199 protein-coding genes, 4 tRNA genes, 2 other RNA genes and 1 pseudogene (1 of these 206 only partly in view) are annotated in these 230,686 nt (G+C 57.6%); 85 read left to right on the plus strand and 121 right to left on the minus strand.

Annotation, left to right across the window (positions count from 1 at the left end; genetic code table 11):
• Positions 1-148: 148 nt before the first annotated feature.
• Both ACQZ5M_RS02185 and ACQZ5M_RS02190 read left to right on the plus strand, forming a co-directional pair.
• On the plus strand, positions 149-781 hold the full coding sequence (locus tag ACQZ5M_RS02185) for a TerC family protein (protein WP_296036475.1): 633 nt from the start codon (positions 149-151) through the stop codon (positions 779-781).
• 246 nt (positions 782-1,027) lie between these two features.
• Positions 1,028-1,150 carry a hypothetical protein gene (locus tag ACQZ5M_RS02190; protein ID WP_296017134.1) on the plus strand — a complete coding sequence of 41 codons (123 nt, stop codon included), beginning with the start codon at positions 1,028-1,030 and terminating at the stop codon, positions 1,148-1,150.
• A 296-nt stretch (positions 1,151-1,446) separates the two neighbouring features.
• Here the strand turns inward: ACQZ5M_RS02190 and ACQZ5M_RS02195 are convergent.
• Both ACQZ5M_RS02195 and ACQZ5M_RS02200 read right to left on the minus strand, forming a co-directional pair.
• Positions 1,447-1,520: transfer RNA gene (locus tag ACQZ5M_RS02195), tRNA-Gly, on the minus strand.
• Positions 1,521-1,545: 25 nt separating this feature from the next.
• Positions 1,546-1,630, minus strand: a tRNA-Tyr gene (locus ACQZ5M_RS02200).
• Positions 1,631-1,865: 235 nt separating this feature from the next.
• Here ACQZ5M_RS02200 and rlmB point away from each other — a divergent pair.
• Both rlmB and ACQZ5M_RS02210 read left to right on the plus strand, forming a co-directional pair.
• The gene (rlmB, locus tag ACQZ5M_RS02205; protein WP_296017132.1) at positions 1,866-2,747 is read left to right on the plus strand and encodes a 23S rRNA (guanosine(2251)-2'-O)-methyltransferase RlmB; all 882 of its coding nucleotides are present in this window, start codon (positions 1,866-1,868) and stop codon (positions 2,745-2,747) included.
• 64 nt (positions 2,748-2,811) lie between these two features.
• The gene (locus ACQZ5M_RS02210) at positions 2,812-3,222 is read left to right on the plus strand and encodes an acyl-CoA thioesterase (protein WP_296075834.1); all 411 of its coding nucleotides are present in this window, start codon (positions 2,812-2,814) and stop codon (positions 3,220-3,222) included.
• A 79-nt stretch (positions 3,223-3,301) separates the two neighbouring features.
• Here the strand turns inward: ACQZ5M_RS02210 and ACQZ5M_RS02215 are convergent, their stop codons facing one another.
• Together ACQZ5M_RS02215 and ACQZ5M_RS02220 are read right to left on the minus strand one after the other, a co-directional pair.
• Positions 3,302-4,483, minus strand: coding sequence for a DUF1501 domain-containing protein (locus ACQZ5M_RS02215; protein ID WP_296075832.1), 1,182 nt, complete (start codon positions 4,481-4,483; stop codon positions 3,302-3,304).
• A gap of 3 nt (positions 4,484-4,486) precedes the next feature.
• Positions 4,487-6,058, minus strand: a complete 1,572-nt coding sequence (locus ACQZ5M_RS02220; RefSeq protein WP_296075830.1) for a DUF1800 domain-containing protein — start codon at positions 6,056-6,058, stop codon at positions 4,487-4,489.
• Positions 6,059-6,233: 175 nt separating this feature from the next.
• Between ACQZ5M_RS02220 and ACQZ5M_RS02225 the strand changes: the two genes are divergently transcribed.
• Both ACQZ5M_RS02225 and ACQZ5M_RS02230 read left to right on the plus strand, forming a co-directional pair.
• Positions 6,234-6,638: a DUF2946 domain-containing protein gene (locus tag ACQZ5M_RS02225; protein ID WP_296075827.1), complete on the plus strand. Its 405-nt coding sequence runs from the start codon at positions 6,234-6,236 to the stop codon at positions 6,636-6,638.
• Positions 6,639-6,814: 176 nt separating this feature from the next.
• Positions 6,815-8,254, plus strand: coding sequence for a PepSY-associated TM helix domain-containing protein (locus ACQZ5M_RS02230; protein ID WP_296075825.1), 1,440 nt, complete (start codon positions 6,815-6,817; stop codon positions 8,252-8,254).
• A gap of 37 nt (positions 8,255-8,291) precedes the next feature.
• Here the strand turns inward: ACQZ5M_RS02230 and ACQZ5M_RS02235 are convergent, their stop codons facing one another.
• Complete coding sequence (locus ACQZ5M_RS02235; RefSeq protein ID WP_296075837.1) at positions 8,292-8,717, minus strand: GNAT family N-acetyltransferase; 426 nt, start codon at positions 8,715-8,717, stop codon at positions 8,292-8,294.
• A 307-nt stretch (positions 8,718-9,024) separates the two neighbouring features.
• On the opposite strand from ACQZ5M_RS02235, the gene uvrB reads away from it, so the two are divergent.
• Both uvrB and ACQZ5M_RS02245 read left to right on the plus strand, forming a co-directional pair.
• The gene (uvrB, locus tag ACQZ5M_RS02240) at positions 9,025-11,985 is read left to right on the plus strand and encodes an excinuclease ABC subunit UvrB (protein WP_449078980.1); all 2,961 of its coding nucleotides are present in this window, start codon (positions 9,025-9,027) and stop codon (positions 11,983-11,985) included.
• Between the two features lie 86 nt (positions 11,986-12,071).
• Positions 12,072-13,022, plus strand: coding sequence for an alpha/beta hydrolase (locus tag ACQZ5M_RS02245; RefSeq protein WP_449078981.1), 951 nt, complete (start codon positions 12,072-12,074; stop codon positions 13,020-13,022).
• Positions 13,023-13,086: 64 nt separating this feature from the next.
• Here ACQZ5M_RS02245 and ACQZ5M_RS02250 read toward each other — a convergent pair whose 3' ends face one another.
• Positions 13,087-14,598 carry a DUF6119 family protein gene (locus tag ACQZ5M_RS02250; RefSeq protein WP_449078982.1) on the minus strand — a complete coding sequence of 504 codons (1,512 nt, stop codon included), beginning with the start codon at positions 14,596-14,598 and terminating at the stop codon, positions 13,087-13,089.
• Positions 14,599-14,945: 347 nt separating this feature from the next.
• Here ACQZ5M_RS02250 and ACQZ5M_RS02255 point away from each other — a divergent pair, with 347 nt between their 5' ends.
• Positions 14,946-15,422: a PRC-barrel domain-containing protein gene (locus ACQZ5M_RS02255; RefSeq protein ID WP_296036447.1), complete on the plus strand. Its 477-nt coding sequence runs from the start codon at positions 14,946-14,948 to the stop codon at positions 15,420-15,422.
• 257 nt (positions 15,423-15,679) lie between these two features.
• Positions 15,680-16,312: a DUF922 domain-containing Zn-dependent protease gene (locus ACQZ5M_RS02260; RefSeq protein ID WP_296076895.1), complete on the plus strand. Its 633-nt coding sequence runs from the start codon at positions 15,680-15,682 to the stop codon at positions 16,310-16,312.
• 130 nt (positions 16,313-16,442) lie between these two features.
• Here the strand turns inward: ACQZ5M_RS02260 and ACQZ5M_RS02265 are convergent, their stop codons facing one another.
• Positions 16,443-17,045 carry a J domain-containing protein gene (locus ACQZ5M_RS02265; protein WP_296014901.1) on the minus strand — a complete coding sequence of 201 codons (603 nt, stop codon included), beginning with the start codon at positions 17,043-17,045 and terminating at the stop codon, positions 16,443-16,445.
• A 425-nt stretch (positions 17,046-17,470) separates the two neighbouring features.
• On the opposite strand from ACQZ5M_RS02265, the gene ACQZ5M_RS02270 reads away from it, so the two are divergent.
• From ACQZ5M_RS02270 to ACQZ5M_RS02280, 3 genes are all read left to right on the plus strand, one after another.
• Complete coding sequence (locus ACQZ5M_RS02270; protein ID WP_296076897.1) at positions 17,471-17,935, plus strand: VOC family protein; 465 nt, start codon at positions 17,471-17,473, stop codon at positions 17,933-17,935.
• A 330-nt stretch (positions 17,936-18,265) separates the two neighbouring features.
• Positions 18,266-18,341, plus strand: a tRNA-Thr gene (locus ACQZ5M_RS02275).
• Positions 18,342-18,527: 186 nt separating this feature from the next.
• Positions 18,528-18,767, plus strand: coding sequence for a hypothetical protein (locus tag ACQZ5M_RS02280; RefSeq protein WP_296076899.1), 240 nt, complete (start codon positions 18,528-18,530; stop codon positions 18,765-18,767).
• Positions 18,768-18,849: 82 nt separating this feature from the next.
• Here the strand turns inward: ACQZ5M_RS02280 and ACQZ5M_RS02285 are convergent, their stop codons facing one another.
• From ACQZ5M_RS02285 to ACQZ5M_RS02310, 6 genes are all read right to left on the minus strand, one after another.
• Positions 18,850-19,959, minus strand: coding sequence for an endonuclease/exonuclease/phosphatase family protein (locus ACQZ5M_RS02285; protein ID WP_449078983.1), 1,110 nt, complete (start codon positions 19,957-19,959; stop codon positions 18,850-18,852).
• A 61-nt stretch (positions 19,960-20,020) separates the two neighbouring features.
• On the minus strand, positions 20,021-21,049 hold the full coding sequence (locus ACQZ5M_RS02290) for an ABC transporter ATP-binding protein (protein WP_296036436.1): 1,029 nt from the start codon (positions 21,047-21,049) through the stop codon (positions 20,021-20,023).
• On the minus strand, positions 21,037-22,731 hold the full coding sequence (locus ACQZ5M_RS02295; RefSeq protein ID WP_296076902.1) for an ABC transporter permease: 1,695 nt from the start codon (positions 22,729-22,731) through the stop codon (positions 21,037-21,039). The genes ACQZ5M_RS02290 and ACQZ5M_RS02295 overlap by 13 nt, the downstream gene beginning before the upstream one ends.
• A 9-nt stretch (positions 22,732-22,740) precedes the next feature.
• Entirely contained in the window at positions 22,741-23,727 is a 987-nt protein-coding gene (locus tag ACQZ5M_RS02300) for an ABC transporter substrate-binding protein (protein WP_449078984.1), read from the minus strand.
• An 89-nt stretch (positions 23,728-23,816) separates the two neighbouring features.
• Positions 23,817-24,650, minus strand: a complete 834-nt coding sequence (locus tag ACQZ5M_RS02305; protein WP_296076905.1) for a PhzF family phenazine biosynthesis protein — start codon at positions 24,648-24,650, stop codon at positions 23,817-23,819.
• Between the two features lie 165 nt (positions 24,651-24,815).
• Positions 24,816-26,060, minus strand: a complete 1,245-nt coding sequence (locus ACQZ5M_RS02310; RefSeq protein WP_449078985.1) for an aminotransferase-like domain-containing protein — start codon at positions 26,058-26,060, stop codon at positions 24,816-24,818.
• 241 nt (positions 26,061-26,301) lie between these two features.
• Here ACQZ5M_RS02310 and ACQZ5M_RS02315 point away from each other — a divergent pair, with 241 nt between their 5' ends.
• The gene (locus tag ACQZ5M_RS02315; RefSeq protein ID WP_296076909.1) at positions 26,302-26,754 is read left to right on the plus strand and encodes an RbsD/FucU family protein; all 453 of its coding nucleotides are present in this window, start codon (positions 26,302-26,304) and stop codon (positions 26,752-26,754) included.
• Positions 26,755-26,859: 105 nt separating this feature from the next.
• Here the strand turns inward: ACQZ5M_RS02315 and ACQZ5M_RS02320 are convergent, their stop codons facing one another.
• From ACQZ5M_RS02320 to ACQZ5M_RS02335, 4 genes are all read right to left on the minus strand, one after another.
• A complete protein-coding gene (locus ACQZ5M_RS02320; protein ID WP_449078986.1) occupies positions 26,860-27,399 on the minus strand; it encodes a nuclear transport factor 2 family protein in 540 nt (179 codons plus the stop codon).
• A gap of 42 nt (positions 27,400-27,441) precedes the next feature.
• Positions 27,442-28,461 (minus strand): ketol-acid reductoisomerase, encoded by a 1,020-nt coding sequence (gene ilvC, locus ACQZ5M_RS02325; RefSeq protein WP_296014809.1) that lies wholly within the window; start codon positions 28,459-28,461, stop codon positions 27,442-27,444.
• Positions 28,462-28,506: 45 nt separating this feature from the next.
• Entirely contained in the window at positions 28,507-29,160 is a 654-nt protein-coding gene (locus ACQZ5M_RS02330; protein WP_296014909.1) for a TetR/AcrR family transcriptional regulator, read from the minus strand.
• Between the two features lie 155 nt (positions 29,161-29,315).
• Positions 29,316-29,744: a winged helix-turn-helix transcriptional regulator gene (locus ACQZ5M_RS02335; RefSeq protein ID WP_296076912.1), complete on the minus strand. Its 429-nt coding sequence runs from the start codon at positions 29,742-29,744 to the stop codon at positions 29,316-29,318.
• A gap of 110 nt (positions 29,745-29,854) precedes the next feature.
• Between ACQZ5M_RS02335 and ACQZ5M_RS02340 the strand changes: the two genes are divergently transcribed.
• A complete protein-coding gene (locus ACQZ5M_RS02340) occupies positions 29,855-30,742 on the plus strand; it encodes an SDR family oxidoreductase (protein ID WP_296076939.1) in 888 nt (295 codons plus the stop codon).
• A gap of 79 nt (positions 30,743-30,821) precedes the next feature.
• Here ACQZ5M_RS02340 and ACQZ5M_RS02345 read toward each other — a convergent pair whose 3' ends face one another.
• Positions 30,822-31,736, minus strand: a complete 915-nt coding sequence (locus tag ACQZ5M_RS02345; RefSeq protein ID WP_296014813.1) for an AraC family transcriptional regulator — start codon at positions 31,734-31,736, stop codon at positions 30,822-30,824.
• Positions 31,737-31,923: 187 nt separating this feature from the next.
• On the opposite strand from ACQZ5M_RS02345, the gene ACQZ5M_RS02350 reads away from it, so the two are divergent.
• A complete protein-coding gene (locus ACQZ5M_RS02350) occupies positions 31,924-32,970 on the plus strand; it encodes an NAD(P)-dependent alcohol dehydrogenase (RefSeq protein WP_296099156.1) in 1,047 nt (348 codons plus the stop codon).
• A gap of 61 nt (positions 32,971-33,031) precedes the next feature.
• Here the strand turns inward: ACQZ5M_RS02350 and ACQZ5M_RS02355 are convergent, their stop codons facing one another.
• The gene (locus tag ACQZ5M_RS02355; protein WP_296076919.1) at positions 33,032-34,318 is read right to left on the minus strand and encodes an NAD(P)/FAD-dependent oxidoreductase; all 1,287 of its coding nucleotides are present in this window, start codon (positions 34,316-34,318) and stop codon (positions 33,032-33,034) included.
• An 82-nt stretch (positions 34,319-34,400) separates the two neighbouring features.
• Positions 34,401-35,156: a pyridoxine 5'-phosphate synthase gene (locus tag ACQZ5M_RS02360; protein WP_296076922.1), complete on the minus strand. Its 756-nt coding sequence runs from the start codon at positions 35,154-35,156 to the stop codon at positions 34,401-34,403.
• Between ACQZ5M_RS02360 and ACQZ5M_RS02365 the strand changes: the two genes are divergently transcribed.
• Positions 35,150-36,124, plus strand: coding sequence for a MerR family transcriptional regulator (locus ACQZ5M_RS02365; RefSeq protein ID WP_296076924.1), 975 nt, complete (start codon positions 35,150-35,152; stop codon positions 36,122-36,124). The two genes, ACQZ5M_RS02360 and ACQZ5M_RS02365, sit on opposite strands and share 7 nt — an antisense overlap.
• A 14-nt stretch (positions 36,125-36,138) precedes the next feature.
• On the opposite strand, the gene ACQZ5M_RS02370 is transcribed toward ACQZ5M_RS02365, so the two are convergent.
• Positions 36,139-37,266, minus strand: a complete 1,128-nt coding sequence (locus ACQZ5M_RS02370) for an ATP-dependent DNA helicase (RefSeq protein ID WP_296014833.1) — start codon at positions 37,264-37,266, stop codon at positions 36,139-36,141.
• Between the two features lie 139 nt (positions 37,267-37,405).
• Between ACQZ5M_RS02370 and ACQZ5M_RS02375 the strand changes: the two genes are divergently transcribed.
• Positions 37,406-38,686: an SDR family oxidoreductase gene (locus tag ACQZ5M_RS02375; protein ID WP_296076927.1), complete on the plus strand. Its 1,281-nt coding sequence runs from the start codon at positions 37,406-37,408 to the stop codon at positions 38,684-38,686.
• 7 nt (positions 38,687-38,693) lie between these two features.
• Positions 38,694-39,176 (plus strand): DUF2269 family protein, encoded by a 483-nt coding sequence (locus tag ACQZ5M_RS02380; protein ID WP_296076930.1) that lies wholly within the window; start codon positions 38,694-38,696, stop codon positions 39,174-39,176.
• Between the two features lie 21 nt (positions 39,177-39,197).
• Here the strand turns inward: ACQZ5M_RS02380 and ACQZ5M_RS02385 are convergent, their stop codons facing one another.
• Positions 39,198-39,791 (minus strand): LysE family translocator, encoded by a 594-nt coding sequence (locus tag ACQZ5M_RS02385; protein ID WP_296014862.1) that lies wholly within the window; start codon positions 39,789-39,791, stop codon positions 39,198-39,200.
• Positions 39,792-39,932: 141 nt separating this feature from the next.
• Here ACQZ5M_RS02385 and ACQZ5M_RS02390 point away from each other — a divergent pair, with 141 nt between their 5' ends.
• Entirely contained in the window at positions 39,933-40,778 is an 846-nt protein-coding gene (locus ACQZ5M_RS02390; RefSeq protein WP_296076933.1) for an aldo/keto reductase, read from the plus strand.
• A 159-nt stretch (positions 40,779-40,937) separates the two neighbouring features.
• Here the strand turns inward: ACQZ5M_RS02390 and ACQZ5M_RS02395 are convergent, their stop codons facing one another.
• From ACQZ5M_RS02395 to ACQZ5M_RS02405, 3 genes are all read right to left on the minus strand, one after another.
• Positions 40,938-42,860, minus strand: coding sequence for a methyl-accepting chemotaxis protein (locus ACQZ5M_RS02395; RefSeq protein WP_296076936.1), 1,923 nt, complete (start codon positions 42,858-42,860; stop codon positions 40,938-40,940).
• A gap of 711 nt (positions 42,861-43,571) precedes the next feature.
• Positions 43,572-44,144: an acetolactate synthase small subunit gene (gene ilvN / locus ACQZ5M_RS02400; protein WP_062426570.1), complete on the minus strand. Its 573-nt coding sequence runs from the start codon at positions 44,142-44,144 to the stop codon at positions 43,572-43,574.
• A 21-nt stretch (positions 44,145-44,165) separates the two neighbouring features.
• Positions 44,166-45,959 (minus strand): acetolactate synthase 3 large subunit, encoded by a 1,794-nt coding sequence (locus ACQZ5M_RS02405; protein ID WP_296076123.1) that lies wholly within the window; start codon positions 45,957-45,959, stop codon positions 44,166-44,168.
• 382 nt (positions 45,960-46,341) lie between these two features.
• On the opposite strand from ACQZ5M_RS02405, the gene ACQZ5M_RS02410 reads away from it, so the two are divergent.
• A complete protein-coding gene (locus ACQZ5M_RS02410) occupies positions 46,342-48,327 on the plus strand; it encodes an ATP-binding protein (protein ID WP_296076126.1) in 1,986 nt (661 codons plus the stop codon).
• A gap of 12 nt (positions 48,328-48,339) precedes the next feature.
• On the opposite strand, the gene miaA is transcribed toward ACQZ5M_RS02410, so the two are convergent.
• On the minus strand, positions 48,340-49,236 hold the full coding sequence (gene miaA / locus ACQZ5M_RS02415) for a tRNA (adenosine(37)-N6)-dimethylallyltransferase MiaA (protein ID WP_449078987.1): 897 nt from the start codon (positions 49,234-49,236) through the stop codon (positions 48,340-48,342).
• Here miaA and serB point away from each other — a divergent pair.
• Positions 49,235-50,125, plus strand: a complete 891-nt coding sequence (gene serB, locus ACQZ5M_RS02420) for a phosphoserine phosphatase SerB (RefSeq protein WP_449078988.1) — start codon at positions 49,235-49,237, stop codon at positions 50,123-50,125. The two genes, miaA and serB, sit on opposite strands and share 2 nt — an antisense overlap.
• Positions 50,122-50,682: a GNAT family N-acetyltransferase gene (locus ACQZ5M_RS02425; protein ID WP_449078989.1), complete on the plus strand. Its 561-nt coding sequence runs from the start codon at positions 50,122-50,124 to the stop codon at positions 50,680-50,682. Before serB ends, ACQZ5M_RS02425 begins: the two co-directional genes overlap by 4 nt.
• 25 nt (positions 50,683-50,707) lie before the next feature.
• Here the strand turns inward: ACQZ5M_RS02425 and ACQZ5M_RS02430 are convergent, their stop codons facing one another.
• From ACQZ5M_RS02430 to ACQZ5M_RS02480, 11 genes are all read right to left on the minus strand, one after another.
• The gene (locus ACQZ5M_RS02430) at positions 50,708-51,457 is read right to left on the minus strand and encodes an SDR family oxidoreductase (protein WP_449078990.1); all 750 of its coding nucleotides are present in this window, start codon (positions 51,455-51,457) and stop codon (positions 50,708-50,710) included.
• A gap of 78 nt (positions 51,458-51,535) precedes the next feature.
• Positions 51,536-52,303: an ABC transporter ATP-binding protein gene (locus ACQZ5M_RS02435; RefSeq protein ID WP_449078991.1), complete on the minus strand. Its 768-nt coding sequence runs from the start codon at positions 52,301-52,303 to the stop codon at positions 51,536-51,538.
• 9 nt (positions 52,304-52,312) lie between these two features.
• Positions 52,313-53,293: an ABC transporter substrate-binding protein gene (locus ACQZ5M_RS02440; protein ID WP_449078992.1), complete on the minus strand. Its 981-nt coding sequence runs from the start codon at positions 53,291-53,293 to the stop codon at positions 52,313-52,315.
• Positions 53,294-53,336: 43 nt separating this feature from the next.
• Positions 53,337-54,185: an ABC transporter permease gene (locus tag ACQZ5M_RS02445; RefSeq protein ID WP_449078993.1), complete on the minus strand. Its 849-nt coding sequence runs from the start codon at positions 54,183-54,185 to the stop codon at positions 53,337-53,339.
• 9 nt (positions 54,186-54,194) lie between these two features.
• Positions 54,195-55,547, minus strand: a complete 1,353-nt coding sequence (locus tag ACQZ5M_RS02450) for an LLM class flavin-dependent oxidoreductase (protein ID WP_296021007.1) — start codon at positions 55,545-55,547, stop codon at positions 54,195-54,197.
• 373 nt (positions 55,548-55,920) lie between these two features.
• On the minus strand, positions 55,921-57,471 hold the full coding sequence (locus tag ACQZ5M_RS02455) for a Do family serine endopeptidase (protein ID WP_449078994.1): 1,551 nt from the start codon (positions 57,469-57,471) through the stop codon (positions 55,921-55,923).
• 557 nt (positions 57,472-58,028) lie between these two features.
• Positions 58,029-58,979 (minus strand): protease modulator HflC, encoded by a 951-nt coding sequence (gene hflC / locus ACQZ5M_RS02460; protein ID WP_296084944.1) that lies wholly within the window; start codon positions 58,977-58,979, stop codon positions 58,029-58,031.
• 1 nt (position 58,980) lies between these two features.
• Positions 58,981-60,117 (minus strand): FtsH protease activity modulator HflK, encoded by a 1,137-nt coding sequence (hflK, locus tag ACQZ5M_RS02465; RefSeq protein ID WP_296021000.1) that lies wholly within the window; start codon positions 60,115-60,117, stop codon positions 58,981-58,983.
• A gap of 146 nt (positions 60,118-60,263) precedes the next feature.
• A complete protein-coding gene (locus ACQZ5M_RS02470) occupies positions 60,264-60,791 on the minus strand; it encodes a dihydrofolate reductase (RefSeq protein WP_449078995.1) in 528 nt (175 codons plus the stop codon).
• Positions 60,788-61,582 carry a thymidylate synthase gene (locus tag ACQZ5M_RS02475; RefSeq protein WP_449078996.1) on the minus strand — a complete coding sequence of 265 codons (795 nt, stop codon included), beginning with the start codon at positions 61,580-61,582 and terminating at the stop codon, positions 60,788-60,790. Before ACQZ5M_RS02475 ends, ACQZ5M_RS02470 begins: the two co-directional genes overlap by 4 nt.
• A 95-nt stretch (positions 61,583-61,677) precedes the next feature.
• Entirely contained in the window at positions 61,678-61,986 is a 309-nt protein-coding gene (locus tag ACQZ5M_RS02480; RefSeq protein WP_296038765.1) for a DUF2853 family protein, read from the minus strand.
• Between the two features lie 134 nt (positions 61,987-62,120).
• Between ACQZ5M_RS02480 and ssrA the strand changes: the two genes are divergently transcribed.
• From ssrA to ACQZ5M_RS02500, 4 genes are all read left to right on the plus strand, one after another.
• Positions 62,121-62,493, plus strand: a transfer-messenger RNA (tmRNA) gene (gene ssrA / locus ACQZ5M_RS02485).
• Positions 62,494-62,682: 189 nt separating this feature from the next.
• Positions 62,683-63,192 carry an SspB family protein gene (locus tag ACQZ5M_RS02490; RefSeq protein ID WP_296038762.1) on the plus strand — a complete coding sequence of 170 codons (510 nt, stop codon included), beginning with the start codon at positions 62,683-62,685 and terminating at the stop codon, positions 63,190-63,192.
• A 57-nt stretch (positions 63,193-63,249) separates the two neighbouring features.
• Entirely contained in the window at positions 63,250-63,447 is a 198-nt protein-coding gene (locus ACQZ5M_RS02495; RefSeq protein ID WP_296038760.1) for a DUF4169 family protein, read from the plus strand.
• A gap of 489 nt (positions 63,448-63,936) precedes the next feature.
• The gene (locus ACQZ5M_RS02500) at positions 63,937-64,149 is read left to right on the plus strand and encodes a ribbon-helix-helix domain-containing protein (protein WP_296039589.1); all 213 of its coding nucleotides are present in this window, start codon (positions 63,937-63,939) and stop codon (positions 64,147-64,149) included.
• A 115-nt stretch (positions 64,150-64,264) separates the two neighbouring features.
• Here the strand turns inward: ACQZ5M_RS02500 and ACQZ5M_RS02505 are convergent, their stop codons facing one another.
• The 4 genes from ACQZ5M_RS02505 to ACQZ5M_RS02520 form a co-directional block, all read right to left on the minus strand.
• Positions 64,265-67,954: an AsmA family protein gene (locus ACQZ5M_RS02505; RefSeq protein WP_449078997.1), complete on the minus strand. Its 3,690-nt coding sequence runs from the start codon at positions 67,952-67,954 to the stop codon at positions 64,265-64,267.
• 86 nt (positions 67,955-68,040) lie between these two features.
• Positions 68,041-69,450 (minus strand): FAD-binding oxidoreductase, encoded by a 1,410-nt coding sequence (locus ACQZ5M_RS02510; RefSeq protein ID WP_449078998.1) that lies wholly within the window; start codon positions 69,448-69,450, stop codon positions 68,041-68,043.
• 121 nt (positions 69,451-69,571) lie between these two features.
• Entirely contained in the window at positions 69,572-72,736 is a 3,165-nt protein-coding gene (locus ACQZ5M_RS02515; RefSeq protein ID WP_296076172.1) for an efflux RND transporter permease subunit, read from the minus strand.
• Positions 72,733-73,881 (minus strand): efflux RND transporter periplasmic adaptor subunit, encoded by a 1,149-nt coding sequence (locus tag ACQZ5M_RS02520; RefSeq protein ID WP_296076177.1) that lies wholly within the window; start codon positions 73,879-73,881, stop codon positions 72,733-72,735. The genes ACQZ5M_RS02515 and ACQZ5M_RS02520 overlap by 4 nt, the downstream gene beginning before the upstream one ends.
• A gap of 350 nt (positions 73,882-74,231) precedes the next feature.
• Here ACQZ5M_RS02520 and ACQZ5M_RS02525 point away from each other — a divergent pair, with 350 nt between their 5' ends.
• Together ACQZ5M_RS02525 and ACQZ5M_RS02530 are read left to right on the plus strand one after the other, a co-directional pair.
• Entirely contained in the window at positions 74,232-76,703 is a 2,472-nt protein-coding gene (locus tag ACQZ5M_RS02525) for an ATP-dependent helicase (protein WP_449078999.1), read from the plus strand.
• Between the two features lie 112 nt (positions 76,704-76,815).
• The gene (locus ACQZ5M_RS02530) at positions 76,816-77,658 is read left to right on the plus strand and encodes a glycosyltransferase family 25 protein (protein WP_296076183.1); all 843 of its coding nucleotides are present in this window, start codon (positions 76,816-76,818) and stop codon (positions 77,656-77,658) included.
• Here the strand turns inward: ACQZ5M_RS02530 and ACQZ5M_RS02535 are convergent.
• Positions 77,655-77,780, minus strand: a complete 126-nt coding sequence (locus ACQZ5M_RS02535; RefSeq protein ID WP_296014042.1) for a hypothetical protein — start codon at positions 77,778-77,780, stop codon at positions 77,655-77,657. The two genes, ACQZ5M_RS02530 and ACQZ5M_RS02535, sit on opposite strands and share 4 nt — an antisense overlap.
• A gap of 150 nt (positions 77,781-77,930) precedes the next feature.
• On the opposite strand from ACQZ5M_RS02535, the gene ACQZ5M_RS02540 reads away from it, so the two are divergent.
• Both ACQZ5M_RS02540 and ACQZ5M_RS02545 read left to right on the plus strand, forming a co-directional pair.
• Positions 77,931-78,404, plus strand: a complete 474-nt coding sequence (locus ACQZ5M_RS02540) for a DMT family transporter (RefSeq protein ID WP_296076186.1) — start codon at positions 77,931-77,933, stop codon at positions 78,402-78,404.
• A complete protein-coding gene (locus ACQZ5M_RS02545) occupies positions 78,401-78,823 on the plus strand; it encodes a DMT family transporter (protein ID WP_296039569.1) in 423 nt (140 codons plus the stop codon). Before ACQZ5M_RS02540 ends, ACQZ5M_RS02545 begins: the two co-directional genes overlap by 4 nt.
• Positions 78,824-78,974: 151 nt before the next feature.
• Here ACQZ5M_RS02545 and ACQZ5M_RS02550 read toward each other — a convergent pair whose 3' ends face one another.
• A complete protein-coding gene (locus tag ACQZ5M_RS02550; protein ID WP_449079000.1) occupies positions 78,975-80,246 on the minus strand; it encodes a tlde1 domain-containing protein in 1,272 nt (423 codons plus the stop codon).
• A 405-nt stretch (positions 80,247-80,651) separates the two neighbouring features.
• Between ACQZ5M_RS02550 and pncA the strand changes: the two genes are divergently transcribed.
• Positions 80,652-81,278: a bifunctional nicotinamidase/pyrazinamidase gene (pncA, locus tag ACQZ5M_RS02555; RefSeq protein WP_296076191.1), complete on the plus strand. Its 627-nt coding sequence runs from the start codon at positions 80,652-80,654 to the stop codon at positions 81,276-81,278.
• A 4-nt stretch (positions 81,279-81,282) separates the two neighbouring features.
• On the opposite strand, the gene ACQZ5M_RS02560 is transcribed toward pncA, so the two are convergent.
• Positions 81,283-81,531: a DUF2164 domain-containing protein gene (locus tag ACQZ5M_RS02560; protein ID WP_296076194.1), complete on the minus strand. Its 249-nt coding sequence runs from the start codon at positions 81,529-81,531 to the stop codon at positions 81,283-81,285.
• 187 nt (positions 81,532-81,718) lie between these two features.
• Here ACQZ5M_RS02560 and ACQZ5M_RS02565 point away from each other — a divergent pair, with 187 nt between their 5' ends.
• Both ACQZ5M_RS02565 and ACQZ5M_RS02570 read left to right on the plus strand, forming a co-directional pair.
• The gene (locus tag ACQZ5M_RS02565; RefSeq protein ID WP_449079001.1) at positions 81,719-82,417 is read left to right on the plus strand and encodes an AzlC family ABC transporter permease; all 699 of its coding nucleotides are present in this window, start codon (positions 81,719-81,721) and stop codon (positions 82,415-82,417) included.
• Between the two features lie 12 nt (positions 82,418-82,429).
• Positions 82,430-82,744 carry an AzlD family protein gene (locus tag ACQZ5M_RS02570; protein WP_296014032.1) on the plus strand — a complete coding sequence of 105 codons (315 nt, stop codon included), beginning with the start codon at positions 82,430-82,432 and terminating at the stop codon, positions 82,742-82,744.
• 27 nt (positions 82,745-82,771) lie between these two features.
• On the opposite strand, the gene ACQZ5M_RS02575 is transcribed toward ACQZ5M_RS02570, so the two are convergent.
• Entirely contained in the window at positions 82,772-84,601 is a 1,830-nt protein-coding gene (locus ACQZ5M_RS02575) for an aminopeptidase P family protein (protein ID WP_296076200.1), read from the minus strand.
• A gap of 263 nt (positions 84,602-84,864) precedes the next feature.
• Between ACQZ5M_RS02575 and ACQZ5M_RS02580 the strand changes: the two genes are divergently transcribed.
• Positions 84,865-85,038 (plus strand): hypothetical protein, encoded by a 174-nt coding sequence (locus tag ACQZ5M_RS02580; protein WP_296076205.1) that lies wholly within the window; start codon positions 84,865-84,867, stop codon positions 85,036-85,038.
• Positions 85,039-85,179: 141 nt separating this feature from the next.
• Here the strand turns inward: ACQZ5M_RS02580 and ACQZ5M_RS02585 are convergent, their stop codons facing one another.
• The 3 genes from ACQZ5M_RS02585 to ACQZ5M_RS02595 all read right to left on the minus strand — a co-directional run bounded on the left by ACQZ5M_RS02585 (position 85,180) and on the right by ACQZ5M_RS02595 (position 87,122).
• A complete protein-coding gene (locus ACQZ5M_RS02585; protein ID WP_296076212.1) occupies positions 85,180-86,064 on the minus strand; it encodes a 50S ribosomal protein L11 methyltransferase in 885 nt (294 codons plus the stop codon).
• 100 nt (positions 86,065-86,164) lie between these two features.
• The gene (locus tag ACQZ5M_RS02590) at positions 86,165-86,764 is read right to left on the minus strand and encodes an SCO family protein (protein ID WP_296076215.1); all 600 of its coding nucleotides are present in this window, start codon (positions 86,762-86,764) and stop codon (positions 86,165-86,167) included.
• A gap of 199 nt (positions 86,765-86,963) precedes the next feature.
• Positions 86,964-87,122, minus strand: coding sequence for a hypothetical protein (locus ACQZ5M_RS02595; RefSeq protein WP_296076219.1), 159 nt, complete (start codon positions 87,120-87,122; stop codon positions 86,964-86,966).
• A 219-nt stretch (positions 87,123-87,341) separates the two neighbouring features.
• On the opposite strand from ACQZ5M_RS02595, the gene ACQZ5M_RS02600 reads away from it, so the two are divergent.
• The gene (locus ACQZ5M_RS02600; protein ID WP_062426540.1) at positions 87,342-87,809 is read left to right on the plus strand and encodes a chemotaxis protein CheW; all 468 of its coding nucleotides are present in this window, start codon (positions 87,342-87,344) and stop codon (positions 87,807-87,809) included.
• Between the two features lie 89 nt (positions 87,810-87,898).
• On the opposite strand, the gene ACQZ5M_RS02605 is transcribed toward ACQZ5M_RS02600, so the two are convergent.
• The gene (locus ACQZ5M_RS02605; protein ID WP_296014023.1) at positions 87,899-88,387 is read right to left on the minus strand and encodes a CreA family protein; all 489 of its coding nucleotides are present in this window, start codon (positions 88,385-88,387) and stop codon (positions 87,899-87,901) included.
• A gap of 63 nt (positions 88,388-88,450) precedes the next feature.
• A complete protein-coding gene (locus ACQZ5M_RS02610; protein ID WP_296014022.1) occupies positions 88,451-89,041 on the minus strand; it encodes a 3'-5' exonuclease in 591 nt (196 codons plus the stop codon).
• A gap of 148 nt (positions 89,042-89,189) precedes the next feature.
• Between ACQZ5M_RS02610 and ACQZ5M_RS02615 the strand changes: the two genes are divergently transcribed.
• Complete coding sequence (locus ACQZ5M_RS02615; RefSeq protein WP_449079182.1) at positions 89,190-90,092, plus strand: DMT family transporter; 903 nt, start codon at positions 89,190-89,192, stop codon at positions 90,090-90,092.
• 206 nt (positions 90,093-90,298) lie between these two features.
• Complete coding sequence (locus ACQZ5M_RS02620; RefSeq protein WP_449079002.1) at positions 90,299-90,826, plus strand: GNAT family N-acetyltransferase; 528 nt, start codon at positions 90,299-90,301, stop codon at positions 90,824-90,826.
• Between the two features lie 41 nt (positions 90,827-90,867).
• On the opposite strand, the gene ACQZ5M_RS02625 is transcribed toward ACQZ5M_RS02620, so the two are convergent.
• Positions 90,868-92,049, minus strand: coding sequence for a hypothetical protein (locus ACQZ5M_RS02625; protein ID WP_449079003.1), 1,182 nt, complete (start codon positions 92,047-92,049; stop codon positions 90,868-90,870).
• Between the two features lie 391 nt (positions 92,050-92,440).
• The gene (ligA, locus tag ACQZ5M_RS02630) at positions 92,441-94,615 is read right to left on the minus strand and encodes an NAD-dependent DNA ligase LigA (RefSeq protein WP_449079004.1); all 2,175 of its coding nucleotides are present in this window, start codon (positions 94,613-94,615) and stop codon (positions 92,441-92,443) included.
• Between the two features lie 222 nt (positions 94,616-94,837).
• Between ligA and ACQZ5M_RS02635 the strand changes: the two genes are divergently transcribed.
• The 3 genes from ACQZ5M_RS02635 (at position 94,838) to ACQZ5M_RS02645 (ending at position 96,705) form a co-directional block, all read left to right on the plus strand.
• Positions 94,838-95,452, plus strand: coding sequence for a LysE family translocator (locus tag ACQZ5M_RS02635; RefSeq protein WP_449079005.1), 615 nt, complete (start codon positions 94,838-94,840; stop codon positions 95,450-95,452).
• Positions 95,453-95,469: 17 nt separating this feature from the next.
• Entirely contained in the window at positions 95,470-95,832 is a 363-nt protein-coding gene (locus tag ACQZ5M_RS02640; RefSeq protein WP_449079006.1) for a VOC family protein, read from the plus strand.
• 105 nt (positions 95,833-95,937) lie between these two features.
• On the plus strand, positions 95,938-96,705 hold the full coding sequence (locus tag ACQZ5M_RS02645; RefSeq protein ID WP_449079007.1) for an EAL domain-containing protein: 768 nt from the start codon (positions 95,938-95,940) through the stop codon (positions 96,703-96,705).
• A gap of 76 nt (positions 96,706-96,781) precedes the next feature.
• Here ACQZ5M_RS02645 and recN read toward each other — a convergent pair whose 3' ends face one another.
• The 8 genes from recN to ACQZ5M_RS02685 all read right to left on the minus strand — a co-directional run bounded on the left by recN (position 96,782) and on the right by ACQZ5M_RS02685 (position 106,466).
• Positions 96,782-98,455, minus strand: a complete 1,674-nt coding sequence (gene recN, locus ACQZ5M_RS02650; protein WP_449079008.1) for a DNA repair protein RecN — start codon at positions 98,453-98,455, stop codon at positions 96,782-96,784.
• 16 nt (positions 98,456-98,471) lie between these two features.
• Positions 98,472-99,338, minus strand: a complete 867-nt coding sequence (locus ACQZ5M_RS02655; protein ID WP_296014940.1) for an outer membrane protein assembly factor BamD — start codon at positions 99,336-99,338, stop codon at positions 98,472-98,474.
• A gap of 469 nt (positions 99,339-99,807) precedes the next feature.
• Positions 99,808-100,767, minus strand: a complete 960-nt coding sequence (lpxC, locus tag ACQZ5M_RS02660) for a UDP-3-O-acyl-N-acetylglucosamine deacetylase (protein WP_449079009.1) — start codon at positions 100,765-100,767, stop codon at positions 99,808-99,810.
• 297 nt (positions 100,768-101,064) lie between these two features.
• Positions 101,065-102,831 (minus strand): cell division protein FtsZ, encoded by a 1,767-nt coding sequence (gene ftsZ / locus ACQZ5M_RS02665; protein ID WP_449079010.1) that lies wholly within the window; start codon positions 102,829-102,831, stop codon positions 101,065-101,067.
• 93 nt (positions 102,832-102,924) lie between these two features.
• Complete coding sequence (gene ftsA, locus ACQZ5M_RS02670; protein WP_296014966.1) at positions 102,925-104,259, minus strand: cell division protein FtsA; 1,335 nt, start codon at positions 104,257-104,259, stop codon at positions 102,925-102,927.
• The gene (locus ACQZ5M_RS02675) at positions 104,256-105,185 is read right to left on the minus strand and encodes a cell division protein FtsQ/DivIB (RefSeq protein ID WP_296014975.1); all 930 of its coding nucleotides are present in this window, start codon (positions 105,183-105,185) and stop codon (positions 104,256-104,258) included. Before ACQZ5M_RS02675 ends, ftsA begins: the two co-directional genes overlap by 4 nt.
• Positions 105,173-106,099, minus strand: coding sequence for a D-alanine--D-alanine ligase (locus ACQZ5M_RS02680; RefSeq protein ID WP_449079011.1), 927 nt, complete (start codon positions 106,097-106,099; stop codon positions 105,173-105,175). Before ACQZ5M_RS02680 ends, ACQZ5M_RS02675 begins: the two co-directional genes overlap by 13 nt.
• 190 nt (positions 106,100-106,289) lie before the next feature.
• On the minus strand, positions 106,290-106,466 hold the full coding sequence (locus ACQZ5M_RS02685) for a hypothetical protein (protein ID WP_296014992.1): 177 nt from the start codon (positions 106,464-106,466) through the stop codon (positions 106,290-106,292).
• Positions 106,467-106,623: 157 nt separating this feature from the next.
• Between ACQZ5M_RS02685 and ACQZ5M_RS02690 the strand changes: the two genes are divergently transcribed.
• A complete protein-coding gene (locus ACQZ5M_RS02690; RefSeq protein ID WP_296015009.1) occupies positions 106,624-107,928 on the plus strand; it encodes an MFS transporter in 1,305 nt (434 codons plus the stop codon).
• A gap of 122 nt (positions 107,929-108,050) precedes the next feature.
• Here ACQZ5M_RS02690 and murB read toward each other — a convergent pair whose 3' ends face one another.
• From murB to ACQZ5M_RS02780, 18 genes are all read right to left on the minus strand, one after another.
• The gene (gene murB / locus ACQZ5M_RS02695; protein WP_296015017.1) at positions 108,051-109,016 is read right to left on the minus strand and encodes a UDP-N-acetylmuramate dehydrogenase; all 966 of its coding nucleotides are present in this window, start codon (positions 109,014-109,016) and stop codon (positions 108,051-108,053) included.
• A complete protein-coding gene (gene murC / locus ACQZ5M_RS02700; protein ID WP_296015021.1) occupies positions 109,013-110,428 on the minus strand; it encodes a UDP-N-acetylmuramate--L-alanine ligase in 1,416 nt (471 codons plus the stop codon). The genes murB and murC overlap by 4 nt, the downstream gene beginning before the upstream one ends.
• Positions 110,425-111,561 carry an undecaprenyldiphospho-muramoylpentapeptide beta-N-acetylglucosaminyltransferase gene (gene murG, locus ACQZ5M_RS02705; protein WP_296097266.1) on the minus strand — a complete coding sequence of 379 codons (1,137 nt, stop codon included), beginning with the start codon at positions 111,559-111,561 and terminating at the stop codon, positions 110,425-110,427. The genes murC and murG overlap by 4 nt, the downstream gene beginning before the upstream one ends.
• Before the next feature lie 6 nt (positions 111,562-111,567).
• Complete coding sequence (gene ftsW / locus ACQZ5M_RS02710; RefSeq protein ID WP_296015051.1) at positions 111,568-112,722, minus strand: putative lipid II flippase FtsW; 1,155 nt, start codon at positions 112,720-112,722, stop codon at positions 111,568-111,570.
• Between the two features lie 4 nt (positions 112,723-112,726).
• Complete coding sequence (murD, locus tag ACQZ5M_RS02715) at positions 112,727-114,136, minus strand: UDP-N-acetylmuramoyl-L-alanine--D-glutamate ligase (protein ID WP_449079012.1); 1,410 nt, start codon at positions 114,134-114,136, stop codon at positions 112,727-112,729.
• Positions 114,137-114,139: 3 nt separating this feature from the next.
• Positions 114,140-115,240 (minus strand): phospho-N-acetylmuramoyl-pentapeptide-transferase, encoded by a 1,101-nt coding sequence (gene mraY / locus ACQZ5M_RS02720; protein ID WP_296015068.1) that lies wholly within the window; start codon positions 115,238-115,240, stop codon positions 114,140-114,142.
• A 116-nt stretch (positions 115,241-115,356) separates the two neighbouring features.
• The gene (locus ACQZ5M_RS02725; protein ID WP_449079013.1) at positions 115,357-116,790 is read right to left on the minus strand and encodes a UDP-N-acetylmuramoylalanyl-D-glutamyl-2,6-diaminopimelate--D-alanyl-D-alanine ligase; all 1,434 of its coding nucleotides are present in this window, start codon (positions 116,788-116,790) and stop codon (positions 115,357-115,359) included.
• Positions 116,787-118,247, minus strand: coding sequence for a UDP-N-acetylmuramoyl-L-alanyl-D-glutamate--2,6-diaminopimelate ligase (locus ACQZ5M_RS02730; RefSeq protein WP_449079014.1), 1,461 nt, complete (start codon positions 118,245-118,247; stop codon positions 116,787-116,789). Before ACQZ5M_RS02730 ends, ACQZ5M_RS02725 begins: the two co-directional genes overlap by 4 nt.
• A gap of 58 nt (positions 118,248-118,305) precedes the next feature.
• Positions 118,306-120,045 (minus strand): peptidoglycan D,D-transpeptidase FtsI family protein, encoded by a 1,740-nt coding sequence (locus ACQZ5M_RS02735; RefSeq protein ID WP_296015087.1) that lies wholly within the window; start codon positions 120,043-120,045, stop codon positions 118,306-118,308.
• Positions 120,045-120,608 carry a cell division protein FtsL gene (ftsL, locus tag ACQZ5M_RS02740; protein ID WP_296015094.1) on the minus strand — a complete coding sequence of 188 codons (564 nt, stop codon included), beginning with the start codon at positions 120,606-120,608 and terminating at the stop codon, positions 120,045-120,047. Before ftsL ends, ACQZ5M_RS02735 begins: the two co-directional genes overlap by 1 nt.
• Position 120,609: 1 nt before the next feature.
• Positions 120,610-121,635 carry a 16S rRNA (cytosine(1402)-N(4))-methyltransferase RsmH gene (gene rsmH / locus ACQZ5M_RS02745; RefSeq protein ID WP_449079015.1) on the minus strand — a complete coding sequence of 342 codons (1,026 nt, stop codon included), beginning with the start codon at positions 121,633-121,635 and terminating at the stop codon, positions 120,610-120,612.
• Between the two features lie 14 nt (positions 121,636-121,649).
• Positions 121,650-122,090: a division/cell wall cluster transcriptional repressor MraZ gene (mraZ, locus tag ACQZ5M_RS02750; RefSeq protein WP_296015110.1), complete on the minus strand. Its 441-nt coding sequence runs from the start codon at positions 122,088-122,090 to the stop codon at positions 121,650-121,652.
• Between the two features lie 389 nt (positions 122,091-122,479).
• Positions 122,480-122,883, minus strand: an RNA gene (rnpB, locus tag ACQZ5M_RS02755) — RNase P RNA component class A.
• 83 nt (positions 122,884-122,966) lie between these two features.
• The gene (locus ACQZ5M_RS02760) at positions 122,967-124,160 is read right to left on the minus strand and encodes an NAD(P)/FAD-dependent oxidoreductase (RefSeq protein ID WP_449079016.1); all 1,194 of its coding nucleotides are present in this window, start codon (positions 124,158-124,160) and stop codon (positions 122,967-122,969) included.
• Between the two features lie 126 nt (positions 124,161-124,286).
• Positions 124,287-125,474 (minus strand): NAD(P)/FAD-dependent oxidoreductase, encoded by a 1,188-nt coding sequence (locus tag ACQZ5M_RS02765; protein WP_449079017.1) that lies wholly within the window; start codon positions 125,472-125,474, stop codon positions 124,287-124,289.
• Positions 125,475-125,561: 87 nt separating this feature from the next.
• A complete protein-coding gene (locus ACQZ5M_RS02770; RefSeq protein ID WP_296076274.1) occupies positions 125,562-126,098 on the minus strand; it encodes a lytic transglycosylase domain-containing protein in 537 nt (178 codons plus the stop codon).
• 246 nt (positions 126,099-126,344) lie between these two features.
• The gene (locus tag ACQZ5M_RS02775) at positions 126,345-127,112 is read right to left on the minus strand and encodes an N-acetylmuramoyl-L-alanine amidase (RefSeq protein ID WP_449079018.1); all 768 of its coding nucleotides are present in this window, start codon (positions 127,110-127,112) and stop codon (positions 126,345-126,347) included.
• Positions 127,109-127,849: a J domain-containing protein gene (locus ACQZ5M_RS02780; RefSeq protein ID WP_296076302.1), complete on the minus strand. Its 741-nt coding sequence runs from the start codon at positions 127,847-127,849 to the stop codon at positions 127,109-127,111. The genes ACQZ5M_RS02775 and ACQZ5M_RS02780 overlap by 4 nt, the downstream gene beginning before the upstream one ends.
• A 308-nt stretch (positions 127,850-128,157) precedes the next feature.
• Between ACQZ5M_RS02780 and ACQZ5M_RS02785 the strand changes: the two genes are divergently transcribed.
• The 7 genes from ACQZ5M_RS02785 (at position 128,158) to ACQZ5M_RS02815 (ending at position 135,990) form a co-directional block, all read left to right on the plus strand.
• Positions 128,158-129,369, plus strand: a complete 1,212-nt coding sequence (locus ACQZ5M_RS02785) for a pyrophosphate--fructose-6-phosphate 1-phosphotransferase (RefSeq protein WP_296076280.1) — start codon at positions 128,158-128,160, stop codon at positions 129,367-129,369.
• Positions 129,370-129,608: 239 nt separating this feature from the next.
• A complete protein-coding gene (locus ACQZ5M_RS02790; RefSeq protein ID WP_449079019.1) occupies positions 129,609-130,244 on the plus strand; it encodes a LysE family translocator in 636 nt (211 codons plus the stop codon).
• 121 nt (positions 130,245-130,365) lie between these two features.
• Positions 130,366-131,469, plus strand: coding sequence for a lytic transglycosylase domain-containing protein (locus tag ACQZ5M_RS02795; protein WP_296076286.1), 1,104 nt, complete (start codon positions 130,366-130,368; stop codon positions 131,467-131,469).
• Positions 131,470-131,669: 200 nt separating this feature from the next.
• A complete protein-coding gene (locus tag ACQZ5M_RS02800) occupies positions 131,670-132,920 on the plus strand; it encodes a DUF3419 family protein (protein WP_449079020.1) in 1,251 nt (416 codons plus the stop codon).
• Complete coding sequence (locus tag ACQZ5M_RS02805) at positions 132,917-133,594, plus strand: class I SAM-dependent methyltransferase (protein WP_449079021.1); 678 nt, start codon at positions 132,917-132,919, stop codon at positions 133,592-133,594. Before ACQZ5M_RS02800 ends, ACQZ5M_RS02805 begins: the two co-directional genes overlap by 4 nt.
• Before the next feature lie 140 nt (positions 133,595-133,734).
• Positions 133,735-134,526: a glycoside hydrolase family 25 protein gene (locus ACQZ5M_RS02810; RefSeq protein ID WP_296076291.1), complete on the plus strand. Its 792-nt coding sequence runs from the start codon at positions 133,735-133,737 to the stop codon at positions 134,524-134,526.
• Between the two features lie 237 nt (positions 134,527-134,763).
• Positions 134,764-135,990, plus strand: coding sequence for a lytic murein transglycosylase (locus ACQZ5M_RS02815; protein ID WP_449079022.1), 1,227 nt, complete (start codon positions 134,764-134,766; stop codon positions 135,988-135,990).
• Positions 135,991-136,410: 420 nt separating this feature from the next.
• Here the strand turns inward: ACQZ5M_RS02815 and metF are convergent, their stop codons facing one another.
• Positions 136,411-137,307, minus strand: coding sequence for a methylenetetrahydrofolate reductase [NAD(P)H] (metF, locus tag ACQZ5M_RS02820; RefSeq protein ID WP_296097289.1), 897 nt, complete (start codon positions 137,305-137,307; stop codon positions 136,411-136,413).
• Position 137,308: 1 nt separating this feature from the next.
• Entirely contained in the window at positions 137,309-138,322 is a 1,014-nt protein-coding gene (locus ACQZ5M_RS02825) for an ArsR/SmtB family transcription factor (protein WP_296015236.1), read from the minus strand.
• Positions 138,323-138,620: 298 nt separating this feature from the next.
• Between ACQZ5M_RS02825 and ACQZ5M_RS02830 the strand changes: the two genes are divergently transcribed.
• On the plus strand, positions 138,621-139,091 hold the full coding sequence (locus tag ACQZ5M_RS02830; RefSeq protein WP_449079023.1) for a VOC family protein: 471 nt from the start codon (positions 138,621-138,623) through the stop codon (positions 139,089-139,091).
• 97 nt (positions 139,092-139,188) lie between these two features.
• On the opposite strand, the gene ettA is transcribed toward ACQZ5M_RS02830, so the two are convergent.
• Positions 139,189-140,838, minus strand: coding sequence for an energy-dependent translational throttle protein EttA (gene ettA / locus ACQZ5M_RS02835; protein ID WP_296015240.1), 1,650 nt, complete (start codon positions 140,836-140,838; stop codon positions 139,189-139,191).
• A 116-nt stretch (positions 140,839-140,954) separates the two neighbouring features.
• Between ettA and ACQZ5M_RS02840 the strand changes: the two genes are divergently transcribed.
• The 4 genes from ACQZ5M_RS02840 to ACQZ5M_RS02855 all read left to right on the plus strand — a co-directional run bounded on the left by ACQZ5M_RS02840 (position 140,955) and on the right by ACQZ5M_RS02855 (position 145,776).
• A complete protein-coding gene (locus ACQZ5M_RS02840) occupies positions 140,955-141,920 on the plus strand; it encodes an alpha/beta hydrolase (RefSeq protein ID WP_449079183.1) in 966 nt (321 codons plus the stop codon).
• Positions 141,921-141,992: 72 nt separating this feature from the next.
• Positions 141,993-143,198 (plus strand): succinate--glutarate CoA-transferase, encoded by a 1,206-nt coding sequence (caiB, locus tag ACQZ5M_RS02845; protein WP_296036190.1) that lies wholly within the window; start codon positions 141,993-141,995, stop codon positions 143,196-143,198.
• The gene (locus ACQZ5M_RS02850) at positions 143,195-144,859 is read left to right on the plus strand and encodes a thiamine pyrophosphate-binding protein (protein WP_449079024.1); all 1,665 of its coding nucleotides are present in this window, start codon (positions 143,195-143,197) and stop codon (positions 144,857-144,859) included. The genes caiB and ACQZ5M_RS02850 overlap by 4 nt, the downstream gene beginning before the upstream one ends.
• A 152-nt stretch (positions 144,860-145,011) precedes the next feature.
• Positions 145,012-145,776, plus strand: coding sequence for a HugZ family pyridoxamine 5'-phosphate oxidase (locus ACQZ5M_RS02855; protein ID WP_449079025.1), 765 nt, complete (start codon positions 145,012-145,014; stop codon positions 145,774-145,776).
• A gap of 112 nt (positions 145,777-145,888) precedes the next feature.
• Here ACQZ5M_RS02855 and ACQZ5M_RS02860 read toward each other — a convergent pair whose 3' ends face one another.
• The 3 genes from ACQZ5M_RS02860 to ACQZ5M_RS02870 form a co-directional block, all read right to left on the minus strand.
• Positions 145,889-146,230 (minus strand): RidA family protein, encoded by a 342-nt coding sequence (locus ACQZ5M_RS02860; RefSeq protein WP_062440491.1) that lies wholly within the window; start codon positions 146,228-146,230, stop codon positions 145,889-145,891.
• A 43-nt stretch (positions 146,231-146,273) separates the two neighbouring features.
• Positions 146,274-146,612: a protein tyrosine phosphatase family protein gene (locus ACQZ5M_RS02865; RefSeq protein ID WP_296015249.1), complete on the minus strand. Its 339-nt coding sequence runs from the start codon at positions 146,610-146,612 to the stop codon at positions 146,274-146,276.
• 123 nt (positions 146,613-146,735) lie between these two features.
• Positions 146,736-147,572: an aldose 1-epimerase family protein gene (locus ACQZ5M_RS02870; protein ID WP_296015250.1), complete on the minus strand. Its 837-nt coding sequence runs from the start codon at positions 147,570-147,572 to the stop codon at positions 146,736-146,738.
• Between the two features lie 212 nt (positions 147,573-147,784).
• On the opposite strand from ACQZ5M_RS02870, the gene ACQZ5M_RS02875 reads away from it, so the two are divergent.
• Complete coding sequence (locus ACQZ5M_RS02875) at positions 147,785-149,239, plus strand: L,D-transpeptidase (RefSeq protein ID WP_296036177.1); 1,455 nt, start codon at positions 147,785-147,787, stop codon at positions 149,237-149,239.
• Between the two features lie 114 nt (positions 149,240-149,353).
• Here ACQZ5M_RS02875 and ACQZ5M_RS02880 read toward each other — a convergent pair whose 3' ends face one another.
• The 9 genes and pseudogenes from ACQZ5M_RS02880 to ACQZ5M_RS02920 all read right to left on the minus strand — a co-directional run bounded on the left by ACQZ5M_RS02880 (position 149,354) and on the right by ACQZ5M_RS02920 (position 159,382).
• Positions 149,354-150,583, minus strand: coding sequence for an MFS transporter (locus tag ACQZ5M_RS02880; protein WP_449079026.1), 1,230 nt, complete (start codon positions 150,581-150,583; stop codon positions 149,354-149,356).
• A 49-nt stretch (positions 150,584-150,632) separates the two neighbouring features.
• Positions 150,633-151,275 (minus strand): annotated as a pseudogene (locus ACQZ5M_RS02885) (TetR/AcrR family transcriptional regulator).
• Between the two features lie 166 nt (positions 151,276-151,441).
• Positions 151,442-152,152 (minus strand): ParA family protein, encoded by a 711-nt coding sequence (locus ACQZ5M_RS02890; RefSeq protein ID WP_449079027.1) that lies wholly within the window; start codon positions 152,150-152,152, stop codon positions 151,442-151,444.
• Positions 152,153-152,320: 168 nt separating this feature from the next.
• Positions 152,321-152,797 (minus strand): VOC family protein, encoded by a 477-nt coding sequence (locus ACQZ5M_RS02895; protein ID WP_449079028.1) that lies wholly within the window; start codon positions 152,795-152,797, stop codon positions 152,321-152,323.
• Positions 152,798-152,908: 111 nt separating this feature from the next.
• A complete protein-coding gene (locus ACQZ5M_RS02900) occupies positions 152,909-154,054 on the minus strand; it encodes an iron-containing alcohol dehydrogenase (RefSeq protein ID WP_449079029.1) in 1,146 nt (381 codons plus the stop codon).
• Entirely contained in the window at positions 154,051-155,439 is a 1,389-nt protein-coding gene (locus ACQZ5M_RS02905; RefSeq protein WP_449079030.1) for an aldehyde dehydrogenase family protein, read from the minus strand. The genes ACQZ5M_RS02900 and ACQZ5M_RS02905 overlap by 4 nt, the downstream gene beginning before the upstream one ends.
• 17 nt (positions 155,440-155,456) lie before the next feature.
• Positions 155,457-156,824, minus strand: a complete 1,368-nt coding sequence (locus ACQZ5M_RS02910; protein ID WP_449079031.1) for a glutamine synthetase family protein — start codon at positions 156,822-156,824, stop codon at positions 155,457-155,459.
• 73 nt (positions 156,825-156,897) lie between these two features.
• A complete protein-coding gene (locus ACQZ5M_RS02915; RefSeq protein WP_449079032.1) occupies positions 156,898-158,412 on the minus strand; it encodes an amino acid permease in 1,515 nt (504 codons plus the stop codon).
• Positions 158,413-158,608: 196 nt separating this feature from the next.
• Positions 158,609-159,382: an N-formylglutamate amidohydrolase gene (locus ACQZ5M_RS02920; protein ID WP_449079033.1), complete on the minus strand. Its 774-nt coding sequence runs from the start codon at positions 159,380-159,382 to the stop codon at positions 158,609-158,611.
• A gap of 176 nt (positions 159,383-159,558) precedes the next feature.
• On the opposite strand from ACQZ5M_RS02920, the gene ACQZ5M_RS02925 reads away from it, so the two are divergent.
• The 8 genes from ACQZ5M_RS02925 to ACQZ5M_RS02960 all read left to right on the plus strand — a co-directional run bounded on the left by ACQZ5M_RS02925 (position 159,559) and on the right by ACQZ5M_RS02960 (position 168,107).
• Positions 159,559-160,440 carry a MurR/RpiR family transcriptional regulator gene (locus ACQZ5M_RS02925; RefSeq protein ID WP_449079034.1) on the plus strand — a complete coding sequence of 294 codons (882 nt, stop codon included), beginning with the start codon at positions 159,559-159,561 and terminating at the stop codon, positions 160,438-160,440.
• A 225-nt stretch (positions 160,441-160,665) separates the two neighbouring features.
• A complete protein-coding gene (locus ACQZ5M_RS02930) occupies positions 160,666-161,772 on the plus strand; it encodes an ABC transporter substrate-binding protein (protein WP_296076372.1) in 1,107 nt (368 codons plus the stop codon).
• 96 nt (positions 161,773-161,868) lie between these two features.
• Complete coding sequence (locus tag ACQZ5M_RS02935; RefSeq protein ID WP_296019151.1) at positions 161,869-162,759, plus strand: ABC transporter permease; 891 nt, start codon at positions 161,869-161,871, stop codon at positions 162,757-162,759.
• Positions 162,756-163,538 carry an ABC transporter permease gene (locus ACQZ5M_RS02940; protein WP_296019149.1) on the plus strand — a complete coding sequence of 261 codons (783 nt, stop codon included), beginning with the start codon at positions 162,756-162,758 and terminating at the stop codon, positions 163,536-163,538. The genes ACQZ5M_RS02935 and ACQZ5M_RS02940 overlap by 4 nt, the downstream gene beginning before the upstream one ends.
• An 11-nt stretch (positions 163,539-163,549) precedes the next feature.
• On the plus strand, positions 163,550-164,608 hold the full coding sequence (locus tag ACQZ5M_RS02945; protein WP_296036157.1) for an ABC transporter ATP-binding protein: 1,059 nt from the start codon (positions 163,550-163,552) through the stop codon (positions 164,606-164,608).
• A 56-nt stretch (positions 164,609-164,664) separates the two neighbouring features.
• Positions 164,665-165,708, plus strand: a complete 1,044-nt coding sequence (locus ACQZ5M_RS02950) for a zinc-dependent alcohol dehydrogenase family protein (RefSeq protein WP_296036155.1) — start codon at positions 164,665-164,667, stop codon at positions 165,706-165,708.
• Positions 165,709-165,713: 5 nt separating this feature from the next.
• Positions 165,714-166,574: a hypothetical protein gene (locus ACQZ5M_RS02955; RefSeq protein WP_449079035.1), complete on the plus strand. Its 861-nt coding sequence runs from the start codon at positions 165,714-165,716 to the stop codon at positions 166,572-166,574.
• 198 nt (positions 166,575-166,772) lie between these two features.
• Positions 166,773-168,107 (plus strand): MFS transporter, encoded by a 1,335-nt coding sequence (locus tag ACQZ5M_RS02960; RefSeq protein ID WP_449079036.1) that lies wholly within the window; start codon positions 166,773-166,775, stop codon positions 168,105-168,107.
• A 45-nt stretch (positions 168,108-168,152) separates the two neighbouring features.
• On the opposite strand, the gene ACQZ5M_RS02965 is transcribed toward ACQZ5M_RS02960, so the two are convergent.
• From ACQZ5M_RS02965 to glmU, 4 genes are all read right to left on the minus strand, one after another.
• Entirely contained in the window at positions 168,153-168,464 is a 312-nt protein-coding gene (locus ACQZ5M_RS02965) for a hypothetical protein (protein ID WP_449079037.1), read from the minus strand.
• A gap of 63 nt (positions 168,465-168,527) precedes the next feature.
• The gene (locus ACQZ5M_RS02970; RefSeq protein WP_296019138.1) at positions 168,528-169,196 is read right to left on the minus strand and encodes a DUF502 domain-containing protein; all 669 of its coding nucleotides are present in this window, start codon (positions 169,194-169,196) and stop codon (positions 168,528-168,530) included.
• A gap of 251 nt (positions 169,197-169,447) precedes the next feature.
• Positions 169,448-171,274: a glutamine--fructose-6-phosphate transaminase (isomerizing) gene (glmS, locus tag ACQZ5M_RS02975; protein WP_449079038.1), complete on the minus strand. Its 1,827-nt coding sequence runs from the start codon at positions 171,272-171,274 to the stop codon at positions 169,448-169,450.
• A 161-nt stretch (positions 171,275-171,435) separates the two neighbouring features.
• A complete protein-coding gene (gene glmU, locus ACQZ5M_RS02980) occupies positions 171,436-172,797 on the minus strand; it encodes a bifunctional UDP-N-acetylglucosamine diphosphorylase/glucosamine-1-phosphate N-acetyltransferase GlmU (protein WP_449079039.1) in 1,362 nt (453 codons plus the stop codon).
• Between the two features lie 205 nt (positions 172,798-173,002).
• Here glmU and ACQZ5M_RS02985 point away from each other — a divergent pair, with 205 nt between their 5' ends.
• Positions 173,003-173,941 carry a DMT family transporter gene (locus tag ACQZ5M_RS02985; RefSeq protein WP_449079040.1) on the plus strand — a complete coding sequence of 313 codons (939 nt, stop codon included), beginning with the start codon at positions 173,003-173,005 and terminating at the stop codon, positions 173,939-173,941.
• Positions 173,942-174,029: 88 nt separating this feature from the next.
• The gene (locus ACQZ5M_RS02990) at positions 174,030-175,157 is read left to right on the plus strand and encodes an S-(hydroxymethyl)glutathione dehydrogenase/class III alcohol dehydrogenase (protein ID WP_062440438.1); all 1,128 of its coding nucleotides are present in this window, start codon (positions 174,030-174,032) and stop codon (positions 175,155-175,157) included.
• Between the two features lie 201 nt (positions 175,158-175,358).
• Here ACQZ5M_RS02990 and metH read toward each other — a convergent pair whose 3' ends face one another.
• A complete protein-coding gene (metH, locus tag ACQZ5M_RS02995) occupies positions 175,359-179,132 on the minus strand; it encodes a methionine synthase (RefSeq protein WP_449079041.1) in 3,774 nt (1,257 codons plus the stop codon).
• 187 nt (positions 179,133-179,319) lie between these two features.
• On the opposite strand from metH, the gene ACQZ5M_RS03000 reads away from it, so the two are divergent.
• Positions 179,320-180,567 carry an AGE family epimerase/isomerase gene (locus ACQZ5M_RS03000; protein WP_449079042.1) on the plus strand — a complete coding sequence of 416 codons (1,248 nt, stop codon included), beginning with the start codon at positions 179,320-179,322 and terminating at the stop codon, positions 180,565-180,567.
• A gap of 62 nt (positions 180,568-180,629) precedes the next feature.
• Here the strand turns inward: ACQZ5M_RS03000 and ACQZ5M_RS03005 are convergent, their stop codons facing one another.
• From ACQZ5M_RS03005 to ACQZ5M_RS03020, 4 genes are all read right to left on the minus strand, one after another.
• A complete protein-coding gene (locus ACQZ5M_RS03005; protein ID WP_449079043.1) occupies positions 180,630-181,082 on the minus strand; it encodes a hypothetical protein in 453 nt (150 codons plus the stop codon).
• A gap of 196 nt (positions 181,083-181,278) precedes the next feature.
• The gene (locus ACQZ5M_RS03010) at positions 181,279-182,067 is read right to left on the minus strand and encodes an RDD family protein (protein ID WP_449079044.1); all 789 of its coding nucleotides are present in this window, start codon (positions 182,065-182,067) and stop codon (positions 181,279-181,281) included.
• A 116-nt stretch (positions 182,068-182,183) separates the two neighbouring features.
• A complete protein-coding gene (locus ACQZ5M_RS03015) occupies positions 182,184-183,476 on the minus strand; it encodes an RDD family protein (RefSeq protein ID WP_296019120.1) in 1,293 nt (430 codons plus the stop codon).
• A gap of 136 nt (positions 183,477-183,612) precedes the next feature.
• Positions 183,613-184,863, minus strand: coding sequence for an RDD family protein (locus tag ACQZ5M_RS03020; RefSeq protein WP_296097337.1), 1,251 nt, complete (start codon positions 184,861-184,863; stop codon positions 183,613-183,615).
• Between the two features lie 276 nt (positions 184,864-185,139).
• On the opposite strand from ACQZ5M_RS03020, the gene ACQZ5M_RS03025 reads away from it, so the two are divergent.
• Positions 185,140-185,556: a DUF4174 domain-containing protein gene (locus ACQZ5M_RS03025; protein WP_449079045.1), complete on the plus strand. Its 417-nt coding sequence runs from the start codon at positions 185,140-185,142 to the stop codon at positions 185,554-185,556.
• Between the two features lie 20 nt (positions 185,557-185,576).
• On the opposite strand, the gene ACQZ5M_RS03030 is transcribed toward ACQZ5M_RS03025, so the two are convergent.
• A tRNA-Ile gene (locus ACQZ5M_RS03030) sits at positions 185,577-185,652 on the minus strand.
• 179 nt (positions 185,653-185,831) lie between these two features.
• Between ACQZ5M_RS03030 and ACQZ5M_RS03035 the strand changes: the two genes are divergently transcribed.
• On the plus strand, positions 185,832-186,566 hold the full coding sequence (locus tag ACQZ5M_RS03035; protein WP_449079046.1) for an SIMPL domain-containing protein: 735 nt from the start codon (positions 185,832-185,834) through the stop codon (positions 186,564-186,566).
• A 223-nt stretch (positions 186,567-186,789) separates the two neighbouring features.
• Here ACQZ5M_RS03035 and ACQZ5M_RS03040 read toward each other — a convergent pair whose 3' ends face one another.
• Together ACQZ5M_RS03040 and ACQZ5M_RS03045 are read right to left on the minus strand one after the other, a co-directional pair.
• A complete protein-coding gene (locus ACQZ5M_RS03040; protein ID WP_296078560.1) occupies positions 186,790-187,134 on the minus strand; it encodes a hypothetical protein in 345 nt (114 codons plus the stop codon).
• Positions 187,135-187,255: 121 nt separating this feature from the next.
• On the minus strand, positions 187,256-187,678 hold the full coding sequence (locus tag ACQZ5M_RS03045) for a secondary thiamine-phosphate synthase enzyme YjbQ (RefSeq protein ID WP_449079047.1): 423 nt from the start codon (positions 187,676-187,678) through the stop codon (positions 187,256-187,258).
• Positions 187,679-187,974: 296 nt separating this feature from the next.
• On the opposite strand from ACQZ5M_RS03045, the gene ACQZ5M_RS03050 reads away from it, so the two are divergent.
• Positions 187,975-190,527, plus strand: coding sequence for an HWE histidine kinase domain-containing protein (locus ACQZ5M_RS03050; protein ID WP_449079048.1), 2,553 nt, complete (start codon positions 187,975-187,977; stop codon positions 190,525-190,527).
• Positions 190,528-190,573: 46 nt separating this feature from the next.
• Here ACQZ5M_RS03050 and ACQZ5M_RS03055 read toward each other — a convergent pair whose 3' ends face one another.
• The 5 genes from ACQZ5M_RS03055 to ACQZ5M_RS03075 form a co-directional block, all read right to left on the minus strand.
• On the minus strand, positions 190,574-191,572 hold the full coding sequence (locus ACQZ5M_RS03055; RefSeq protein WP_449079049.1) for a DUF930 domain-containing protein: 999 nt from the start codon (positions 191,570-191,572) through the stop codon (positions 190,574-190,576).
• Positions 191,573-191,737: 165 nt separating this feature from the next.
• On the minus strand, positions 191,738-193,792 hold the full coding sequence (gene rpoD, locus ACQZ5M_RS03060) for an RNA polymerase sigma factor RpoD (protein ID WP_296016278.1): 2,055 nt from the start codon (positions 193,790-193,792) through the stop codon (positions 191,738-191,740).
• Between the two features lie 250 nt (positions 193,793-194,042).
• Positions 194,043-194,246 carry a hypothetical protein gene (locus ACQZ5M_RS03065; RefSeq protein ID WP_449079050.1) on the minus strand — a complete coding sequence of 68 codons (204 nt, stop codon included), beginning with the start codon at positions 194,244-194,246 and terminating at the stop codon, positions 194,043-194,045.
• Positions 194,233-196,218, minus strand: a complete 1,986-nt coding sequence (gene dnaG, locus ACQZ5M_RS03070; protein ID WP_449079051.1) for a DNA primase — start codon at positions 196,216-196,218, stop codon at positions 194,233-194,235. Before dnaG ends, ACQZ5M_RS03065 begins: the two co-directional genes overlap by 14 nt.
• Before the next feature lie 501 nt (positions 196,219-196,719).
• A complete protein-coding gene (locus ACQZ5M_RS03075; RefSeq protein ID WP_296016272.1) occupies positions 196,720-197,172 on the minus strand; it encodes a GatB/YqeY domain-containing protein in 453 nt (150 codons plus the stop codon).
• 327 nt (positions 197,173-197,499) lie between these two features.
• On the opposite strand from ACQZ5M_RS03075, the gene carA reads away from it, so the two are divergent.
• Complete coding sequence (gene carA / locus ACQZ5M_RS03080) at positions 197,500-198,705, plus strand: glutamine-hydrolyzing carbamoyl-phosphate synthase small subunit (RefSeq protein WP_296041585.1); 1,206 nt, start codon at positions 197,500-197,502, stop codon at positions 198,703-198,705.
• Positions 198,706-198,743: 38 nt separating this feature from the next.
• Here carA and ACQZ5M_RS03085 read toward each other — a convergent pair whose 3' ends face one another.
• Entirely contained in the window at positions 198,744-200,144 is a 1,401-nt protein-coding gene (locus ACQZ5M_RS03085; RefSeq protein ID WP_449079052.1) for an MATE family efflux transporter, read from the minus strand.
• Positions 200,145-200,337: 193 nt separating this feature from the next.
• Here ACQZ5M_RS03085 and ACQZ5M_RS03090 point away from each other — a divergent pair, with 193 nt between their 5' ends.
• Positions 200,338-200,817, plus strand: a complete 480-nt coding sequence (locus tag ACQZ5M_RS03090) for a DUF2938 domain-containing protein (protein ID WP_449079053.1) — start codon at positions 200,338-200,340, stop codon at positions 200,815-200,817.
• 251 nt (positions 200,818-201,068) lie between these two features.
• On the opposite strand, the gene ACQZ5M_RS03095 is transcribed toward ACQZ5M_RS03090, so the two are convergent.
• Entirely contained in the window at positions 201,069-202,004 is a 936-nt protein-coding gene (locus tag ACQZ5M_RS03095) for a LysR family transcriptional regulator (protein WP_449079054.1), read from the minus strand.
• A gap of 121 nt (positions 202,005-202,125) precedes the next feature.
• On the opposite strand from ACQZ5M_RS03095, the gene ACQZ5M_RS03100 reads away from it, so the two are divergent.
• Both ACQZ5M_RS03100 and ACQZ5M_RS03105 read left to right on the plus strand, forming a co-directional pair.
• On the plus strand, positions 202,126-203,709 hold the full coding sequence (locus tag ACQZ5M_RS03100) for a proton-conducting transporter transmembrane domain-containing protein (RefSeq protein ID WP_296078255.1): 1,584 nt from the start codon (positions 202,126-202,128) through the stop codon (positions 203,707-203,709).
• A gap of 4 nt (positions 203,710-203,713) precedes the next feature.
• Positions 203,714-206,128: a YbcC family protein gene (locus ACQZ5M_RS03105; RefSeq protein WP_449079055.1), complete on the plus strand. Its 2,415-nt coding sequence runs from the start codon at positions 203,714-203,716 to the stop codon at positions 206,126-206,128.
• Between the two features lie 134 nt (positions 206,129-206,262).
• On the opposite strand, the gene ypfJ is transcribed toward ACQZ5M_RS03105, so the two are convergent.
• Together ypfJ and ACQZ5M_RS03115 are read right to left on the minus strand one after the other, a co-directional pair.
• Positions 206,263-207,165, minus strand: a complete 903-nt coding sequence (gene ypfJ / locus ACQZ5M_RS03110; protein WP_296078259.1) for a KPN_02809 family neutral zinc metallopeptidase — start codon at positions 207,163-207,165, stop codon at positions 206,263-206,265.
• Positions 207,166-207,239: 74 nt separating this feature from the next.
• The gene (locus ACQZ5M_RS03115; protein WP_296078261.1) at positions 207,240-207,908 is read right to left on the minus strand and encodes a glutathione S-transferase; all 669 of its coding nucleotides are present in this window, start codon (positions 207,906-207,908) and stop codon (positions 207,240-207,242) included.
• A 259-nt stretch (positions 207,909-208,167) separates the two neighbouring features.
• On the opposite strand from ACQZ5M_RS03115, the gene carB reads away from it, so the two are divergent.
• Positions 208,168-211,653 carry a carbamoyl-phosphate synthase large subunit gene (gene carB, locus ACQZ5M_RS03120; protein ID WP_449079056.1) on the plus strand — a complete coding sequence of 1,162 codons (3,486 nt, stop codon included), beginning with the start codon at positions 208,168-208,170 and terminating at the stop codon, positions 211,651-211,653.
• Positions 211,654-211,730: 77 nt separating this feature from the next.
• On the opposite strand, the gene ACQZ5M_RS03125 is transcribed toward carB, so the two are convergent.
• The 3 genes from ACQZ5M_RS03125 to ACQZ5M_RS03135 form a co-directional block, all read right to left on the minus strand.
• On the minus strand, positions 211,731-212,516 hold the full coding sequence (locus tag ACQZ5M_RS03125; RefSeq protein WP_296073728.1) for a YfdX family protein: 786 nt from the start codon (positions 212,514-212,516) through the stop codon (positions 211,731-211,733).
• Between the two features lie 199 nt (positions 212,517-212,715).
• Positions 212,716-214,167: a UdgX family uracil-DNA binding protein gene (locus tag ACQZ5M_RS03130; RefSeq protein ID WP_449079184.1), complete on the minus strand. Its 1,452-nt coding sequence runs from the start codon at positions 214,165-214,167 to the stop codon at positions 212,716-212,718.
• Positions 214,167-215,399, minus strand: a complete 1,233-nt coding sequence (locus ACQZ5M_RS03135) for a putative DNA modification/repair radical SAM protein (RefSeq protein WP_062440378.1) — start codon at positions 215,397-215,399, stop codon at positions 214,167-214,169. Before ACQZ5M_RS03135 ends, ACQZ5M_RS03130 begins: the two co-directional genes overlap by 1 nt.
• A 221-nt stretch (positions 215,400-215,620) precedes the next feature.
• Here ACQZ5M_RS03135 and greA point away from each other — a divergent pair, with 221 nt between their 5' ends.
• Together greA and ACQZ5M_RS03145 are read left to right on the plus strand one after the other, a co-directional pair.
• A complete protein-coding gene (gene greA, locus ACQZ5M_RS03140) occupies positions 215,621-216,097 on the plus strand; it encodes a transcription elongation factor GreA (RefSeq protein WP_062426441.1) in 477 nt (158 codons plus the stop codon).
• Between the two features lie 31 nt (positions 216,098-216,128).
• Positions 216,129-217,178 carry a glycosyltransferase family 4 protein gene (locus ACQZ5M_RS03145; protein WP_296073679.1) on the plus strand — a complete coding sequence of 350 codons (1,050 nt, stop codon included), beginning with the start codon at positions 216,129-216,131 and terminating at the stop codon, positions 217,176-217,178.
• A gap of 76 nt (positions 217,179-217,254) precedes the next feature.
• Here ACQZ5M_RS03145 and ACQZ5M_RS03150 read toward each other — a convergent pair whose 3' ends face one another.
• The 4 genes from ACQZ5M_RS03150 to ACQZ5M_RS03165 form a co-directional block, all read right to left on the minus strand.
• Positions 217,255-218,298: a glycosyltransferase gene (locus ACQZ5M_RS03150; protein ID WP_449079057.1), complete on the minus strand. Its 1,044-nt coding sequence runs from the start codon at positions 218,296-218,298 to the stop codon at positions 217,255-217,257.
• Between the two features lie 52 nt (positions 218,299-218,350).
• Positions 218,351-219,142, minus strand: a complete 792-nt coding sequence (locus ACQZ5M_RS03155) for a glycosyltransferase family 25 protein (RefSeq protein WP_296074784.1) — start codon at positions 219,140-219,142, stop codon at positions 218,351-218,353.
• Between the two features lie 10 nt (positions 219,143-219,152).
• Positions 219,153-220,187 (minus strand): glycosyltransferase, encoded by a 1,035-nt coding sequence (locus ACQZ5M_RS03160; RefSeq protein ID WP_449079058.1) that lies wholly within the window; start codon positions 220,185-220,187, stop codon positions 219,153-219,155.
• Positions 220,188-220,337: 150 nt separating this feature from the next.
• Complete coding sequence (locus tag ACQZ5M_RS03165) at positions 220,338-221,150, minus strand: glycosyltransferase family 25 protein (RefSeq protein WP_449079059.1); 813 nt, start codon at positions 221,148-221,150, stop codon at positions 220,338-220,340.
• 659 nt (positions 221,151-221,809) lie between these two features.
• Here ACQZ5M_RS03165 and ACQZ5M_RS03170 point away from each other — a divergent pair.
• From ACQZ5M_RS03170 to ACQZ5M_RS03210, 9 genes are all read left to right on the plus strand, one after another.
• A complete protein-coding gene (locus tag ACQZ5M_RS03170) occupies positions 221,810-223,129 on the plus strand; it encodes an N-acetyl sugar amidotransferase (protein WP_296078624.1) in 1,320 nt (439 codons plus the stop codon).
• A gap of 13 nt (positions 223,130-223,142) precedes the next feature.
• A complete protein-coding gene (hisF, locus tag ACQZ5M_RS03175; protein ID WP_296078625.1) occupies positions 223,143-223,931 on the plus strand; it encodes an imidazole glycerol phosphate synthase subunit HisF in 789 nt (262 codons plus the stop codon).
• Positions 223,931-224,581: an imidazole glycerol phosphate synthase subunit HisH gene (gene hisH / locus ACQZ5M_RS03180; RefSeq protein WP_296078626.1), complete on the plus strand. Its 651-nt coding sequence runs from the start codon at positions 223,931-223,933 to the stop codon at positions 224,579-224,581. Before hisF ends, hisH begins: the two co-directional genes overlap by 1 nt.
• A 122-nt stretch (positions 224,582-224,703) precedes the next feature.
• Positions 224,704-225,711 carry an NAD-dependent 4,6-dehydratase LegB gene (locus tag ACQZ5M_RS03185; RefSeq protein ID WP_296078627.1) on the plus strand — a complete coding sequence of 336 codons (1,008 nt, stop codon included), beginning with the start codon at positions 224,704-224,706 and terminating at the stop codon, positions 225,709-225,711.
• Positions 225,708-226,898, plus strand: coding sequence for a LegC family aminotransferase (locus tag ACQZ5M_RS03190; protein ID WP_296078628.1), 1,191 nt, complete (start codon positions 225,708-225,710; stop codon positions 226,896-226,898). Before ACQZ5M_RS03185 ends, ACQZ5M_RS03190 begins: the two co-directional genes overlap by 4 nt.
• Before the next feature lie 5 nt (positions 226,899-226,903).
• Positions 226,904-228,043 carry a UDP-N-acetylglucosamine 2-epimerase gene (neuC, locus tag ACQZ5M_RS03195; protein WP_296078661.1) on the plus strand — a complete coding sequence of 380 codons (1,140 nt, stop codon included), beginning with the start codon at positions 226,904-226,906 and terminating at the stop codon, positions 228,041-228,043.
• The gene (gene neuB / locus ACQZ5M_RS03200; protein ID WP_296078629.1) at positions 228,040-229,137 is read left to right on the plus strand and encodes an N-acetylneuraminate synthase; all 1,098 of its coding nucleotides are present in this window, start codon (positions 228,040-228,042) and stop codon (positions 229,135-229,137) included. The genes neuC and neuB overlap by 4 nt, the downstream gene beginning before the upstream one ends.
• A gap of 1 nt (position 229,138) precedes the next feature.
• Positions 229,139-229,822 carry an acetyltransferase gene (locus ACQZ5M_RS03205; RefSeq protein WP_296078630.1) on the plus strand — a complete coding sequence of 228 codons (684 nt, stop codon included), beginning with the start codon at positions 229,139-229,141 and terminating at the stop codon, positions 229,820-229,822.
• On the plus strand, positions 229,813-230,686 hold the 5' portion of the coding sequence (locus ACQZ5M_RS03210; RefSeq protein WP_296078631.1) for a nucleotidyltransferase family protein. Its footprint extends 179 nt past the window's final position; 874 of the gene's 1,053 nt are visible here — the first part of the coding sequence; its start codon is at positions 229,813-229,815; its stop codon lies off the right edge, out of view. The genes ACQZ5M_RS03205 and ACQZ5M_RS03210 overlap by 10 nt, the downstream gene beginning before the upstream one ends.

A 230,686-nucleotide genomic window follows, 5' to 3' on the forward strand; every position in this document is an offset into this window, starting at 1 on the left:
TTACTCTTTACGCTCCTACGATTCATGTCATATTGCAAAACGAAGTCGCCAGGGGGAAACGGCGATTTGAAAAGGACTCTCGCAATCTCAACACCTCTTTCGGCGTCGCGTCTTGCGCGGCCCTCGAGCATACGCTTCGGGATATAGAATGGAAATCTTCACAGCAGCAGGCTTCACAGCCTTTCTACAGGTCATTGCCATAGACTTGGTTCTCGCGGGCGACAACGCCATCGTCATCGGCCTTGCCGCAGCAGGCCTCCCCGCTCATCTGCGCCGCAAGGCCATCCTTGTCGGCATTATTGCCGCCACCGTATTACGCATCGCCTTCGCGGCATTGACCGTGCAGCTCCTCGCCATCGTCGGACTTCAGCTTTTCGGCGGCCTCCTGCTCGTTTGGGTGTGCTGGAAGATGTGGAGCGAACTGCGCGAACAAAATTCCTCGGGCGCAGACACGGTTACCGATGAGGAGGCCGATCTGACCAAGGGTCACAAGACCTTCTTCCAGGCGGCCACCCAGATCGTCATTGCTGACGTATCCATGTCGCTAGACAATGTTCTGGCCGTTGCCGGTGCTGCGCAGGACCACGTGACGGTTCTCATTATCGGGCTCGTCGTGTCGATCGCACTCATGGGCCTTGCCGCCAACCTCGTCGCTAAGCTGCTCCACCGTTATCGCTGGATTTCCTATGTCGGCCTCGCTGTCATCGTCTATGTAGCAGCGAACATGCTGTACCATGGCGGATTGGAAGTCTGGCCTTACCTACAGCCTTACTTCAGCTGACGCGAGAAGCGATCGCTCTCATATTGGAGAGCCCGAATACCGTATTTCGGGCTTTTCATTCCGGCTTCGGATGCATCGCCTGCGTGCGCGTTTATTACTATTGATTCTTCTTACGAGCGACTATCGCTTGGCAAGAGGCAAGCCAATGAATTTGCCTATCCGATCTGATAATTTCCGTCAGCTTCGCGCAAGCATAAAAGATCATTACTTTAGATGTAAAAAATAATCAGAAGGATGCCTGAATCAATGGCTTATGACTGGTCCGGCGGCCGCACACGGCGCTTTCGACAGTTAAAGATCGGCGCAGCACTCACCTTCATCCTGCTGGCCTTACTGGTCGTGCAGTTACTTTATACCGCAACGAGCTGACCATCCTGAGTTCTGACGACCTGTAGCGACAGCACAGACGTAAAGCAGACGCATTTGGCCTCAACCATTTACGTCACTGCCGATGGCCCGACCAGACCCGCAAAACAGCGCTGCGAATCCAAATTGGCAATACCGCGCCTGGGTTTGGACAATACGAAGTGCAGGCGATAAGGCCGCAGCCATACTCACTCTGATTCTGCTGACGGAATGGAATCACGTTGCCGAAGGTGGGCGTAGCAAAGAGCGACATCGACCGGTGATCGCTCAACAACATCAAATTAAAAAAGCGGGAAAATTGGAGCGGGTAGCGGGAATCGAACCCGCGTATTCAGCTTGGAAGGCTGCTGCTCTACCATTGAGCTATACCCGCGGCGGTGATTTCGATCCGTGCAGAATGGTGGAGGGAGTTGGATTTGAACCAACGTAGGCTGAGCCAACGGATTTACAGTCCGTCCCCTTTAACCACTCGGGCATCCCTCCAGTATTCTGCGAGGATCAAGCGACCAAGCTTAGTCCAGATGTCCGTTCGGCGCTGCGCCGTTCGTCGTCTGTGGCCGCGTATATGACGGCCCTTCATCGTTCTGTCAACACGATCAGTGACGAAATTTCAGGAAAAAATTCCAACAGTGTCAAAGCCCTGTGGATGGCGTTTGTCGATGCCCTGCGCAACAGTGGGGGGACTGGTGCGGATGATGCGGCAACGATATAAGGCGACATGAGCAAAGACGATCCCAAAGACAAAACCACCCGCGACACGCACTATGCCAACCTTCGACGCGCTGTGCGCGACGGTAAGCGCGAACGCGGAGAAATCCCCACGCCGCCACAACAGAAGCGCCGCAACAGAGGCGCTGACGAATGGAAACCGCCGCAGCTTGGCGCGGATCAGGTCTACCTCTACGGCCTGCATACGGTGCGCGCGGCACTCGCCAACAAAGAACGGCAACTCATCAAGCTGTCCGTCACCCAAAACGCTTTCGCGCGCCTTGAAATCGGTGAAGCAAGCGCCCAGCCCTTCCCCGTCGAGATGGTCGCGCCGCAGGAGATCGACAAGGTTCTCGGGCCCGACGCTATTCATCAGGGCGTGATGCTGGAAACCCGGCCGCTGCCGGTGCGCAAGCTTTCGGCCTTGAAGGAAAGCCCGCTGATCCTGGTTCTCGATCAGGTGACCGATCCGCACAATGTCGGCGCCATCATGCGCTCGGCGGTCGCCTTCAACGCCGGCGCGCTGATCACCACCATGCGCCACAGCCCGACCGAATCCGGCGTCTTGGCTAAATCAGCCTCCGGCGCGCTGGAAATGATCCCCTACATCCAGATCACCAATCTTGCCGATGCTCTCTCCGAACTCCACAAGCTCGGCTTCACTTCCATCGGCCTCGATTCAGAAGGCCCCGCCCCCATCGAGCAAACCTTCAGCGGCAACAAGATCGCGCTCGTCCTTGGTGCCGAAGGCAAGGGCCTGCGCCAGAAGACACGCGAAACGGTGACGCATTTGGCGCGCCTCGACATGCCGGGCGAAATCAAGTCGCTCAATGTCTCGAATGCAGCCGCCATCGCACTTTATGCAACGCAGCAGTTTCTGGCGAAGGCGTAAGGCACGCAAAGAACAGACGCCTCCGCAATAGTAAGACTTAGAACAGCCCTGGAGAGACAACCCCATGAACCGAGCCCCCAAGCCCACCGGCGAACTGACGCTTCGCACGCTGGCCATGCCGGCCGATGCCAACCCGGCGGGCGATATTTTCGGGGGCTGGGTCATGTCTCAGATGGACTTGGCGAGCGGCATTCGTGCCGCCGAACGGGCGCGCTGTCGCGTGGTGACGGCAGCGGTGAAGGAAATGGCTTTCGAGCTTCCAGTCAAGATCGGCGATACGCTCTCCATCTACACCGACATCACACGCACGGGCCGCACATCTATCACCCTTTGCGTCGAAGCGTGGGCGCAGCGGTCGCGCTACGACAAGCTGGAGAAAGTCACGGCGGGCACCTTTATCATGGTTGCCATGGATGAGAACGGCAAGCCGGCACCGCTTCCCCCGCAAATCCCCGTCGAGACGATCGACGTCTGAGCGGCCGCTGTCACGACATGCGTTCAGACTCAACACTGAAGCGTGAGAAGCGGATCAAGAAGATCGCGGCACGCTCTTGTCATATCTTGAGATAGGCCGACGATCTGTCAAAGGACAGTCCCGGAAAAATGCCATTGGTCAGAGCTTCGCTACCGACATCGAATTGGCGGTAGAGCATGGCGGCGGCCAGCTCGCGCACGTCGCCGGTCGGCATCAGATCCCGGTCGTCCAGCATCTTGCCCTCGCCCAGCTCCGGCCATTTGCCCAGCACCCTACCACCCTGGATGCCTCCACCTGCGAGAATGGCAACGCCGCCCGTGCCATGATCTGTGCCGCCAGTACCATTTTCCCGAACGGTGCGGCCGAACTCGGTCATCGCCAGAACCATGGTCTTCTTCCAAACATCGGGTCCCAACGCATCTTTCAGCGTGGTCAGTGCGATGGTCAGGTCCTTTACCGTGCGGGCGAACTGCGCCTTCTGGCCCGCATGCGTATCCCAACCATCGACGGAGAAGCTGGCGATGCGGTAATCCTCGCGCAGCATGCCGCCCGCAAGTTTCGCAATGTCGCGAATGCCCTGCCCGCGCTTTTCGTCCTGGAAAAGCTGCTCGGCCGCCATGTCGGTGCGCAAGGCTTCGGCAAGCACTCGGCTAAACTCGGCATCATTGGCATAAAGTCGCTTGAAGAAACCGACTTCATCCGCTGCCATCGTCATATTTGAACTCGAAGCCCAGACATCCGCCTCATTCGGCCCTGATAGAATAAGCTCCATCGATGTGTTGATATCGATGGCCTTGCGATCCTCCGACCGCGGAATGGCGGAAAGCGCCCGGTTCAGCCAGCCAGTGCGCTCCCCGTGCACAGCCTGCGAACCACTCTCCAGCATGTCCTGACCATCGAAATGACTCCGCTGGTCGCGGTAGGGCGTAGAGACAGCATGGACGAAGGCCAACTCCTTCGCCTGCCACATGGGCATCAGGGCATCAGCCGCAGGGTTCAGGCCAAAATGTCCATCAAGATCGATCAGGCCGTCGTCTGGCTTCAGCGCCAATGTCGGACGAAACTGAGCGAAGGCGGGATCGCCATAGGGCTGCACCAGATCGAGCCCGTCCATAGCACCGCGTAGAACAATCGTGACGAAACGGTTCTCGCCCGGCATCGCGGCAAAGCTGACCGGGGAAAAAACCGGCACCGCCGCCGCACAACAAGCAGTCATCAGGAAGCTGCGGCGGCTCAAAATCATATCCTGAGAGAAGGCCATGTCCTATCTCCTGTTGAATTCGGGGGAAGACAACGCGAGCGTCAGACCGCTGACACGGTTCGGCGCCTGTCCCACCACACGGATCGTGTCGTCGCGCGCCTGTTCGGCCAGCGACACTTCGAGAAGCTTTTTAGGTTCCATGTCCTTGCCGAGCGTGCCGGCTGCTTTACGCGCCCAGAGAATGCGCTCGCTCATCTGGCTTGGCGAAAGCCAGGATGCGACGCCCTCCTCGAATCCGGCTGGGCTTGGCGGCTGCCAAACCGGCTGGCCCATGCGGCGAAGTGCTGCGACCGTCAGCGTCCGGGCAAGGCTTGCTTTCGGCTTTGGTAGTTGCGCTGGATCGGATGGCATCACGGCCTTCATACTCGCAGCAGGCTTGTCCATCGCCATCTGTCCGGCATCGCCAGGCATCGCCGGCGCCATCTCCTCACCGCTGCTCTTCAGCGCCTGCTGTGCCGCGGCTGCGGTCGGCGTATCAAACGGCGTGTAGCTGTCGTCACCATCCGGAGACATGCGCTCTCGCCAGTTTTTACGGGTAATTCCGAAAGCCCGAAGTCCGGAGACGACGTAGTCGAATGGCAGTTTCATCTTGGCGCCGGGCTCCTGCCACGCGCGCGTGTGATTGAGCATTGCGGCATAGACCTTGGCCAGATGCCCGTCGCTCGCCTTCCACTCTTGTACCATCGCAGTGACGACATCCGGGGGCGGATCGTCGGAAATGAAGTGGGTCACGAGTTTGCGGCAGATATGCTGCGCCGTTTCGGATCTGCTCGCCAGATCGTCCAGCATGACGAGACAGTCATCGGCCGAGCGCGGGTTCCCACCGTATTTGACGCCCAGGACCTTGATCTCACCGGGTTCCGCCATGCGCGGGCGAAACAGCATCTCGTAATGATCGTCCACCGTCATGCCGGTCAGCACCAGCGCCGCGGATCGCACATCGGCCTGCGTATAGCCGCTGCCCGCGCCCATCGTGTGCAACTCGATCAGTTCCCGACCAAGATTCTCATTCAGGCCCTTCTTGCGGTTCTGCGCCGCAGCAGACTGTGGTCCGGTCGATTGCGCCTGATCGAGATAGATCAGCATGGCGGGATGGAGAACCGCCGCCTGCAACAGGTCGCGGAACGATCCTGCAAGGTGCGGACGAATGGCCTCGACCTCATAGAGCGGCGTGATCACGCGCATTGGAAAAGATTTATGCGCATTGACCGAGAAGTGGTCGAACCAGAAAGCCGCCAGCCGCTCATGAAATCCATAGGGCGAGAATGTCGCCTGAAGCACGCGTGCAAGGCTATCGCGCTGGAAACTTTGCTCTGCCTTGCGTTGCAATTGCTGGCGCGCCGCGCGATCGTTCTCGGCGTCTTTCTTGGCAATCTTCAGAGCCTCAAACCCCTTGGCGAGGTCATCTGCCCGCTGCCGCGCATCAAAGGCACCGCCTATGGGAAAGAAGCTTTCCTTTAGCGGCGCATCTACCAGTTGGACCAGTAGATCGTCCCTGTTCCGGCTGAGTATCTGGTCCGGTGCAAGACCGTAACCATAGCGGATCGCCGCTATCGTTGGAGAAAACGGAGCCATGTTTGCCACTCCTGCCAACTGTCAATGGCAAGAGAATCCCAGCCAAATCCGGCGGAAAAGCTGCAGAACTGCGGCATTTTGCCGACATGGACAATTTGTAACCCACCGCGGTGATGTTTACCGTGTCACCTTTGCCGCAGTGACATGATGGCGAAAATGTGCCACTGCATATGCCATGAAGCTTATTCGCAGGATCATGCAGGATCGCAGTTCGGCTGGCGCTGTCGCAGTGCTGGCCCTGCTGCTGTTTCTGCTGCAAGGTCTTGCCAATGGCGTGGCGCACGGCAGCATGGCGACCACCGCACTTGCGGCTGATGAGATCATCTGTGCGGCTCATCTACCGGATGGCAGCGTTCAAAAACAATCGCCTGCCGAGAAGCTCGCCAATAGCTGCTGTGGCACACTCTGTCGCCTCGCATCTGCATCCTTCACTGCTTTGTTGGCAAGTCCGAGCGAAATTGCCGGGCGTATCGTGCCGCATGTCCACGTCACGCTTTGGCGTTGGAGTGAAAGCAGGATCCCTGCGCCGCCCACGCACGAGCAGCAGCCCCGCGGCCCTCCCACTCCTTTTCACGCATGATCTGAGGCGCATCTCTGAAACAGAGAACGCGTCGATAACAATCAGCCTCGGCGCTGGTTACGGACATATGTCGCGTAGATCGCCTCGATTCCCGACGGCGATTCTACTGTCCGACCTGCGTTGAAATCTCCAGCGGGCATGTCACCGACTGCCTGCACCCTTTCGCGGAGTCAATAATGTCGATCAGCACCACTTCCGTGGGTGAACGCGTGAGCGCGCCGTCATCGCTCAATCTCTATCGCGCCGTCTGGCGCTGGCATTTTTACGCCGGTCTCTTCGTCCTTCCCTTCATGATAACGCTGGCCATCACCGGCGGGCTCTATCTCTTCAGGGATGAGTTGGACAATGCTTTCCATTCCAACCTGAAGCGGATCGAGGTAACAGATACCGCCGCTGTCCTACCGTCGACAATCGTCGCCAACGCCGTCGCAGCTTTCCCAGGCACTGCCGTCAAACTCACTCAACCCGCCGATCCCGGCGCATCAACGGAAGTCACCGTGAGCACACCGGAGGGTAAGCGCGCCGTCTATGTGAATGGCTACACCGGACAAGTCCTCGGCTCCCTGCCGGATCGCGGCACCGTCATGTGGACGATCCGTACGCTCCATAGCCTCAAATACTTCGGCACCTACGCCCGCTACCTCATCGAGATCGCCGCGGGCTGGTCGATCCTGCTGGTGGCGACCGGTATCTATCTTTGGTGGCCGCGCAACCAGACCGGCGGCGTGGTTTCCGTTCGCGGCACGCCCAAGAAGCGTGTCTTCTGGCGGGATATGCACGCCGTTACCGGCATCTTCGTCGGCGGCTTCATCGTCTTCCTCGCCATCACCGGCATGCCATGGTCGGGCGTGTGGGGTGGGAAGGTCAATGAATGGGCCAACGGCAACAATTTCGGTTACCCGGCAGGCGTGCGCGTCGATATCCCCATGTCTGGTGAACGGCTCGACGATGTCTCGAAAACCTCTTGGTCGCTGGAGCAGGCAAAGATACCGACGTCAGAGGGTCACGATCATGGGCAGCACGTGGAGACCGCACCCTCAATGCCTACGGATCATATGGCGATGAACCACGACCATGGCGATGAGATGCCGGCCCCCATCGGCATCGATAAGGCGATCGCTCGCTTCGATGAACTCGGCCTCTCAGCCGGTTATGCAGTGGCGCTGCCGACCAAACCGCAAGGCGTCTATAGCGGCTCCATTTACCCGGACGATCTTTCCAAACAGCGGGTCATCCATCTGGATCAATATACCGGCAAGCCGCTGATCGACATGAGCTACGCCGATTACGGCCCGCTTGGTCGCGGACTGGAATGGGGCATCAACGTGCATATGGGCCAGCAATTCGGGCTTGCCAACCAGATCGTGCTGGCACTGGCCTGCCTCGCCATCATCCTGCTTGCCGTATCGGGCGGCGTCATGTGGTGGAAGCGTCGTCCGAAAGGCTCGCTCGGCGTTCCGCCCATGCCTCAGAGCAAGCGTACGCTGTACGGACTAGCCGCAATCCTAGCCGTAGGTGGGATCATCTTTCCCCTGGTCGGTGCAAGCCTGATCGTCATGCTGATTCTCGATCTGGTGGTCCAGAAGGTCGGGCAAAAGCACAAGACCGCTTCATGAACTGAACGACTCCGGCTCGAATGACGACCGATCAGCGTCAACCGAGTCGATAGGCCTTGCAGACACGATCGTCCGTCGTACGATAGGTTCGGAACCCGATGGCTTCGTAATAAGCCTGCCCCATGTCATTATCGGCGCCAATGCTGGCGTCGATATCCTTTAGGCCAAAAGCCTCGGCTGCTTTGAGTGTCACCTTGAACAGCGCCTTGCCAACACCGCGTCGCGCAGCGAAGGGGCTGACATGCGTGCCGATAATGCCCCAACCTTCAGCTACACCGTAAGGATTGCCAGCAGCGGTGGCGAGCTTCAGCGACTGAAAGCCGAGAATGCGCCCATCCTCATCGACGGCAACCGTGCAGGCGATTCGGGCCGGATCCGAGATATAGTTCGTCGTGACAGTCTCAACATCCGTCGAGGTGTTTCGCAGCCCCGCCGCAAAGATTTCGTTCTGCACTGCAGCCATACCTTGCGCGTCTTCTTCTGTTGCGGGGCGCGTAATCACGACACTACCTCTTGTCTGCAAGGTTCAAGCCAGACCTCGATCCGCCGTCCAGCGGCGATGACGAGAACCAATATCGTTTTGTCTCCTGCTGCGTAACCCACACTCGAAGCATTTGACCGCGACCAGAAACGCTTTTCGAAGCGGGCTAAAAAACGACGATAAGAACGCGGCGGATAGCCTCTTGTTCCAATAAAACCGTTGCCTTTTTGTACTCGTTTTTTAGCGCTCGCCTCTTCCCTTTGCGCATCAAGCTCTCCATATTCCTCGCATGGCCAGATCACCCAAAAAACCTTCCGAAAGCTCCCCCTCTAATGGTTTTGAAGAGATGCCGCAGGCGTCCTTCGAAGGCGCTCCCCTCTCCGGCTCTGTTGCCGATTGGGTGAAGCAGCTGGAAGCGGAAGCCGAAGCGACCTCCGTCGAAACCCAGCGCGAAGTCGCCTCCAAGGCGGGCAAGCACCGCAAGAAGATCGAGATCGAAGCGCGCAAGGAAGCGGAAAAAGCAGCCGCAAAGGCCAGCAAGACGCCGACAGCCTCCAAGACGTCACGCGGCGTTTCCATTGGCGGCTCGTCCGATCCGAAGACCCGCGCCGCCGCTGGCCTCAATCCGGTCGCGGGCATGGACATATCGCTGGAAGATGCCGCATCCCTGGCGCCCGGTGCGGTAACAGCCACGGTGGACGCACTCTCAAAGCTCATAGAAAGCGGCAACCCGCTCTTCAAGGATGGCAAGCTGTGGACGCCCCACCGGCCTGCGCGGCCGCCGAAGTCCGAGGGCGGCATCGCCATTGAAATGGTGACGGACTACAAGCCCTCCGGCGACCAGCCGACGGCGATTGCCGATCTGGTGGAAGGCATCAATTCCGGTGATCGCTCCCAGGTGCTTCTCGGCGTCACCGGCTCGGGCAAGACCTTTACCATGGCGAAAGTTATCGAGGCCACCAATCGCCCGGCGGTCATTCTGGCTCCTAACAAGACGCTTGCTGCGCAGCTCTATTCCGAGTTCAAGAACTTCTTCCCCAACAACGCGGTCGAGTATTTCGTCTCCTATTACGACTACTACCAGCCGGAAGCCTATGTGCCGCGCTCGGATACCTTCATCGAGAAGGAATCATCGATCAACGAGCAGATCGACCGGATGCGCCACGCCGCTACCCGCGCCATTCTGGAGCGTGACGACTGCATCATCATCGCCTCCGTCTCCTGCATTTACGGTATCGGCTCGGTGGAAACCTACACCGCCATGACCTTCCAGATGCAGGTGGGCGACAAATTGGATCAACGCCAGCTGCTGGCTGACCTCGTGGCGCAGCAATATAAGCGGCGCGACATGGATTTTCAGCGCGGCTCCTTCCGCGTGCGCGGCGATACGATCGAGCTTTTCCCGGCCCACTTGGAAGATGCCGCCTGGCGCATTTCCATGTGGGGAGACGAGATTGAGAGCATCACCGAATTCGACCCGCTGACTGGTCAGAAGACCGGCGATCTGCAATCGGTCAAGATCTACGCCAACTCGCACTATGTGACGCCGCGTCCGACGCTGAACGGCGCGATCAAGGCGATCAAGGAAGAGCTGAAACATCGTCTGGCGGAACTGGAAAAGGCTGGCCGCCTGCTGGAAGCCCAGCGCCTGGAGCAGCGCACCCGCTATGACATAGAAATGATGGAAGCCACTGGCTCCTGCAACGGCATTGAAAACTACTCTCGATACCTGACGGGGCGCACGCCCGGCGAGCCGCCGCCGACGCTGTTCGAATATATTCCGGACAACGCGCTGATCTTCATTGACGAATCCCACGTCACCATTCCGCAGATCGGCGGCATGTATCGCGGCGACTTTCGCCGTAAGGCAACGCTGGCCGAATATGGCTTCCGCCTGCCCTCGTGCATGGACAACCGCCCGCTGCGCTTCGAGGAGTGGGACGCCATGCGTCCGCAAACCGTGGCCGTGTCGGCGACACCCGGCGGCTGGGAAATGGAACAGGCGGGCGGCGTCTTCGCCGAACAGGTCATTCGCCCGACGGGCCTTATCGATCCGCCAGTGGAAGTGCGCTCCGCACGATCCCAGGTGGACGACGTCCTGGGGGAAATCCGCGAGACTGCGGCCAAGGGCTATCGCACGCTCTGCACCGTGCTGACCAAGCGCATGGCCGAAGACCTGACAGAATATCTGCATGAACAAGGCGTTCGCGTGCGCTACATGCACTCGGATATCGACACGCTGGAGCGCATCGAAATCATTCGCGATCTGCGCCTCGGCGCTTTCGACGTGCTGGTGGGCATCAACCTGCTGCGCGAAGGTCTCGACATTCCCGAATGCGGCTTCGTGGCCATTCTGGATGCGGACAAGGAAGGCTTCCTGCGCTCCGAAACCTCGCTCATCCAGACCATCGGTCGCGCTGCGCGTAACGTCGATGGCAAGGTCATCCTCTATGCGGACAAGGTGACGGGCTCCATGAAGCGGGCGATGGAGGAAACCACCCGCCGTCGCGAAAAGCAGATGGCCTATAATGAAGAGCACGGCATCACGCCGGAATCGGTCAAGGCCAAGATCTCCGACATTCTTGATTCAGTTTATGAACGCGACCACGTAAGGGCCGATATTTCCGGCGTTTCCGGCAAGGGCTTTGCGGATGGCGGCCACCTTGTCGGCAACAATCTTCAGGCGCATCTCAACGCCATGGAAAAACAGATGCGCGACGCCGCAGCCGATCTCGACTTCGAAAAGGCTGCTCGCCTGCGCGACGAAATCAAGCGCCTCAAAGCCGTCGAGCTTGCGGCAATGGATGACCCGATCGCCAAGCAAGAGGCGTCGAATGCCGAAGGCGTGCGGGGGAAAGACACCTCGGGCAAAGCCAGAAAGACAGCACCGGAGGGGGACGCCCCGTCCTCAGAAGCCAACGGCAAATCCCTCTTCGCAAAACCCTCGCTGGACGACATGGGCCCTGGCACCGACACGGCGAAGCCCCTCTTCCGCAAGAACACGCTGGACGAAATGACCGTTGGCCGCACGGAAAAACCCGTCCGCGGCGCAGCGCCGGAAAAGCCTGCGACCCAAACCGGCAAGCGAGTCTCCCCCCTTCTGGAAGGGCTGCCCGAACCCGCCAATGGCGGCAAGGACGATCCTCGCCCGTTGAAGCGTAGCAAGGTCGGCGTCGGCTCCTATGAGGATCCCGGCGAACAGAAGCGAAAGGGCCGCACGAAAGGCAAAACGGGCCGTCCGGGACGGTAGCCCGCGCGCAGATGAACGTCTCGCGGGAACATTCAGGCGCGCAACGACATTGCCGTTGCGCGCAATGAACCGGAAGGAGAAGCGCTATGCGGTTGCACACACTTGCTCTTTCGGCACTGGCATTCGCCTGCCTCACTTCGCCCGCCCTGTCCGGCACCCTCAGCGACGCCACGTTCCACAGCAATGCGCTAAACGCCGATTTGCCGGTGAATATCTACCGCCCGGATGGCGAGCCGCCAGAAAATGGCTGGCCGGTTCTTTATTTGCTGCACGGCCATGATGGCGACCAGAACAGCTGGCGCGATCTTGGCAATATCGAAAAGACGCTGGACGGAATGATCGCCGCCGGCACGATACGCCCACTGGTCGTCGTCATGCCGGGCGTAAAGAACAGCTGGTATGTCGATTCCGCCGCCGTTGATGGCCCCGGCGATTACGAAACCGCTCTCACCGGCGATCTGCGCGTCCATGTCGAAAGTAGGTTACCGGTGCGCAAGGACAGGCAAGGCCGCGCCATTGCCGGCCTCTCCATGGGCGGCTTCGGCGCGCTGCGCCTGGCCTACGCCCACGAAGACCTCTACGCTGCAGTCGCCAGCCTGTCGGGCGCCATATGGCAGAATGTTCCCGCCTCCGATCTCGACAAGACCCCGGCGGAGCTGAAACTCATTCAGGACAGCGCGTTCTTCCACCGCGTCGACCGCGCCACCGTCACCAGCGGCATCGTCCTGCCCTCCACCGGCGACCACTTCTCCGGCGCTTTCGGCACGCCCTTCGATGCAAGGCTCTTCAACGAAAAGAACATCTTCACCCTCGTCGCCCAGCACATCGCCGAGTCTCAGGACCTGCCTGCCACCTACCTGACCGTGGGAGACGACGACGGCTTCTACCTCTGGCGCGGCGCAGTCGCCCTGCACGAAACCCTACAGGCCGACAACCGCAAATCGGAATTGCGCATTACCGATGGCGATCACGTTTGGTCGCTGTGGAAGGTGTCGATTGTCGATGCGTTGAAGTTTGTGGATGGGGAGTGGAGATGAATCGTACTCTTTGCCCACAGCGATTTGCAGGACATAGGTGCATGGGGATCTCTGAATGTGGCGTCTAATCTTCCTGTGTTATGAAACCTAAGGCGACGTTTGCTCCAGACACATGTATTTCTCTGACCGCATAATGCAGCGCGACCTTCGCAAAAAAGGGAATATCAAAGTCGCCGTTTTTTCGTGGCTTATCGATGATCCTAAATTCAATTGTATTAGTTCCCTTACCCAAGTTGCTCACAGATAGAGCGTCTTTTTCACGGTTCGTCGCGTTGAGCTTAACAGAAATCGATTCAAGAAACTTTGGGTCACGTAACATGCGAGACGCGGTAGCCCCCTGACGAAACAAATGGTGCAGCGGACCTGATGTTCTCGACCCCTTTTTTACGTGGAGTAGACGGGGAGTTTCGCCGGGTATAAGGAGATCGCATAACTCGTTTCTTTGATTGGCGATACCGGGAACTGAGCCGGTTTCCTTATCCAGATAAATAAGACCTAGATCCAGCGCCACGCGCTGATTATATTCGCCTTCGGGCTCTAAACCTTTCTTAACTTTTCCCGCTTCTTCTTGTTGAATGATTTTCGCCGCCGGAAGTTCGCCGTCGTTCACGCCAGATCGCACAGATGTAAATGTTTCTTGGATAGCGGTTCGAAACTGATCTGCAACGTTGAACCATTTACCATCGTCGAGAGTGTACAGCATCCCGTCATGCTCTACCGACCTCTGTAAGCACCTATATACTTTCCACATTTTTTTTGGGACATCAGAAGCCGCATCTATCACATTGACAGTGTGATTATTCTTTATGTTTTTTAGTATAAGTTCTCTTTGATCATTTAAGTCATCAAATGCGGTTTTAAGTTGATCGATGTAGTCTTCAATATTGAGCTCCTCATAAGTTTTTTTAATTCTAAGCCCCTTGTAAGAGAAAACGCCAAACTGATCCCACTCAACAATATCTGGAGAACACAGCAAGAAATCTGGGCTGTCGCCAAGGATGTTATCTAACATGAGCCCATCAAGCGTCCTCACCAGCTTTGGCTTTTTAATGGGCTTCATTGACCGTATGAATTCAAGCCCTTTGGTCTTGTATGCCTCTGCCTCATATTGAAGTAAAACAGTGTCGAGGATAGGAGGTAAAAGCGATAGGTCGTCTGGGCCAGAAAATTTAAAGCCCGAAGAACCGGACAATGACTTCCCCAAATTCCCTTCTGATTTCCCGCCCAAACGCTTAATGAATGTCAATGCAGTGTCTATATCGAACATAGTCATCGCAGATAAGCGATCCGCCTGAAAGCGCGACTTCATCCCAGCCGAAGGATTGTTTGAATCAATAAACCTGAGACTTGATTCCTCGATCTCATTCACCGTGACCATGAGACCGAAATCTGCCTCAACCATTTGATCATTTATTCCGAAGGCTCCCGTCCCAAATGGCACGACGAAATGACGTCCCTTATATTTTATGTAAAGGATGACGCCGTTCAGAGTATTCTCAATGTCCTCGACTTCTGGAAAATAGTTTTCAACGAATTCCGTCCACTTTGGGCTTTTTTTAATTTTTCTTAATTTCAAAAGTTGAACATCTTCAAATTAGTCGATTTCCTTTCTACTCCAAAAAACTACATGGTCCGATATTTGCTGGGTTAGTTTCTTAGATAATACGTCCGAAGGAGCCTGCACCTCATTAGTGCACAGATAAAGAGTTAAGGGCTGCCCCATGCTTTCCTCCGAATTGTAAGGCGCGATTAAACAACCCTAGTTTGAAATCATGCCACAGGAAATAAAGCAAGTTCTAATAAAGGATCAGCCAAAAATAGTTTTGGCGTAAAAGAAGGTAATAAGCGACCGGGAACCAAATCCACCCCCACCCGTTCATCCCCCGAACAACATGTTCAGCATACAAAAGGGAAGAAACATTCATGAAAAACAAGGTTTTCGCACTGGCTGCCGTTGCAGCTCTGACCTCCTCTGTCGCATTCGCCCAGACGGCTGCACCTGCCGCTCCGGCAGCAACTGCACCAGCCGCTGCAGGCTCTGATGCGATGATGTCTGGTCCTGGCTTCACCATGGGCACCAAGCCGGCTGGCCCGCTGAAGTTCGTCAACGTGCAGAAGACCGACCTGACTGCTGATCAGCTCGAAGGCATGAACATCTACAATGCCCAGAACGAAGAGATCGGCGAGATCGAAGACGTCGTGATCGGCGACGGCAAGGCTGTCATCGGCATCGTTGCAAGCGTCGGCGGCTTCCTTGGAATCAATGAGAGCTACGTTGTACTCGACCCGACCTCCGTTGCCATCAACAATGACAATGGCACGTGGAAGGCACACGTCGACACCACCAAGGAAGCGCTTCAGAACGCTCCGAAGCTGGACTACGACAAGCTTGACGATTGATTGATCGCACGTGCCCTCGGGCGATCGATCAAAGGCCCCTGCGTTTCATGCGCAGGGGCCTTTTTCTTGTGCTTTTTCAGTTTCGACCGAGAGATCGACAACGGCATTTGTCCGTTGTAATCCGCCTCGCCCAATTGGGCAGTAGCGACACCGCCCGAGCGTGATAAGAAGCAGTGAGTTCTTCGTCGCCACCCAGACCTTGCGAGACCCAAAAGGCCGCTTGCCCGCCATACTCCAGTTCGCTTATCGTCCGGCGCATGATCAAGAGGACTTTTGCGTTGCTCACCTTCCGCTTCACCGCTGCCGTCGCCGGTCTTGTCACCGCTTTTCTGACACCCATTGCCGCCCAAGCCCAAAGTGGTAGCTGGAAGCCCTCCGAACAGATCAAAACCTATGCGATTTCCGGCAATTCCGGCATCGAGCTTTATCGTTCCATCGGCGAGCGCGGGCCAGAGGCCGGTGTCCAGGCTGTGGCGCACACCACGTTCAAGCTCACCTGGCGGCGGGATTATCGCCCGCAGGCAGATGGTGCCTGCGTCCTGGCGACGGCGCGACCCAATCTCACGATCATCTACACATGGCCGAAGGCGCCCGCTAAACTGTCGCCGGAGGTCGCTGCGAGCTGGCAACGCTTCATTGCTGGCGTGGAAAAGCACGAACGGGTGCATGGCGAGCATATTCTCGACATGGTGAGGAAGATCGAGGCCTATAGTGTGGGTCTAAGGGCGCAAGATGATCCAAAATGCCAGAAGGTTCGCGCCGTGTTGCAGCAGCGACTGAAGGAATTGTCAGACGAACAGCGCCAGCGCGGGCGCGATTTCGACAAGGTCGAACTCACCGATGGCGGCGCGGTTCACCAACTCATTCTGGCACTGGTGAACGGCCCTTGAGAATCGATGGCGTCTGAAAGCATGACGTGGCTGCGCCGACGATCATCGAGAGAAAGAGTGTGTGGAAGCATCGGGCATAGATCGGCAAAAGCGTAAAAGGCCTTGAGCAGCCCCCCGTTGGATAAGCGCCCTACTCCGCCGCTTCGCCCTTCAGCGCCGGTTCCACCATCATCACCCGCTCAAGTTCGTAGGAATAGCCTTCCAGCATCGTATAGGCCTGCTCTATGACCTCGATCTGGTGTTCGGCATTGCGGATCGCATCGGCAATCGACTGGCTGCGGGCGCGCAGCATCGAACCCAGAACATCCGTTTCCGGCTTTTTGCCCAGCCGGTCCATGTGTTTGCGCACGCGGGTGCGGTGGCGCTCCAGCTCCAGAATATGGAAGCGGCTTTTAAGAATATCGTCGGTCAGCTTGCGCCGCATTGCCGCGACGGGATCGAAACTGCCCGGCTCTCGCTCATCCAGAATGAACTCGTTTACCAGGGTTTCCAGCATCAGCAGACCCTTCAAATCCTTAGGATCGGCCAGTTGCGGATCGTATCCGGTATCGTCGAACACCTTGCGGCGCACCGGGTCTTTCAACAGATCATAGGCCAGTTGCAGCTTGGCAAACTGGTCGGCATCGCCGCCGCTGTCCGGATGGGCGTTCTTCGCCGCCTTGCGATAGGCAGCCTTGATAGCCGCCTCATCCGCCTCGCGCTCCACACCCAGCAAAACATAAGGATCGATCACCGAAACACCTGTACTCGCATTACCGAAATCCGCCTTTGTGGGTGATGCCACGCACAAAGGCTGGCGGGATCATACGCAATTTCGCCAGCCACGGCACCCCTCGCCCGCAGTTTTGAACGTAAAAGGCCAAACCGCTCGACCCAACGAAGCGCCCAAAGCGCCTTCGCCCGCAAATTTGTTCAGCGCGTGACCATGATAGGCGAAGGAGGGACAAAATTGTGGAAAGCTGCTACGAAATCATACCTGAAAGCTATTCTGCACGGTCAGCGAGGACCTTATCCATTCCACATTCATCGTCGGCTCTGGCCGCCTTGAAGGTAATCGAACCCAGGCTATAAGTTGCTATAGGGATTGAAAGTGCTGTGACTTGTAGCCGAATGGCTTACTGTGCGTGACGCAATTGCCCGATATGAGAGGACCCAAAAATGGCCGAAGATGCAGGCGTGATAGCTGTCGATCATACAGGGTTTTCGGTCGCTTCGTTGGAGGAGGCGATCCAGTTCTGGACTGAGGCGATGGGTTTCGACCTTGCTCGCCGGGGCGAGATGGGTGGAGAGTTCCTACGGGAAGCCACGGGGGTTGCCGATCCGCGCTGCCGAATGGCGCTGGTGACGGCTCCAAATGGCTACCCTATCGAGCTTCTCGAGTACTCGACAGGCCCCACGCTCGGCCAGACACCTCGTAGCGCGGGCGCGATCGGCGCCGCGCACATCGCCTTCACGGTTACGGATATCCACAGGGCCATCTTACGGGTCCAAAAGGCCGGGTGGGCAGTGAAGGGTTCGCCACAACCGATACCAGCCGGGCCTCGATGCGGAACGATCGTCGCGTATGTCTCCGGCCCGGATGGTATTACCATAGAGCTGATGCAGCCGCCTGCTGACAGTTAAGGCGTCGAGTAACGCCCCTTCGGTCCGGGAACGCTGAATCTAGTGTAGGTTTTACGTTGCGTTGCTTCGAGCCGCTAGCCCACTGGTTTTTTCGCCGCAAGAGCGATCCTGCGAAGGATGCTCTCACGGTTATGGTTCGTCGGCATCTGGTTGACGAGCTTGCGCTTTCTCAGTCTTCCCTCATCCTCGATCAGATAAATGATCGCGCGAGAAGGCGTCATACACGCTTTGGACGGGATCAATCGCGCTCGACAGACCTGCTTTTTGAAGCGACAGAAAAGTTTTCCCTTTACAAGAAGGGGGAATCTGCTAATTCGGCGGCACTGGATTGCCCTTGTAGCTCAGTTGGTAGAGCACCTGATTTGTAATCAGGGGGTCGCGGGTTCGAACCCTGCCGGGGGCACCAGTTACATTTCCCTATTGGAAGTCTCCTCCTCGAAAACATCTATGCTGCTTTGGCACGGCACCGGCTCTGTTCTCCTGCCCGTTTGCTATCCTTTTGGGTCCAACCGCCAAAAAGCTTGCGCTGCTGGAAAAAGTGTGGCTCTGACAACCGCACTTGGGCTGAGCATCAGCCGGAACGAATAGGAGCATGACGTTGAGTGAATTGACGGTAAAGGACGCAACGGATCGCATATACGAATCCTTGCGCGCAGATAACGCCGATATCGATCTGCACATCGCCAATCTCAAGGCCGCGCTGAAGAGCGAAGGCTTGAAGGAAGCGACATTCGACGCGTCCAAGCTTTCGCATAACAACCGCTCCGGACGTAAGCTGATGCAGGCCTATTTTCGCCAGCGCGGCGTAACCGTAAAGTTCGACGGCGTTTAACACGCCTCTCGACACACCGTGTCGTAGGTCGTGCGACTTCGAACTGAACCACGCGGTATCCGCAGTGGCTTGGGGCGTCGGGTTATTCCAGATCCAGCGTCATTACCACCGGGCAATGGTCCGATGCCTTGGGCCGGTCCCAGCCGGTTCGTGGATAGCGCTCCACCTCCAGCCCCGGCGGGAAGACTGTGCGGTATGGCTGACCGGCGCGGATGATTTCCGGCACGCGCTCCGCATTCCGCTCCGCAAGGCTCTGTGAAAGCAGGATGTAATCGAGCTGGCAAAGATGCTGCTCCTGCGGGCCGCGGGAATGATAAAGCGTCCACCGGTCCATCACATCGCGGCGTTGCATCGGGTTGATGGCAAAGTCGTCTCCTGTCAGCAGGTCAAGCGCGCTGCGCGCCTCCGCCACCGGCGTAAAGCTGTAGCCGCTCCGGCGGTCGCCCTTGATGACGACCCGCTCCTGATAATCATTCATATCGCCGCAGATAGCGAAGTTCACATGCCGCGCCTGGTCAACGCCGAAGCGATCCTCAATGATGCGGCGGATGCCGCGCACTTCCGCCTCCCGCACCGGCATGGTGCCAAGCCTAGCATCAGTCGATTCGCGGGCATTGCTCATCGATTTCAGATGGGTAACGAAGAGCGAGAAAGGCTTGCCGCCGATCCTCAGATCAAGCTCGAGACAGTCACGCTTGAAGATCTTGTCATCGATAGCGTTGGTCAGTTTCAGTTCGTCATTGAAGAGATCGAAGTCGCGGTAGGTTTTCGATGCATGGCTGCGAATATCGACCAGTTCGATCTTCTCGCCGTCACGCGTTTCGTCGCGCATGACAACAGCCACATCGATACCGCGGCTGTCATTGCCTTCCAGCAGATATTTGTGCCGATAACCATTGCCGACCATACGATAGAGATAGCCATATTCGAAGGCTTGCAAGGCCGCCATGTTATCGACTTCCTGCAGGCACAGAATATCGGCATCCGCATCGGCAATGGCGAGTGCCGAAAGCTGGCGTGTGTCATCGGTGGAAGCGAGCATTCGCGCGCTTTCCAGCGCATTATAGGTGGCTTCATCCCGCACATCGAAAAGCTGCATGGCGCGGTCGCGGCGGGTCTGGTTGCGAAACCCGGTGAAATCGAAGCGGGTCATCAGGTTTTCGATATTAAAGGTGGCAAGCCGAAGCGACATGAATCATTCCCGTATGAACGTCCAGCTTAGCCGCTTTCAAATGGAAACCAAGTCACCGACATTACAAACGCCAGGCCGAGCGTATGATGACGGGATAGGCCGCCCCAAGCGCTGCCGGCTCTCGGGAATAGGCGCGCAGCACCTGTCCATCCGGTAGCGTCAGGCGCAGGGCGTATCGTTCTCCCTCGTAAAGGATATTGCTGATGCGGCAGACAATGCCCTCGGCATCCTGCAACACATCCTGCGGACGAACGAGAATGTCCCTCACTGGGGACATAGGCGCATCGTTCCGCATGGCTGGCTTCAGCATGTCCCAGCTCAATGCTCGCGGAGCATCGTCCGGCAGACCGAGTGAAATAATGGCGCCCTGCCCCACCAGCGAACCGACAAGCCGGCCTTCCGGCCTTGCGTAGAGCTCAGCGGGTGCAGCCATCTGCAACAGCCTGCCTTCCGACATGACAGCCACGTCGGTTGCAAGCGCCATGGCTTCGGCCTGATCATGCGTGACATAAACCATGGTTGCGCCGGAGGTCGCATGGAATTCGCGAAACGTCTCCTCCATCTCCTGGCGCAGATGCCGGTCCAGATTGGCAAGCGGCTCGTCCAGAAGCACCACGTCAGGCTCCGTCACAAGGCAGCGGGCCAGCGCCACGCGCTGACGCTGACCGCCGGACAGCTCCGAAGGGCGGCGATCGGCATAGGCATCGAGCCGCACGGTCGATAGCGCATCCATCACCTTGCGGCGATAACGCTCGCCGGAAATGCCCCTCACCTTCAACGGATAACCGGTATTCTCCGCCACCGTCATGTGCGGCCAGAGCGCGTAGGACTGGAAAACCATTGCCATATTGCGCCGTTCCGGTGGCACCATGCTGCCAGCATCGGCCAGCACCCTTTCGCCAAGAAGGATCGCGCCGTCGCTTGGCTGCTCGAAGCCTGCGATCATCCGCAGAACCGTGGTCTTGCCGCAGCCGGACGGGCCGAGCAGAGCGAGAAAGCCGCCATCGCGGATCGTCATCGACACATCGTTGACGGCGGGTTTGCCGCCGCCAAAGCTCTTCGAAAGGCGATTGAGGATCAGTTTCGCCAAGGCACAACTCCCTTCGACAGCTTGCGGCCGAGCAGTTCGAGCAAGAGCATCAGCACGATCACCATCGCCACCACCAGCACGGAAAGTGCCGAGGCAAGATCGAAGCTGCCGCTATCATCGAGATTATAGATCACAACACCGAGCGTCTGGGTGCCTGCCGACCAGAGCAAGGCAGAGACCGTCAGTTCATTGCAGGCAATCAGAAAGACCAGAATGACGGAGGCACCCGCTGCGGGGCCGACGAGCGGCAGAATGATATCCTTCATCCTTCGCCAGAACCCGGCACCGGAAAGCCGCGCCGCTTCCTCCAGCACCGGATCGAACTGGGTAAAGGCGCTGACCATGGGTTTCAGGCTAACGGCGAAGAAGGAGGAGAAATAGGCAAGAAGGATGATCCAGAGCGTGCCGTAAAGCGTGATGCCGACAAGCGGGATGGGTGCAGCGAAGAGCAACACATAGGAGACGGAAATCACCACGCCGGGCAGCGCATAGGGAATATCGACCAGCGCCGACAGCAGGAACATGAACCGGCTTTTGCCCATCACAAGAAAATAAGCGGTCAGCACAGTCACCAGCAGGAGACATAAGGATGTGGCCGTCGCCAGAAACAGCGAGTTGACGAAAGCCGTGCGCGTCACCGACTGACGAAACAGGATTTCCTCATAGGCATGAATGGTCGCCGTCTTCAACGTCAGCGGCACGCCATAGGCGGGCGCAAGCGAACTTGCCACCAGCGCGGCCAGCGGCGCGACGAGAATAATCAGGATCGCGAGCCACAGAAGCGCCTCGACAATCAATCGCCAGCCCGCGAGCTGGAAGGTCGCAGCCTTGCCGGAAAGACCGATGATGCGGTAGTCTCGCCCCTTCATCGCCCGTTCCTGAATGGCAAGGCCGAGAACGGAGATGATGGCAATCATGCCCGACAGCATGGCGATGTCGCCAAAGGTACTGCTGCCGAAGCTGGAGAAGCGGCTGTAGATCAGCGTCGGCAGGGTGAAGATGGAGGCCGGGATGCCGAGAATGGCGGGAATGCCGAAATTGCCCACACCCGAAACGAAGGCAATGGCTGCACCTGCAATCAGCCCCGGCATGGAGAGCGGCAGGATGATATCTTTCAGCACCTGCCAGGAGGATGCACCCGAAAGCTTCGCCGCCTCGATCCCGTCCTGCGGAAGCGCCAGCAGCCCTGAACGCAACGACAGATAGACGAGCGGCGCATGCTGGACGCCGAGAAGCAGCGAAATCCCGAAGATCGAGTAAAGCGGCTGGGCAGAGCCAAGCGCCGGCGCCATCCCGATGGCCTTCAACAACGTGCTGGACGGTCCGCTCATGCCGATCCAGGAAAGCGCCGTCACCTGCGGCGGAATCATCATTGGCAGCATGAAGAGAAAGCTTAAAATCGACTTGCCGCGAATATTGCAGAGCGTCAGCGCCAGCGCAAAAACACCGCCGATCGCAAGCGAAATCAGCATGCCGAAAAACGAGGTGGAGAGCGTGTTGACCGCGGCCTGCCACAGCGCCGGATCGCTGAGAAGCGGCCACATGTCACCCTTCAGTGACGAAAGGATGCCGGTATAGGCCAACCGTCCCAGCGGCAACGCGCTGAGCATGAAGACGACGATAATGACGAATGGAAACAGCCAGCGCGGCTGGCTGCTTCCCTTGGCTGATATGACTGGCATGAAACGGGATCAGCCCTTGGAGCCGCCAAAGATATCGGAGAAGGTCTTGAGGTCCTTTTCGGAATTCTTCAGCGCTTCGGTCGGGTTCAGTGGCAGCACCTTGATCTGGTCGCGCGACGGGAAGCCAGCTGGCAGGGCAACATCGTTGCGCGCCGGAATATAGCCGAGCTTGACGAAGCCTTCCTGGCCCTTGGTGGAGAGCACATAATCCACGAACTTCTTGGCGGCATCGGCATGCTTGGTGTGGGCCAGAATGCCGACGGGCTCGGTGACGGCGGACACGCCTTCGGTCGGGAAGACGAACTCGACCGGAGCGCCCTTTGCCTTCTCGCGTATCGGCATGTAATCGACAACCACGCCGTAAGCCTTCTCACCGGAAGCGACGGATTTCAGCACAGCACCGTTACCACCGGCGGCAATCGCGCCATTTTCCTTCAGTGCCTTGTAGTAATCCCAACCTAGGCTTGGAACAGCGGCAATCGTCTGCGCGTGGATCAAAGCCGCACCGGAAGTCAGCGGGCTTGGCATGGTCACGAGACCCTTCGCTTCCGGCTTTTCCAGATCCTTCCAGCTCGTCGGCTTCATCGCGGCTTGGGTGTTGTACATGATGCCGGTGGTGATGAGCTTGGTGGAATAGTAATAGCCATCTGCATCATAAAGCGCGGCATCGTAATAGGCCGCTTCCGGCGACTTGTAGGCCATCAGCTGACCAGCTTGTTTCATGCGTTCCAGCGTCACCGTATCGGCAATCAGAAGAACGTCGGCAACCGGATTTCCCGCCTCGATCTCGGCCATCAGCTTGGCCATGATCTTCGGCGTTCCGTCACGAACCCACTCGATGTCGATACCGGGATTGGCAGCCTTGAAGCCATCGACAGTCGCCTGGGCATCCTCATTCGGCTGGCTGGTGTAAAGCACAAGGTCAGCGGCATTCGCGGCGCTCATCAAAAAGCCGAGCGACACGATGGCGGTGAAGGCGGAAAGAAGCGTTTTCATGAATCCAGTCCCTGTTTGGAGTTGGGACCGCTAAAACATACCTGCATAACATGTATGTGACAGACAGGATTTGTCTGTCACATTCGCCGTTAAAGCGTGATCTTTCCCTCAATCAAGGAGGTGACCTGCCCGCCGATCCAGATATCGTCACCGATCTTGTCGACGCTGACACGCCCTGCCCGGCCAAGAACCGTACCCTGGCTGGCGACATAGCGTTCTGGAGCCACGCCAGCACCGATCAGCCACTGTGCAACGCCCGCATTGAGGCTTCCCGTCACGGGGTCTTCACCACCTTCGAAGAAAGCGCGCACTTCGAAATTGGCATCGATCCCATCGTCCTGCTGGCATTGCGCAACCACGCCCACCTTGAACCCGCCGAGCGCCGCGAAGTCCGGCTCGATGCCGATAACATCGGCGCGACTTCTGAGAAGCAGCGATACCCAACCTGGACCATTATCCGTCCAGCTTGCATCCAGGATCACCTCTGGTGCCAGCGCCAGTGCCGCCGCGATCTGCGAAACAGAGGTCGGATCGACCGGACCAAACTTGCGCAGTGGAGGCGCCGCAAAAGCCAAGCTTTCGCCGGAGACCCTGATCTTGATCAGCCCGGCCGCACATTGCTGGACGATCTCGCCTTTGCCTGTCTGCCCGGAATGCGCAAGGTAGACATGGCAGGTGCCGAGTGTGGGGTGACCAGCAAAGGGCAGCTCGCCGGTGGGCGTGAAGATACGCACCCGGTAATCCGCACCCGCCACCGTCGGCTTCATCAGAAACGTCGTCTCGCTGAGATTGGTCCAGTTGGCGAAAGCCGCCATCTCCTCATCGGACCAGTCATGCGCGTCGCAGACGACCGCAAGCGGGTTGCCCTTCACAGGCGTGGCGGAAAAGACATCGACCTGATGAAATGGGTAGGTTCTCGCCATGGCGCATATCCTTCGAATGGGAGGCGTTGTGTCTGTGCGAAGCGTCGTAACAGCAACGCCGTATCGCGCGGATGACGGAGCAAAGCATCACGTCAAATGCTGGCCGCATTCAAATCGGCCAGCAGAGGCTCGTCGGTTAAGGGCGCAACAAGCCCGCCCCTTGCCTTATACGATCGGCATTGTTGCCTTGGTCGTGGTTTCGGCATTGGCGATCAGACGACCAAGCCGCTTGATGCCCTCATCGATCATCTGCTCATTGGCGCAGGAGAAGCTGATGCGTAGGGTGTTGCTGCCCGAACCATCGGCAAAGAAAGCCTTGCCCGGAACGAAGGCCACACGCTCGCTGGCAAGCGATTGCGCCAGAAGCTCCGCGCCATCGAGACCTTCCGGCAGCGTCACCCAGATGAACATGCCGCCTTCCGGCTTTGTCCAGCGTGCAGTCTTCGGCATGTAGTTGTCGAGCGCCGTCAGCATGGCATCGCGGCGCGCACTATAGGCCGCCTTGATCTTGGCGACCTGCTTGTCGAAGCCGCGCGATGCGACATGCTCGATCGCCATCTGATTGATCGTCGAGGAATGCAGATCCGCCGCCTGCTTCATCAGCACCAGCTTGCGGATGACGGGCATTGCCGCAACCACGAAACCGACGCGAAGACCTGGCGCCAGCGTCTTGGAGAAGCTGCCGGAATAGATGGTGCGGGTCTTTTCGATACCGCCATTGCGCTCGATATCGAGCGCCAGGATCGGCGTGACCGGCTCGCCATCGAAACGCAGGTTCTGATAGGCGGCATCCTCGATAACCGCGATATCCAGCTCATCAGCGAGCTCCAAAAGCTTCTTGCGGCCTGCAAGATCGACCGTCTCACCCGTCGGGTTGGAGAAGTCGGCAGAGAGATAAGCGAACTTGACCGAACCGCCGGCCTTGGCGGCGTTGTCGCGATAGGTTTCCGGTGTGCGATTGCCACCCGGATTGAGCTGGTCATAGGTCGGCTCATAAGCATTGAAGGCAGACAGCGCACCGAGATAGGTCGGCCAGGTCACAAGCGCGGTATCGTTCGGCGACAGGAACAACTTGCCGAGATAATCCAGCGCCTGCTGCGAACCGGATGTGATGAAGACGTTATCGACCGAGCAGTCGATGCCGATCTTCGCCATGTCCTTTACGATCCATTCGCGCAGTGGCTTGTAGCCTTCGCTCACCGAATATTGCAGAGCGGAGCTGACCTGGGCGCCAGAGAAGATATCCGCATAGGCCTGTTTGAAATCCGCATCGGGAAACAGTGCCGGATCGGGGATACCGCCTGCGAAGGAAATGATGTCCGGCTGGTCCAAAAGCTTCAAGAGCTCACGGATTTCGGAGGCTTTCATCCGCGATGACCGCGTGGCGAAGATTTGTTCCCAATCGAGCATGGGTCTGTTTCCTCATATTTCGTTTTATGACGCAAATAGGTACAGAAACATCGATAGGTCAGCAATACTGACTTATCAGTTTTCGGTACGGTTTTTCGAGATTTTTTGCGTCCTCTCCCAAGTTGCGGACATCCCATACAATCTCTTCAAAGACTTCACAATCTGCTTGCCGATGGATTGACGGGCGACAAATTTAAGGATGGATTGCGGCCCAACTGATTTGCTGTCCGGAGGAGACAAAATGCTCAAGAATATCCACCCCGCGCTGAACGCCGATGTGCTGCACGCGCTTCGCGCCATGGGTCATGCAGACACGCTCGTCATCACCGACACCAACTTCCCGTCGGACAGCATTGCCCAGCACACCGCCGTTGGTCAGGTGCTGCGGATGGAAAACCTCACCTCCGCTCAGGCTATCAAGGCCATCCTCTCGGTCTTCCCGCTCGACACGCCCTTGCAGCCCTCGGTCGGCCGCATGGAAGTGATGGGCGCACCGGACCAGATCGAGCCGGTCCAGCAGGAAGTTCAGGCCGAAATCGACGCTGCCGAAGGCAAGTCCGCGCCCATGTATGGCATCGAGCGCTTTGCGTTCTACGAGAAGGCCAAGGACGCCTACTGCATCATTACCACAGGTGAACTGCGGTTCTACGGATGCTTCATCCTGACCAAGGGCGTGATTTATCCTGAGGCATGATTTGACCGTGAACGCAGCTTGAACTGAAAGTTACGGTTTGGCGACCCATCAAGCCTGTGGCAGTTCTCGCCCAGTCACGTCATCGTTCTAAAGCTGCGCGATGGACTAGCGCAGCTTTTTTTTGTTCGCGCTGCTGGACAGCAGGTGGGATGTGTCGTCGAGATCTACGCCAATTGGTGTCCCCTGATGAAAACGTAATTTCCAGCCATCACCGTGACGGCTCCAGATGGAAGAGCGATTGGCCCGCTCAATCTTGTCGCCGTAGAGCACCTCGCTCACATAGGTCACCTGCACGACGTCCGGAGAGAGATGGCGCGCATGAAAATTCAAAAGCGGGATGGTCGATTTTATGTCCTGCCCAGGTTCAGCTTCGATCAGCATCTCCGCGCGATCATATGTTCTCCCGGATCGCCCAAACTCGAAAAAATCCTGAGCAAACAGTTCGTCCATCAGCGAAACGTTGAAGCGCGTCTCAGCGATCCACAGGCTCTCTTCCAGTCTTCGGATGCCATCCAGCTCGGACATCAGCAATAGTGTGTCGTGTTCGTGCATAATCACGTCCTTTGCAATCCCGAAAAACGAAACCAGCTTTCTCTTTCGACCGCAAGAAGAAGGGCGCGGAAGTTTCCCTCCGCGCCCTCGCATATTTCCGTCTGCTTTGCCTGACGGCGCAGGCGCCAGACGGTCTTAGTTGACGGCCTTGTCGACCAGCTTGTTCTTGCCGATCCAAGGCATCATGCCGCGCAGCTTCGCACCAACTTCTTCGATCTGATGAACGTCGTTCATGCGGCGGATACCCTTGAAGCGGGCTGCACCCGAACGGTATTCCTGCATCCAGTCGGACGTGAACTTGCCGGTCTGAATGTCGTGCAGAACGCGCTTCATTTCAGCCTTGGTTTCAGCGGTGATGATGCGCGGACCGGTGACGTATTCGCCCCACTCAGCCGTGTTGGAGATCGAGTAGTTCATGTTGGCGATGCCGCCTTCATAGATCAGGTCGACGATCAGCTTTACTTCGTGCAGGCACTCGAAATAGGCCATTTCAGGCGCGTAACCGCCTTCGACCAGCGTTTCGAAACCAGCGCGGATCAGTTCGACGAGACCGCCGCACAGAACGACCTGTTCGCCGAAGAGGTCGGTTTCGCACTCTTCCTTGAAGTTGGTTTCGATGATGCCGGAACGACCGCCGCCAACGCCACAGGCGTAGGAGAGTGCAAGTTCAAGAGCATTGCCGGAAGCATTCTGGTGAACGGCAACGAGGCAAGGAACGCCACCGCCCTTCTGATATTCGCCGCGAACTGTATGGCCTGGGCCCTTCGGTGCGATCATGACGACGTCGAGCGAAGCCTTCGGCTCGATGAGGCCGAAGTGAACGTTGAGGCCGTGGGCAAATGCGATGGCAGCGCCGTCGCGGATATTGCCGGCAATCTCAGCCTTGTAGATGTCAGCCTGAAGTTCGTCAGGCGTTGCCATCATCAACAGGTCGGCCCACTTGGCAGCTTCGGCAACCGTCATGACCTTGAAGCCATCGGCTTCTGCCTTCTTGATGGTCGGCGAACCGGCCTTCAGAGCGATGACGACATTGTTGGAGCCGCTGTCCTTCAGGTTCAGCGCATGCGCGCGGCCCTGCGAACCGTAACCGACGATAGCGACATTCTTCGCCTTAATGAGATTGAGATCGGCATCACGATCGTAATAAACGCGCATTTCTTGGTCCTTCCCTATTCAAAACCAGATGATTGAAGCCGGAACTCAGGCGAGTTTGCCGCCCTTTTCCGAATGTACCTTTTCCGTCCCGTAGAGCGTCAGGAAGGCAGCAACCGCCTTGCGCGCCCGAGCGGAAAAATCCTTTGCCTGCGCTTCGCCGAGCAACATGCGCACATGCAGATCGGTAACGATCAGGCCGTAAAAACTGCGATAGGCATCTTCCAGATCGTCAAAGCGCAGGTAACCGCAACGGCGCCCGGCCTCTATCAGACCACGAGCACGCTTGTCGATCTGACGACGCCCCCGCTCCAGAAGCAGATTGCCGAGCTTGGAGCCTTCACGGCTCGCCTGCCCGATGGCAAGACGGTTCAACGCCAGCGATACATCGCCTGCCAGAACGTCGAGCAGGTCATGCGCAAAAACTTCAAGGTGATCGACGAGTTGCGGAGCTGTGACACGATCGCCCGCCTTCTCGAAGGTGCGAACCTTGCTCTGCTGAAAGCTGATCATCGCCGCCAGCAGACCATCGCGATCGCCAAACCACTTATATAGGCTTTCCTTGGAACAGTTGGCTGCGCGTGCCAGACCAGAGGTCGTCAGCGCCTTTTCTCCACCCTCGACCAGAAGACGCAATGCCTGCTCCAGAACGGCGTTCTGTCGCGGCGAAAATTCCTGCGCTGTGATCGGATCGGTCCCCACCTTGCCCACTCCACTCTCAATTATGTACCGTACGGTACGGTTCGAGCGACATTTAAGCGGAGCGCTTGTCAGGGTCAAGAAGATTTTTGATCGAAGATTACGAATTGATGCGCCGCAATATGAGACACGCTCAAATTGCGAGCTAAGACAGAGACTTACGGGATGGCGTCGAACTCTGTTCGCGCCTGCTTTACCGCATCATGATTGTCGAGCGCCCAATTGATGACCTGCGACAATGGCAGGTAAAGGGACCGCCCCAACGCCGTCATGCTGTACTCGACGCTGGGCGGCTTGGTGGGAAACACTTCACGGTGAATGTAGCCATCCCGCTGCAGGTCGCGCAGTGTTTGGGTCAGCATGCGTTGTGAGATATCCGGTACCATGCGGCGTAACTCGCCAAAACGATAGGGTCGCTCGGCGAGCGCCTGCAGCAGCAGCGTCGACCATTTCCCACCAATGTGATTGAGTAGATCGCGCACCGGGCAATTGTCGAAATCAAGATTGGCAAAATCCGGCAGGGGTGCCGACCTTTGGGCTGGACCCGAGGTTGCGGCCGGTTTCAAGCGTGAGACTGTCGCGCCCATGGCGGTGGTTCCCTTCTGGTAACGTAGGGCGCTAGAACTGCCTTCTTTACACCGGTCAGTCAATTCCTATTTTAGAGCTACTCTCTTTTCGAGACCAGCAAAGGAAATATATTATGAGCAAGATTCTCGTGACCGGTGCCTCCGGTCATCTCGGCCAGGCCGTCATTCGTCATCTCCTGGAAACCTATCACGTCCCGCCCTCCGATGTTGTCGCCGCCAGCCGCGATACATCCAAACTCGCAGGCCTTGCGGCAAAGGGCGTCGAAACGCGCGCAGCCGATTTTGACGACATGGCCTCGCTGGAGAAAGCGTTCGAAGGCATCGACACGCTGCTCATTATTTCCACCGATGCGCTTGCCGTTCCGGGTCAACGTCTGAAGCAGCACAAGGCGGCGGTTGCCGCTGCTGCAAGGGCGGGTGTCAAGCACCTCGCCTACACGTCCATGCCAAACCCGGACAAGTCGCTCGTGACCTTTGCCCCCGATCATCTCGGCACGGAAGACGCCGTCAAGGCAAGCGGCCTGCCCTACACGATCATCCGCAACGCCTGGTATCTCGACAACTACCTGCACGGGATGCCGCACAATCTGGCGGGTGGCCAGTGGTTTACCGCGATGGGCAACGGCAAGGTTTCCAATATCTCGCGCGACGACTGCGCTCGCGCTGCGGCAGCGGCGCTGGCCAAGGGCAAGGCCGAAAACAAGACCTACACGCTGACAGGACCCGAACTTCTGGATGCGGACCAGATCGCAGCGCTCGTATCCGAAGCGGCTGGCAAGCCGCTCGAGGTCGTCAAGGTATCGCCGGAGGATCTGCAAAAGGGCATCGAAGGCGCCGGCCTACCCGGCTTCGTCGCGGCTATGCTGGCTTCCGCCGATGCTAATATTGCCGTCGGCAACTTCGAGATCCTGACGGATGATTATGAAACCCTGACAGGCAAGAAGCCTCAGCCTTCCGAAGACTTTTTTAAAGCAAACAAGGCAGCTTTGGCCGGCTAAGAACGAACGTTTTTCGCCGTGCTGGCCTCCAGCAGCACGGCGGAAGACACAAGCTTAAGCTTTGCGTGAAAGGCGCACTCTACTCCGCAGCAGTGCTCATGCTTTCGCGCGACGCCTCGACATCTCTCGCTGGTGACATGCCATAGACTCGGGCATATTCCCGACTGAACTGCGACGGGCTCTGATAGCCCACTCGATGACTGGCGGTTCCGGCATCCAGCCGTTCTAGCAGCATCAGGCGGCGCGCCTCATGCAGGCGCAACTGCTTTTGATACTGCACCGGCGTCATCGCCGTCACCGCCTTGAAATGCTGGTGGAAGGACGACACGCTCATGCCCACCCTTTCGGCAACATCCTCGATGCGGATAGGACGGGCGTAATTTTCTCGCAGCCACGCGATGGCACGGGCAATCCGGTTTCCGTGACTATCGACCGCCAGAATATTCATCAGCTGACCGCCCGCAGGTCCAGTCAGGATGCGGTAAAGGATTTCCTGCTCGATCAGCGGCGCCATGGCAGGGATCTCTGCTGGACGATCGAGCAAACGCAACAGGCGCGTCGTGGCGTCCAGAAGCTCGGGCGTTGCGGCATTCACCACGATGCCGCGCTGGCTGGGAACGGCAGTTGGCGAGCGCGCAATCTGCGCACGGCTCATCACATCCAGAAGCTTCTCACTGCTGATAGCAATCGATATGCAGAAGTGTGGCACCTCGCGGCTTGCCTCCACCACGCGCCACGCCACCGGCAGATCGAATGACGTGAGGAGATAATCTCCCGCCCCGTAATTAATGGTATCGGTGCCGAGCTGAAGGCTTTTGGCGCCCTGAATGACCATGGCGAAACAGGGATGATAACTGCCGTGGCAGGGCGCACTCGGGCTGGAACGTTTGCTGAGCCGCAGAGCGTCGATTTGGGTCGTCACTTCCCCTTCATCCTGCGCGTAGCGGGCGGCAATGGAAACGATTTCCTGGTAAGGGCTAAAAGGCAGCGTCATCGAGCGAAAACCTTGAGGCAAACGGCAGTTCCGTTGAGACATATCTAAAATGCCTTGCCCTTCTCGCAAAGAGGGCGCGTCTTACTTTTGTAGAATTATGCAAGAAGCTCGGAGGATCGCTCTACCGCTCTTTCGCGTTAGGGGCGCATGATCAACCATCCCATTCCACAGCTGAAAGGAACTTCAGATGGCTACTGCAAGAGGTTATGCTGCAACAGACGCGTCCAAGCCGCTAACGCCCTTCACCTTCGAGCGCCGCGAGCCGAACGAAGACGATGTCGTCATCGACATCAAATATGCGGGCATCTGCCATTCGGACATTCACACCGTCCGGAATGAATGGAAGAATGCGGTCTACCCAATCGTCCCCGGCCACGAAATCGCCGGCATCGTCACCGCCGTCGGCTCCAAGGTCACCCGCTTCAAGGTCGGCGACCATGTCGGCGTCGGATGCTTCGTCGATAGCTGCGTTGGCTGCGCCACTCGCGACGTGGATAATGAGCAATACATGCCAGGCCTCGTCCAGACCTACAACTCGGTCGAACGCGACGGCAAGACGGCAACACAGGGCGGCTATTCGGATCATATCGTCGTCAAGGAAGGCTACGTTCTTTCCATTCCGGAGAACCTGCCGCTCGACGCGTCCGCACCGCTTCTGTGCGCCGGCATCACCCTTTATTCGCCGCTCAAGCACTGGAACGCTGGTCCTGGCAAGAAGGTCGCTATCGTCGGTATGGGCGGTCTTGGCCATATGGGCGTGAAGATCGGCGCGGCCATGGGTGCCGATGTCACGGTCCTGTCGCAGTCGCTTTCCAAGAAGGAAGACGGCATGAAGCTCGGTGCGAAGGATTACTACGCGACTAGCGACGCCTCGACCTTCGAGAAGCTTGCAGGCGCCTTCGACCTCATCATCTGCACCGTTTCTGCAGAAATCGACTGGAACGCTTATCTTGGCTTGCTCAAGGTCAATGGCTCCATGGTCGTGGTCGGCGCGCCTGAAAACGCCATTCCGGTTCACGCTTTCTCGTTGATCCCAGGCCGCAAGAGCCTGTCCGGTTCGATGATCGGCTCGATCAAGGAAACCCAGGAAATGCTGGATTTCTGTGGTCAGCACAACATCGTCTCCGAGATCGAGAAGATCGACATCAAGGACGTCAACGAAGCCTATGAGCGCGTGCTGAAGAGCGACGTGCGCTACCGCTTCGTCATCGACATGGCAACGCTTGACGCGTAACTCGCCGCGATTACCGGTAGATAAGAGAGAGGCGGGCACCGGATGGGCCCGCCTCTTCTCGTTAAGACGCCTTCCCGACAGGCTGCGTCTCATCCTTCAGTGTATCGCGCTGGGTAATCAACCGCGCACTGTGCTGGCCGCTGAGGTAAATCCAAAGCCAACTCCAGGCGACAGCAAGCCTGGAGCGAGTTCCGATCAGGAAGTAAATATGGGCAAGTCCCCATATCCACCAGGCAACAACGCCCTTCAGCTTGATCTTGCCAAAATCGATGACGGCCGCCCGTTTGCCTATAGTGGCAAGATTCCCCTGATGCATATATTTGAATGGCGCTGGCTGTGACCGTCCTGTCAGCCGGGCCTTGATGACCTTGGCGACATGGCTGCCCTGCTGCTTGGCGGCTGGCGCGATACCCGGCACGGGTTTGCCGCCCTCTTGCTGAACATGCGCCGTATCGCCAATGACGAAGACGTTCGGGTCATCGGCAATATGAAGATGCGGGCCGACCTCGGTACGACCAGCCCGATCTGCCGTGACGCCAAGCCACTGCGCGGCAGGAGAAGCTTGCACCCCGGCCCCCCAGATAATGGTCCGCGCCGGAATGAAATGATCGCCGATCTTGACCCCCCCTTCGGTACAATCCGAGACAGGTGTGCCGAGCATGACCTCCACGCCGAGTTCTTCAAGCGCCCGCTTGCTATATTCTGACAGATCCTCGGTAAAGGCAGGCAGCACGCGCTGTCCAGCCTCCACCAGAATGACCCGCGTCTTGCGCGTATCGATATTGCGAAACTCCGGAGGCAGCACCTTTTTAGCGAGATCCGCAATCATCCCCGCCATTTCGACGCCCGTCGGGCCGGCGCCGATCACAACGAAAGTGAGATAAGCCTGCTTCACCTCCTGCGTCTTCTCCAACTCGGCGCGTTCGAAGGCAAGAAGCAGTCGCCTACGGATGGTGGTGGCATCCTCCAATGTCTTGAGGCCGGGCGCATATTTTTCCCAGGCGTCATTGCCGAAATAGGCGTGGCGCGCACCGGTGGCGAGCACCAGCGTATCAAACGAGACCCTATCGCCATTGGTCAGATGAACGGTTCGGTTCGTCCGGTCGACGCCGGAAACCTCGGCCAGCATAGTAGAGACCTCCGGCCTGTCACGAAACAGATGGCGGATAGGCCAGGCGATCTCCGATGTCGCGAGCGCGGTCGTTGCGACCTGATAAAGAAGCGGCTGAAAAAGATGATGATTACGACGATCGATCAGGGTGATGCGCACTGGCGCGCCTTTCAGACCATGAACCGTCTGCAACCCGCCGAAGCCTCCGCCAACGACGACGACATGATGTTCCTGCATGACACTTGCCCTCACTGCAATGAGAAAATCAAACCGCGCAGGTTCTACGCGGTTTCATTGTAAGGGCAAAAACTGACATTAGTTATGAAATGGCCTGACCGCAGGCCCGGCAAAAACGCCGGACGGTTTCGGCCATACCGAACTCCAGCGCATCCGCTGTAAGTCCGTGGCCGATGGATACTTCGGCAAGGTCGGGAATACGCTTTACCAGCGCGGGCAGGTTTGCGACGGTCAGGTCATGACCGGCATTCACGCCCAGTCCTAATTCCGTGGCAATATCGGCGGTCCGTCCGAGTTTATCGATCCACTCGGCGGCAGCCTCGGGACTATCGTAGCAGCCACCATAGGGCCCGGTATAAAGCTCGATACGGCTGGCACCTGTGGCGGCAGCCAGTTCCAGCGCCGTCCGGTCTCCGTCACCATCCGCAAACAGCGAAACGCGCATGCCGCGGGCCTTGAGGCGCGAGACGACGGTCTTCAAAAAATCTGCGTGTTTGCGGAAATCCCAACCGTGGTCAGACGTCGCCTGCGACGGATCATCCGGCACCAGGGTAACCTGCTCCGGCTCGGCCTCTTCGCACAGCAGGAGAAAGTCCTCGGTCGGATAGCCCTCCATATTGAACTCCGCCCCCGGAAATTCATCATCGATCAAGGCGCGCAGAACCGGCAGGTCAGAGAAGCGAATGTGACGCTGATCCGGTCTAGGATGAACCGTCAGCCCACTTGCCCCGGCGTGAAGAGCAATGCGTCCAAAAGACGCCACATCCGGCCAAGGCAGATCGCGGCGATTGCGCAGCATGGCGATGGCATTCAGATTGACGGACAATTTCGTTGGCATTTTTCCTGATCCCGGACCTTATGATGATGGCCATTCAAGGCTTCATCTGTTCCCAATTATTTCGGCAACACGCAAGTGCCAAAAAAATTACCTCTCCATGGAACCATTATCCATCCAGCGCATTATGCAGGTTCTGGATGGGGACTAATATGACGCAATCTATTTCATTAGATAATGCTAACGTTGACTTGACTTTAGACGCGGTTCTTCTGGATGATATTGATGTAAACGCGGTGGCTGATCTCCCGGTTCGACCGGGTGTTGCAGCCCAAAACCGACCATGGAGCGATAAGTCCGTGAGTAAGGTCGATAATCCGTCTATGTCATCGCCTATGAAGGCTCAGAGAGCCTTTCTCCCAGAGGTCAAAATTCCGTCTTCTCTTCCAAGCGAGCCTGTCGTCATCGCCGATATGGCAAATCTTTTTGGCGTGACGCACCGGACATTGCATTTCTATGAGGAAAAGAAAATCCTGTCGTCAGGTCGAATGGGGCTGATGCGGGTATATTCTCACCAAGACGTACATCGCATGGCCGTTATAAACCTCCTGCGTGAAATCGGTGTTCCGGTCGCAGCCATCCAGGACATTATGGGTCAACTGGATAACGCATCCTCACAGGAGGAAGCTGATGATATCTTCCAGGTCGCACTCGAGACGCGCAAGGGCGAACTTGCAATAGAAATGTCTTCCGTTCATCGCCAGATCGATCAAATCCGCAACCTTCTGGATTTCAGCGACGACCACGATTGCGATCCCGACCAGGACTCGATTGCAGATTTGACAGAGCAGGAAACCACCTGCCTTGAACTGATGTCGGAAGGTTATTCCTCCACCCGTATGAGCCGCACTCTCGGCATTTCGGCTGACGAGCTGAACCTATTGGAGGAAAGTCTGCTCGGGAAATTTGGCGTCAACAACCGATTTCAGGTTGTCGCAAAAGCTCTGACCATGGGTGTCATCCAATCATAATGCAGGCCTGAGCATCATCGAACGATGGTAAGGGTCTCCGCAGCACGCGTCACAGCGGTGTAGAGCCAGCGTTCGCGCGTATCTCGAAAAGCATAGCTTTCGTCAAAAAGCACGACATTGTTCCATTGCGAACCCTGCGCCTTATGAACCGTCAGCGCGTAGCCATAGTCAAACTCGTCGTAACGCTTGCGCGTTGACCACGGTATCTCTGTCTCGCTCTCCTCGAAGGCAGCCTTCAATAATTTGATCTTCGCCGCACCGCGATCCATATCGTCGTCTTCCGGCCTGATCATCAGATTGATGCCTGGCTTGACCGTTTCCCGGGATGAACTCATCACCTGCCAGAGCGAGCCGTTGAGCAGCCCCTTTGCCGGGTCGTTGCGCAGACATACGAGCTTGTCGCCGGATTGCGGGTAATCCGCCGAAAATCCTTTCAGTTCGCGCAGACGCTGATTGTAGCGCTTGCGCGTCCGGTTCGTACCGACCAGAACCTGATCCGCATCCAGAACCAGAGACTGGGTCACCTCCGACTTGGAAATCACCTGCGCGGTGCCGTAGTCTCCGCGCATGATTTCGCGTCCCTCACGCACATCCATGGCAAGCTGTATAATCGGGTTGTCCTTCGCCTGACGATGGATTTCCGACAGAAGATAATCCGGCTCCTGCTCAGTGAAGAAACCGCCGCCCGAAACAGGCGGCAACTGGCCTGGATCGCCCAGAACCAGAACAGGCGTGCCGAAGCTCATCAGGTCCTTGCCAAGCTGTTCATCCACCATCGAGCATTCATCGATGATGATCAATGCTGCCTTGGCAAGCGGACTTTGCCGATTGATCGTGAACATCGGCGCAATCGACGTCTTGCCGGTTTCCTCGTCTTCGACGGCCTCTTCGCCACGAGGCCGGTAGATCAGCGAGTGGATGGTGCGGGCATTGGAGGCCCCACGCGAACGTAAAACCTGCGCGGCCTTGCCGGTGAACGCTGCAAACAGCACTTCGCCGTCAACGTGTTCGGCAAAGTGCTTTGCAAGTGTGGTCTTGCCCGTGCCTGCATAGCCGAAGAGACGGAACACCGGCGAGCGGCCTTCCTTCAACCAGCGCGAAACAGCCTTGAGGGCCTCATCCTGTTGCGGAGAAAATTGCATGCTTCCTCTTCGCAGGATTCGAGCGGCAAGCGCAATAGAAAAAGAACGAAAGAAGAATGTCGCGCCCGAAAGCGACTGGAAATCGCAACTGCCGGAGGCAGACGATGGCATGCCACGTCCCATTTGATTAGATAGAGGCATGAAGATATTGATTCTTGGCGCAAGCGGCTTCATCGGCTCGGATATTGTTCGCAGGCTTCACAATGACGGCCATGTAGTGACGGGCCTGGCCCGCAACACCGTTTCCGCCCGCCGAAAATTTCCTCTTGCCAACTGGATCGAGAGCGATCTGGCGCAGATGAAGGACGCTGCGAGTTGGACAGAGCTTGTTGCGGATCACGAGGTCATCATCAATTGCGCAGGCGCGCTCCAGGATGGTCTGGCGGACAATCTCTCCGCGACGCAGCTGGATGCGATGCTGGCGCTCTATGAGGCGTGCATCCGGGCACACGGCAGGCTGGTCATTCAAATCTCAGCGCAAACCTCTGGCACCGCTGCCGACTTACCGTTCCTGGCGACCAAACGCGGTGCCGATGATGCCCTTGCCGCAAGTGGATTGCCGCACGTCATCTTCCGCCCCGCCCTCGTTATTGGCCGCAACGCCCATGGGGGTACAGCCCTCATCCGGGCCTTGGCCGGTCTTCCCCGCGTCGTTCCGCTCGCACATGCAGACAGCCCCGTGCGCGTTGTCTCGGTGAACGATGTCGCCTCTGCCGTGTCGCGCGCTGTCAGCGGTCATATCGCACCGGGAAGCGACCTGCACCTGGCAGCCGATGAAGTCATGACGTTGAGCCAACTCGTAGCACTGCATCGCCAGTGGCTTGGTCTCCCTCCTGCGAAGTCTGTAGCCCTCTCGCCTGCGATTGCGAAAGCCGTCAGCCTGATGGCCGACCTTGCGGGACATCTGGGATGGCGTTCACCGCTTCGGTCCACCGCCATGGCAGTCATGTCGGAGGGCGTCTCGACAACGGCGCAGGCAAATACGCTTGCAGTCGCGACGGCATCCGAGACTCTCGCGCGTCATCCTTCAGCTGTACAGGATCTCTGGTTTGCGCGGCTCTATCTTCTGAAGCCGCTCATCATCCTGTGCCTGTCGATGTTCTGGTTGCTGTCGGGCCTCGTTCCGCTTGCCAACGTCGAAAACGCAGCAAGCCATTTCTCTGCACTTTTGTCTGGACCCGTAGCCACCGCGCTCACACTTGTCACCTGCGCGGTCGACATCGGCCTCGGCCTTGCTGTCGTCATCAAGCGGTTCTCAAGAAAAGCCATGCAGGGCATGCTGCTGGTGACGGCCTCATACCTCTTCGGCGCCACGCTTGTGGAACCCTCGCTCTGGCTCGATCCGCTCGGCCCCCTCCTTAAGGTGTTGCCGTCGATCGTCCTGACGCTGGCCGCACTCGCGACGCTGGAAGAACGGTGAGCGCTCGATGCTGGAGGAATTGATCCGTGCCGCCCATGTCATCGGTGCTACGGTGCTTCTGGGCACGGGAGCAGGCATTGCTTTCTTCATGGTCATGGCGCGCCGGACCGAAAATCCAAGCCTCATCGCCCATGTTGCGGAAACAGTGGTGATCGCGGATACGGTTTTCACCGCAACCGCCGCGATCTTTCAGCCGATAACCGGATACATTCTCGCACGCCTTATTGGTTGGCCGTTGACGCAAGGCTGGGTGTGGGTCTCACTTCTGCTCTACGTTTTTGTCGGCCTCTTCTGGCTTCCCGTCGTCTGGATACAGATGAAGCTGCGCGATATCGCCAGAGCGTCCGCTGCCGCCGGCTCCCCCCTTCCGCCGCGATGGTTCAGTCTGTATCGCATCTGGTTTGCCTGCGGTTTTCCAGCTTTCTTCGCCGTCATCGCCATTATCTGGCTGATGCTGACGAAGCCCGACATCCCGTTCGGCCTCGGCTAAAGCTTTCCTCACGGGAGGTTTTCACTTCAGCATCGGCCAGAGGCTGACGACGAGCAACACCGCCATGGTGATGTTGAACCATTTGAGCCTCACCGGAACGGACAGCCATTCGCGTAGCGCAGAGCCAAACGCTGCCCATGTCGAAACGCTCGGAAGATTGACGGCTGCAAAAGCGATGCCGACAAGGACAACCGTCGTTGTATAAGCGTTGTCATCGGTATAGGTCGCCATTGCCGTAACCGCCATCACCCACGCTTTCGGGTTGACCCACTGGAACGCGGCTGCCGCCAGGAATGTCATCGGTTCGCCAACGGCCTCACCTTCGCTCAAGGTTCGCGACGTTCCGATTTTCCACGCGATCCATATGAGATAGGCGCCGCCTGCAAATTTGAGCACAGTGTATAATAAGGGAACGGCGTGCAGTAGCGCGCCAAGCCCTAACCCGACGCCGATCAAAAGCGAAAAGAAGCCTGCAGCGATACCGAACATATGCGGGATCGTCCGTTGAAACCCGAAATTTACCCCTGAGGCAAACAGCATCATATTGTTCGGCCCTGGCGTTATCGATGTCGTGAAGGCGAAGAGCAGAAGTGCGATAAAAGTCTCTATTGTCATGAAGGTCCCCTTGCGCACCACTTTAAGCGTTGGCCGCATCTAGAACCAGCAAGCGCCAAGAATGGGATGGCACAGAATTTTTGATGGATCGGGAGGCGAACCTTTCGGTTTACTGACGGATATCAGTCTGAGGAGACCTCCATGTATGACGAGATACCAACCCTCACTCTTCCTTCGGGAAAAAACATCCCAGCACTAGGCATAGGCACCTGGAACATGGGCGAACGGCAGACAAACGAGGCTGAGGAGATCGCAAGCATCCGCAAGGCAGTCGAACTGGGAATGACAGTCGTCGACACGGCGGAAATGTACGCTGACGGGCGCTCCGAAGACGTTGTGGGGAAGGCAATTTGCGATCTACGCCAGGACGTGTTTCTTGTTAGCAAGGTCTACCCATTCAACGCCAGCTCAAAAGGCACCATCGAGGCGTGCGAGCGCAGCCTTTCGCGCCTCGGCGTAGAACAACTGGACCTCTATCTCCTGCACTGGCGCGGTTCTCATCCGCTGGAAGAAACTGTAGCGGCCTTCGAAACGCTGAAGCGGTCCGGCAAGATCATCGATTGGGGTGTCTCGAATTTTGATACCGAGGATATGGAGGAACTGTTTGCAATCGAGAATGGCACCAATTGCGCTGCAAACCAGGTGCTCTACAATTTGTCCCGGCGCGGAATAGAATTTGACCTTCTGCCCTGGTGCCAGGATAAGGGAATCCCGATCATGGCCTACTCACCGATCGAACAGGGACGGATCTTGGGCAATCATGATCTGATCAAGATCGCCAAAGCCTATCAGGCCACCCCGGCACAGGTTGCACTCGCGTTCCTGCTTGAGCGAGACGGCGTGCTCGCAATTCCCAAAAGCGCCCGACCCGAACGGGTCGAAGAAAACCGAGGCACCACCGATCTGGAAATCAGCGACGACGATTGGGCGGTTCTCGACGCCGCGTTTCCTCCGCCAACCAGGAAGACCTCGCTGGCAATGTTGTAAAGCATTTTCATGGACTTGGCGTGATCAGCGGAATCGGTTTCGCAAGACAATGTGGACGCGACACTCAGGAAGAACGAAACCGAGCGATGTCGCCGCACGAAAAAAGCCGGACGATCTCAGCGTCCGGCTTTATCAGTCTAGCGATGGCTCAAAGTCCTATCAGAACTCTTCCCAGTCCTGCTTGACGGCAGCGTTGCCACCGAAGGCCGTGGCGATCTTGCGACCAAGAGCGCGAGCCGGCGACGCAGCCGGACGTTCGGCGGAGGTTGCAGGCCGAACCGGAGCTTCGAACGTATCCGAGAGCTTGAACTGTCCGAGAAGCTGGTTCAGCGACGAAGCTTCGCGAGCAAGACCATGGCTCGCAGCCGTCGTCTCTTCCACCATCGCCGCATTCTTCTGCGTGTCCTGGTCCATCTGGTTCACAGCGGTATTGATCTGCTGCAGGCCGGAAGACTGTTCCTGTGCCGCCTCCACAATCGCCATCACGTGGCGATTGATCTCCTGCACTTCCGACACGATCGTCTCCAGCGCCCGGCCCGTCTCGCCAACGAGCTCGACGCCTTCCTGAACCTGATTGTTCGAGGTGGAGATAAGGCCCTTGATATCCTTGGCAGCGCTGGCGGAACGCTGAGCCAGTTCGCGCACTTCCTGGGCAACAACGGCAAAACCCTTGCCCGCTTCGCCTGCGCGTGCCGCTTCGACGCCGGCATTGAGAGCCAGAAGGTTGGTCTGGAATGCGATCTCGTCGATAACACTGATGATATTGGAAATCTCACCGGAAGACTTCTCGATCCGCTCCATGGCAACCACGGCCTTGCGAACGACATCACCGGACTGTTCCGCGCCGGTGCGCGCCTTGGCGACCAGTTGACCGGCCTCCTGAGCGCGACGGGTCGAGTCCTTCACCGTCGTGGTGATCTCCTCCAGGGCGGCTGCGGTTTCCTCGACCGAGGCTGCCTGCTGCTCAGTGCGCTTGGCAAGATCGTCAGCCGCAGCGCGGATTTCGTTGGCACCGGCATCGATACCACGGGCATTTTCCGCGACACGGGTGAGAGCCGACTGAAGCTTCTCGGCAGAAGAGTTGAAGTTCTCGCGAACGGTATCGAGATGCGCGACGAAAGGTTGGCTGATGCGGTAGGACACATCGCCTTCCGCAAGACGCGAAAGCGCATTGGCAAGATTATCGACCGCAAACTGCGTGTTCGCCGCTTCCTTGGCCTTCTGCTCCTCGCGCGCAATTCGCTCCTTTTCCGACAGGCTGCGATTGGCGTCTGCTTCCTGTTCGAGGCGAACGCGCTCAAGCGCGTTATCGCGGAAAACCGCGACCGCTTTCGCCATTTCGCCCAATTCATCCTTACGGCCAAGACCCTCAACCTCGTCGGTGACGTTGCCCGAAGCCAGTGTCTCCATCCGCTTGCGCAGCCGGTCGATGGGACCAGTGATCCCGCGAGACGATACCAGCAATGAAACGGCTATTGCGGATGCGAAGAGTAATCCAAGCGCGGCGAGGGAGTAGAGTATCGTTGAGTTGGTGGTAGCAGAAAGAGTATTAGAATTAGCCACGACATCCTGCAGCGTCTTCTCATTCAACGCGCGGATATCCAGTCGCCAGGACGCGATTTGCGCGTTGACTTCGGTCAGCTTGCGGCGCGCGGTCAAAAAATCACCGTTCTTCATCATCACCCACACTTCATCTGTGGCCCTGACAATGGCATTCGCCCGATCGGTGATGCCAGAGAGAGTGGTACTGATTTCCGGAAGAAGTTTCGGCGCACTCTCAAGTCGGGACAGGAGCGCGGCGACATCCTTTTTGTATTCGTCCTGGATTTCGGTTGGCTTGAGGCCTTGCTCTGACCGCAACAAACCAAGCGTCGTGTCATAGCCCAAGGCCACCAGGGATGTGTTTGCCCGGAATAGCTCGGTCGCGGCGGCGCTATTGTTTGCAATGATGTTGGAGTACGTCGTATCGGCATTTTTGTAGTTGACTGCAACGAAGCCAACACCGCCCAGACCGACCAATGAAACCGGAAGAATGAGACTCAGTATCTTGGTCCGAATTTTTGCATTCTCAAAAAACGACATATGCCCTCGCTTAAGTCAGGCTGCAGATGACAATAGCGACCGCCAGCCGCCACCCCTCCTTGGGCTGCGGATCATTGCTTCGTCGATCTTGATGAGACGCACCATCATAGCGCGAAAACCGATGATCGTTATATGCCGCGACGAATGTATAAAAGTTTAACCGGGAGGGCGCCGACGAAGACGTTAAAAATAAAAATCGTTATACATCACGACCTTACGTAACGTGAGACAACGATTGGGGGAGCCGAACGCCTACGACCAGTCGGCATCGTCGACCAAGGCATAGCTAACGATCGATACTTGATCTACAGCCCAGAAGCTTGTCGGAAGGCGACTTAGAGCGTTTCCTTGTTAAATAGAAACGTTCTGCCGGAGCAGGTTTTCGTCAGGGCAAAGGCGATTGGCGAAGGGCATACCCAAAGGTACGGTCGAGCCGATCGCCTTTGAGCCTGGCGGAAAGATGACCGGCCCTTCGGGTTGGTTGAAACGGGCCACCTGCTTGCCCGGACGGCTTGGCCGTATGCGTTGGCTACGGCACGCGCCGCCCGGACAATCAGTCGATCCCGTTTGAACCAACAGAACTGTTTCTATTTAACAAGGAAACGCTCTAGCCGACACTCGCAAATTTATCCCGCCACGTAGCTGTCCAACATAAAAAAACAGGCCCCGAAAGTGGAGCCTGTCGCATTCGTCGATCTCATGAATGAAGCGTTACATGCCTTCCGGCCCACGGTTCATCGCCGCAATGCCGGTACGGCAAATCTCGATCAGCCCAAGCGGCTTTATGATCGAAACGAATTGATCGATCTTGGACGACTTGCCGGTGATCTCGAAAATGAAGTGATCGAGCGTCGCATCAACAACCTTGGCATGGAAGGCATCAGCAAGACGCAAGGTCTCGGCGCGATCTTCGCCGCGTCCTGCGACCTTGATAAGCGCCACTTCGCGCTCGATTGGACGCTCTTGCCCTGCCTGGCGGGCACGCACCGTCAGATCCACCACGCGATGAACCGGAACGATCCGCTCAAGCTGCGCCTTGATCTGCTCCAGCACACCAGGCGTGCCGCGCGTCACAATGGTGATGCGCGACAAGTGTGCCTCGTGTTCTGTCTCAGAAACCGTCAGGCTCTCAATGTTGTAGCCACGGCCGGAAAACAGGCCGATGACACGGGCGAGAACGCCCGGCTCGTTATTGACCAGAACCGAGAGCGTGTGGTTTTCCACCATCGCCGTTTCGGTCTGGATGAAGTATGCGGAGCCGGTGGGCTGTAGGTGTGCGTTCATGTCTTTATCCTCTTCCCACGATTAGACGAGCTGGCGGCCCTTGGCGTCGATGGCATTGGCAACTGCTTCGTCCGTTGCTTCATCCGGCAGCAGCATTTCGTTATGTGCCTTACCGGACGGGATCATCGGGAAGCAATTGGCGAGATTGGCGACGCGGCAATCGAAAATGACGGGTCTTTTCACCGCGATCATTTCGGCGATCTTGTCGTCCAGTTCCTTGGGGTCGTCGCAATACATGCCCACTGCCCCATAGGCTTCTGCCAGTTTGACGAAGTCCGGCATGGCTTCGGTATAGGAGTTGGACAGACGGTTGCCGTGCAGCAACTGCTGCCACTGACGGACCATTCCCATATACTGGTTGTTCAGGATGAAGATCTTGACCGGCAGATTATACTGGATGGCGCATGACATTTCCTGAATGCACATCTGGATCGAGGCATCCCCGGCAACATCGATAACGAGCGCATCCGGATGGGCAACCTGAACGCCGATGGCAGCAGGGAAACCATAGCCCATGGTTCCCAGACCGCCCGACGTCATCCAGCGGTTCGGTTTTTCGAAGCCGATGAACTGTGCCGCCCACATCTGGTGCTGACCAACTTCGGTGGTGATGTAGGTATCATGATCCCGGGTTGCCGCAGTCAGGCGCTCCAGCGCGTATTGCGGCATGATGACGTCGTTGGAGTTCTTGTAGGCGAACGAGTTGCGCGCGCGCCAGCGGGCGATCTGGCTGTGCCACTCTTCGGTCTGCGCCTTTTCGGGCTTGGCAGGCAGCGCCCGCCACAGACGGACCATGTCTTCCAGAACATGCGCGACATCGCCGATGATCGGAACATCGACGCGAACGTTCTTGTTAATCGAAGAGGGATCGATATCGATGTGGATCTTCTTGGAATTGGGCGAAAACGCATTGAGACGACCGGTGATGCGGTCATCGAAACGCGCGCCGATGCAAACCATGACGTCGCAATCGTGCATGACCATATTGGCTTCGTAGGAGCCGTGCATGCCGAGCATGCCCAACCACTTGTCGCCGGACGCCGGGTAAGAACCGAGACCCATCAGCGTGGAGGTGATCGGAAAGCCTGTCAGTTCGACCAGTTCGCGCAACAGACGGGTGGCGTCCGGACCGGAATTGACCACGCCACCGCCCGTATAGAAAACAGGACGCCTGGCTTTCGACATCAGTTCGATCGCCGCCTTGATAGCGTTCAGATCTCCCTGAACCTTCGGCTTGTAGCTCTTTTGCTGAATGGCAGCGGATGGCGGCGTATAGGTACCGGTGGCGAACTGAATATCTTTCGGAACATCGACGACGACAGGACCGGGACGGCCCGTCTGCGCGATACGGAAGGCTTCATGAATGATGCCCGCCAACTCATTGACATCCTTAACCAGCCAGTTGTGCTTGGTGCATGGGCGGGTAATCCCGACGGTGTCACATTCCTGGAAGGCATCGGAGCCGATCAGTGTGGTTGGAACCTGGCCGGAAATGCAGACCAGAGGGATGCTATCCATCAGCGCATCCTGCAACGGGGTAACAGCATTGGTCGCGCCTGGGCCGGAGGTGACGAGCATCACGCCGACCTTGCCGGTGGAGCGTGCGTAACCTTCTGCCGCGTGTCCCGCACCCTGTTCATGGCGAACCAGAATGTGCTGGATTTCCTCCTGCTGGAAAATCTCGTCGTAGATCGGAAGAACAGCGCCGCCCGGATAGCCGAAGATATGCTCGACACCGTTGTCCTTGAGCGCACGCAGCACGATCTCCGCGCCCGTCATGCGATTGCTGTTTTCCGTGTTGTCCTTATCCGTCATTGCCTGTTCCATCCCGATTTGGCTTTTGGATATCGCTGAGCGTGACCGCCCAAGTGGAGACATAAAAAAAGGCCCCTAGAGGAGCCTCGTTCAGCGCATGGGTGCTTTCGCCGGATGGTTACACCATCCTGCCCATGCGCCGTCCCACCACGATAAGTACGTTAAGATTTTTCATGGGGCGGAGTGTTAGCCAGAAATATGATGGGCGTCAACGCAAATTGCCGAAAAAATCACAAAGGCTTAACTTTATTGCCCGGAAGTGGGTCGATGCGAAACAAAGATGCGCGCCAATTACACCACTTGTTAAAGCCCATGACCTAAACATTTTTAGATAACAACAAAGCATCGACGACACCGACATCGGCCTTGCAGGGAAAAAACCGTGTTTAACGACGATCTACGAGCATCGGCAAAGGCGGGCGAACACGACCGCCGGGACGAACAGACAGCAGCCAGTCGCATGCTTGGCAGAGTGGTTTCCTGCAGCGGCTCGAAGGCGCGTATCTCCGTTACCATCACCAACGACGATCCGAATGTCGCGAAATTATGGTCGGTCGGACGGCTGATCTCCATCGATCTCGGCTCAACGCGCGTAACGGCCCTCACCTACGCCATGAATATCGATGGTTCTTCATGGTCGGACCACGACACCAATACGCTGCTCGTGGACGTGGAACTGCTCGGCGAAATCTATTCCACGGAAGACGGCATCGAGCTCTTTTCGAGCGGCATTACCCGCTATCCCCATCTCGGCGCAGTCGCTCATCGCATCCGCGCCAGTGACCTCATGCGAATCTACGAAAACAGCGCCGCGGGCAGTTGTATCATCGGCAATCTTAGCCAGGATCAGAGCGTCGATGCGATGATCAACATTCCGCAATTGCTGTCGAAACATTTCGCCGTGCTCGGCTCCACCGGCGTGGGCAAGACGACGGCCGTGACCCTGCTCCTTAACAAGGCCATCGAGAAAGACCCGAAGCTCAGGGTACTGATTCTCGATCCCCATAATGAATTTGCCGCAGCCTTCCCGACAACCTCGGTGGTGATCGATACCGATACGCTCGATCTGCCCTTCTGGCTCATGAAACTCGAAGAGTTCGCCGAAGTGGTATTTCGCGGGCAAAAGCCGCCCGCCGAGGAGCTCGACATTCTGCGCGACCTCATCCCAGATGCCAAGCGCGCTTTCCGTGGCACGGACATGTCACATATTCGGCGCGCCTCGGAAAAATCATCGCTGACCGCCGATACACCGGTTCCTTATCGCATTGCCGATCTTCTGGCGCTGATCGACGAGCGCCTCGGTCGTCTGGAGGGCAGAGACGAAAAGCCGGCTCTGCGCACCCTCAAGCTGCGCATCATGGCAGCCATCAACGATCCGCGCTACCACTTCATGTTCTCCAATAGCACCATCAACGATACGATCATCGAGACGGTCGCACATATCTTCCGCGTGCCGGGAGACGGCAAACCGATTTCGGTCTTTCAGCTTGCCGGAATTCCCTCCGAAGTGGTCAATTCCGTTGCGTCGGTTCTTTGCCGCATGGCCTTCGAACTAGCGCTTTGGAGCCAGGGATCGATCCATACGCTGGTCGTTTGCGAAGAAGCGCATCGTTATGTGCCATCCGATCCGGAGCTTGGCTTCTTCCCAACGCGCCAAGCCATTGCCCGCATCGCCAAGGAAGGCCGAAAATATGGCGTTTCGCTTGGCATTATCACGCAGCGACCGGGAGAGTTGGATCAGACGATCCTGTCGCAGTGTTCGACTGTCTTCGCCATGCGCCTTTCGAACGACAAGGACCAGGAGATCATCCGCTCTGCGATTTCCGGTTCTTCAAGCTCAACGATCAGCTTCCTCTCCTCTCTTGGCAACGGCGAAGCGATTGCCTTTGGCGAAGGGGTGAGCGTTCCGATGCGCATGCGATTTAAACGCCTGCCGCAGCATATGTTGCCGAAGGCGGGCAGCGTTACCGCCGCCATCCATGACGACACGCCGGACAATGTCGATCTCCGCTCCATCGTCAAGCGCATGCGCTCGGTATCCGGCCCGGACATTTCCGGCTTCCGGCAGAGCTACGACGCGACGGTTGCCAAGGAGATGAGCGAGACCGACATGGATGACTGGGCTTACGACCGCCCCGGCGAGGTTGGTAACGGCTTCGAACCCTACCGCCCTCACATGCTTCCGCGTGGTAATCCAACTGCAACGCCAAAGCCTCCTCAGCAGCAGCCCATCTCCATATCGAGCACGGAGCGCAATGCTCCGGTCGATCACGATACGACGCGGCCATTTTTCACCAGCGAAACACGCTCCTCCATTCGCGAAACCTTGCTGAAGAAGCCCTTAGGGAGCCTCTACAGGAAAGACTGAGGCACAACCGGCTCACGTAAGCACACGCTGCCAATCATCGTCCATCTGATTGCGAAACCACGTCATCTGCCGTTTGGCATATTGACGGGTCGCAGCCGCAGCCTTCTCAATCACCTCGCCTTCGCTTATCCGACCCGCCAGAAACTCGGCAATCTGCGAGACGCCTATCGCCTTCATTGCCGTGGAATCCTGTGGCAAGTCGAGAGCCAGAAGCGCTTGGACTTCTTCAACGGCACCGCTCTCCATCATATGGGCGAAACGTCGGTTGATGCGATCATGCAGGACGTGGCGCTCCGGCAAAACCACCATCTTGCGGGCACGAGCCGGATCGATGATCACAGGCCCCGTGGCAGATTGAAAGGTCTTGATCGACTGGCCCGTCGCTTCCAGAACCTCGAGCGCTCGCACAGTCCGCTGGCCGTCCGTCGGCATCAGCGCTTGTGCCACGTCGGGGTCTCGGGCCTGGAGTTCGGCATGGAGTGCCGCGGAACCCTCTTCGATCAGACGCTGCCTGTACCGTTCCCGAACATCGGACGCGATCGCAGGCATGTCCGAGAGACCGCCCGTCAGCGCCTTGAAATAAAGTCCAGTACCGCCGACGATCACCGGGAGCAGCCCCTTCGCCTTGAGTTGAGAAAGAAGAGTGCCGATCTCCCGCAGCCATTCGCCCGTAGAATATAGCGCCTTGGCCGATACATGCCCGTAGAGGAGATGGGGGATGCCGCCCATCTCGTCCGCCGACGGTCGAGCCGTCAGCACCTGCAACGTGTCATAGATCTGCATGCTGTCGGCATTGATGACGACGCCGCCATGCTGCTTGGCCAAACGAAGCGCAAGGGCGGACTTGCCGCTTGCGGTCGGGCCGGTTATCAGGATCGCATCGAATTGTTCATCAAGGTTTTTCATCATGGCTTTCGTTGCCACGCTTATCGCCAATCCGTCAAATCCTGTTCTCAGCCCAGCGCTTGGAGAAACGGCGGCGCAGGCCGTTGGGGCATCCGGCCTTTACTGGCTGGCAGACGGTGTTGCCTGCGATATGGTGCTGCCGGAAGGAGCCGATACTGACGCTGCCCGCACGACGCTGTCCGCCACGATCGCCGGGCTACCCATCGACATTGTCATTCAGGATCAGGATACACGCCGCAAGAAGATCCTGATTGCCGATATGGATTCCACCATGATTGGGCAGGAATGCATCGATGAGCTGGCCGCCGAAGTGGGTTTGAAGGACAAGGTGTCGGCCATTACCGCACGTGCCATGAATGGCGAAATCGCCTTCGAGCCTGCACTGCGTGAGCGCGTGGCGCTATTGAAAGGCCTGCCTGTTTCCGTCATCGATGAGGTCATTGAAAAGCGTATCACGCTGACCCCCGGCGGTAAGGAACTGGTGGCGACGATGAAGACCAAGGGCTACTACACAGCTCTTGTATCCGGCGGCTTTACCGTCTTTACCGCACGCGTTGCGGATATGATCGGCTTCCAGGAGAACCGGGCCAACATCCTTGGCGAGCAGGACGGACAGTTGGACGGAACGGTCGCCGAACCCATTCTGGGAAAGCAGGCCAAAGTCGATGCGCTGATCGACATTGCGAACACGCTTGGTATTTCGCCTGAGGATGCATTGGCCGTTGGCGATGGCGCAAACGATCTCGGCATGCTGCACCTTGCCGGCAGCGGCGTTGCCCTGCACGCCAAACCCGCCGTGGCAGCGGAAGCGAAAATTCGCATCGATCACGGCGATCTCACCGCCCTCCTCTATCTTCAAGGTTATCGCAAGTCGGATTTCGTCACCGCATGATCATCCACGGTACACCACGCCTTATTCTGCGCGCCTGGAAGGAAAGCGACCGCACCCTTTTCCGCGAGATCAACGCCGATCCGGTCGTCATGGAGTTCTTTGCCGTGCGCCGCAGCGACGAAGAATCCGACGCCATGATGGACAGGATCAACGCCGTCATCCACACCACCGGCTTTGGCTTCTACGCCATGGAAAATCGAGAGACTGGCGAACCCATGGGCTTTTGCGGCGTCGCCCCGGTGACTGTCGACAACGTCTTTACCCCAGGCACGATGGAAATCGGCTGGCGGCTGGCGACCAGATACTGGGGTAAGGGCTACGTGACGGAGGCGGCAAAGGCGCTTCTCTCGATGGCTTTCGACGAAAAGCGCCTTTCCGAGATCGTTTCCTTCGCCGTCTACAACAATCATCGCTCTACGGCTGTCATGAAGCGGATCGGATTGAAGCGCAACGCGGCACGCGATTTCAATCACCCACGCGTGGCGGAAGAGACACATCCGCACCTTCGCCCTCACGTCACCTACGCGCTGACGCTGGAGGAATGGCGGGCGCGATAACATCGCATCCCGCTGCCCCACGTCTTCACTTCACCGCGGCATTGCCTCCATCGGCATAGAGGGCCGATCCGGCCACAAAGCTTGCCATCGGACTTGCGAGGAAGAGCGCTGCCTGCGCCAACTCCTCAGGGCTTGCGATGCGCTTCATCGCATGAAGACCGGCGGCCCATTCTTTTTGTGCGTCGTCTCCAGCCATCGCCGTATCCACACCGCCCGGCAGCAGGGCATTGGCGCGAATGCCTTTCACCGCATAGTCGGCGGTCAGACCTTTCACCAGTCCCATGAGGGCAGCCTTCGCCGCGCCATAGGCAGCCATTCCAGGCAGACAAACACTCGTGCCGACAAAGCTGGAGGTGAAAACAATTGCTCCGCCGCCACGCGCCAGCATGGATGGCACCTGGGATTGCGCACCGAGAAAGGCCGAGGTCAGATTGGCGTTCAATGTGTGATGCCATTCTTCGAGCGAGAGTTCGGCGAGCGGCTTGATCGCGCCGACAGCGCCCGCATTGTTGACGGCAATATCGAGACCGCCGAACCGATCCACCGCCGCCCGAACCAATCGCTCATGCGTCTGCGCAAGACCGACATCGCCGACCACCGCATGCACCCGGCCGCCCAGATTCGCGATTGTCTCGGCAACCTCATTCAGCGCCCGCTCGCCACGCGCATTGATGACGACCGCAGCACCCTCTGCGGCAAAGAGCAGCGCGGTCGCCCGGCCAATACCGGATGATGCGCCAGTGATAATTGCGACCTTATTATTTAGAAGTGTCATAGGCTTTGGCCTCCATTTAATGAGGGCCAAGGCTTAGAGAGCAGCTTCATTAACAGCCACCCGTTTCATGCGTTTGCGCTAGTGCAGACCAAAGACGTGTAGCAGTTCCTCGCGCTGGCGAACAAAGGCTGGCGAACTCCGGTCACGCGGGCGCGGAAGATCGACATCGATCAGCCGGGGTGCGGCGCCCTTTTCTCGCGGGAGGATCAGGATACGATCGGCCAGATAAAGCGCCTCTTCCAGATCATGAGTAACAAGAACCATGGTGACGTCTTCTTCGCGCCATATGCGTGCAAGCTCCTGCTGCATGCCAATCTTGGTCATCGCATCCAACGCGCCGAGCGGTTCATCCAGCAACAGGATTTCCGGCTGGACGGCGAGAGCCCGGGCAATGCCCACACGTTGGGCCATGCCACCGGAGAGCTGTCGCGGATAGGCATCCTCGAACTGCTGTAAGCCGACGAGATTTATGTAACGGCGTGCGCGGCTGCGCGCCTCTTCCCGGCTCGAACCTTGCGTTTCGAGCCCGAAGGCGACATTGTCAAGCACAGTCAACCAAGGCAGAAGCCGCGGCTCCTGAAAAATCACCGCCCGCTCCCGACCGACACCGCGCACGGCGTTTCCATCGATCAGGACGTCACCGCGATCTGCCTCTTCAAGCCCTGCCAGCACCCGCAGAAGGGTCGTCTTGCCGGAACCGCTGGCCCCAACGATAGCGAGGCTTTCGCCGGATCCGATGGTGAGGTTCAGGTCTTTCAGCACCTGAAACGGCCTACCATTCAACTGGTAGGATTTGGAGAGATGGCGGATCGCCACCTCTCCCCGCAAAGACGCTACTGCACTCATCACATCACCTCAATTGCTGGCGGTTGCGGTTTCAGGCGAGTAGAGGATCTTCTCCGCTGCGAGTTGGCCCGGCTGAACCTTGCCCTCGCGGGTCAGAACATCGATCCAGAACTGCAGGTCACGATCGACGGCCTTGCCGCCAGGCCGCACGCCGTAGCCAAGGAAGTACTGCGCCAATTCTGGGTTCTCGCCACGCTCTTCGAGCGCCTTGGCCAGAATTGTCTTGGTTTCCTCCGGATGCTCACGAGCGTAATCGAGTGCCCGCTGAGACTGCTCGACAAATGTCTTAGCCGCTTCCGGATGCGCCTTGATGAAATCGCGACGCAAGACCACGAAGCCGCCAGCAATATCGCCGAGGACATCGGTGTCATCGAAGACAGGACGAATGCCGCCATTCTTCTTGGCGAGGCCTTCGAATGTCGTCTGCCAGTAACCGAAGGCTGCGACATCCACTTGGCTGGAACGAAGCACCTGCTCCAGTTGCGGTCCCGGCACGACAACCGGCCTTGCGGCATCGGCCGGCAGGCCTTGCGAATGCAGCGCCTCGCGGATGGTGTAATCCAGATGCGCACCGAGCGTGTTGACCGCAATCGTCTTGCCGGCAATATCCTTGATCGTCTTGATCGGGCTGTCGTCCAGAACATAAAACACCGACTGGACCTGATCGTTGATGCCGTTCGAAGGATAGGCGGCAACGAAGTCATTTCCGCCGGCAATCGAGTTCAGCACGGCAGACGTCGCAGCACTTCCGATTTCGACGTCACCGGAGGCCAGCGCAAAGAGCGAGGCCGGGCCACCTTGGGCATAACCGACATTTTCAAAGCTGACGCCAGTTCCTTTAAAATAGCCGAGTTTTTCAGCAAGCTCATGCGCGGCAAGACCGCCCTGACTTGCGAGGTAGCGAAGCTTGATCTCTTCCGCCGAAGCGATGGTGGTGAGGCCGAGGAAAAAGGCTGCCGAAAGCAGCAGCTTGCGGGAATGGAAGGTCATGGTTTTGTCCTTTGAATTTGAAGAATGAGGGATCGATGCAGGATCAATGGGACGGCGCAGACCAGCGGCAAAGCTTGCGCTGGAGCAACACGAGCCCGGCATTGGCCGCGAGCCCCAGAAGCGCCAGAAGCAGGATCGACGCATACATCAGCGGAATCTGGAAATTATATTGAGCGTTCATCACCTGAAAGCCGACGCCCTTATTGGCACCGATCATCTCGGCAGCGATGAGCAGCAGAAGCGCGGTGGTGGCAGAAAGGCGAAGGCCGACGAAAATGGCCGGGACGGAAGCAGGCAGTATCACACGCCGGAAGATCGCGATCGACCCGGCCCCATAGGTCCGGGCCATTTCAACGAGCTTGCGATCCACTTCCTTAACTCCGCCGATGGTAGATAGCAGGATCGGGAAGAGCGTCGCCCAGAAGATGACGAAGACCTTGGATGCTTCACCGAGGCCCAGCATCAGAATGAAGACCGGATAGAGCGCCAGCGCCGATGTCTGGCGGAAAAACTGCAGCAGCGGATCGAGAGCGCGTTCCACAGCAGCCACCTGCCCCATGAAAAGGCCGAGCGGAATGCCAATGACAACCGCGGCTGCAAATGCGATGCCGGACCTCTGCAGGCTGATGGCGATGTCATCGATCAACGCCCCGCCGACAATGCCTTTCCAGAGAGCGGCGACGATAACGTCGAGCCGTGGAAAGACCGCAGGGTTGATCCACCCCTGCGCGCTTGATATTTGCCAAGCCGCCAAAAAGCCGAGCACCAGCGCATAGCGGGACAAAAACGGCCTGCCATAGCGGTTGATCGCCTGGATGGCGAGTGGCGCACGTTTCTCGCCACGATAGTCCAGCAAAGCCGGATGGGTGGATTTTACCTCGTCGTAAGACATGATCGCACCTCACTCCGCCGCCTGGACAACCGGTTGCTGAACCGACCAGCGATTGACCGGGTATGGAAGACCAAGATTCTGGCGAAGCGTGGTGCCTTCATAATGCGTGCGGAACAGGCCGCGCCGCTGAAGTTCGGGGATAACGAGATCGACAAAGTCGTCGAGCGCTGTGGGAAGCCACGGAGGCAGGATGTTGAAGCCGTCTGCCGCCTCGTTCTCGAACCACTCCTGCAGCGTATCGACGATTGTCTCCGGTGTGCCGACGATGGTGTAATGACCACGGGCCGAGGCGACCCACTGATAGAGTTGCCGGATGGTGAAATTGTTCTCGTCGGCGATCTGGCGCAGCAGTGCCTGTCGGCTCTTCATGCCCTCCGTCGGCGGCGCCACGGGTAGCGGCCCATCGAGATCGTAGCCCTTAAGATCCAGCGTACCCCCTGTCAGACCATTCAAGAGGCCGACGCCATCCTCTTCAAGGATGAGCGAGGTCAGCTTCTCATACTTTTCCTGGGCTTCCGCCTGGGTTCTGCCGACAAAGGGCGATACGCCCGGCATAACAAGAATATGGTTCGGATCGCGACCCAGACGGCGAGCGCGGGTCTTAATGTCGCGGTAAAATTCCTGCGCCGTCTCAAGATGCTGGTGAGCAGTGAAGATCACCTCTGCCGTTGCCGCTGCCAGATCGCGGCCGTCCTCCGACTGTCCAGCCTGCACGATAACGGGATGGCCCTGCGGCGAGCGCGGCACGTTGAGCGGACCACGCACTTGGAAATGCTCACCACGATGATTGGTCTCATGCAGCTTGGTCTTGTCGTAGAACACACCGCTTTCCACCTCGCGGACAAAGGCGTCATCCTCGAAGCTGTCCCACAGCTTCTTGACGACATCCACGTGCTCGGCGGCGCGCTTGTAGCGGCTGGCATGGGGCAGTTGTGTATCCAGATTGAAGTTCTGCGCGGCAGAATCACCGGTTGTCGTCACAACGTTCCATCCTGCCCGACCGCCGGAAATGAGATCCAGCGAGGCGAACTTGCGCGCCGTCAGATATGGCTCCTCATAGGTCGTGGATGATGTGGCGATGAAGCCGAGATTCTTGGTGAAGGGTGCGAGCGCCGAGAACAGCGTCGTCGGCTCGAAACCCGCAACCCTAGCATTTCCACCCTCGCGCGCCCCTCCGAAGCCGACAGCCAGATTGTCTGCCAGAAAATAGGCGTCGAACAATCCGCGTTCGGCAGTTTGTGCCAGTTGCTTGTGAAACTCGAAGCTCACCGCGCCATCCACGGGCTGATCGGGATGACGCCATGATGCGATGTGCTGTCCACCGCCCGGCAGGAATGCGCCCAGTCTGATCTTGCGTGTCATTGGTTCCTCGCTTTGGAGCTCTGCCATGTCTGCCATCAGGCAGGACAACGGCCCGTTTAGCCGCGACACCCGTTCACCACGTGCCGCCTGAGAAGAAACCTACATTGTCTATTATTTTTATATAGAAAGAAGATTGCTCGATTGCTGATGCTGAGCAAAAAGATTTCTGTTGTTGGGCGCAGATACAGAACAGCAGCAAATATGTTCCGAAACAGGAAACGGTGCGTGTTCTGCACAGGAGGAGTTACACCTGACGAAATCGCACATCGTCCTCATCTCGGACTGGCCATCCCGCCAGCAAAAAGCCGCCCGTTGGAAACGGACGGCTTTGATGATGTGTTCGCTAATAGCAGAAGGCTAAAGTCGAAGCAGACTATTCCAGCGGTATTGCCACGAAACGCAGATTGCCCTGCGCATCGGCAATCATCATATGCGCATTCTTCCGTCCGGCAGACTTGAGGCCATTGACGCGTACAAGCACATCGCCTGGCACCTCCATGAAATCCTGCCCGACTTCAACGATCACGTCGCCAGCCTTGACGCCTTTTTGCTCGGCAACCGAGCCCTGCGCAACGCTCGCCACATAAACGCCTTCGACGCTTTCTGCGATGCCCTTTTCCGTTTTCAACTCATCCGTCAACGTCACGAGGTCCATGCCAAGCACGGACTGCGATGCTTCGCGCGTATCCGGCGCCTGCTGCTCCGTTTCGGCGCCATCCCTGTCTTCGGGGGCGGTCATTTCACCACCCTCACCATCTTCAGGCATGGCGTCATCGCTGCTAGCACCCGGTTGCTGGTCTTCGGCACTGTCTTGCAACTGGCCAAGCTTGACCTTGATCTTTTCTTCCTTGCCATCGCGAAGCACGACGACATCGACTTCCTTGCCGACAGGGCTTTCCGCGACGATCCGTGGCAGGTCGCGCATTTCCAGAATAGGCTTGCCATCGAAGTTCAAGACGACGTCGCCCGGCTTGATAGGCCCGTTCTCCACCGGGCCTCCCTTTACCACACCGGAAATCAGCGCACCCTTCGCGCTATCCATTCCAAGACTGGAAGCGATATCGTCTGTCACTGGTTGAACGCGCACGCCAAGCCAGCCGCGACGGGTTTCGCCGAACTCGATCAACTGCTGCACGATGTTCTGCGCAAGTTCGGTGGGGACGGCAAAACCGATACCGATCGAGCCGCCACTCGGCGAAATGATTGCCGTGTTGATACCGATCACCTCGCCCTTCATATTGAAAAGCGGACCGCCGGAGTTACCCTTGTTGATGGCAGCATCGGTCTGGATGAAGTTGTCATAGGGGCCAGCATTGATGTTGCGTCCACGCGCCGAAACGACACCGACAGTCAGCGAACCGCCGAGACCGAAGGGATTGCCGATGGCCATGACCCAGTCGCCGATACGCATCGTCCGCGAGTCGCCGAACTTGACCGCCTTGAGGGATGTCTTCGGCTCCACCTTCAGAACCGAAAGGTCCGTCTTGGTATCGGTGCCGACAAGCTTTGCCTTCAGTTTGTTGCCGTTCGGGAAGATGACCTCGATATCGTCGGCACCTTCGATAACGTGATTGTTGGTGACGATGTAACCCGCCGGATCGATGACGAAGCCGGAGCCAAGCGAGTTGACCTTCTCGCCGCCGTCGGGCTTCTGGTTATCAAAATAGTCCTTGAAGAACTCCTGGAAAGGTGACCCGTCTGGGATACGCGGCGGCGTTGGACCCTTGCCCTCGGCCTTGACGCTCTGCGAGGTGGAGATGTTCACCACTGCATCCAGAAGCGGCGCAGCCAGATCCGCGACAGAGGCTGGCCCATTGGTCTGCGCCATCGCACCCACCGGCATGGCAACACCACCGGAAAGAAGGGCAAAGGCTGCCAGACCGGCAACGCTGCTGCGGAAGGGCGAAAATCGGGTTACGGGCATCAAGCGTCCTCGCATCTGCAAATAGTAGCCTCAAGCTTTAGGAACCAAGCATAAGGCGGAATGATGAAGTGTGAAAAACCTTTTCGTGAAGAGCGCGCGAATCTTGGCCGACCTTCCACTGCAAATTCATACGTAGCGGAAAACTGTGGCTGTCGCACGTTTTACAAGAAGGACGGGCCGCGATGTACCGGTACAATCCTAGAGGCCTCAAGAAGGATAACCCCGGAGGTAGAAATAATTCTATTTCATGAAGTAAGCAAACACACCCCACAAAAAAAGAAAAACAAAGAATAATAAAAATGAAGCAAAAAACAGAAACAACATCAAAAACAGGATGTTCTCTAAGAAAGACCTGTCACTCCATCCTCTGATCATCCTAAGCCAAATGTAGACGACAATATCTTCAAGATCCATCCCGATCTCTATCGCTTGAAAAGATGAGGGCACTCCAACAGCCGTTTCAGTTGCCCTCACAATTAAGCTTTAAAAATGACCTCACATAGCTTCATAAGAAAAGGCCGCTCAAGGCGGCCTTTTCAATCTTATCAATCCAACAATCAGTTCGCCGGCGCCGGCGTCGGCGCAGTGCCGGGCGCTGCTGGAGCAGCGGAAGCCGCACCCTGGGGCTGCGTACCGTTGATGTTGTTGAAGTAGCGGAAGAAGGTTGAATCTGGCGAAAGAACCAGAGTCGTCCCGCTGCCGTTCAGCGAGTTGGCGTAAGCCGTCATCGAGCGGTAGAACTCGAAGAAAGCAGGATCACGTTGGAAGGCCTCACCGAAGATGCGGTTGCGTTCCGCGTCGCCTTCACCGCGCAGCACTTCAGATTGGCGCTGAGCGTCGGATTCCAACTCGACGACCTGACGATCGGCGATAGCACGACGGCGCTGGCCTTCTTCGTTACCGCGGGCACGGATCAGTTCGGCTTCTGCAAGACGTTCGGACTTCATGCGATCGAAGGTCTGCTGCGAGACTTCCTGCGTCAGGTCTGTGCGGCGAATACGAACGTCCACGATGCTGATCCCGAGAGATTCGGCATCAGGACGCAGATCGTCACGTACTTCCTGCATCATCGAAGCGCGGGCGTCCGATAGAGCGGATTCGAAACCACGCAGACCGTAGACGCGGCGAAGCGATGCATCGAGACGAGTGCGCAGACGCGATTCCGCCGAGAGCTGATCACCCGAAACAGTTTCACGGAAGCGACGCGCATCGGTGATGCGATAGACCACGAAGGCATCAACTTCATAGAATTTGCCGCCCGAGACCTGAACACGGATATTGTCGTGGTCGAAGCGCAATGCGCGGTTTTCGATATACTGAACGCGATCGGCATCCATGAAGGCGAATGGCAGCTTGAAGTAGAGACCCGGCTGCGTCTTCACGTCCTGGATCTGACCGAAGCGGACGACGATCGCCTGCTGTCTCTCATTCACCACGAAAACCGAAGAATAGACGAGGAAGAACAGGACGGCGAGGCCGACGAGAATTGCCGTAAGACGATTGCTCATATCAGTTGCCTCCCTGCTGTGCTGCGCCGGTATTGCCGCGCATCATTTCATTCAGAGGCAGATATGGCACCACGCCCTGCTTTTCATCGATGATGATCTTGTTGGAGCCCTTCAGAACGCGCTCCATCGTTTCGATGAACATACGCTCGCGCGTTACTTCCGGTGCCGTGCGATACTGATCGTAGATCGAGACGAAGCGTTGTGCTTCACCCTGCGCTTCGTTCACGACACGGCTCTTGTAAGCGTTGGCCTCTTCGACGATCTGGGCTGCCTGACCGCGTGCCGCACCTAGCTTCTGGTTGGCATACTGATTGGCTTCTTGAACGAAGCGATCCTCATCCTGTTCCGCACGCTGCACTTCATCGAAGGCGTCAGCGACTTCGCGCGGCGGTGCCGCATCTTCGATCGCAACCGCGTTGATGGAAATGCCGGCACCGTAGCTGTCCATCGTGCCTTGGATGATGTTGCGAACATCGGCAGCGATCGCCTGGCGGTTGTCACGGAAGATGTCTTGCGCCGGACGACGGCCAACAACTTCGCGCATGGCACTTTCGGAAACCTGCTGAAGTGTTTCAGCTGGCGTGTCGACGTTGAAGAGATAGGATTTGGGATCGGAAACCGTGTAAAGCACCGAGAACTGGACGTTGACGATGTTCTGGTCACCGGTCAGCATCACGCCGGTGGCAGCAGAAGACGAAGTAGCGCGTGCGCCGATATTCTGCTGCTGCTCGGTCACCTTGACGATCTCGACAGTCTCGATCGGCCAGAAGTGATAGTGCAGACCCGGCATGGAAACTTCATTCTTTGGCTTGCCGAAGCGCAGCTCCACACCGCGCTCATCCGGTTGAACCGTATAGACGGACTGAATGCCGATGAAGGCGAGGATTACGAGGGCGATGATGGCGACGACGCCACCATTGAAGCCCCCTGGAAGCATGTGCTTGAAACGATCCTGACTGCGCCGGATGATCTCTTCCAGATCGGGCGGGCCACCATTACCGTTGCCGCCGCCTCCACCACCGCGTGGACGGTTTGGCCCTGATCCCCAAGGTCCACCCTGGTTATTTCCTCCACCGCCGCCGCTATTACCGCCGCCGCCCCAAGGGCCGCCGCCGCCATTCTGATTGCTCCAGGGCATTCATACCTCTTTGTTATAAAAACTTTCCCGCTCCCTCTCCAACGCGCTTTCGCGATGCCGGCGGGAATATCGTCCTCGTTATAAGAAGGCGACGCGTCTGTTTCAACGCAGGGGCGGTAACTTAATACCAGACAGGTCCAAATAGTTTACTTTGCCGCACCGCGCCGCCGATAGGTTGAAAAACGCACGGCATAATCGTCCTTTTCCCCGGCTGACAGGGCAATTTCATCGGTTTTTTCAAAAACGCTCAAATCGATTTCCGGAAAAAACGTATCGCCATCCAGTTCAGCGTCTACATGGGTGACGGAAAGTTGATCGGCGAAGGGCATGGCCTGACGGTAAATCTCACCACCACCAGCCACATAGATGGCGTCCACACCGAGTTCTCGGGCCTTGGCTTTTGCCAGCGATAAGCCATCCTCGAGCGAGGAAACGACCTCGACGCCATCCGGTTTGTAGTCGGGATTACGGCTGATGATGATATGCGGACGCCCCGGTAAGGGGCGCTCGCCGACGGAGAGGAAAGTCTTGCGGCCCATGATCATCGGCTTGCCCATGGTCTCAGCCTTGAAGCGCTTCAGATCGGACGACAGCTTCCAAGGCATATCCAGCTCGCGCCCGATAACGTTGTTTCTGGACACTGCGGCAATCAGAACGATGCGGGGTTCACTCATACCGCAATCGGTGCCTTGATGCTTGAATCGGCTTCGTAGTTCTCCAACGTAAAGTCTTCGAACTTAAAGGAAAACAGATCCCGCACTTCCGGATTGATCCGCATGGTCGGCAGCGGCTTCGGCGTGCGCGTCATCTGCAGTTCGGCCTGCTCGAAGTGGTTCGCATAGACATGCGCGTCACCCAACGTGTGGACGAAATCCCCAGGCTTCAAGCCGGTGACCTGCGCCACCATGAGCGTCAACAAGGCGTAAGAAGCGATGTTGAAGGGCACTCCGAGAAAGATATCGGCGGAGCGTTGGTAAAGCTGGCAGGAGAGTTTGCCATCCGAAACATAGAACTGGAACAGGCAGTGGCAGGGCGGAAGCGCCATTTCGTCGACCAGCGCAGGGTTCCAGGCCGAAACGATATGCCGACGCGAATTGGGGTTGGTCTTCAGGCCCTCGATCAAAAGCTGAATCTGGTCGATGTGACGACCATCCGGTGCGGGCCATGAGCGCCACTGCGCCCCGTATACAGGACCCAGATCGCCCTTTTCATCGGCCCACTCGTCCCAGATGGTAACACCGTTTTCCTTGAGATAAGCAATGTTCGTATCGCCCTTCAGAAACCACAGCAACTCATGGATGATCGAGCGTAGATGCAGCTTCTTGGTGGTCAGCACCGGAAAGCCTTCGGAGAGATCGAAACGCATCTGATAGCCGAAGACGGAACGCGTGCCCGTCCCGGTACGATCGCCGCGATCGCTTCCCGTTTCCATCACATGCCTGAGAAGATCGAGATATTGCTTCATGTCGTTCCGCCACCTAGTCTCTATGGGTTTGTTATACCCCTTCCCGGCAGCGGAACCAATCGACTGAGGAATTAAATCCCCAACAGCTTTATACGTCAGACGGTCTCAAGCTTGTCCAGATGCTTGGCCACAAGGTAATAGAAGGTCACGCGCGATTTGCTGCGGTCGGCCGCCATCTCCTTCGCGGTCGCGGCAATCGCAGCGTCGGCGTCAGCGCCATCCACACCGAGCTTCTTGGCGCACCATCCACTCTTCACTCTCGCAAGCTCCTCCGGGTCAGATGACGACACCAGCGCCGAGTCGCGATTGCGAAGCGCGATACCCAAATATTTGACGATCTTGTTCACCACGGCTTCATCGGCATTGGGATCGTATGTCTTCACATCTGCAAGATAGTCCGTCATATCCTTATCCTCCATGTTGAGCGGCCGGATCGTATCTACGTCCGCTTCAAGAAGAACATGTTCGAACCCCGCAACCGCGTCAAGAATCTCATGCAACCAAACGTGGTTCATTCCTTTATCGAAATGTCACAAGGCCTCTTTTCTAACAGCGAAGAAATGCCTATATGACCTCTGCCGGGTGCAAATCCGGCTATGGCGATAAACGGTCGATGGAATAAACCTATTGGACCCGGGGGCGGTACCCGGCGCCTCCACCAAAAACCGGCGGCTTCTTGCGATAAGGCCGGCTTTTGATGGGGGCGAAATAGGATCGACAAGGGCGTAAAGATCGAACTTTTGCTCGGCATGATACCGCCGTTATCGGGTCACAAGTGTAGTTGCAAATGACAACAACGCTAAGGAATACGCTCTCGCTGCCTAATGGCGGTGCGGGAATTCCGCTCTAAGTCCTTACGGTTAGCCCCGTAAGGCGGGGTTCGGAGGTACCTGGCAACAGAAACCTCCACCTTCTCTCCTCTTTTGAAATTCGTTATAGGGTGCGTCTGACTCGCTTTCAGCCTTACGTCACTGCGCATATATTTGCCGCGGTTGATGAGTAGAACATGCTGGAAGCGGCAAAGGCTTTTTCATTGCTGCGCATTAAGACATTGCGTATACTTAGGTAAAAGACGTTCGAATAAGGAAAGACAGGACCGTATGGGGCAGGATCATATCCGTTACGACATTCTCGCACAGGATGCCCTTCGCGGCGTTATCCGCAAGGTTCTGAGCGAGGTTGCGGCCACCGGTCGGTTGCCGGGCGATCACCACTTCTTCATCACCTTCCTGACCGGCGCGCCGGGCGTTCGCATTTCGCAACACCTCAAAGCGAAATATGCCGAGCAGATGACAATCGTCATCCAGCACCAGTTCTGGGATCTGAAGGTCACCGAGACCCTTTTCGAGATTGGCCTGTCTTTCTCCGACACGCCTGAAAAGCTGGTGATCCCTTTCAACGCAATTCGCGGCTTCTACGATCCGTCGGTCAACTTCGAACTCGAATTCGACGTGCCGATGGCGGAAGAGGAAGAGGTTCAGGAAGCAGAGATCACCGCATACCCGGTTCCTGCAGAGGGCAAGCCGCAAGTATCGGAAGAAAAGAAGGTAGATGAGGAGAAGAAGGCCGGTTCGGTCGTCTCGCTCGATGCGTTCCGTAAGAACAAGTAAAGTGTTAGGCGGCCGCATAAGCGCCGTAAGCAATACCGTGATCACTGGGAGCACTGCATGACGGGCGACGTCGTCAACCTTCGCCAGTTTCGCAAGCAGAAGACACGCTCCGAAAAGGAAAAACAGGCGGAGCAAAACCGCCTGTCATTTGGCCGAACAAAAGCCGAAAAGTCCCTGACTGACGCCCTGAAGAGCAAGGCGGATCGTCAGTTCGATCAGGGCAAGCTTGAGAAAAACGACGGCGACGCCGAGTAGAACTTTTTCGTTTCTTTGACAACGAAAGCCTCTAGCGGAAGCGGCTGACCTAAAAGATCGCGACACGCCTTCAAGGCAGAGCCCGGTACCACGGTCTCATCTTGCGCTCCCCCATCTTCATATTTGAGCGCACCGACAACCGCCGGTTAAAAACTGCATCCGTCCTCCATTCACTCTGTCGATGCGCCAGTCGGACCACCGCCCAGCTCTCGCTGGCTTTCCGATCGCTGTTTCGATATCGGGCAGAGCGGCACTAGAGCGTCATCCTTATGCGACGCACAAAGAACGCTGTATCTTCTTTAATCTGCGCATCGTGCTGTGCCAAAATCGGTTACGATTTTTGGGCCTATGCCAAAGCGCGCCAAAAGCCGTGGAACCCACGCCGGATAGCGGCGTTATCGAACGCAAGCTCCTATACATTTCATGGACTTGCAGGCAGACAGTGAATCAGATTGCAATCCTCTTGAACCAGTTTGGAAAGCAGCGACCTTGATACGCAAGCACTCCACGACTCTTCATGGTCACCGCACCAGCATTTCTCTGGAAGATGCATTCTGGGAAGAGTTGCGTGCCATTGCAGAAAAGCGAAAAATGAGCTTTGCGGCGCTGCTGGCTGAGATCGATGACAACAGATCGGAAAGCAGCAATCTGTCGTCGGCTCTGCGGGTCTACGTCCTGACTTGGCTCAAAGCGCAGCCATAGCAAAACCCGATCGAGGTCGAAGCATCCTGCGATCTCCAATCCTGCTGACATGCGGAACGCCATTCCCGCAAAAATGTTTCTCGTCACCACAACCTGCGCGCCATACAAGCCGAGATCAGGGCGGAGAGTCTTTCGGTGGATCGGAAAATTGCCTGATCACGTCCTGCGTCGGCGGAACCGTCAGGGTCGGCGCGGACTGCTGGTCTTGCTGTTGACGCTGCAAGCGCTCCTGCTGTTCTTTCTCCGCCTGCAGACGCTCCTGTGCCATGTTGCGCAGGCGTTCTTCCTCCGCCTTCCTGGCTCTGTCCTCTGCCTGCGCACGCTCCTTTGCCGCCTCTCGTTCTGCGGCCTGGAAGCGATACAGCGCAACCTCGCGTCTCAGACGCTGCTTTTCCAGAACGCTTGCCTGTAGCGCCTCGACGCGCCGTCTTTCCTTTTCGAAAGCGCGAAGAGATAGGTAGCCGGTAAGCCCGGACACATCGGTCGTCAAAGCAGGCTGCGCGAGGGGACCGACATAGTTGAGGCGAATGGACGGCGAAGCACCGGCAAGCTCTTCGATGCCCGGCTTATAGTCGAGCCCGACGCTACCGGTCAGCGTTTCGTCCGCCAGATTGATAGAAAGCTCGCCTGTCATGGACAGCTTGTCGGTGGAAGCCGTCACATTTTGCATGCGCAGACTGCCATCGGAGATGGTGAACGGCATCGAAATCTGCCCGAGCGGAATGTCTCCCTGCCATAACTGCTGATCGACCAGCGGGCGAACCTTTGCCGCATCAATGTCGCCCTGAAGCCCAGATGCTGCCTGAAGCCAAGGCTGGAAGGCATTCGGGTTGAGGCCGCGCAAGACGAGATCGTCCGTACGAATCTCGCCAGAACCACTGGCCGCGGTCAACAATTCACGCACACTCTTGCCCGTGGCTTCCGCTGTCAGATCGGCAGCAAAGCGCCCGGTCACCACAGGACCATTTGCATTCCTCCAAATGATGCTTTCGGGATTGGCACCGGCAATGGAAAGCTTGGTGCGAAAAATAGCGGCACCCTCCCCTGTCGCCATGGCGACGCTGCCGGAAACCTTGCCGCCCATCCAGTCGCCGGACATATTATCGAGCGATAAAGTGCCGTTGGCGTGGGTCAGATTAAACGAAGAGCCCGAAACGGTGCCGAAAGGTCCTGCAGCGAACTTCGCCGCCTTGACCGCCAACGCCGCCTCCACTTTCGGGAATGCGGGAAGTGCGACCGGCTTGGCATTCAGGCCGCCATTTTCCGCATCGATAACCGGCCCGTACATGGCGTCACCCAGCCAGTCCATATCGACGCTGGCAAGTGAGATATCGCCCATCAATCTGTAGGGGGCTGCTCTTGATATCGCGACATTGCCGGAGAAAGCGTTACCGCCTGCCTGACCGGCCAGATTTGTGAAATTCGCCTTGTCCTTGTCGACGGCAAGCTTGGCATTGAGCTTGGTCGACATGCCGCCGCCCAGTTGCGGCAGCCCCACGGCATTCATGATGAGATAGGGTTCGATATCGGCGCTTTCGAGCGCCACATCGGCACTGCCTTCGCCGAAGCTTCCAGGCGCCAGCGAGAAGCTGCCTGCGGCGGTGAAGTGCGTACGCTCGGTTGAAAAGCGGAAATCGGTCTGCATTGCAGCGCCGACGCTTCCGTTGAGCTTAACCGATAGCAGGCCTTCGCCATCGGCATCGAAGGGTAACGGATCGAGCCCCGCTTGGCCAAACAGAATGGCAGTCGACTGGTTCTTGAGGACCGCTTCGAGCGTCAGGGCAGTATCGTCGGTAATGGAGAAGAAATCGGGCAGCTTGGCAACCGCTGAGAGCCGGCTGCCATTGATGGTGCCGGAAACGGCAGCGTTTGCGCCGCCACTATTGCTATCGACGGATAGATCAACCGTAACATCGGAATTGGCGTACCAGGCAGCACTTCTGACCAGACGATCCAGCAAAGGATGGTGCGGGAGCTTGCGTGCAACGAGTTCAAGAACCGGCTGCGCATCGGCGGCGCGCAGATTGACCGTGCCCTTGCCACCATATTTGAGCAGCGAGCCCTTCAGCTCACCCTTGGCGTGAACCTCGGCACCGGCAATATCACCTGCCGTCATCGTCTCGAGCGCGAGAACGCCCTCTGATACCGTGAAGCCGGTCTCCACCTTATTGGCGGTCACGCCCGCCATATTGAAACGATCAGCCTTGAACTTCGCACTGATGCGATGATCGAAGACCGACGAGCCGTTCTGATCGCCAAGCACCAGGCTTCCAAGGGCCTTCAAGGCGTCTAGATCGATCTCGTCACCGGCCAGATCGATATCGATGCTCGATCCTTTGTCCATCGCCTGGCGTAAAAGACTACCGCGCAAAGACGCCTGACCAATGGCGAGCTCGAGGTTGTCGAAGCGCTGCGCCTTGGTGGTCAGCGACACCTTGGATGAGAACCCGGCGGCATTAAGTTGGCGGATTGCCGGATCGACACTACCCGTCAACCAGTTCGCAAGTCCGGAAGGCTGGTTGGAGGCGACAAGTAGATCGCCGTTGAAAGCAGGCCCGCCTGTCAGCGTCAGCGAACCCTTTGCCTCGAACTGGGTGCGGCCCGGAAGCACGGCAACGGCATTGACCACCTGCCAACCCGATCCGTCCGGTCGAACATCGAGGCGGATATCGCGGATCGTGGTGTCGTCGGAAACCAGCGCGGGCAGACTGATGCTTGCTTTGCCCGGCACCTGCGGCACCGGAATGCGCGCAATCAGATCCGCAAATGCCTCGATCCGCTGGCGCACCGACACGGTCGGAACCCGCGATGTCTTGCCACTGGAAGACGCTGGCGCTGGCGTGAAACGATTGAAGTCGATCTGCTGACCGTCGGCAGTCAGCAGAAACTCAGGCGCCGCTCCGGTATCCAGCGTTGCCTCGCCGGTGACGATATAGGGATTATCGGTGCCCCCCAGCTCCATACGGTAGCTTGGAACCCGCAAACGCCCATTTGTCAGCTCGAAGCTGCCGCGTGTGCGCGGCGCAGAAAAGATCGATTGATCCTGCTTTTGCTGCTTGTCGTCGCGCCTAAAATTGAAGGCGAAGGAGCCGCTATAGACTGGACGACCAGCCGTCGCTCCGATACCGCCATCGAGATCGATTTCGACCGGATACTCATCCGGCTGCAGCCGCAAACGAAGTCCCATCCGACCGACCGTTGGATCGGGCTCGCCGCTTGTGAGCGAAAACGAACCGGCGTGCCCGTCGATAGCTGCACGCCCATCCGCACGCCAGGGTCCCGCAAGAGACTTCGCTGACATGGCGGCGTTCAGCCCGGTAATGGTGCGGTTGCGCCCGGATTGCTCGTCGATGAACTCTATCTGCCCGTCTTCGATATTGACGCTTTCCAGCACCACTGTACGAGCTGGGATCTCGGCGCGACCTCCACGCATCCAGTCCAGCGTTCCGTCCTTCAGCAGACGAATTTTCGCTTTCGGCTCTTCGATGCGCATATCGAAGATACGTGCTTCCCCGGAAAGAAACGGCGCAAGCTCGGCATCCATGGAAAAGCGCGCCACCTGAATGAGCGGCGAGCCATCGGCATCGGTGCCTGCCCGTACATCGTGCAAAGTCACGGATGGAAACGGCAGAAGCCGGGCCTCGACTGGTCCGTGGACCACGACCTTCTTGCCCAAGATGCGGCTTGCCTGATCTTCGAAGTCGCGACGGAAGTCCGTCCAATCGATAAAATACGGAATCAAAAGCGCCGCAAAAAGCGCCACGACCAGCAGTCCGCCCAGAAAAACCAGTATGCGTCCGAGCACGACCCGTCGTCTCCCATAATCACCGCTGAAAACTAGCGTTTTTTCGCTTCAGGGCAAGCATCAATTGGTTGATGGTTCTAACCAGTTCAAAGCCGGAAAAGCTTGCCCGGATTAAAAATATTATCCGGATCAAGCGACCGCTTGATGGTGCGCATCATATCGAGCGCGGCACCAGCCTCTTCCTCGAGAAAGCTCATCTTCCCCTGTCCTACTCCGTGTTCACCGGTGCAGGTGCCATCCATCGAAAGTGCACGGCGGTTGAGACGTGCGACGAAAGCTTCGGTCTTTACCACGCTCTCCGGATCTTTTCCGTCAAAAAGCACGAGAACATGGAAGTTCCCATCTCCTGCATGACCGACGATCGGCGCCAACATATCATTTTCCCTGATATCGCGCTGCGTTTCCACAACGCAATCGGCAAGGCGGGAAATGGGCACGCAGACATCGGTGGAAAGTCCATCGAGATGTGGTGCGAGCGCGCGGGATGCCCAATAGGCATCATGGCGCGCTTTCCACAGCGCGTTGCGCTGCTGCACGTCGCCCGTCCACTTAAAATCTGTGCTGCCGAACTCGCCAACGATTTCGGCAAATTGCTGCGATTGCAAAGCGGTCGTTTCTTCCGTGCCATGAAACTCGACGAAGAGCGTCGGCTTCTCCTCATAGCCAAGACCGGAATAGGCATTGCAGGCGCGGATCTGTACCTCGTCCAGAAGCTCGATCCGGGCCACTGGTATCCCCATCTGGATCGTCATGATCACCGCGTCGCAGGCGGCCTTGATTGTCTCGAAGCTGCAGACACCTCCGGCAATTTTTTCGGGAATTCCCTGCAAACGAAGGGTAACAGAGGTAAGGACGCCGAGCGTTCCTTCGGCGCCGACGAAAAGCCGCGTCAGATCATAACCGGCGGAGGATTTACGCGCACGCCTGCCAGTGCGGATTTCTTCACCCCTGGCGGTGACAGCGGTCACAGCCAGAACATTATCCTTCATCGTCCCGTAACGCACCGCATTGGTTCCGGATGCGCGGGTGGATGCCATGCCTCCGATGGAAGCGTTCGCGCCGGGATCGATCGGGAAGAACAGACCCGTATCGCGCAGATACGTATTCAATTGCTCGCGGTTGACGCCCGGCTCGACCGTTACGTCTAGATCCTCGGCGTTCAACTCTATGATGCGGTTCATCCGGCTGAAATCGATGGAGATGCCGCCCGAGGGCGCATTGACTTGGCCCTCCAACGATGAGCCCGTACCGAAAGGGATGACCGGGACCTTATGCTTCGCACAGGCCTTGACCACCGCTTTCACATCATCTGCACTTTCAACGAAGGCCACGCCATCGGGAAGCTGGGTCGTCAGGTACGTCGTGGTGTGGGAATGCTGCTCGCGAAAGGATTGGCCCGTCTGGAATTTATCGCCGAGATCGTGCTTCAGCACGGTTAGAACAGCGGCAATTCCAGCCTCGTTTCGCGTTCCCGATACGACATCTTTCAAAGCCATGACATGCTCCACCACACTGCAAATTTCGACCCGCGCCGCGCGCGGGTCATGGTGTGGTATGTGACAAGGCTTTCACTTTGTCCAGCGCAGGCTTTACCTTGCTTCAGTGTTGGACTCCAAATTATTCCGCCGCGAGAAGCGGTTTGTCTTCTTCCAAAGCGCGACGACGAATGGCCGTATCCAACTCGCGGTGAAGACGGATTTCCTCATCGGCCTGCGGCTTGGCGAAGCGCGCAATCAGCAGGTAGGAAACCGGCGTAATGTAGAGCGTCACCAGCGTCGCGAAACCGAGACCGCCGACAATCACCCAGCCAAGCGCGATACGGGCCTCAGCACCGGCACCCTGCGCCAACACAAGCGGCACGCCGCCGAGAATGGTGGCGATCATTGTCATCATCACCGGGCGCAAACGGATGCTGCAGGACTTCTCAATGGCGTCACGCACACTCGCCCCCTGGTCACGCAGATGGTTGGCGAACTCCACGATCAGAATGCCGTTCTTCGCCATGACGCCGACAAGAAGCACCAAACCAATCTGACTGTAGACATTGAGGCTCGATCCGGTGACCAACAGCGCGATGACGGCGCAAGCAAGGCCGAGCGGGACCGTCGTCATGATGATGAGTGAGCTCAGTATGCTTTCGAATTGCGCTGCCAACACCAGGAAAATGATCGCAATGGCAAAACCGAAGGTCAGCAGCATGCCGCTGGAGTTTTCCTGCAATGTCGCGGCCTCACCAAGCGGCATTAAACGCGCGCCGGATGGCATGATCTGGCCGGCAAGCTCGTTGACTTTCGCGACGGCCTCACCAAGGGAAACACCCTCGCGCAGGTTGGCGGAAAATCCGACCGACGGCAGTTGCTGTTCGCGATTCAACTGCGGCGCCACCGCATTTTCCTTCATAGTCGCGATAACCGACATCGGCACGATCTTTCCGTCATCGGTCTTGAGGAAGACATTCTCAAGATCAGTCGGATCGTTGATCGGGCGCGTTGAGGCCAGCAGGCGTACCGGTATGGCATCACCGTTCACGAACACGTCAACAATAGAGCGGCCTTCGAGCAGAGACTGCATTGCACGGGAAAGCCCGGTGATATCGATACCGAGATCGGATGCCCGCTCACGATCGATGGACACCGAAAGCTGAGCCTGGTTCGGCTCGTTGTCAAAACGCGGCGTATCGAACATACCGGTTTCTTCCATGGACAACAGCAACTTCTGGGTCGCTTCTGTCAGCGCCGGATAGTTGGATCCTACCATCGCCATGCTCAACCCGTTGCCAGCACCGCGAATGCGCAAGCTGTTCGGTTGCTGCGCCGTACCGCGCAGAGCGGGCACTTTTTGCGCAGCCGCGTTGATGTCTTGAGCAATCTGGTTCTGAGTTCGATCGCGATCTGCCCACGGCGCCAGCGTCAGCACCATGAAGCCGGAATTTGTTGCCCCGTTCATGCCGGTAATCGAGTAGATATTGCGGATCTCCCCGCTTTCGCGAAGCGGCGCAAGATTTTCCTCGATACGCTGCAGCTGGTCTCGCGTATATTCAAGACTGACACCTTGCGGTGCCGTAACGCGCATGAAGATCGAAGACCGATCTTCGCGCGGCGTCAACTCGTTCTGCACCATGCCGAAAGCGATCCAGGACACGCCAGCGAAGGCAAGCGATACGACAATGACGATCACCGGATTGTTTAGACAGCTCGAAAGCGTCTTTTTGTAGGTACTGGCGAACACGTTGCCGAACCAGGCAAGCGGTCCGGTCTGGTGCTCGACGGTCTTTTTCAGCATCCGGGAGGCGAGCATCGGGCAAAGCGTCAACGCCACGATGGAGGATAGGCCGACCGCGAAGGCGAGCACGAAGCCGAACTCGCGGAATAGGCCGCCCAACTGGCCGGGCAGGAAGGATAGCGGAATGAAGACCGCAGCAAGCGTTGCCGTCGTGGCAAGAACCGCGAAGAACACCTCCTGCGTACCGAGAACGGCTGCCGCCCGCGGCCCCATGCCTTCGGCACGGCGGCGCACGATATTCTCGAGCACCACGATGGCGTCGTCCACCACAAGACCCGTCGCCAGAACGATGGCGAGCAGCGTCAGGATGTTGATGGAGAAACCGACCATGTAGATCGCAACCAGCGTACCGATCAACGCGACCGGCATGGTGATCGCCGGAATGAGCGTGGCGCGCCAATCCCTGAGGAAAAGATAGAGAACGACGACAACGATCAGCGCGGACAGGCCCAGCGCCAGTTCCACCTCGTGAAGCGCGCCTTCGATAAAGACCGCATCGTCACTGGTGACGACAATTCTGGTGCCCTCTGGCAAGTTCGGCGTCATTGCTTCGACAGCCGCCTTCACGCCGCTCGAAATATTCAGAGTGTTGGACTGCGCCTGACGAATAACGCCAAGCCCTACCCCTTGCACTCCGTTGGAGCGTAATGACGTGTTCTCGTCATCCGCGCCAAGCTGAACGCTCGCCACATCGCGTAGGCGGACCTTGTCCTTGATCACAAGGTTCTCGAATTCTGCGGGCGTTGTCAGATTGGCGGTCGCGCGAACCACGATGTCTTGCGTCGAGCTCTTCAGCGATCCGGCAGGAACGTCGAGCGCGGCGGTTGCCAGCGCATTCGACACATCCGTCACCGTCAGCCCGCGACTGGCGAGGGCGGCCTGATCGAGATCGACCCGGAAGACCTTTTCCTGATCGCCATAAAGTTCCACATCGGCAACGCCGTCCACGGCAGCCAGACGATCGACGATCTCATCGTCCACGAGCTTCGTCAGGTCTTCCATGCTCAGTGTCGAGGAAGTGACGGCCAGACGCATGATCGGCTGGCTGTCGGAATCGGCCTTGATGATCTGCGGCTCATCGGCATCCTCGGGCATCTGATTGGTGACGCGCCCGATTGCGTCGCGCACGTCGTTCGCCGCAACGGCAAGATCGATGTCGTCACCAAATTCCAAGGTCACGCGGCTGGTCCCGAACTGGGACGCTGAGGAAATGGATTTCACGCCGCTGACGCGAGCGACCGCGCCTTCGATGGTCTGCGTCACCTCCTGGTCGATCGTCTGCGGCGAGGCGCCGTCATAGGTCGTGCGCACGGAGATGACCGGACGATCCACATCCGGCAATTCGCGCACTTCCACGCCGACGAGCGCCGCAAGGCCAGCAACGACGATAAGCGTATTGATAACGGCAGCAAGGATAGGCCGACGGACGAAGAGCGCGGTGAATGTCAGCTTCGAATCCTGGCCTGCGGGCGGCGTCTGTCCGGTCGATGCAGCACTCATCGGCTTGCCACCTCCGCTGCATTCGCAGCGTCCGCACGGCGCACAGCCCCACCTTCGCGCACCCGCTGAAGGCCTTCCGTTACAATAACATCGTCGGGTGTGAGATCGGCCTTCACCAGCACCGCATCCGGATTGCGTTGAACCACCTGCACCCGCACCTTGTTTGACTTGTTATCGTTCACACGCCAGACATACGATCCATCCGCGTCCCATTGCACGGCCAGCGGATCGACTGATGGATAGTTTTTTCCCTCGAACCGCATCGTCACGCTGAACGACATGCCGGCGCGCAATTCGTCCCTTGCATTGTCGAAAACCGCACGCACCCGCACGGTCCGGCTTGCTTCGTCCACACGATTGTCAACCGCCTCGACCTTACCCGTGAACGTTTCACCCGGACGCGAAACCGAGGTCGCCTCCACCGGCATGCCCACCTTGATCGTGGTCGCGAACCGCTCTGGTGCCCAGAAATTGACGAGAATTTTCGAGCGGTCGTCGATGCTGACAACGCTTGTCTGCGTCGTGGCATTATCGCCGACATTGATAGCGACGATGCCTGCGATTCCCTCGATGGGTGCGACGATGTTGCGTCGCTTGAGATTAAGCTCGGCGGTGCTGACGGCAAGCTTGGCGGACTCTTCGGCAATCTGCGCATCGAGAACATCGAGGCGCGCCACAGACCGGAGATTTCGGTAGGATGAGGATTTCTCGACCGCGCTCCTGAGAGCGACCTGCGCTTTATCGCGCTCGATCAACTGCTCGTCATCATCGAGCCGGGCCAGAACGTCGCCCTTCTTAACCTTCTGGCCAGAGGAAACCAGGATTTCCGAAACCAGGCCGGAAGCCTGAGGTGTCACGATGACGGTCTGGATGGCTTCGCCGTTGCCGATAGCGTTCAGGCGGTCGTTCACGGTGGCGGTTTTCACCGGAGCAGTTACGACAAGCGTCGCATTGCTGCGCCCGCCGCCCCTCTGCCCTGACGGTTTAGACGCAGAATCCGCGGCTGTCGGTGCAACTGGATTTTCTGCCGTGACGATGCCCGCGCTTGCCAAAAGGTCGCGCCCGGTGGACGAATTAAAGGCCCACAAAAAGAAGCCGGCTCCGACGACCGCCAGACTGACACCAATCTGCTTCCAAACCCGCATCCAATTCTCCGTGTAATTTAAACGCAAACGCGGTCGCACCATGGTGCCGACGCGCAAATGATTTATCGCAGTATCTTTGCAGCCGCTTAACAACGCAACGCATGATTCCGTTTCTTACTGAATTGTAATTCTCGATTATTTGACGACATTCAGTCTGAAATCGGCAAACTAGCAGTATCAGGAGTTGTAATGCTGGTCGGAAAACCTGAAAAAACGCATCTGATTGGCAGAACAAACGCACCTGCAACGCAGGCGCCTCTGCCTTGGATTGGACGCGATCGCAGTTGATGCGGGAATAAAAGCAGAACGATGTTCTAGCGTTTACATACCGAATCACTACATTGAGCCGCATGAGTAACAGTTTCGACGATATGCCGTTCTTCGACGAAGAACCAAACGAGCCGCGCCGCCCGGCACCTGCCGCGCCGGCTGCTGGCGGTCTGGGAATTGCTGCCCGCGCTATGGCTGCACGCGATCAGGCACGTTCCGCACCCGATTATCTCTCAGGCCTCAATCCGGAACAGCGGGATGCGGTGGAGACATTGGACGGACCGGTGCTGGTTCTTGCAGGAGCGGGCACCGGCAAGACCCGCGTGCTGACCACGCGTATTGCCCATATCCTGGCAACCAACCGCGCCTATCCAAGTCAGATCCTCGCCGTGACCTTTACCAACAAGGCCGCCCGCGAAATGAAGGAGCGTATTGGCGTTCTCGTCGGCGGCGCGGTAGAAGGCATGCCGTGGCTCGGCACCTTCCACTCCATTGGCGTGAAACTACTGCGTCGTCACGCAGAACTGGTCGGGCTGAAATCGGACTTCACCATCCTCGATACGGATGACGTGGTGCGGCTCATCAAGCAGCTCATCCAGGCAGAAGGTCTGGATGACAAACGCTGGCCTGCCAAGCAGTTTGCCGGTATGATCGACAACTGGAAGAACAAGGGCCTGACACCGCTGGACATTCCGGAAGGCGACAGTCGCGCTTTCGCCAACGGAAAGGGTCGAGACCTATACACCGCCTATCAGGCGCGTCTGAAGACTCTGAACGCCTGTGACTTCGGCGATCTTCTTCTGCACCCGATCACTATCTTCCGCCGCCATGGCGATATTCTGAAAGATTACCACCAGCGTTTTCGCTACATTCTCGTCGACGAGTATCAGGACACCAACACCGCTCAATATATGTGGCTCCGGCTATTGGCACAGCGCGCCAAAGGAGAGCCTCAGAACGTGTGTTGCGTCGGCGACGACGACCAGTCCATCTACGGCTGGCGCGGCGCGGAGGTGGACAACATCCTGCGCTTCGACAAGGATTTTCCCGGCGCCAGGGTCATCAAGCTGGAGCGCAATTATCGCTCCACCGAGCATATTCTCGGCGCCGCCGGCCATCTGATCGCTCATAATGAAGGCCGCCTCGGCAAGACGCTCTTTACCGATCGTGTCGATCCGAACGACGAGAAGGTCGTGGTCCACGCGGCCTGGGACTCGGAAGAAGAAGCACGCGCCGTTGGCGAAGAGATCGAGGCGTTACAGCGCAATACCAAGCACAATCTGAACGACATGGCGATATTGGTCCGCGCCTCATTCCAGATGCGTGAGTTCGAAGATCGCTTCGTAACCCTCGGCTTGAATTACCGCGTCATCGGCGGCCCCCGATTCTACGAGCGCATGGAAATCCGCGACGCAATGGCCTATTTCCGTCTCGTCTGCCAACCGGCGGACGATCTGGCCTTCGAGCGTATCGTCAACACCCCAAAGCGCGGTCTGGGTGACACGACCATTCGCACGCTGCACGACTACGCCCGCGCCCGTGATATTCCCATGCTGGCGGCTGCCGCTGATATTATCGAGACCGATGAGTTGAAGCCCAAGGCACGTAAGGCGCTCTTCGATGTGGTTCAGGATTTCCGCCGCTGGCAAGGTCTTCTTGAAAACACCGAGCACACGGTTATGGCGGAGCAGATCCTCGATGAGAGCGGCTATACGGCCATGTGGCAGGCAGACAAGACAGCGGAAGCGCCTGGACGTCTTGAAAACCTTAAGGAACTTATCCGCTCGATGGAATCCTTCGAGAGCATGCGTGGCTTTCTTGAGCACGTAGCGCTCGTCATGGATGCCGAACAAAACGAGGACCTCGACGCCGTCTCGATCATGACGCTGCACTCTGCCAAAGGTCTCGAATTCGAAACGGTCTTCCTGCCGGGATGGGAAGAAGGCCTGTTTCCGCATCAGCGTTCTTTGGATGAAGGTGGACGTTCCGGCCTGGAAGAAGAGCGGCGACTTGCCTATGTGGGCATTACCCGCGCCAAGCGACGCTGCCACATCTGGTTCGTCTCCAACCGCCGCATTCATGGCCTTTGGCAATCAACCCTGCCCTCCCGCTTCCTGGACGAACTGCCCCCATCGCATGTCGAGGTCACGGCATCGGAGAGCAATTATGGCGGCTATGGTGGCCGCGGCGGCTACGGCCAGTCGCGTTTTGACAAGGCAGACCCGTTTACCAACAACTACTCAACTCCGGGTTGGAAGCGGGCGCAGGCCAATCGCTCCGATGCCACACGCGACAATTGGGGGTCCCGCTCTGGCCATGCGGTGGAGCGGATTGGTTACGGTGAAAGCGGCCCGCGTACCCGCACGATTGAAGGCGAGCTGGTGGCAAAGTCAGTCGCAGATGTCCCTTCGAAATTTGCTGTCGGAGATCGTGTCTTCCACATCAAGTTCGGCAATGGCAACGTCGCGACCGTCGAGGGTAACAAACTGACAATCGATTTTGACCGTGCCGGCCAAAAACGTGTGCTAGACGGCTTCGTGGAAAAGGCCTGACGTCAAATATTCAGGTCGTAATTCTCCGGATCGTCATGATCCGCTACTTCCTCTGCGAGTGATTCTAGGTAATAACAATTGTCATTACCTAGTAATTTCCTCTGAGGATAAATTGCATTTATTCGAAAAACCTAAAAAAATACTTGCTGTTTATCTCATCAACATGGCGCATGCGCATGAGCGCAGGTTGGGCATGTCTGAAAGACTGAGTGCGATCGGCCTGACTGCCGAACGCATCGAGGCGGTCGATGGCAGGGCGTTGACCTTCCCCATTCCGCAGTTCAGTGAAATCTCTTACAAGCTGCTCCATGGCCGCCGCACTTGCCCGCCGGAAGTCGGCTGCTATCTTAGCCACGTAGAGTGCGCCCGCAGACTTCTACGCAGTGGGGCGGACTTTGCTCTCATCCTCGAAGACGACGTCATTTTCCACGACGACTTTCTGGAGGCTGTCGAAGCCGCCGTCGAGAAGAGCGGATCCTGGGATATACTGCGATTGTCGACGGTCAATTCGGGCCGAAAATATCCGTTTCAAAAGCTCACAGCTCAAAGAGCGCTCGCCATCGCCATGACCCGCGAAAAGGGCGCTGGCGCATATGTCATCAATCGTCGAGCGGCCCAATGGATTTCGACCGATCTCGTGCCGATGAGACTTGCGTATGACATCGCGTTCGACACCGAATATCTTGCCGGGCTGAAAGCTGCGTTTATCTACCCGGTCTGCGCCACCCAACATGCCGATGCCCGGAGCCAGATCCAGTATAACGTCCGCAGCTATCGACTGCCGGGCTGGCGTTATCTCACCGTGCTTCCCTATCGCGCCTATTTGGAAATAGCGCGGTTCCTGTGCCGCGGCTTCAGGCTGCTACAGGTTAAAACAATTGGCTTCTTTTCGCGTAGTGTGGCCCAGCGACCCGTTCAGCCCGTGATGCTTCCAGCGGAACAGCGCACGTCTTAAGCCGTCGTCTCACCTGGCGTAAAACCGATCAGGTAAACGGCGGCAATGATGACGGCCAGAACGAAGATGGAGATGACGAAGACAGTCATCCGGTTCAGTGGTTTGCGTGTGGTTTTCTTCATGCGCAGACAACCGATCTGTGCGGATTTTGTTCCGGCTTTACGTCATAACCACACAGGATCGAGCCGATGAATGCATTTCATTTTGCTTTCGGCCCGTGAAGCTCTAAAGCGAAGCATCTGAAGGATCAGTTCAAAGAGACGAAGATTCCCATGACGCCGACACGTTCCAACCCGCTTCACCTGGCCGCAGCCTTTGCCAGTGGCGGTCTCTTGACCCTGATGGTGCATTTCAACGGAATGCTTGCCCATTATGGCAACGCTCTCTTTTCATCCTGGACGGCGCATGCCACGGGCACTGTTGCCGCCATCATTATGATGGCCTTGCTTTACCGGAAACGGGCACCAGGACAGGCGACAAAGCCCAAGGCTCCATTGTGGGCCTATCTCGGGGGAATGATCGGCGCGGTGCTTGTGATGTTGACCTCCACGGCGGTAAACTCGCCGCTCGCCCTCTCCGGCACCATCGCGCTCGGATTGGCGGGACAGGTCATTTTCAGTCTCGCGGCGGATTTCTGGGGTTTGTTTGGTCTGCCAAAACGACGTCCGCAAGGCCAAGACATTCTGGCAATCGCCCTGATCCTCGGCGGCAGCGCTCTTATCATTCTCATAGGAAGAGCGACATGATCGTCTGGATCGCCATGGCTTTCGTCGGGGGCGTCTTCGTGTCGCTCAGCCGCCAGATCAACGGGCGTCTCAGCCTGTCCACTTCACCGCTCACCGCATCCTTCTGGAATCACTTTGTCGGACTTGCGGTTCTGACTTTGCTGGGGCTTTTTATTGGTGGCCTGTTCCCTGAAGGCGCGACTGAAGCGCCGTGGTACGCTTTCATCGGCGGTCCGATCGGCGTGGTCTTCATCGCCTCGGGAAGTTGGCTCATCGCGCGCATCGGCGCGGTCAACACCGCGCTTCTCGTCATCAGCGGCCAGATGGTATCCGGCGTGGCGCTGGATTTCCTGAGCGACCAGCCGCCGAAAATCTGGGCGACGGCACTCGGTGTGCTCCTCATCCTCGCCGGCATGGTGCTGACGCAACGGCGACGCTGAAGCGATTTCATAAAGCACGGTCCGCGCGAAAGAGTTCGGCGGATACACGACCGAAAATGCAGAAAACGGGTTAAAGCAGGTCTGGTAAAATCGCGTTCATCGGACCTGCTTTGAAGCGTGAGGCGCGGAGCCCAAAAATCCGCGATCGGTTTTAGCTCTTGCCGAACAGGCTACCGAACAAGGTTTTGCCCCCGCTCTTTCCACCGTTGCTGGCAGCCATGGCAGATGGACGTCCATTCAACTTCGGCACGACGATCAGGCGCTTGACTTCTCCGCGTTTGAAAGCCGCGAGAAATTTCGGATATTCCTTGAAGACGACGCAGCCATTCGATTCACCACGCTTCGCCAGCATGTAGGTATGCGCCAGAAGACCGTTGCGGCCATGCGGGTTCACGCCGTTTTCCGGCGTAAGGCGAATCGCCTCGACACCATGGAAAAGCGATTCACGCATCGTCAGACGGTAACTGGAAGGCGGTGTCGCGCCGCGCATCTTCACGTGAACGAAATCGGGATTGTCGCGCATCTTGCCGATGCCCGAATGGGCCTCAAGCTTCTCGCCGCTGGGGAGATGCACAACACCTGCGGAGATATCATATATAGCCGTTCCATTGCCACGGTCCGGCCACGGAACAGCGTCCATTTTCGTTTCGCGCATCGGATTGTCTGGCTTGGCAAAGGCCACCATCGTGGACGTTGCAGGCTGCTGCACCGGCGGTCTGACGGGTGTTGGGATGGTGGCAGGCGTAGCGACTGTCTTTTCGGCGACCGGTGGAAGGTCAGGTCGCGGCATCGGCTCTACTTCGATTGCCTTGGCAATCTCGGGGCGGAAACTTGGCAGTGGAACCGTCTCTGGCAGAAGGTCGATTTCGTCTTCCGCCGCTGGTTGCGGACGTCCAAGCGCCGCAGCGAATGCCGGATGTTCCTTCTCTGTCGGCGTTTCCAGCATGGCGGTTTCAGGGCCGCGTCCAAGCGCCGAATCGACGATAGCCGAAGGGCGAAGCGCCGCAAGCTCCTTCACTGTCGCTTGCCCTTGAGCATCGATGGCGGCGGCACCGAAACGCGCGGCAAAAAGCTTGGCGTTGAGGTGATGCTCCGCTGCAAGGCGAGTCATTTTCTGGTGACTTTCAGCGCTGGCCGAAAGCCTGGAAAATTTGTGAACGTGGATAGTCGGCTGAGCGGCATCGGACGGATCGTTTGAGGGACGATCCAGACGCGCAACCAGCGTTTTCTCAAAACCGCGCGCACCATGCGAGGCCTGCGCCATCCCGTGCAAGGAGGCAAAAGCCGCGATTGCGCAGACGCTGGCAAGAACTCCGCCGCCCATAAGGGCAGAGAAGCCACCGCTAGAAAGAGCGGCACGTTTTTTGGCTGGGGACGCGCCGCGCACGGGGCGACCCTGATAGGTCACGACTGATGACGCCATGATACTCGTTACTCGAACCGTTTACGCAAAACCGGCCTATGGCCAGCGACTTGGTGTTGGCTTCGAATGCAAGGAGCGAATCGCACCAACTTCGAAGTGAACAGGTCCGAAGCATGCCGAATTATGGTAACCAAAGTCTTTACGAGTCCCCTGAAAACGCTGTCCCTGAAGCGTGAGCTGTGGTCATGCAGGTAAGATTCGATGTTCGGGCCGGTTTTTTCGGACGTCGAAACCAAAGAGCAAGGCTGTCAGCGCCGCACAAACCGGCTTTGTCTGGATCCCCTCTTCTAGAGAAGCCAGTATCTTTTGACTTAGCCGAAAATGGGGCGATAGCGGCGGCACCGGCTTTCATTTTACTTGAAAGCCTTTAAGCTCGACCTGCTCCGACACGTTCAGGGAAGACACATGAAAGCGCTATTACTGATCGACATCCAGAACGGTTTTTGCCCGGGTGGAAATCTTCCCGTTGTCGATGGAGACAAAGTCGTGCCGATCGCCAACGCTCTGATCGAGAATGGCGGCTACGACCTGATCGTCGCCTCCCAGGATTGGCATCCGGCCAACCACGGCAGCTTTGCATCTCAGCATCCTGGAACGCAGCCTTTCGAGATGGGTGAGCTGTCAGGCAAAGCGCAAGTCATGTGGCCAGACCATTGCGTTCAGGGAACCACCGATGCGGAGTTTCATCCCGATCTCAATATTCAGGCCTTCGATTTCATCCAGCAAAAGGGCGAGAACCCTGCCGTCGACAGCTATTCCGCCTTTCGCGATAACGATAAGTGGGCAACCACAGGCCTTGCAGACTATCTTAGCCGCCAGGGTGTGACCGTTCTCGATATTTGCGGCCTTGCAACCGATTACTGCGTCAGTTTCTCGGCGCTAGATGCGCGCGACATGCTTCCGGATGTTAAGGTGCGCTTCATTGAGGACGCGAGCCGAGGCATCGATCCGGAGGGCATCAAGGCCGCCATTGCAGCCATGCGTGCCAAGGGTGTAGCGGTCGTCAACAGCACCGATATTCTGACAGCCTGAGCCGTCAGCGGCCATGCAAGTGCTGCTCCAGCACATCGATGTCAGAGGCGGCATCGTCCATGCGGCGCAAGATCACAGCTTGCGCGTCCCTTAAACCCTGATTGTAGAACTGAGGGCCGATTACCTGCGCAAGGTGGTCCACCAGCATTTCGCTTTGCAACCCGCTGATATCCACGTCGAGTTCGTTGACCAGATAGTCCCGAACGAGCTTGGTCATTGCTGCTTTCTGCTGTTTATCGACTTTGAGTTCCACAATGATGATCTCCTACAGCATCGGGCTTTGTGCGTCTAAAAAGACGGGACCGCGCTCCAAGCCAAGTCAGCTTAATTTCAGCTTCAAATAAATCAATCGAGCCATTCCGTATTTTTGTTTGTGCTGGTGTCGCCAAGGCTGTAGGTCAACAGCTATTCAATGTTCTCCGGTGCAGGACCGGCTCCCCATGACCCAGTCACCTTTCAGGTCAGGCATCCGCCTTGGCCTTCCCGTCGCTCTTGCCGTCTTGCCCTTCGGCGCGCTGTTTGGCGCCGTCGCGATCGACAATGGCCTAACCATTTATGAAGCAACGCTGATGAGCGGCATCATCTACGCCGGCGCCAGCCAACTCGTCGGCATCGAACTTTTCAATCAAAACTTGCCCGCTTGGCTCGTGGTCCTGTCGATCTTCGCCGTCAATTTTCGGCACGTACTCTATTCGGCCGCCATGGTTCGCATCGTTCCGGAGTGGTCCTTCGCTCGCAAGGCGATCGGCTTTTTCTTTCTCGTCGACCCGCAATTTGCCGAATCCGTCCGCCAGAAGGAACTGCACGGCGAGGTGCGTTACTCGCTCTATATGGGTTATGCACTCGTGGTCTATGTGCTGTGGATGATCTCAACCGTCCTCGGCGCATCGCTCGGTAATCTGGTCGGTGATCCAAAGGCGCTCGGCTTCGACGTGCTGCTACCCATCTATTTCATGGGCATGGTTCTCGGTTTCCGTAAGCGCGACAGCTTCTACCCCGTCATGCTGGCAAGTGCGGTCGGCGCCATCGCCTCTTTCCACTTCGTCGGTTCACCCTGGCATGTCAGTATCGGTGCTATGACCGGCATCATCATCGCCGTTATTTTGCCGCCTGCCAAAACCAAAAATTGCGGACAGTGAGGTGCAAACGTCATGAGCGAGTTTTTCCATCTTCAGACGCTGATCATCATCTTTGCCGGCGCTGTCGCGACCTATCTCACCCGCGTTGGCGGCTACGTGTTGATGACGCGGCTGAAATCCATCCCACCCCGCGTGGAGGCCGGACTAAACGCCGTGCCTGTCGCGGTTCTGACCACGCTTGTGGCGCCGGCCTTTTTCGAGGGCGGCTATGACGTGAAACTCGGCATGATCGTGGCCCTGATCGTCGGTTTACGCTTTCCCGGACTGATCATGCTGTTTGCTGGCTGGGCATTGGTCGTGGCGTTGCGGCATTTTCAGCTCGCGTGAGCTAAAAATGCCGCCAAAAGCGTGACGTTACAAAGCCTCGGTAGCAGCCGTCAGCCACTGCTTGACGCTCTCATCGCTGATCAACGGCAGCAGCTTTTCCCGCGTCTTGGCGTGATAGTCGTTCAGCCAATTGCGCTCGTCCTCCGTCAGCAAAGAACCAACGATTAGCCTGCGGTCGATCGGACACCACGTCAGCGTTTCGAAGGAAAGCATGGGCTGGTCGCCACCTTCGATCGATTGCGCCTCCCGCACATAGATCAGGTTTTCGATACGAATGCCGAAGGCTCCAGGTCTGTAGTAGCCGGGCTCGTTGGAGAGGATCATACCGGGCAGCAGTTCCTGCTGAGATACGCGCGAGATGCGCTGCGGACCCTCATGCACCGACAGATAGGAGCCGACGCCATGGCCGGTGCCGTGGCCGTAATCGGCGCCTGCCTTCCACAATGCAATGCGCGCCAGCGGATCGAGATCGCAACCGCGCGTGCCTTTCGGAAACTTCGCGTCACTGATGGCAATAACGCCCTTCAACACCAAGGTAAGGAAGCGCTTCTGCTCCTCAGGCACAGAGCCGATGGCAACAGTGCGGGTGATATCCGTCGTGCCGTTTATATATTGCGCGCCGGAATCGACCAGGAACATCTCGCCATTCTGCAGAGTGCGATCCGTGTCGGTGGTCACGCGGTAATGAATGATCGCGGCATTCGGGCCGGAACCGGAAATCGTATCGAAGGAAATATCTTTCAGCGGGTTCTGCATCGCCTGCCCAAGCTTGGCGCGTGTCTGCTCCAGCATCTTCACCGCTTGGATTTCCGTCACAGTGCCGGGCTGCTGGGCATCGAGCCAGGCCAGATACTCGACCATAGCCGCACCGTCCTGAATGTGGGCAGCGGCGGAACCGGCAAGCTCTGCCTCGTTCTTGCAGGCCCGTGGCAGCTTCACCGGATCCGTGGCCTCTACGACCGAGCCTCCCGTATCCTTGATGATCCGCGTCAGCGCCACCGGCACCACATCGGCGTCAACCAAGATCGTCGCGCCTTTCTCCGCAAGGCTGCGAAGCATCGGCTTGATCTCTGCCGGCGTCTGAAGTTCACCGAGGTCGCGAAGATAGTTTTTGACCTCGCCATTCATTTTTCGCTCATCCAGAAACAGATCAGCCTTGCCGTCCGCATGGATAATGGCGCGGGCAAGCGGATGCGGCGTGTGCGGAACGTCGTTGCCGCGAATATTGAATATCCAGGCAATCGAAGACGGATCGGTGACCAGAACTGCATCTGCCTTCCGGCCTTTAGCCTCAGCCGCAACCGCCCCGATCTTGTCGCGCGCGGGGGTACCGGTAAAAGCATCCGGCTGAATCGTCACCGGCTCGAGAGGCTCCGCTGGACGCCCTTCCCACAATGGATCGAGCGGATTGGCAGCAAGCAGGACCACCGAGCCCCCCTTCTCCTCCAGCGCTTTTTCAAGACGCGACAACTCGGCGCTCGTGTGAAGCCACGGATCGATGCCTAGGCGAAATCCCGCGGACGCATTGTCGGCAAGCCATCGTGCGGGAGGCGCACCAACAAGGTCGCCGCCCGTGAAGACCGATGGATCGACCTGCGCCACAAGCTGCGTCGTGTAGCGACCATCGACGAATACGATAGCTTCGGATCGCGTCACCAGCACCACGCCGGCAGATCCGGTAAAGCCGCTGAGCCACGCCATCCGCTCGGCGCATTCGGGAACATATTCACCCTGATACTCGTCAGCACGGGGAATAAGAAAACCATCAATTCCGAGCGTATCGAATGTCGCGCGTAGCGCATCCACGCGAGCTTTGCCGAATTGCGGAGCGGATTTGTTGTCGAAGGACTGAAACATGGAATGCTTTCTAAATCGTCAGTGTGGCCGAGCATATCCCGGCAGCGTCTTGAACGTCCAGACCTAAGCACAGGCGCTTTTGCATGCAGCCGACCCGCACAAACTGTAGGCAACTAGCAAGATTTTCGATGCCGAGATGGATGAGCATTGCGAAAATCGCATAGCAAGGATGCCGAAGCGTCTATGGCCTGCAACGCCGGTATGGCTTAATGTCCAAAGCATCGAAAGGGCGACGAAACGCCCGTGAAACAAGGATGTCAACAATGTCGAAGTCGATCTTTCGCACAGCATTCGAGCGCGTCGTCGAGGCCCGCCAGCGTCAGGCCGATCGCCATGTCAGCAGCGCAATGCTCAATCTCGACGCGACAACGATCGCGGCGTTCGGCGCCACACGCGAAGAACTTCGTCGTAAGGCAAAATCCACTTACGTATTCTGATCATCAATCGGGTCTTCTCCTCCCAAGCCCGCTTTGAAAAGAATACGTTTATCCGCTTGAGCCTCTCCTCCCAAGGTTCGCGGATTCGGTCAGAAGGACCGATTGAAAAGGCGGCGCGCGAGCGTCGCCTTTTTCATTGTCTCAGAAGTTATCCCGGCGAAGATGGATCGTGACCCAGCCATTGCGCCAGATCGTGCGTATATGGCTGAGCTTCATGCCATTATAAGCAGACAGGACCTTCCAGCGCTGGGTGCTCAAGATACCGGAAAGAATGACCGTGCCGCCGGGCGCCAGATGCGCAACGAGCTGCGGTGCCATCTTGATCAAAGGACGCGCCAAGATATTGGCGATAATCAGATCGAACGGCCCATGCCGGCGAAAGGAGTCCGAATGGAACCCGGGCGCGGTTTCGAAAGATATTCCGGCGGCGATGCCGTTCAGCCGCGCATTTTCCTTCGCGACCCGGATCGCGATCGGATCGATGTCTGTGGCCAGCACAGGAACTTTACGCATTTTCGCGGCAGCGATTGCCAGCACTCCGCTTCCCGTTCCCAGATCGAGCGCATTGCGGATGGTACGGGCGCGCAGCACATCCTCGATCATCTCCAGGCAACCTGCCGTGGTGCCGTGGTGTCCGGTCCCGAAAGCCTGCCCCGCCTCGATCTCGATGGCCAGATCGTTTGGTCGAACCTTGTCGCGATCATGCGACCCGTGAACGAGGAAGCGCCCTGCTCTCACCGGCTTCAGCCCTTCTAGCGATTTGGCGATCCAGTCGACATCGGGAATGACTTCGCGCTCGATGACGAGGTGCGGAAAGGACGCCTGTAGCAAGGACGCAAAGCGCTCCGCGATCTCTTCTTCCTGCTCGCGCAGCATGTAGATCGACGCTTCCCAGATATCGCGCTTCTCATCCACTTCGGTGGTCGCAATCGCAATATCTTCCTCGCCGAAAACCTCAGACATCACGTCGAGCGCATCGCCTGCCTGAACTTCGGTTGTGGTGACATAGAGACGGATTTCGCTCACGGCAGACGCTTTCTCAAAACCTGGCTGGTTGACGCGTCAGCCTTTGCCACAAAACACACACCAATCCAATGGAGCGAAGCGAGTTTCTTGCGCGGCCCGCTTAGGATTTGACGAGATTTTGCAGCTTCTGGACGGCGATATCCGGATTTTCGCCGTAGGCAATCGTCCCGGCAAATGAGCCATCGGGCCGAAGCAGGATCACTGAGGCGGTATGATCCATCGTATAATCGCCATTCGGCTCCTTCTCATCGACCGGCACCTTCTTGGCGTAGATGCGATAGCCCTTCAGCGTTTCAGCAATCTTGTCCGGAGCCCCGGTAATACCGGTAATGCGCTTTGAGACATTGGAAATATATTGGTTCATCACCTCGGGCGTGTCCCGCTCGGGATCTACGGAGACGAAATAGGCTTGCAGCTTGTCGCCTGTCGGGTCCACCTTTTCCATCCAGCCATTCAACTCGAACAGCGTTGTCGGGCAAACCTCGGGGCAATGCGTAAAACCAAAAAACAACGCTGTCGGCTTGCCCTGAAAAGCCTTTTCGGTAATCGGCTGGCCGTTCTGAGCGACCAGCTGGAACGGAACGCCATAGGCTTCCTCCACCATCTGTTCGCGGCTCTTGGTCAATTCAACAGTCAACCAGCCCATGACGCCCAAAAGAACGACCACGGCACCCCAGAGCGCAAGACGGATCGATTTCATGCTGTTTCCTCACCATGCCACACACAATGTCCGAGAGCATGGTGCGGATGATCGCAAACCGCTCTCGGTTGGCGCCAAGCGCCCTAAAGCGCTTGATAACCAAGCCTTCGACATTGCGCAAATCAACAACGGCTTGAAAGCCAAACCGCGCTGTTTTGTCCCAGTGCCATGCAAGAAAGGAAGTCAGCGTAGAGGCCGGTCAAAAACACCAGGCAATGCCGTTTTGTACCGAAGCGATGAAGATGTCCGTGCCGTGCCGCAGCCAGCCGTCAAAGGTTGCCACTGACACATAAAGAACTGCTGCTGTTGCAGCAGCGCCAAGAAGCAACTTTCCGGTGTTGGACGATAATCCGCTCATCGCCAAACAATACTGCAATATCCTTGCCAGGCAAAGTGCAAAGCTCGGTAACAACGGGTTTGAATGTATTTGTTAGTGAAAGTTTAAACGATTCTTGCCATCATGTTCGTCAGCGGTCCGCATAAGCGCACGACATGATGTCACCGGGTTCAACTGGACACCGCATTCATCTTCCCAAACAAGCGGCCCGCCAGAGAGCCGTCAGGACAAGCAACGACCATGTCGAACGCCATCAAACAATCCGGCGCATACCTCGAAATCGTTTCCTTCCATCTCGGCGATCAGGAATTCTGCATCGACATCATGGCGATCCGCGAAATTCGCGGTTGGGCGCCAGTCACGCCGATGCCCCATACCCCGCCTTACGTTCTCGGCCTCATAAACCTTCGTGGCGCAGTTATCCCGGTTATCGACATGGCTTGCCGCCTTGGCATGAAGATGACCGAACCGTCCGAACGCTCCGCAATCATCGTCACCGATATTGGCGGCAAACTGGTCGGCCTTCTGGTCGAACAGGTATCCGATATGATGACCATCCGCTCGGAAGACCTCCAGCCTGCCCCGGAAATCATTCCTGAAGAGCAGCGCAATTTCTGCCGCGGCATCGTGGCGCTGGAAAAGAGTATGGTCTGCTTCCTCAACCTCGACACGGTCATCGCCGACGAACTGTCGCGCGAAGCTGCCTAACGACCGGTCTTGACGAATTTCATAAAACGGCGGGCCTTCGGGTCCGCCGTTTTTCGTTGAGTGCGAACAGTCCGCGCACGTCCCAAGTCTTAAGGCTTACCGTTCTTCCATGTGACCGTCTGCCCATAGAGTGGCACGGTCGAGATCGCCATCTTAGCCGAGCCATCGGTAAGCTCGCGGGTGTGGACCAGATAGATCAGGGCGTCATTGGCCTTATCGTAAATCCGGTTGACGACCATTTTCTTCCACACGAGCGACATGCCCTGACGGAAAACTTCCTCCCCACCCTTGGAGAGATCGATATCGTCAACTTCGACCGGCCCGGTCTGGCTGCACGAAATGGCGTTATTGGAAGGGTCTTCGAACCAGTTGCCGTTTTTTAGCCGGTCGATCACGCCGCGGTCGAAATAGGTAATGTGGCAAGTAACACCCTTTACCTTGGGATCGGCAATGGCCTCCACAACGATATCGTTGCCGGTCCAGTCCACGCCGACCTTGCCCACCACTTGCGCCAGTGCGCCGAGCGGAGCAAGCACAAGCCCCGCCACCAGAATTGCCCGAAACTTCTTTGAAACCATCGCCTTTACCTCCATGTCTGCAACAACAGATAGGGTGGCGCGCGACGGTGACAAGCCGTTGGATTATCGTTTTCTCATGGTGCAGGGCTCGTAGCCCAAAGCGTGCAAACGCCCTGCAACCATGCCGATCTTTGCTGGAATGTCGCGCACATGCTGAACTGCGAGGGACTTCGCCGCCGCAAGAGCCGCAGAGGCGCAGACAACGGCGTCTTCTGCCGCATTATGGTGGACGAACCGAAGCTGCAGATGATGCGCGATGATGTTGAGCTTGTGTGACGGTAGCGACGGCCAGACGCGCTGCGCCATCTTCACGCTGCAGAAATAAGAAAGCGACGGATAACTCTGCCGATATTTGTCGAAGCTGGCGCGCATGACGCTGAAATCGAAAGCCGCATTATGCGCGATCATCGTCGCATCGCGAAACTCGTCGACAAACTCTTCCATCACCTCGGGAAACTCCGGAGCATCCTCCACATCTGCTGGACGAATGCCGTGGACGGCAATATTGAAGGGCGAAAAGCGCATGTCTTTCGGCCGGATCAGCCGTTCTTCTACCCGCGTGATTGCGCCGTCCTCGATCCAGGCGAGCCCAACCGAGCAAGCGCTACCACGCTCTTCATTGGCGGTTTCGAAATCGATTGCGATTGTTTTCAAGAGGTGATTCCCCGTATATCGCAAACGGCATAGAACAAAATGGCCCGAAAATGAACCACCGGGCAAGAAACGGGTGGGAACCACAGCCGCCCCAGCTTAAAGCCCCAATACCGCGACGGGGATGATCGAGATGAGCGTACATAGCCGCATGAATTCGACGGAATGGGCAATGCTCGTCGCCCTGTCCATCCTTTGGGGCGGCTCCTTCTTCTTTGTGGGCATCGCGGTCAGAGAACTGCCGCCGATCACCATCGTCACGCTACGGGTGTTTATTGCAGCGCTCGCGCTGCTCACGGTGTGTCGGGTGCTCGGCTACAGCCTGCCGCGAAAGCCGGAGGTTCTCCGCGCCTTCCTCGTGATGGGGCTGCTGAACAACATCATACCCTTTTCGCTGATCGTCTGGGGCCAGACGCATATTGCAAGCGGCGTCGCCTCCATCCTCAATGCCACGACACCGCTCTTTACCGTGCTTGTGGCCCATATGCTGACCACAGATGAAAAACTCAGCGCCAACAAGCTGGCAGGCGTCATCATCGGCTTTGCAGGCGTCGCAACCTTGATCGGCCCCGCTGCACTCAGCGGTGAGAGATCGAGCTTATTGGGTCAACTTGCCATTCTGGGAGCCGCGATATCCTATTCCTTCGCTAGCGTTTTCGGACGGCGTTTCAAGATCATGGGCGTCGCCCCACTGGTCACGGCCACCGGCCAGATTTCCGCCTCGAGCCTGTTGCTTCTTCCGCTTGCCATGGTCATCGACCGGCCATGGACGCTCGCCATTCCGAGTGGCGAGACATGGGCGGCGCTGTTTGGCATCGCGCTCCTCTCTACCGCACTTGCCTATCTGATCTTCTTCCGCATTCTCTCCTCAGCAGGGGCGACCAATCTTGCGCTCGTCACCTTCCTCATTCCTGTCAGCGCCATCCTGCTCGGATCGCTGGCGCTCGGAGAACAGCTTGCAGCGAAGCATTTCATCGGCATGGCGATGATTGCCGCTGGCCTCGTTGCCATCGATGGACGGCTGTTGCGGCGCAAGTCTCTGAAGGCGTCTTGACAGGGCTGGCCTGTGACCTCATCCTTCCATCATGATCGCAAAGACCAACACAGTGATGCTTTCCACGGGTACCACCGGCGCGCCGGTGGACGGTGGAGCCCTGTGTCGAGCATTGGCGCGATAGGTCGCGCGATCTTTACACCAGAGCCCTGCCGAAGCAGCAGGGCAAGAGGATGCACCTGCTCTTCCAACCAAAAGGAAACAGCATGTCGCCGTCCCAGGAACCATCTCCCGCCGATTTTTCACTCGACGACGTCACCATCCGCGGCATACGCCCTGACGATGCCGAAGCGTTGGCACAGGTGCTGAACATGCCGGGCGTGCGCCACGGCACGCTGCGCCAGCCCTTCCAGAGCGTCGCTCACACCCGCCAATATATCGAATCGCTGACGCACGCTGATATCGTTATCGTCGCAGAATGGAATGGAATGCTACTCGGAAACGCTGGCCTGCACGCCCAACGTGGCCGTCGAAGACACGCGGCATCGCTCGGGCTCGGCATCCATGATGACTTCACGGGCAAGGGGCTCGGAACGCTCTTCATCAAGACTTTGCTGGACGCTGCCGACAACTGGCATGACTTGAAACGGATCGAGCTCAACGTCTTCACCGACAACGCGCCCGCTATCCGGCTGTATGAAAAGTTCGGCTTCGAGAAAGAAGGCACGATGCGCCAATACGCCTTCCGAGCCGGCGCATATGCCGATTGTTACTTGATGGCGCGGCTGAGGTAGTTCAATTGGAGCAATCTCCAGCATCGGCTGGAGATTGCGACTTACAATATCTTACCTTGAGAACTTGCACTCCTCTGTGATCGCGTATCGCAAATCTGAGAGTTGACCGAAAAGTCGCCGACGCGCCTGGCCCCATAGAAAAAAAAGGTATGAATGTTGATATTAAAACCCATTATGATCCTCAGATCATTGTTGTTACACAAGCTCTCTGAAATACGATTTTCCCAGCCTTCCTCAGGAACCTGATTGGCGATATAACGAATACTCAATGTTTTATCATAATATTCGGCACGAACTCTCAAATTCAATCCATTGATTTCCTTTACTCCATCAATGGATCTGGCGACCTGCTTCATATTACTATCCAGCTTCGACGCCCACTGATCGCAAGAGGCTGCGTCAAGGCTCAGCTCAGCCAATACCGTTCCGTCATTGGAAAGATACTTTTGATTGATCGTCGCGCCAGCATCTATCAAGATTCCCGATTTTCCCTCGCATAAATCATTGATCAGGGAATCGCGCCATATTTCCGAGAACCGATAATCCTTATCCGCGACTTCAAAAGTATAATTGACTGTCAACTCATCAACATCCACATGTTTGCTCGTGAAGACAGCACTATAATCCTTTGAGTTGGACAACTCCTGCGTGATGAGCGTAGCATAAGAAGCCATGTTGCCGTTACGAAGCTCATAATAGACAATCTTCTTCTGCAATTCGGGATCGATATCCGTCTGGGATATTTCAGCCTGCTTTTCGGCTAGCAACCGCACCACATGACCTGACAGCATCAGCATTACGGCGACGCTGACGACTGCGATCTTCCCGGCCCTTCTGAAGAAGCCCGTTTTGTCAGCGTTTTCCTGCGAGGGCGCGAACAGCATGACCAAGTTGAGGATGGGGATAAGTCCATATGCCCACTTGTCGGAGGAGCCATAAGCGTCCCTGCTTCGCGCTGCGGAAAAAATCCCCATTAAAATGCCGATCGGAACCAATACCCCATAAAGCGCGAGCGTCAGTTGCGTCAGATATCCGTCCTTGATTGCGTCAAATACTGCGACAAAGGAGGCAGATCGTATCCCCAAAACGAGCACAGCGATGCCGACGATGAAGGCGTAAAGCGGGCGCCTGAGCTTGAAGTCGAATTTGAAGACCGTTGCGCTTAAAGCAGCAGACCCGAACAGAATCGCCCAGGAAAAAAGCACGTCCTGCAGTTCATTCAAGGTCAGAAGTCTATAAGAAAATATGTCCATTTGCGCCCCTAGAACGCCGTGCGTCTTATGAAACGCACAAAGGACGCCCTATCTTCTTTAATCCACGCATCGGCCCGATGCTGTAGCCCCTGAGATCTGTGACACATACAGATGGGTTGCACAATTTGGAATTGATGCTTAACTCAGCAAACGAAATTTAAGGGTGTAGAGCAAAAGCATCAAGAGTGTCTGTTCGGCATACCTTCTTCATCAGCCCTTGCCATCTTGGAGATGATCTTTCATCACCCCGCGAATAATCCCGCGCGACCATTCGCTCAGCCTCTCGTCTCGTCCGCACTCCGCTCGCCTTAGTAGGCTGCTAAACAGTGATTGTAGCGGGACATGCGAAACGACCCTGCAGTCACCCCGCGATCAAAGCCAGCCATTCATCCTCATCCATGGTCTGCACACCAAGCTCGCGTGCCTTATCCAACTTCGATCCTGCACCGGGACCTGCCACGACGATATCGGTCTTCTTCGACACCGATCCCGCCACCTTGGCGCCGAGGCTTTCGGCCCGCGCCTTGGCCTCATCGCGGGTGAATTTCTCCAGCGACCCGGTAAAGACTACCGTCTTGCCAGCCACCGGGCTTCCCTCCGTCGTGGGTTTCTCCGCCTCCTTCGGGCGCAGTTCCTTTATCAGCCGGTCGATGACATCGAGATTGCGCGGCTCCTTGTAGAACTCCACAATGGCGCGTGCCACGACCTCGCCGATACCATCGATCGTGTTGAGCTCGCTCCATGCATCACCGGAGATATCCGCAGCATCCTTCATTGATTCTTCGAAATGTGCGTAAGTACCGTAATTTCGGGCCAAAAGCTTTGCGGTGGTTTCCCCGACATGGCGAATGCCCAAGGCAAAGATCAGCCGGTGCAGATTGATCTCGCGCCTGGCATCAATGGCATCGAAAAGCTTCTTCACGCTGACCTTGCCGAAGCCATCGATATTCTCAAGCTTGGTCAGTGCGCTTTTGTCCTGCCGCTCCTTCAGCGTAAAGATATCCGCAGCAGTCTTGATCGACAGCGCCGGATCGTCACTCTCGAAGAAAAACTCGATCTGCTTGGTGCCAAGCCCCTCGATATCGAAGGCATTTCGCGAGACAAAATGCTTCAGATGCTCCACTGCCTGCGCCCGGCAGACGAAACCGCCCGTGCAACGCGTCACCGAATCGAGCTTGCCAGTCTTTTCATTGCGCTCACGCACCGCGTGGCTGCCACAAACCGGGCACTTCTTCGGAAACTCATAGGGCTTCAGACCGTCGGGGCGACGTTCCAGCACGATATCGAGGACCTGCGGAATGACATCGCCTGCCCGCTGAACGATGACGGTGTCGCCAATGCGGATATCGTGATCCTGTGGGCGGATGCGCTCACCGTTATTGCCGATGCCATCGATGTAATCAGCATTGTGCAATGTCGCATTCGTCACCACCACGCCGCCGACGGTGATCGGCGTCAGCCGCGCCACTGGCGTCAGCGCACCTGTGCGTCCCACCTGAATGTCGATCGCCTCCACCGTTGTGAAAGCCTGCTCAGCGGGAAACTTATGCGCTGTCGCCCAGCGAGGGCTCCGGGAGCGAAACCCGAGGCGCTCTTGCAGATCGAGCTCATCGACCTTGTAGACCACGCCATCGATGTCATAATCGAGATCCGGTCTGGCAATGCCGATTTCATGATAATGCTCAAGCAGTTGCGCGGCAGAGGTGAATCTCCTCATCAAGGGGTTGACGGGAAAGCCCCACTTGCGAAACGTCTCAACGATGCCGTGCTGTGTGTCGGCAATACGGGTCGGCTGGCCACCATTCGAAACCTCACCCAACGCATAAGCGAAAAATCTCAGCTTGCGCCGGGCCGTCACAGTCGGATCGAGCTGGCGTAGCGAACCGGACGCGGTGTTGCGCGGATTGACATAGGTCTGCTTACCCTCGGCCTCCATCTGCGCGTTCAGAGCCAGGAAGTCGCTTTTGGCCATGTAGACCTCACCGCGCACCTCTACGACGTCCGGCGCCCCAGCGGGCAACTCGTTAGGAACTTCTTTGATCGTCCTGATATTGGCAGTAACGTTTTCGCCCGTCGTTCCGTCACCGCGAGTGGCCGCCGTCGTCAGTCTTCCACGTTCATAGCGAATGGACATGGAAAGTCCGTCGATTTTAGGCTCGGCCGTGAAGGCGATGGAATCATCCGGCAGACGGCCGAGGAAACGGTAAACCGAAGCCACGAAATCCGTAACATCTTCCTCGGAAAAGGTATTGTCGAGCGAAAGCATCGGGCGCGCGTGAACGATGGGCGCAAAGGTTGGCAGGGGCGTAAAGCCCACCTTCTTCGACGGACTATCGGCCCGCACCAATGCAGGAAATGCCGCCTCGATCGCGTCATTGCGCCGTTTCAGCGCGTCATATTCTGCGTCTGAAATCTCCGGCTGATCCTTGCCGTGATAGAGCGCATCGTGCCGCGCCAGTTCTGCTGCGAGAAAAGCGAGCTCTGAAGACGCTTCAAGCTCGGTCAGGTTTTCGACAGGTGTCTGGTCGTTCGACATGGCGGCCTCATTGGGGAAATCTGCCAGTGCTTTTAGAGCATGTCGTGCGAAAGTGTGAAGCGGTTTTGCGATAACGCCATGCCACAACGAATATCTGAATAGACGCGAATCTGAAAGATCGCGCTTGTTCGGCTATCGAGGCGGACAAACCGGCCCCTTTTCATCGGCCCGGAATCGGCTACTCTGAACATCCGGATGATAAATCTGTTCCGGAGCTGACCAATGGACATGACGACTGTTCTTGCCTTCGCCGCTGCGTTCTTCGTCTTTGCAGCCAGTCCCGGCCCCGACAACATGACGATCGTCGCCCGAACCATCACCCATGGCGCGCTATCAGGGATTGCTTACGGGATAGGCACCGTCGCTGGTATCCTGATCTTTCTCACACTCGCCGCCTTCGGCCTGTCGCTGATCGCGCAGAAGATGGGCGTCGTCATGACTGTTCTGCGCTATGGTGGCGCGGCCTATCTGATCTGGATGGGCGTGAAGATGTGGACGACACCGGCCGTCGTGCCGGAGCTTCAGCCAGCGGGTGGAAGACAAGGGCTTCTTTCCATCCTCCTCACCGGCTTCGTACTCAATCTAGGCAATCCAAAAATGCCGCTGTTCTATGTGGCCCTCCTGCCCAATATCGTCGGCACGTCGCTGAACGTGGATCATTTGGCAGTACTTGCCGCCGTCATCCTGGGCGTGGAGGTCTTGGTGATCGGCGGACACGTGATGCTTGCGGTCCGGGCACGGAAGCTTCTACGATCCGAACGCATCGTGAAGCGTGTCAATCGCGTTGCAGGCAGCGTCATGATCGGCTCAGGCGTGGCTGTCGCCGCCAGCCGCTGACAAGGAGTGAAGCGACCATGGTCGTCAAAAGGATTGTCGCCAATATTGCCGCGCCGGATGTCAAAACCGCACAGGCGTTTTATCGCGATATCCTCGGCCTCGACCTCATAATGGACCACGGGTGGATCGCGACCTTCGCAGCACCGGCAATAGAAGCCAGGCCGCAGATCAGCATCGCAACTCAAGGCGGATCAGGCACGCCTGTCCCGGATCTCTCGATTGAAGTGGACAACCTTCAGGAGGTACTTCTACGGGCAACAGCCGCAGGCCTGGCGCTAGAATATGGTCCTGCCGATGAGCCTTGGGGGGTAACGCGTTTCTACGTAAGAGATCCCTTTGGGCGATTGATCAATATTTTGTCTCACCAAGAGGAGAGCTGAGCGTCCGATCGTACGCTTTCGAACACAGTTTATATCGCGCCTTCCACACGAATAGTTAACATCACCCAGCTAGGTTTCCGCAACAACCATGGAGAAAAGCTGGACATGTCGACAAATTGTGAAGGTTGCCGCGAGGGCAAGGGGGTCGATTTGCCATTTTCGATGGCATTCCAGCCGATATTTGATGTCAACACCGGTTCGGTGTTTGCCAATGAGGCGCTGGTGCGTGGTCCGAATGGCGAGGGCGCTGGAACGATCCTGTCTCAGATCGATGACAGCATCCGATATAGGTTCGATCAGCAATGTCGCATCAAGGCAATTGAGCTGGCAGCGCGTCTTTTCGACCCGACGGAAACCACCAAGCTCTCCATCAACTTCATGCCGAACGCCGTCTACGAGCCGCGCGCCTGCATACGCCTGACGCTCGCAACCGCTATGAAGACCGGCTTCCCGCTGAACCGTATCATTTTCGAGTTCACGGAAACGGAGAAGCTGGACTCTGTGCATGTGCTGAATATCTTGCGCACATACCGGGACATCGGGTTCATGACGGCGATCGATGATTTCGGTGCGGGCTATTCCGGGCTCGGTCTTCTCACCCATTTCCAGCCCGATATCGTCAAGCTCGACATGGACATGATCCGCGGGATCGACCGCGATCCGGTCAGACGCGTCATTGTTCGCAATACATTGAATATGCTGGCCGATCTGAATATCACACCTCTCTGTGAGGGTGTGGAAACCGCCGGTGAACTTTCGGTACTTCGCGATCTCGGCGTTGTTCTGGTGCAGGGATACCTTCTGGCGAAACCCGCCTTCGAGTCGGTTGTCGTGCCAAGCACGGTCCAAGAATTGCTTGCGCCTGCCGCCTGACGGCAAAGTTCAGCCGGCTCGGCAGAACCACCCGAGCCTTTCCAGCAAGCTCGATATTCTTATTAAGGGAAACGCTTCAATCCTGCGCGGCCAGAAGCCGCGCAGCCGCTGCCCTGGCTTCGTCCGTCACTGAAGCGCCGGCGAGCATGCGGGCAATCTCTTCGGTGCGATGTTCGGGCTGCATGGTGGCCACGCGCGTGGCAATGCGCTCGGTCCCATCGCCTGCCGGTCCCTTGGCGATCAACAGATGCGTGGAAGCGCGTGCTGCCACCTGCGGCGCATGGGTGACGGATAGAACCTGCACAGTCTTCGACAAGCGTTTCAAACGCTGACCGATGGCGTCCGCCACTGCGCCCCCTACTCCCGTATCGATTTCGTCGAACACCAGCGTCGGCGCAGATCCACGATCGGCAAGGGCAACTTTGAGCGCCAACAGGAAGCGTGAGAGCTCGCCGCCCGAAGCGACCTTCATGATCGGACCGGGTCGCGTGCCGGGGTTGGTCTGGACATGAAATTCCACAACGTCGATGCCGTCAGCCGTCGCCGAGGAGGAATCGCTCGTCACCTCTACGCTGAAGCGCGCCCGCTCCAGCTTTAGTGCCGGCAGTTCGGCCATGACGGCTTCGGAGAGCGCCGCCGCAGCATGACGCCTTTTCTGCGACAGCGATAATGCCGCCCGGTCGAAATCGGCCTTGACGACGCCAAGCTGCGCCTCGAGTTTCGCAAGCTTTTCTTCGCCCGCATCGAGATCGGCAAGATCCGTCACCATACGCTCGGCAAGGGCTGGAAGATCGGTCACGGGAACGGAATATTTGCGAGCCGCCGCACGAAGCGCAAACAAACGCTCTTCAACCCGCTCCAGCTCGCGTGGGTCGAATTCGGTCCGGCGAAGAGCTGCCTCCACCTCCATCTGCGCATTGGACAGATTGTCGAGCGCGGCGTCCAGCAGCTGCACCGTGTCTTCCAGCAGACCGGGCGCTTCATGGCTCTTGCGCTCAAGTCGCCGCATCATCGAGGCGATGATCGGCACGGGAGATGCGTTGCCGTTCAGGAACTCGCTCGCTTCGGCAATATCACCGGCAATACGTTCGGACTTCTGCATCACGGCCCGACGCTCGGCCAGTTCGTCCTCCTCACCATCGCGAGGAGACAGGGCTTCCAGCTCATCAACCGAGGACCGTAAATAATCGGCCTCACGCGCGGCCGCCTCGACCTTGGCGCGATGCACCTTCAAGCCGCGCTCGGCATCTTTCCACGTACGGTACAGACCCTGCACCGAAACGACCTCGTCGCCAAGACCGGCGAAAGCATCAAGAAGCGCACGATGCGCGTTGGTATCGACCAGCGCCCGATCATCATGCTGACCGTGAATTTCAACGAGATGTTGTCCGAGCTGGCGCATCATCTGCACCGAAACGGCCTGATCGTTGACATAGGCCTTGGTCCGCCCGTCGGCCGACTGCACACGCCGAAAGATCAAATCGCCGTCGTCGTCCAGACCGTTCTCACGCAACAGCAGCCGAGCGGGGTGATCCAATCCGACTTCGAACGTGGCCGTAACCTGACCTTTTTCCTCGCCGTGACGCACAAGGCCACCATCGCCGCGGCCGCCAAGAGCAAGCGACAAGCTGTCGAGAAGAATGGATTTACCAGCGCCGGTTTCACCGGTCAGCACGGAGAGACCGGCCTCGAACCCAAGGTCGAGCCGTTCGATCAGAACGATGTCGCGGATCGAAAGCTGGACCAGCATGGATGACGCCTTTGCCTTAGGCTCCGATCAGCTTCTTGCCGGCGCGAGAGATCCAGGATTCGCGATTTTCACGCGGCTCCAGCCCCTGCCCCTTCAAGAGCTTGTAGGAATCGGCATACCACTGGCTGTCAGGGTAGTTATTGCCGAGCACGGCAGCAGCCGTCTGGGCTTCATCCACCAGTCCCATGGCGTAGTAAGCTTCGGTAAGACGCGCCAGCGCCTCTTCGATCTGGTTGGTGTTCTGGTACTGCTCCACGACGATGCGGAAGCGCGACACCGCGGCCAAATATTCTTTGCGCTCGAGGTAATAACGACCAACCTGCATTTCGCGACCGGCAAGCTGGTCACGCGCAAAGCGGATCTTTGCCTGCGCATCGGCTACATATTCGGAATCCGGATAATCGTTGACCACCTTGCTCATCGCTTCGATGGTGCGCTGGGCGGCGCGTTGGTCCTGCGTCACGTCGGCAATCTGCTTGGAGTAAGCAAGGCCGATCATGTACTGAACGTAGGCGGCGTCTTTGGCGCGCGGATACTGCTTGAGGAAGCGCTGACCAGAGGTGATCGCTGCTTCGTTCTTGTTCTGGCGGGTGGCAATAAAGGTGTTCATCACCAAAGCCTTCTGGCCCCACTCGGTGAAAGGATACTGCTTATCGATCGCTGTGAACTTGCGGCCCGCTTCGGTCATGTTGCCCTTGTTCATATTGGCAAGGGCCTGGCGGTAGAGCACATCCGGCGGATCATTCTCAACGCCGAGTTTGGTGATGTCGATATCGGGATCGGACTGGCAGGCAGTGACCAGCGTTCCGGCGCCAAGCAGCATCAGCGACACGAGTCCGACCCGCATCGTTCCATTCATAGCACCAGAACCTACACGCTTCATTCGACAGTTCCCACTTCCCGCGTCAACACAGAGCTTTGGCTTCTTGCAGGCGTTTCTAGCCGTAAAAGCACCAGCAGGGCAACGCAATGATGACGCATTAACGCATTTTTATGGCAGGCAACCGCGCATGACGCGATAATCCCGATCTCCACCCGTGCAACTCCTATTAGAGGGTTTCCTTTTTAAATGGAAGCGTTCTACTCGAGCACATTTTCGCCGTCGCACAGGTGATCGATGGTGGACGTATTCGACATACGGTAGAGCCAATCACGCGTCGCGACCGAAAAACACCGGCACTACTAATCCCCTTGAACGAAGCACTTTTCTGATTGCTTGAAGTCCGCTTTGCAAGCTCTTCCGGTGGCGTAACCTGCAACGCTAACGGCACACTGTAATAAAGTGTCGGCAGCAAATAAAAAAGGCTGCCTGGAGGAGCAGCCCTTAGTAAAGGTCGAATGTATCGCAGAGTTTACGCGGACCAGGGGGCAAATTCCGGCTGGTTGATGGCGACAAACTCACGTGCGCGAACGACCGGATGACGCGCGGCAGGCGCCTCGACGATCTCATACGCGGTCGGATCGCTGAGCAGTGCCTTCAGCGCATTGGCGTTGACCTTGTGGCCACCACGATAGGAGCGATAGCAACCGATGAACTGCGCACCTGCAAGTGCCAGATCGCCAACGGCATCAAGCGTCTTGTGACGGACGAATTCGTCCTTCGCGTAACGCAGGCCTTCCATATTGATGACCGAGTGGTCGTCAGAGATCACGACCGAATTTTCGAGCGACGAGCCAAGCGCGTAGCCGGCAGCCCACAGGCGCTCCACATCACGCATGAAGCCGAAGGTACGGGCGCGGGACAACTGGTTCTTGAATGTATCAGCCGTCAGGTCACCCTTCCAGGTCTGGCGACCGATAAGCGGCGTATCGAAATCGATTTCGACTTCGAAACGCGTGCCGTCATAGGGACGGAATTCCGCCCAGGAAGCGCCCGCATCAATACGAACAGGCTTGATCACGCGGATGTAGCGACGCTTCACACCGAGATTCTTGATACCAACCGACTCGATCGCTTCGATGAAAGGTGCGGAGCTACCATCCATGATCGGCACTTCCGGACCGTCGACTTCAACGATCAGGTTGTCGATGCCCATGGCATAGATGCCAGCCATGACATGCTCGACGGTCGCAACCGACTGTGCCGGCGAACGGCCGATGACGGTGCAAAGATCGGTATTGCCGACATTGGCAGAAACGGCCTTCACGTCGACCACGGTGCCGTTCTCCAGCGTGCGGCTGAAGACGATGCCCGTTCCGGCTTCCGCCGGCTGAAACGTCATAGAAGCCGGATTGCCCGAGTGAACGCCGATGCCCTTGAGCTGAACAGGGTTGGCGATAGTTGTCTGGAAACCGAGCAATCCGATGGTCATGCGTATTAAGCCTTTTCATGTGAACCAGCCGGCGATACCGGCTCGGTTCGAAGTCGAAAGAGGGGAAGTATTGCCTTCACGAAGACGTCATTTCCCAAACCCATGCTCTTACATACGCACAGTGCAGCGCCATAACAAATCACTGTTGATTTCGCATTGTTACAGACGCAAGCATTTGAAACAATTGATCTAAATTCGCCTTTACGAAACGGATGAAACACGAATACCCGGGCCTTTCGAACCCGGGTATTCGCTAAACGTAGAATCGCCTGATCGGTTCACCGACCGGCAATCCGATCAGTTCGACTGACGGCGTAGGAAGGCCGGAATTTCGAGCTGATCGTCATCGTGATGGCTGGACGAAGCCGGCATCTGGCGACCGTGATCATCCAGATTGCCCCGACGCGGTGCGTACATGCTGGCTTCCTGAGACAGCGGACGGCGTTGCTGCGGAGCAAGGCTCGGAGCATCCATCATGTCGGAAGGAACAGTATCTTCTTCATCGCGGCGACCGAGCGAATTCGTGATTCGCTTCAAGAGACCCATCGGGCCACGCTCTTCAGGCGCTGCGTGAGCAACCTGTGCGCGGTGATCGATTTCAGCCTTCACGACCGGAGGAAAATCCTCGACCTTTGGCATGCGAACCGGCTCCGGCTGGCGTGCGACAGGAGCAGGTTCATGATAAACCTGAGCCTGCGGCTGTGCCATGCGCGGAGCCGGCGCTGCGACCTGCTCCGGAGCGTGGTATACAGGTGCCGGAGCAGCCTGAACCGGTGCTGCGGGGCGAGCAACGACCGGCGCTTCGGCCGGAGCAGATGCGAACAGCTTGCTCTGTGGGCGGAACTCGGCCTCTGCCTGTGCCTGTGCCTGGCGCAGCTGCTGTTCGGCAGCGGCCAAAGCAAGTTCGCGCTCCATATCGATTTCCGCAGCGCGGATGGTCTGAGCAATCGGATCTACGGTCTTTGGTGCCTGCGATACTGGGGCAGGCTGAACTGCGGCCGGTGCGGATGCAACGGCCGCGGAGGGACGGATAATGGGCTTTGCTGCGGCAGCTGCGGCTGCACGCATTTCAGCAATGTTCTGCTCCATCTGGCCCGGTACACGGTCGATGCCGGTGGCAACAACGGAAACGCGGATGAGGCCTTCGAGCGCTTCGTCAAAGGTCGCGCCGAGGATGATGTTGGCATCCGGATCGACTTCTTCGCGGATACGCGTTGCAGCTTCGTCGACTTCGAAGAGGGTCAGGTCGCGACCACCGGTGATGGAGATCAGGAGGCCCTGTGCGCCCTTCATCGAGGTTTCGTCGAGCAGCGGGTTGGCAATCGCCGCTTCCGCAGCCTGCATTGCGCGGCCTTCGCCGGAAGCCTCACCCGTACCCATCATTGCGCGGCCCATTTCGCGCATGACCGAGCGAACGTCGGCGAAGTCGAGGTTGATGAGACCTTCCTTCACCATCAGGTCGGTGATGCAAGCAACGCCCGAATAGAGAACCTGGTCAGCCATTGCGAAGGCATCTGCAAAGGTCGTCTTGTCATTGGCAATGCGGAAAAGGTTCTGGTTCGGAATGACGATCAGCGTATCGACCGACTTCTGCAGCTCTTCGATACCCTGTTCGGCCAGACGCATGCGGCGTCCACCTTCAAAATGGAACGGCTTGGTGACGACGCCGACCGTCAGGATGCCCTTGTTGCGGGCTGCCTGTGCAACGACCGGAGCTGCACCCGTGCCGGTGCCGCCGCCCATGCCGGCGGTGACGAAGCACATGTGAGTGCCGTTCAGGTGATCGATGATTTCATCGATGCACTCTTCGGCAGCAGCGCGGCCAACTTCCGGCTGCGAACCGGCGCCGAGGCCTTCGGTGACGTTCACGCCGAGCTGGATAACCCGGTCGGCCTTCGTCATCGTGAGCGCCTGTGCGTCCGTGTTGGCGACGACGAAATCGACGCCCTGCAGACCCGCCGTGATCATGTTGTTGACAGCGTTACCGCCACCGCCGCCAACACCGAAAACGGTGATGCGTGGCTTCAGCTCGGTGATATCCGGCTTTTGCAGCTGTATCGTCATTTTACCATTCCTTCTTTTGATGGCCGGCAACGCCCCGCTGGCCAATTTCTTCGATCTTCACTCATTCCTTTTCCGTGATACGCAGGAAAAGGATCAGAAACTTTCTTTCAGCCACTGCCCCACACGGGCGATCCGCCCGCTGCCCATTCCAAACGGCGAGAACATTCCGCTCTGCGCCGCATGAATTTCGATGTCCGCGATCTGCGGATAGATCATCAATCCGCAAGCCGTGGAAAAGGCCGGGCCCTTGGCCGCAACCGGTAGGCCCGCCACACCCATCGGACGACCGATGCGCACGTTGCGAGCCAGAATGCGACGCGCCGTTTCCGGCAGACCGGTGAGCTGGCTAGCGCCACCCGTCAGCACCACGCGCTTACCCACGATGGGGCTGAAACCGGACTTCTGGATCCGGTCACGAATGAGTTCCAGCGTCTCTTCGATACGAGCGCGGATAATACGGCTGACCAGCGCCTTAGAGACCTGCGATGGCTGATCGCGATCGTCCTCGCCGATCGGCGGAACGGCAATCATCTCGCGATCGTCCACGCCGCCATTGGCAAGCGACGAACCGTGAACCACCTTCAGACGCTCTGCGTCTTCAATACGAGTGGACAGACCGCGTGCAAGGTCGGTGGTGACGTGGTGGCCACCGAGGCCGATTGCATCGGTATGGACCAGACGGCCTTCGGCGAAAACCGAGATCGTCGTTGTGCCGCCGCCCATATCGATAGCAGCGCAGCCGAGTTCGACTTCATCATCCACCAATGCAGCCAGACCGCTGGCATAGGGAGTTGCAACAATGCCTTCGACCGAGAGGTGCGCACGGTTGATGCAAAGTTCTAGGTTCTTCAGCGCCGTGCGTTCAGCGGTAACGACGTGCATATCCACACCCAGTAGATCCCCATACATGGAGAGTGGATCTCGAATGCCGCGCTCGCCATCCAGCGAATAGCCCGTCGGCAACGAATGCAGAATAGCACGGTCCTGGCGAAGCGACTGCTGGCTTGCAGCAATCAAAACCTTGCGCAGATCGCCCGATTCCACTTCCTGTCCACCGAGATCGATGGAGGCAGTGTAGATATCGCTCGCCAGACGGCCAGCCGAAACATTGACGATCAGGCTGTCGACGGTGAGGCCTGCCATGCGCTCGGCGGCATCGACGGCCAGGCGAATGACACCTTCCAGCGCATCGAGATCGGCGATCACGCCGGATTTCACGCCACGCGAACGCTGATGACCGATGCCGATCACGTCTACCTTATGCGTGCGACCGGGCAGAACTTCGCTCTCCTGGCGCGGCGTCAGACGGCCGATCATGCACACGACCTTGGTGGAGCCGATATCGAGAACCGAAACCACATGGCTGCGCTTGGACGACAATGGCTTCAGGCGCGGAAGACCGAACTGGGAAGAACCGAACAAGCTCATGTGTTCTTCTCCGCTTTCTTGAGGGCCTTACTACGCGCTTCGACGGCAGCCTGACGACGCTCTGCTGCACCGTCCGTCAACTGCACCGTGGTGCGGTCGGAAAGACGCAGATCAACTGCTGCGACGTCGCGCGAAAGAATTTTCTGCTCCATATCGAGACGGGCCAGAAGCTGCAGCGCCTTCGGCACGTTTTCTTCCGGCAGCTTTACCACGATGCCATTGTCGAGGTGCAAATCCCAACGGCGACCGGCAACGCGAACATAGGCGCGAACGCGGTTGCGAATTTCCGGCCAGTCCGCAAGCTCATCGACAAAGCCCGCAGCGCCGGTTTCGGCATCGCGGCCAACAAACAGCGGCAGACCTGCATACTTGTTGTCACGCAACGGCGCGATGACACTGCCGCTCTTTTCGATCAACGACAGCTCCGAGCCGTGCTGCCAGATACCAAAGGCCTGACGCTCCTTGAGGCGCACTTCGATCGTCTTCGGATAGACCTTGCGCACTTCCACATCGTCGACCCATGGAAGTTCGGTCAGTTTCTTGCGCGCAGCGTTGACGTCCAGCGCGATCAGCGAAGTTGCGCCATCAAGGCCGAGAAGCTGGAAGACTTCGATTTCCGATGTCTGAAGATTGCCGGATACCTTGACGTCTTCAACGGCAAAACCGGCAGCAGACGTTGTTGCTTGAGCAACAAGCTCAGTGTGGCCACCAAGCGACATGCCGTAAAGGCCGACAGCGGAGAAAAATACGAGCGTCGATACCGTGCCGGTATGGGCTGGAATATGAATGCGTCCCGTTGCAAGGCTCGCACAAAAGCGGAAGACACGGCGCAGCGGACGCGGAAGAACCAGCCGGTCATCCACACCTGCGGCTGCGTGCTGGTCACGCTTTCTAGCTGCCGATTTTTTGCCCTTTACCGCAAGCACGACGCATCCTCCACCATCCACCGGACAAGATCACCAAAGGAACGGCCCTGATGAGCCGCCATCTCGGGCACGAGGGAGGTTGGCGTCATGCCCGGCTGGGTATTGATCTCCAGCCAGATAAGTTCGCCATCTTCTGAGAAACGGTCGTCGTAGCGAAAATCCGAACGGCTTACGCCACGGCAGCCAATCACCTGATGCGCCATGACCGCCAATGATTGGATTCTTTGGTAAATATTCTGTGAAATTTCTGCCGGGATGACATGCTTTGAGCCACCCTTGGCGTATTTTGCGTCGTAATCGTAGAAATTATGGCCGAGCGGCACGACTTCCGTCACGCCTAAAGCCTCGCCGTTCATCACGCCGCAGGTGAGTTCGCGGCCATGAACATAGCGTTCGACCATGACCGAATCACCATAACGCCAGTCGGTCGAGCCAAGCACCTGCGGAGGATGGGATTGATCTTCCGTGACGATGACAACACCGAAGCTCGAACCCTCGCAAACAGGCTTGACGACATAAGGCGTCGCCATCGGATGGTCGGAGCCGATATCGAAACGGTTCATCAGCTTTTCGGCAGCAACAGGGATGCCAGCGGCAGCGGCAATCTTCTTGGACTGCGACTTGTTCATCGCCAGAGACGACGCCGCGACCCCGGAATGGGTATATGGAATTTCGAGATATTCCAGAACACCCTGGATCGTACCGTCTTCCCCGAAGGGACCATGCAAAGCGTTGAATGCGACGTCAGGGCGCAAGTCAGCAAGGACCGCAGCAACATTGCGATCGACATCCACCCGCGTGACCTTATAGCCCTCACCTTCCAGCGCAGACGCGCAAGCCTCTCCCGACGAGAGGCTGACCGGCCGCTCCGAAGAAAACCCACCCATAAGAACAGCTACGTGCTTGCCGCTCATAAAAACCTCTGACACCTGAAATTCCAGACGAGGCACCGGAACCGGAATGGTTCGCGATTCTCTCGCCCGACCCGTACGAGACACTTAAACGTCATTAAGGTTAACGAAGCGTTTACTTTCCTTAACCGAAGCGGCCATTGGTGCGATTTTCGTTAAAGAATCACATGAGGCACGGATTCCTTCCTTGGAATCAGAGTGTTGCGATCGATGCAAGATTCAGAATTTCAGCCGGATCAAATAAATCCATTGCGCGGATTTCGAGCATCGGCATCAAAAGCAAGATCGATTCGTTAAGATCGCCCGATTGTCCCCAGGGATTTAGAACCTCCAGGCACACGCGCTGAGCGGCAAAAAAGAGACCGCGCATTGGGCGCTTGTCACGTTAAAGTCCAAAAACACCTGAAATTCTCGTGATTTTTTACAGCTTATTGCGCTTTGGTCGTTCCAAAGGATCGAAAATTGCGTTAACGCAACGGCAGCCTCCTCCAAGGTCATAAGTCTTACTTAACAATGGAACCAATACCATGACTGACGCGATATCTCCTGTATCGCCGACAGCTGCCACGCCGAACGATGTAAAGACAAATTCGCCTGCACGAGTTCTCACTGCCAGCCTGGTCGGTACGACCATCGAATTCTTCGATTTCTACGTTTATGCGACCGCCGCCGTGCTCGTGTTTCCGACGCTGTTCTTCCCCAACAGCGATCCGATGACGGCTTTGCTTGCATCCTTCGCCACCTTTTCGATCGCCTTCTTTGCCCGTCCACTCGGCGCACTGGTGTTTGGTCACTACGGCGACCGCGTGGGCCGCAAGACGACGCTTGTCGCAGCCCTGCTGACGATGGGCATCTCTACTGTCGTGATCGGCCTTTTGCCGTCCTATGAAACAGCAGGCGTTTTCGCTCCTCTGCTGCTGGCCCTTTGCCGTTTCGGCCAGGGCTTTGGACTTGGTGGCGAATGGGGCGGCGCCGTTCTTCTGGCAACGGAAAATGCGCCTCCTGGCAAACGCAACTGGTACGCCATGTTCCCGCAGCTCGGCGCACCGGTTGGCCTCTTCCTGTCCTCGGGTATCTTCTGGCTGCTGCTGCATGTCATGTCGAATGAAGCGCTCATCTCGTGGGGCTGGCGTATTCCCTTCGTCGCCTCGACGCTGCTGATCGCGGTTGGCCTGTGGGTCCGTTTCTCCATTTCGGAAACGCCTGCGTTCCAGAAGGCAATCGACAAGCATGAACGCGTTGCCGTTCCAGCCAAGGAAATCTTCACCAAGTATAAGCGCAGCCTGTTCCTCGGCACCTTTGTAGCGCTTGTTACCTTCGTGCTGTTCTACATCGCAACCGCCTGGCTGCTGTCCTACAACGTCAAGGTTCTGAAGATCCCCTTCCTCGACGCGCTGGAAATCCAGATCCTCAGTGCCGTCGTCTTCGGCATCTTCATCCCGCTGACGGGCATCGTCGGCGACAAGGTCGGTCGTCGCCTGTCGCTGATCGTCATCACGGTCTTGATCGCCGCCTTCTCCTTCCTGCTTCCGGTTCTTCTGGGCGGCGGCGAAACAGGCGTCGCAATCTTCGCGGCTTCGGCCATGGCACTGATGGGCATGACCTACGCGCTGATCGGCGCGGCATTGGCTGCCCCCTTCCCCACCAGCGTGCGCTACACCGGCGCGTCGCTGACCTTCAACTTCGCAGGCATCGTCGGCGCCTCTCTCGCACCTTACATCGCGACGTGGCTGCAGACGAATTACGGCATGGCCGCCGTCGGCTATTATCTCGGCATCGCTGCCGTGATCACGCTGGTCTGCATCCTCGCCTCAGGCAAGGACGAAGTGTAAGCGATCCCGACAATGGCGGCGCACCATTCCCGATGCGCCGCTTGAAGCCTGAATCAAGCTAATAAAAAAGCCCGCGAAGTTTCTGACTTCGCGGGCTTTTCTTTATCTCTTACTACAAGCGCTTATGCGCCGAGGAAGGGCTCAACTTCGCGGCCCGGCATGAAAAGGCCAAAGCGCTTTATTTCCCATTCCAGACGAATGCCGGATTTCTCGAAGACACGCTTGCGCACGGCTTCACCGAGATATTCGAGATCGTAGCCCGTCGCGTGACCGGTATTGATCATGAAGTTGCAATGCAGAGACGACATCTGCGCGCCGCCGATGACCATGCCACGACCACCCGCCTCGTCGATCAACTCCCAGGCGGAGTGACCTTCCGGATTCTTGAAGGTCGAACCACCCGTCTGTTCGCGGATCGGCTGAACAGTCTCACGGTGATGACGCACAGCATCCATATCGGCACGGATCTTAGCGCGGTCTTCCGGATAGCCCTCGAAAAGTGCGCCCGTGAAGATCAGATCTTTATCGGCACCTGAATGCCGGTAGCTATACTGCATATCGGCATTGGACAGCACATGGCTGTTGCCCTTGCGGTCCACCGCATAGACTTCCACGACACGGTCTCGGGTTTCGCCACCATTGGCGCCGGCATTCATGCGCAGCGCGCCGCCGATGGAGCCTGGAATGCCATAGTAGAAGTGGAAGCCGCCGATGCCGTTATCCATCGCCATGGCTGCGATATGCTTGTCCGGGCAGATAGCACCCGCCTTGATACGATTTTCGCCAGCAAGCTCGACCTGACCGAAACCTTTGGCAGACAAACGCACGACAACGCCCGGAATGCCGCCGTCACGCACCAGCAGGTTGGAGCCAACGCCAACCACGGTCAGCGGAACATCCTCGGGCAGAATCTTGAGGAAGGTGATGAGATCATCCGTGTCGTGGGGCTGGAACATCAGTTCCGCAAGACCACCGGCCCTGAACCACGTCACGCGGTCCATTGGCGAGTCCGGCGTCACACGTCCTCTTAGTTCCTTTACTCCGTCGCCGAGCCTTTCCAGCAACTTTACCCCATCCACCTGTCTCATGCAGACTTTCCTGAAATGCTATCCAATTCTGACGGCAGCGCCGCTGCCCACTGCGTAATATTACCAGCGCCCAAGAGAACCACGAAATCACCCGGATTCGCAATGGCTGCAACTGTCTTTGCCAGATCGTCGCGTGAGGCAAGATGGCGCGCATCGCGATGGCCTGCTGCCTTGATGGCGGAAACCAGCGTCTCGGAGTTGACACCTTCGATGGCATCTTCACCTGCTGCATAGACCGGAGCAAGAAGAATCGTGTCCGCATCGTTGAAGCAATGGGCGAAATCCTCGAACAAGCTCGACAGGCGCGTGAAACGGTGCGGCTGATGGACGGCGATAATGCGACCTTTGCAGGCCTCGCGCGCAGCTTTCAACACGGCCTTGATTTCCACGGGGTGATGACCGTAATCGTCGAAAACCTGCACGCCGTTGGATTCACCTGTCAGCGTAAAGCGGCGTTTGACGCCGCCGAAAGAACCGAGCCCCTTCTTGATGTCCGCTTCCGAAATGCCGAGCCGGTTGGCGACTGCAATCGCAGCTGTAGCGTTCGAGACATTGTGACGGCCGGGCATCGGCAGCACGAGATCCTTGAAGGAAAATACCTTGCCCGTGCGGCGGCGACGGATTTCGACATCGAAGACAGACTTGGTGCCATCGATACGAACATTGGAAAAGCGAACATCCGCCTGTGGGTTCTCACCATAGGTGATGACCTTGCGATCCTCGATCTTGCCAACCAGCGTCTGCACCTCTGGATGGTCGAGGCACATGACCCCGAACCCATAGAAAGGCACGTTTTCCACGAACTGGCGGAAGGCCTGACGCACGGCGTCGAAATTGCCGTAATGGTCGAGATGTTCCGGGTCGATATTGGTGACCACCGCAACATCTGCGGGCAGCTTCAGAAAGGTACCGTCGGATTCGTCGGCCTCGACAACCATCCATTCACCCTCGCCCATGCGGGCATTGGTGCCATAGGCGTTAATGATACCACCATTGATGACGGTCGGATCGAGATTGCCAGCTTCCAGCAGCGTCGCCACCATGGACGTCGTCGTGGTCTTGCCATGCGTACCGCCGATAGCGATCGCATTGCGGAAACGCATCAGCTCGGCCAGCATTTCGGCACGGCGAACGATGGGCAGATGCTTTTCGCGTGCGGAGACCAGCTCGGGGTTGTTCTTCTTGATGGCGGTCGACACCACCACCACTTCCGCGTCGCCAAGGTTTTCAGCCTTGTGACCGACGAAAACCTCAATACCCTTCTCGCGCAGACGCTGCACATTGGCACTGTCTGCCTGATCGGAACCTTGAACGCGATGGCCAAGATTGTGCAGCACCTCGGCAATGCCGCTCATGCCGATGCCGCCAATTCCGATGAAATGGACAAGACCGATGGCTTTCGGCATCTTCATGGATGCACTCCTTCATTCTTCGATTTGAATTGCTGAACGCTTTCCCCCGCGGCGATCGCCTCCACGAGATCGGCGAGGCGCTTGGCCGCGTCCGGCTTGCCAGTGGCCTTGGCGGCAGCAGCCGTCTTCTCCAGTCGAGCCGGGTCGTTCATCGCGTCAGCCAAAAGCGCCGAGAGCGCATTCGGCGAGAGATCAGCCTGCTTGATGACGCTGGCACCGCCGGCTGCGGAAAGAGCCGCCGCATTGGCCGCCTGATCGTGATCGAGCGCATGCGGATAAGGAACGAGAACCGACGGCCGACCGATCACCGAAAGCTCCGAGACGGTCGAAGCGCCTGAGCGGCTGATCACCAGATCGGCTTGAGCGATACGCTCGGCCATATCGCCGAAGAATGGCGAGACATCCGCCCTAACACCAAGCTTCTTGTAGGATTCGACAACGCTGTCCTTATCCTCGACCCGCGCCTGCTGGGTCAGCGTGATGCGGCTGCGCAGATCATTAGGAAGGAGGCAGATGGCAGCAGGAACGGCTGCGGAGAAAAACTGCGCCCCCTGGCTTCCGCCAAAAACGACGAGATTGAACTCTTCGCCCGAATTGGATGGCGTGTAGGCAACATGCGCAGCAGACAGGACGGCTGGACGAACAGGGTTCCCCGTCATGACGATCTTGTCGCCATACTCGCCCTTGTTTTCCGGCAAAAAGCCGCCAGCGATCGCCTTAACCCGCTTTGCCAGCGCCTTGTTGGCGCGGCCCATGACCGCATTCTGTTCATGCAGCAGCGACGGTACACCCATGCCGGTGGATGCCAAAAGCGGCGGAACCGTTGGATAACCACCGAAGCCGACAACGGCAACAGGCCTTAGTCGAGTCATCAGTTTGCGCGCAGAGCGAAGACCCGTCCAGAGCGTGGCCAGCGCCTTGATCACGCGGATCGGGTTCTTCGAGCCAATCGTCGCTGATGGCACGACATGAATTTCCTCGGCGGGAAACTTGCCCGCGTAGCGCTCGGCACGGCTGTCAGTCACCAAGTGTACGGAGTAACCGCGCGCCTTTAACTCGTACGCCAACGCTTCTGCCGGAAAAACATGGCCGCCGGTTCCACCGGCGGCAAGCATAACAATACCCTTGGTCATAATTCTTTACTCCGCAGGAAGACCCGCGCCCACGCGGAAGAAGCTGCGCTCTTGTGCGCGCTTCTCGGGTCTGTGTCGTGTGAGTGCCAGCAGGAAACCGGCGGTCACGCAGATCGCCATCATCGAAGAACCACCATAGGAAATCAGCGGCAGCGTCATGCCCTTGGCTGGCATAAGTTCGAGATTGACGCCGATATTGATCATCGACTGGATGCCGATCTGTAGAACGAGGCCTGCAACCGCAAAACGGACGAAATCGTCCTTCTCCTTGAAGGCATGGCTGAGGCCACGCAAAACGATGAACGCGAAGATCGCAACCAACGCCATGCAGAAGACGATGCCGAATTCTTCCGCAGCCACGGAGAAGATGAAGTCGGTATGGCTGTCAGGAATGATTCGCTTGACGATGCCCTCGCCCGGACCCTGGCCGAACCAGTCGCCGCGGATGATCGCTTCGCGGGCGGTATCCACTTGGAACGTGTCACCCTCCCCTGTCCAGAAGCGGTCGATACGACCGGCCACGTGCGGAAGCGTCAGATAGGCAGTGACGATGCCACCAACACCCAGACCACCGAGCATGATGATCCAAAACCACGGCACACCGGCCATGAAGAACATCCCACCCCAGACAACGGATGTCAGAATCGTCTGACCAAAGTCCGGCTGGGCGATCAAAAGCGCCGCGACAATGCCGAAAGTGATGATGGCGAAGAGGTTGCCTGGAATTTCGGGATGGCGCGCACGCTCGGCAAAAAGCCAGGCGCAAACGATGACAAAGGCTGGCTTCATGAATTCGGATGGCTGGATGGAAAAGCTGCCGATCGAAATCCAGCGGCGCGCACCCTTCACCTCGATGCCGAAGAACAGCGCGAAGATCATCATTAGGAGCGATACGATCAATAGCACGATAGCTACGCGGCGAACCTGCCGCGGCGAAAGAAAGGACAGCCCGATCATGATCGCCAGCGACGGGACGATGAACATCGCCTGGCGCTCGACGAAGAAGAAGCTGTTGAGGCCGATGCGCTCGGCCACCGCCGGCGACGCGGCAAAGGACAGCATCAGACCAATGCCGATGAGAGCAATGAAGGCGGCCAGGAAGAAGCGGTCGATTGTCCAGAACCACTCCGCGACTGGACCACGGTCAGTACGGCTTACCATATCTTCAGTGCTCCTTTTGCACTTCCACCAGCATCGTCACACCATCGAGTGCAGCGACGTGCGAAACGAACGAATCACCCCGTATTTCAAAATTCTTATATTGATCGAAGCTTGCGCAAGCCGGAGATAGCATCACGACATTGCCGCTCTGACCATCTGCCGTGGCTTCCGCAGCCGCATGCGCGACCGCTTTGTCCAGCGTGCCGGAAATTTCATAAGGTACGGCTTCACCCAGCGTCGCGGCAAATTCGGCTGCCGCCTCGCCGATCAGATAGGCCTTGGCGATACGCGAGAACAATGGTGAAAGGCTGGCGATACCGCCTGCCTTCGGCAAACCGCCGGCAATCCAGTAGATGCGGTCATAGCTCGAAAGCGCGGGCGCAGATGCATCCGCATTGGTCGCCTTGCTGTCATTGATGAAGGTGACGTTGCCACGCCGTCCGACGGGCTGCATGCGGTGCTTCAGACCGGGGAAGGACTTCAACCCCGACCTCACCTCGTCCTCGGAGACGCCGACTGCAATGCAAGCCGCAATGGCAGCCGCAGCGTTCTGAGCATTGTGGCTACCGCGAAGCGTCTGGATGCCGTCCAGATCGACAAGCAGCGACGACGTACCGCCCTCGGCTTTCATGATCCGGCTGCCTTCGGCGTAAAGCCCATTGGCCACTGCATTGCGCTTAGAGATCCGGGTGACTTTCACGCCAGCGCGCTCGATACGATCGGCACTCAAGGTGCAATAGCTATCGTCGACTCCGACAATGGCCGCATCGCTTCCTGCAACGAGACGCTCTTTGACATCGGCATAATGCTGCATCGTGCCGTGGCGATCGAGGTGATCGGGCGTCAGGTTGAGCAATATCCCGGCCGATGGGTTCAACGTCGGAGCGAGATCGATCTGATAGGAAGAGCATTCGACCACGTAGAACCGTTCGGCTTTCGGTGGATCGAGGCTGAGAACGGCTGTGCCGATATTGCCGCCAAGCTGCGTATCGCGGCCAGCGGATTTAAGAATATGGGCAATCAGGGCCGAGGTGGTGGATTTGCCATTGGTGCCGGTAATGGCGATGAAGGGGCAATCCGGCGCATGCGCTCGGCGCTCACGCACGAAGAGCTCGATATCACCGATCACGTCAACACCAGCAGCCTTGGCAAGATCGACCGACCAATGGGGCTTCGGATGCGTCAGCGGCACGCCCGGCGCGAGAACGAAAGCAGCAAGCTTCGACCAATCGAGCGTGCGCAGATCGGCGGTCGGGATACCCTCACTCGCAGCCTTCGCGACGCTATCTGGGTTGTCGTCGAAAGCAACGACATCGGCGCCGCCAGCAACCAGCGCTCTGGCGGTCGCAAGGCCCGAACCGCCGAGACCGAAGAGAGCAACCTTCTTATCCGCGAAAGATGTGACCGGGATCATCGCTTACCTCAGCTTCAGTGTGGCGAGACCGAGCATGGCAAGACCGACGGAGATGATCCAGAAGCGGATAACAACCTGGCTTTCCGTCCAGCCCTTCTTTTCAAAATGGTGGTGGATCGGCGCCATGAGAAAAACACGACGTCCAGTGCGCTTGAACCAGAACACCTGGATGATGACGGAGAGCGTTTCCATCACGAAGAGACCGCCGACGATGACCATGACGATCTCATGCTTGACGGCAACGGCAATCGAGCCAATCAGACCACCGAGTGCGAGCGAGCCAGTGTCGCCCATGAAGATCGCGGCAGGCGGCGCATTGAACCAGAGGAAGCCGAGACCGGCACCGATGACAGCGCCGACGATGACAGCAAGCTCACCCGTTCCCGGCACGAAGTTGATCTGCAGATAATTGGCGAAGATTGCATTGCCGACGAGATAGGAAATCACGCCGAAGGTCGCCGCAGCAATCATCACCGGCACGATGGCAAGACCATCGAGACCGTCCGTCAGGTTCACCGCGTTACCCGCCGCGACGATGACGAAGGCGCCGAAGAGAACGAAGAAGTAGCCAAGATTGATCACGAATTCCTTGAAGAACGGAAACGCGACCGAGCTTCCAAGTGTTCCGCCATGCGGGGCTGTGGCCAGCGCAATCTGCATCATGAAGAAGGTGGCAATCGCAGCGATAACGAATTCGATGCCAAGACGCGCCTTGCCCGAAAAGCCTTTGTCGCTCTGCTTGGTCACCTTCAGGTAGTCATCGTAAAAGCCGATCGCGCCGAAGCCAAGCGTCACCAGAAGAACCGCAACGACATAGACATTCGACAGATCGCCCCAAAGTAGCGATCCGCCGAGAATGCCGGCGAGGATCATCAAGCCGCCCATGGTCGGCGTGCCGGCCTTCTTGAAGTGCGTCTGAGGGCCGTCGGCACGGATTGGCTGACCTTTGCCCTGGCGAATGCGCAGCGAATTGATGATGGCCGGTCCGAACAGGAAAACGATGAGAGCGGAGGTGAAGAGCGCGGCACCTGCCCGGAACGTGATGTACCTGAACAGGTTGAAGATTTGAATTTTGTCCGACAGTTCAACGAGCCAGATCAGCATGTTTGCCCTTTCGAAAGGCGGTCGAAGCGGCGGGCGGGAGGATGACCAGCACCGCTTCGAGGTTCTTGTTTCCGTATCGAGCGCAAAAAGCCGAAAATTTCGGCCTTTCAGGCTTCCTAATTCTGGCGCTCCGTCTCGGGGAATGCCGGATACTTGTCAAGAAGAGCCGACACAATCTTGCCGAAACCGATGCCAAGTGACGATTTTATCATCACCACGTCGCCCGGCTGCACCCATTTCAGCACGAACTCCGCCAGTTCACCCGTTGTTGGAAACCAGGAGACATTGACGCTTTCCGGCAGCGCATCGCGCAGATAAGCCATCGATTCTCCCGCAAGCCACACATGTTCGATACCGGCTGACAGGATCGGGCTCGACAGATCTTCATGGACCTCGGCGGCGAACTCGCCCATTTCCAGCATATCGCCGAGAACCGCGATGCGCCGCCCATTCCCGTGCACCTCGGCCTGCGCCAGAAGCGCAATTGCCGCACGCATGGAAGCAGGGTTGGCATTATAGCTTTCGTCGATCAGCAGGAATGAGCCGTCACCGATGGAACGGCGATGCCGCTCGCCCCTGCCCTTGACCGGCTTCAGAGCGCCAAGCGCCTGGAATGCGCGGTCGAGATTGGCGCCCGTGACAGCCACGGCACCGAGCGCCGCCATGGCGTTTTCAGCGATGTGACGACCCGGAATAGCGATATTGAGCTCGCTCGTTTCGCCATTGATGATGGCCCAAATGGTCGATCCGTTCGGCGTGCTTTCGAAATCTGCCAGACGGAAATCGGCCTTGGCATGCTGGCCGAACGTAAGAATGTGTTCGATGCCGACATTGATCGCGGTGGCTTCCAACCGCTCGAACTGCGCATTGTCTCGGTTGAGAATGACGGCGCCGCCCGGCACCACGCCCTCGAAAATTTCCGCCTTCGCATCGGCAATCTCTTCGAGGCTATTGAAGTTGCCAAGATGTGCTGCCGCAATGGTGGTGATGATCGCCAGATGCGGTCTCACCTGCTTGACTAGCGGACGGATTTCGTTGGGATGGTTCATGCCCACCTCGAACACGCCGAATTCGGTATCTGCCGGCATACGCGCTAGCGTCAGCGGCACGCCCCAGTGATTATTGAAAGACGACACCGCCGCATGAACCTTGCCCGATGGCGCCAGCACCTGCCGCAGCATTTCCTTGGTGGTCGTCTTGCCGACGGAACCGGTGACCGCAATGATGCGGGCCGAGGTTCTTTCGCGCGCGGCGATACCAAGCTTGACCAGTGCGCTGAGCACGTCGTCGACAACGATCATCGGCACGGTCAAACGACCTAGCGCTGGCAGCTTTGCCTCGGCAACGACCATCAGGCTCGCGCCATTCGCAACCGCGAAACTTGCATAATCATGACCATCGACACGATCGCCCTTGATGGCGAAGAAGGCTTCGCCCTGCTGCACCGTGCGGCTGTCGATGGAAATTCCCGTAATGCCTTGCGGCAGATTGCCGACCGGACGACCAGCCGTAATGGCGATCATGTCCGCAACTGTCCATAACCAGTTCAAATCTTCAATCCTTCCAGCGCCGAACGCACCTGTTCATGGTCGGAAAACGGCAGCGTCACGCCGCCAATGATCTGACCTTCCTCGTGCCCCTTGCCCGCAACGATCAATGTGTCTCCATTCCCCAGCATCGACACGGCATGGCGGATCGCCTCTGCGCGGTCTGCAATCTCCAGTGCGCCCTGTGCCGCCGCCATGATCTCGGATCGAATGGTGGCGGGCTCCTCCGAACGCGGGTTGTCGTCTGTGACGATAACAACGTCCGAAAGCCGTGTGGCGACCTCGCCCATGATCGGACGCTTGCCCTTGTCACGGTCGCCGCCGCAGCCGAAAACAGTAATGATGCGACCCGAGGTGAAAGGACGCACGGAGGTCAGAACGTTCTCCAGCGCGTCCGGCTTGTGAGCATAATCCACGTAAGCCAACGCGCCGTTCTTCGTCTGCCCTACCAGTTCCAGACGACCGGCAGCGCCAATCAGCTTTTCCAGCGCTTTCATGGCTACCGCCACAGGCACACCGGTGGACATGGCAAGACCCGCTGAAACGAGAGCATTGGCCACCTGGAAGTCGCCGGCGAGCGGAATATCCACTTCGTGAATTGCGCCTTTGTGATGCACTTCGATCATCTGCTTGTGGCGAAAGTGCTCGACACGCTTCAGCGCCAGATAGTCACCCTTTCGACCCACGGTGCGCACGTCGTGACCGGCTTTGGTCGCGACCTCTATTGCCTGCGCAGACCATGGGTCATCGGCAAAGATGACGACCGGAGAGCCCTTCGGAAGAAGAGTATCGAAGAGCCGCATCTTGGCGGCCATGTAGTCCTCGACGGTCGGATGGTAGTCCATATGATCGCGGCCGAGATTGGTGAAACCGGCAGCCGAGAGCTTGACGCCGTCGAGACGGCGCTGGTCGAGACCATGGCTCGACGCCTCCATGGCCGCATGCGTCACGCCTTCTACGGCGAGCTCTGCCAGCAGCGCATGCAGCGAAACAGGATCGGGCGTGGTGAGCGAGCCATAATCCTCACGGCCAGGCGCAATCACACCCGTGGTGCCGATCTGTGCTGCGGGATGGCCGGCAAAATCCCAAATCTGGCGGGTGAAGGATGCAACGGAAGTCTTGCCAGCCGTACCGGTCACGGCAACCATTGTTTCCGGCTGTTTTCCGTAAAAGCGGGCAGCGGCGAGCGCGAGATACAATCTCGGATCGGAAACCACGAGAACCGGTACGTCTGCGGATACAGGCTGGCCGGTCACGACCGCAGCCGCACCCCTGGCGACGGCATCCTGTACGAAACTCGTGCCGTCCGCCTTATTGCCTGCAACGGCAACGAAGAGCGCGCCCGGCTCGACCTTGCGGCTATCAGCCGTGATCGAGGTGATGGTCAGCGCTCCGGCATCTGCGCGAAGCAATTCATTCAGTTCCGGAAACGACTGTCCCGATAGATCTCGCAAATTCATTGATGTGTCCGTCATGTCCCCCCGACGCGAATCGCCGGTCCATCATAAGCTGTACCAATCAATAAGACACGAGCAAGGCCGAGCCATCCTTACCGAACTTCGGCTTCACGCCGAGGATCGCGGCAGAGCGGGCGATAATGTCGTGCACCATCGGAGCCGCGGAAGAGCCTGCAAGTGCCGCACCATTGCCCTTGTCCGTCTTCGGTTCGTCGATGAAGGAAAGCACGACATATTCTGGCTTCTCCATCGGGAAGGCCGAGAGGAAGGCGTTGAAGTTCTTGTCATGCACGTAGCGGCCATTGACCACCTTGTCGGCAGTACCCGTCTTGCCACCCACGTTGAAGCCTTCGACACGGGCGTTACGGCCTGAGCCGTTAACGCCATTCCACTCGAACAGGAAGCGCATGTCACGGCTAGTGGTGGGCTTGATGACCTGCTTGGCCACGAGATCGGCCTGTTCGACCGTGCGCGGCAGGAAGGTTGGCTCGATTAGCTTGCCGCCATTGACGAGTGCCGCACCGGCAATTGCCGTTTGCAGCGGGGTCGTCGAAACACCGTGACCGAAGGAGATCGTGATGGAGTTGATCTTCTTCCACTGGCGCGGCTGCGTCGGCATTGCCACTTCCGGAAGCTCCGTCTGCATTTTGGACAACAGGCCAAGACGCGTCAGGAACTCCTTATGCCCTTCCGTACCGACCGTATCGGCGATTTTCGCCGTGCCGATGTTGGACGAATACTGGAAGATTTCAGGCACGGAAAGCACGCGGCCCTTGCCGTGGAAATCCTTGATGGTGAAGCCACCGATGCGGATCGGGAAGCGGGCATCGAAGGTGGACCCTAAGTTGATGCCGCCCTCGTCCAGGCCCATGGCGATGGTGAAGGATTTGAAGGTCGAGCCCATTTCGAACGTACCGTTCGACATGCGGTTCAGCCAGCCTTCCTTGGCGCCTTCCGCCGGATTGTTGGGATCGTAATCCGGCAGTGATGCCATGGCGAGGATTTCGCCCGTATGCACATTGATGACGACAGCACCCGCGCCGATCGCCTGGAATTTCTGGATGGCGTTGACCACCACTTCGCGCACGATGGCCTGGACGCGCAGATCGATGGAAAGCTTCACCGGTTCCAGCGGCTGATCGGAAGTCATGCCAAGTGCGGTCAGATCCGCGAGGCCCTGACTGTCGAGATAACGCTCCATGCCGGCAACGCCGCGGTTATCGATATTGACATGGCCGATGACGTGCGCTGCTGTCGGGCCACCGGGATAGAATCGACGTTTCTCAGGCCGAAAGCCGATGCCGGGAATGCCGAGCGCGAGAATCTGACTCTGCTGCTTCGGCGTCAACTGACGGCGTAGCCACTGGAAGCGTGAACTGGAGGTCAGCTTCTGATAGGTGCCGCGCGTATCGAGATCGGGAAGAACCGTGCGCAGCTTCTCGATTGCCTCGTCGACATCGACGATGCGATGCGGTTCGGCAAATAGCGACACGGTGCGGATATCGGTGGCGAGCACTTCGCCATTGCGGTCCAGAAGGTCGGGACGCGAGGCCATCAGCCTGTCGGCAGGCGCGATGCTGGACACTGTTTCCTGCTGGGCCAGACCATATTGCACCAGACGACCGCCGATGACGCCGTAGAAGCAGACGAAGCCGAAGATCAAAAGGCCGACGCGGCTTTTTGCCTGCGAAGCGCGCTTCTTGCGCGCACCGTCAAACGCAGCATGGTCCGCTCCGCCAATCGTACTGGCGGAGAAATGGGCCTTGCTCTTCAAAACCATGACGCGGGAGAGAAAAGACATCAGTCCACCGATCCTGTTATCGTTTCATCCATTTCGCCAGACTCGTCGCCGACCGGCGCTCTTGGCGCAGGCATCGGCTGCTTCGGCGCGCGTGCCACATGAGAGCGCGGCGCCGGTGCTGGAACGGGCTTGCCGCCAGTGGCGACAATCTGGCCGGCAGGCGCAGATTTCGGCTTGGCACCACCAAGTGTGGCGCCAGGCTTCGAACCATTGACGGCCGCAGCAATCACGTCCTCGACGCTCATGCCTTCAGGCTCTGGCGGCTGAGGCAACTGCGAACGCAGCATCGGCAGTTCCTGCGGCTGCGCCAGTTGCGTCGGCAAGGTGGGCGCTAACTGGAGATCGGCCTGATAGGCATTGACGAGACGATGCAGGCGGTTCGGCTGCGTTAGAAGTGCCCAGTCGGCCCGCAGTAGATCGATCGTGTCGCGCTCGAGCCTGATCTCGGCTTCGAGCTTCTTGACCGATTCAAGCTTGAGATCGGCCTGATGCTTGATGGAATAGGTGACGACGGCTGCCGCCACCATCACGCCGACGAGAATGAGGTCGAGTGTGCGCAGCATATCAGCCTCCCATCTTTTCAAGGCTGGCGAGATCGGGAAGTTCGAAAATGGACATGTCCGGCGAACGGACGGCAGCGTTGGTGCGAATACCCGCACGCAGCTTGGCGGAACGGGCGCGCGGATTCGTTTCCGCCTCTTCCTCGCTTGCAGCGATCATCGGCTTGCCCAGCGCATCGAAGATTGCCGGCTTGTCTTCGACCATCGGCATGTGACGGGACCCTGCCGCACGACCGGAACGATCAGCGAAATACTTCTTCACGATGCGATCTTCCAGCGAGTGGAAAGTAACGACCACGAGACGACCGCCGGGCTTCAATACCTGCTCGGCAGCAAATAACGCCTTGGCCAGCTCGCCCAGCTCGTCATTGACGAAGACGCGCAGCGCCTGGAAAACACGGGTTGCGGGATGGATCTTGTCCTTCGCCTTGCGGGGCGTGACGATTTCTATCAGCCCGGCAAGATCACGGGTGGTGCGGAAAGGCTCCTCGGCACGCTTCTTCTCGATGGCGCGCGCAATACGACCCGCCTGCTTTTCCTCACCGAGGAAGCCGAAGATGCGGATCAGATCGCCGACCTTGCAGCGATTGACGACATCGGCAGCGGAGACGCCGGATGCGGACATGCGCATGTCGAGCGGGCCGTTCTTCTGAAAGGAGAAGCCGCGTTCTGCCTCGTCGATCTGCATGGAGGACACGCCGATATCGAGCACGACGCCGTCAAGCCCTTCAGAGGGTGCGTGCGTTGCCAGATCGGAAAATTGCGATTGAATAAGAGAAAGCCGCCCGCCATTGGCTGCGACCATCGCTTGTCCGCCAGCAATGGCGGTGGGGTCGCGGTCAAGCGCAATCACGTTGGCGCCACACTCGAGGATCGCCTGGGTATAGCCGCCAGCGCCGAATGTGCCGTCGAGAATGATCTTGCCTTGAGCGGGATCGAGCGCGCTTAAAACTTCGCGAAGGAGAACCGGAATGTGGCGAATAGGTCCGCCACCGGCATCAGAAGATCGTCCGCCAGAATTCGCCGCCATTCCGTGTCCCCGCCTTATACGGGACGAACAGCAGAAAAACTGCGCCCCGCTCTTGCGGCCGTCTGCGCCTCGTGAAACGCCTCCGGCCGCCACAACTGAAAATGATCCGCCCGACCGACAAAGGTCACTTCCGCGGTGATGCCGGTGAAGTCGCGGATGAAATCCGTGACCATCAGCCGCCCTTCCCCGTCGAGCTTCATGAACACGCCGCCACCGTGAACCAGCAGCGACATCGCATTTGCTTCCGGCGAAAACGCGTCCATCGACGCGATCTGCCGCTCGTAGCGATCCAACAGGTCCGGCCCGCCAATGCTGATGGCCGGAAAGGCAAAATCCTGAAGGCAATAAAGCTCCTGGATTTCGCGCTGCGCCAACACCGAACGAAACGCCGAAGGAACCGAAACGCGCCCCTTGGCGTCGATCCTGTTCGTCACGTTCGATAAAAAGCGCCCCATGTGACAACTCGCCAAAAACGCCTGAAGCCGCATGCTCAGACGACACCGATACGCACGACAAATCGCTGACCGGCAGAACCAAAAGTCCTGCAGCCTTGGAAAGGCCTTGTCTCCGTTTCAGCGATTGCGGGTCAAAAACACGACCCCTTGCGGTGTGCATTTGGGTTACCATGGGACACTATGGGCGTCAATGGGAGAAGGCGGCGCGAACCGACTTCGGATTCGAATATTCATATCCCGTTAAGTTTAACGAATGGTTTACCGGCAAGGGTTTGAAGCGACTTCTTCACTTGACCTAACGGAAGCCGGGAGCAAAAATTATCGAACGATAACAAGAGCCTATTCCGATGAACGGAATCTGCTTCGCACCACTTTGGAAAAAGAGAAAAATCGCCAGTTGGCCTGTAAGCCGGGTTCTGTATGGCTCCGGTTTGACCCGGAACGTGGCAGCCATTCATCTGGGACGACATTTGCATGCCGCCTCGCGCAACCCACCCGGATGACTCGCCCGGAAACAGGCTGTAGGCACTGCTTCCACAGCACCCCACGTCATCCCTATTCGGTCTTGCTCCCGGTGGGGTTTACCATGCCACCCCTGTTACCAGCGGCGCGGTGGGCTCTTACCCCACCCTTTCACCCTTACCACCTAAAAGGTGGCGGTCTACTCTCTGCGGCACTTTCCCTAGGGTCGCCCCCGCCGGACGTTATCCGGCACCGTGTTTCCGTGGAGCCCGGACTTTCCTCACCCTACCGTCTTTCGACATTGGTAAAGCGCGGCTGCCCGGCCAACTGGCACGCGCTCCTTAGACGGGTTCAGGATGAAAAGCCAACGGAAAATCGGCACGCTCTGGAGCGCGTTCGCAGATGGCGGCAACGCTATGGACAAAAGACCGGTGCGAAATCGGTTTCGTATCCCTCATCCTTGAGGTGGCCCTGCCTCAGGAGCACCGCGCCCAGCCGCCCGATCTCGTCCGAGCTCTTCGCCGCCGCACCGCAGCCGCCTGTCAGGACCGCAATCCGTTGCGATCCGCAATAGCCGATCGCCGGATAACCGCTCGACGTATAGGACGTGACGCAGGCTGCCATCGACAATCTCTCCACATCGATACCGGGAACGAGCGTCTTGACGATGGCTGCGAGATTGTCGCGCACCTCAGGCTTACCGCCAGCGCGAAACCAGGCGCGCAGTTCCGCGTCGCTGCCCAGCAGAATATCTTCGGGCTCACCGCCGATTTTTAGATAGGTCTTGCCATCAGGATAGAGGACGGGGGGCAAGAGATAGATATGCTTGCTCGCGTCACTCGGCTCGTAGATCAGCGATGGCATTTCGGCATAGTCTGCAAGCTTGGTGTTGTCGATTTCGAAGAAAGCAACCGTGCGACCATAGACTTCCATCGAAAGAGGCTCAGGGAGCAGTCCCTTTGCGATGGAAAATCCGCCCGCAGCAACCAGCACCTTTTCCGCTGTATAGCGCTTGCCGGACACCGTCGTGACAATCGCCAAACCACCCTCGTCGCGCACCGAAACCGCAACGTCGTCATAGCGCGTAACACCGCGCCTCTCGGCTGCAACAATCTGTGCCCGCACCAACCCACGTGGATTGATGTGTCCGGCATTGCGCGGCTCGAACACGCCTTCGCAACCGCTTTCAAAGGAAAAGTAAGGAAAGCGCCGGATCAACTCGGCATCGCCCAGAACTTGTGTTTCAACACCAAGCGTCTCTGCCGCCGCGCAAACATTCTCGATATAGGGAACACCCGTGCCCCGCGCCTTGCCGACGATCAGGCAACCGACCTCATGGTAGAAATCGATGCCGCTCTCGTTTTCAATTTCCTGGTAACGCGCAATCGAGCGATTGGCGAGCCGGGCCCAATCCGCATCGTCATCGATGGTGCGCGTAATCCGCGCCGCATCGTAATGGCTGGCAAACACACCCTGATGACGTGCGATGTCCGCCGGCTCATTCGGCCCGATCAGCGCGACGCCATCCGACCCAAGAGACAGATGCCGGGCCGCGGCAGCCCCCATCATACCCGCGCCGACGACGATGTATTTAAACTGCGCTGCCATGCCCGGTGTCCTCCAATTTGAGATTCTGCTTCAGTGACTTGTAGCGGCTTCTTGAATCACCGTCAGAGAGATTTAAGACATCGATGAAGGCGCACGTCTGCGACAACGTCTGCATCATTGACATCGTCAAACGAACACCGGCGCCATCTGCGCTGCAAAATCATCCTCGCCGAGTTGCCCCTCCAGCAGAAGCACTGCTCCCAGACGGCCGATTTCGTCGGACGATTTTGCCGAGACGAAATTGCCACCAGTCAGGACCGCGATATTGGAAGACGATGTGTAGCCGATGTAGGGATAGCCGGTGCGAGTGATGGAGGCGACGCAGGAGCCGGAGGTGATGGGACATCCTGCAAGAGCCGGCATCAATTCGACAGCACGGCGGACAAGGAATTCCACTTCACTCGCCGTTCCATCCGAATGAAACCATCGGATCGCCTGATCGAGCGTATCCAAACGGCCCTTCTCGCTTTCACCGCCGATCTTCAAATAGACCTTGCCATCAGGATATCGCACAGGTGGAAGGATATAGACGATGTCGTCTTCGTTTTCCGCAAGGACGATAGTGGATGGTATACCGGCGAAGTTTTTCCGCTTTTCGTCATCGAGTTCGAAGAAGGCTATGGTCCGGCCGGTGGCCGCCATGTCGACTTTGACGGGCAGGATATCGCCCATATTCGTGAAGCCGCCAGCCGCCACGATGACTTTTTGCGCAGAGTAGCGCGCACCTTCCGATGTTTCGACCTCGACACCGCGAGAGCTGTCGAAAACCTTGGCAACCGTCTCACGAAAGATCGAGGCACCCTGCTGCTCAGCGATCGCGATCTGGGCCTTGACCATCGCGCGTGGATTAACGTGGCCGGCATTACGCGGCTCGAACCATCCATGATGATCCTGCGGCAGCGAGAACATCGGAAAGCGAGCCGAAAGCGAGCGGGTATCGTGGGTTTCGACCGTCAACCCCAAGGCGTCCTTGCGACCCATGGCGCCCGATACGTATGCACCGCCGAGACCCGCGCCGTTGCCGCTGAAGAGGCAGCCGACCTCGTGATAAAAGCCAATGCCGCTCTTTTGCTCGATCTCGCCGTAACGAGCGATCGAGCGCTTCGCAAGCTCAGCCCACACGGGATCACCATCGAAGCCGCGTGTGATTCGCGCCTCGTCGTAATGGCTTGAGAACACGCCATGATGGGTCTTGCGGTTCGAAGGTTCGGCAGGACCGATCAAAGCGACCCCATCTGTCTGCGACGAGAGATGGCGAGCTGCGGCAGCACCCATCATCCCGGCTCCGATCACGATATACCTAAAGTCTCTCATGCTGCGCTCCACCACTTGCGCTTTTTCGACTAACAAACTCTGCGCATCGAAAAAAGCCCCGGCTTACGAATGCCGCGTCGTGCCCGATCAGCCCTCGATCAATGCCTGAACCTTTCCGCAATAGGCCTTGGACACCGGGTTCATGCGGGTGGCGGCGTGACCTGCATTGTAGCGCAAAATGGTGCTGCACACCTCGCCACCTCCAAGTTGGTGCGCAGTGGCAAGATATTGCATACCCCAGCGGATATTGGTTTCAGGGTCGTAGAGCGCCTTCACCGTGCCGCGATAACCTATCATTCGTGCTGTGGCGGGTTTGATCTGCATCAGCCCCACTTCGCCCGCACTGCCTCGGGCCTTTGGGTTGAAGCGGCTTTCGACGGCAACAACAGCATGCGCCAGATTGATCGGTACGCCGTAGCGCTTGGCGTATTTGACGATGAGATCGGAGTAATCGGTCTTCAGCGTGGCGGGAAGGGTTCGCTCGGGGATGGGATAGCCGGGCTTGCGGAAAAAGGTCTGCAGCGTCACGGTCTTAGTCTTCACATCATCCTTGGCCAAAACAATACCGGTCTGCGCGGCCAGCATCGAGATGCAGACCGAGACAGAAACAATCACATTTCTCATTAGTATAAATAGTCTCCAGGCACAAAGACGTGCAGTAATGGACACGCAAGGGCGCGCATCCGGGAAGTCATCGCGACTTTCCCGCCGAACGTCTTCATCATTGATAGTATCGGCGTCGAGGACGATATCCAGCCAGCCGCATTTCGATGCGGCGTTTAAAGTCGGCTAATAAGGATTTACTGTGGCAGAGCTCTACAACTACGTCGAAGAGCGGCTTCGATCACAGCGGTTTTATCGAAATCGCAGTTACGCGTTCTTGTATTTTGGCAGTTGCGAAATCAGCCTGTGCAGTGTGTCGATGGTGGAGAAATCGGCAATCCCATCCACCAGGGCAGGCCGGAAATGACGCTGAAAGGCTGCGACGGCACCTTCCGTTTTCTCACAGTAAGCACCAGAAATTTCAACGCCATAACCGTAAAGAGACAGCATTGATTGCAAGGCCTCGACCGGCTGGCCGCTATCGCCGCGCTGAAAGAAACGTCCGCCGCCGATGGACGCCGGTTGAACCCAGTGGCCAACACCCTTCTGCGACAGGATGTCCCACGGGAATTTCTCACCGGGATCGACCTTGCGAACAGGTGCGATGTCCGAGTGCGCGAGCACCCGTTCCGGCTTGATCGACCACCGTGAGCCACAGTCGCGACACAATTCAGCGACTGCATTTATCTGGGCTTCAGGAAACTCCGGCAATCCGACGGGATGGCCGCCATTGGCGATTTCGATGCCGATCGAGCGCGAGTTCAGGTCGGTCTCTCCCGCCCAAAAGCTCTTGCCCGCATGCCAGGCGCGACGGCTTTCCGCCACCATCTGAATGATGCGTCCGTCCTCGAAGACGAGATAGTGGCTGGACACCTGACTTGCCGGATCGCAAAGCCACGTCAGCGCCCGTTCAGCGCTTTCCATACCGGTGTAATGTAGAATGATGGCATCGGGTGCGCTCACGCCCACTCGCTCGCCATGGTTTGGCGAGGGCTGGACGCTGGCACCGGCATAGTCCGGCGTGAAGTCACTCATGCGACGCGGCGTTCTCTCTCGATGGCTGCATAGGCGGCGTTGAGTGCCGCCATACGCTCATTTGCCGCCGCATGCAATTCCATGGGCACGCCTCGAGCAATCAGCTTGTCGGGATGATGTTCCGCGACCAGCAGACGATAGCGCTTGCGAATATCGGAGAAGTCGTCTGACGGCGAAACGCCAAGCACACGGTAGGGATCTCGTCCCTCCATATGAACGTGACGCGCCATGATCATTTCGAAGTGATCGTCGGTGATGCGGAAGATTTCGGCGATTCGACCAAGGAACGCCAATTCTCTTTCGTGAATCAGGCCATCAGCCTTGGCGATGTGGAACAAGCCGTCAACCACGCTTTCCAGCATCTCGCAATTTTCCTGTCCGGTGCCGCAAAGACCCGAAAGCCGCTCGGCGTAAGCTTCGTAACCGGCGACATCCTGACGCGCCAGATTATAAAGCCTTGCGACGTTTCTGGCTTCTTCTTCGGGAAAATCGAATATCTGGCGGAAAGCGCGGACCTCTGCGTCGTTGACCACACCGTCGGCTTTAGCCATCTTGGCGGAAAGCGCGATGATGGCAACGGAGAAGGAAACCTTTCGCCGTGTTTCCGGGTCGCCCTCGAAGACGGTGCGTACCGCTTCGATCACACGACCAAGCACGTTTCCTGCCGCTTCGCCGATTGCGCCGAGCAGCCGTTCCCAAAGGGATGAAATTTGCAAACAGGCGAAATCGAACATCATGTCTCTCAGCATGACGGCTCCATGGTTGGAATGCAATATGCATAAAGGTCGCAGATCATTAAGTTTTCGTCATGATAGTTTGGCGTGGCGCTGATCACCAACTGCAAGTGTAACAGCTTTTCCACAGCCAAGTTCCGGGATGACGAACACTTCTAATCATTGAAACGATTATATTGCCGACGCGGTTCACCGTTCTTCGAAAATACCGCGAAATACCCGTTTTTCTTGAGAAATTCACTTTACATGACCATGATGCTGTCGCATCCATTTGCCCCGACACGCATTGGAACTGACAAAGGAGAGCCTCGATGGCCAAACAGAAAGTCGCAATGTTGACCGCGGGCGGACTGGCGCCCTGCCTCTCATCTGCTGTTGGCGGATTGATCGAGCGTTACACCGACATCGCTCCCGAGATCGACATCGTGGCATACCGCTCCGGCTACCAGGGCGTGCTTCTGGGCGACAGCGTCGCAATCACCAAAGAGATGCGCGAAAAAGCTCCGCTCCTGCATCGCTACGGCGGCTCCCCAATCGGCAACAGCCGCGTGAAACTGACCAATGCTGCAGACTGCGCCAAGCGCGGGCTGGTGAAGGAAGGCCAGAACCCGTTGCAGGTTGCCGCAGACCGGCTCGCCAAGGACGGGGTGACCATTCTCCACACCATTGGCGGCGACGACACCAACACAACCGCCGCCGATCTTGCCGCTTATCTCGGTGCAAATGGCTATGACCTCACCGTTGTCGGCCTTCCGAAGACTGTCGATAACGACGTGGTGCCGATCAAGCAGTCGCTCGGCGCATGGACGGCTGCCGAAGTCGGCGCGAATTTCTTCGACAATGTCAGCAATGAACAGAGTGCTGCACCCAAGACCTTCGTCATTCACGAGGTCATGGGCCGCCACTGCGGCTGGCTAACGGCCGCAACTGCACGCGCCTATATCCAGAAGGTCAAAGGCAACGACTATGTCGAAGGCCTGTTAATGGGCGAGGAATTGAAGCGCATCGATGGTCTTTATCTGCCAGAAATGGCCTTCGACATTCAGGCGGAAGCCGAACGCCTGAAAAAAATCATGGAGAAGAACGGCTTCGTGACACTCTTCGTGTCGGAAGGAGCGGGCCTTGATTCCATCGTGGCGGAGCGTGAAGCGGCTGGCGAAGCGATCAAGCGCGACGCCTTCGGTCACGTGAAGATCGATACGATCAATGTCGGCGGCTGGTTCCAGAAGCAATTCGCAAGCCTTATCGGCGCCGAGCGCACCATGGTGCAGAAGTCGGGCTATTATGCCCGCTCCGCTCCCGCCAACGGCGAAGACCTGCGGCTGATTCACAGCATGGTCGATCTCGCGGTAGAAAGTGCGCTCAACAGAGTCTCCGGCGTCACCGGCCATGATGAGGATCAGGGCGGTAAGCTGCGCACGATCGAGTTCCCGCGCATCAAGGGCGGCAAGCACTTCGACATCTCCGCGCCGTGGTTCGGCGACGTTATGAATCACATCGGCCAGCCCTTCAAGGCTGCATAAACTGAGGCGTCTGCCTCGACAAAACAGACGAAATTCGCGTGGTTATGCATCCATTGGCCCGGAAATCGGTTTGATTTCCGGGCCAATTATTTTTGTATGCTGTGAGGGTATGAAGAACCTGGCGTGGCTTTCGCACAACGCGGAGCGGGAAAGACGGCGATGTTGGCAACTCCATGTGACGAAGGCTTTATTATCGCCTCGTTGCTTGGTAAATTGATCGGATGGGCAAGGAGGTATTCATGTCCGCACAAGTCTGGCTGGTCTTCTTGGCAGCCTGTACCATTCTTTTCGCATTGCCATCGCCCGTCGCCTTCAAGGTGGCAACCTATGCGGTTGTCCGCAGCAAGCGCACCATGATCGCGTCCGTCACAGGCGCGGCACTTGGTGTCATGATGACATTTACGGCTGCCGCGTTCGCGATTGCTGCGACGACGTTTGCACCTCACTCCTTCATCGAAATTTTTCAATGGGCGGCCAGCGGCTGGTTGATGCTCTTTGCTCTATGGACCGTTGCTACACCGGCAGCACGCGAATCTCAGGCGGAGAACGACAATCTACCGGGCAGAACGCTCGGCTCAATCTTCGTCGATTGTTTTATGCTGTCGGCCTTGCGGCTGCGCTACTTCGCATTCTTCATCGCTTTCCTGTCGCAGTTCATCAACCGATCACGCGATACCCTCGAGATGTTGACGCAGATGCAGGCTGCGGCCCTGCTCGTTTCGATTTTGTGCCTGACGCTTCAAGCGTTTTTTGGCCGCAGCACTATCGCTCTCGTGCGCCGTGCGTCGGCCACGAAAAGGATCAAAAGCGCCCGTGGAACACGCTTCATAACGGGTCGCGCCGTGTCCGCCGGCTATCGTCGAATCGCGGCCTGACACACAACTGCTTCTCACCGTCTTGCTGGATTCCTTACAATGCGTTAATGATCCGCCCAGGAGACTGCGTGCTTCGTTTGATACGGGGGCATCAAACGGCAGGCAAATTAGAGGCGGCAGCATGATATTTTCTGACAATTTGCGCCTTCGATCGGCGTCACTTTTGTCGTCCACTATGGGCTTGGCACTGGCATTGGCAGGATGCACCAGCGTCGAATACTCCGCAAATTCAGACATTAAATCCCCCAAGATTGCAGCAGCATCCGCTTCCGCGCACGCACCGTCTACAGCACCTGAAGCGCAGGCGCAGGCTGAAGGTCAGCAGCCCGGCACTGTTGCGGCGGCAGCACCAAGCACCGCCACAAGCAACGCAAGCTCTCAAATCGAAGTCGCATCGGCGTCTGCTACCACGCCCCTTCCCGCCGCCGCAGCCGTTAAGGGCGGTCGCGTCGCACTGCCACCCGCAGCCGAAATTGCAGCCGCAGCGGCCATTTCCGCGCAGATGCAGTCGCCGGCCGGCGCACCGCAGCTGGCGTCCGCCTCGACCGGCGCCTCGCTCGGCGCAACCCCCGTTGCAGCAACAGCGATGACCACCGGACACGCAGCCGGTCTTCAAGCCGCGGCCAGCACGTCCGCAACCGTATCCCTGCCGCAGGTCGCCGCGGTCAAGGGCGCGTTTCCGCCAGCGCCACCACCGCCCGGCACCCCATCGGCTGCGCCTGTGCAGTTGACCGAAGACATGGTGCGGGCACAAACCATTGTTCCGCTGCCAAAGCCGGACAGCACCGTGCTTGCCTATGCCTCCGCCCCGCAGAACGCAGCATTGGCTGCGATCAGCACGCGCGAGGGTCTCAGCACCGGACCGCAGCCCGTAGGTCGCGAGAAGCTCAGCGGTCTGATCTCCAAATACGCCACCATGTACAGCGTGCCGGAAGATCTGGTTCACCGCGTCGTCATGCGCGAAAGCCGTTACAATCCCGGCGCTTACAATCATGGCCATTTCGGCCTGATGCAGATCAAGCACGCCACCGCACGCTCCATGGGCTTCAATGGCCCGGCTTCCGGTCTCTTCGATGCCGAAACCAACCTGCGCTATGCGGTAAAATATCTGAGCGGAGCTTGGAAGGTGTCCGAGAACGACCGCGACGGTGCCGTTCGTCTTTATGCTCGTGGATACTACTACGACGCCAAGCGCAAAGGCATGCTCCACGTCCTGCGCCAGTAGCAGACGGGCAAGTGCTTTCCCTCATATCAATCTGAACTGTTGCGCAGTTTTGAGTTGAAATCCAGCTGTGAGCATGTGGCCGACAGGTGCAGTGACGCAACGCCACCCTGCCCGCTCGTGTCTCTCACCCGTATCTGCCGTCATGAAACTGTTGCGTCCTAACGCTACACGCCTGTCACCCGAACGATAGGTGGAATCATATGACGAATGCTGCCCCCAAAACCGGCTTCAGCAAAAACACCAAGCTCAAAAGCGCACTTCTCCAGCACAAGCCGATATCGACCAGCGGCTTTTCGGAACGGCTGTTCGGCATGCTGTTTTCCGGCCTCGTCTATCCACAGATCTGGGAAGACCCAGAGGTCGACATGCAAGCCATGGAACTGCGCGACGGCCATAGCATCGTCACCATCGGTTCTGGTGGCTGTAATGCATTGGCTTATCTGTCGCGCAGCCCAAAAAGCATCGATGTCGTTGATCTCAACCCGCACCACATTGCGCTGAACCGCCTGAAGCTTGCAGCTTTTCGTCACCTGCCGAGCCATAGCGACGTGGTGCGCCAATTCGGAAAAGCCGATATCGCCACCAACAGCCACGGCTATGATCGCTTCATCGCTCCAAACCTCGACCCGCAGACGCGGGCTTACTGGTCTAAGCGAACCATCGCAGGACGCCGTCGCATCTCGGTCTTTGATCGCAACATCTACCGCACCGGCCTACTCGGACGCTTTATCGGTGCGGGTCATATCCTGGCGCGCCTTCACGGAGTGAAGCTCAACGACTTGGCGAATGCCCGTTCTGTCGAAGAGCAGCGTCAATTCTTCGATCAAAAGGTCGCCCCGCTCTTCGACAAGCCGATGGTGCGCTGGCTTACCAGACGCAAGAGCTCACTCTTCGGTCTTGGCATTCCGCCTAAGCAATATGACGAACTTGCCAGCCTTTCAGACGGCAATACCATAGCGCCGGTGTTGCGCAGACGCCTGGAAAAGCTCGCATGTGATTTTCCTCTGAAAGACAATTACTTCGCCTGGCAGGCTTTCGCCCGTCGCTACCCGGACGCAGGCGAAGGGGCGCTACCGGATTATCTGAAGGCGGATTATTATGACGCCATTCGTCGAAATACCGATCGCGTCAGCGTCCACCACGCTACCTTCACGGAGCTTTTGGCTTCGAAACCCGCCTCATCGGTAGATCGTTACGTGCTGCTGGACGCGCAGGACTGGATGAGCGACGTGCAGATCAACGACTTGTGGGCGCAGATCAGCCGCACGGCGACAGCCGATGCCCGAGTGATCTTCCGCACAGCGGCAGAAAAAAGTGTCATCGAAGGCCGTCTTTCATCCGATATTCGTGCACAATGGTCCTATCTCGAAGACCGCTCACTGGAGCTCAATGCAAAAGACCGCTCAGCCATCTATGGCGGCTTTCATATCTATCAGAGGGCGTCAGCATGAAGAGCATCGGAGACAGCGTGGGACTTGCTGACGTCCAGCATGCAACCCTTATGGACAGGATGTACCGCAACCAGCGGCACATCTATGACATCACACGCAAATACTATCTCCTCGGCCGTGACCGAACCATCGAGCGCCTGGATGTGCCCCATGGCGGAAGCCTCCTGGAAGTCGGCTGCGGCACTGGCCGAAATCTTCTCCTCGCAGCCCGCCATTTTCCGCTCGCCAAGCTCTATGGCCTGGATATCTCCTCCGAAATGCTTGCGACTGCGGCGGAAAACTTTTCGGGAAAGACGGCGCGTCCCACCTTGCGTGTGTCCGACGCAACCACGTTCCGCCTTTCAGAATTTGGCCGCAACGATGGTTTCGATCGGATCATGATCTCCTACGCAATCTCGATGATCCCGGAATGGGAGAAGGCCATCGAACGCGCCCTCCTCTCGCTCGCGCCTGGCGGATCCTTGCACATCGTCGATTTCGGCCAGCAGGAACAGCTGCCGGTCTGGTTCCGCTCACTGCTTCAGGCATGGCTGACGAAGTTTCACGTCACCCCCCGGGCCAATCTGCGCTTTGTGCTGGAAACGCTTGCCGGAAGGCACAATGCTCGACTGGAATTCGAGCCGATTGCACGTGGCTACGCCTGGAGGGCGGTGCTGACCACGCCCAACAGCTGACTGACGTTTTCAGGATGATTTTATCGCGCGGACTCTTGTCATAACCGCTTGTTTACCCTGTTATGGTAAACGAGGATTAACGATATGCGCTTTCGAACCGAAGGCCGTCATCGGCGCGACATCATTTAACTGGGAACATCATGCGGCGGCTCATTCCGGCTCTTCTTGGCACCTTGCTGCTTGTCAGCGGCTGCACCTCCACCAGTTATGATTTTCTGGAAACCGCATCCGTTGCGAGACCGAAATTCAAGGATAGCGATCCGCATGATTTTGGCCGCAAATCGCCACATGGTCATGAGGTCCACGGCATCGACATTTCCAAATGGAATGGCGAGATCGACTGGGCGACGGTGCGCAAATCCGGCGTGTCCTTTGCCTTCATCAAGGCAACGGAAGGGACCGACCGCGTGGATTCCCGTTTTGACGACTACTGGCGCGGTGCCGCCGCCGCCGGTGTGCCGCACGCGCCCTACCACTTCTATTATTTTTGCGCCCCTGCGGAAGCGCAGGCTCAGTGGTTCATTCGCAACGTGCCGAAGGAATCGATGAAGCTGCCGCCGGTTCTCGATGTGGAGTGGAACCCTGCCTCGCCGACCTGCAAGACCCGCCCTTCGCCGGACGTCGTACGCGCCGAAATTCAGCGCTTTCTCACCCGCATCGAAAATTACTACGGCAAGCGTCCGATCATCTACACCAGCGTCGATTTTCACCGCGACAATCTCGTCGGTCAGTTCAAGGATTACCGTTTCTGGGTGCGCTCGGTTGCCGCACACCCATCGGAAATCTATCCGGACCGCCAATGGGCCTTCTGGCAATATACCGGCACGGGCGTCATTCCCGGCATCAGCACGCCAACAGATATCAACGTCTTTGCTGGAAGCGAAAAGAACTGGCGCACATGGGTCGCCTCGGCGTCCAACACTCGCAGTTGAGGGCGACCAATCCTTCGAACTGGCAAGTTTTGCCAAGCCTCTCGTCGTGAAGCGGCTTGATACACTCGCGCCGAAACCTTTTAACTTGATTTTTCCGCCGAGAAGGGCAGATGTGCTGCGAAATAATCGCAGGGCTTGAGGAAACCTAAGCCCTGCTATTGTCTTTCACGATGTCGCCCATGCTTCTGCCACAAAGGGCATGAAACCAGTGGGCCAATCGCACATTGAGGAATTCCGATGTTCAGCTTCCCGCAACGCAGCCTGGTAGTCGCTGCCACGCTCTTCGCCCTGTCCTGCGGCTCCGCTCTTGCCGTAACCCCAACTGTCTCTGCCGATGATCCGAAACAGGTTGCCTGCGGTGGCGATCTTGCCACCTTTCTGAAAGGCGTGAAAGACGAGGCCGTGGCCAAGGGTGTTCCTGCAGAGGCCGTCGACAAGGCACTGGCAGGTGCGCAGATCGACCAGAAGGTCCTGGCGCGCGATCGCGCCCAGGGCGTTTTCCGCCAGACCTTCCTCGAGTTCTCTCAGCGCACCGTCAGCCAGGGCCGCCTGGACATGGGCCGCAAGAAGATTCAGGAATATTCCTCCGTCTTCAAGCGTGCCGAAGACGAGTTCGGCGTACCAGCCGGTGTCATTGCCGCCTTCTGGGCTATGGAAACCGATTTCGGCGCCGTGCAGGGCGATTTCAACACGCGCAACGCTCTTGTGACGCTCTCGCATGATTGCCGCCGTCCGGAGCTCTTCCGACCACAGCTGATCGCGCTCACCGAAATGGTCCAGCATGGCGATCTAGACCCTGCGACCAACACCGGTGCATGGGCCGGCGAAATCGGCCAGGTGCAGATGCTGCCGAAGGACATTATTGCATTCGGCGTCGATGGTGATGGCGATGGCCACGTCAACGTCAAGGGCAGTGCGCCGGACGCCATCCTGACGGCTGCAAAGTTCATTCAGCATCTCGGCTTCAAGAAGGGTGAGCCCTGGATTCAGGAAGTGTCGGTGCCGGAAAACCTGCCATGGGAAAAATCCGGCCTCGGCGGGACGATGACCGCTGGTGAATGGTTCAACCTCGGGGTCACGCCGCGCGACGGCGACAAGAAGTTCGCGAACCTCCAGGCAGCGCTCATCATGCCGCAGGGCCGCAAGGGACCGACCTTCCTCACCTACCCGAACTTCAACATCTATCTCGAGTGGAACCAGTCGTTTATCTACACGACCTCTGCGGCCTATTTCGCCACACGTCTGATGGGCGCTCCGGTCTACACCAAAGGCAACCCGGATCCCGGCCTGAACGATGCCGAGATGAAGGAACTGCAGACGAAGCTGGATGCCAAGACACATGATGTCGGCAAGATCGATGGCATTCTTGGCTCCGGGACGCGCATCGCCGTTCAGCGCGAACAGCAGCGTCTGGGCCTGCCTGCCGATGGCTGGCCGACCCGCGAGCTTCTCGACAAGCTCTAATGATCTGAGACGATCGGATTCGATGAAAATGGCCGGGGGAAACCTCGGCCATTTACTTTTTTACGGTCAGAATAACGAAATCTTCACCGTGTAATATAAGTTGTTTTTCAATGGATTGCTGCCGCAATTTCACCCATAAGCGGCCTGTTTGGTGTGCAGTGCATCATAAAAAGCGCTTTTCAAAAGACACAAAACGGTCATAATGCTTACTGTCAACGAACAGGAGGCAGAGCATGGGACTTACAAATTCTCTTAATGCCTTGGCAGTCGGCGTGGCGTTTGCGTTTGTCGGATTGATGCTTTTCATCTGACGACACGTTGGGGTTTAGGACGCACGGCCGCAAGTTGATCCTCATAAGCCATTAAAAAAGCGCAGGTTTTGGTACCTGCGCTTTTTTATCTTGAATGACTGCGGTTCCATCAGGCAGCAGATCTGCGTGCTGGACGGAAGCCGACATTCTCCAGAACCGCATTCACCAGAGGCGCGCGGTTCATGGTGTAGAGATGAAATTCGTTAACGCCGCGGCGGCGCAGGTCTTGGATCTGCTCGGCGGCGACATCGGCGGCAACGTTGGCGCGGCCTGCCGGATCATCGTCATAACCAGCAAAGCGCTCGTCGAGAAAGGCTGGAATGCTGGTGCCGCAGCGACCGGCAAAACGCTTCAACTGCGTGAGGTTCTGAATAGGCATGATGCCCGGCACGACCGGTATTTTGATACCGGCTTTGGTGACGCGCTCCATGTAACGCTCGAAGATATCATTGTCGAAGAAGAATTGTGTCAGCGCCCGCGTTGCGCCGTTATCCGCCTTGAGCTTCAGCATCTCGATATCGACGGAGTTGCTTTCGCTCTCCGGATGCTTTTCCGGATAGGAGGACACCGAAATCTCGAAGTCGCCCAGTTCCTTCAGGCCGCGCACCAGGGCAGCGGCGTTCTCGTAGCCTTCCGGGTGCGGCCTGTAGGCCGTACCGATTCCCGTCGCAGGATCGCCTCGAAGCGCAACGAAATGCTTGACGCCCACATTGCGCAGCTCTTCCACAACCTCATGTGTCTCGCGCTTGCTGGCATCCACGCAGGTCAGGTGCGATGCCGTCGACAAGCCTGCCACCGAGATCATCCGGCGCACTGCTTCCAGCGTCGGCGCCTTGGTGGTGCCCCCTGCCCCATAGGTCACGGACACGAAGTCCGGGTTCCAGCGGGACAGTTCTTCCACCGTCTCCCAAAGCTGCACATCCATATCGGGGCTCTTCGGCGGGAAGAACTCGAAGGAAAGCTTGAAGTCGCTGGAAGGGTTGCGGTCGATTTCAGTCTTGGTCATATCATGCCCTCCCGGCGGAAACGAATTGAGCCTCTGCCGATTGATCCCCGGCAATCAGCAGGCGCGGGTCGCGTGCAACCCAGATGGTGACGTCCAGCGACTGGGCGGATGCCTTGCCGGAATGCAAGTCCATCGACTTTTCCGGCGAGAGACCGGCCTTCTTCAGCCACTCTTCCATGGTCTGGTTCGAAAATCCCAGGCGGACATGCGCGTGCTCTTCCCGCAGATATTCCAGAGAATGCGGCGCCAGATCGATGATCACCAGACGGCCATTGGGGCGCAGCATGCGCGCCGCCTCGGCAATCGCCATTTCCGGATGATCGAGGAAGTGCAGAACCTGATGGACGACAACCAGATCGAAATCCTGGCCTTCCAAGGGCAGATTGAGAATATCACCATGGCGCACAGACGCGTGGGCGACACCCGCCTTATCCAGATTGGAGCGCGCGACGGCCAGCATGTCACGGCTGGCGTCGATGCCGATGGCACGACGATAGATGCCGCTCAGCAGCTGCAGAATACGGCCAGTCCCCGTTCCCAGATCGAGCATCGAGTCGACCGGCGTGGTGCCGATCAACTTCAAAAGTGCCGCGTCCACGGCCTCATCGCTGACATGCAGACGTCGAAGCTCGTCCCACGCAGAGGCATTGCGGCTGAAATATTCCTGCGCGCGAGCGGCGCGCACGCGTTTGACCGCGGCAAGGCGCTCGTTGTCGCGCGCAAGAACCGCATCGGCGGAGGATGCAAGTGATAACAACTGCTTCACGAGCTCGGCTGACTTGCCATCCTGCTTCAAACGGAAGTAAGCCCAGGCACCTTCCTGATAGCGGTCGATCAGATCTTCTTCTGCAAGAAGCTTGAGGTGACGCGAAATGCGCGGCTGCGACTGACCAAGGATTTCGGTGAGATCTGTCACCGTCAAGTCACCGGCAGAGAGCAGCGCGAGGAGACGAAAGCGCGTAGGCTCTCCCGCCGCCTTCAATAGATCCACCAGATTATCCAGTCCAAGCGCCAAAGCCGCAACCTCACCCAATCAACATATAAAGATATCTTTATACGATTGAGTCAGAGATGCAAGACAGGACTTTGATCCGGAGAAGAAAAGCACTTCGAAAAGTCGGAGCGAAGCCGACCTGCCAGGAAGACGGGCGGCGCGATAGTCCCGCCGCGGCCAATCCGACTACACGGTCCGAGACTTGCCGACCCGCGCGATTTCCAAAAAACTCTATTGACCTCAACTATACTTGAGGTCCTGCCAACACGGCGTCCCCAAAAAAACAGCCTCAATGCAAGCTCTGACAAGGAGTACGCCCGTGATTTCACTCAAAGGTCTCTACGAAACCCATTTGACCGTATCGAACCTTCATCGATCCATAGATTTCTACCGCGATGTTGTGGGATTGGAGCTGGCCCACACCATTCCGGAACGGAATGGCGCCTTCTTCTGGATCGCAGGTCGCGAGACCTCCATGCTTGGCCTGTGGCCCATACACAGTTCCCCGTTGCGCAGTCGGTTGCACATCGCTTTTCAGACGAGCCTTGAGCAACTGCTCGAAGCATCCGAGTACCTGCGTTCAAAAACCATCATCCTCCGCGACGGTGCAGGATCGGAGATCGAAGAGCCGATCGTCTTTCCATGGATGCCCGCAGCCAGCGTCTACTTCGACGACCCCGATGGTCACTCTCTTGAGTATATCGCGCTCTTGCCGGATCAGCCTCGGACAGACATCCCTGGGACGCTGACATTCTCCGAGTGGAAGCAACTGACTGCCGATCATTCCTGAAGCAGAGACTACTCCAGAAAAAAGAGAGGCGGAATCATCTCCCGCCTCTCTCGCCTTATAGATCTTGAACCGCTTTTTCGAACTCGGCTGAGAAAACTCAGCGCGTCAGGCGCTTGTAAGCCTGGCTGCCTGGGTTCAGCGCATCAGGGCCAAGACGGCGGATCTTGTCCTGTTCGTAATCTTCGAAGTTGCCTTCGAACCATTCCACATGGCCATCGCCTTCGAAGGCGAGGATGTGTGTGGCCAGACGGTCGAGGAACATGCGATCGTGGCTGATGATAATGGCGCAGCCGGCAAACGCTTCAAGCGCGCTTTCGAGCGCACCTAGCGTTTCGGTATCGAGGTCGTTGGTCGGTTCGTCGAGGAGAAGAACGTTGCCGCCGGCCTTCAGCATCTTGGCCAGGTGAACGCGGTTGCGCTGACCACCGGAAAGATTGCCGACCTTCTGCTGCTGATCGCCGCCCTTGAAGTTGAAGGCGCCGCAATAGGCTCTGCTGTTCATGTCGAACTTGCCGAGTTTGATGACTTCTGCACCGCCCGAAATTTCTTCCCAGACGGTCTTGTCGGCATCGAGCGCATCGCGGCTCTGATCGACATAGCCGAGATGAACCGTTTCACCGACGCGGATCGAACCGGCATCCGGCTTTTCCTGACCGGTTATCATCTTGAACAGCGTCGACTTACCGGCACCGTTGGGACCAATAATACCGACGATACCGCCTGGCGGCAGCTTGATCGACAGGTCGTTGATCAGCGTGCGGCCTTCGAAGCCTTTCTTGATCCCTTCAAGCTCGATAACAACCTGTCCGAGACGTTCGGAGACAGGAATGATGATCTGTGCGTCACCAGGACGGATGTTCTCGGCCGCATCAACCAGCTGTTCGTAAGCCTTGATACGCGCCTTGGACTTTGCCTGACGAGCCTTGGGGCTCGAAGCAATCCACTCCTGTTCGCGCGAGAGCGACTTCTGGCGACCGGCTTCTTCACGCGCTTCCTGCTGCATGCGCTTGGCCTTGGCCGTCAGATAGGCAGAGTAGTTGCCTTCGTAGGGAATGCCACGGCCACGATCAAGCTCGAGGATCCAGCCCGTGACGTTGTCGAGGAAGTAGCGATCGTGGGTGATCATCATGACGGCGCCGGGGTAATCGCGCAGGTGCTTTTCGAGCCAGGCGATCGTTTCAGCATCAAGGTGGTTGGTCGGTTCGTCGAGCAGCAGCAGGTCCGGCTGCGATAGCAGCAGACGGCAAAGCGCAATACGACGACGCTCACCACCCGAAAGCACGGTGACATCGGCATCCTTCGGCGGGCAGCGCAGCGCTTCCATCGCCATTTCGACCTGCTGTTCCAGATCCCAGAGGTTCTGGCTGTCGATGATATCCTGAAGCTTGGCGCCTTCGTCGGCGGTCTCGTCGGAATAGTTCATCATCAGTTCGTTGTAACGGTCGAGCACGGCCTGCTTGTCGGCCACGCCTTCCATGACGTTTTCGAAAGCATTCTTGTTGGGATCGAGCTTCGGCTCCTGCTCCAGATAGCCGACAGTCGCGCCTTCGGCCAGCCAAGCTTCGCCCGTGAATTCCTTGTCCTGACCGGCAATAATGCGCAGAACCGTGGACTTACCGGCGCCGTTCGGACCGAGAATACCGATCTTGGCATCAGGGTAGAAGGAGAGGTTCACGTTCTCGAGAATCTTCTTCGCGCCATAGGACTTGTTCAGCCCGGACATGTGATAGATGAATTGGCGTGCCATTGTAGCGAATGCTCCGCGTCGGATTTGAAAATTCGGATTGGGAAATTTGCCGCTATGTAAGGTAAACGGGGCTGAGGAGCAACCTCTTGGCCAATAATAAGCAAGTGGAACAGCGCATGGGCGACGATCTGATGTTCGGTAAAATCGAGCGGCTGGAGAGCCCTTCCGGCGCCACACTCGCCTATCGTCATGAGGCTGCCAGAAGCGAACCGCGCGGCGTCCTGATGATCTTGCACGGGCTTGTGGACCATGCCGGGCGCTACAGGCACTTTGCCGATTTCATGGCCAGCCACGGTTTCCAGGTCTATGCGCATGACCATCGCGGCCACGGCCGCACGCGCTCTGCGGACGCCCCCGTCGGACGCTTCGCGCCCAAGGATGGACTTTACAAGGTCGTAGAGGATGTCATCGCCATGCGAGATCTCATCGCGAGACGTCATCCTGGCCTACCGGTTATCCTCTTCGGTCACTCCATGGGCGGGTTGATTGCGCTCAACACTGCCGTCAGCCACCCGGACCGTTTCGACGCTCTCTCCATCTGGAACTCCAATTTCAACACCGGCGTGATGGGTCGCCTCGCGCAAGCGGTGCTGCGCATCGAAAAAATGCTGAAGGGCTCGGACGTGCCAAGCGCCATTCTGCCGCAGGCCACCTTTCGCATCTGGAACGCGCGTATGCCGGAGAAGCGCACAACTGCCGACTGGCTGAGCCATGACAAAGCAGCTGTCGATGCCTATGTGGGCGACCCGCTCTGCCAGTTCGAAGCCAGTGTTTCGCTGTGGCAGGATGTCTTCGAGATGTCTTATCGCGGCCCGAAGCTGATGGAGCGCCTACCCAAACAACTTCCCGTCCTCCTCGTCAGTGGTGACGAGGATGCCGCCACCAATAACGGGCGGGAAATCCACTGGCTGGCGGAGAGGTTTCGCAACGCCGGTTTCTCGGATGTTGAGAACACGATCTATAAGGGCATGCGCCACGAAACACTGAACGAGATCGGCTGGGAAAAGCCTGCAGCGGATTTCGCGGCCTGGGCTGCGAGAGTGACGGACGGAAAGAAAAGTGACATTGCCCAAACGGAATAAACCCATGAGATAAATTCACATGCGCGCTTTCACCCACCCGTTTATAAGGCTGGGGAAAGCGCAAGGTAACTCATGGTCGAACCATCATCGTCGAAAGAGCCGCCCCTCAAGGGCATCCGTGTCATCGAACTCGCCCGGGTTCTGGCAGGCCCATGGGCGGGCCAGATGCTGGCCGATATGGGGGCCGATGTCATCAAGGTTGAAAGCCCGGATGGTGGCGACGATACGCGCGCCTGGGGACCGCCCTTTGTCGAGAGCAAGGATGGCGACAATCTTTCGGCCGCCTATTACCATTCGACAAATCGTGGCAAGCGCTCCATCACTGTCGACCTGAAGACTGAGGAAGGCCGCCAGACCGTGCGGCGTCTGGTTAAGACCGCCGATGTGGTGATCGAGAATTTCAAGCGCGGCGGGTTGGAGAAATACGGCCTCGATTACCAGAGCCTGCGCGCGCTCAATCCAAAGCTCATCTACTGCTCCATCACCGGTTTCGGCCAGACTGGCCCCTATGCGGATTTTGCCGGTTACGATTACATCGTTCAAGGCATGTCCGGCTTCATGTCGATTACCGGTGAGCCGGACGGCCAGCCGATGAAGGCAGGCGTTGCCGTTGCCGATATCTTCACCGGCATCTATTCCGTGACAGCGATCCAAGCGGCGCTCATCCATACGCTCCGCACTGGAGAGGGTCAGCATATCGACATGGCACTTCTGGATGTGCAGTCCGCCGTGCTGGCCAACCAGAACATGAACTACCTGATCTCCGGCAGGCCACCCGTCAGGCTCGGCAATGCCCATCCGAACATCTCGCCCTATGAGGTGGTGCCAACAGCCGATGGTTTCCTGATCCTCGCCGTTGGCAATGACGGTCAGTTCAAGCGCCTCTGCAAGATCCTCGGTGTCGATGCGATCGCTGAAGACGAGCGTTATGCGACCAACAAGGCACGCGTTGCGCACAAGCTGGAGGTCCGCCAGATCGTTTCCACAGAGACGCTCAAATGGATGAAGCGCGATTTGCTGACGGCTTGCGAAAGCAACGCAGTTCCAGCAGGTCCGATCAACTCCATCGAAGAAATGTTTGCCGATCCACAAGTTCAGGCACGCGGTCTTCGTATAGACCTGGAAGCCGCGGATGGAACGGTCATCCCTGGCGTTCGCACGCCCATCGTGCTCTCTGAAACGCCACTACGCTACAACCGTCCAAGCCCGCGCCTTGGAGAACATCAGGCCGAAGTTCTGGCCGAACTGGACGATATCGAAAGGAACATCGCGCAATGACGACTTTGGGAAAGAGAACCGGCGGCCAACTGATCGTTGAAGCGCTGAAGGCCAATGGCGTGTCGCGCGTCTCCTGCGTGCCCGGGGAAAGCTATCTGGCGGTTCTCGATGCGCTTTATGAAAGCGGCATCGAAACCGTCGTCTGCCGCCAGGAAGGTGGTGCCGCGATGATGGCTGACACCTGGGGCCGACTGACGGGAGAGCCAGGCATCTGTATGGTCACACGCGGCCCGGGCGCAACCAATGCCTCCGCCGGTCTACATGTCGCAAGACAGGATTCAATTCCGATGATCCTGTTCATCGGCCAGGTGCAGCGTGATGCCCGCGAGCGCGAAGCCTTCCAGGAAGTCGAGTATCGCCGCGCCTTTACCGAATTTGCCAAATGGGTTGGTGAGATCGATGATGCACGCCGCATCCCGGAGTTCGTCACCCGCGCCTTTGCGGTCGCGACATCCGGTCGCCCCGGCCCGGTGGTGCTGACGCTGCCGGAAGACATGCTGGTGGAAGAGGTAGAGGCTCCCGCAGCCAAAGCCTACACGCCGGTCGAAAATCATCCCGGTCCAAAACAGATGGCGAAAGTCGCTGAACTGCTGGCAAGCGCGAAGCGCCCGATGTTCATCCTCGGCGGCACGCGGTGGTCGGAAGAGGCCGTTGCCTCCTTCAAGAATTTTGCTGAAAGCCTGAAGGTGCCAGTCGGCTGCTCCTTCCGCCGCCAGATGCTCTTCGATCACACGAGTTCCTCTTATGCAGGCGATGTCGGCATCGGCATCAATCCGGCGCTATCGAAGGAGATCAAGGAGTCCGATCTGATCGTCCTTCTCGGCGCCCGCATGTCGGAAATGCCGTCCTCCGGCTACACCATACTGGACATCCCCTACCCGTCTCAAACGCTGGTCCACGTCTTCCCGGAAGCCGAAGAGCTTGGCCGCATCTATCGCCCGGATCTCGCCATCTGCGCTGCGCCTGAGGACTTCGTCAAAGCTCTGAGAGAGCTCAAAGTGGATGCAAACCCAGCCTGGGCAGAACGCACCTCTGCCATGCATGAGGCCTATCTGAAATGGTCCACACCACCCAAGACCGGTCCCGGCAACGTGCAGATGGGGCCGATCATGGACTGGATCGAGGCAAATGTGCCAGAAGATGCGATCTTCACCAACGGGGCCGGCAACTACGCCACATGGGTCCACCGCTTCCACCGTTTCCGCCGCTTCAACACGCAAGCCGCCCCGACCTCCGGCTCCATGGGCTATGGCCTGCCCGCAGCCGTTGCGGCCAAACACCTCTTCCCGGAGCGCGAAGTCATCTGCTTTGCGGGTGATGGCTGCTTCATGATGCACGGACAGGAATTCATCACCGCTGTGCGCTACGACCTGCCGATCATCACCGTGCTGGTCAATAACGGCACCTATGGCACGATCCGCATGCACCAGGAGCGGGAATATCCCGGCCGCGTCAGCGCCACCGATCTCGTCAATCCGGATTTCGTCGCCTACGCAGAAGCCTTCGGCGGACATGGGGAACTGGTGGAAAAGACCGAAGACTTTGGTCCTGCCTTCGAGCGCGCACGCGCCAGCGGCAAAGCGGCCATCATCGAGATCAAGCTTGACGCAGAAGCGATCACCCCTGCCCGCACGCTGACGCAGATCAGGAACAAGAGCTGAGGTAGTAGATCTTCCTGTCTTCCCTCATCCCTGTCTCCGTGGCAGAGATCAGGCTGAAGCGCTTGCGCGCAACCAAGGTGATTTGTCGGCCCAATATCCTTGGGCTGCCTTGGTCACCTTGAAAAGCCGGAATGAAGGAACGACAAGCCGCCATGCACAACAGCAAAATCCCGGTCATCACACCCCGCAATGCCAAGATCGAAGCTTCGGTTGGTGCGCCATTCGAGGCGATCCGGGTGGCACGCGATGTGCTGCTGACATCCCGAACCTGCGGTCTGGCAACTCTCGATCCCGCAAGCGGCTACCCCTACAATACCGCCACCAACATCGCCGTCGAGCCGGATGGAACGCCGTTCTTCTTCGCCGCGCGCCTGGCGCTTCATGCCCGCAACATCGAGGCCGATCCCCGCATCTCGCTGGTGCTGGCTCCCTTCAACAAGGGCGACGCCCTTACCTTGCCCCGTCTGACATTGGTCGGCCGGGCGGAACTTATGAGCGACGCGGAAACACCACTCGCCAAGGCGCGCTATATCGCACGCTACCCAAAGGCCAAGCTCTACCTCGGTTTGCCGGACACCCAGCTTTACCGGATGAGAATCGACGGTGTGCAGATCAATGGCGGCCCTGCGCGCAACGCCAACAACATCACCGCCGACGACCTGCGCACGGATCTGAGCGGCGCAGACAGTTTGATCGCTGCGGTTGACGACGAGATTTCCCGCATCAACGCAATCAAGGGCGAAGCCTCACGGCTCGCCGTCATGGCCGGTAGGAAGCCCGGGGCATGGAAGGTCACCTCGATCGATCCTGACGGCGTCAATCTGGCCTCGTCACAGGATCTGGCAAGACTGTGGTTTGCCGAGCGGGTCACGGACTTGAATCAACTTGCCAAGGCACTGACTCAATCTGCGAAGTGATCGCGGTAAGCGATTCGAACGGAAAGAGAATTGGCCGTTCTCGCACATAATCTCCGTCCAACGAAAAAGCCGGCCTAATGGACCGGCTTTCAAAACATCTATCGCCTGACGATCAGATTGCGGCGGTGACGATGAATTCGACCTTGTAGTCCGGCGTCGCGAGCGCTGCTTCGCTGGTGGCGCGCGCCGGTGGGTTGGCCGGGTCGATCCAGCCTTCCCAGACGGCGTTCATCTCACCGAAGGTGGACATGTCGGAAAGGTAGATGATCGTCTGCAGGATCTTCGACTTGTCGGAGCCGGCCAGAGCCAGCAGGCGATCGACTTCAGCCAGCGCGGACTTGCTCTGCTCGGTCACGGAGGTGCCTTCGCCGACCTGACCTGCGAGGTAGACGGTGTTGCCGTGAACGACCGCGCCGCTCATGCGCTTGCCGGGTTCGATGCGCTTGATGCTCATAGTAAAACTCCTGTTTGGTAGGCTTTGGATAAGAGGCGCGGGATCAGCCCCGCAGATGATGGGTCTTTTCGTAGATGGCAGTGGAGCGTGCGCCGGAGCGGCAATAGCCAAGCATGGGGCGCTGCAATTCATCCAGCGCATCCACCATGCCGGCCACGGCATCGGGATCGACGCCAAAGCGGCCGACCGGCACATGCATGATGGTGAGGCCAAGCTCTTCAGCACGTTCGGCGATATCGGCAAAACGCGGCTGGCCTTCTTCCTCGTCATCGGGGCGGTGGCATACGATGGATTTGAAGCCAAGCGCTTTCACCTCGTCGAGATCGGCCACGCTGATCTGTCCGGTAACGGAGTAATCGTCATCGATGCGTCTGATATCCATCTTCTATCCTCCGAGGGTAACGGCTTCGTAGCGCTCCAGGACCGCCATTTCACGAATTCCGCCTCCGATGTAAGGGGTTGAGCCGGATGCGTCAATGACAGGCCTTTCCAATTAAACAGCGGTTTAAAGAATAGAAAAGCGCAAACCATAGGTGCGGCTTTCACCCGGCTGCAGCATGTTGAACTCGCCCTCACGCTCCAACTCAGCCCGGTCGACCCACCGGTGCGAAACAGGCTCTATGCCAAGCACATTGGCGGGGCTCTTCTGGTTTCGCCACATCTGCAGATAGGGCAATGTGTCGGTGCGAAAAGAAACCTTGAGGGTGCGACCGCCAATCGACGCAATTGGCCCAAGTGTCAGCGATGACCAGCCGTTTTCCGCCTGCGCGGGGACACAAAAGACGCTGCCGGGCTCCTCGCCGAAACGCCAGCCAAAGCCGCCACCTTCAAAGGATGCGCTCTCCAGCCGCACGGCGTCGTCGAAGAGCTTCGCAGCGACGTTCATGTGATACATGAGGAAGGTAGGACGGGTGTGATCGCTGGTATTGGTCACGCGGTCCTCTAGGCTTACCTCTCCGGTCGCACCATCGATTCGCCAAATCCGTTCCAGCAGCGCCGTGCCGCCGTCAGCCAGCCCGACCGGAACCCGCGCCGCAGCTTCGGCATTACCGTCGGTCAGAGACCATCGGGTGATCTCCGCAGTATGAGAGGAGAAAGAGCCATGCAACGGGTATTTCCGTCCACTCGCATCGCCTGCAATCGGTTGGGGATGGCGAATATGATCAGGACCGCAGGTGAACAAGAACCCCTCAAGCGAGTGATCGATTCTCGGATCGCCGTCATCCGGAATGGCGCGCTCAGGTGCGATATTCACACCATCGACGATGCAGGGGCCGATATCGAGCATGGAGGTGTCGTCGAGAAAGATGGACGGCGACTTTCCGGCTTTGAATTCTTTCATCAGCGGCTCCTCCCAGGCATGTCTGCGGCGCACTCGACCAGGGTTTTCCTGCGAGAATGCGAAAATTCCGTGACGCAATTGACGCATCGCTCACGCAAAAGCTATCGCAGCCGCGTAAAATTAAGATTGCATTAACCGCGAATTCACCTTTTTCACAATAGGGTCAAGATTACCGTGTGTTTATTGGGACTAACCCAAGGGATCGCAAGAACGTGAAACTTTTTCTTAACGCCGTGTTCTGTCTCGCAGTCGCAGCGTCGCCGGTGCTTGCACCGTCGAACGCGTCCGCACAACAGCGCTATGTCACTCAGGACCAGGGCGTTCTGGTCGCACCCGACGGCACCGTTCTGGATTATCTGCCGAACCCGAACGATGTGGTCATCAGCCGTGACCGTATGGGTCGCACCGTTTATTACGATCGCTACGGCAATCTCGTCGGCACGCAGATGCCCGGCGGCGCTCAGCAACAGCCGCAGGCGCCGCGTGATCCCTACCAGGCACAGCGCGACCCCTATTACAGCGAGCCAGACACCTACTACCCGCCGCCACCCGGTCGTTATCGCGAGCCGGAGCAGCCACGGCGGAGCTATGGGTACCAGGAAAATCAACGCTATCAGGGCCAAGGCCAGTACCGCGACTATCGCGAGTTTCGCAATGATGGCAACAGCGACGGGGTCTACACCGGCTCTGTCGAGCCGCGCCGTGGTGATGTCGAAAGCGGTCCTTTGAGTCAGCCTATGCCGGGCGAAAGCACCACCGCTGCCGTGCCCCAGCCAGACCATCTGATCGAACGCAACCAGCCTGTCACAGCACCGGTCAATCGTTCGCGCCAGGAGATCGTCGCCCTTCAAGTCTTTCTAGACCGCGAAGGCATCTCTCCCGGTGTGATCGATGGCAAGATGGGCGACAACGTCAACAAGGCAATTGCGGCTTGGCAGGAGATGACCGGCGAAAGGCTGGATCCCAACAATACCGACGACATTCTGGAGCGCCTGCGCAACAGCGGCGGTCTGGCGATCGTGGATTACACGATTACAGCAGCCGATGCAGCGGGCCCTTATGTCGCCTCTATTCCAGACGACTACGCCGCCAAGGCCGCTCTCCCCGCCATGTCCTACACGTCCACGACGGAAGCCCTGGCCGAGCGCTTCCACATGGATGAGACCTATTTGAAGGAACTCAACCCCGGCGTCGATTTCACCGTTCCTGGCACCATCATCAAGGTTGCAAACCCCGGTGAACCGAAGAAGGGCCAAGTTGCCCGCATCGTAGCGCATAAGGGTATCAAACAGGTCTTTGCCTATGACGAAAGCGGCACGCTGATCGCTGCCTATCCGGCGACCATCGGTTCTTCAGACACGCCCTCGCCAAGCGGCACACATACTGTTGAGCGCATCGCGCTGAACCCGGGCTATACCTATAATCCGAAGATCAACTTCCAGCAGGGCCAGAACACGCAGATCCTACAAATCCCGCCAGGCCCGAACGGCCCAGTCGGAACAGTCTGGATTGCGCTCTCCAAGCCGACCTACGGCATCCACGGAACGCCAGAGCCCTCCAAGATCGGCAAGACCAACAGCCACGGCTGTATCCGCCTGACCAACTGGGACGCAACGGAATTGGCGAAGATGGTCCGCCCCGGCGTGGTGGTAGAATTCGCGGAGTAAACTCCAACCTCTGAAAACAGAAATCCCCGGCCTCTGACCGGGGATTTTTTTGTTTCTAGACCACTGCCGCGCCTATGAGAGGCCGATCGAAGAAGTGGAGGAGACAGGTTCTCCTCAGCCCAGTCTCACCGCCCGCCTCTCTCCTCTACGTTCTGTTAGAAAGAAGCCAAGCGCCATGACCGGCAGTGCAAAACCCAGCCATGAGGCCGCCGTCCACTGCCCATGGGAATAGGCCCAGCCACCAAGCGCCGATCCGACCGCGCCACCCATAAAGAAGGTTGCCATGAAGACGCCGTTCAGGCGGCTGCGAAACTCAGCGCCCAGCGAAAAGATGGCACGCTGGCTCAGCACCAGATTGGTGGTGACGGCAAAGTCCAGGATGATGGCGGCGATAACGAGGAGCGCTAGAGACAGATGCGACCCTTCCGGTGCGATATGCGTAACGAGAAAGGATGTCGCAGCAGCGCTGAGCGCAAAGAGCGTCGCGCCCCACGTCCAGCCTCGATCCGCCACACGTCCGGCTATGGGAGCGGCGATGGCACCGGCTGCACCTGCCAGCGCGAAGAGCGCGATTTGACCTTGCGATAGCTGGAAAGCAGGACCGCTCAGATAAAGAGGCGTGGTCGTCCAGAACAGGCTGAAGGCCCCGAACATGGCTGCCTGGTAGGCTGAGCGCCGCTGCAGAAGGGGCGTCGTGCGAGCAAGTTCTGCCATTGAAGCCAGCAGAGCGCGATAGGGCAGCTTGGCATCGGGCATGCGCCGCGGCAGTTGACGATAGAGCACAGTCGCCAGAATACCCATCGCCACAGCGGAAACGAGGAAAACACCGCGCCAGGAGACGAACTCCGACAGGATGCTGGAGACCGGGCGCGCCAGCATGATGCCAACCATCAACCCGCTCATGACATTACCGACAACACGGCCGCGGATTGCGGCTGGTGTCATGTGTGCCGCAAAGGGAACGATCATCTGAACCGCTACAGAGCTGACACCAACAAGAAACATAGCAAACAGAAAAGGACCGGCATGTGGCGCGAGCGCCGCCGAAATCAGAGCCAGAACCGCCGTGGCAACAGTACCGACAATGAGCTTGCGATTTTCAACGAGATCGCCGAGCGGTACGACGAAAAGAAGTCCTAGCCCATAGCCGATCTGAGTAAGCGTCACGATCAGCCCGGTCGCGGCCGACGAAAGGCCCAGTTCAGGGCCGATCACACCTGCTAGCGGCTGCGCGTAATAAATGTTCGCCGCCACGAGCCCACAGGCGCTCGCCAGCAAAAATATCATCGCGGAAGACATCGTCTCTTCCGTCGGTTCATCCGTTTCGATAGCTTTCAACGCCATAACGTCACTCCAAATTAGAAAACATTCGTTTCCGAAATAAGCAAAAAGATCAATCGAAAATGCGCATGGCGGCATCAACGACCGAAGACATTTCCTCCCGTGTGGGGGCGGTCTTGCCTACAACCCGCATTCCGTACAGCAGACAAAGCGCCGTTTTCGCGAGGACATCACAATCCGCTGTGTTTTTGATAGAGCCGTCCGCCTGCCCTACTTGTACAAGCCGGGCCAGTATATTTTCACGCGCCTTGATCGCGCTTCGAACGACGCGAGCTACATCCTCATCCAGCGACGCGAGATCGGCCACGGCACCGACGATCAGACAGCCTTGCTCACCAGATGATCCCGCCGAGTTTCCCGCGTAGAACTCCATGGCAGCCCGCAGCTTCTCGCGGCCATTTTCGCCGGCCTGGACACTCGCCTCGAACCGCTTGGTCTGCACAAGCTTGTAGCGCTCGATGGCAGCGATATAGATATCCTTCTTGTCCTTGAAGGCCTTGTAGAGACTGCCCTGCGTCAGCTCCATCGCCCCCGTCAGATCGCCGACGGACGTGGCATGGAAGCCGCGCTCTGCGAACACGCCAATGGCCCTGTCGATAGCGGCATCGACATCGAATTCACGCGGACGTCCGCGCTGGCGCTGTGATGGGAATGAGGAAGCAATTTCTGTCATGAAAGGATATATAGGAAATGATCGTTTCCAAATCAAGCGTAAATTTTGGATGGCATGCCGCGGCTTGATGAGGAGCGCTCGATCTGACGTTTGTAAACCGGCCAGTTATGATCGCTAACGACCAGGCATGAGGCGATCCCTAATTGGCGTAGGGATCGCCAGAATCCATGACGTCGAGGATATAAAGATCAGGCTGCCTTGCGACCGAACCTGAAATCGCGTCCGGACCGAACCACGCGCGTGGGAAGAAGGGTCAGCACCTCGGATGCAAAGAGCCGGACATTCTCCAGTGCCTTATCGACGTTGCTGACCTTCTGACAGTCGAGTGATGCAATCGTGCCGCCATGATCGAAGATATCGCGGAAGGCCGCGCGTTCGGCAATCGGCGTGTTGAGAACGCGGACATTGCGCTTTTCCAGCAGCATCTTGACCTGAAGCAGAGCGCGGGTGCTGACCATCGCGTTCACACGCGTCAGCACGACGGAATGGTCGATCTTCCTGCCCATCTTCATGTCGAGAAATGCGAGGTGATCCATGACTTCCGCAGCGCCACGCGCATCCATGGCCGAACCCTGCACGGGAATGAGAACGTGGTCGGAAATCCCCAGCGCCATCGTCAAGAGCGGGCTCTTGGTGCCGGGAAGATCTATGAGGAAACAGTCCGTATTGGAGCGGTTCTCGCGAATATGACCTTCCAGGGACGCCATGGTCACGTTGGAAATGACGCTGAGATTGTTGATCGAGCCGGAGAGCTCGAACCAATGCGAAATCCAAAGCTGCGGATCGGCATCGAGAACCGTGACGCGGTGACCGGTACGGGCAAGTTCCGTTGCCAGCAGAAGAACTGCTGTCGTCTTGCCTGCCCCACCCTTGGTATTGGCGAATGTAATGACTGTCATAGCGACCCCGAAATGTCAGAGCCTAGGAAGTACGATGCTCTGGAATGCACCGAAGCATGGTGCTTGGGAGAGTGTTAACCAATATGGTTAACAAATTGGAAACACCGGCGGAATGGCGCCTCGGGGCGGCACCCCTCCGCCGTTCAGGGGCACTGTGGATTGCCCCAATCAGTCGCCGCGCCTCGCAGCCTCGACCTTCGCCACATCGATCTTTTTCATCGCCATCATTGCTGCGAATGCCCGTTTGGCTTCACCGTCGCCAGCAGCCAGCGCGTCCGTGAGACTGCGCGGCGTGATCTGCCAGGAAATACCCCAACGGTCCTTACACCACCCGCAATCGCTTTCCTGCCCGCCATTGCCGACAATCGCGTTCCAGTAGCGGTCGGTTTCCTCCTGGTCGTCGGTAGCGATCTGAAAGGAAAAGGCTTCCGTGTGCTTGAAGGTCGGTCCACCATTCAGGCCAATGCAGGGTATTCCGGCAACGGTGAACTCCACCACCAGAACGTCCCCCTGGCTGCCACTCGGATAATCTCCGGACGCCCGGGTGATGGTGCCTACAGCGCTATTTGGAAAAGTCTGCGCATAAAACCGCGCCGCGGCCTCGGCGTCCTTGTCGTACCAGATACAGATCCTGTTCTTGTTCATGATCCTTCCTCCCATGGAAATAAGGATCATAACGCGTTTATCAGCATGTAGCGATATTGAGGTCTCTACCTAAGGCTGGCGGCGGGACGCGTGAAGCCCCGCCTCGATCGGTCAGAAGCAGTCCTCGAACAACGCCTTGGTGTTCTCAAGCGTCATTTCGATCGGGTTGCCTCCGCAGCTTGGATCCTTGATCGCTTCCGCCGTCAGCTCGTCGATACGATCCGGCTTGATACCCATGGCTGTCAGGTTCTCCGGCACGCCGAGTTCCTTGCGAAGCTCCAGCACGTAGTCGTAAAAGCCGTCAAACCCGCCGGCGATCCCGAGGTACGCTGCCGCACGCGCGATCTTGTCTTCGATCGCAGGCCGGTTGAAGCGCAGCACGGCGGGCATCACCACTGCATTGGTCATGCCGTGATGGGTGTTGTAGACCGCACCGACCGGATGCGAGAGCGAGTGAATGGCGCCAAGCCCCTTCTGGAAGGAGACCGCGCCCATCGCCGCAGCCGCCATCATGTTGGTGCGCGCTTCGATATCGGTTCCGTCCTTAAAGGCGCGTGGCAGGAATTCCTTGATCAGCCGCATGCCTTCCAGCGCAATACCCTGGCTCATTGGGTGAAAGAAGGGCGAGGAATAAGCTTCCAGGCAGTGGGCAAACGCATCCATGCCGGTGCCAGCGGTGATCGCCTTCGGCATGCCGACGGTCAGTTCCGGATCGCAGATGACGACGCCCGGCAGAAATTTCGGATGGAAGATAATCTTCTTCACATGGGTCTTGGAATTGGTAATGACGCTGGCGCGCCCCACCTCAGATCCCGTTCCGGCAGTCGTCGGCACGGCGACGATTGGTGCAATCGCATCCGAATTGGCACGCGTCCACCAGTCGCCAATATCCTCGAAATCCCATACGGGACGCGTCTGCCCCGCCATGAAGGCAACCGCCTTGCCGAGATCCAGGCCCGAGCCGCCACCAAAGGCGACGACGCCATCATGACCGCCATCCTTGAACGCCTTCACTCCGGCGTCTAGGTTGATCTCGTTCGGGTTCGGATCGACGTCGGAAAAGATCGCGCGTCCAAGACCTGCCTCATTAAGGATATCCAGTGCATGGCCGGTGATCGCCATGCTGGCAAGGCCGCGATCCGTCACAAGAAGCGGCTTCTTGATGCCAAGCGTCTTGCAGGCATCCGCCAGTTCCTTGATGCGGCCGCGTCCGAGCTTGATCGGGGTCGGATAACTCCAGTTTGCGACGATATTCATTTCGTGACTTTCTTCAGATGGTATGATTTCGGACGTGTCAGGTTCTGGAAGCCGATAACAGAGAGCGAGCCGCCGCGCCCGGTTTCCTTGACGCCGGTCCAGCAGAGTGCGGGATCGAGGTAATCCGCACGGTTCATGAAGACGGTACCCGTTTCGATCTCGCGCCCGATCCGGCCCGCACGCTCGGGATCCTGCGTCCAGAGCGATGCGGTGAGACCGTATTTGCTGTCATTCATCAGCTTTATGGCTTCATCGTCATTCTTCACTTTCATGATGCCGACGGCAGGACCAAAGGTCTCTTCCGTCATGAACTCCATGGAGTGATCGACGTCGATGAGGATTTGCGGCGCGACATAGGCGCTCTCGCCGTCATCGGCGGGGAACAGCTTCGGATCGACCAGCGCCTTGGCACCCTTGGCCATCGCGTCGGCCACCTGCTGGCGCACGACCTTGGCAAAACGCTTGTTGGCCATTGGCCCAAGCGTCGTTTCCTGCTCTAGTGGATTGCCAAGCTTGTAGTTGGAGACCCAGGCCACCGACTTTTCGACGAAGGCATCGAACAGCGCTTCGTTGACATAGATGCGCTCGATACCGCAGCAGCACTGGCCGGAATTGTAGGTCGCGCCATCCATCAGCGTATCGACCGCCGCGTCTAGATCGGCATCGTCCATGACATAGCCTGGGTCTTTGCCGCCAAGCTCCAGACCAAGTCCGGTAAAGGTGCCTGCCGCCGCCCGCTCGATCGCGCGCCCGCCTTCCACCGATCCGGTGAAATTGACGAAGTTGAACAACCCTCCGGCGATCAGCGCAGACGTCGTCTGATGATCGAGGAACAGATTGATGAACACATCGTCCGGCACACCGGCCTCGACAAAGGCACGCACCATGCGCTCGCCGACGAGAAGCGTCTGCGCCGCATGTTTGATCACCACTGTGTTGCCCGCCATCAGGGCCGGCGCAATCGTGTTGATCGCCGTCATATAGGGGTAGTTCCACGGGGCGATAACGAAGACGACGCCATGGGCTTCGCGCTCGATACGGCGTTGAAAGTTGCCACTATCCTCGATGACGAGCGGGGCAAGCGCGTCTGCCGCAATCGAGGCGACGTAGTTGGAGCGCTCGTTGAAACCCTTGAACTCGCCACCATAGCGCACGGGACGGCCCATCATATGGGCGAGTTCCGGCACCACCTCGTCCACCATCTCGTTAAGTCGTGCGACGCCCTTCAGAACCAGTTGAACGCGTTCCTCCAAAGGGCGGCGTGCCCACTTTTTTTGCGCAGCCCGCGCCTTCAACACGGCGCTGCGCGCCGCATCCAGCGACATCGCCTCCCGTTCGGCATAGACCGAGCCGTCGATCGGCGAGATATTCTGGATCATGACCATGATATGTTCCTAGCCTGTTATGCTCTTTCGAAACCGCGCGCGACTTCCCAGTCGGTTACGCGGCGATCATATTCTTCCTGCTCCCACTCTGCGGCACGCACATAGTGGTCGATCACGTCGTCCCCGAAAGCCCCGCGCAGCATGGCGGAGCCGTTCAGGTGACCCGTGGCGTCACGAAGCGTTTTCGGGATTTCCCGAACTTCCTTTCCGCCATAGGCGTCGCCGACGAATTGCGGCTCAAGTTCCATCTTCTTTTCGATGCCGTCAATGCCGGCCGCAAGCAGCGCTGCCATGGCAAGATGCGGGTTGAGATCGGAGCCGCCCACACGGCACTCGATGCGGATGCCCTTCGTACCATCGCCACACAGACGATAGCCTGCCGTGCGGTTGTCCATGCTCCAGACAGCCTTGGTCGGTGCAAATGTGCCGGCCATGTAACGCTTGTAGGAGTTGATATAAGGGGCGAGGAAATAGGTGATCTCACTGGCATGCGCCAGAAGCCCCGCCACATAATGCTTCATCATCTGCGACATGCCATGCTCGGAGTCCTTGTCGAAGAATTTCGGCGTCTTACCATCCAGGCTCCAGAGCGACTGGTGAATGTGGGAAGAGCTGCCAGCGGCACTGTAATTCCATTTGGCGAGGAAGGTCACGGCCTTGCCCTTGGACCAGGCGATTTCCTTGGTGGCGTTCTTGATGATGGCATGGCGGTCGGCCATGGTCAGCGCGTCCGCATAGCGCACATTGATTTCTTCCTGGCCGGCGGAGGCCTCACCTTTGGTGTTCTCCACCGGGATGCCCGCGCCTTGCAGACCGTTACGGATGGCGCGCATCACCTCTTCTTCCTTGGTGGTCTGGAAGATATGGTAATCCTCGTTATAGGCGCTCGCTGGATTAAGGTTGCGATACCCGCTGGCGCGTGCCGATTCGAAGCTTTGGTCGAAGAGGAAGAATTCCAGTTCGCTTGCCATGTAAGCCTTCAGACCCATGGCCTCAAGCCGCGCCACCTGGCGCTTCAGCATGGCGCGGGGCGAATGCGGCACCTCCGCATGGGTGTGATGATCATAGGCATCGCACAGAACGAGCGCGGTCCCTTCCAGCCAGGGCACGCGGCGCAAGGTCGCCATATCCGGCTTCAGCGTATAATCGCCATAGCCTTTCTCCCAACTGGTGGATTTATAACCTGAGACGGTTTCCATCTCCATGTCGGTGGCGAGCAGATAGTTGCAGCTGTGGGTTTCCTCATGCGCGCTTTCGACAAAGAACTGCGCCTGAAACCGCTTGCCCATCAGGCGACCCTGCATATCCACGAGGCATGCCAGAACCGTATCGATCCGCCCTTCGGCGACATCCTTCTTCAGCTCGTCGAATGTGTAGGTCGTCATGATGTGGTTGTTCCCTTTTTTCGTGTTTGGCAGCGGGCGGCCACGAAGGAGCCGCCCTGCGATATTTGGACCGTCACGCCTTCACAGGAGAGACGTTGCGCGCAACCTGCTTCTGCTCCATCGCAAACTCTTCCTCTGGAGAGAGAATGAGACGATGGCGACCGATCATCGCGAAATAGCCGATTGCAACGGCAAACCAAATCGCAACCCAAAGTACACCTTTGGTGAAGTTCGGATCCTGCACCTGATAAAGCAATGTTACGACTGCGATGATGATGGTGAGCACCGCACCCGGCACCCCAAGCGGCGAGCGGAAAGGCCGCTCGATATGTGGGAGGTTCTTGCGTAGCAGTATGAAGGAGATCGCCTGCATGATGTAGGAGAACATCGCGCCGAATACCGCCATGTTCAGCAACACGCTACCGATGATGCTGCCGCCCTGCTCCGCACCGAGCGCGAACCAGATGATCATCATGACACTTAAACCCACAATCGCACCCGTCAGCATGGCGACATGCGGCGTTTTGAACTTGGAATGGGTGACGGAGAGCGCGGTCGGGAAGTAGCCCGCACGCGAGAGCGAATAAATCTGCCGCCCCTGTGCGTAAAGGATTGTGTGGAAACTGGCGATAAGACCGGTCAGCGCCACGAGGCCCAAGAGAACCACGCCACTGTCCCCATAGACCGCCTTGAAACCATCCAACAAAGGCTCGAGCGCCGAACTGAGGTGGAACGTCCCAACACCTGGAAGCGAAGGGTTGAGCAGCACGATCATGAACGCGGAAATCATCAGCGTGATGATGCCGAGAATGATGCCCTTGGGCATGTCTCGCTTGGGATCGACCGATTCCTCGGCTGCAAGAGGCAACTGCTCGATGGCGAGGAACAGCCAGACGGCAAAGGGAAGTGTCGCAAGGACGCCCGAGATACCAAAGGGGAAGAAGGAGCCGTTGCCCTCCGGCAATTCGACAGCCTTGCCATCCGGCCCGACACCGATATTCAGCGCCCAGCGCGAGAAGTCGATATTTGGAATGGCGCTGATCCAGAAGAACACCAGAACACCGAGCGAAATCAGCGTGATGACCAGCGTGACCTTGAAGGACAACTCAAGCCCGAACACGTTGAGGCTAAGGAAGATGATGTAAAACAGCACCCACAATAGCGGCGAATAGGCCGGATCGAGCCCGAGGATTGAGTTCACATAAGCCGTGATAAAGGTGACGATGACGGCCGGGGTCAGAACATACTCAACGTTCTCACAAAGCCCGGTGATGAAGCCACCCCATGGCCCCATAGCCGTTCGCGCGAACGAATAGGCCGCCCCGGTATGCGGCAGCGCCGGGCTCATTTCCGCGATGGAAAAAGTAAGCCCCAGATACATGATGGCGATGATGATACCCGCCACCAGCATGCCGCCCCAGCCGCCGGTGGCAAAGCCGAAGTTCCAGCCGGAAAAATGACCGGAAATGACCGCGCCGACGCCGAGCGCCCACAGCGACCAGACGCCCGCATAACGCGAAAGTCCACGTTTCTCGAAATAGGATGCGTCCGCCTTCTTATAGCTGACGCCGGATGATGAACTGTCCATGCCTTGTCTCTCCTGATCAAGAAAAAAGCAGGCAGTCAGCCGGATTGGCCGATTTTGCCCCAGTTTCGGCTGGCAGGGTTTCCCCACCAACCGCATGCATCTGCTGTTCCCTATCCCGTCTGGCTCGCGCCTTTATCGGCGTTCTGGACCACACGGCACATCGTTCTCCGGCAGGAAAACCTGCCGCCGTTCAAGTCTAGTTTCCTATGCTTGCAAGCGCTCTTTCGAGGCTTTCACTCAAATAGTCGGCTGCCGCACGTTGCCCCGCTTCGTCGGCGATCAGATCGTTGCGAACCTCGATCATCACATTCAGCAACCCGTCCGGCAGCGCGTGCAGGCGAAGCGTATGGGTTACGCCGTCTTCCGGCCCATAGGGCTGGTTGCGCTCTACCTTGAAAGAGGATCTGTCTCGATCGACCAGCATCGCATCGGCAAGGCGCGAGTCCCTGTCATGCAGAATGCCGATTTCCACCTCGCGTACCCGCCCGTGGTAGATCGGCGTAAAACTATGGATCGTAACGACGACACTCTCGATACCGAGGATCTTGCGCCTTTCCACAAGACTGGAAACGGCTTCATGAAAAGGCACGTAAAGCGCGGCAGTGCGAAGAAAGCGCTCTGACTCATCCAGATCGGCATTTCCGGGAATGTCGTAAATCTCACTCGTTACCGGCATCGCGGAAGCCGACTCCGGCGGACGGTTGCAATCATAGATCAGTCGCGAAAACCGCTGAAACACCAGCGCCGCATCGAGCTTTTCAGACATAAAGCGCGCCACTGAAAGCGCACCGGGGTCCCAGGCAATATGGCTCGAGAGAACATCCTCGGTAAGACCGAGATCCCCGTAGCGGGCGGGAAGCGTGTTCGAGGCATGCTCACAGACGAGCAGCACAGCGCTGTTCCCCGTTTCGTTTTCCACCGCGACTCCGTCACCTTCGTCGGCATGGAAGAATTGCGAACGAACCGTCATGGTCGTACCCCACTGGTTTTGCCGTTCCCCAACGACACGAAGAGAATTCTTCACAGATATCAAAGTGTCAAATAGATTTTTGAAATTTTCTCTTCATTTTTTCGATTGACTCCGGCGCAGCGGCGTATCTTAATCTTGCGCAAAACCCGGTGAGAAAACCGGAAAAGGGGAAAAATTTGAGCAACACGTCGTCTGCGACGGTGTCGGAGGTCATCCAGACCCACTATGAGGATTTGACGCGCGCCGAAAGACAGCTCGCCGAAAGTCTGCTGGCGAACTATCCGGTGTCGGGTCTCGGCAGCATCACCACCGTTGCAGAAAATGCAGGCGTTTCCACTCCCACAGTGGCGCGCATGGTACAAAAGCTCGGCTACAAGGGTTACCCCGAATTTCAGGCAAGCCTCCACCAGGAGCTGGAAGCCACCATTTCTAACCCGATTGCCAAGCATGACAGATGGGCAAGCAACGCGCCTGGCTTGCATATCCTGAACCGCTTCGCCGCTGCCATCACCAACAATCTGCGCGACACGCTGAGCGATCTGGACACGGCCGATTTCGACAATGCGGCCGCACTGCTCTCGGACAGAAAGCGCGGCATCTATTTCGTCGGTGGGCGCATCACTGGTGCGATTGCGGAATATTTCTTCACCCATATGCAGGTCATCCGCCCCAGGACGGCACTGATGTCGTCCAACTCCAGCTCCTGGCCGCAATACATGCTGAACATGAGCGCAGGTGATGTGCTGGTGATCTTCGATATCCGTCGCTACGAACAGGACATGGTGACGCTCGCCCAAGTGGCGCATGACAACAATGTCAGCATTCTGCTTTTCACCGATCAATGGACCTCGCCCGTATCACGCTTTGCCAAGCACACCTTCCGTGTGCGCATTGAAGCGCCATCCGCTTGGGACAGCTCGGTCGTGACCCTCTTCGTCGTCGAGGCCTTGATCGAAGCGGTGCAAAGCAATGGATGGGATGAAACCCGTCAGCGCATGAACGCGCTCGAAGGCCTTTTCGAACAGACACGCCTGTTCAGAAAACCAGATCGACGGTGAGACGCCAGCGATCGAAGCACATAAAGGGATGAGAGGGAGAAGACGCAAGTAGAACGACAAATGTCGCAAACATTGCAACATGACAAAAAAGTGACGTAAACATGGCAAGTAGGCCCAAACGGGGCTAGCGTGACCGCAATAAGCACCCTTACAAACGTCACATAACATTCATGCAAGCCACGTACAGCGTCCGCCGACGCATGAGACACGTAGAGGAGAACAAAAGTGATCTCAAATAGCCGCCGACTGCTTTCGCTTACCACCGCAATCGTGCTTGCCACCACGGCAATCGCCACGGCAGCACCGAGCGAAGAACTCATCGCAGCTGCCAAGAAGGAAGGCATGCTGACGACCATCGCCCTGCCGCACGACTGGTGTGGATACGGCGACGTCATCGCCTCCTTCAAGGCCAAGTACCCTGAAATCCAGGTCAATGAGCTGAATCCTGATGCCGGTTCGGCTGACGAGATCGAAGCCATCAAGGCCAACAAGGACAACAAGGGCCCGCAGGCGCCGGACGTGATCGACGTCGGTCTGGCATTCGGCCCGCAGGCAAAGAAGGACGGTCTTCTCCAGCCTTACAAGGTCTCCACCTGGGACGAAATTCCAGACAACGTCAAGGACGCCGAAGGCTACTGGTACGGCGACTATTACGGCGTCATGTCCTTCTTCGTGAACAAGGACCTTGTGACGAATTCTCCCAAAGACTGGGCCGATCTGCTGAAGCCGGAATATGCCGGTCAGGTCGCACTTGCTGGTGACCCGCGCGCCTCCAACCAGGCGATCCTCGGCGTTCTCGCCGCTGGTCTCTCCACAGGCGCGAAAGATGGCAAGGAAGCTGGTGAAGCAGGCCTGAAGTACTTTGCAGACCTGAACAAGGCTGGCAACTTCGTGCCCGTTATCGGCAAGGCCGGGACGCTTGCACAGGGTGCAACGCCGATCGTGATCGCCTGGGACTACAACGCTCTCGGTTGGGCAAAGACGCTGAACGGTAACCCACCGACAGAAGTCGTTGTTCCTGAAAAGGGCGTTCTGGCTGGCGTCTACGTGCAGGGCATCTCCGCTTACGCCCCGCACCCGAATGCTGCAAAGCTGTGGATGGAGCACTTGTATTCCGACGACGGTCAGCTTGGCTGGCTGAAGGGCTTCTGCCATCCGATCCGCTTCAATGCCATGGCCAAGGCGAACAAGATCCCGAAGGACCTTCTCGACGCCCTGCCGCCACCGGCAGCCTATGAAAAGGCAACCTTCCCGACGCTCGAAGATGTCGATGCCAACAAGGCAGCCGTCACCGGCGATTGGGACAAAGTCGTCGGCGCCAACGTCAAGTAAGACGTAACAACGAACGGCCGCCCCGGTCCCGAAGGTCCGGGGCGGCTGGCTGCACATAAAGAATGAGACCGCGATGATCGCGGCAATGGGGACAGAATGTCATCAGCAGATACTGGCACAGCCCTGCCGGTTAAACGGCGTTACCGGCCGAAGCTCGAATGGCTCGGCATTTTGCCATTCGCCATTTTTGTCCTGCTTTTCTTGATCATGCCGACGATGAAGATCGTCATCGGCGCATTTCAAGGCCCGGACGGCAGCTTCACCTTTGACAATATTATCGGGCTCTTCACGCCTTCCATTCTTGCCGCCTACTGGATATCGATCAAGATCAGCGTTGCCTCCGCAGCCCTTGGCTGTCTGATTGGTTTTGCCGTGGCCTCCGCAGTCGTGCTTGGCGGCTTGCCGCAGAAAATCCGTGCGCCGCTTTTGACCTTCTCGGGCGTTGCGTCCCAATTCGCCGGTGTGCCGCTGGCCTTCGCCTTCATTGCCACGCTTGGCCCCGTCGGCCTCGTCACGCTGTTTTTGAAGACCCAGCTCGGCATCGATCTGCGCGTCCTCGGCTTCAACATTCTGTCCTTCTGGGGCCTGACGATCACCTATCTGTTCTTCCAGATTCCGCTGATGATCCTCATTATCACCCCAGCGCTCGACGGCCTGAAGCGCGAATGGCGCGAAGCCGCCGAAATTCTCGGCGCAAGCGGCTGGCAATATTGGCGCATGGTCGCCTTTCCAATCCTTTTGCCATCGATCCTTGGCACCTTCTCGCTTCTCTTCGCCAACGCCTTTGGTGCTGTCGCAACGGCGATTGCGCTCACCGGCTCCTCGCTCAGCATCGTCCCGATCCTGCTCTTCGCCCAGATCCGCGGTGACGTTCTCGGCAATGCCAATCTTGGCTATGCGCTGGCCTTCGGCATGATCGTCGTCACCTGTATCGCCAACACGCTCTATATCTGGATGCGCACGCGCAGCGAGAGGTGGCTGAAATGAAGCGAATTTTCGCCTGGGGCGCCCTCCTCTTCGGTATCCTCTATTTCGCCCTGCCGCTGATCGGCATGACCAACTTCTCGCTGAAGATGCGGCGTGGTGTCTATTCTTTCGATGCCTATGCCGTAGTGTTGAGCGACCCGCGCTTTCAGGAAACCTTCACCTATTCCGTGGTCATGGCGCTCGTCACCATCGTCTTCGGCGTAGTGCTTGTGGTGCCCACGGCTTACTGGGTACGGCTAAAATTGCCCACACTGCGCCCCGTTATCGAGTTCATCACACTGCTGCCGCTTGTCATTCCGGCCATCGTCATCGTCTTCGGCTATATCCGCCTTTACAACACCTCAAGCTGGCTGCCGTTGACGGGTACGACAACGGGCACCAACCTGCTCCTGATGTTTGGTTACACCACGCTGGCTCTGCCCTATATGTACCGCGCCGTCGATACCGGCCTTCGCACCATCGACATCGGTACGCTGACGGAAGCGGCGCAAAGCCTTGGTGCCGGCTGGACGACCATTCTTGCCCGCATCATCCTGCCGAACGTCCTTGTCGCCGTCCTATCTGGCGCCTTCCTGACCTTTGCCATCGTCATCGGTGAGTTCACCATGGCGGCGCTTTTGAACCGCCCGGCCTTCGGCCCCTACATGCAGCTTCTTGGTGCCAACCGTGCCTACGAGCCTGCCGCCCTTGCCGTGATTTCATTCGGCATCACCTGGGGTTGCCTCGGTCTCATCCAACTCGTCTCCCGCTACCAGAAGGGCGCGCCTCCCAAGGCCTGAAGGATTTCTACATGAGCTTTCTGACACTCACGCACATCAAAAAGTCCTTCGGTCCGATTCAGGTCGTGCATGACTTCAATATGGCCATCGAGAAGGGCGAGTTCGTCTCTTTCCTCGGCCCCTCAGGCTGCGGCAAGACGACCGTGCTGCGCATGATCGCAGGCTTCGAAACGCCGAGCGACGGCGCAATCGTCATCAATGGCAAGGATCAGACGACGCTTCGTCCCAACCAGCGCAATATCGGCATGGTGTTCCAGGCTTATGCGTTGTTCCCAAATATGAATGTGCGCGAAAACGTCGCTTTCGGCCTCAAGGTGGCAGGCAAGCCGAAGGCCGAAATCGACGCACGCGTCAAGGAAATGCTAGCCCTGATCCATCTGGAGCACCTGGCAGACCGCTATCCCTACCAGATGTCGGGCGGCCAGCAACAGCGCGTGGCACTTGCACGCGCGCTGGCACCCAAGCCGGAAGTGCTGCTCCTCGACGAGCCACTTTCTGCGCTTGACGCCAAGATCCGCGTGTCGCTGCGTGAAGAAATCCGCCAGATCCAGCGCAAGCTTGGCATCACCACAATCTTTGTCACGCATGACCAGGAAGAGGCCCTGTCGATTTCGGATCGTATCGTGGTGATGAATGCCGGTCGCGCCGATCAGATTGGCTCGCCTTTCGAGATTTACAACAGTCCGGCCACGCGCTTCGTCGCCTCCTTCGTCGGCACGTTGAACCTCATCGACGCCACCGTTGTCGATGCAGCAACAAGCACAATTCTGATCGGTGATCAGAAGGTCTCGCTGAAAAAGCCGCTTGCAAAGGCGAATGGCGAAAAGGTCACCGTTGCACTTCGCCCGGAAGCTGGATCGCTGGCCGAAAGCGCCAAGGGCGATGTCGCCATTTCCGGCATTGTGACCTCCAGCCACTTCCTCGGCTCGGTCATCCGCACCCGTCTCGATGTCGGCGGCAGCGTGCTTTCGTTCGACATGTTCAACGATCCCGGCACGGCACAGCCTGCCATCGGCGAGCGCGTCACCTTACACTTTGCATCAGAAGATTTGATGATTGTAGCAGAGTAGCGCACTGTTTCGAGACCGGAAAACCGGGTAACTCCGCTCCAACTCAGGAGGCACCTATGCGCGCATTATTCTACGAACGGTTTGGCGAAGCACCGAAAATCTCGAACTTGCCGGACCCGGAGCCGACACCGGGCGGCGTGGTCATCTCGGTGAAGGCGACCGGCCTTTGCCGCAGCGACTGGCACGGCTGGATGGGCCATGACAGCGACATCCACCTGCCCCATGTGCCGGGTCACGAATTCGCCGGCGTGATTTCTGCGGTTGGCAAGAATGTCATGCGTTTCAAGGTGGGTGACCGCGTCACCGTTCCCTTCGTTTCCGGCTGCGGCCACTGCCAGGAGTGCCGCTCTGGCAACCAGCAGGTCTGCGAAACGCAGTTCCAGCCGGGCTTCACCCATTGGGGCTCTTTTGCCGAATATGTCGCGATCGATTATGCCGACCAGAATCTGGTCCATATGCCTGACGATATGAGCTTCGATACGGCAGCAAGCCTCGGTTGCCGCTTTGCCACTTCCTTCCGCGCTGTCGTCGACCAGGGTCGTCTGAAAGGCGGCGAATGGCTGGCGGTTCACGGGTGCGGCGGTGTCGGGCTCTCCGCCATCATGATTGGTGCAGGTCTCGGCGCGCAGATCGTCGCCATCGATATTGCCGATGACAAGCTGGCGCTGGCGAAGGAACTCGGCGCCACCGTCACCATCAATAGCCGCAACGTTGCCGACGTGACCGAAGCTGTCCGCGATGCGACCGGCGGCGGCGCGCATGTCTCCGTAGATGCGCTCGGCCACCCGCAAACCTGCTGCAACTCGATCAGTAACTTGCGCCGCCGTGGCCGCCACGTGCAGGTGGGATTGATGCTCGCCGATCATTCCATGCCGCAAATCCCGATGGCGCGGGTGATTGCTCATGAACTGGAAATCTACGGCAGCCACGGTATGCAGGCCTGGCGCTATGACGACATGCTGGCAATGATCCGCACCGGCAAGCTCTCTCCGGAAAAGCTCATCGGCAAGCACATTTCTCTATCCGATGCCGTCACCGCGCTACCCGCGATGGACAGCTTCAAGGATAGCGGCATCAGCATCATCAGCCGCTTCGAGTGATACCCATGCAGATTGACGTCATCGACAGCATCAGCGATCCCGGCAAGCCAGAGCGCGCCAACGAAGATCGTCTGGCGTGGAATGCCTCCAGCGCATTCGTCGTCGATGGCGCAACCGGCCTCGGCGACCAGCAGTTCATGACGGGTTTCGGCTCCGATGCCGCATGGATTGCCGAGTTCGCGGCCAAGCGCCTGATGAGCGAGGTCACGCCCGAGGCGGATTTCCCGGAGATCGTCCGCCGCATTTCCCAAGATGCCAGGATCAGCTTCGAGGCCTTGGCCGGCGATCAGCCGCGTTACGCCTGGCCGGTCGCCGCACTTGCAGGCTTGCGCGTCACGCAAAACGGACTGCAATTCGCAGGCCTCGGCGATAGCGTCGCCTATATTCTTCACGATGACGGTCGCGAGGAAAGTCTGATGGCGCTACCCGACGCCTTCGAGCGAGAGCAGGCCGCCGCTCGCGCCCATATCGCGCGTCTCGGGGGCATCGGTGCTGCGGGCATGGCAACCAGCGATCCAAAGACGCTCGCCGATCTTCGGCGAAACCGCGAACGACAGAATTCGGCAGACGGCACCGTATGGTCCTTAAGCCTCGTTCCCGAAACGGCTGACCACATTGCCACCGCGACGATCGACATCGCCGGCGGCGCTACGGCCGTCATCTGCTCCGATGGGCTGGCCGATCTTGTCAGCCTTTACGGGCAATACACGCCGGGCTCCCTCATCCGCCGCGCCGTCACCGCGGGCTTGCCGAGCTTGATCAAGGAGCTTCGCCAATTGGAGCGGGAGATCGATCCAGAAGGCCTGAAATATCCGCGCCTTAAACAATCGGACGATACCACCGCCATCCTGTGCAGGATCACCTAAAGCACGGTCCACCCAAAATTGTACAGCGGTTTTGCGATAACGACGTGCGGTAAAGGGACCAACTCAAGCGCAAGGAGCGAATCTGGAAGATTACGACACGCGTTAAAAGAGCCTGTGACATCTGCCGACAAAAGACTTGAATTAGCGGCGGCTATACCGCATGGCACAGGGAACGATCCCTGAAAGAAGAAACCGCTCATGTCTCCCACCACGACCCTGGTTCCCGCCCGCGCGCTCAACGCGCAGGATTACAGAACGCTTGGCCTCTCCGCGCTTGGCGGCGCACTGGAATTCTACGACTTCATCATCTTCGTCTTCTTCGCGACCGTGATCGGCCACCTCTTCTTCCCGCCGGATATGCCAGACTGGCTGGTGATGATCCAGACCTTCGGCATCTTCGCTGCTGGCTATCTTGTGCGCCCCATCGGCGGCATCATTCTCGCCCATTATGGAGACTGCTATGGCCGCAAACGCGTCTTCGCGTTCTCCATACTGCTGATGGCACTCTCGACACTCGGCATGGCCCTTATGCCGACCTATGCAACCATTGGCGTCGCAGCGCCCATCCTGCTCATCGTCTTGCGCATGCTGCAAGGTGCGGCCATCGGTGGCGAGGTGCCGGGCGCCTGGACCTTTGTGTCTGAGCACGTGCCCTTTCGCTATGTCGGCCTTGCCTGCGGCCTGCTGACGTCTGGCCTGTCTTTCGGAATCATGCTGGGATCGCTCATCGCCTTTGCGATCAACACCATTTTCACGCCGGAAGCCGTGTCCGGCTATGCCTGGCGCATTCCCTTCCTCATCGGCGGCGTCTTTGGATTGATCGCGGTCTATCTGCGTCGTTGGCTGGAAGAAACGCCGATCTTCACGCAGATGAAGAACTCAAAATCGCTCTCGGACAAGCTGCCGCTCAGCCTCGTGCTGAAGAACCATATGCGCGGCGTCGTGGTCTCCGCGCTGCTAACCTGGGTGTTGTCCGCGGCCATCGTCGTCACGACGCTGATGACGGCCACCTTCCTGCAAAAGCTCTACGGCTACACGCCGACACAAGCGCTGGCCGGCACGAGCTTCGGCACCCTGTTCCTGATCTTCGGCGTGATCATCGCCGGCGCGCTGATCGACCGCATCGGCAGCGGCATCTTCTTCATGGCCGCCAGCATCTTCTTCGGCGTCGCCACCTTCACCTTCTACAGCTATGCCGGAACGTCGCTCAGCACCATGTTTGCGCTTTACGCGGTGATGGGCCTTTCAGTCGGCATGGCTGGTGCGGTGCCTTACGTGATGGTCCGCGCCTTCCCGGCCTCTGTTCGTTTCTCAGGCCTATCCTTCGCCTACAACGTCTCCTACGCTGTGTTCGGCGGGTTGACGCCAATTGCGGTGAGCACAGCGCTTGCCATCAACCCCATGGCGCATGCCTGGTATCTGGTGTTCATCGCCGGGCTCGCCTTCTTCATCGGACTTTATCTTCACCTGCGCGGCAGCGCGGTGGAGAGCCATGTGGGTGTGGAAGAGCTCGCGACGTTGCAGAAGCGATAATAACCGACAAGACGGGACTGGCGCGCTCGCGCCATTCCCAATCGATCAGGCAGAGGCGGGCATCTTGAAGGCCGACCCAAGCTTGTAGCCGATAAACGCTGCTACGAGTACGATGCCGATCATCCAAAACAGGGGCTCGCCTGGAAGCGCGATGCCATAGAAATCGACATGACTATCGAGCCCTGTTCCTCTCGCAATTGTGGCGTCAACCTGCTCAGGTGTGGGGCCGCCTTCGATAGGCTGCCCGTCAAATGTCGTGACGACATTGTATCCCGGCGACCCAGTGATCAGAAGGCCGATGCAGGCGAAAATGACCGTTGAGAAAAACGGGATAACCCAATTTCGAATAAAGCGCATGTATCTCCCCCAGGTTGAATCCAACAATAGGTCGGGAGCACGCAAAGGTCTAGGTAAACCTAATTAAACTGGAGCAAGAGCCTTCGGCGGCTCGAAATCCGGCGCAACCAGACCTCCAGATATAAGAAGCTTCGCAGCATCCTCTGGCGACATGTCGAGCATGATGATCTTGTCTTTGGGGACAAACAGCAAAAAACCCGCCGTTGGTACCGGTGTTGGCGGCAGGAAGACCGCCACCATTTCCTGGCCTAACTCATTGAAGCGGTAGGCGAGCTCACCCTTGGCTTCGGATGCGACGAAGACCATGGCCCATGTGCCGGGTCCGGGAAATTCGATCATGCCGACGCGCTTGAAGGAATTTGAATGCTCCTTCAACACCGATTCGAACAGCTGCTTGATGCTTTTATAGATCGGGCGCACCAGCGGCATCCGGTTCAGAATGGATTCGCCAAAACCGACGATCCACTTGCCGATCAGATTGTTACCGAGAAAACCGATGACGGTGATGCCGATGACAGCAATCAGCAGGCCGAAACCGGGAATGGCGACATTGAAATATTCTTCCGGGTCGTAGCGCGCTGGAATATATGGCTTCACCCAGCTATCCGCCCATTGCAGGAACGTCCAGACCAGCCACATGGTGATAGTAACGGGCGCGAGGATGAGAACGCCGGTCAGAAAGCTGTTACGCAGGCGTGTCGCGAAGGAAATTCTGAGTGGGCGATCCGTCATCAACTCACTGAATGTTAGAGCATTTCCAGTCGAAGCATGATGACTTCGGCGTCGGACACAGCAGAGAGACATGAAGCGAAGTCGCCGAAGCATGCCTGTTGATAACGGACAATGCAGGACGGCGTTCCGCCCCGCAATAGGCGAACCATGAATTATTCGTCATCAATATCGTCAGCCTTGCATCGCGGCGACACTCGAAACGGCGGCTATATGCCGAGTCTTCGTGTGCCCAGTCGACTTGGATCAGATGATCATTCCACCGTCACAGACTTTGCCAGATTGCGCGGCTGGTCCACATCCGTGCCCATGAAAACGGCCGTGTGATAGGCGAGCAATTGGATCGGCAACGAGAAGACCATCGGCGCAATCAGTTCATCAACAGTCGGCAGCACGATAGTCGCCATGGTCTCCAGTGACGACGCCGCAGCACCCTTCGCATCGGTGATAAAGATGATCCGCCCACCGCGGGCTGCCACCTCCTGCATGTTCGATACGGTCTTCTCAAAGAAGCGGTCATGCGGCGCAATGACGATGACCGGCATGTTCTCGTCGATCAGCGCGATCGGTCCATGCTTCAACTCGCCTGCGGCATAGCCTTCCGCATGGATATAGGAGATTTCCTTCAGCTTTAGCGCGCCTTCCAGCGCCAGCGGGAAGGAGGTGCCGCGACCGAGATAGAGCACATCCTTGAAACGCGAGAGATCGCGAGACAGGGTTTCGATCTGCGGCTGGATGGCGTTCAGCACTTCGCTCATGACGCGCGGCATCTCGATCAAATGACGCACCAGTTCGGTTTCCTGCGCCGCCGTCAGCGTGCCACGCGCTTTACCGGCAGCAATCGCCAGCGAGGCCAGCACGGCAAGCTGGCAAGTGAAGGCCTTGGTGGAAGCCACACCGATTTCAGGACCGGCCAGAATGGGGAAAATCGCGTCGGATTCGCGGGCGATGGTCGATTCACGCACATTGACGACCGCGCCGATCTTCAGATCGTTCTCCTTGCAATAACGCAGCGAGGCAAGCGTATCCGCAGTCTCCCCCGACTGGGAGATGAAGAGGGCTGCCTGTGTCGGCAAAAGCGGCATTTCGCGATAGCGGAATTCCGACGCCACGTCGATTTCCACCGGCAGGCGTGCATAGCGCTCGAACCAGTATTTACCGATCAGGCCGGAGAGATAGGCAGTGCCACAAGCGGAAATCGCAAGGCCGGTCAGCTTGGAAAAATCGATGGCCGGATCGATATCTTTCACCCGCTTGTCGGCAAAATCGACATAGTGGCTGAGCGCGTGGGAAATGACTTCCGGTTGCTCGTAGATTTCCTTTTCCATGAAGTGGCGGTGGTTGCCCTTGTCCACCACATAGGCGGTCGCCTGCGAAATCTGGCGCTGACGCTGCACCGGGTTGCCGGAAAAATCGATGATTTCGGCACCGGATGCGGTGATGATGGCGCAATCGCCATCCACCAGATAGGTGATCTCATTGGTGAAGGGCGAAAGCGCAATCGCATCCGAACCGAGGAACATCTCGCCGCGTCCATGACCGACCGCAAGCGGTGGACCGGACCGCGCCGACAGCAGCGTGCCCGGCTCGTCCTGGAACATCACCACCAGCGCAAAAGCACCAGTCACGCGGTTCAACATCGTCAGCATCGCATCGCGATGGGAAAGCCCTTCACGGGTAAACTTGGCAAGCAGCTGCGCCACCACTTCCGTATCGGTCTGGGTGGTAAATGTCGCGCCATCGGCCTTCAGCTCCTCACGCAGTTCCGAGAAATTCTCGATGATGCCGTTATGCACGACGGCAACGCCATCGACGAAGTGCGGATGGGCATTGGTTTCGTTCGGAACCCCATGCGTTGCCCAGCGGGTGTGCGCAATGCCGGTGATGCCGGGAAGCGGTTCTTCCGACAGCTTCTTCTCCAGATTGAAGAGCTTGCCCTCGGCGCGGCGGCGATCCATCGCGCCATCATGGATCGTCGCAACGCCGGCGGAATCATAACCGCGATATTCCAGCCGCTTCAGCGCGTCCACAAGGCGCTCCGCAACCGGTTGCGTTCCAACAATTCCGACGATACCGCACATACAGTTCTCCAAAGATTTTGGTGAGCATCCGTCGATCCGAAACCTGAGTCGGGTATCCATACGGATGCTTTTTCAATCGCGGAAGTCGTAGCGATTTCCGCAAAAACCGCAATCGCAACCGCGGTCACTTTCAATGTCTATTCGTTACCTTTGTCAGAAGGTTACGCCGGTTTCTTCTTGGCATCCTTGATCGCCTGGGCGCGGGCGCGAAGCACACTGGCGCGGCCTTCCTTCATCTCCTGGCGCGCACGGCCGAAGGCCAGCGCGTCACCCGGAACGTCATCGGTAATTACGCTCCCAGAAGCGACATAGGCATCGTCGCCAATCGTCACGGGTGCCACGAGTGCTGAGTTGGAGCCGATAAAGGCATTCTTGCCGATCCGCGTCTCGTGCTTGTTGATGCCGTCATAGTTGCAGGTAATTGTGCCAGCACCGATATTGCTGCCCGCGCCGACGAAGGCATCGCCGATATAGGTGAGATGATTGACCTTGGCACCCTCGCCGATCTCGGCCTTCTTGATTTCGCAGAAATTACCGACCTTCGATTTCGCCGCCAGATTGGCGCCGGGACGTAACCGCGCATAGGGTCCAACTGTCGCACCGGCGCTGACATGAGCGCCTTCCAGATGCGAGAAGGCATGGATGACGGCACCCGATTCGATGGTGACACCGGGTCCGATCACCACGTTGGGCTCGATCAACGCATCCTGGCCGATCTTGGTATCCCAGGAAAGAAACACGGTTTCCGGCGCGATCATCGAAACACCGTCGATCATGAACTGATGACGCGCCCGCTCCTGCCAGAGTTTTTCGATGATGGCGAGCTCGGCGCGGTTGTTGCAGCCGGTCATCTCAGCCTCGGGCGCATCGACGGCCACGGCCTTGCCGCCATTGGCGCGGGCGATCTCGACGATGTCGGTCAGATAATACTCGCCCTTGGCATTGTTGTTGCCGATGCGATCGAGCAGATCCAGCGCCCGGCGACCATTGATCGCCATCAGGCCGCTATTGCACCATGTGACCTTGCGCTCGTCGTCGCTGGCATCCTTCTCCTCGCGGATGGCGACGAGTTCGCCATTCTGCACGAGAAGTCGACCATAACCGGTTGGTTTGTCCGTATGAAAACCTATGACGACGATATCCACGTTCCCTGCCAGCGCCTGACGCGCCCGGTTCAGCGTTTCAGCCGTCAAAAGCGGCACATCGCCATAGGCGATCAGAATATCGTCGAAACCCTTCTCGATCGCCTCCCGGGCCGCCAGCACGGCGTTGCCAGTGCCAAGCCGCTCCTTCTGCAGGTAAGGTTCTACAGAAACGCCTGCGACACGCGCGGCATCCGCAACCTTCTCCGCATCGCGACCAACGACAAGCGCGGCAGCACTCACGCCAGCGCCGGACACCGCCTGCATCACATGCGCGATCATCGGCCGTCCGGCAACGGGGTGCAAAACCTTCGACATGGACGATTTCATGCGCGTGCTTTCACCGGCGGCGAGAATGACGGCAAGACAGGTGCGTTCCACTTGGATCTCCACTCAAAGCATCGAATATTGTTCAGCCGCTATAAACGCTCGACGAGAAAGAAACCATGGAAATTGCATGACGGGTTGAAAAGCGGCGTGATGGAAAGCTTCATGAGGTCGGTTGAAGTCCAAAACGCCCTTTCAACGCTTTGAAAATCTTTTAATCTGTCTTGACCGCCCTCCTAACGAAATCCGGAATCCCCGCATGTCTTCTTCGCAGAGCGTCAGCCAGCCCGTCCGTGGAATGCTTATCATGGCGGCCTGCATGATCGTGCTGCCGGTGATGGATGCGATTGCGAAGTATATGGCGTATGAGGGCATGTCCCCCGGTCAGGTGACATTCTATCGTTTCTTCTTCCAGTTGGTCTGCACGCTTCCGCTGCTGCTCTTCATGTCGCCAAAGTCGCTGATCCATGCCAGGCGCCCTTGGCTCAACCTGCTGCGCGGCGTGTTGCATGCTGCGGCAAGCCTCGCCTTCTTCGCCGCTGTCAAATACATGCCGCTCGCCGACGTCTTTGCCATCTATTTCGTCGAACCCTTTCTGCTCACCATCATGTCCGCGCTGTTTCTGGGAGAGCGGGTCGGCTGGATGCGCTGGAGCGCGATCGCCGTCGGCTTCATCGGTGCGATGATCGTCATCCAGCCAAGCTTCGAACTCTTCGGCCTGACTTCGCTGCTGCCTGTCGCCTGCGCCTTTCTCTTCACGCTCTACCTCTTCCTCAACCGCGCGATTGGTGAGGGTGACAGCCCCCTGGTCATGCAGACCATGGCAGGCATTGCCGGCACGATCTTCATGGGCGTCGCTCTTCTGATCGGCCACGGACTGGGAGACACCAATTTCGACATGTCCCTGCCCGGCTGGGATCATGGCCTCGTTCTCCTGATCCTTCTCGGCTCGATTTCGGGCTATATGCATCTTCTCGTGGTCAAGGCGTTTCGCCTCGCGCCCGTATCGCTTCTGGCACCCTTCCAGTATTTTGAGATCATCTCCGCCACGATCCTTGGCTACCTGCTGTTTTTGGATTTCCCAACACCGTCCAAATGGCTCGGCATCGTCATCATCGTGACGTCAGGTCTGTTCATCATCTGGCGCGAGAGATTGAGCGCTCGACGTCTCAAGATGGCAGAGGTCGCGGAAGTTTGAAGAATTGCCGCAACTGCACTTGTTCGTAAGGCCCGCGTCGGGCAAAAAGTGCTTCCACGAATGATAAAGACATAAAGGAGACCAGAGGATGGACGTTCGCGCCGCAGTCGCCGTTCAGGCAGGCAAGCCATTGGAAGTTATGACGGTTCAGCTGGAAGGCCCACGCGCCGGTGAAGTGCTGATCGAGGTCAAGGCAACCGGTATCTGCCACACCGATGACTTCACCCTCTCGGGTGCCGATCCGGAAGGTCTCTTCCCGGCGATCCTCGGCCATGAGGGTGCCGGTATCGTCGTCGATGTCGGCCCCGGCGTCACCTCGGTAAAAAAGGGCGACCATGTCATTCCGCTCTACACGCCCGAATGCCGCGAGTGCTATTCCTGTACCTCGCGCAAGACCAACCTCTGCACCGCCATCCGCTCGACTCAGGGCCAAGGCGTGATGCCGGACGGCACCAGCCGCTTCTCCATCGGCAAGGACAAGATCCATCACTATATGGGCTGCTCCACCTTCGCCAACTACACGGTTTTGCCGGAAATTGCCGTTGCCAAGATCAACCCGGACGCGCCCTTCGACAAGGTCTGCTACATCGGTTGCGGTGTCACGACCGGAATCGGCGCGGTCATCAATACCGCCAAGGTCGAGATCGGCTCGACGGCGATCGTCTTCGGCCTCGGCGGCATCGGCCTCAACGTGCTTCAGGGCCTGCGCCTTGCCGGCGCGGACATGATCATCGGCGTCGATATCAACAATGATCGTAAGGCCTGGGGCGAAAAATTCGGCATGACGCACTTCGTCAACCCGAAAGACGTCGGCGACGACATCGTGCCTTACCTCGTCAACATGACGAAGCGGAACGGCGACCTGATCGGCGGCGCCGATTACACCTTCGACTGCACCGGCAACACCAAGGTCATGCGCCAGGCGCTGGAAGCCTCGCACCGCGGCTGGGGCAAATCGGTCATCATCGGCGTTGCAGGTGCTGGCCAGGAAATCTCCACCCGCCCCTTCCAGCTGGTCACCGGCCGCAACTGGATGGGCACGGCCTTCGGCGGCGCCCGCGGCCGCACGGATGTGCCGAAGATTGTCGACTGGTACATGGAAGGCAAGATCCAGATCGACCCGATGATCACCCACACCATGCCGCTTGAGGACATCAACAAGGGCTTCGACCTGATGCACAAGGGCGAGAGCATCCGCGGCGTCGTGGTCTATTGATGTAAGAAATGATTGGCGCGGGAGTACGCGCTTCCGCGCTGGAAGGATTTAGAGGGGCTGCGAGGCCCCTCTTTCTATTTCACTTTAGAGATTGGCGGGCGGTTGCCGCATCGGCTCTGCACGTTTGAGGCGGAGATATCTGGCAGGACAGAGGAGTTACGGCGCCTAACGCTTTACGTCAGACGCAACCTCATCCCCAACTCAGGCCGCCGTCTCAACTTCCTTCGCCGCATCCGTCGGCACATAATTCAGCACCGGTCCAAGCCAGCGCTCGACATCTTTCTCCGGCATACCCTTGCGCCGAGCATAATCCTCGACCTGATCCCGCTCCACCTTGGCAACACCAAAGTAATAGCTTTCCGGATGTCCGATATAGAGGCCGGACACGGACGAGCCCGGCCACATGGCGTAACTTTCGGTCAGTTCCACACCCGTCTGGTTCGTCGCATCAAGAAGACGGAACAGCGTGTCCTTCTCCGTATGATCGGGCTGAGCCGGATAGCCGGGAGCCGGGCGAATACCGGCGTAAGCTTCTCCGACAAGATCATCACTGGTGAACTTCTCATCCGGCGCATAGCCCCAGAATTCCTTTCGCACCCGTTCATGCATGCGCTCGGCAAAGGCTTCCGCGAAACGATCGGCCAGCGCCTTCACCAGAATGGACGAGTAATCGTCATTGGCCCGTTCGAAGCGTTCGGCAATCGCCACTTCTTCGATACCAGCCGTCACCACGAAGCCGCCGACATAGTCGGCAATGCCGCTGTCCTTCGGCGCGACGAAATCCGACAGCGCGACATTGGGCCGTCCATCGCGCTTGGAAAGCTGCTGACGCAGCGTGTAGAAGGTCTCAAGCTCAGAGGTGCGGCTCTCATCGGTAAACAGACGAATATCGTCCCCCACCGCATTGGCCGGCCAGAAGCCGATCACGGCGCGCGGGCGGAACCACTTTTCCTCGATGATCTTCTTCAGCATGGCCTGCGCATCGGCATAGAGATGGCGCGCCGCCTCGCCCTGCTTCTCATCCTCGAGAATGGCCGGGAAACGACCCTTCAATTCCCAGGTCTGGAAGAAAGGCGTCCAATCGATATAGCGCGACAGTTCTTCGAGATCGTAGCCCTCGAATGTCTTGGTGCCGATGAATCGCGGCTTGACCGGCTGATAGCTCGCCCAATCCACCTTCTGGGCGTTTTCGCGCGCACGCGACAGCGGCAGGCGCTGCTTTTCGCGTTCGTTGCGCGCATGCGCATCGGCAACCTTGGCATATTCTGCGCGAATGCCGTCAATATAGGCTGGTTTCTGGTCTTCCGACAGAAGTGCTGACACCACGCCGACCGCGCGCGAGGCGTCGGTTACATAGATTGCCTGGCCCTTCTCGTAACGCGGGTGGATCTTCACCGCCGTATGAACACGGCTGGTCGTCGCCCCGCCGATCAGAAGCGGCAGGTCGAGCCCCATGCGCTCCATCTCGGAGGCCACATGCACCATTTCATCCAGCGACGGCGTGATGAGGCCGGAAAGACCGATGACATCGACCTTCTCCGCAACAGCCGTTTCGAGAATCTTGGTGGTCGGCACCATCACCCCGAGATCGATGATCTCGTAATTATTGCAGGCGAGAACGACGCCGACGATGTTCTTGCCGATATCGTGGACATCGCCCTTCACCGTCGCCATCAGCACCTTGCCCGCAGCCTTGCGCTGATCGCCGCCATTCAGGCGCTTTTCCTCTTCCATAAAGGGAAGCAACACGGCAACGGCCTGCTTCATCACACGGGCGGATTTGACCACCTGCGGCAGGAACATCTTGCCTGAACCGAAGAGATCGCCAACCACATTCATGCCCGCCATCAGCGGACCTTCGATGACATGCAGCGGACGGGCCGCCTGCTGGCGCGCCTCTTCCGTATCCGCATCGATATAGTCGGTAATGCCATTGACGAGCGCATGCTCCAGCCGCTTCTCAACGGGGAGTTCGCGCCACGACAGGTCCTGAACCTTGCCTTCCTTGGCGCCAGCGCCGCGGAAGCGTTCGGCAATTTCCAACAGCCGTTCGGTCGCATCGTCGCGGCGGTTCAGCACCACATCTTCGCAGGCCTCGCGCAACTCCGGATCGATGCTCTCATAGACGGCAAGCTGGCCCGCATTCACGATACCCATATCCATGCCGACCTGAATGGCGTGGTAGAGGAACACGGCATGCATCGCCTCACGCACCGGCTCGTTGCCGCGGAAGGAGAAGGACAGGTTCGAGACACCGCCTGAAATATGCACGAGCGGCATGGTTTCGCGGATGGTCTTGGTGGCCTGAATGAAATCGACGCCGTAATTATTGTGCTCTTCGATACCGGTCGCGACGGCGAACACATTCGGGTCGAAGATGATGTCTTCCGGCAGAAGCCCGGCCTTCTCCGTCAAAAGCTTATAAGCGCGGGTGCAGATTTCCACCTTGCGCTCATAGGTGTCCGCCTGCCCCACTTCGTCGAACGCCATAACGACGACAGCAGCACCGTAATTGCGCACCAGACGCGCCTGCTCGAGAAACTTCTCCTCGCCTTCTTTCAGCGAGATGGAGTTGACGATCGACTTGCCCTGAACGCATTTCAGGCCAGCCTCGATGATCTCCCATTTGGAGCTGTCGATCATCACCGGCACGCGGGCGATATCAGGCTCGGCGGCAATGAGATTGAGGAACTCGACCATGGCCTTCTGGCTGTCGATCAGGCCCTCATCCATGTTGATGTCGATGATCTGCGCGCCGTTCTCCACCTGATCGCGGGCAACCGCGAGCGCTGCGGTATAATCGCCAGCGGTGATCAGCTTGCGGAACTTGGCAGAGCCGGTCACATTCGTGCGTTCGCCGACATTGACGAAGGGAATGTCCTTGGTCAGCACGAAAGGCTCGAGGCCGGACAGCGACATGAAGGACTTGTGTTCGGGCACCTTGCGCGGCTCAAAACCCTTCACGGCGTCCGCAATTGCGCGAATATGCTCCGGCGTCGAGCCGCAGCAACCGCCCACCACATTGACCAGTCCTTCGCGGGCAAACTCGGCAACCTGCGCCGCCATCATCTCCGGCGTTTCGTCATACTGGCCGAACTCGTTCGGCAGGCCGGCATTCGGATAGGCGCAGATGAAGGTATCGGCCACATCCGATAGTTCCTGCAGATGCGGACGCATGGCGTTCGCGCCAAGCGCACAGTTGAGGCCGATGGTAAACGGGTTGGCGTGACGCACCGAGTTCCAGAAGGCCGACGGCGTCTGACCCGACAGCGTGCGCCCGGAAAGGTCGGTGATCGTGCCGGAGATCATCACCGGCAGATGAATGCCCTTGGCAGCAAAGCGCTCCTCGCAGGCGAAGATCGCAGCCTTGGCGTTCAGAGTATCGAAGATCGTTTCGATCAGAATGATATCAGCACCACCATCGATCAAGCCGTCAATCTGCTCGCCATAGGCAGCGCGCAAATCGTCGAAGCTGACGGCACGATAACCGGGATTGTTCACGTCTGGCGAGATCGACGCGGTGCGGTTGGTTGGGCCAATGGCACCGGCGACGAAACGGCGGCGGCCATCTTCCCGCTCGGCGCGCTGCGCGGCACGGCGAACGACAAACGCGCCCTCGCGGTTGAGGTCGTAAACCGCGCCTTCCATCTCGTAATCGGCCTGCGCGATGCGCGTGGAGGAAAACGTGTTGGTTTCGAGAATATCCGCGCCTGCCATGGCATAACGGAAATGGATATCCTCGATCGCATCCGGCTGCGTCAGGATCAGCAGGTCGTTATTGCCCTTCTGGTGACAGGCACAGCCGATGAAGCGGTCGCCACGGAAATGCTCTTCGTCAAATCCAAGCCCCTGGATCTGCGTGCCCATGGCGCCGTCGAGAATGAGGATGCGCTCTTCAGCCGCCTGTTTCAGCGCCTTCACAATTTCCGCGCCGTCGCGTTTGCCGCCCAAAGGGCCAAACAGATCGTCCAACATCGGCACTTACTCCTCATTCTGTGCAAATCAGCAAGCCATCAAGTCACATAAAGATATCTTTATGTCAACATATCGCGCAGCTTCCGCGGCTCCCGTTCGAGAAATAGGGTACGAAATTTCTAGTGCGGATGACACCCTCGCGCCCCAAAGATATAGGTACTCCAACAGTGCATCAAAGGAGGAATGGATGACCGAGACGGAAAACACGAAAGCCTATTGGAGCACGCTGCCCTGGCACCGCCAGTGGCTGGTAAAACAGGCGGAAGGCCTCTTCGACTTCTTCCAGTATCGCGCGGTCAACCCTAAGGGCGGCTTCTTCGATCTCGACCGGCACGGCGCTCCTCTCTCCTCCGACAATCCTGTGCGCGGCATCCACGCCTCAGCCCGCATGGTGCATTGCTTCTCCATCGGTCATCTGCTCGGTCGCCCCGGCTGCGGCGATATCGTCGATCATGGCATGACCTATCTCTGGGACAGTCACCGCGATCAGGAGCATGGCGGCTATTTCTGGCAGGTGGACGACAACGGCCCTGCCGACGCTACCAAGCAGGGTTACGGCCACGCCTTCGTGCTTCTCGCCGCCTCCTCCGCCAAGGTCGTCGGGCATCCGCTGGCCGATGCGATGCTGGCCGATATCACCGAGGTTCTCGAAACCCGCTTCTGGGAAGAGAAGCATGGTGCCATCAACGAAGAGTTCCATCGCGACTGGTCGCCGATCGACAACTATCGCGGCCAGAATTCCAACATGCACCTGACCGAAGCCCTGATGGCCGCCTTCGAGGCCACGGGCGACAAGAGCTATCTTACCAAAGCCGAACGGATCGCCGATCTCATCATCCGCCGGGCAGCGGGCGCGCTGGACTTCCGCGTGCCGGAGCATTTCGACGAGAACTGGGTGCTGGACAAGAATTATCGCGGCAACGAGATGTTTCGTCCCTCCGGCTCCACGCCCGGCCACTGGCTGGAATGGTCACGCCTTCTCTTACAACTCTGGGTCCTGGGCAATCGCAAGCATGAGTGGATGCCGACCGCTGCAAAGTCCCTCTTCGTCCAGTCAATGGCGCTCGGCTGGGACCGGGAAAAAGGCGGCTTCTTCTACACGCTCGATTGGAACAATACGCCCGCCAAGACAGAAAAACTCTGGTGGCCCATGTGCGAGGCAGCCGGTGCCGCCCACTTCCTCAACGAGCACCTGCCTGCGGACGAGTTCTACGAAGACAGCTACCGCCGCATCTGGAGCACGATTGCGAACAACTTCCTCGACCATCAATTCGGCGGCTGGCATGAGGAACTGACCGAAGAGCTCGTTCCGGCCAACACACTCTTCCCCGGCAAGGGTGATATCTATCACGCCCTGCAAGCCTGCCTCATCCCGCTTTTCCCGGCAGATGGAAGCCTGACAAAGGTGATCGCCGAAAAAGGCGCCCGCTTCTAGTCCAAGCGTTTAAAAATGGAGCGGCGACGCGGACCGCCGCTTTTGCCGCTCCATAGAAAAACTCACTCGAAATCCGCAGAATTAACCGTGACCCGCCATTCCAGTTTTGCCGGATCGGCATGTTCGTTGCTGCGCAACCGGAAAGGCCTGCAGGCAGCATAACTTTCATGCGCCTCAAGACGCCTTTCGTTGGGCTGGTATGACTCGAGCGAAATAGGAGCACGAAATGCCGGCTCGAAGCCCTGCAGCGTGTAAGTCAGCCGCTCCACCGCCACGTCATTGGTATTCTGAAAACTGACCCGGATCGGTGCATTCTCATCTTGGCAGGTCGAATCATAGGCGGCTGTGGCGATGATCTTCGCCAACCTTTCGCCGGAGCGGATCCAGTCGAACAACACCCAGCTGCCAAGGCACACCCACACCACGGCAAGTGCCGCCACAACCGCCTTCAGATGCCGCGGAAAAGCGATGAGAAACAACAGCAAAGCGACCGTTAGAACGACACCGACGATCATGAACGGCGCTCCGCAATACGAGACATCATGTCAGTCAGTCTTCTCTCTCCCAAAGCCTTTGATAGAAGGCATGCTTCGCTCCCCTTATAGCGCGGTAAAGGCGAAGACGCACAGAGAGACGCAGTAAAGTCGGCGTGACAACAAAACGAAGAACCGGAGAGACGGCGATCGAACTCTCACGTCTCCACCTCTGCTCTTACCGCAACGCGGCCTTAACGAGTACGGCGAACACGAAAGCAACAAAGACCAGTACGATCGCCACGGTCAGCCGCAATTTCCCTGGGTTTGCAATCACTGGCGGATTGTATTCGTCATACATGGCCGGACGGTCAGAGGCTAAACGCACATATTGAATGATGAAGGTCACGATAAACGCAAGCGGTATTCCCAAAGCATACGCAAAGAACAAAACCTTGAACTCACGTGCGAGATAGAATGAGAATGCACTTCCCCCTGCCGGAACAGGCACCAGGACGCCAACGACAGCCTTGCCCGGTGTGGTTCCAAACAACGTCATACTCGTCGCCAGCAAAACGGCACTCGCAAACATCGCCGCGAGGCCGAACAGCACGGAATAACCGAGCGTTTGTAGTGCATCTTCATAGGGCGCGAAGGTGATCATCGCGGCCCGACTTCCCACCTCAAGAAATGGCCAGAGAAGCATATTGTCAAGCATTCTTGCCCAGAAGCGCGGCCACGGTCGCAGACGGGGTGCATAAGCCAACTGCGCAGCACCAGTTGCGGGCTCGGCGCGCGTCACCGGAGCATGTGTAGGCGGTAACGCAGGCGGTGCAGACACAGGAGTCGGCACACGAAAAAACGCGGCAAAATCGGGATGGTCGGCGACGACCTGCCAGTCAGCCATACCCTCGCGCCAAATATAGGCGTCGCGTCCGATCACGCCACCGACAATCAGCTTTTCAATTTTATCTTGGTCGACCGGCCCTTCGCGCTCCTGCCCGACCGCGTAATACCAAACGGTCATATTTCGTGCCCCCATTTCGACCAACAGCATCTAGCAAGGCGGTATCGATACGTAAAGTTGTATGGAGAGCAAGATGCTGCAACGTCGACTTAATGGACGAACGGCTTGTCATTCAGTCAATCGATTGTACCGAATATTGCGCTCAGAAAATTCTTCTTTTCCACCAATTGCAGCTCGGAACGCCCCCGCATGCTTGTGAAAAGCCTCGATACATTTCGCCCCCTAATGAAGACTGTCACGTCTACATGTGTGTCTGGCACGTGTGGCGCAATTCCTTCCAACCTAAAAACCCGCGCCCCATTGACATAGGTTTCTCTCCAATCTGAGCGTGGTATTATCAGGGGAGAAAACTGCATTTCCAGATCCTTCAGATAAGCCGTATGATCGACGTCCTCATCGACAATAAGATCGGAGCCAAACATTGCCACCATCCTCAGTTCCCTGGATCTGAATATGAACGTGTCATGATCGGTAGGATCGTTATTAGCGACATGCTCCCAGATTTCGCTGATCCTGGCGCCCCTGCCCGTCTTGGGATTGACCCATGTTCTGGTCGAATCGGTCAGCGTCAAATTCGGCACGACCATTCGATCAACCGGGACACCTCCAGAAGAAGAAATGGGAAGAGTGCTATGGCTCGCATTGGTCCTTTTGTCGAAGCGGGGCTTGCTCACATTAACAACGGCACCGCTAACAAGAAGCAGCATAAACGGCACCATGATTAAGGCTGCGACGCGGCTTGGCCGAACGGCCACTACCCTCGGCCGCTCCATGTCATAGCCCGCGACTCCATCAGCCTTCAGCCGACTGTATTGGAAAAGGAACGTCAAGATGAACAATGGGGGGATACCCAAGGCGCAACCCGAAAACCACACCCTGTACTCACGGTGGAAGTGATATGTGAAGCGCAGACGAAGACCGTTACAAGGCGTGGGCACCCTTACGCCGAATATGGCTTTGCCCGGCGTCGTACCGAACAATGCCAAGCAGAATGCGGGTATCATAGCGGCGAGAGTGATCAGCATCAGGTACAGGATAAATGCCCCAATGATATGACCGGGTCGTTTTCCAGGGAAATAGAAGTAAGCAACCCAGATTTCTTGTCCAAGAACCGTGAACAAAGGTGACATCATCAACAGATCGAAAAGCCTTGCCCACAGACGGCGCCAAGGATGTGCGGGTACAAAGGTCTGTTCCGGGCCAAGAGGTTTTGTCTCAGCCCCGGGAGGCCGTGCTGCAAAACTATCGGCAAAAACGGAAATGAGACCAGCCTTCTCCCAGTCCGTCATCTGTTCGTGCCAGAGATAGTCCTCGCGGGTGACATGACCAGTCTCGATGAGCCTGCGAATGATCTTCTCGTCGACGGGCCCTCCTCGCTTGCGCCCAATGGTGTAATGCCAGTCAGCCATACCGTTTTACGCCTCGTTGCCACGGCTGAGCGTCGGACAAACGCCACCGGAGAATAAAGTTTGAAAGACGGAACTCGGACGGCCGGCTTTCGCTATAGTGCGGTTGAATGTGAGGTCTAGGCGGGACATCGGTGGCTTATCGAGTCGTCCCGAACAACTCATGGACAAAGGCTTCCCGCTCGCTTGTTTGCAAGTTTGAGCCGCCCTCGGTGAACATCACTAACCGCCACGCATCACGACCGTCCACGACAACGGTTACCTCTACCAGTTGGTTTGCATCCTTGATACTCACACCATTTGACCGAAATCCCCGCACACGATTGATCACGACCGGCTCCCAGTCAGACGTCAGGGTGACGTTTTTCAGTCGAGCCGCATAGAAGGCGGCATATAAGCGTGGATCGACGTTTTCGGCAGGAAGCTCCAAATGGCTGAAAAGGCCTTCCATAAGCAGATGACGGGCAACGAAAATGAACGCATTCTGGATTTCAGGGTCGTCTGGAAGACGTTCCCAGTATTTTTTGATTGTGGCCGTGTTTCCTGTGACCGGATTGACCCAATACTGGGTGGCCGTGCGGTCTACCTCTGCCTTTTCCTGCACTCGCCACCACACAGCATTCGCGGTGAAAAGAATAGCAACGAGCGCTATGCCTAGGGTGAGACGCAGCTTACCCGGATTGGCGATAACAGGTGGATTGCGCTGATCGTAGACAGCTGGACGACCTGTGGCCAAACGCCAATATTGGGCGGCGAAGGTAATCAGGAATACGACCGGCATGCCAAGAGCAAAGGCCCAGAACCACACTTTGAGTTCGCGTTTAACATAGAACAAAAATCGATTGGCTTGCGGCGGAACGGGAACCCGCACGCCCAAGATGGCCTTGCCTGGAGTATTGCCGAAAAGCGCCATGAGCACCGCCAGCACGAACCCCACAAGTGGAGTAATGATGAAACCCCACAGAAATTCATATGTGACGAACATCATGTACAGATGCGGGGCATATAAGACTGAGGCGGCTACGATACCGGTGGACAGTAACGGCGCAATCAGCAGCAAATCAAACATTCGCGCCCAAAAGCGGGGCCAGGCACGCAAGCGAGGAGCAGAAACCGGTTCCGGCTGAACTGGCTCCGAGGGGGCTTGCGCTGGTTCCGTGCGCTGAGACCTCGATGGAAGCGGAGGTGGCGTTACGCCAGCAATTGGAGGAGGCGTCACGAAAGCATCCGAGAATTCCGGATGGGTACCAACGATCTCCCAGTCCGCCATGCCATCGCGCCAAATGTAAGCATCGCGGGTGATCGTACCGCCTGTAATCAGATCGCGGATTTTATCTTCGCTGACAGGCCCCTCTCGCTCCTGTCCAACGGCATAGTACCACACTGTCATGCTGTCATGCCCCGCTTCCCCGCAGAAGCTTTAACAAGGCGCTATAGTCCCGTAAAGGCGGATACTGAAAGTCCAACGCTAGTGCCTCTACGAAACCGCTGGTTCAGCTATCCGTTTGGCAACAAAGCAAGTCTTTGGTCACCACGCCACTTTAGATTTTTGATCAAGCACCATCCGTTCTTTGACACCTAATCGCCGGAACGCGTCTCCAGTGAGCCCCTGACGAACCATTTTCCACCCTGACCGTTATCTCCTTGAATGGGAAAATATCTCAACATGAACAGACTTATCGCCGCGGCTATTGTCGCATTCAGCGCATCACAGGTGAACGCCATGGATAGCCTCTCCGAGCTCAAGTGGAAAAACCGCGTTATCATCGTATTCGGCAGTTCGGCCGAACCAACGCTGGACCGGCAAATCGCTCTTCTCGCTCGTCAAAAGGAAGAACTAGAAGACCGTGATCTGGTCGTCATCCGGGTATCAGGAGGTGAAGCCCTCCCCGTCCATGGCAACGCCTCCGGACTAAACGCTGTTGCGATCAGGAAAGATGCGAATGTCGGTGATGAGCGTTTCCAGATAGTCCTTGTGGGCAAAGACGGCGGGATAAAGCTCCGAAGCGACCGAATCGTCGAGAGCGTGGAAATCTTCGATCTCATCGACACAATGCCGATGCGTAGAGCCGAGCGTGGCTAACTGGAATCATTACGAAAAAATGGTGGGCCCGGAGGGACTCGAACCCCCAACCAAGCGGTTATGAGCCGCCGGCTCTAACCATTGAGCTACAGGCCCATCGATGCGAAAGCGTCGATCCGCAGGGCTGCAATGGTCCAGCCTGTGCGTGGGTTTCGCTCTAACGTAATTTTTCCGGTGCGACAAGCCGTTGAAAATAGACTGACACAATCTATGCCGTAATAGTCTCATAATCTAAAGCCATAGGATGTAGCGGGACACTAACAGAGGAAATTTTCATGGTATCCAGACTGGCTCGTTCGATTGCTATCGGCACCTTCACTCTTGCTGCCGCTGCACCTCTTGCAGCCCTCGCGCAAGAAACAAAGCCACGCGAAGCGACGATTACGGTTTCCGGCGAAGGAAACGCCTCTACCGCGCCGGACATGGCTGTCCTCTCCTTCAGCGTCTTGAAACAGGCGCAAACGGCTGCCGAGGCGATGAGCGAAAACAACAAAGCGATGACCGAGGTACAAGCGGCGCTGAAAAAGGCTGGCATCGCCGACCGCGATCTGCAGACCACCAACTTCTCGGTTCAGCCGGTCTACAAGCAGTTCGAGCCGAAAGACGGGGTCTATATCCCGCCGGAAATCACCGGATACCAGGTAACGAATGGGCTGACGGTTCGTGTGCGCGACCTGACGAAGCTTGGCGATATCCTCGACAGCTCCGTGAAGCTCGGCATCAACCAGGGCGGCGATATCACCTTCACCAACGACAACCCGGAAGCGGTCTTCACCGACGCACGCAAGAAGGCGGTGGAGAACGCCGTTGCCAAGGCAAGGACGCTGGCGCAAGCCGCAGGTGTAAAGGTCGGTCGGGTTCTTGAGATCAGCGAAAACAGCCCTCGCCCGCTGGCCGTCCCTGCGCCGATGATGCGCGCTACCATGCAGAAGGAAGACAGCGTGCCAATTGCAGCAGGCGAAAACACCTACGTCGTCAACGTCAACGTGACGTTCGCTATCGAGCAGTAAGTTGGAGCGGGCGCGCCTTTGGGCGTGCCCTAGCCCGATTTAAAGCCAGATCTGGTCACGGAAACAAATATGCCCCTGCCAATTTCATGGTGGGGGCATTCTCCTGACCGGATCAGGAATTAGAGCGGGTCGCGCAAAAGTCTGCAGCGGGTTTGCGATAACGGCATGCGGCAGACGAAGGAGCTAAAGCTTAAAGAGCGAACTTGCGAGATCGCGACACGCTTTAGCGACGGATGACCGGGCAACCACGAACATTGGCGAACACAACGCGGTCGCGACCGTAGCGATCGAAGCCGGCAACAACGACGCGGCGCGGCGAAACATCGACAACGCGAGCGCGACGAATGCCCATGCGGCTTGCTTTCTCCTCTGCAAGCCATGGTGAGCAGCGATCGCGACCGCGATCCGGACGACCCCAGCCTGGGGCTCCATGCCCACCGTGACGATAGCCATCTTGAACGTAGATACCATAGCGGACACCATCGGCAGAGGCGCTGGAGGCTGTGGCCGCTAGACCGCCAAGCGCAATAAGCGCTGCCAAACCTGCTTTTACAAAGTTGCCAATCATGGGACTTGCTCCATTTCTAAACACTGAGGTCCGGCACGCTCGCCCGACCGATGAGGAGAAACTAATCAATGGCGGCTGAACGTTATCAGAACCGGCTATTCACCCATGGTTCAGCAAATCCTCATGTAGAAATATGCAAGACCACCTCGCGCCGGTGCGGGCGATTCCTGTGTTCGAAAAGATAAAGACCCTGCCATGTGCCAAGCACCAACCGTCCGGATGCCACGGGAACGCCGATGGAAACTTGCGTCAGCGCGGCTTTGATATGCGCAGGCATATCGTCTGGCCCTTCCATCGTATGAGCGACCCAGCTCATCGCCGGATCGCTGGAGGGCGGCACAAGGCGGGAGAAGAACATCTTCAGATCGCGCCGCACATCTGGATCGGCATTCTCCTGGATGATCAGCGAACATGACGTGTGCCGAACGAAGACGGTCAAGAGCCCTTCATCGATCCCGGCGCCCCTGACGAATTGCGCGGCTTCATCGGTAAACTCGTAGAGACCCTGTCCGCGTGTTGAAAGCTCGATCATTTTCTGTGGCATTATCGTTTATCCTGTCGGAACCAAAGTAAAGGCGCGGCGTTATTATGAATTATGGGGCAAAGTCTGCGCGTGATGTGCGCACTCCACCACGAACGAGACGATCTATGAAATGCCTTGCAAGCGCAGAAGAACTTGGAATATGCAAATCCTACGAAATGCAAGACAGCTGCTCCGGCATTTTTGCACCCTCTTTTGAAAAAAGAGAGACAACCCGTTACTTCGGCCTGACTCAATCTTCGAACCGAAGTGCGGTCTACCAGCAGTTCACTACAACACTGCGCTCGGAACACTGACTCATGATGCCTTTAGACCAAAAGGTCGATCTCACGAACTGTGACAAAGAACCGATCCATATTCCTGGCAGCATTCAGCCGCATGGATGTCTTATCGTCTGCGACAATGCGATGCGCACCATTCTGCGCTATTCTGAAAACTGCGAGGCGTTTCTCGGCGTTTCCGGCGATTTGTCGGGAAGACAGGCAGAAGAGATTTTCGGTCACGAGGTCGTCCACGATCTGCGCAACGCCTTGACGGTAACGGCAAGCAGCAACCGCGCAGCCCTTCTACCGGGTGTCCGCCTAGCAAATGGCAAGGCCTTCGATATCGCCATCCATCGCTATAAATCCGTCACGATCATCGAGCTCGAGATTGCCAATGAAGAGGCCCAGCCTCTCCATACCGCGCAGTTGATGATTGATCGGATTCGCGAGGCCGACAATGTCGACAGCCTCATTTCCCGAACTTCAAGGCTCGTCAAAGCGATGCTCGGCTATGACCGGGTGATGATCTACCGGTTTGAGCAGGATGGTGCCGGCAAGGTCATCGCCGAGGCAAAACAGCCGTCGCTGGAGAGCTTCCTTGGCCAGTATTTTCCTGCCAGCGATATTCCACAGCAGGCGCGTACGCTTTATCTCAAAAACACACTCCGGATCATTTCCAACACGACGGGCGACGCCGTTCCGGTGATCCCGCGCGTCGATGCATCGGGGGAACACCTCGACCTCTCCTATGCCCATTTGCGTAGCGTTTCTCCCATCCATTGCGAATATCTGCGTAATATGGGCGTCTCGGCCTCCATGTCGATTTCCATTATCGTCGAAGGCGAGCTGTGGGGATTGATCGCCTGTCATCACTATTCTCCGCGTATTCTGCCGATGCCGGTGCGGATTGCGGCGGAAATGTTCGGTGAGTTCTTTTCCCTGCACCTCCAGGCGCTTAAGCAGCATAAAAAGCTGATGACGACGCAGGATGCCCATGCCGCACTCGACAGGTTCCTGCGCCTTGCGACTCATCAATCGGATATAGAAGAGCTTCTCGCGGACAACCTGCACGATTTCAAAACACTGATGCCTTGCGACGGTGTCGGACTTTGGATGAATGACAACTGGTATGGCGTCGGAAGCACGCCGCCGGAAGCTTCCATTCCCCAGATTGGCAGGCTGTTGCATTCCGTGGCCGATGGCAAGGTTTGGGCCACCCATGCCCTCTTTCACCACCTGCCCGAAGCAGAGTTGTACAGCAGCCAGACGGCAGGTCTGATGGCGGTCTCGCTCTCGCAGGTGAAGAGCGACTACCTGCTGTTCTTCCGCAAGGAATTGATCCAAACGCTCAATTGGGGCGGCAATCCGGAGAAATCTTACCAGACCGGCCCTCTGGGGGATCGTCTGACTCCACGCAAGAGCTTTGCCATCTGGAAGGAAACTGTCCATCAACAGGCCCAGCCCTGGACCGAGGAAGACCGCCAGATCGCCGAGGCAACGCGTGTGGCTCTGGTGGAAGTAGCGTTTCGCCATAGCGAATTGATGGCGGATGAAAGAGCCCGCGCCGAAGTGCGCCAGCGAATGCTCAATGAAGAGTTGAACCACCGCGTCAAGAACGTGTTGGCCATTATCAAGTCGCTGGTTGGCAATCCCACGCAGGAAGGCCGCACTCTGGAAGACTATGTCACGGCCTTGAAGGGCCGCATCCAGGCGCTCTCCTTTGCCCACGACCAAGTGGTGCGCGGCGAAGGCGGCGGCATGTTGAAAGACCTTCTGGAGGCCGAACTTTCGCCCCACCGGTCACCCGAAACGACGATCACGCTCGATGGACCTGCTGTGATGGTCGATTCGCGCGCCTTTTCCGTTATGGCGCTGGTCTTGCATGAACTTGCAACCAACGCCGCCAAATATGGCGCTCTCGCCCATTCTGGCGGAGAGCTTTACGTCAGCTGGCAGCTGAACGAGCGGCGCGATTGCGTTCTCGACTGGCAGGAAAAAGCACGCACACACATAACGCCCCCGGCCAAAACCGGCTTCGGTACGGCGCTCATCAGCCGTAGCGTGCCCTATGATCTCGGTGGCAAGAGCCGCATCGATTACCTGCCCCATGGGCTGGAAGCCCAGATCGTTATACCCGCACGTCACGCCTCAATTAGCGTCGCGGAGGCAAATATCGACACTCAGTTTGGCGGAAGAGCCGATCCCGCAGCCTACTCGCCGGAGGAAAAGTTGAACGTATTTCTTGTCGAAGACCAGATGCTCATCGCTATGGACGTGGAGTACATGCTCGAACAGCACGGTATTACAGATATCGAAACGTCCTCGTCCTCCGCTATGGCGCTCGAAAAGCTGAAGACGGCCGAACCGGATGTCGCCATCCTCGACATCAACCTCGGCAACGACACCTCGATCCCGGTGGCATATGAGTTGCTGAGACGCGAAATTCCATTCATGTTCGCCACAGGCTATGGCGATGGCATCATGGTGCCAGGAGAACTCGCGCATGTGCCGATCATCCGCAAGCCCTATGACGAGGCGTCTCTTCTGGCGTCAATCGGGAAACTCGTGGGTAAGAAGGTGAGCGCCTGAAGCGCATCACAACGCGGTTTGGCATGTCTGCTTCACGATACGACGGTCAGCCGCCTGGAAGCTTCAACCGCTTGACGTCATCGGAGGTGAGCGGATCGCCGATGAGAAAACGAAAATCGGTCACGATATATTTGTCGATATCGACGACGCACCGGTAGTAGACCGATATCCACTGAGCGCCAGTGTAAAAGGCGCCCTTCGCGTCCATGACATTGCCCGAAATCGGGTAATTCTTCAGTGTGTGAGGTTGTAGTCCGACATAAGGTCCGCGGCTGCGTCCGATCTGAGCCATCGTCTCCGCTACACACAATTGCTCGACACGCTTCTGCGGAGGTAACTTGCCCATGATCTGGCGAAGCATGGGACGCGGACGTTTACCGCTCGCCAGTATTTTCTTCACAGGTTTCAGTTGCGGGTTCCCCTCACCGGAGGTCGGCGCTTGCGCTTGTCCAGACTTTCGATCTTCTGTCTCTGGTCTCGGCAGCGGTATAGCGGTGGCCACTTGATCCTGAGCGCTCGGCTTATCAGAGGCTAGTATCTCACCGACGGCAGCATTGGCTGGCATCCCTTTGACATCCGGCTTCTCCGGCATCTGAGAGGATTGAGAATTCTCCTGACTGTTTTCGATGTTGGACTGCGCGTTTTCAGCGCCTGCGTCGACCGCTTCTGTCGGCTGAGGCTTTTCCTGCCCACCCTCATCCGTCTGCTCGCCTGGCTCATCGCGCGCATCGAGCTGCGTTTTGTCCGGACGAATCGCAACGCTTGGAAGGCTCGAAGCCCTTGGACTTTCCTGCGGCGGAGTCGGCGGCTCGGGTTTCTTCGCCTCTTCCGCCTTCTTCGTTTCTTCCGCTTTCTTCTCTTCTGGAGGCGGCTTCTCTTTAGGAGGCTCTACCAGTTCCACGCTCACGCTCTCAGGTTCAGAAGAGGTCGAAATCTGATAGTTGCCATAACGGTAGAGTGTCACGAGGAGCAAACCATGCATCAGCACGGAGGCCAGGACGACCCACATCACTTGCTGCATGTTCTGTTTCGAGCGTCTTTCCATAGGCATCAGTTCTCAAGCGGCCAAAGCAGGGTTCGCGCGAAGGGTTGGGGCGATATTGATCCCAAGGATTTTATTGGCAGTTCCGGCATGAAAACCGAAAACCTCAAGAAAGCAAAAAACCCGGCCATCGTCTGACCGGGTTTTGAAATTTTGGCGGCAGGCCGATCAACTGTCGAGGAACGAGCGCAGCTTGCGCGAACGGCTCGGGTGCTTCAGCTTGCGCAGCGCCTTGGCTTCGATCTGACGGATACGTTCGCGCGTTACCGAGAACTGCTGTCCAACTTCTTCCAGCGTGTGGTCGGTGTTCATGCCGATACCGAAGCGCATGCGGAGCACGCGCTCTTCGCGTGGCGTCAGCGATGCCAGAACGCGGGTCGTCGTTTCGCGCAGGTTTGCCTGAATGGCAGCGTCGATCGGTAGAAGCGCGTTCTTGTCCTCGATGAAGTCACCGAGATGCGAATCCTCTTCATCACCGACCGGCGTTTCGAGAGAAATCGGCTCCTTGGCAATCTTCAGGACCTTGCGGACCTTTTCGAGCGGCATGGCCAGCTTTTCAGCCAGCTCTTCCGGCGTCGGTTCGCGACCGATTTCATGCAGCATCTGGCGCGATGTACGAACGATCTTGTTGATCGTTTCGATCATATGCACTGGAATACGGATCGTGCGCGCTTGGTCGGCAATCGAGCGGGTGATCGCCTGACGAATCCACCACGTCGCATAGGTCGAGAACTTGTAGCCGCGACGATACTCGAACTTGTCTACCGCCTTCATCAGGCCGATATTGCCTTCCTGAATGAGATCGAGGAACTGCAAACCGCGGTTGGTGTACTTCTTGGCAATCGAGATCACCAGACGAAGGTTGGCTTCCACCATTTCCTTCTTGGCGATACGTGCTTCGCGCTCACCCTTCTGCACCATCGAAACGATGCGGCGGAATTCGGCGATCGAAATACCGGTTTCCTGTGCCAGATTCTGAATTTCCTGGCGTATATCGCGGATCGTGTTGTTCTCTTCGCGCGCAAATTCCTTCCAGCCCTTGGCTGCAAGGTTGGCAATGGACTTCATCCAGTTCGGATCGAGTTCCGCGCCGTGATACTGCTCCAGGAAGCTGTCGCGCTTCACGCCGTAGGATTCGGCAAGACGCAACAGACGGCCTTCGTTCTGCATCAGACGCTTGGAAATGTCGTAGAGCTGCTCGACAAGGCTGTCGATGCGGTTCTGATTCAGCGACAGCGACTTCACCGCCGTGATCAGTTGATCCTTCAGCTCCTTGTAGCGACGCTCCTGACCGGTGGACAACGTACCCGTGCAGGCAAGACGCGCCTCGACCTGCTGATCCTGAAGCTTGCGCAGCTTCTTGTAGGTATCGGCAATCGTGTCGAGCGTTTCCATGACCTGCGGACGCAGTTCCGCTTCCATAGCGGCAAGAGACAGGTTCGACTCGTCGTCGTCCTCTTCTTCCTCTTCCGGCGGCAAGCCTTCGCCGCCGACATTGGTCACGTCGTCGTCACCGCCCGGGTTACGCGCGCGGCGGGTCTTTTCCTTTTCTTCGGCAGCCTTGCGGTCAGCCTCGATCTTTTCCGGGCTCTGGAACTGCGGCGCGGCCTTGGCCTCAGGACCGGAATAGGTAGTTTCAAGATCGATGATCTCGCGCAGCAGCGTCGTGCCTTCGTTGAGTTCGTCGCGCCAGATGATCAGCGCCTGGAACGTCAAAGGGCTCTCGCACAGGCCCGAGATCATGGTCTCGCGGCCGGCCTCGATGCGCTTGGCAATGGCAATTTCGCCTTCGCGCGACAGAAGCTCTACTGAGCCCATTTCGCGCAGATACATGCGCACCGGGTCGTCGGTTCGGTCTGTCGGTTCTTTCTTCTTGGCGGTCGCAACAGCCGTGCCGCTGGAAGGCGCAAGTTCGCCACCTTCGGACTCGTCACTGTCGGAATCGTCGCCGTCGGCCTCGGGGGAAGCTTCCTCGGCGTCCTCGTCTTCCACAACGTTGATGCCCATCTCGCTGAGCATCGCCATGATGTCTTCGATGCGATCGGGATCGACCTGATCGGACGGCAGAACTTCGTTCAGCTCATCCATGGTGACGTAGCCGCGCTTCTTGGCGGCCTTGATCATTTTCTTGACCGCGTCATCCGAAAGATCGAGAAGCGGCCCATCCGTCGCGCCATCGCGTTCGTTTTCAGCTTCTTCGTTTTCTTTGACTTTGGTTGCCATCTATCTCGTCGCTTTCCCTGACGCTACTATCCGCCTCGGGCCAACGCCCTCCACCTCATAAAGGTTTCCGGCAGCAGCCCCGAATCACGTCAAACACCTAACGGAATGATCTTTAATTGCCGATTAAACGCGGCACATGCCGGTGGAACCTCAAGACATTGCATCCGGAAATACATGCTCATGCAGTTTCGATCCGCCAAGGTCCATTCCACCTTACTTTTCCTGAAATGGTGATTCCCGCTATTTCCCGTTACGTCAAGCCTTTCCGGCCAGACCTAGGGTTAAAAACCGAAAAAGCCGTCATAGCGGCAACATTTTGCGGGCCTTCACCAACGTATCCTCTATTTAGGGCAATAATCTCAAAAGGCAAGCCTGAGCGCGTCGAAACAGAAAAACCATGCCGCGCAAAACGTTGCAGAATTTCCAGATGAAGACCGGCGTCATCCATGACCATAGGCAGGGCCCTTAACCCTGCCCGACATCACGCCGAACCCATCGATGATCGCTTCCTGATTCTCCATGCGCCCGATCTCGAGCTGCACTTCGGAAAGCGCCCGCATCAAAAGACCGACGCGCTCTCCATCCCCCGCCTCCGTTGCCTCGGCGATCTCTCGCTCCAGATCGATCTTCTGCCAACGCAATGCCTTGGTACGTTTGTGCAGCGATAGCGCCTGAATATAGCCTTCTCGCGCATCCTCGGGCGCTGCCTGCTCAGTCGCTGTCCAGAGCCTTGCATTCCGCACCTGCTGGTTCATCGCCTTCACCAGCGCCCCGAAACCTTGAGCGTCCATCCGCTCCATCAGCCCGTCGCGAGACAGGTCAGCGGCGTTTTCTGCCGCATAGGTCAAGACCTGAGACCACAGCCGCTGAAGATCACGGTTTTCATAATCGATGGCGGCAATCTCGTCATACTCCTCAAGCAACAGCTGCGGATGATTGACGATGGTCAGCGCCAGCACACTTTCACGAAGGGCGGGCGTTGCGAGATAGCCCTTGACGAGACCGGACTGACTGAGCCGATCGGAAATCCCCCCACTATTACCGGATGAGGCGTTCCCCTGACCGCGTTGTCCATTTCTCCCATGAGCGGGAGCCCCGCGCCCGAAATTGCGGTTCGGCATCGTGTTGCCGCCGCGTTGAAACTGCGGCTGGAAGAATGCATTCAGCCGGTCACGCATATCCTGCTGATAGAAACGGCGCACACTTTCGTCGCCGATGACCGAAACGATCTGGCGAAGACGGTTTTCCAGTTCGGCGCGTTTTTCCGGCGTATCGAAAGCGGTGGACGCGGTTTCACGGCTCCAGATCATCGAGGCCAGTGGCTTTGCTTCTGAAAGCACGCGGTCGAAAGGCGCCCTGCCCTCATGGCGCACCAGATCGTCCGGATCCTTGCCGTCGGGCAGCAGCGCGAAACTTACTGAACGACCGGGTTTGATATGCGGCAGCGCAAGATCGGCGGCACGGTTTGCAGCGCGAATACCCGCCCCGTCGCCATCGAAGCACAGAATCGGCTGCGACGACATTTTCCAGAGAAGTTCGAGCTGGTTTTCCGTCAACGCCGTTCCGAGCGGCGCAACCGCGTTCTCGACACCCGCCTGGTAGAGCGCAATCACATCCATATAGCCTTCGACTGCAATGACGGTACCGGCAGACTGCGTCGCTCGGCGCGCGCGGGCGAAATTGTAGAGGACGCTGCCCTTATGGAAGAGTTCGGTCTCGTTGGAGTTGAGATATTTCGCCAGCGCATCGGAGGCCATGGCGCGGCCACCGAAAGCGATGACCTTTTCACGCGCAGACAGGATCGGGAACATGATGCGGTCGCGGAAACGGTCGTAGGAAACCGGCACATTCTCATGCACGACGAGGCCGCAGGCCTCCATCTGCTCCTTCGTAATGCCCTTGGCCGCAAGATGCTCTTTCAGCGCGTTGCGACTATCAGGCGCATAGCCCAGCCGGAAGGTCTCGATGGTGCGTCCCGTCAGCCCGCGATCGCGCAGATAGGCGCGCGCTCTCGCGCCAACTGCCGTCTGCAACTGGTCCTGAAAAAACAGGGTCGCCATCTCCATGACGTCCTGAAGCGAGGCGCGCTCGCGCTCGCGTCGTTCGGCCTGCACGTCCGGCTGCGGCATCGCGACACCCGCCATGTCGGCAATTTGCTGCACAGCCTCGGGAAAAGCCATACCATCGAGGTCCGTCAGGAAGCGAAAGTGATCTCCCGACACCCCGCAGCCGAAGCAATGGTAGCGTCCTTTGCGATCTTCGCAGTGAAAGCTCGGGCTCTTCTCGCCATGAAAGGGGCAGCAGGCCCAAAAGTCGCCTTTCGACGCGTTGCTCTTCTTCCGGTCCCACGTCACGCGTTTGCCGATGACATCGGAGATGTTCACCCGGTCGCGTATCTCGTCGAGGAAGGAGTTTGAAAAGCGCATTTTACCTGAAATCTCTGTCGGCCATACGCCGATCTTCTATATAAGCCCGTAAGCAGTGAAATACCAAGCCTGCCGCACCCTCATGCCCGTTATTCACAGTCTACGGCAACAAAATCGGCCCGAAAATCGGATGCTGTTTTCGGAAAGCACGATGCGTAGTTTCAAAAAGGCAAAGCGTCCTTTTTGCGTTCGATGGTACGCACAGCGCTCTCCGACGCAGATCACCGCCTCTATCGAAACTTCGGGCAAAATTGCGGCAGAAACCATCGGCTCCAAATTACCTATTTGTAATTTGAAGAACCAGAAGACGCGTGGCACTCTCTGATCATCGACATGAGGTCGAGTGTTGAGAGTAAATTCGGAAGGCCAGGGCAACATCCCCCCACCGCTTGCCCTATAAGAGAACGCCCGTCCGCAGGCGTACCTTCCGGTAAAAGAAAGGCAGGGCACCCACATATGCCCTGCCTTTCTTATTTTTACACTCCGGCAAAGCTCGAAGGATTACTTCAGCAGTTCCTTGATCTGCGCGGATGCCTTGGCGAAATCGATACGGCCGGGATAGCGCTCCTTCAGAACCGCCATGACTTTGCCCATGTCGCGCAGGCCGGATGCCTCCGTCTCGGCAATCACGCCTTCGATGATGCCGCGAACCTCGGCCTCGGGAATTTCTTCCGGCATGAAGGACTTGATGATGGCGATCTCGTCGCGCTCCTGCTTGGCAAGCTCCTCACGCCCGGCCTTTTCGTAGATGGCGGAAGACTCCTCGCGCTGCTTGATCATCTTAGCGAGAATCTGCAGGATTTCCTCGTCCGACACGGGCTCCTTGCCGACGCCGCGATTGGCGATATCGCGATCCTTGATGGCCGTCTGCACCAGACGGATAGTCGAAAGGCGAAGGGCATCCTTGGCCTTCATGGCTTCTTTCAGGGCGCTTGCGAATGTATCGCGGATCATCTCTGTTTCTCCTTGGAAGAGCCGGGCCGGAAGATATTCCCAGCGCAGACCTTTCCTTAACAATTGTGCCGGTGACATAAACGAGCAGGCGCCAATCGGCAAACTGTTTGCTTAAGTGTTTGAGCAGGCTTGCTTTTAATTCCTGCGGATTCACCGGCCTCGCGGTTGACCGCACGGACCGCTTCCGTTATTTTCCGGCACCTGCACGAGAATTTAACGAAGGTTACGACGCGAAGGCTTTCGCGCGTCCTTACTCCGCGAGAAAACATGACCGCTTTCGTCCTGCCTTTCAAGAGGCGGGCCGGACCGGCAGAAACGGAAAACGAGATGACCGAGACAGCTCCCTGGACAACACGCAAACCGACCGCCATGCTCGTTCTTGCAGATGGCACCGTGATCGAGGGAACCGGTATCGGCGCAACAGGCAAGGTTCAGGCGGAAGTCTGCTTCAACACCGCGCTGACGGGCTATGAGGAAATCCTCACCGACCCGTCCTATCTCGGCCAGATCGTCACCTTCACCTTCCCGCATATTGGCAATATCGGCACCAACGACGAAGACATCGAAGACCTGACGCCGGCAGCACGCCACGGCGCGGTCGGCGTCATCTTCAAGGCCGACATCACCGATCCGTCGAACTACCGCGCCGCCAAGCATCTCGACGCCTGGCTGAAGAGCCGCGGCATCATCGGTCTCTGCGGCATCGACACCCGTGCGCTGACCGCATGGATCCGTGAGAACGGCGCACCGAACGCTGTCATCGCCCACGACCCGAACGGTGTCTTCGACATCGAAGCGCTGAAGGATGAAGCCAAGGCCTGGAGCGGTCTCGTCGGTCTCGACCTCGCTATCGAAGCGACGTCAGGCCAGTCCTCCGTCTGGAACGAAACGCCATGGGTCTGGGGCGAAGGTTACGGCACGCTCGGTGAGCAAGACGCCAAATACCATGTCGTTTGCGTCGACTTCGGCGTGAAGCGCAATATCCTGCGCCTCTTCGCCGGTCTGGATTGCAAGGTCACCGTCGTTCCGGCTCAGACCTCTGCTGAAGACATCATGGCACTGAAGCCGGATGGCGTCTTCCTCTCCAACGGCCCGGGAGATCCTGCGGCAACCGGCGCTTACGCCGTTCCGGTGATCCAGAACCTGATCAAGACCGAGCTGCCGATCTTCGGCATCTGCCTTGGCCACCAGATGCTCGGCCTTGCCGTTGGTGCCAAGACCGAGAAGATGCACCAGGGCCACCACGGCGCAAACCACCCGGTTAAGGACTTCACCACCGGCAAGGTGGAAATCGTTTCGATGAACCACGGCTTTGCAGTGGACGCGAAGTCTCTGCCGGAAGGCGTTGAAGAGACTCACACTTCGCTTTTCGACGGCACCAATTGCGGCCTGCGCATCACCGGCAAGCCGGTCTTCTCGGTGCAGCATCACCCGGAGGCGTCTCCTGGCCCGCAGGACAGCCACTACCTCTTCCGCCGTTTCGTCAATTTGCTGCGTGAGAAGAAGGGCGAACCGGCCCTCGCAGAGCGCTGATAAGATTCAAAGATCAGTTGAACTTATAACCGGCCCGCTTAACCGCGGGCCGTTTGCATTTCACGCTTCACCAACCGGTAGAAACGTGTGGTCAGCATGATCGCTGCTGCCGTCAGGCCGACGACAAATCCGGACCAGACCCCCACGCCACCGAAGCCGAGCGGGAACGCCATGGTCCAGGCAAGCGCAAAACCGATCGGCCAGTAGGAAATCAACGCCAGTATAGCCGGAATACGTGCATCCTTCAGGCCGCGTAGCAGACCCGCCGCCACTGCCTGGATGCCATCTACCAGCTGGAACAACCCCGCCATGATGATGAGCGAGCTCGCGTAAGCGAGAACCTGAGGCGCCTCCGGCAGATGTGCGTCAAGGAACAGACCGCCCAGCTTGCCGGGAATGGCTGCGAAGAGAATGCCACCGCTCAGCGCAATGACACAGGCAACGACGTAGATCGTAATCGCAGCGCGAATGAGGTTCGGGTAATCGCCGCGACCATGCGCGACACCAATCCGTACCGTCGCCGCCTGCGACAGTCCAAGCGGGATCATGAACGCAATCGATGCCAATTGCAGAGCGATGCCATGCGCCGCAAGCTCGATGGTGCCGATCTGACCCATGAGAATGGACGCTGCGGAAAACAGCATGGTTTCGGCCAATATGGTGATGCTGATCGGCAGACCGAGACGTAGCACCTCGCCAAGCGCATTCCAGTCTGGTTTCCAGAAACGGACGAACAGCTCGTATTGCCTGGTTTCGTCCCGCGTCTGGACGTAGAAGACAATGAAGATGAGGCTGAACGTATTGACGATGACGGCCACGATAGCAGCGCCATTCATACCCATGGCGGGCAATCCGAAGTGGCCGAGTACCAGAGCATAGGCAAGCACGCCGTTGAGCAACAGCATGGCAATGGTGGCGTAGAGAATGACGCTGGCACGACCGATCGCGCTGACGAGTCCGCGCATCACGTAAAACAACAACGCCGGAAGCAGGCCAAACTTGGAAATGGCGAGATAGTCGCCCGTCAGCTGTGCCACATTCGGGTTTTGCCCGAGTGCCAGCAGAATGCGCTCCGCATTGTAGAAGATGCCAAGCGCCAGGAACCAGTAGGCTATCGCCACCCACATGCCCATGCGCAGCGCTCGCCGCGCCGATGTCGCATCCCCCTGCCCGTAAGCATTGGCGACCATGGGAACGACGGCAACCGAGAAGCCCGTACCGAAGATGAAGACCACAAAGAAGAACTGGCCAGCCAGCACCATGGCGGCAAGCTTCTCCGCACCAAGCTGACCAACGATGATCATATCGGTGGTATGAATGCCAAGTTGCGCAAGTTGCGCCCCGATCAGCGGAATGCCCAATGCAAGCGTGGCACGGAAATGCGCCGCCCATGAACTGCCGCCCTGCGACACGTTCCCGACAACTTCCGACGAAGACATGATCTCACCCTCAAACTGAAACCGCTTCCAGAGGATGCTGGAAGCGGTCGCTCCAATGCATAAAAGACTTGGCTGACCTGCGCAAGAAAAAGGCGCCCTGTCTAAAAATGAAGCCTTTCTGCCTGCACCTGCCCTTGCCTCACACCCAGGCGCAAGACATGTTTTCGCAATCGAGATTCGGGAGGAACGACGAATGGGGGAAATTCTCTGGCGCGGCGTAGCGATGGGAATAGGCGGCACGGTTTTCATGGACATCTGGGCAATCGTCCTCCATCGTGCCTTCGGCCAACCCGCCGCGAACTGGGGACCCGTCGGTCGCTGGTTCTGGCACCTTCAGAAAGGCACAGTCTTCCACGACAGCATTGCAACCGCTGAGCCGCACGCCAATGAGGTGGCAATTGGCTGGATCGCTCATTATGCGGTCGGCATCCTCTACGGCGTTCTGCTTGCGCTCATTGTGCCGCCGGGCTGGTTTGCAGCGCCGACCTTCCTACTGCCCTTCATCGTGGGGATCGTCACCGTTGCCGCAGGCTGGTTCTTGCTTCAACCCGGCCTCGGCATCGGCTGGGCCGCTTCGAAGACCCCCAACCCCAACAAGGTGCGCGCACTGAACCTTGTCGCTCACACGATTTTCGCTCTCGGCATGTTCGTCACCGCACTGGCGATAGCATAAAGCGCCGTCGTTCTATCGGCACACACCGAACTCTCTGCTTTTTTGCATCGACGCCAGATGCTGTGGCGATCATGATGCGCAATAGGAGCGCTCCTGTCTCGATCAAGGAGGACCTCGCTTGTCACGTAAGACGAAGTCTGTGTTCGCAGTCATCGGGCTATCTGTGCTGGCTGCCTTGGTGCTGACCCTCGAGCTATTCAGCTCCATCAACAGACATATCGATGTCTGTGACGACCCGACCTCTGGCCGTTTCATTCATGACGAGACCTTGCGGGACCAGACGTGCCAGGATTGAGAGCCTCGGTCCGGTCATCCTCAACGCCTTGAAGAAGGGGCTTTAACAGCGGATTGGGAAACCGACGCTTGATGGTGACGGCGTAAAAGGATTCGACCATGCCCGGCAGCGCATCGAACTCGATGAGCGTTCCGGCTTCTAGTTCCCCCTTGACCACGATGGGAGGCAGAACGGCAAGCCCTGCTCCTTCTCGAGCCAGAAGACGCATCATAGCCATGTCATCCACCTCGGCGGCAATCTGCGGGATGAGACCCAGACGCGAAATCAAGGCCTCGAATTGGGAGCGAACGCCGCTCTCGAGCGTCGGCAGGATCACCGGATGTTCGGCCAGCAGATCAGCGAGGGTTGCTCCCGCCTTGCCCAAAGACGGTCTGCCAACGAGACTGACCCGTTGCTGATAGATGTGTTGCGCGATGAAGGGCGTAACGGAATCGGCCATCGGCGGCTGATTCAAGAGAACGATATCGAGGTTCAGCGTTTCCAGCGCGCGCAGAAGCTCGCTCGTACTGCCCGAACGGAGAATCATGTCGACATCCGAGCGCCCCATGATCGGGCGCAGGAACTCGATCTGGAAGTTGCGCGACAGCGTGGCCAGTGCGCCAATACGAATGGCACGGCGGCTTCGCCCCGTTTCCTTCAGCGTTTCGATCAGTTCTTCACCAGCGGCAAAGATCGTATCGGCACGGTCGAGCGCGATACGGCCCGCTTCGGTCAAGTAAAGCTGCCGCCCGCGCCGCTCGAACAGCGCGTGGCCCAACCGCTCCTCCAACTGCTTGATCTGGATGGACAATGCAGACTGCGACAGGTTCAACCGTTCGGCCGTGCGCGTCAGATTGCCGTCATGAGCGACAGCGCGAAAATAGCGAAGATGATGATAATTGAGATCAGACATCGTTCTATTTTATAGAACGTTACTGCAGAAACAATGAATTTTTATGCGATTCTGGTTCCTGCTACTCCGTTGCCCACTTATCCCTGCTCCTCCCAAGCAGCCCACCGAACGGAGAACTTTCGTGATCTACGCTCTACCGCTCCTCGCTCCGCTTTTTCTCGCCTACGCCTCGTATCGTGCTTTCAAGGCACCTGGTCTTCGGCCCCGTGCAGCGATCCGCGTCGCTGAACTTGCCGCCCTGGCGTCCATCGTCATTGCGCTCCTTTCAGGCCTTGTCCTCACGTTCCAGGGACCGGGCACCGGCCCGGCGATCGGCTACGGCTACGTCGCGCTCGCCTCGAGACTTGACCTTGTCAGCCTCACCATGCTCCTCCTCGTTTCCTTCATCGGATGGATCGTGCTGCGCTACGCAGGGACGTTTCTTGACGGCGAAGCCCGGCAAGGACCGTTCACTGGCTGGATGACGGCAACACTTGCGGCGGTTCTTCTGCTTGTTCAAGCCGGTACGTTACTGCAGCTCGTCGTCGGCTGGTGCGCGGCAAGTCTTCTGCTTCATCAGTTGCTGATCTTCTACCCCGAGCGAGTTGCGGCCACACGCGCAGCCCGCAAGAAGTTCTTCGTATCACGGCTGGGCGATGTCGCCCTGATGTTCGCTGTAATTCTGCTGGCCATCGCATTCAGGACCGGTGACATCGCCACCATTCTGATCAAAGCCCAGCAGGGACAGGGTATGCCGCTGACGATTGCCGCTGCAGCACTTCTGGCTGTTGCTGCCCTTTTGAAATCTGCGCAATTTCCAACCCATGGTTGGCTGACGGAAGTCATGGAAACGCCAACGCCGGTTTCTGCGCTCTTGCATGCGGGCGTCGTGAATGCCGGCGGCTTTCTCCTCATTCGCTTCGCCGATATCATGCTCCAGGCGCCAATCGTGCTTGCGGTTCTGGTGATGGTCGGCGGCTTCACCGCAATTTTCGGCAGCGTGGTCATGCTCACTCAGTCCGCGGTCAAGACGTCGCTTGCCTGGTCGACGGTCGCGCAAATGGGATTCATGATCCTGCAATGCGGCCTGGCGCTCTTCCCCATCGCGCTTCTGCACATCGTGGCGCATTCGCTCTACAAGGCGCATTCTTTCCTCTCCTCAGGTTCGGCCATAGAAACCGTCGCCTCCATCCGTCGCCCTGGCCCGATCACCATCCCCAACGCCAAGGCGGTCACCCGCGCCTTCCTTCTAGCTCTCGCGATCTATGCTGTGATTGGCCTCCTCTTCGGTTTCGGCGACAAACCGCCACAGTCACTTGCTCTCGGTGCGATCCTCATCTTCGGCGTCGCCTACCTCATCGCCCAGGGTCTTGCCGATGCCGCACCTTGGGCGCTGACCTGGCGGACGTCCCTCTACGCCGTCCTGGCCGCCACCGCCTACTTCGCCTTGCAGAAAATTGCGGAAGGGCTGATGCACGGCACGCTCCCGCCTCCGCCCCAGCCTGGTCCATTGGAATGGACGCTGATGCTGCTGGCCGTCATTACCTTCGGCCTTGTGGCGGTCGCCCAGTCGCTCTTTCCCCTCTGGGCCTATCATCCGGCGGCGGCAGGTCTGCGCGTACATCTCGCAAATGGGCTTTACGCCAACGCCCTCTTCGATCGCCTGCTTGGCGGCTGGAGACTTCCCGCATCTGCCTCTGCAACCTCGGCTTCCGTGAAGGAGTGAACTCATGACCGGCACCATCACTATCGACACACTGCACGGCGACACTCTCGCAAAGGCCGCAGCCGATGCCGTTAAAGCCATACCACCGGCCTGGCCTCTGACGGCGACCGTTGCCGTCAACCCTTTCCTTGGCCAGGTGGAGGATAGCTTCGACCAGACCGCGGCGCTGCTGGCCCGGATCGGCGGCGTGCGCCTTTCGCTCCCTCGCAAGCACTTTGCCGATAAACTCGCCAGAGGCGACATGACCGACGAGGACCTCCTCGCAGGGCTCAAGACAAGCTCTATCGCGAAGGACATCGACCTGGATGAAATCAAGGCCGCGCTGCTCAGTAATGCACCTACAGTTGCCGCGCTTCCAACAGTGGCCGATCTGGCTGGACGGACAAGCGACAAGGACTGGTCAGGCATCGTTTCGGATCGTATCGGTACTTTTGCAGCTGGCTTTTTCGATCAAGGCCAGGCGCTGTGGGCAGCGTCTCGTCGCAACGGGCTTTACGCCGCCTGGCGGGCCTTTGCCACGCACGATCTGACGCCGGAAATTCTAGGCCTGAAGGACTTCGGCACCCATGTGGCCGATACGCCGGAAACGCCCCACGCGGCAATCGAGCGGGCAGCGGTTTCGCTCGGCCTTGGCGCAGAGCCGGGAACCTATTTCCATCAACTGCTGCTCACTCTTGGCGGCTGGGCGCAATTTGCCCGCCACATGCAGTTCAAGGCGGAGATCGACGGTGGTGAGGACACGACTGCGCTCGAACTCCTTGCTATCAGGCTGATTTTCGAAGAAGCGCTTTACCTGCGGCATAAGACAAACATCGAAAGCGAATGGCGCAATGTTCGCAAGGCTCATGTCGAACCGGTCACGCCCGGTCGCGACACGCTGATTGACAGCATCCTCCAAGCTGCTGCCGAACGGGCGGCAGAGCGCAAGCTCGCCGCTGTGCTTGCTACCCCTTGCGAGATCAAGGACGTAGACCAGCGCCCCATTCTCCAGGCAGCTTTCTGCATCGATGTACGTTCCGAAGTGTTGCGGCGCTCGCTCGAAACCATGGACGCCAGAATTCGCACGCTGGGCTTTGCCGGTTTCTTCGGTCTCGGCACAAGTCACCACGCTTTCGCGTCAGATACCGCCGAACACAGGCTTCCGGTCCTGCTGAAACCCTCGGTGTTCAGTTGCAGCGCCGTCGATGACGACAAGGGTGCAGATCAGAAAGCCCGCTTCGGTGCCCGTGGCATTCGCGCCTGGGGCAGGTTCAAGCTTGCCGCCGTTTCCTCCTTCGCCTTTGTCGAGGCGATGGGTCCGGTCTATGCCGGCAAGCTATTGCGCGACGGCCTGCGTTTGACCAAGGGCAACGCGCCGGACAAGGTCAAGCCTCGCTTCTCCCAGGATATCGATCTGGAAACGAGAGCTGCCATAGCCGAAAAGGTGCTGAAAGCCATGTCACTGACAGAAGGCTTCGCTCGCTTCGTGCTGATCTGCGGCCACGGCGCCAATGTCGTCAACAACCCCTATGCCAGCGCACTCCATTGCGGCGCCTGCGGCGGTCATGCGGGTGATGTCAATGCGCGGCTTCTGGCAGACCTGATCAACGACCGGGCTGTGCGCGACGCGCTGTCAGAAAAGGGTATCCACATTCCGGCCGATACCATCTTCATCGCCGGTCTGCACGATACTACCACCGACGGCGTGACGCTGTTCGAAGCCGATCTGGACAGCGACATCGCGCACAAGGATCTCGCGCAAATCCGCAAGTGGCTGACCGATGCAGGCCGTCTGACGAGAGCTAAGCGGGCAGAGCGTCTTCCGCGGGCAACGGGCAAGAATTTGACCGTTCGCGCCCGCGACTGGTCCGAAACAAGGCCTGAACTCGGGCTTGCGGGGTGCCGCGCCTTCATCGCCGCTCCCCGGTCACGCACAGCGGGTCGATCTCTGGAAGGCCAGGCCTTCCTGCACGATTATGTCTGGCAGAAGGACGAGGACTTCAAGATCCTCGAACTTATCCTGACCGCCCCCGTGGTCGTCGCAAGCTGGATCAGCCTGCAATATTTCGGCTCTGCGGTCGCACCATCCTTGTTCGGCGCAGGCAACAAGCTGCTGCACAATGTCGTCGGCGGCATCGGCGTTGTCGAAGGCAATGGCGGCAACTTGCGCGCCGGCCTTCCTTGGCAGTCTGTCCATGATGGCGAAAATCTCGTCCATGAGCCGCTACGGCTGACGGTGGCGGTCGAGGCCCCGAAGGAGGCGATCATCGACATTCTCCGGCGGCATCCGCAGGTCCAGGCACTTTTCGACAATGGCTGGGTTTCACTAGTCGTGATGGGCGAGAAAGGCCAGCTTGCCTGGCGCTACGAGACAGGTGGAAGCTGGGAGAATATGGGGAGTGGAGAGAACGAAACTTCATTTCAAAGGCTGGCGGGTTGACGGAACTATCCATCACGCCCGCGCCACCGTCATCCTCGCCTTTGAGGCGAGGATCCATTGGTCATTGATGACTGTCGAGAAAATACGATCCTCGCCTCACGGGCGAGGATTACAGAAAGAGCGTCGGACGACGATCAAATGTCAGCGGAGAACGTATCGCAGTCCTCGACCCGCCCACTCTCGAAGCCGCGGCGGAACCATTCGACGCGTTGCGCCGACGTGCCGTGGTTGAAGCTGTCGGGAACCACATAGCCCTGCGTCTTCTTCTGCAGCGTATCGTCACCGATCTGATGGGCGGCATTCAGCGCCTCTTCCAGATCGCCAGCTTCAAGAATGCCCTTCTGCTGCGTGGACTTGCCCCAGATTCCGGCATAGCAATCGGCCTGAAGTTCAACCTTCACCGAAAGAGCATTCGCCTGGCTCTCGCTCATGGATTGGCGGCGCTGGTTGAATTCAGGAAGCACGCCGGTGAGGTTCTGCACATGGTGGCCCACCTCGTGCGCTATTACATAGGCCTGGGCAAAATCGCCCGAAGCACCGAAGCGCTGCGAAAGCTCGCGGAAGAAGTCTGTGTCAAGATAGACCTTGCGATCCACCGGGCAATAGAACGGACCGGATGCGGATGTTGCGTTACCACAAGCGGAGCGCACCTGGCCTGAGAACAGCACGAGCGTCGGCTTTTGATAAGTCTCGCCGGAAGCCTGGAAGATCTTGCCCCAGGTATCTTCCGTTTCTGCCAGAATAGTTCGGACAAAGGCTGTGGTTTCGTCGCTAGACTGGCCTTGCGGGCGCGTGCCCGTCTGCTGCTGTTGCTGGCTACCGCTATCCGAATACATGTCGCCGCCCGACAGCAAAGTCAGCGGATTGATACCGAGTGCCCAGCTGATCAACAGGATGACGACGAGACCGCCAATCCCGATACCACCGCCCCGACCTCCGGTCGGCAAGCGGAAACTACCGCCACCGCCCATCCCGCCGGTGGACATGCCGCGTCTATCTTCGATGTTGTCCGACTGGCGGCGCCCTCTCCACTGCATGGCAATCTCCCCTTCAATATGCTTGCGCTAAACGCTAATTGCCGCAAAGCGTTCCCGCAAGAGGAGTGCCGGTGTCAGCTACGGGAGTAGCTGTAGGCCCCACCCTTAGCGAGGGCGCGTTGATAGGCAGGGCGTGCGCGGATGGCGTCAAGGAAGCGTCTGATCGCCGTCGTTTCACCCACGCCGTCCGCACGGCTCATGGCCGCCTCGACCGGAAAGCTCATGGCAATATCGGCGCCGGTCAACATGTCTGCGGCAAAATAACCTTGCCTTGAAAGCTCCGCCTCCCAGTAGGCCACATGGTCGATGAGTTGCGGATCGATGAGCTTTCCGGAGACTCCCTTGGAGATAAGCCCCGCCACAGGGCGTAGAAAAAACGGCATCTGGCTTGGCAGGCGTGAGAAGAGAAGCTTGAGCAGGAGCAGCGGCATTGCCGAGCCTTCGGCATAATGCAGCCAGTAAAGATAGCGACGGTAATCATCCGTGCCCCTCTCTGGCCGGAACCTGCCCTCGCCATAGGTGTCGAGGAGATACTCGATGATCGCGCCGCTTTCGGCATAGACCTTGCCACCATCTTCGATCACGGGTGACTTGCCCAGCGGATGCAACTGCTTCAGGCTCTTCGGCGCGCGCATGTCCGATCCGCGCTTATAGGTCCTCACCTCACAAGGCAACTCAAGTTCTTCCAGCAGCCAGAGAATGCGGTGTGCGCGCGAGTTTTCCAGGTAATGAACGATGATCATGTTTATCCTGCATCCGGTTGGAAGCGATGATTGAAGCGATTGATAAGGCTTACGGATGATGGGGCGCGAAGGATCACCCGGCCTGCTCCTTTTACGACAGGCGAACTTTCCTGTCGGAAAGCGAAGATTCGGGGTTCCGTTCGCCAAAACATTTGCCTATAAGCCGCTTCTAGCCTGAAAAGATTTGGAATTGCGCGCCCCGGCCGGTGAACCCTCACCATGGCCGTTTTTTGCGCAACACGAAAGCGGAACGAGAGCCATGCCAAAGCGCCAAGATATCAAATCCATCCTCATCATTGGCGCGGGACCGATCGTCATCGGTCAGGCATGCGAATTCGACTATTCCGGCACCCAGGCCTGTAAGGCGCTGAAGGAGGAAGGTTACCGGGTCATCCTGGTCAACTCCAACCCCGCCACCATCATGACGGACCCCGGCCTTGCGGACGCGACTTACGTCGAACCGATCACACCTGAAGTGGTTGCCAAGATTATCGCCAAGGAGCGCCCCGATGCGCTGCTGCCCACAATGGGCGGCCAGACGGCGCTCAACACCGCGCTGTCCCTGAAGCGTATGGGCGTGCTGGACCGCTACAATGTCGAGATGATCGGCGCCAAGCCAGAAGCGATCGACAAGGCCGAAGACCGCGCCCTCTTCCGTGAAGCTATGGCGAAGATCGGTCTCGAAACCCCGCGCTCGATGCTGGCCAACGCCACCGAGATCAAGGATGCCGACCGCAAGAAGCACGAAGCAGCCCGCGCAGAACTGAAGGGCAAGCTGTCCGGTGCCGAACTCGATAAGGCCCTCGACGAGCTGGAAAACCAGTGGAACCTCGGAGAGACCGACCGCAAGCAGCGCTACATGGCGCATGCCATGGCAATCGCCGCCCAAGCGATCGACCATGTCGGTCTCCCGGCCATCATTCGCCCGTCCTTTACGCTCGGCGGTACTGGCGGCGGCATTGCCTATAATCGTTCTGAGTTCTTCGATATCGTCTCCGGCGGTCTCGACGCCTCCCCAACCACCGAAGTTCTGGTCGAAGAGTCTGTTCTCGGCTGGAAGGAATATGAAATGGAAGTCGTCCGCGACAAGGCGGACAACTGCATCATTATCTGCTCCATCGAAAACATCGACCCGATGGGCGTCCACACCGGTGACTCCATCACCGTTGCACCGGCGCTGACGCTGACGGACAAAGAATACCAGATCATGCGCAACGCCTCGATTGCGGTTCTGCGCGAGATCGGCGTCGAAACCGGCGGCTCGAACGTGCAGTTCGCCGTCAACCCGAAGGATGGCCGCCTCGTCGTCATCGAAATGAACCCGCGCGTTTCGCGCTCCTCCGCGCTCGCCTCCAAGGCAACCGGCTTCCCCATAGCCAAGGTCGCGGCCAAGCTTGCCATCGGCTACACGCTGGACGAGCTGGACAACGACATCACCGGCGGTGCAACGCCTGCGTCCTTCGAACCGTCTATCGACTATGTCGTGACGAAAATCCCGCGCTTCGCCTTCGAAAAATTCCCAGGCGCTTCGCCGATCCTCACCACCGCGATGAAGTCCGTCGGTGAAGTCATGGCAATTGGCCGTACATTTGCCGAATCGCTGCAGAAGGCTTTGCGCGGCATGGAAACCGGCCTCACCGGTCTTGATGAGATCGAAATCCCCGGTTACGAGGAAGGCGAAGGCTCCAAGAACGCCATCCGCGCTGCCATCGGCACGCCGACGCCGGATCGCCTGCGCATGGTGGCCCAGGCGCTGCGCATGGGCATGTCCGAAGCCGAAGTGCACGAGAACTCCAAGATCGACCCGTGGTTCATCGCCCAGTTCAAGGCGATCGTCGATATGGAAGCGCGTGTGCGCGAACACGGCCTGCCGACCGATGCCGAAAACCTGCGCATGCTGAAGGCCATGGGCTTCTCCGATGCCCGCCTCGCCTCGCTGACCGGCAAGCGCCCGAAAGAAGTGGCAGAGCTGCGCAACAGCCTGAACGTGCGCCCGGTCTTCAAGCGCATCGATACCTGTGCTGCCGAGTTCGCCTCTCCGACCGCCTACATGTACTCCACCTATGAGATGCCTTTCGTCGGCGCACTGCGCTCCGAAGCGCAGGTGTCCGACCGCAAGAAGGTCGTCATCCTCGGCGGTGGCCCGAACCGTATCGGCCAGGGCATCGAGTTCGATTATTGCTGCTGCCATGCCGCCTTCGCGCTGAAGGATGCTGGCTTTGAAGCCATCATGATCAACTGCAACCCGGAAACGGTATCGACCGACTACGACACCTCCGACCGCCTCTATTTCGAGCCGTTGACCGCCGAAGACGTGATCGAGATCATGCGCGCGGAGCAGGAAAAGGGCGAACTCGTCGGCGTCATCGTGCAGTTCGGTGGCCAGACCCCGCTGAAGCTTGCCGAAGCGCTGGAAAAGAACGGTATCCCTATCCTCGGCACCGCGCCGGACATGATCGACCTTGCTGAAGACCGCGACCGCTTCCAGAAGCTGCTGATGAAGCTCGATCTGGCGCAGCCGAACAACGGTATCGCCTACTCGGTCGAACAGGCACGTCTCGTCGCCTCCGAAATCGGCTTCCCGCTCGTCGTTCGCCCGTCCTACGTTCTGGGTGGCCGCGCCATGCAGATCATCCATTCGGAAGGCCAGTTGCAGACATACCTGCTCGACACCGTTCCAGGCCTCGTGCCGGAAGACATCAAGCAGCGCTACCCGAACGACAAGACCGGTCAGATCAACACGCTGCTCGGCAAGAACCCCCTGCTTTTCGACAGCTACCTGACGAACGCCGTTGAAGTGGACGTGGATGCGCTGTGCGACGGCGAAAGCGTCTTCGTCTCCGGCATCATGGAACACATCGAAGAAGCTGGCATCCACTCGGGCGACTCCGCCTGCTCGCTGCCTGCCCGTTCGCTGTCTGCCGAAACGCTGGACGAACTGGAACGCCAGACGGCAGCCCTTGCCAAGGCGCTGAAGGTCGGCGGTCTGATGAACGTGCAATACGCCATCAAGGACGGCACCATCTACGTTCTGGAAGTCAACCCGCGCGCGTCGCGTACCGTGCCCTTCGTTGCCAAGACCATCGGCGCGCCGATTGCCAAGATCGCAGCCCGCGTCATGGCGGGTGAGAAGCTCGATCAGGCAATTGCTGCCTACGGCGAAAAGCCAGATCCGCGCAACCTGAAGCACATCGCCGTAAAGGAAGCCGTCTTCCCGTTCGCCCGCTTCCCTGGCGTCGATATCCTGCTCGGACCGGAAATGCGCTCCACCGGCGAAGTCATCGGTCTCGATACCGATTTCGCGCTGGCCTTTGCCAAGTCACAGCTGGGCGCTGGCGTCGATCTCCCCCGCTCTGGCACGGTCTTCGTCTCGGTCCGCGATCAGGACAAGGAAGGCGTTCTGCCCGCCATTCGCATTCTGGTGGAAGCAGGCTTCAAGGTCCTGGCAACCGGCGGTACGCAGCGTTTCCTCGCCGAACAGGGCATCGCAGCCGAGAAGATCAACAAGGTGCAGGAAGGTCGCCCGCACATTGAGGATGGCATTCGCAACCGTCAGGTCCAGCTGGTCATCAACACCACCGACAGCAACAAGGCGATCTCCGACTCCAAGTCGCTACGCCGCGCAACGCTGATGCAGAAAGTGCCCTATTACACCACCATGGCCGGTGCGGAAGCTGCAGCCCTTGCCATCAAGGCGCTGAAGGCCGGCAACCTCGAAGTGAAGCCGCTGCAAAGCTACTTCTGAGAAACGACATAGCGTTCCAAAACAAAGGCCTCCCCCAAACGGGGAGGCCATTTTCGTTGCAGTATGTGGAAGGGCGATTAGCCCTTTGGAGCAGCAGTCTTGTCCGTCGATGGGGTAACTGCTGCGGCATTGGCAGGCTTTTCTGCCTTTGCCTTGTAAGGCTGACCATAGATATCGACGATGTTGAGCATCGCGTTATCCGTTACGTCCTTCAGCGCCGCATTGGCCTCATAGAACTTGCCCTGGTTGATCAGGTCGGCAGCCTTGCCAACATCGGTGACCGTCTGGTCGAGCGGTAGGGCGGCGGTGATGAACTCGACATCGACATCCGCGACAGCGAGCTTTTCAAGCGCACCCTGGCGATCGGAGGTCTTCAGGCTCTTATTCGCTTCGGTGATGGCCGCAACTTTCTCAGGCGTTGCCTTGAAGTCTTCACCGAGCGTCAACTGCGAGTCGACTGGCAACCACTGGATGGGCGTTGCAGACGGGGCCTTTATGTCGGCCTTCGCGTCGGCGGCGGTCGGTGCCTTGGTCGGCTTCGTCAGATCCGCTTCAGCCTTCATGAAGACTGCTTCGTCCTTGGAGGCCTTCCGCAGCTCGTCCTTCGCCTTGTTGATGAAGGTCTTAGCCTCATCCGGCTTCGCGTTGAAGATTGCCAGGCGTGTTGCCTGAATATCGGCCAAGGCCTGTGCGCCGTCCTGGGAGAGACGACCAACATCTTTGTCGATGGCCTTATTCGGAACAACAGCGCCCTTGGTTTCCGTCTGCGCTGCAGTTGTCGATGCAGCTTCGGCAGTATAAGCAATTCCGCCGAGCATAGTACCGGCAACAAGAATAACAGCAATGTTACGGCGAATAAACATGATGCAAATCCTTTTATAATCCCTACACACAACATCCTAACCACCTTTGGATGTTGATGCTGATTAAACTCCCAAAAACGGAAATAGTCGCATTACAATTACTTCATGAACGGCTTTTAATGCTTAGAAACAGCGCATTTTCGAAAAGGGCGAACTGTTCTACTGCGGCAGTAAGGACCAAACGCGGGGACGCTTCACCTCACGCTTCGGACAATCGCCGCACGGCGCGCAAGTCTTCGACGAAGAGCGCCCTCTCCTGCGCCTGACGTGCCGGGTCGGGAATTCTAAGCAGGTAGGATGGATGCACCGTGGCAAAGAGGATGCGTGAATTCTCCATGGGGATGGGCCGGCTGCGAACGCTCGAAAGCGTCTCTTTCATCCCCGTCAAAGCGTAAACCGCCGTCGCCCCCATCGCGACGATGAGCTTGGGCTGAACGAGATCGATCTCCCGGGTCAACCACCAACGGCAACGCTCAACCTCACCGGCATTGGGTCGTTGGTGAATGCGTTTCTTGCCCCGCGCCTCATATTTGAAATGCTTGACCGCGTTCGTCACATAGAGCGATTGACGCTCGATCCCCGTTTCCCCCAAGACCTGATCGAACACCCTGCCCGCTGGACCGATAAAGGGTCGCCCGGCCAAATCCTCATGATCTCCCGGCTGCTCACCAACGACCATCGCCTGCGCCTTCTCAGGCCCCTCGCCGAAGACGGTTTGCGTCGCGGCACAATGCAGCGGGCACATCTGACAGCTTTGTGCTTCACGCTTCACGCCAGCGAGAGTATTTGCATCCGGTAGCACTTCCTGTGGCTTGGCTGCGGCCGCCGCCTGGATGCGATGGTGAAACATCTGCGGCTCGGTCGCAGCCTTGGCCGCCATGCCAAGCACGCGCGCCTCCGCGCCGATGACAAGTTCCGGGATGAGATCGGCCTCTGGCAGGTTCTTCCAATACTTCTTCGGCATTTCCGCCGTCATGGCTTTGATCTTCAACCGCGCCGGATTGAAGATATTGGCATAGTAGGTGCGCCATAACTCGTCCGTCTCGTCGGAAATATCCGGTCGTTCCGCTGGTTCGCGCGACGTCTCAAGCAACTGACCATTCCACCGTGCAGACCCTTTCGGAGTTGCGATCAGCCAATCCATGTCGTTGAAGCGACGCTGGAAGAACGGCGCCTTTCGCTCGACAATGAAATGATCTGGCTCGAACCACGCAATGAAGCAGCGCCGTGCTTGCGCGCCCTCGCCCGGCACTTCCTTGAAACGGACGAAGGCGGTCATCTTGTGGCTGTCGCGACGGACCGATTTCTCCATTTGACGGGCCGCTTGAACATCGGGATCGGCCTTGATCTGCAACAGCGCCCGGTCCTGCTGCAGCCGCCACAGGAGACGATACAGCAAAGAAAAGCGCGCCGGATCGCTGTGGCAGATGATGGCTTCCGCCAATGGCAGGAAGGCCGATGGAACCGTGATCTGCGCCGGCGTCTTCGCTACCGGTAGTGACGCCTGCTGCTCGAAATCAAGACGCGTGCCGCGGTCGCTCTTCAGGCGCCAATCCACATCGCTCGGTGCCACACTCGCCGTAAGAAGCGAACGCGCGGCGTCGCGCCATTCGCCAAAGTTGCCCCTGCCCTCCAGTTCGACCGCATACATCACAGCAACGACAACTGTTCCGGAGGCGGTGTGAACATGGCGCGCAGGTCGGGCCGCTCGGTCAACTTGCCCGGCGTCCAGCCATCAGCGACGACAAACGCCTTCACCTTTTTCAGCGATACGCCGAAGCGCGCCAGATCTTCCAAGCGCAGCCTCCGAAAGCGGCGCGAAGACAAGATGGAGTTTACCGTCTTCACGCCGAACCCAGGCACGCGCAGCAGCATCTCTCTCTCACCCGAATTGACATCGACAGGAAACTTTTGGCGGTTGCCGAGCGCCCAGGCGAGCTTGGGATCGATATCGAGATCGAGCATGCCGTTCTGTTGCGTCGAGGTAATCTCGCCGATGTCGAAGCCGTAGAATCGGTAGAGCCAATCGGCTTGATAGAGCCTGTGCTCGCGCATCAACGGCGGCTTGATGAGTGGCAGGTTTTTGGACGAATCGGGAATGGGGCTGAAGGCGGAGTAATAGACGCGCCGCAGGCCATAGCTTCCGTAAAGCCGCGCACTGGTCGAGAGAATTGTGCCGTCGTCGGCGCCGTCGGCACCGACAATCATCTGCGTGCTCTGTCCGGCCGGCGCAAAGGTCTTGACCCGCTTCGTCTTCAGCGTCGGCTCGCCCGCCTCCTCGATCTTCAAACGGATATCCGCCATGGAGCGACGAATATTGCCGGGCTGCTTTTCCGGCGCGAACTTGCCAATTCCGCTATCGGTCGGAAGTTCGATATTGATCGAGAGACGATCGGCATAAAGCCCCGCTTCTTCGATCAGATGCGGCGATGCTTCGGGGATGGACTTCAGGTGGATGTAACCCCGGAAGCCATGGGTGACGCGCAACTCCTTTGCCACGCGCACCAGCTCTTCCATCGTGTGGTCGGAAGAGCGAATAATGCCGGAAGAAAGGAACAGACCTTCGATATAATTTCGCCGGTAAAATTCCAGCGTCAGCCACACGACCTCTTCCACGGTAAAGCGTGCGCGTTCGACATTGCTCGACGAACGGTTGATGCAATAGGCGCAATCATAGATGCAGAAATTGGTCAGAAGAATCTTTAAAAGCGAGATACAACGACCATCCGGCGCATAGGCATGGCATATGCCAGAGCCCTCCGTCGACCCCAGCCCGCCGCTTTGCGCCGAGTTGCGTTTCGAGGTCCCGCTGGACGCGCAGGAGGCGTCATACTTCGCTGCATCTGAGAGAACTGCAAGCCGCTCTTTGATTGACTTCTTCATAGTATGTTCTCTATATGTTCCAGTGACGAAAGTCAAATCACAAGCGGAGCACGTTGAAAATGCTTGTTTTTTACGGGCCTTTTAATTTGCTGGCATTTCAGGATGCTCTTCTGATATAGTCCGACAAATTGTGATTTTGACATGGTTCCGAAGTTTTGCTCCGGAACCTGTTTCTTTTTGTGTCTGCGACTACCGCGGTGCGAATGTGAAGGAATAAAAAGATGGTAGAAAAAGTACCGATGACCCAGGGCGGTTACGTCAAGTTGCAGGAAGAACTTCGCTGGCGTCAGCAGGAAGAGCGCCCGCGCATCATCGAGGCGATCGCCGAAGCCCGCGCGCATGGCGACCTGTCGGAAAATGCCGAGTATCACGCCGCCAAGGAAGCGCAGAGCCACAATGAAGGCCGCATCTCCGAGCTCGAAGATCTGACTGCCCGCGCCGAGATCATCGATCTCTCCAAGATGTCCGGTTCCAAGATCAAGTTTGGCGCCACCGTCAAGCTCATCGATGAAGACACCGATGAAGAAAAGACCTACCAGATCGTTGGCGATCAGGAAGCTGACGTAAAGGAAGGTCGCATTTCGATTTCCTCCCCCATTGCTCGTGCCCTGATCGGCAAGGAAGTGGGTGACAGCATCGAAGTGAATGCGCCTGGCGGCTCGCGCGGCTACGAGATCCTGTCCGTCAACTGGAACTGAATCCCCCGCTCCTGTTGCGAGACTTCAAGACTTGCCCCATGTCGATCTGAGAGATGTCCGCGTCCTTGCGCCAAACTTCAAGCGCAGGCTCTCGGGCGTGACATCGACGATCATTCAGCTCGTGCCGGTGCAGAACCGGCTCGGGCAGAAGATCGCCGTGATCGGGCCCGGCCTGCCGGACAGCCTGCCCTTTGTTCGCTTTCGCGATCTCTGGCGGCTGTGGCAGAATGGTCCAGAGGGCAAGCCCCGCGTCTGGCATGCGCGGCGCAATATAGAAATGCTGCCGGCCATCATCATGCGCGACATCCTGCGCATGAAGCTGAAGATCGTCTTCACCTCCGCCTCGCAGCGCAAGCACACCGGCTGGACCAAATTTCTGATTTCCAGAATGGATGGCGTAATTGCCACCAATAGCCAGACGGCCTCCTATCTGGAGGTACCGAGCACGGTCATCATGCACGGCATCGACACCGATCGCTTTTCCCCGCCCGCCGATAAGGCTGAAGCAAAGGTCGCACGCGGCCTCGATCCTCAGCGCAAATATGTCGGCTGCTTCGGCCGCATACGGCACCAGAAAGGCACCGATCTTTTCGTTGACACGATGATCCGCGTTTTGCCAGACCATCCAGAGTGGTCGGCCATCGTTGCCGGACGCGCAACAGGTCCGCATGTGGATTTCGAGAATAGCTTAAAGGAAAGAGTGCGAGCCGCAGGTCTTGCCGACCGCATCCTCTTCGTCGGAGAGCATACCAACATCAACGAATGGTACCGCGCGCTTGACCTCTTCATCGCCCCCCAACGCTGGGAGGGATTTGGCCTCACCCCTCTGGAAGCCATGTCGACGGGTGTGCCCGTAATCGCAACGGATGTCGGCGCCTTTCCGGAATTGGTGCGCGAAGGCGAAACCGGCACCGTCATTGGCCGCGATAATCTTGATGCGATGGTTGAAGCGACCTCTGGCTTCCTGAGCGATACAGAGATGATGCAGCGAGGAAGTGCGGCTGCGCGCCAGACGACAGTGGAAAATTTCGCGCTTGAAGGCGAAGCCCGGTCTCTCGGTAATATCTATGCGCGCGTTTAGACAGCCGAATATCGCTTTTCCGATCGCAACACTGGACAGCGCCGTCCCAGCCTGAGCTGAAACAGCGCGACCGCCTTCATCGCCTGCCGCTACGCAATTCCTCGAAGAATTCCAGATATTGATCGACGATCCGCTCTGCGGAAAAGCGTGCGGCCAATTGCTCTCGCCCACCTTGAACCAGCTTCGCTCGAAGCTCGGGCGCCCCTTGCAGACGCAAGAGCGCCTGCGCCATACCCTCGACATCGTCGATCTCGGTGAAGAGAGCGCTTTCATCATGCGTCGCAGCCCAGGACGGCCCTTCGGTTTTGGTGGACACCACAGCCACTTCCGCCTTCCAGCCTTCGAGTAGCACGTTGCCAAGCGGCTCCTGTCGGCTCGGCACGCAGAACATATCCGCCGCCTTAATATAGGCCGCCGGCTCCGAAACCCAGCCGATGAAGCGGACGCGATCGGCAATCCCAAGCTCTTGCACCAACCGCTCCAGATCGGCTCTATCGGGGCCATCTCCAACCAGCCAGAGCCAGAGGTGAGGCGTCGCCGCGACCGCCCGCAGCAAGGTATCGAAACCCTTGGTCGGCACGAAGCGGCCAAGACCGCAAACCAGAGGAACATCGTCCGGCGTCGAAAAATCCGACCGCTTGACCACGGAAGTGCCAACCTCGCCCGGAAAATTGGATACAATCGTCGTCTTACCCTGCCAGCCGAGTGTACGGCAGTGTTCGATGACATTGGGCGCATTGCCGACGATAGCATCGGTGTTGCCGAAATAGCGGACGTGATGAGGATAATCGCCTAGACGCACAACGCGTATGGCATGACCGGTGTCCGGCATCAGCCGCGCCGTCGGCGCACGCCACCCCATCACCACATCGGCCGGCCACTGCTTCATCGAGCGCTTCAGCAACTGTGTGCGCAGCCACCAGTTGGGCCAGCGGCGAAGATAGTAGCCCTCATGCACCGTGCCCCGATCGTCAAGCTCGTGACGCCATGTCACGCCCGGCCGGATCGCGAATTGCTGATCTATGCCACGCTCGTGAAAAGCGCGGGTGAGGCGCAGGAAAAACTGCTCGGTGCCGCCATCCGTGCCGAATTGCAGGTGAAATATCCGCTTCACGCTCATCGTAACGCACTTTCTCGGGCTTGGACTGTAAGGTGGTTGTAACGGGGCGAGATCACGAGAAATACTTCAGCTTGGTCGCGATCAGCTTGTCCACCATAAGCCGCCGCTGTTTGCGCAGACCATAAAGGAAGCTCCGGGCATTACGGCTTCTCGATATCTTTCCGGGATGCGCAATATCGCTGACCGCATCGGTGGTGGACACGGGCCTTGGAAAGAAAGAATAGCCTCCGCCAACGCGGGTAATCCAATAGCGGAAGAAGTTATCGACCGGCGCGAAGATCACACGGTGTCCATCGACGAACTCCTGCGCACCCTTCCTCGACCACAGAATGGCGCCTGTCGTCATCGGAAAATAGTGGGCGGAGCAAAGAGTAAATATATTTTTCCCGAAGCTCATGGTCTTCAGTGGACGGAAGATTTTCAGCTTCTCATTGCCCATGTTGACGATCCGCCACTCGGGATCATGCGCTTTGAGAAAACCGATCGTTTCCGTCACGATCGCCTGCAGGGCTTCATGCGGTGCGGCGTCATCTTCGATCACGAGGCAGTAGGAGCTGTCCGTCCGAAGAAACGCTTTCGCTGCACTCAAATGACTGTAATAGCAGCCGATTTCGCCACCAACCAACTCGCGGCCCATATAGCGTCTGGCAGCTGCGGCATCATAATCGGCAACAGTATCAAGGGCGAGCTTGCGCCCATCGAAAGCCGAGAGGCGCTCGAATGCGACACCGGCTTTCTCAAGCGACGCCGACACTTGTGAGAAACGCTCCGTGCTGCCATCCAGATTGATGACGTAGCAGCAGAAATCGGCATTCAGCGCGATGTCGTTTGAGTTGGAGACCATCAATAACGTCCTATCGTTTCATCTGCTTGAACAGATCGAGATAGGCATCCACCACCGCATCCTTGCGGAAATCAGCGTCAAGCCTTGCCCTGCCCTGCTTTCGCAGTTTCGCTGCCAGTTGATCATCTGTGCGGATACGATTGATCGCCGCAAGGGTGCCATCCACATCGTCGATGTCACACATGAGCGCATCTTCCCCATCTCGGATAAACCAGGAAGGCCCTTCGGAACGGGTGGAGACCACCGGCACATCCGCCTGCCAGGCTTCGAGCACCACATTGCCAAGCGGCTCATGGCGCGATGGCATAACGAAGATCGAGCCCGCGGCAACATGATTCATCGGCTCCTCGACCCAGCCGGTGAAGCGGGTACGGTCTGTCATGCCCAATTCCTGCACCAGTTGCTCCATCTCGGCGCGCTTGTCGCCGTCGCCGATCAGCCACAGCCAGGCATCGGGAATTTGCGCCACGGCCTTGATCAGAACATCGAACCCCTTGCGCCGGATGAACCGTCCGGTGCCCACGACGAGGAAGGCATCTTCCGGTGTCCCCATGCTGGCACGCGATACCGGCTTGATAGTGGTTTCACGAACGAAATTGGAGACGACCTTGACCGGCTTCGTCCATCCCAATTGCACGCAGGCCTCGGCAATGCCGGGCGCATTGGCAACGATCAGATCATTGTTGCGAAAATTCTTGAGATGACGGGGATAATCGCCAAGCCGCGTCAGCCGCACGCTGTTGCCATGTGCTGGAACAAGCCGCGAGGAGCGCGACATCCAGGCCATGACCACATCCGGCTTCCATTCGCGCATGATTTTGTTCACCTGCCAGCGAAGCCAGAGTGCCTTTGGCGAGATGCGGCGATATTCGCTTTCAATGGTAAGACCAAGGGCTGCAATCTCGTCGCGCCAGATGCGACCCGGACGCACGATAAAGCGCTGCTCGATGCCACGATCGCCAAAAGCCGTTGCCAGATTGACGAAGAAGCGCTCGGCACCGCCCTCTTTGCCGAAATGCATGTGAAGAATTCTTTCGGCACTCATCCAATATCGCTCCGCACCCGGCCAATGCTTAAGCGCTATATAACCGCGTCCGATAATAGTCCACGTGACTTATAGGGCAAAAGCGTGCTTGGCGGCCTTGCGCACAATAAAGGTAGCCAGAAACTGAAGCTTACGCAGACCAAATGACCGTCAGGGCGCGGAATCTTTCCAGAAAATCTCTCTGATGGCGCCTCGCTTGGTCAGGAAAACCATAAGCTGCCGGTGAATCTGGCTGATCTCGTTCCAGCCCCGACGCAGCTTCCTCAGTTTCAGCCGCCAGCCGGTGGGGCGAGCGGCCTTCCCGAACTTGGCAATATCGGAGTTGTACTCATAGTGCCGCTGCGTTGCCATTGCCGGCTGGACGATGAAAGGCTTCAATTGCCGGAAGACGGGCGACACCGTATCGTTGAAGAGAAAGTGATCGACCGGCACCCTCATACGTCCACGGTATGACAGCGCTACCTGTGCTGCCCGGCGCGACAGGATGTAGGCCCCGCCCCCCACATGGCGGGAGAACATGCGATGCAGCGCACGTTCCGTGTCAGGAACCTTGATCTCCGCATCTCCCAAAAGAACCTTGGAGATACCTGAGCCGAACTTCTCCAGCTTGATCACGTCCACATGGGAGGGAATCCAGTCATCCGACCTCAAGGCATTCGCGACATCGCCCGAGAGAAACACATCGTCCTCAAGCATCAAGCCAAACCGCGCGCCTGTCTGCAAAAAGGCTTCCCAGGCATAGGTATGGCTCACCGTGCAGGACCGATCGCCGAGGCCGAGCGCACCCAGCGGACCAGCAGGTGTAATGACGCCATCCAGCAACGCCTCATCCACCTTCGTGGCATCGCAGGCATCGACGCGGGTAAACGCCACGCCACGCTCTTCCAGATGATGCGACACGCGCTCCAGCCTGTCCTCGCGACGCGCAAGGTTGATGACGAAAACGGGAATGGCCTGGTTCATGTCGCACTCTTCCAACTCTCAAGGCCCAACAACGCCTTCGTAGCTCGGCGACTCTATAGGCTTTTCGACAATCACAGCACAAGGTGCATCGCTGGCTGGCGAGCCCGGACCAGGAATACTCCCCAGGCATCGGCACAAACTTCCCGGTTTATTTTGCCGACGACTTACGGTATCGCAGCGTAAACGCGCGCCTCCTTCAACTTGGACGCCTGCGCCAAGCAGAGATGAAAGCAAAAGGGGCTTTTTTCTCCCGGCCAAGTCGGCACCTGTCTGTCATACCGCCCTGCTCCTCAGCCGATGGAAACAACATAAATATATTAGAAAATACGAAATAATAAAGTTACACAATACGACTTCTCGACAAAAAGGCGTTTTTGCTCTTGCCTCTACCGATATGTATTTCACAAGAATCATGAGAACAGAATTTAATGTCGCACAACAGAGCACCCCAAGTGGGCCTCCCCAGGAATTAGTTTGTACGAAATATTCATCGCTAAATAAATTCTAAAATTTGAAATTGTGTATTATAGAAAGACATCCAATAAGTATTATTTAGAAAAAATTTAAAGTCTTGACGGGATGTCGAGCCTGTGGCAGGGAGCCGATGCTGTCACACTTCCGCAAGATTATTGTTATCTGCGCTGATCGGTCGATCCCACATGTATCTTAAGCCTAGTGCCTTAAACATAGATTTCTCACTGGCGGCCTACGCACCTGGCGCACATAACCCACCGAGAAAATACGGTCTCCCAGCATCCATATTATTTTGCAAGGAATGCGGAATTTCTAACCAACGGCCAAATTCAGCTGTTGAGTTCAAACATACAGAAACTTCAAAGAAGGAGACCATCCGTTTTGATGAGCAACAGGTATGCGATGCATGCCGCACGGCTCACCGCAAAAATGTCGAAATAGACTGGGACGAACGCAAGAGCCAACTAATCGCATTGTGTGACCGCTTCCGCAGCCGTAACGGGTCATACGACTGCTTAGTTCCCGGCTCTGGCGGCAAAGACAGCTTCTATCAATCATGGATGCTCAAGTACAAATACGGAATGAATCCGCTGACGGTAACTTGGGCTCCAAATATCTACACTGAGTGGGGACGACATAACTTTGATGCATGGATCCACTCTGGAATGGATAACTATCTGATGACGCCTTCAGGGCGATCCAAACGTCTTTTGACGCGCTTGGCCGTCGAGAATATTTTCCATCCGTTCCAGCCGTTCATCTTAGGACAAAAATGCTTTGCACCGAAGATGGCGATCCAACTCGGCATACCGTTAATCTTCTACGGGGAGAATGAAGCTGAATACGGTAATCCGATCGCCGACAATTCTGATGCGAAGCGATCGTTCGAGTTTTTCTCATCTTCATCAGAAGACAACATTTTTTTAGGCGGCGAGAGCGTGTCAAGCCTTAAGGCAAACTTTGGGCTATCACAGGCTGACCTGACGCCTTATCTTCCGTCAGACGTCCGTCCATTAGAGCAACTTGGCGCCGAGGTACACTATCTTGGGTATTATCTGAAGTGGCATCCACAGTCAGCTTATTATTTTGCAGTTGAAAATGGTGGTTTTCGCGCATCTCCTGAGCGCAACGCAGGGACTTATTCTAAATACAATTCTCTTGACGATAAAATCGACGATTTTCATTATTATACGACCTTCATTAAATTTGGAATCGGACGCGCGACATATGACGCCAGTCAGGAAGTTCGGTCCGGCGATATCGAAAGAGATGAGGCCGTCGCGCTTATAAAGCGCTACGACGGGGAGTTTCCTGAACGCTGGGCAGACGAAATTTTTCGCTACCTGAGTATCGATGAAAAGTCGTTCCCACAGGCCAGGAAGATGTTCGAACACCCTGACATGAATCGGCAATATTTTGACGCGTTGACAAATAAGTTCCGCTCACCCCACCTCTGGCAATACGAAGACGACGAGTGGTCGCTTCGTCACCAGATAACCCTTTAAAAAGGGGATAATTTTGCGGAATTTTCGCATAGTTGCGCGCCTTGACGTCAAGGTGAAAAGTCTGATCAAGGGTGTGCAGATGGAGGGCTGGCGAAAAGTTGGAGAACCTGCAGAATTCGCAGCAAGGTACGCACTAGAAGGTGCCGACGAGTTGATGTTCTTCGACGTCGTCGCCAGCCTTTACGAACGCAACAGCCTGCAAGAGACCGTTCGTCGCGTCGCTGCTCAGACATTTATTCCAATGACAGTGGGCGGTGGTGTTCGCTCGCTTGAAGACGTGCGCGAACTTCTCGCCTGCGGCGCAGACAAAGTGGCGATAAACACAGCCGCCACTCGTAATCCCCAACTCATCACCCAGGCATCTAACACGTTTGGCTCCCAGGCAGTGGTGATTTCGATAGAGACAAACCTTATCAATGGCCAGTGGTTGGTGATGACCGACAACGGACGTAATCATACCGGATTGCAAGCAGTAGACTGGGCGAGAGAAGCAGAGGCCAGAGGTGCCGGCGAAATAGTCTTAACAGCCATTCATAAGGAAGGCTTGGGGCAAGGACTTGATATTGAGCTTGCGAAAGGTGTTTGCGACGCGGTATCCATCCCGGTTGTTGTCGGGGGCGGACTGGGAAAAGCGGACCACCTCTCAGAACTTCTAACAAAAACGTCTGCCTCCGCAGTATCCGTTGCGCAAGCTCTACATTGGAACAAAACGACCTTGGCAGAACTGCGGAACACGGCGCGAAAGGCAGACTGCTTCGTTCGTGATCTCCCCACAGCATCGCATGATGAGGGACGTCTTTGATGGCGCGTCCGAACTGTGTAGTCGTTGATTATGGGATCGGTAATGTGTTCTCGGTGCTCCGCGCTTTGGAACGACTCGGCTTTAGCGCAACCCTATGCTCCGATCATTCTAAAATTCTGGCATCAGATCGCATCATCCTGCCTGGGGTCGGTGCCTTTGCGCGAGCTGCAAGTGAACTCCGCGCACGGGGACTAGACGAAGTCATTCGCACTTTCGTCGCAACAGGAAAACCTTTTTTAGGCATATGCGTGGGTATGCAACTGCTACTCGATGCCAGTGAAGAATTTGGATTGAGTAAAGGGCTAGGAATCATTCCCGGTACGGTACGAATGATCAGTGCTCGAGATAATGATGGCAGTCGGTGCAGAGTACCCCTCATCGGATGGTGTCCGGTCATGGAAACATATGAAGGCGCTTGGCGCGATACGCCGTTTGCCAATCTGCGCGCCGCTAATACGTTTTATTTCGTGCATAGCTTCCAAGCAAACGTTGTGGATCCGAGCAACCGAATTGGTGCCCACAGTCTCGGTACAAGTGCCGTGACCTCCGCTGTCGTGAGAGACAATGTGCTGGGGGTACAGTTTCATCCCGAGCGTTCGGCAGAGGCGGGCCACCAGTTTCTAGATGCCTTTATGAGCCAAACATTTTAAAAAAATTTCGTTCCACTTAAATGTTGTTATAAGCTTGATCGTGGCGTGCTGGGCGACTAATGACATCTTGATTAAGCATTCGCTGTTCCAAACAGCTGCATACGCGCAAAATAGGTCAAGGAATGTCCTCTCATAAAAAGGTCCTTGTGACCGGCGCCGATGGTTTTATTGGCTCTCATCTCGTCGAAGAATTGCTGAAGTCAGGATATGACACTCGCGCCTTCGTTATCTACAATTCGCTTGGCTCTTGGGGATGGCTCGATAAAATTGGGGATTACGCCAGGGGTAGCATCGATGTGTTCACTGGCGATATTCGCGATCCACAATGTGTTGAGGAGGCAATGAGGGGCTGCGATATAGTTCTGCACCTTGCCGCGTTGATCGCCATTCCGTACAGCTACCGGGCTGCTCAGAGCTATGTGGACGTTAACATCAATGGAACCTTGAACGTGCTCCAAGCTGCTGGACGGCTCGGGACCTCGCGTATTGTCTGCACGTCTACCTCTGAGGTTTACGGTACAGCCCAGTTCGTCCCGATCACGGAAGCGCACCCTCTCAATGCCCAATCCCCGTATGCCGCAACAAAAATAGGGGCAGATCAGCTAGCACTTTCGTTCCACCGTTCGATGGACACCCCCGTCACTATTTTGCGACCGTTCAATACCTACGGGCCGCGGCAGTCAGCACGTGCGGTTATACCGACCATCATAAGCCAGATAGCGTCTGGACACCGACGCATCCAGCTTGGCTCACTCACTCCGACGCGTGATTTCACCTTCGTACGAGACACTGCCCGCGGCTTTATTCAGGCCATGAACTGCGAGAATGCCCTCGGCAGCGTGATCAATATAGGGAGTGGGTTCGAAATTTCGATATCAGAAACAGTCAAGGCGATAGCCGAGGCAATGAATGTCGAGGTCGAGATTGTCCAAGACCTCACACGTATGCGGCCTGAAGCGAGTGAAGTAGAGCGCCTGTTTGCCGGAGTTGAGTACGCCAAGAAGCTTTTTGATTGGGCTCCCGAGTTCGGTGGGCGCGAGGGTTTCGTCAGAGGACTGGTAGAAACAGCGTCATGGTTCATGGATCCCGCTAACCTTGCCATGTACCGTACGGAGAGGTTCAACGAATGATCACAGAAGTGAACTCGCAGCGCCTAGCGGAAGATATCGTTCGACGAGTGCGAAAAGTCGTTGGCAAATCCAAGGACATGATCCCTTTGCATATTCCAGAGTTTACGGGCCGCGAATGGGAGCTTGTCAAAAATTGCCTGGACACGGGGTGGGTTTCATACGCGGGCAGCTACGTAGACGAATTTGAGAAGGACTTAGCAGAATTCTGCGGAGTCAAATATTCCGTGGCTGTGGTTAATGGCACTGTCGCTCTCCACATCGCATTGTCCATCTGTGGCGTCTCGCACGGTGATGAGGTATTGTTGCCAGCACTCACTTTCGTTGCAACGGCAAATGCCGTGGCTCATGCCGGGGCGACGCCGCATTTTGTTGATGCATGCGAGGAGACACTTGGGCTTGACCCTAAAGCGTTGCGCCATCATCTCGAGGAAACAGCGACCATGGGCCCGAATGGCGCCGTTAACCGTAAAACCGGTAGACGCATTGCCGCAATTGTTCCCATGCACGCATTTGGATTTCCGGTGGATATGGAGCCTCTGCTGGAGCTTTCCTCGGAATGGAATATTCCGATCGTTGAGGACTCGACAGAGTCGCTAGGCAGTACTTACAGAGGGCGGCCTTGTGGTAGTTTTGGACTCATGGGGACTCTTTCGTTCAATGGCAATAAGATTATTACGACAGGCGGCGGCGGCGCGCTTCTCACCGATAACGAAGCCCTCGCAAAAAGAGCCAAACATCTAACGACGACAGCCAAAAGGCCACATCGTTGGGAATTCTTTCATGACGAGATAGCCTATAACTATCGCTTGCCCAATATAAACGCTGCCCTAGGTTGCGCTCAACTTGAACAACTGCCTAGCCGGATTGAAGCCAAGCGCCGTGTCGCCGAGCGATATGCGGTTGCCTTCGCAGATTTGAATGGAGCCCGCATTTTGAAGGAACAGCCAGGCTCATTCGCCAACTACTGGCTAAACGCACTTATATTCGACCATGACCGCGCAACAACCCGAGATGCGGTTTTGGCCGCACTGAATGATTCCGGCCTCATGGCTCGGCCAATCTGGACATTGATGCATCGTCTGCCGATGTACGCTGATGCACCACGCGCAGATCTGACAGTGTCTGAGTCTCTGGCGAGCCGGGTGATAAATCTTCCATCGTCAGCATATTTGGCTGGGGCTACATGAATATTATGGCTGTTACCGGAACGCGGGCGGATTGGGGTCTGCTTCGACCGGTTCTGCGGTCCTTGCGCCAGCACAACCATATTACCGTTCGCCTCGCGATGACGGGCCAGCACTTGGTTGATCAGAATTCTTCTATCGATATCATACGGTCAGATGGCTTTCATATTGACGATGTCGTGGATATGGGCCTCGGAGGAGAAGATAGCGGGCAAGCAGTTGGTGAAGCTATGGGTCGTGGACTAACGGGATTTGCAACGCTTTACGGAAACCAGAAACCGGATCTAATCCTAATATTGGGTGACCGCTACGAGGCTCTGTCAGCTGCATCCGCTGCCTTGGTGGCACGCATACCTATAGCTCATATAGCGGGAGGAGATGTCACCGAGGGCGCTTTTGACGATGCTATTCGTCATGCCATTACCAAAATCGCGTCACTGCACTTTACGACGAATTTGCAGGCTCGGCAAAGGATCATCCAAATGGGCGAAGAGCCGGATCGAGTATTCGCAACCGGAAGCCCCGGGATTGACGCCATTATGGAGATACCTCGCATACCGAGATCGGAACTCTTGGCCGACATAGGTCTACCCCGAGACGTTGGACCGTTCGCTCTTGCTACATTCCATCCAGCGACCCTGTCGGACGATAACGAGCTTCAATGCGGAGAGCTTCTACGCGCCTTAGATTATTTCCCCGATCTCGCGATAGTCTTTACCGGGTCAAATGCCGACCCAGGCGCCAGGGCTGTCGAGCGCCAGATCATGTCGTGGGTCGATAAGCGTCCAAACGCTGTATTTCACGCTTCGCTTGGTTCCCGACGTTATTTCTCTGCGTTGGCAGTTGCCGATCTGGTTATCGGCAATTCATCCAGTGGTCTTTACGAAGCACCCACTTTCGGAATTCCGACGGTTAATATCGGCGATAGGCAAGCTCGCAGACCTAGGGCGATTTCGGTAGTAGATTGTATTGCCGTCCAGAGTGAGATCATTGTCGCCCTGAAAAAGGCCTTAAAATTGACATTTCCTGGTGGCGTCGAAAATCCCTATGGCGACGGTCAAGCTTCGCAACGTATCGCCGGCATTCTAGCCGGGATTTCAAACCCGGCGTCACTAGTGAGGAAATCCTTTAGGGACAGTTTCGAATGAAACAACAGTGCACCATCATTGCTGAAGCAGGCGTCAACCATAATGGAGATTTGAATGCGGCGCTGGAGCTTGTTGATAGAGCAGCTGAAGCTGGAGCAGACTTTGTCAAATTCCAGACTTTTCGCCCTGCAGAGCTTGCAAGCCATGTCGCACCGAAAGCCGCATATCAAACTCGAACAACAGATGCGACCGAAAGCCAATTAGATATGCTACGGCGTCTGGAACTGACAGAGGACGCTCACCAACATCTTATCGAACGCTGCGCTAAAAAAAAAATTGGCTTTCTATCGACCCCATTTGATCTCGCAAGCCTTCACTTCCTGACCAGAGAGTTAAATTTACAGCTCATTAAACTAGGCTCAGGCGACTTGACCAATGCTCCCCTTTTGCTAGCCGCCGGGAGAAGTGGAGCGCGAATAATTCTGTCCACAGGAATGGGAACTCTGTCCGAAGTTGAACAGGCGTTAGGTGTGATCGCCTATGGGATTTTGGCGGAAGATAAGCCATCGACAGCCGCTTTCCGGTCCGTGTTAAACCTTCCGGAAGCATGGAAAGCGCTCCAGACCAGTGTCACTCTCTTGCACTGTACAACTGAATATCCAGCAGCCGTGGAAGACACCAACCTCAGCGCCATGACAACAATGCGGCAGGCATATGGATTGCCCGTCGGCTATTCCGACCATACAGAAGGAAACGCGATTTCGTTCGCCGCGGTAGCTATGGGTGCGTCAGTTATCGAAAAACATTTCACTTTAGACAGAAAGATGTCTGGACCTGATCATGCCGCGTCTCTCGAGCCCGCAGAACTCGTAGACCTTGTCCAAGGCATCCGTGATGTCGAGGTAGCAATCGGTACAGGAATAAAAAGACCAGGACGCGCTGAGCTCGCAAACCGGATTGTTGCTCGTAAAAGTCTTATAGCGTCACGGGACCTACCCGCTGGCACTATTCTGAGCGAGGGAGACATTAGGACTAAACGCCCGGGTGGCGGCCTTTCTGCAATGTTGTACTGGGAAGCGATTGGAAAACCCCTCGCTGAAGATGTAACAGAAGGTAGTTATATCCGAATAGCATGCCAAATGGACCCTGAATGATATGGCAGCGGTTACATATTTCGGATTGTTTGGCACCGGCGGATGCGCAAGATCGATTATGCCTTTCGTTCCCAGTGCCCTAGAGAACGTTTTAGGTCCGTTTGATGTGGACCTAGAAATAGTTTTCGTTGACCGACAGGCAGGACAGCCGATAAACGGTGTTCCGGTCATGAGCGAAGCAGAATTTCTGTCCCTGAATGCTACGCGCTATTTCAACATAGGTATATCCAATTCGTCCCTACGCCGGAAGCTAGCTGAAACTGCAATTGCAAATGGAGCAATCCCAGCCAAACTGATCGCGCCTTCGGCACAGATATTCTCGGACAGCGGGATCGGCGAAGGTGCAATTATTTGCCCAAACACCGTTATCACAGTAGATGTTCAGATCGGTCGCTTCTTCCAGATAAACCTATTTTCCTATGTAGAGCATGATTGCGTAATCGGCGATTTCGTGACCTTCGCCCCGGGAGTGCGGTGCAACGGCGCGGTAGAGATTGGAGATGGAGCCTACATAGGCAGCGGCGCGGTTATCCGAGAGGGCACTCCAGAGAGGCCAATGCGGATCGGAGCCGGCGCGATGGTGGGTATGGGGGCGGTGGTAACGCGCAGTGTAGACAACGGCAGTATTGTTGTAGGCAATCCAGCAAGACCGAAAGGACATCAAGGGCGCATTTTATGCAGGTAAATTTCAACACGGCGTGCATACCTGAAAATTCTACAATACGCGAAGCGATGATTGCAATAGATCGTGGAGGCATACAGCTTGCTCTAGTGCTCGATGCTGATCGGCGACTCATTGCCACGGTAACGGATGGTGACATACGTCGCGGTCTTTTGAGTGGCCTGAATATCGAAGCACCGATCTCACATGTCATGAACAGGCAGCCCATTGCGGTCTCCGCCAGTGCTGGGCGGGCAGCAGCCCGTCTCATGATGAGAGAAAAGCGACTGCACCATGTACCGTTGATCGACTCGGAGCGACGAATAGTCGATCTCGCATGGGTTGACGAAATAATCGGGCTTGAGCCCAACAAGACCCGCATCGTTTTAATGGCGGGCGGGCTTGGAAAGCGCCTGCGTCCACTTACGGATTCCGTTCCGAAGCCAATGTTGCAGGTCGGCAATCGTCCGCTCATCGAGGTCATGATTCAAAATCTTATTGATCAAGGCTTCAGCCGCTTCACCCTTGCTGTGAACTATCTTTCTGAAATGATTGAGCAACATTTTGGTGACGGTTCACAACTGGGCGTGGAAATCGACTACATACATGAAAAAGAAAGAATGGGAACGGCAGGCGCGCTTTCTCTCATGCATCAGTGGCCCGATAGTCCCTTCGTCGTCATGAACGGCGATCTTTTGACCAGCCTGAGATTTGAGCAAATGCTCCGGTTTCATGTAGAAGAAAAATCACTTGCGACCATGGGTACGCGCGAGTTCAGTATGCAGGTGCCTTATGGGGTAATACAAACCGAAAATGATCGGCTGGTTGGAATTGAAGAGAAGCCCAATCAAAGCTTTCATGTAAATGCCGGGATATATATACTGTCAC

It is taken from the genome of Rhizobium sp. 22-785-1, from assembly GCF_053521965.1.

Coding starts and splice junctions, on each gene's coding strand:
- ACQZ5M_RS02185 (WP_296036475.1), top strand. CDS start 149: ATGGAAATCTTCACAGCAGCAGGCTTCACAGCCTTTCTACAGGTCATT.
- ACQZ5M_RS02190 (WP_296017134.1), top strand. CDS start 1,028: ATGGCTTATGACTGGTCCGGCGGCCGCACACGGCGCTTTCGACAGTTA.
- rlmB (WP_296017132.1), top strand. CDS start 1,866: ATGAGCAAAGACGATCCCAAAGACAAAACCACCCGCGACACGCACTAT.
- ACQZ5M_RS02210 (WP_296075834.1), top strand. CDS start 2,812: ATGAACCGAGCCCCCAAGCCCACCGGCGAACTGACGCTTCGCACGCTG.
- ACQZ5M_RS02215 (WP_296075832.1), bottom strand. CDS start 4,483: ATGGCCTTCTCTCAGGATATGATTTTGAGCCGCCGCAGCTTCCTGATG.
- ACQZ5M_RS02220 (WP_296075830.1), bottom strand. CDS start 6,058: ATGGCTCCGTTTTCTCCAACGATAGCGGCGATCCGCTATGGTTACGGT.
- ACQZ5M_RS02225 (WP_296075827.1), top strand. CDS start 6,234: ATGAAGCTTATTCGCAGGATCATGCAGGATCGCAGTTCGGCTGGCGCT.
- ACQZ5M_RS02230 (WP_296075825.1), top strand. CDS start 6,815: ATGTCGATCAGCACCACTTCCGTGGGTGAACGCGTGAGCGCGCCGTCA.
- ACQZ5M_RS02235 (WP_296075837.1), bottom strand. CDS start 8,717: ATGGCTGCAGTGCAGAACGAAATCTTTGCGGCGGGGCTGCGAAACACC.
- uvrB (WP_449078980.1), top strand. CDS start 9,025: ATGGCCAGATCACCCAAAAAACCTTCCGAAAGCTCCCCCTCTAATGGT.
- ACQZ5M_RS02245 (WP_449078981.1), top strand. CDS start 12,072: ATGCGGTTGCACACACTTGCTCTTTCGGCACTGGCATTCGCCTGCCTC.
- ACQZ5M_RS02255 (WP_296036447.1), top strand. CDS start 14,946: ATGAAAAACAAGGTTTTCGCACTGGCTGCCGTTGCAGCTCTGACCTCC.
- ACQZ5M_RS02260 (WP_296076895.1), top strand. CDS start 15,680: ATGATCAAGAGGACTTTTGCGTTGCTCACCTTCCGCTTCACCGCTGCC.
- ACQZ5M_RS02270 (WP_296076897.1), top strand. CDS start 17,471: ATGGCCGAAGATGCAGGCGTGATAGCTGTCGATCATACAGGGTTTTCG.
- ACQZ5M_RS02280 (WP_296076899.1), top strand. CDS start 18,528: ATGACGTTGAGTGAATTGACGGTAAAGGACGCAACGGATCGCATATAC.
- ACQZ5M_RS02285 (WP_449078983.1), bottom strand. CDS start 19,959: ATGTCGCTTCGGCTTGCCACCTTTAATATCGAAAACCTGATGACCCGC.
- ACQZ5M_RS02295 (WP_296076902.1), bottom strand. CDS start 22,731: ATGCCAGTCATATCAGCCAAGGGAAGCAGCCAGCCGCGCTGGCTGTTT.
- ACQZ5M_RS02300 (WP_449078984.1), bottom strand. CDS start 23,727: ATGAAAACGCTTCTTTCCGCCTTCACCGCCATCGTGTCGCTCGGCTTT.
- ACQZ5M_RS02305 (WP_296076905.1), bottom strand. CDS start 24,650: ATGGCGAGAACCTACCCATTTCATCAGGTCGATGTCTTTTCCGCCACG.
- ACQZ5M_RS02310 (WP_449078985.1), bottom strand. CDS start 26,060: ATGCTCGATTGGGAACAAATCTTCGCCACGCGGTCATCGCGGATGAAA.
- ACQZ5M_RS02315 (WP_296076909.1), top strand. CDS start 26,302: ATGCTCAAGAATATCCACCCCGCGCTGAACGCCGATGTGCTGCACGCG.
- ACQZ5M_RS02320 (WP_449078986.1), bottom strand. CDS start 27,399: ATGCGAGGGCGCGGAGGGAAACTTCCGCGCCCTTCTTCTTGCGGTCGA.
- ilvC (WP_296014809.1), bottom strand. CDS start 28,461: ATGCGCGTTTATTACGATCGTGATGCCGATCTCAATCTCATTAAGGCG.
- ACQZ5M_RS02335 (WP_296076912.1), bottom strand. CDS start 29,744: ATGGGCGCGACAGTCTCACGCTTGAAACCGGCCGCAACCTCGGGTCCA.
- ACQZ5M_RS02345 (WP_296014813.1), bottom strand. CDS start 31,736: ATGACGCTGCCTTTTAGCCCTTACCAGGAAATCGTTTCCATTGCCGCC.
- ACQZ5M_RS02350 (WP_296099156.1), top strand. CDS start 31,924: ATGGCTACTGCAAGAGGTTATGCTGCAACAGACGCGTCCAAGCCGCTA.
- ACQZ5M_RS02355 (WP_296076919.1), bottom strand. CDS start 34,318: ATGCAGGAACATCATGTCGTCGTCGTTGGCGGAGGCTTCGGCGGGTTG.
- ACQZ5M_RS02360 (WP_296076922.1), bottom strand. CDS start 35,156: ATGCCAACGAAATTGTCCGTCAATCTGAATGCCATCGCCATGCTGCGC.
- ACQZ5M_RS02370 (WP_296014833.1), bottom strand. CDS start 37,266: ATGCAATTTTCTCCGCAACAGGATGAGGCCCTCAAGGCTGTTTCGCGC.
- ACQZ5M_RS02375 (WP_296076927.1), top strand. CDS start 37,406: ATGAAGATATTGATTCTTGGCGCAAGCGGCTTCATCGGCTCGGATATT.
- ACQZ5M_RS02380 (WP_296076930.1), top strand. CDS start 38,694: ATGCTGGAGGAATTGATCCGTGCCGCCCATGTCATCGGTGCTACGGTG.
- ACQZ5M_RS02385 (WP_296014862.1), bottom strand. CDS start 39,791: ATGACAATAGAGACTTTTATCGCACTTCTGCTCTTCGCCTTCACGACA.
- ACQZ5M_RS02390 (WP_296076933.1), top strand. CDS start 39,933: ATGTATGACGAGATACCAACCCTCACTCTTCCTTCGGGAAAAAACATC.
- ACQZ5M_RS02395 (WP_296076936.1), bottom strand. CDS start 42,860: ATGTCGTTTTTTGAGAATGCAAAAATTCGGACCAAGATACTGAGTCTC.
- ilvN (WP_062426570.1), bottom strand. CDS start 44,144: ATGAACGCACACCTACAGCCCACCGGCTCCGCATACTTCATCCAGACC.
- ACQZ5M_RS02405 (WP_296076123.1), bottom strand. CDS start 45,959: ATGACGGATAAGGACAACACGGAAAACAGCAATCGCATGACGGGCGCG.
- serB (WP_449078988.1), top strand. CDS start 49,235: ATGGCTTTCGTTGCCACGCTTATCGCCAATCCGTCAAATCCTGTTCTC.
- miaA (WP_449078987.1), bottom strand. CDS start 49,236: ATGATGAAAAACCTTGATGAACAATTCGATGCGATCCTGATAACCGGC.
- ACQZ5M_RS02425 (WP_449078989.1), top strand. CDS start 50,122: ATGATCATCCACGGTACACCACGCCTTATTCTGCGCGCCTGGAAGGAA.
- ACQZ5M_RS02430 (WP_449078990.1), bottom strand. CDS start 51,457: ATGACACTTCTAAATAATAAGGTCGCAATTATCACTGGCGCATCATCC.
- ACQZ5M_RS02435 (WP_449078991.1), bottom strand. CDS start 52,303: ATGAGTGCAGTAGCGTCTTTGCGGGGAGAGGTGGCGATCCGCCATCTC.
- ACQZ5M_RS02440 (WP_449078992.1), bottom strand. CDS start 53,293: ATGACCTTCCATTCCCGCAAGCTGCTGCTTTCGGCAGCCTTTTTCCTC.
- ACQZ5M_RS02445 (WP_449078993.1), bottom strand. CDS start 54,185: ATGTCTTACGACGAGGTAAAATCCACCCATCCGGCTTTGCTGGACTAT.
- ACQZ5M_RS02450 (WP_296021007.1), bottom strand. CDS start 55,547: ATGACACGCAAGATCAGACTGGGCGCATTCCTGCCGGGCGGTGGACAG.
- ACQZ5M_RS02455 (WP_449078994.1), bottom strand. CDS start 57,471: ATGCCCGTAACCCGATTTTCGCCCTTCCGCAGCAGCGTTGCCGGTCTG.
- hflC (WP_296084944.1), bottom strand. CDS start 58,979: ATGAGCAATCGTCTTACGGCAATTCTCGTCGGCCTCGCCGTCCTGTTC.
- hflK (WP_296021000.1), bottom strand. CDS start 60,117: ATGCCCTGGAGCAATCAGAATGGCGGCGGCGGCCCTTGGGGCGGCGGC.
- ACQZ5M_RS02470 (WP_449078995.1), bottom strand. CDS start 60,791: ATGAGTGAACCCCGCATCGTTCTGATTGCCGCAGTGTCCAGAAACAAC.
- ACQZ5M_RS02475 (WP_449078996.1), bottom strand. CDS start 61,582: ATGAAGCAATATCTCGATCTTCTCAGGCATGTGATGGAAACGGGAAGC.
- ACQZ5M_RS02480 (WP_296038765.1), bottom strand. CDS start 61,986: ATGACGGACTATCTTGCAGATGTGAAGACATACGATCCCAATGCCGAT.
- ACQZ5M_RS02490 (WP_296038762.1), top strand. CDS start 62,683: ATGGGGCAGGATCATATCCGTTACGACATTCTCGCACAGGATGCCCTT.
- ACQZ5M_RS02495 (WP_296038760.1), top strand. CDS start 63,250: ATGACGGGCGACGTCGTCAACCTTCGCCAGTTTCGCAAGCAGAAGACA.
- ACQZ5M_RS02510 (WP_449078998.1), bottom strand. CDS start 69,450: ATGGCTTTGAAAGATGTCGTATCGGGAACGCGAAACGAGGCTGGAATT.
- ACQZ5M_RS02515 (WP_296076172.1), bottom strand. CDS start 72,736: ATGAGTGCTGCATCGACCGGACAGACGCCGCCCGCAGGCCAGGATTCG.
- ACQZ5M_RS02520 (WP_296076177.1), bottom strand. CDS start 73,881: ATGCGGGTTTGGAAGCAGATTGGTGTCAGTCTGGCGGTCGTCGGAGCC.
- ACQZ5M_RS02525 (WP_449078999.1), top strand. CDS start 74,232: ATGAGTAACAGTTTCGACGATATGCCGTTCTTCGACGAAGAACCAAAC.
- ACQZ5M_RS02535 (WP_296014042.1), bottom strand. CDS start 77,780: ATGAAGAAAACCACACGCAAACCACTGAACCGGATGACTGTCTTCGTC.
- ACQZ5M_RS02540 (WP_296076186.1), top strand. CDS start 77,931: ATGACGCCGACACGTTCCAACCCGCTTCACCTGGCCGCAGCCTTTGCC.
- ACQZ5M_RS02545 (WP_296039569.1), top strand. CDS start 78,401: ATGATCGTCTGGATCGCCATGGCTTTCGTCGGGGGCGTCTTCGTGTCG.
- ACQZ5M_RS02550 (WP_449079000.1), bottom strand. CDS start 80,246: ATGGCGTCATCAGTCGTGACCTATCAGGGTCGCCCCGTGCGCGGCGCG.
- pncA (WP_296076191.1), top strand. CDS start 80,652: ATGAAAGCGCTATTACTGATCGACATCCAGAACGGTTTTTGCCCGGGT.
- ACQZ5M_RS02565 (WP_449079001.1), top strand. CDS start 81,719: ATGACCCAGTCACCTTTCAGGTCAGGCATCCGCCTTGGCCTTCCCGTC.
- ACQZ5M_RS02570 (WP_296014032.1), top strand. CDS start 82,430: ATGAGCGAGTTTTTCCATCTTCAGACGCTGATCATCATCTTTGCCGGC.
- ACQZ5M_RS02575 (WP_296076200.1), bottom strand. CDS start 84,601: ATGTTTCAGTCCTTCGACAACAAATCCGCTCCGCAATTCGGCAAAGCT.
- ACQZ5M_RS02580 (WP_296076205.1), top strand. CDS start 84,865: ATGTCGAAGTCGATCTTTCGCACAGCATTCGAGCGCGTCGTCGAGGCC.
- ACQZ5M_RS02590 (WP_296076215.1), bottom strand. CDS start 86,764: ATGAAATCGATCCGTCTTGCGCTCTGGGGTGCCGTGGTCGTTCTTTTG.
- ACQZ5M_RS02595 (WP_296076219.1), bottom strand. CDS start 87,122: ATGAGCGGATTATCGTCCAACACCGGAAAGTTGCTTCTTGGCGCTGCT.
- ACQZ5M_RS02600 (WP_062426540.1), top strand. CDS start 87,342: ATGTCGAACGCCATCAAACAATCCGGCGCATACCTCGAAATCGTTTCC.
- ACQZ5M_RS02605 (WP_296014023.1), bottom strand. CDS start 88,387: ATGGTTTCAAAGAAGTTTCGGGCAATTCTGGTGGCGGGGCTTGTGCTT.
- ACQZ5M_RS02615 (WP_449079182.1), top strand. CDS start 89,190: ATGAATTCGACGGAATGGGCAATGCTCGTCGCCCTGTCCATCCTTTGG.
- ACQZ5M_RS02620 (WP_449079002.1), top strand. CDS start 90,299: ATGTCGCCGTCCCAGGAACCATCTCCCGCCGATTTTTCACTCGACGAC.
- ligA (WP_449079004.1), bottom strand. CDS start 94,615: ATGTCGAACGACCAGACACCTGTCGAAAACCTGACCGAGCTTGAAGCG.
- ACQZ5M_RS02635 (WP_449079005.1), top strand. CDS start 94,838: ATGGACATGACGACTGTTCTTGCCTTCGCCGCTGCGTTCTTCGTCTTT.
- ACQZ5M_RS02640 (WP_449079006.1), top strand. CDS start 95,470: ATGGTCGTCAAAAGGATTGTCGCCAATATTGCCGCGCCGGATGTCAAA.
- ACQZ5M_RS02645 (WP_449079007.1), top strand. CDS start 95,938: ATGTCGACAAATTGTGAAGGTTGCCGCGAGGGCAAGGGGGTCGATTTG.
- recN (WP_449079008.1), bottom strand. CDS start 98,455: ATGCTGGTCCAGCTTTCGATCCGCGACATCGTTCTGATCGAACGGCTC.
- ACQZ5M_RS02655 (WP_296014940.1), bottom strand. CDS start 99,338: ATGAAGCGTGTAGGTTCTGGTGCTATGAATGGAACGATGCGGGTCGGA.
- lpxC (WP_449079009.1), bottom strand. CDS start 100,767: ATGACCATCGGATTGCTCGGTTTCCAGACAACTATCGCCAACCCTGTT.
- ftsZ (WP_449079010.1), bottom strand. CDS start 102,831: ATGACGATACAGCTGCAAAAGCCGGATATCACCGAGCTGAAGCCACGC.
- ftsA (WP_296014966.1), bottom strand. CDS start 104,259: ATGAGCTTGTTCGGTTCTTCCCAGTTCGGTCTTCCGCGCCTGAAGCCA.
- ACQZ5M_RS02680 (WP_449079011.1), bottom strand. CDS start 106,099: ATGAGCGGCAAGCACGTAGCTGTTCTTATGGGTGGGTTTTCTTCGGAG.
- ACQZ5M_RS02685 (WP_296014992.1), bottom strand. CDS start 106,466: ATGCGCGGTCTCTTTTTTGCCGCTCAGCGCGTGTGCCTGGAGGTTCTA.
- ACQZ5M_RS02690 (WP_296015009.1), top strand. CDS start 106,624: ATGACTGACGCGATATCTCCTGTATCGCCGACAGCTGCCACGCCGAAC.
- murB (WP_296015017.1), bottom strand. CDS start 109,016: ATGAGACAGGTGGATGGGGTAAAGTTGCTGGAAAGGCTCGGCGACGGA.
- murC (WP_296015021.1), bottom strand. CDS start 110,428: ATGAAGATGCCGAAAGCCATCGGTCTTGTCCATTTCATCGGAATTGGC.
- murG (WP_296097266.1), bottom strand. CDS start 111,561: ATGACCAAGGGTATTGTTATGCTTGCCGCCGGTGGAACCGGCGGCCAT.
- ftsW (WP_296015051.1), bottom strand. CDS start 112,722: ATGGTAAGCCGTACTGACCGTGGTCCAGTCGCGGAGTGGTTCTGGACA.
- murD (WP_449079012.1), bottom strand. CDS start 114,136: ATGATCCCGGTCACATCTTTCGCGGATAAGAAGGTTGCTCTCTTCGGT.
- mraY (WP_296015068.1), bottom strand. CDS start 115,240: ATGCTGATCTGGCTCGTTGAACTGTCGGACAAAATTCAAATCTTCAAC.
- ACQZ5M_RS02730 (WP_449079014.1), bottom strand. CDS start 118,247: ATGAATTTGCGAGATCTATCGGGACAGTCGTTTCCGGAACTGAATGAA.
- ACQZ5M_RS02735 (WP_296015087.1), bottom strand. CDS start 120,045: ATGTCTTTTCTCTCCCGCGTCATGGTTTTGAAGAGCAAGGCCCATTTC.
- ftsL (WP_296015094.1), bottom strand. CDS start 120,608: ATGCTGCGCACACTCGACCTCATTCTCGTCGGCGTGATGGTGGCGGCA.
- rsmH (WP_449079015.1), bottom strand. CDS start 121,635: ATGGCGGCGAATTCTGGCGGACGATCTTCTGATGCCGGTGGCGGACCT.
- mraZ (WP_296015110.1), bottom strand. CDS start 122,090: ATGGGGCGCTTTTTATCGAACGTGACGAACAGGATCGACGCCAAGGGG.
- ACQZ5M_RS02760 (WP_449079016.1), bottom strand. CDS start 124,160: ATGGCAGCGCAGTTTAAATACATCGTCGTCGGCGCGGGTATGATGGGG.
- ACQZ5M_RS02765 (WP_449079017.1), bottom strand. CDS start 125,474: ATGAGAGACTTTAGGTATATCGTGATCGGAGCCGGGATGATGGGTGCT.
- ACQZ5M_RS02770 (WP_296076274.1), bottom strand. CDS start 126,098: ATGAGAAATGTGATTGTTTCTGTCTCGGTCTGCATCTCGATGCTGGCC.
- ACQZ5M_RS02775 (WP_449079018.1), bottom strand. CDS start 127,112: ATGAGTGACTTCACGCCGGACTATGCCGGTGCCAGCGTCCAGCCCTCG.
- ACQZ5M_RS02780 (WP_296076302.1), bottom strand. CDS start 127,849: ATGATGTTCGATTTCGCCTGTTTGCAAATTTCATCCCTTTGGGAACGG.
- ACQZ5M_RS02785 (WP_296076280.1), top strand. CDS start 128,158: ATGGCCAAACAGAAAGTCGCAATGTTGACCGCGGGCGGACTGGCGCCC.
- ACQZ5M_RS02790 (WP_449079019.1), top strand. CDS start 129,609: ATGTCCGCACAAGTCTGGCTGGTCTTCTTGGCAGCCTGTACCATTCTT.
- ACQZ5M_RS02795 (WP_296076286.1), top strand. CDS start 130,366: ATGATATTTTCTGACAATTTGCGCCTTCGATCGGCGTCACTTTTGTCG.
- ACQZ5M_RS02800 (WP_449079020.1), top strand. CDS start 131,670: ATGACGAATGCTGCCCCCAAAACCGGCTTCAGCAAAAACACCAAGCTC.
- ACQZ5M_RS02805 (WP_449079021.1), top strand. CDS start 132,917: ATGAAGAGCATCGGAGACAGCGTGGGACTTGCTGACGTCCAGCATGCA.
- ACQZ5M_RS02810 (WP_296076291.1), top strand. CDS start 133,735: ATGCGGCGGCTCATTCCGGCTCTTCTTGGCACCTTGCTGCTTGTCAGC.
- ACQZ5M_RS02815 (WP_449079022.1), top strand. CDS start 134,764: ATGTTCAGCTTCCCGCAACGCAGCCTGGTAGTCGCTGCCACGCTCTTC.
- metF (WP_296097289.1), bottom strand. CDS start 137,307: ATGACCAAGACTGAAATCGACCGCAACCCTTCCAGCGACTTCAAGCTT.
- ettA (WP_296015240.1), bottom strand. CDS start 140,838: ATGGCACGCCAATTCATCTATCACATGTCCGGGCTGAACAAGTCCTAT.
- ACQZ5M_RS02840 (WP_449079183.1), top strand. CDS start 140,955: ATGGGCGACGATCTGATGTTCGGTAAAATCGAGCGGCTGGAGAGCCCT.
- caiB (WP_296036190.1), top strand. CDS start 141,993: ATGGTCGAACCATCATCGTCGAAAGAGCCGCCCCTCAAGGGCATCCGT.
- ACQZ5M_RS02850 (WP_449079024.1), top strand. CDS start 143,195: ATGACGACTTTGGGAAAGAGAACCGGCGGCCAACTGATCGTTGAAGCG.
- ACQZ5M_RS02855 (WP_449079025.1), top strand. CDS start 145,012: ATGCACAACAGCAAAATCCCGGTCATCACACCCCGCAATGCCAAGATC.
- ACQZ5M_RS02860 (WP_062440491.1), bottom strand. CDS start 146,230: ATGAGCATCAAGCGCATCGAACCCGGCAAGCGCATGAGCGGCGCGGTC.
- ACQZ5M_RS02865 (WP_296015249.1), bottom strand. CDS start 146,612: ATGGATATCAGACGCATCGATGACGATTACTCCGTTACCGGACAGATC.
- ACQZ5M_RS02870 (WP_296015250.1), bottom strand. CDS start 147,572: ATGAAAGAATTCAAAGCCGGAAAGTCGCCGTCCATCTTTCTCGACGAC.
- ACQZ5M_RS02880 (WP_449079026.1), bottom strand. CDS start 150,583: ATGGCGTTGAAAGCTATCGAAACGGATGAACCGACGGAAGAGACGATG.
- ACQZ5M_RS02890 (WP_449079027.1), bottom strand. CDS start 152,152: ATGACAGTCATTACATTCGCCAATACCAAGGGTGGGGCAGGCAAGACG.
- ACQZ5M_RS02895 (WP_449079028.1), bottom strand. CDS start 152,797: ATGAACAAGAACAGGATCTGTATCTGGTACGACAAGGACGCCGAGGCC.
- ACQZ5M_RS02900 (WP_449079029.1), bottom strand. CDS start 154,054: ATGAATATCGTCGCAAACTGGAGTTATCCGACCCCGATCAAGCTCGGA.
- ACQZ5M_RS02905 (WP_449079030.1), bottom strand. CDS start 155,439: ATGGTCATGATCCAGAATATCTCGCCGATCGACGGCTCGGTCTATGCC.
- ACQZ5M_RS02910 (WP_449079031.1), bottom strand. CDS start 156,824: ATGACGACCTACACATTCGACGAGCTGAAGAAGGATGTCGCCGAAGGG.
- ACQZ5M_RS02915 (WP_449079032.1), bottom strand. CDS start 158,412: ATGGACAGTTCATCATCCGGCGTCAGCTATAAGAAGGCGGACGCATCC.
- ACQZ5M_RS02920 (WP_449079033.1), bottom strand. CDS start 159,382: ATGACGGTTCGTTCGCAATTCTTCCATGCCGACGAAGGTGACGGAGTC.
- ACQZ5M_RS02935 (WP_296019151.1), top strand. CDS start 161,869: ATGTCATCAGCAGATACTGGCACAGCCCTGCCGGTTAAACGGCGTTAC.
- ACQZ5M_RS02940 (WP_296019149.1), top strand. CDS start 162,756: ATGAAGCGAATTTTCGCCTGGGGCGCCCTCCTCTTCGGTATCCTCTAT.
- ACQZ5M_RS02945 (WP_296036157.1), top strand. CDS start 163,550: ATGAGCTTTCTGACACTCACGCACATCAAAAAGTCCTTCGGTCCGATT.
- ACQZ5M_RS02950 (WP_296036155.1), top strand. CDS start 164,665: ATGCGCGCATTATTCTACGAACGGTTTGGCGAAGCACCGAAAATCTCG.
- ACQZ5M_RS02955 (WP_449079035.1), top strand. CDS start 165,714: ATGCAGATTGACGTCATCGACAGCATCAGCGATCCCGGCAAGCCAGAG.
- ACQZ5M_RS02960 (WP_449079036.1), top strand. CDS start 166,773: ATGTCTCCCACCACGACCCTGGTTCCCGCCCGCGCGCTCAACGCGCAG.
- ACQZ5M_RS02965 (WP_449079037.1), bottom strand. CDS start 168,464: ATGCGCTTTATTCGAAATTGGGTTATCCCGTTTTTCTCAACGGTCATT.
- ACQZ5M_RS02970 (WP_296019138.1), bottom strand. CDS start 169,196: ATGACGGATCGCCCACTCAGAATTTCCTTCGCGACACGCCTGCGTAAC.
- glmS (WP_449079038.1), bottom strand. CDS start 171,274: ATGTGCGGTATCGTCGGAATTGTTGGAACGCAACCGGTTGCGGAGCGC.
- ACQZ5M_RS02985 (WP_449079040.1), top strand. CDS start 173,003: ATGTCTTCTTCGCAGAGCGTCAGCCAGCCCGTCCGTGGAATGCTTATC.
- ACQZ5M_RS02990 (WP_062440438.1), top strand. CDS start 174,030: ATGGACGTTCGCGCCGCAGTCGCCGTTCAGGCAGGCAAGCCATTGGAA.
- metH (WP_449079041.1), bottom strand. CDS start 179,132: ATGTTGGACGATCTGTTTGGCCCTTTGGGCGGCAAACGCGACGGCGCG.
- ACQZ5M_RS03000 (WP_449079042.1), top strand. CDS start 179,320: ATGACCGAGACGGAAAACACGAAAGCCTATTGGAGCACGCTGCCCTGG.
- ACQZ5M_RS03005 (WP_449079043.1), bottom strand. CDS start 181,082: ATGATCGTCGGTGTCGTTCTAACGGTCGCTTTGCTGTTGTTTCTCATC.
- ACQZ5M_RS03010 (WP_449079044.1), bottom strand. CDS start 182,067: ATGACCGTTTGGTATTACGCGGTCGGGCAGGAGCGCGAAGGGCCGGTC.
- ACQZ5M_RS03015 (WP_296019120.1), bottom strand. CDS start 183,476: ATGGCTGACTGGCATTACACCATTGGGCGCAAGCGAGGAGGGCCCGTC.
- ACQZ5M_RS03020 (WP_296097337.1), bottom strand. CDS start 184,863: ATGACAGTGTGGTACTATGCCGTTGGACAGGAGCGAGAGGGGCCTGTC.
- ACQZ5M_RS03025 (WP_449079045.1), top strand. CDS start 185,140: ATGAACAGACTTATCGCCGCGGCTATTGTCGCATTCAGCGCATCACAG.
- ACQZ5M_RS03035 (WP_449079046.1), top strand. CDS start 185,832: ATGGTATCCAGACTGGCTCGTTCGATTGCTATCGGCACCTTCACTCTT.
- ACQZ5M_RS03040 (WP_296078560.1), bottom strand. CDS start 187,134: ATGATTGGCAACTTTGTAAAAGCAGGTTTGGCAGCGCTTATTGCGCTT.
- ACQZ5M_RS03045 (WP_449079047.1), bottom strand. CDS start 187,678: ATGCCACAGAAAATGATCGAGCTTTCAACACGCGGACAGGGTCTCTAC.
- ACQZ5M_RS03050 (WP_449079048.1), top strand. CDS start 187,975: ATGATGCCTTTAGACCAAAAGGTCGATCTCACGAACTGTGACAAAGAA.
- ACQZ5M_RS03055 (WP_449079049.1), bottom strand. CDS start 191,572: ATGGAAAGACGCTCGAAACAGAACATGCAGCAAGTGATGTGGGTCGTC.
- rpoD (WP_296016278.1), bottom strand. CDS start 193,792: ATGGCAACCAAAGTCAAAGAAAACGAAGAAGCTGAAAACGAACGCGAT.
- ACQZ5M_RS03065 (WP_449079050.1), bottom strand. CDS start 194,246: ATGGTCATGGATGACGCCGGTCTTCATCTGGAAATTCTGCAACGTTTT.
- dnaG (WP_449079051.1), bottom strand. CDS start 196,218: ATGCGCTTTTCAAACTCCTTCCTCGACGAGATACGCGACCGGGTGAAC.
- ACQZ5M_RS03075 (WP_296016272.1), bottom strand. CDS start 197,172: ATGATCCGCGATACATTCGCAAGCGCCCTGAAAGAAGCCATGAAGGCC.
- carA (WP_296041585.1), top strand. CDS start 197,500: ATGACCGAGACAGCTCCCTGGACAACACGCAAACCGACCGCCATGCTC.
- ACQZ5M_RS03085 (WP_449079052.1), bottom strand. CDS start 200,144: ATGTCTTCGTCGGAAGTTGTCGGGAACGTGTCGCAGGGCGGCAGTTCA.
- ACQZ5M_RS03090 (WP_449079053.1), top strand. CDS start 200,338: ATGGGGGAAATTCTCTGGCGCGGCGTAGCGATGGGAATAGGCGGCACG.
- ACQZ5M_RS03095 (WP_449079054.1), bottom strand. CDS start 202,004: ATGTCTGATCTCAATTATCATCATCTTCGCTATTTTCGCGCTGTCGCT.
- ACQZ5M_RS03105 (WP_449079055.1), top strand. CDS start 203,714: ATGACCGGCACCATCACTATCGACACACTGCACGGCGACACTCTCGCA.
- ypfJ (WP_296078259.1), bottom strand. CDS start 207,165: ATGCAGTGGAGAGGGCGCCGCCAGTCGGACAACATCGAAGATAGACGC.
- ACQZ5M_RS03115 (WP_296078261.1), bottom strand. CDS start 207,908: ATGATCATCGTTCATTACCTGGAAAACTCGCGCGCACACCGCATTCTC.
- carB (WP_449079056.1), top strand. CDS start 208,168: ATGCCAAAGCGCCAAGATATCAAATCCATCCTCATCATTGGCGCGGGA.
- ACQZ5M_RS03125 (WP_296073728.1), bottom strand. CDS start 212,516: ATGTTTATTCGCCGTAACATTGCTGTTATTCTTGTTGCCGGTACTATG.
- ACQZ5M_RS03130 (WP_449079184.1), bottom strand. CDS start 214,167: ATGTATGCGGTCGAACTGGAGGGCAGGGGCAACTTTGGCGAATGGCGC.
- ACQZ5M_RS03135 (WP_062440378.1), bottom strand. CDS start 215,399: ATGAAGAAGTCAATCAAAGAGCGGCTTGCAGTTCTCTCAGATGCAGCG.
- greA (WP_062426441.1), top strand. CDS start 215,621: ATGGTAGAAAAAGTACCGATGACCCAGGGCGGTTACGTCAAGTTGCAG.
- ACQZ5M_RS03150 (WP_449079057.1), bottom strand. CDS start 218,298: ATGAGCGTGAAGCGGATATTTCACCTGCAATTCGGCACGGATGGCGGC.
- ACQZ5M_RS03155 (WP_296074784.1), bottom strand. CDS start 219,142: ATGGTCTCCAACTCAAACGACATCGCGCTGAATGCCGATTTCTGCTGC.
- ACQZ5M_RS03160 (WP_449079058.1), bottom strand. CDS start 220,187: ATGAGTGCCGAAAGAATTCTTCACATGCATTTCGGCAAAGAGGGCGGT.
- ACQZ5M_RS03165 (WP_449079059.1), bottom strand. CDS start 221,150: ATGAACCAGGCCATTCCCGTTTTCGTCATCAACCTTGCGCGTCGCGAG.
- ACQZ5M_RS03170 (WP_296078624.1), top strand. CDS start 221,810: ATGTATCTTAAGCCTAGTGCCTTAAACATAGATTTCTCACTGGCGGCC.
- hisH (WP_296078626.1), top strand. CDS start 223,931: ATGGCGCGTCCGAACTGTGTAGTCGTTGATTATGGGATCGGTAATGTG.
- ACQZ5M_RS03185 (WP_296078627.1), top strand. CDS start 224,704: ATGTCCTCTCATAAAAAGGTCCTTGTGACCGGCGCCGATGGTTTTATT.
- ACQZ5M_RS03190 (WP_296078628.1), top strand. CDS start 225,708: ATGATCACAGAAGTGAACTCGCAGCGCCTAGCGGAAGATATCGTTCGA.
- neuC (WP_296078661.1), top strand. CDS start 226,904: ATGGCTGTTACCGGAACGCGGGCGGATTGGGGTCTGCTTCGACCGGTT.
- neuB (WP_296078629.1), top strand. CDS start 228,040: ATGAAACAACAGTGCACCATCATTGCTGAAGCAGGCGTCAACCATAAT.
- ACQZ5M_RS03205 (WP_296078630.1), top strand. CDS start 229,139: ATGGCAGCGGTTACATATTTCGGATTGTTTGGCACCGGCGGATGCGCA.